The organism is Burkholderia sp. AU16741, from assembly GCF_002223345.1.
Taxonomy (GTDB): domain Bacteria; phylum Pseudomonadota; class Gammaproteobacteria; order Burkholderiales; family Burkholderiaceae; genus Burkholderia; species Burkholderia sola.
In genome coordinates this window covers 908,436-1,137,078 of record NZ_NKEZ01000003.1, presented here as the reverse complement: position 1 = coordinate 1,137,078, position 228,643 = coordinate 908,436, and the positions used below count along the sequence as shown (strand labels likewise).

201 protein-coding genes, 8 tRNA genes and 6 pseudogenes (2 of these 215 only partly in view) are annotated in these 228,643 nt (G+C 66.8%); 78 read left to right on the top strand and 137 right to left on the bottom strand.

The window, feature by feature from the left end; translation table 11 throughout:
• The 4 genes from CFB89_RS34070 to CFB89_RS07715 all read right to left on the bottom strand — a co-directional run.
• Positions 1-492, bottom strand: partial view of a hypothetical protein gene (locus CFB89_RS34070; protein ID WP_144030071.1) — the 5' portion only. It extends 357 nt beyond the left edge of the window; only the first 492 of its 849 coding nucleotides appear in the window; its start codon is at positions 490-492; its stop codon lies beyond the left edge, outside the window.
• Complete coding sequence (locus CFB89_RS07725) at positions 416-3,433, bottom strand: glycoside hydrolase family 19 protein (RefSeq protein WP_089467363.1); 3,018 nt, start codon at positions 3,431-3,433, stop codon at positions 416-418. Before CFB89_RS07725 ends, CFB89_RS34070 begins: the two co-directional genes overlap by 77 nt.
• Positions 3,434-3,466: 33 nt before the next feature.
• The gene (locus tag CFB89_RS07720) at positions 3,467-4,465 is read right to left on the bottom strand and encodes a phage late control D family protein (protein WP_256979600.1); all 999 of its coding nucleotides are present in this window, start codon (positions 4,463-4,465) and stop codon (positions 3,467-3,469) included.
• Positions 4,466-4,721: 256 nt separating this feature from the next.
• On the bottom strand, positions 4,722-4,949 hold the full coding sequence (locus CFB89_RS07715; RefSeq protein WP_089467362.1) for a hypothetical protein: 228 nt from the start codon (positions 4,947-4,949) through the stop codon (positions 4,722-4,724).
• On the opposite strand from CFB89_RS07715, the pseudogene CFB89_RS07710 reads away from it, so the two are divergent.
• Positions 4,946-5,653: pseudogene (locus CFB89_RS07710) on the top strand (MFS transporter); the annotation flags it as partial. The gene CFB89_RS07715 and the pseudogene CFB89_RS07710 sit on opposite strands and share 4 nt — an antisense overlap.
• A gap of 87 nt (positions 5,654-5,740) precedes the next feature.
• Here the strand turns inward: CFB89_RS07710 and CFB89_RS07705 are convergent.
• Both CFB89_RS07705 and CFB89_RS07700 read right to left on the bottom strand, forming a co-directional pair.
• A complete protein-coding gene (locus tag CFB89_RS07705; RefSeq protein WP_089467361.1) occupies positions 5,741-6,793 on the bottom strand; it encodes an NADP(H)-dependent aldo-keto reductase in 1,053 nt (350 codons plus the stop codon).
• A gap of 144 nt (positions 6,794-6,937) precedes the next feature.
• A complete protein-coding gene (locus CFB89_RS07700) occupies positions 6,938-7,375 on the bottom strand; it encodes a PaaI family thioesterase (protein ID WP_050012568.1) in 438 nt (145 codons plus the stop codon).
• 187 nt (positions 7,376-7,562) lie between these two features.
• Between CFB89_RS07700 and CFB89_RS07695 the strand changes: the two genes are divergently transcribed.
• From CFB89_RS07695 to CFB89_RS07685, 3 genes are all read left to right on the top strand, one after another.
• Positions 7,563-8,051, top strand: coding sequence for a helix-turn-helix domain-containing protein (locus CFB89_RS07695; RefSeq protein WP_089467360.1), 489 nt, complete (start codon positions 7,563-7,565; stop codon positions 8,049-8,051).
• Between the two features lie 325 nt (positions 8,052-8,376).
• On the top strand, positions 8,377-9,000 hold the full coding sequence (locus tag CFB89_RS07690) for a phospholipase D family protein (protein ID WP_089467359.1): 624 nt from the start codon (positions 8,377-8,379) through the stop codon (positions 8,998-9,000).
• A gap of 137 nt (positions 9,001-9,137) precedes the next feature.
• The gene (locus tag CFB89_RS07685; RefSeq protein ID WP_089467946.1) at positions 9,138-10,124 is read left to right on the top strand and encodes a diguanylate cyclase; all 987 of its coding nucleotides are present in this window, start codon (positions 9,138-9,140) and stop codon (positions 10,122-10,124) included.
• A gap of 77 nt (positions 10,125-10,201) precedes the next feature.
• Here the strand turns inward: CFB89_RS07685 and CFB89_RS07680 are convergent, their stop codons facing one another.
• The 4 genes from CFB89_RS07680 to CFB89_RS07665 form a co-directional block, all read right to left on the bottom strand.
• Positions 10,202-10,675 (bottom strand): VOC family protein, encoded by a 474-nt coding sequence (locus CFB89_RS07680; RefSeq protein ID WP_089467358.1) that lies wholly within the window; start codon positions 10,673-10,675, stop codon positions 10,202-10,204.
• Between the two features lie 161 nt (positions 10,676-10,836).
• The gene (locus CFB89_RS07675) at positions 10,837-11,379 is read right to left on the bottom strand and encodes an aspartyl-tRNA synthetase (protein WP_089467357.1); all 543 of its coding nucleotides are present in this window, start codon (positions 11,377-11,379) and stop codon (positions 10,837-10,839) included.
• Between the two features lie 103 nt (positions 11,380-11,482).
• Positions 11,483-11,725, bottom strand: coding sequence for a hypothetical protein (locus tag CFB89_RS07670; protein WP_089467356.1), 243 nt, complete (start codon positions 11,723-11,725; stop codon positions 11,483-11,485).
• Positions 11,726-11,771: 46 nt separating this feature from the next.
• Positions 11,772-12,080: a hypothetical protein gene (locus CFB89_RS07665; RefSeq protein ID WP_011545327.1), complete on the bottom strand. Its 309-nt coding sequence runs from the start codon at positions 12,078-12,080 to the stop codon at positions 11,772-11,774.
• A gap of 183 nt (positions 12,081-12,263) precedes the next feature.
• On the opposite strand from CFB89_RS07665, the gene CFB89_RS07660 reads away from it, so the two are divergent.
• Positions 12,264-13,007, top strand: coding sequence for a DUF695 domain-containing protein (locus CFB89_RS07660; RefSeq protein WP_089467355.1), 744 nt, complete (start codon positions 12,264-12,266; stop codon positions 13,005-13,007).
• A gap of 677 nt (positions 13,008-13,684) precedes the next feature.
• Here the strand turns inward: CFB89_RS07660 and CFB89_RS07655 are convergent.
• Positions 13,685-13,972, bottom strand: a complete 288-nt coding sequence (locus CFB89_RS07655; RefSeq protein WP_256979599.1) for a hypothetical protein — start codon at positions 13,970-13,972, stop codon at positions 13,685-13,687.
• Positions 13,973-14,371: 399 nt separating this feature from the next.
• On the opposite strand from CFB89_RS07655, the gene CFB89_RS07650 reads away from it, so the two are divergent.
• Positions 14,372-14,836: a hypothetical protein gene (locus tag CFB89_RS07650; protein WP_089467353.1), complete on the top strand. Its 465-nt coding sequence runs from the start codon at positions 14,372-14,374 to the stop codon at positions 14,834-14,836.
• Between the two features lie 95 nt (positions 14,837-14,931).
• Here CFB89_RS07650 and CFB89_RS07645 read toward each other — a convergent pair whose 3' ends face one another.
• From CFB89_RS07645 to ssuD, 9 genes are all read right to left on the bottom strand, one after another.
• The gene (locus CFB89_RS07645) at positions 14,932-15,447 is read right to left on the bottom strand and encodes a GNAT family N-acetyltransferase (protein WP_089467352.1); all 516 of its coding nucleotides are present in this window, start codon (positions 15,445-15,447) and stop codon (positions 14,932-14,934) included.
• Positions 15,448-16,414: 967 nt separating this feature from the next.
• A tRNA-His gene (locus tag CFB89_RS07640) sits at positions 16,415-16,490 on the bottom strand.
• 54 nt (positions 16,491-16,544) lie between these two features.
• Positions 16,545-17,531 carry a tRNA dihydrouridine(20/20a) synthase DusA gene (gene dusA, locus CFB89_RS07635; protein WP_256979598.1) on the bottom strand — a complete coding sequence of 329 codons (987 nt, stop codon included), beginning with the start codon at positions 17,529-17,531 and terminating at the stop codon, positions 16,545-16,547.
• A gap of 127 nt (positions 17,532-17,658) precedes the next feature.
• Entirely contained in the window at positions 17,659-17,904 is a 246-nt protein-coding gene (locus CFB89_RS07630; protein ID WP_089467350.1) for a hypothetical protein, read from the bottom strand.
• Positions 17,905-17,959: 55 nt separating this feature from the next.
• A complete protein-coding gene (locus CFB89_RS07625; RefSeq protein WP_089467945.1) occupies positions 17,960-18,157 on the bottom strand; it encodes a hypothetical protein in 198 nt (65 codons plus the stop codon).
• A 145-nt stretch (positions 18,158-18,302) separates the two neighbouring features.
• Positions 18,303-18,518 carry a molybdopterin-binding protein gene (locus CFB89_RS07620; RefSeq protein ID WP_006476104.1) on the bottom strand — a complete coding sequence of 72 codons (216 nt, stop codon included), beginning with the start codon at positions 18,516-18,518 and terminating at the stop codon, positions 18,303-18,305.
• Between the two features lie 55 nt (positions 18,519-18,573).
• Positions 18,574-19,533, bottom strand: coding sequence for an ATP-binding cassette domain-containing protein (locus tag CFB89_RS07615; protein WP_089467349.1), 960 nt, complete (start codon positions 19,531-19,533; stop codon positions 18,574-18,576).
• Complete coding sequence (ssuC, locus tag CFB89_RS07610) at positions 19,530-20,342, bottom strand: aliphatic sulfonate ABC transporter permease SsuC (RefSeq protein WP_089467348.1); 813 nt, start codon at positions 20,340-20,342, stop codon at positions 19,530-19,532. The genes CFB89_RS07615 and ssuC overlap by 4 nt, the downstream gene beginning before the upstream one ends.
• Positions 20,343-20,358: 16 nt before the next feature.
• Complete coding sequence (ssuD, locus tag CFB89_RS07605; protein WP_089467944.1) at positions 20,359-21,516, bottom strand: FMNH2-dependent alkanesulfonate monooxygenase; 1,158 nt, start codon at positions 21,514-21,516, stop codon at positions 20,359-20,361.
• 340 nt (positions 21,517-21,856) lie between these two features.
• On the opposite strand from ssuD, the gene CFB89_RS07600 reads away from it, so the two are divergent.
• Positions 21,857-22,285, top strand: coding sequence for a hypothetical protein (locus tag CFB89_RS07600; RefSeq protein ID WP_089467347.1), 429 nt, complete (start codon positions 21,857-21,859; stop codon positions 22,283-22,285).
• Between the two features lie 133 nt (positions 22,286-22,418).
• On the opposite strand, the gene CFB89_RS07595 is transcribed toward CFB89_RS07600, so the two are convergent.
• Genes CFB89_RS07595 through CFB89_RS07585 form a run of 3 tightly spaced genes read right to left on the bottom strand, consistent with a single transcriptional unit; the run spans position 22,419 to position 24,444 of the window.
• The gene (locus CFB89_RS07595) at positions 22,419-23,573 is read right to left on the bottom strand and encodes an enoyl-CoA hydratase/isomerase family protein (protein ID WP_089467943.1); all 1,155 of its coding nucleotides are present in this window, start codon (positions 23,571-23,573) and stop codon (positions 22,419-22,421) included.
• Positions 23,574-23,604: 31 nt separating this feature from the next.
• A complete protein-coding gene (locus CFB89_RS07590) occupies positions 23,605-23,943 on the bottom strand; it encodes a multidrug efflux SMR transporter (protein ID WP_089467346.1) in 339 nt (112 codons plus the stop codon).
• A 3-nt stretch (positions 23,944-23,946) separates the two neighbouring features.
• Positions 23,947-24,444: a heme-degrading domain-containing protein gene (locus CFB89_RS07585; RefSeq protein WP_069621415.1), complete on the bottom strand. Its 498-nt coding sequence runs from the start codon at positions 24,442-24,444 to the stop codon at positions 23,947-23,949.
• Positions 24,445-24,641: 197 nt separating this feature from the next.
• On the opposite strand from CFB89_RS07585, the gene CFB89_RS07580 reads away from it, so the two are divergent.
• The 7 genes from CFB89_RS07580 to CFB89_RS07550 all read left to right on the top strand — a co-directional run bounded on the left by CFB89_RS07580 (position 24,642) and on the right by CFB89_RS07550 (position 29,931).
• Positions 24,642-24,718 (top strand) — tRNA-Met (locus CFB89_RS07580).
• A gap of 184 nt (positions 24,719-24,902) precedes the next feature.
• Positions 24,903-25,448, top strand: coding sequence for an NUDIX hydrolase (locus tag CFB89_RS07575; RefSeq protein WP_006476111.1), 546 nt, complete (start codon positions 24,903-24,905; stop codon positions 25,446-25,448).
• A gap of 9 nt (positions 25,449-25,457) precedes the next feature.
• A complete protein-coding gene (gene aat / locus CFB89_RS07570) occupies positions 25,458-26,222 on the top strand; it encodes a leucyl/phenylalanyl-tRNA--protein transferase (protein WP_089467345.1) in 765 nt (254 codons plus the stop codon).
• A 33-nt stretch (positions 26,223-26,255) separates the two neighbouring features.
• Complete coding sequence (locus tag CFB89_RS07565) at positions 26,256-27,086, top strand: arginyltransferase (protein ID WP_069621413.1); 831 nt, start codon at positions 26,256-26,258, stop codon at positions 27,084-27,086.
• Between the two features lie 98 nt (positions 27,087-27,184).
• The gene (locus CFB89_RS07560) at positions 27,185-28,222 is read left to right on the top strand and encodes a quinone-dependent dihydroorotate dehydrogenase (protein WP_089467344.1); all 1,038 of its coding nucleotides are present in this window, start codon (positions 27,185-27,187) and stop codon (positions 28,220-28,222) included.
• 99 nt (positions 28,223-28,321) lie between these two features.
• On the top strand, positions 28,322-29,116 hold the full coding sequence (locus CFB89_RS07555) for a cystine ABC transporter substrate-binding protein (protein ID WP_089467343.1): 795 nt from the start codon (positions 28,322-28,324) through the stop codon (positions 29,114-29,116).
• Positions 29,117-29,238: 122 nt separating this feature from the next.
• Complete coding sequence (locus CFB89_RS07550; protein ID WP_006484207.1) at positions 29,239-29,931, top strand: amino acid ABC transporter permease; 693 nt, start codon at positions 29,239-29,241, stop codon at positions 29,929-29,931.
• A 61-nt stretch (positions 29,932-29,992) separates the two neighbouring features.
• Here the strand turns inward: CFB89_RS07550 and CFB89_RS07545 are convergent, their stop codons facing one another.
• The 6 genes from CFB89_RS07545 to rnr form a co-directional block, all read right to left on the bottom strand.
• Positions 29,993-30,979, bottom strand: a complete 987-nt coding sequence (locus tag CFB89_RS07545) for a Gfo/Idh/MocA family protein (protein WP_089467342.1) — start codon at positions 30,977-30,979, stop codon at positions 29,993-29,995.
• A 101-nt stretch (positions 30,980-31,080) separates the two neighbouring features.
• On the bottom strand, positions 31,081-31,797 hold the full coding sequence (locus tag CFB89_RS07540) for a FadR/GntR family transcriptional regulator (RefSeq protein WP_089467341.1): 717 nt from the start codon (positions 31,795-31,797) through the stop codon (positions 31,081-31,083).
• Between the two features lie 282 nt (positions 31,798-32,079).
• Positions 32,080-32,775 (bottom strand): ribose-5-phosphate isomerase RpiA, encoded by a 696-nt coding sequence (rpiA, locus tag CFB89_RS07535; protein WP_089467340.1) that lies wholly within the window; start codon positions 32,773-32,775, stop codon positions 32,080-32,082.
• 94 nt (positions 32,776-32,869) lie between these two features.
• Positions 32,870-33,742, bottom strand: a complete 873-nt coding sequence (locus tag CFB89_RS07530) for an N-acetylmuramoyl-L-alanine amidase (protein ID WP_089467339.1) — start codon at positions 33,740-33,742, stop codon at positions 32,870-32,872.
• A 115-nt stretch (positions 33,743-33,857) separates the two neighbouring features.
• A complete protein-coding gene (gene rlmB, locus CFB89_RS07525) occupies positions 33,858-34,601 on the bottom strand; it encodes a 23S rRNA (guanosine(2251)-2'-O)-methyltransferase RlmB (protein ID WP_089467338.1) in 744 nt (247 codons plus the stop codon).
• Positions 34,602-34,749: 148 nt separating this feature from the next.
• Positions 34,750-37,212, bottom strand: a complete 2,463-nt coding sequence (rnr, locus tag CFB89_RS07520) for a ribonuclease R (protein WP_089467337.1) — start codon at positions 37,210-37,212, stop codon at positions 34,750-34,752.
• Positions 37,213-37,462: 250 nt separating this feature from the next.
• On the opposite strand from rnr, the gene CFB89_RS07515 reads away from it, so the two are divergent.
• The 9 genes and pseudogenes from CFB89_RS07515 (at position 37,463) to CFB89_RS07475 (ending at position 45,709) form a co-directional block, all read left to right on the top strand.
• Positions 37,463-37,549: transfer RNA gene (locus CFB89_RS07515), tRNA-Leu, on the top strand.
• A gap of 184 nt (positions 37,550-37,733) precedes the next feature.
• Positions 37,734-38,719 (top strand): annotated as a pseudogene (locus tag CFB89_RS07510) (aliphatic sulfonate ABC transporter substrate-binding protein).
• A gap of 124 nt (positions 38,720-38,843) precedes the next feature.
• Positions 38,844-38,930: transfer RNA gene (locus CFB89_RS07505), tRNA-Leu, on the top strand.
• A 230-nt stretch (positions 38,931-39,160) separates the two neighbouring features.
• Positions 39,161-39,247, top strand: a tRNA-Leu gene (locus tag CFB89_RS07500).
• A 481-nt stretch (positions 39,248-39,728) separates the two neighbouring features.
• Complete coding sequence (locus CFB89_RS07495) at positions 39,729-40,976, top strand: ROK family protein (protein ID WP_089467942.1); 1,248 nt, start codon at positions 39,729-39,731, stop codon at positions 40,974-40,976.
• On the top strand, positions 40,963-42,516 hold the full coding sequence (locus tag CFB89_RS07490) for a sugar ABC transporter ATP-binding protein (protein WP_089467336.1): 1,554 nt from the start codon (positions 40,963-40,965) through the stop codon (positions 42,514-42,516). Before CFB89_RS07495 ends, CFB89_RS07490 begins: the two co-directional genes overlap by 14 nt.
• Positions 42,517-42,559: 43 nt before the next feature.
• Entirely contained in the window at positions 42,560-43,597 is a 1,038-nt protein-coding gene (locus CFB89_RS07485; protein ID WP_011545296.1) for a ribose ABC transporter permease, read from the top strand.
• 86 nt (positions 43,598-43,683) lie between these two features.
• A complete protein-coding gene (locus CFB89_RS07480; RefSeq protein ID WP_089467335.1) occupies positions 43,684-44,628 on the top strand; it encodes an ABC transporter substrate-binding protein in 945 nt (314 codons plus the stop codon).
• 142 nt (positions 44,629-44,770) lie between these two features.
• A complete protein-coding gene (locus CFB89_RS07475) occupies positions 44,771-45,709 on the top strand; it encodes a carbohydrate kinase (protein ID WP_089467941.1) in 939 nt (312 codons plus the stop codon).
• A gap of 22 nt (positions 45,710-45,731) precedes the next feature.
• Here the strand turns inward: CFB89_RS07475 and CFB89_RS07470 are convergent, their stop codons facing one another.
• The 3 genes from CFB89_RS07470 to CFB89_RS07460 all read right to left on the bottom strand — a co-directional run bounded on the left by CFB89_RS07470 (position 45,732) and on the right by CFB89_RS07460 (position 48,790).
• Positions 45,732-47,471, bottom strand: coding sequence for a SulP family inorganic anion transporter (locus CFB89_RS07470; protein ID WP_089467334.1), 1,740 nt, complete (start codon positions 47,469-47,471; stop codon positions 45,732-45,734).
• A 24-nt stretch (positions 47,472-47,495) separates the two neighbouring features.
• Complete coding sequence (locus CFB89_RS07465) at positions 47,496-48,122, bottom strand: ParB-like protein (protein WP_089467333.1); 627 nt, start codon at positions 48,120-48,122, stop codon at positions 47,496-47,498.
• 125 nt (positions 48,123-48,247) lie between these two features.
• The gene (locus CFB89_RS07460) at positions 48,248-48,790 is read right to left on the bottom strand and encodes a GNAT family N-acetyltransferase (RefSeq protein ID WP_089467940.1); all 543 of its coding nucleotides are present in this window, start codon (positions 48,788-48,790) and stop codon (positions 48,248-48,250) included.
• A gap of 279 nt (positions 48,791-49,069) precedes the next feature.
• On the opposite strand from CFB89_RS07460, the gene CFB89_RS07455 reads away from it, so the two are divergent.
• The 4 genes from CFB89_RS07455 (at position 49,070) to CFB89_RS07440 (ending at position 54,188) form a co-directional block, all read left to right on the top strand.
• Positions 49,070-50,290, top strand: a complete 1,221-nt coding sequence (locus tag CFB89_RS07455) for an MFS transporter (RefSeq protein ID WP_089467332.1) — start codon at positions 49,070-49,072, stop codon at positions 50,288-50,290.
• A 215-nt stretch (positions 50,291-50,505) separates the two neighbouring features.
• Positions 50,506-51,327 (top strand): TetR/AcrR family transcriptional regulator, encoded by an 822-nt coding sequence (locus CFB89_RS07450; protein ID WP_089467331.1) that lies wholly within the window; start codon positions 50,506-50,508, stop codon positions 51,325-51,327.
• A 159-nt stretch (positions 51,328-51,486) separates the two neighbouring features.
• Positions 51,487-53,241 (top strand): AMP-binding protein, encoded by a 1,755-nt coding sequence (locus CFB89_RS07445; RefSeq protein ID WP_089467330.1) that lies wholly within the window; start codon positions 51,487-51,489, stop codon positions 53,239-53,241.
• 29 nt (positions 53,242-53,270) lie between these two features.
• Complete coding sequence (locus CFB89_RS07440) at positions 53,271-54,188, top strand: DUF1571 domain-containing protein (RefSeq protein ID WP_089467329.1); 918 nt, start codon at positions 53,271-53,273, stop codon at positions 54,186-54,188.
• 27 nt (positions 54,189-54,215) lie between these two features.
• On the opposite strand, the pseudogene CFB89_RS07435 reads toward CFB89_RS07440, so the two are convergent.
• Positions 54,216-54,496, bottom strand: a pseudogene (locus CFB89_RS07435) (hypothetical protein).
• 295 nt (positions 54,497-54,791) lie between these two features.
• Here CFB89_RS07435 and hfq point away from each other — a divergent pair.
• Complete coding sequence (hfq, locus tag CFB89_RS07430) at positions 54,792-55,370, top strand: RNA chaperone Hfq (protein ID WP_089467328.1); 579 nt, start codon at positions 54,792-54,794, stop codon at positions 55,368-55,370.
• A gap of 84 nt (positions 55,371-55,454) precedes the next feature.
• Here hfq and CFB89_RS07425 read toward each other — a convergent pair whose 3' ends face one another.
• The 14 genes from CFB89_RS07425 to CFB89_RS07360 form a co-directional block, all read right to left on the bottom strand.
• Complete coding sequence (locus CFB89_RS07425; protein WP_089467327.1) at positions 55,455-56,162, bottom strand: DUF2968 domain-containing protein; 708 nt, start codon at positions 56,160-56,162, stop codon at positions 55,455-55,457.
• Positions 56,163-56,216: 54 nt separating this feature from the next.
• Entirely contained in the window at positions 56,217-57,608 is a 1,392-nt protein-coding gene (locus CFB89_RS07420) for a sigma 54-interacting transcriptional regulator (RefSeq protein WP_089467326.1), read from the bottom strand.
• Between the two features lie 13 nt (positions 57,609-57,621).
• The gene (locus CFB89_RS07415; RefSeq protein WP_089467325.1) at positions 57,622-59,433 is read right to left on the bottom strand and encodes a TadG family pilus assembly protein; all 1,812 of its coding nucleotides are present in this window, start codon (positions 59,431-59,433) and stop codon (positions 57,622-57,624) included.
• A gap of 12 nt (positions 59,434-59,445) precedes the next feature.
• Positions 59,446-59,769: a DUF3613 domain-containing protein gene (locus tag CFB89_RS07410; protein ID WP_089467324.1), complete on the bottom strand. Its 324-nt coding sequence runs from the start codon at positions 59,767-59,769 to the stop codon at positions 59,446-59,448.
• Between the two features lie 20 nt (positions 59,770-59,789).
• The gene (locus CFB89_RS07405) at positions 59,790-60,617 is read right to left on the bottom strand and encodes a pilus assembly protein (protein WP_089467939.1); all 828 of its coding nucleotides are present in this window, start codon (positions 60,615-60,617) and stop codon (positions 59,790-59,792) included.
• A 29-nt stretch (positions 60,618-60,646) separates the two neighbouring features.
• The gene (locus CFB89_RS07400; protein ID WP_089467323.1) at positions 60,647-61,642 is read right to left on the bottom strand and encodes a type II secretion system F family protein; all 996 of its coding nucleotides are present in this window, start codon (positions 61,640-61,642) and stop codon (positions 60,647-60,649) included.
• Positions 61,643-61,646: 4 nt separating this feature from the next.
• A complete protein-coding gene (locus tag CFB89_RS07395) occupies positions 61,647-62,627 on the bottom strand; it encodes a type II secretion system F family protein (RefSeq protein WP_089467322.1) in 981 nt (326 codons plus the stop codon).
• Positions 62,620-63,966: a CpaF family protein gene (locus CFB89_RS07390; RefSeq protein ID WP_089467321.1), complete on the bottom strand. Its 1,347-nt coding sequence runs from the start codon at positions 63,964-63,966 to the stop codon at positions 62,620-62,622. The genes CFB89_RS07395 and CFB89_RS07390 overlap by 8 nt, the downstream gene beginning before the upstream one ends.
• A gap of 3 nt (positions 63,967-63,969) precedes the next feature.
• On the bottom strand, positions 63,970-65,208 hold the full coding sequence (locus CFB89_RS07385) for a fimbrial protein (RefSeq protein WP_089467320.1): 1,239 nt from the start codon (positions 65,206-65,208) through the stop codon (positions 63,970-63,972).
• Positions 65,209-65,283: 75 nt separating this feature from the next.
• Entirely contained in the window at positions 65,284-66,618 is a 1,335-nt protein-coding gene (locus CFB89_RS07380; RefSeq protein WP_089467319.1) for a type II and III secretion system protein family protein, read from the bottom strand.
• A gap of 22 nt (positions 66,619-66,640) precedes the next feature.
• A complete protein-coding gene (gene cpaB / locus CFB89_RS07375) occupies positions 66,641-67,543 on the bottom strand; it encodes a Flp pilus assembly protein CpaB (protein ID WP_089467318.1) in 903 nt (300 codons plus the stop codon).
• A gap of 95 nt (positions 67,544-67,638) precedes the next feature.
• On the bottom strand, positions 67,639-68,133 hold the full coding sequence (locus tag CFB89_RS07370) for a TadE/TadG family type IV pilus assembly protein (RefSeq protein WP_089467317.1): 495 nt from the start codon (positions 68,131-68,133) through the stop codon (positions 67,639-67,641).
• Complete coding sequence (locus CFB89_RS07365) at positions 68,130-68,624, bottom strand: prepilin peptidase (protein WP_089467316.1); 495 nt, start codon at positions 68,622-68,624, stop codon at positions 68,130-68,132. The genes CFB89_RS07370 and CFB89_RS07365 overlap by 4 nt, the downstream gene beginning before the upstream one ends.
• Before the next feature lie 86 nt (positions 68,625-68,710).
• Positions 68,711-68,881: a Flp family type IVb pilin gene (locus CFB89_RS07360; RefSeq protein WP_089467315.1), complete on the bottom strand. Its 171-nt coding sequence runs from the start codon at positions 68,879-68,881 to the stop codon at positions 68,711-68,713.
• Positions 68,882-69,556: 675 nt separating this feature from the next.
• Here CFB89_RS07360 and CFB89_RS07350 point away from each other — a divergent pair.
• The 4 genes from CFB89_RS07350 (at position 69,557) to CFB89_RS07335 (ending at position 75,112) form a co-directional block, all read left to right on the top strand.
• A complete protein-coding gene (locus CFB89_RS07350; protein WP_089467313.1) occupies positions 69,557-71,257 on the top strand; it encodes a collagen-like triple helix repeat-containing protein in 1,701 nt (566 codons plus the stop codon).
• Positions 71,258-71,297: 40 nt separating this feature from the next.
• Entirely contained in the window at positions 71,298-72,647 is a 1,350-nt protein-coding gene (locus CFB89_RS07345) for a collagen-like triple helix repeat-containing protein (RefSeq protein WP_089467312.1), read from the top strand.
• Positions 72,648-72,791: 144 nt separating this feature from the next.
• Positions 72,792-74,477, top strand: a complete 1,686-nt coding sequence (locus tag CFB89_RS07340; RefSeq protein ID WP_089467311.1) for a ShlB/FhaC/HecB family hemolysin secretion/activation protein — start codon at positions 72,792-72,794, stop codon at positions 74,475-74,477.
• Between the two features lie 173 nt (positions 74,478-74,650).
• Positions 74,651-75,112 carry a DUF2147 domain-containing protein gene (locus tag CFB89_RS07335; RefSeq protein ID WP_089467310.1) on the top strand — a complete coding sequence of 154 codons (462 nt, stop codon included), beginning with the start codon at positions 74,651-74,653 and terminating at the stop codon, positions 75,110-75,112.
• 117 nt (positions 75,113-75,229) lie between these two features.
• On the opposite strand, the gene CFB89_RS07330 is transcribed toward CFB89_RS07335, so the two are convergent.
• The 6 genes from CFB89_RS07330 to typA form a co-directional block, all read right to left on the bottom strand.
• Positions 75,230-75,640 (bottom strand): transposase, encoded by a 411-nt coding sequence (locus tag CFB89_RS07330; RefSeq protein WP_179233385.1) that lies wholly within the window; start codon positions 75,638-75,640, stop codon positions 75,230-75,232.
• 149 nt (positions 75,641-75,789) lie between these two features.
• Complete coding sequence (gene zapE / locus CFB89_RS07325) at positions 75,790-76,887, bottom strand: cell division protein ZapE (protein ID WP_059499047.1); 1,098 nt, start codon at positions 76,885-76,887, stop codon at positions 75,790-75,792.
• Positions 76,888-76,986: 99 nt separating this feature from the next.
• The gene (lpdA, locus tag CFB89_RS07320; RefSeq protein ID WP_059499048.1) at positions 76,987-78,417 is read right to left on the bottom strand and encodes a dihydrolipoyl dehydrogenase; all 1,431 of its coding nucleotides are present in this window, start codon (positions 78,415-78,417) and stop codon (positions 76,987-76,989) included.
• Between the two features lie 81 nt (positions 78,418-78,498).
• On the bottom strand, positions 78,499-79,776 hold the full coding sequence (gene odhB / locus CFB89_RS07315) for a 2-oxoglutarate dehydrogenase complex dihydrolipoyllysine-residue succinyltransferase (RefSeq protein ID WP_089467308.1): 1,278 nt from the start codon (positions 79,774-79,776) through the stop codon (positions 78,499-78,501).
• 135 nt (positions 79,777-79,911) lie between these two features.
• The gene (locus CFB89_RS07310; RefSeq protein ID WP_089467307.1) at positions 79,912-82,776 is read right to left on the bottom strand and encodes a 2-oxoglutarate dehydrogenase E1 component; all 2,865 of its coding nucleotides are present in this window, start codon (positions 82,774-82,776) and stop codon (positions 79,912-79,914) included.
• Positions 82,777-83,093: 317 nt separating this feature from the next.
• Complete coding sequence (gene typA, locus CFB89_RS07300; protein WP_006476159.1) at positions 83,094-84,920, bottom strand: translational GTPase TypA; 1,827 nt, start codon at positions 84,918-84,920, stop codon at positions 83,094-83,096.
• 327 nt (positions 84,921-85,247) lie between these two features.
• Here typA and CFB89_RS07295 point away from each other — a divergent pair, with 327 nt between their 5' ends.
• The 4 genes from CFB89_RS07295 (at position 85,248) to CFB89_RS07280 (ending at position 90,178) form a co-directional block, all read left to right on the top strand.
• Positions 85,248-85,739, top strand: coding sequence for a MarR family winged helix-turn-helix transcriptional regulator (locus CFB89_RS07295; protein ID WP_089467305.1), 492 nt, complete (start codon positions 85,248-85,250; stop codon positions 85,737-85,739).
• A gap of 87 nt (positions 85,740-85,826) precedes the next feature.
• Entirely contained in the window at positions 85,827-87,323 is a 1,497-nt protein-coding gene (locus tag CFB89_RS07290; RefSeq protein WP_089467304.1) for an efflux transporter outer membrane subunit, read from the top strand.
• Between the two features lie 52 nt (positions 87,324-87,375).
• Positions 87,376-88,590 carry an HlyD family secretion protein gene (locus CFB89_RS07285; protein WP_089467303.1) on the top strand — a complete coding sequence of 405 codons (1,215 nt, stop codon included), beginning with the start codon at positions 87,376-87,378 and terminating at the stop codon, positions 88,588-88,590.
• Between the two features lie 28 nt (positions 88,591-88,618).
• Positions 88,619-90,178 (top strand): DHA2 family efflux MFS transporter permease subunit, encoded by a 1,560-nt coding sequence (locus tag CFB89_RS07280; protein WP_089467302.1) that lies wholly within the window; start codon positions 88,619-88,621, stop codon positions 90,176-90,178.
• A 91-nt stretch (positions 90,179-90,269) separates the two neighbouring features.
• Here CFB89_RS07280 and truB read toward each other — a convergent pair whose 3' ends face one another.
• The 9 genes from truB to CFB89_RS07235 form a co-directional block, all read right to left on the bottom strand.
• Positions 90,270-91,202: a tRNA pseudouridine(55) synthase TruB gene (gene truB, locus CFB89_RS07275; protein ID WP_089467301.1), complete on the bottom strand. Its 933-nt coding sequence runs from the start codon at positions 91,200-91,202 to the stop codon at positions 90,270-90,272.
• Positions 91,203-91,215: 13 nt separating this feature from the next.
• Positions 91,216-91,614 carry a 30S ribosome-binding factor RbfA gene (rbfA, locus tag CFB89_RS07270; RefSeq protein ID WP_034190142.1) on the bottom strand — a complete coding sequence of 133 codons (399 nt, stop codon included), beginning with the start codon at positions 91,612-91,614 and terminating at the stop codon, positions 91,216-91,218.
• Between the two features lie 114 nt (positions 91,615-91,728).
• Positions 91,729-94,647, bottom strand: a complete 2,919-nt coding sequence (infB, locus tag CFB89_RS07265) for a translation initiation factor IF-2 (RefSeq protein ID WP_089467300.1) — start codon at positions 94,645-94,647, stop codon at positions 91,729-91,731.
• 91 nt (positions 94,648-94,738) lie between these two features.
• The gene (gene nusA, locus CFB89_RS07260) at positions 94,739-96,214 is read right to left on the bottom strand and encodes a transcription termination factor NusA (RefSeq protein ID WP_059499058.1); all 1,476 of its coding nucleotides are present in this window, start codon (positions 96,212-96,214) and stop codon (positions 94,739-94,741) included.
• Positions 96,214-96,672, bottom strand: a complete 459-nt coding sequence (gene rimP, locus CFB89_RS07255; protein WP_006476167.1) for a ribosome maturation factor RimP — start codon at positions 96,670-96,672, stop codon at positions 96,214-96,216. Before rimP ends, nusA begins: the two co-directional genes overlap by 1 nt.
• 450 nt (positions 96,673-97,122) lie before the next feature.
• Entirely contained in the window at positions 97,123-98,874 is a 1,752-nt protein-coding gene (rluB, locus tag CFB89_RS07250; RefSeq protein WP_089467299.1) for a 23S rRNA pseudouridine(2605) synthase RluB, read from the bottom strand.
• A 60-nt stretch (positions 98,875-98,934) separates the two neighbouring features.
• Positions 98,935-99,945 carry an SMC-Scp complex subunit ScpB gene (gene scpB / locus CFB89_RS07245; RefSeq protein WP_089467298.1) on the bottom strand — a complete coding sequence of 337 codons (1,011 nt, stop codon included), beginning with the start codon at positions 99,943-99,945 and terminating at the stop codon, positions 98,935-98,937.
• A gap of 275 nt (positions 99,946-100,220) precedes the next feature.
• Positions 100,221-101,423, bottom strand: coding sequence for a pyridoxal phosphate-dependent aminotransferase (locus CFB89_RS07240; RefSeq protein WP_089467297.1), 1,203 nt, complete (start codon positions 101,421-101,423; stop codon positions 100,221-100,223).
• Positions 101,424-101,498: 75 nt separating this feature from the next.
• Positions 101,499-102,401, bottom strand: coding sequence for a LysR family transcriptional regulator (locus CFB89_RS07235; RefSeq protein WP_089467296.1), 903 nt, complete (start codon positions 102,399-102,401; stop codon positions 101,499-101,501).
• 430 nt (positions 102,402-102,831) lie between these two features.
• Here CFB89_RS07235 and CFB89_RS07230 point away from each other — a divergent pair.
• Both CFB89_RS07230 and CFB89_RS07225 read left to right on the top strand, forming a co-directional pair.
• A pseudogene (locus CFB89_RS07230) lies at positions 102,832-103,227 on the top strand (transposase); the annotation flags it as partial.
• A 202-nt stretch (positions 103,228-103,429) separates the two neighbouring features.
• A complete protein-coding gene (locus CFB89_RS07225) occupies positions 103,430-103,681 on the top strand; it encodes a hypothetical protein (protein ID WP_089467295.1) in 252 nt (83 codons plus the stop codon).
• A gap of 186 nt (positions 103,682-103,867) precedes the next feature.
• Here CFB89_RS07225 and CFB89_RS07220 read toward each other — a convergent pair whose 3' ends face one another.
• A complete protein-coding gene (locus tag CFB89_RS07220) occupies positions 103,868-104,185 on the bottom strand; it encodes a hypothetical protein (protein ID WP_089467294.1) in 318 nt (105 codons plus the stop codon).
• Between the two features lie 160 nt (positions 104,186-104,345).
• Between CFB89_RS07220 and CFB89_RS07215 the strand changes: the two genes are divergently transcribed.
• The 3 genes from CFB89_RS07215 (at position 104,346) to CFB89_RS07205 (ending at position 105,953) form a co-directional block, all read left to right on the top strand.
• Positions 104,346-105,062 (top strand): YdcF family protein, encoded by a 717-nt coding sequence (locus CFB89_RS07215; RefSeq protein WP_089467293.1) that lies wholly within the window; start codon positions 104,346-104,348, stop codon positions 105,060-105,062.
• Positions 105,063-105,283: 221 nt separating this feature from the next.
• A complete protein-coding gene (locus CFB89_RS07210; RefSeq protein WP_089467292.1) occupies positions 105,284-105,559 on the top strand; it encodes a hypothetical protein in 276 nt (91 codons plus the stop codon).
• Between the two features lie 136 nt (positions 105,560-105,695).
• On the top strand, positions 105,696-105,953 hold the full coding sequence (locus CFB89_RS07205; protein ID WP_034184019.1) for a hypothetical protein: 258 nt from the start codon (positions 105,696-105,698) through the stop codon (positions 105,951-105,953).
• 47 nt (positions 105,954-106,000) lie between these two features.
• Here the strand turns inward: CFB89_RS07205 and CFB89_RS07200 are convergent, their stop codons facing one another.
• The 4 genes from CFB89_RS07200 to CFB89_RS34810 all read right to left on the bottom strand — a co-directional run bounded on the left by CFB89_RS07200 (position 106,001) and on the right by CFB89_RS34810 (position 109,733).
• Entirely contained in the window at positions 106,001-106,291 is a 291-nt protein-coding gene (locus CFB89_RS07200; protein WP_089467938.1) for a putative quinol monooxygenase, read from the bottom strand.
• A 511-nt stretch (positions 106,292-106,802) separates the two neighbouring features.
• Positions 106,803-108,131 carry an IS4 family transposase gene (locus tag CFB89_RS07195; protein WP_089466718.1) on the bottom strand — a complete coding sequence of 443 codons (1,329 nt, stop codon included), beginning with the start codon at positions 108,129-108,131 and terminating at the stop codon, positions 106,803-106,805.
• Between the two features lie 125 nt (positions 108,132-108,256).
• A complete protein-coding gene (gene bamC / locus CFB89_RS07190; protein WP_089467291.1) occupies positions 108,257-109,465 on the bottom strand; it encodes an outer membrane protein assembly factor BamC in 1,209 nt (402 codons plus the stop codon).
• A gap of 140 nt (positions 109,466-109,605) precedes the next feature.
• Positions 109,606-109,733: transfer RNA gene (locus CFB89_RS34810), tRNA-OTHER, on the bottom strand.
• Positions 109,734-109,766: 33 nt separating this feature from the next.
• Here CFB89_RS34810 and CFB89_RS07185 point away from each other — a divergent pair.
• The 4 genes and pseudogenes from CFB89_RS07185 to CFB89_RS07175 form a co-directional block, all read left to right on the top strand.
• Positions 109,767-110,255: pseudogene (locus tag CFB89_RS07185) on the top strand (integrase core domain-containing protein); the annotation flags it as partial.
• A gap of 274 nt (positions 110,256-110,529) precedes the next feature.
• On the top strand, positions 110,530-111,114 hold the full coding sequence (locus tag CFB89_RS07180) for a DUF4145 domain-containing protein (RefSeq protein ID WP_256979596.1): 585 nt from the start codon (positions 110,530-110,532) through the stop codon (positions 111,112-111,114).
• Positions 111,115-111,216: 102 nt separating this feature from the next.
• Entirely contained in the window at positions 111,217-111,873 is a 657-nt protein-coding gene (locus tag CFB89_RS34060) for a hypothetical protein (protein ID WP_144030069.1), read from the top strand.
• Positions 111,874-112,206: 333 nt separating this feature from the next.
• The gene (locus CFB89_RS07175; RefSeq protein ID WP_089467289.1) at positions 112,207-112,422 is read left to right on the top strand and encodes a hypothetical protein; all 216 of its coding nucleotides are present in this window, start codon (positions 112,207-112,209) and stop codon (positions 112,420-112,422) included.
• Here CFB89_RS07175 and CFB89_RS07170 read toward each other — a convergent pair whose 3' ends face one another.
• The 3 genes from CFB89_RS07170 to CFB89_RS07160 all read right to left on the bottom strand — a co-directional run bounded on the left by CFB89_RS07170 (position 112,423) and on the right by CFB89_RS07160 (position 114,363).
• Positions 112,423-113,250: a hypothetical protein gene (locus CFB89_RS07170; protein ID WP_089467288.1), complete on the bottom strand. Its 828-nt coding sequence runs from the start codon at positions 113,248-113,250 to the stop codon at positions 112,423-112,425. It lies immediately after the preceding gene.
• A 191-nt stretch (positions 113,251-113,441) separates the two neighbouring features.
• Positions 113,442-113,518: transfer RNA gene (locus tag CFB89_RS07165), tRNA-Pro, on the bottom strand.
• A gap of 131 nt (positions 113,519-113,649) precedes the next feature.
• A complete protein-coding gene (locus CFB89_RS07160; protein ID WP_089467287.1) occupies positions 113,650-114,363 on the bottom strand; it encodes a bifunctional 2-polyprenyl-6-hydroxyphenol methylase/3-demethylubiquinol 3-O-methyltransferase UbiG in 714 nt (237 codons plus the stop codon).
• 395 nt (positions 114,364-114,758) lie between these two features.
• On the opposite strand from CFB89_RS07160, the gene CFB89_RS07150 reads away from it, so the two are divergent.
• Positions 114,759-116,969, top strand: a complete 2,211-nt coding sequence (locus tag CFB89_RS07150; protein ID WP_089467286.1) for a hypothetical protein — start codon at positions 114,759-114,761, stop codon at positions 116,967-116,969.
• 80 nt (positions 116,970-117,049) lie between these two features.
• On the opposite strand, the gene CFB89_RS07145 is transcribed toward CFB89_RS07150, so the two are convergent.
• The 13 genes from CFB89_RS07145 to CFB89_RS07080 all read right to left on the bottom strand — a co-directional run bounded on the left by CFB89_RS07145 (position 117,050) and on the right by CFB89_RS07080 (position 130,000).
• Positions 117,050-117,463 carry a MerR family transcriptional regulator gene (locus CFB89_RS07145; protein ID WP_089467285.1) on the bottom strand — a complete coding sequence of 138 codons (414 nt, stop codon included), beginning with the start codon at positions 117,461-117,463 and terminating at the stop codon, positions 117,050-117,052.
• Positions 117,464-117,520: 57 nt separating this feature from the next.
• Positions 117,521-117,907: an integration host factor subunit alpha gene (locus CFB89_RS07140; RefSeq protein ID WP_006486093.1), complete on the bottom strand. Its 387-nt coding sequence runs from the start codon at positions 117,905-117,907 to the stop codon at positions 117,521-117,523.
• Positions 117,908-117,979: 72 nt separating this feature from the next.
• A complete protein-coding gene (gene pheT / locus CFB89_RS07135; RefSeq protein ID WP_089467284.1) occupies positions 117,980-120,409 on the bottom strand; it encodes a phenylalanine--tRNA ligase subunit beta in 2,430 nt (809 codons plus the stop codon).
• Positions 120,410-120,505: 96 nt separating this feature from the next.
• A complete protein-coding gene (gene pheS / locus CFB89_RS07130) occupies positions 120,506-121,519 on the bottom strand; it encodes a phenylalanine--tRNA ligase subunit alpha (protein ID WP_179233384.1) in 1,014 nt (337 codons plus the stop codon).
• Positions 121,520-121,668: 149 nt separating this feature from the next.
• Entirely contained in the window at positions 121,669-122,028 is a 360-nt protein-coding gene (rplT, locus tag CFB89_RS07125) for a 50S ribosomal protein L20 (protein ID WP_004192938.1), read from the bottom strand.
• 30 nt (positions 122,029-122,058) lie between these two features.
• Positions 122,059-122,256: a 50S ribosomal protein L35 gene (gene rpmI / locus CFB89_RS07120; RefSeq protein WP_004191477.1), complete on the bottom strand. Its 198-nt coding sequence runs from the start codon at positions 122,254-122,256 to the stop codon at positions 122,059-122,061.
• Between the two features lie 190 nt (positions 122,257-122,446).
• Positions 122,447-122,971 (bottom strand): translation initiation factor IF-3, encoded by a 525-nt coding sequence (infC, locus tag CFB89_RS07115; protein WP_071734130.1) that lies wholly within the window; start codon positions 122,969-122,971, stop codon positions 122,447-122,449.
• A gap of 49 nt (positions 122,972-123,020) precedes the next feature.
• The gene (gene thrS, locus CFB89_RS07110) at positions 123,021-124,928 is read right to left on the bottom strand and encodes a threonine--tRNA ligase (protein WP_089467283.1); all 1,908 of its coding nucleotides are present in this window, start codon (positions 124,926-124,928) and stop codon (positions 123,021-123,023) included.
• Positions 124,929-125,199: 271 nt separating this feature from the next.
• A tRNA-Val gene (locus tag CFB89_RS07100) sits at positions 125,200-125,276 on the bottom strand.
• Positions 125,277-125,360: 84 nt separating this feature from the next.
• Positions 125,361-127,598 carry a bifunctional (p)ppGpp synthetase/guanosine-3',5'-bis(diphosphate) 3'-pyrophosphohydrolase gene (locus CFB89_RS07095; protein ID WP_089467282.1) on the bottom strand — a complete coding sequence of 746 codons (2,238 nt, stop codon included), beginning with the start codon at positions 127,596-127,598 and terminating at the stop codon, positions 125,361-125,363.
• Positions 127,599-127,637: 39 nt separating this feature from the next.
• Entirely contained in the window at positions 127,638-127,991 is a 354-nt protein-coding gene (locus CFB89_RS07090) for a RidA family protein (RefSeq protein WP_006486103.1), read from the bottom strand.
• 79 nt (positions 127,992-128,070) lie between these two features.
• Positions 128,071-128,967 carry an alpha/beta fold hydrolase gene (locus CFB89_RS07085; protein ID WP_089467281.1) on the bottom strand — a complete coding sequence of 299 codons (897 nt, stop codon included), beginning with the start codon at positions 128,965-128,967 and terminating at the stop codon, positions 128,071-128,073.
• 124 nt (positions 128,968-129,091) lie between these two features.
• Entirely contained in the window at positions 129,092-130,000 is a 909-nt protein-coding gene (locus tag CFB89_RS07080) for a LysR family transcriptional regulator (RefSeq protein ID WP_089467280.1), read from the bottom strand.
• A gap of 134 nt (positions 130,001-130,134) precedes the next feature.
• Between CFB89_RS07080 and CFB89_RS07075 the strand changes: the two genes are divergently transcribed.
• The 3 genes from CFB89_RS07075 to CFB89_RS07065 are packed head-to-tail and all read left to right on the top strand — an operon-like array spanning position 130,135 to position 132,481.
• Positions 130,135-130,692: an ester cyclase gene (locus CFB89_RS07075; RefSeq protein ID WP_089467279.1), complete on the top strand. Its 558-nt coding sequence runs from the start codon at positions 130,135-130,137 to the stop codon at positions 130,690-130,692.
• Between the two features lie 11 nt (positions 130,693-130,703).
• Positions 130,704-131,714: a polysaccharide deacetylase family protein gene (locus tag CFB89_RS07070; protein WP_089467278.1), complete on the top strand. Its 1,011-nt coding sequence runs from the start codon at positions 130,704-130,706 to the stop codon at positions 131,712-131,714.
• A gap of 53 nt (positions 131,715-131,767) precedes the next feature.
• Complete coding sequence (locus CFB89_RS07065) at positions 131,768-132,481, top strand: SDR family oxidoreductase (protein WP_089467277.1); 714 nt, start codon at positions 131,768-131,770, stop codon at positions 132,479-132,481.
• 75 nt (positions 132,482-132,556) lie between these two features.
• Here the strand turns inward: CFB89_RS07065 and CFB89_RS07060 are convergent, their stop codons facing one another.
• Positions 132,557-133,198, bottom strand: a complete 642-nt coding sequence (locus tag CFB89_RS07060) for a CoA transferase subunit B (RefSeq protein ID WP_089467276.1) — start codon at positions 133,196-133,198, stop codon at positions 132,557-132,559.
• A 1-nt stretch (position 133,199) separates the two neighbouring features.
• On the bottom strand, positions 133,200-133,904 hold the full coding sequence (locus CFB89_RS07055) for a CoA transferase subunit A (RefSeq protein WP_089467275.1): 705 nt from the start codon (positions 133,902-133,904) through the stop codon (positions 133,200-133,202).
• A 216-nt stretch (positions 133,905-134,120) separates the two neighbouring features.
• Here CFB89_RS07055 and CFB89_RS07050 point away from each other — a divergent pair, with 216 nt between their 5' ends.
• A complete protein-coding gene (locus tag CFB89_RS07050) occupies positions 134,121-134,666 on the top strand; it encodes a LuxR C-terminal-related transcriptional regulator (RefSeq protein WP_089467274.1) in 546 nt (181 codons plus the stop codon).
• A gap of 120 nt (positions 134,667-134,786) precedes the next feature.
• On the opposite strand, the gene CFB89_RS07045 is transcribed toward CFB89_RS07050, so the two are convergent.
• Both CFB89_RS07045 and CFB89_RS07040 read right to left on the bottom strand, forming a co-directional pair.
• Positions 134,787-135,227 (bottom strand): thioesterase family protein, encoded by a 441-nt coding sequence (locus CFB89_RS07045; protein WP_089434924.1) that lies wholly within the window; start codon positions 135,225-135,227, stop codon positions 134,787-134,789.
• A 32-nt stretch (positions 135,228-135,259) separates the two neighbouring features.
• Positions 135,260-136,042, bottom strand: a complete 783-nt coding sequence (locus tag CFB89_RS07040; RefSeq protein WP_089467273.1) for an SDR family oxidoreductase — start codon at positions 136,040-136,042, stop codon at positions 135,260-135,262.
• A gap of 179 nt (positions 136,043-136,221) precedes the next feature.
• Here CFB89_RS07040 and CFB89_RS07035 point away from each other — a divergent pair, with 179 nt between their 5' ends.
• A complete protein-coding gene (locus CFB89_RS07035; RefSeq protein ID WP_089467272.1) occupies positions 136,222-137,895 on the top strand; it encodes an electron transfer flavoprotein-ubiquinone oxidoreductase in 1,674 nt (557 codons plus the stop codon).
• A 147-nt stretch (positions 137,896-138,042) separates the two neighbouring features.
• Here the strand turns inward: CFB89_RS07035 and aroC are convergent, their stop codons facing one another.
• The 3 genes from aroC to CFB89_RS07020 all read right to left on the bottom strand — a co-directional run bounded on the left by aroC (position 138,043) and on the right by CFB89_RS07020 (position 141,957).
• Positions 138,043-139,143: a chorismate synthase gene (gene aroC / locus CFB89_RS07030; protein WP_089467271.1), complete on the bottom strand. Its 1,101-nt coding sequence runs from the start codon at positions 139,141-139,143 to the stop codon at positions 138,043-138,045.
• A 284-nt stretch (positions 139,144-139,427) separates the two neighbouring features.
• Positions 139,428-141,362 carry an MFS transporter gene (locus CFB89_RS07025; protein WP_089467270.1) on the bottom strand — a complete coding sequence of 645 codons (1,935 nt, stop codon included), beginning with the start codon at positions 141,360-141,362 and terminating at the stop codon, positions 139,428-139,430.
• 139 nt (positions 141,363-141,501) lie between these two features.
• On the bottom strand, positions 141,502-141,957 hold the full coding sequence (locus CFB89_RS07020; protein ID WP_006488504.1) for a CBS domain-containing protein: 456 nt from the start codon (positions 141,955-141,957) through the stop codon (positions 141,502-141,504).
• 157 nt (positions 141,958-142,114) lie between these two features.
• On the opposite strand from CFB89_RS07020, the gene CFB89_RS07015 reads away from it, so the two are divergent.
• Complete coding sequence (locus tag CFB89_RS07015; RefSeq protein WP_089467269.1) at positions 142,115-142,432, top strand: Mpo1-like protein; 318 nt, start codon at positions 142,115-142,117, stop codon at positions 142,430-142,432.
• A 17-nt stretch (positions 142,433-142,449) separates the two neighbouring features.
• On the opposite strand, the gene CFB89_RS07010 is transcribed toward CFB89_RS07015, so the two are convergent.
• The gene (locus CFB89_RS07010; protein ID WP_089467268.1) at positions 142,450-143,778 is read right to left on the bottom strand and encodes a YihY family inner membrane protein; all 1,329 of its coding nucleotides are present in this window, start codon (positions 143,776-143,778) and stop codon (positions 142,450-142,452) included.
• A 145-nt stretch (positions 143,779-143,923) separates the two neighbouring features.
• Here CFB89_RS07010 and wrbA point away from each other — a divergent pair, with 145 nt between their 5' ends.
• Genes wrbA through CFB89_RS06990 form a run of 4 tightly spaced genes read left to right on the top strand, consistent with a single transcriptional unit; the run spans position 143,924 to position 147,229 of the window.
• The gene (gene wrbA, locus CFB89_RS07005) at positions 143,924-144,544 is read left to right on the top strand and encodes an NAD(P)H:quinone oxidoreductase (protein WP_089467267.1); all 621 of its coding nucleotides are present in this window, start codon (positions 143,924-143,926) and stop codon (positions 144,542-144,544) included.
• Positions 144,541-144,933, top strand: coding sequence for a DUF2069 domain-containing protein (locus CFB89_RS07000; RefSeq protein ID WP_089467266.1), 393 nt, complete (start codon positions 144,541-144,543; stop codon positions 144,931-144,933). The genes wrbA and CFB89_RS07000 overlap by 4 nt, the downstream gene beginning before the upstream one ends.
• Before the next feature lie 18 nt (positions 144,934-144,951).
• Positions 144,952-146,373 (top strand): FAD-binding oxidoreductase, encoded by a 1,422-nt coding sequence (locus CFB89_RS06995; RefSeq protein ID WP_089467265.1) that lies wholly within the window; start codon positions 144,952-144,954, stop codon positions 146,371-146,373.
• Positions 146,374-146,398: 25 nt separating this feature from the next.
• A complete protein-coding gene (locus CFB89_RS06990; protein ID WP_089467264.1) occupies positions 146,399-147,229 on the top strand; it encodes a metallophosphoesterase in 831 nt (276 codons plus the stop codon).
• Between the two features lie 61 nt (positions 147,230-147,290).
• Here the strand turns inward: CFB89_RS06990 and CFB89_RS34805 are convergent, their stop codons facing one another.
• Together CFB89_RS34805 and CFB89_RS06985 are read right to left on the bottom strand one after the other, a co-directional pair.
• Positions 147,291-147,443 carry a hypothetical protein gene (locus CFB89_RS34805; protein WP_162838134.1) on the bottom strand — a complete coding sequence of 51 codons (153 nt, stop codon included), beginning with the start codon at positions 147,441-147,443 and terminating at the stop codon, positions 147,291-147,293.
• A 117-nt stretch (positions 147,444-147,560) separates the two neighbouring features.
• A complete protein-coding gene (locus CFB89_RS06985) occupies positions 147,561-148,502 on the bottom strand; it encodes a LysR family transcriptional regulator (protein WP_089467263.1) in 942 nt (313 codons plus the stop codon).
• Positions 148,503-148,659: 157 nt separating this feature from the next.
• Between CFB89_RS06985 and CFB89_RS06980 the strand changes: the two genes are divergently transcribed.
• The 4 genes from CFB89_RS06980 to CFB89_RS06965 are packed head-to-tail and all read left to right on the top strand — an operon-like array spanning position 148,660 to position 153,652.
• Positions 148,660-150,345 (top strand): efflux transporter outer membrane subunit, encoded by a 1,686-nt coding sequence (locus CFB89_RS06980; protein WP_089467262.1) that lies wholly within the window; start codon positions 148,660-148,662, stop codon positions 150,343-150,345.
• 14 nt (positions 150,346-150,359) lie between these two features.
• Complete coding sequence (locus CFB89_RS06975; RefSeq protein WP_089467261.1) at positions 150,360-152,564, top strand: FUSC family protein; 2,205 nt, start codon at positions 150,360-150,362, stop codon at positions 152,562-152,564.
• Positions 152,561-152,764 (top strand): DUF1656 domain-containing protein, encoded by a 204-nt coding sequence (locus CFB89_RS06970; RefSeq protein ID WP_006476212.1) that lies wholly within the window; start codon positions 152,561-152,563, stop codon positions 152,762-152,764. The genes CFB89_RS06975 and CFB89_RS06970 overlap by 4 nt, the downstream gene beginning before the upstream one ends.
• Positions 152,765-152,776: 12 nt before the next feature.
• Positions 152,777-153,652, top strand: coding sequence for an HlyD family secretion protein (locus CFB89_RS06965; RefSeq protein WP_089467260.1), 876 nt, complete (start codon positions 152,777-152,779; stop codon positions 153,650-153,652).
• Between the two features lie 21 nt (positions 153,653-153,673).
• Here the strand turns inward: CFB89_RS06965 and CFB89_RS06960 are convergent, their stop codons facing one another.
• Positions 153,674-155,347, bottom strand: coding sequence for a methyl-accepting chemotaxis protein (locus tag CFB89_RS06960; protein ID WP_089467259.1), 1,674 nt, complete (start codon positions 155,345-155,347; stop codon positions 153,674-153,676).
• Between the two features lie 404 nt (positions 155,348-155,751).
• Between CFB89_RS06960 and CFB89_RS06955 the strand changes: the two genes are divergently transcribed.
• Positions 155,752-156,993 carry an MFS transporter gene (locus tag CFB89_RS06955; protein WP_089467258.1) on the top strand — a complete coding sequence of 414 codons (1,242 nt, stop codon included), beginning with the start codon at positions 155,752-155,754 and terminating at the stop codon, positions 156,991-156,993.
• A gap of 72 nt (positions 156,994-157,065) precedes the next feature.
• On the opposite strand, the gene CFB89_RS06950 is transcribed toward CFB89_RS06955, so the two are convergent.
• Both CFB89_RS06950 and CFB89_RS06945 read right to left on the bottom strand, forming a co-directional pair.
• Positions 157,066-157,863 (bottom strand): 5'-methylthioadenosine/adenosylhomocysteine nucleosidase, encoded by a 798-nt coding sequence (locus tag CFB89_RS06950; RefSeq protein ID WP_089467257.1) that lies wholly within the window; start codon positions 157,861-157,863, stop codon positions 157,066-157,068.
• Positions 157,860-160,223, bottom strand: coding sequence for a UvrD-helicase domain-containing protein (locus CFB89_RS06945; RefSeq protein WP_089467256.1), 2,364 nt, complete (start codon positions 160,221-160,223; stop codon positions 157,860-157,862). The genes CFB89_RS06950 and CFB89_RS06945 overlap by 4 nt, the downstream gene beginning before the upstream one ends.
• Before the next feature lie 224 nt (positions 160,224-160,447).
• Here CFB89_RS06945 and CFB89_RS06935 point away from each other — a divergent pair, with 224 nt between their 5' ends.
• Positions 160,448-163,315, top strand: coding sequence for a valine--tRNA ligase (locus tag CFB89_RS06935; protein WP_089467255.1), 2,868 nt, complete (start codon positions 160,448-160,450; stop codon positions 163,313-163,315).
• Positions 163,316-163,402: 87 nt separating this feature from the next.
• Entirely contained in the window at positions 163,403-164,287 is an 885-nt protein-coding gene (galU, locus tag CFB89_RS06930) for a UTP--glucose-1-phosphate uridylyltransferase GalU (protein ID WP_089467254.1), read from the top strand.
• A 52-nt stretch (positions 164,288-164,339) separates the two neighbouring features.
• Here the strand turns inward: galU and CFB89_RS06925 are convergent, their stop codons facing one another.
• The 7 genes from CFB89_RS06925 to CFB89_RS06895 all read right to left on the bottom strand — a co-directional run bounded on the left by CFB89_RS06925 (position 164,340) and on the right by CFB89_RS06895 (position 171,636).
• The gene (locus CFB89_RS06925; RefSeq protein WP_089467253.1) at positions 164,340-164,954 is read right to left on the bottom strand and encodes a DUF4136 domain-containing protein; all 615 of its coding nucleotides are present in this window, start codon (positions 164,952-164,954) and stop codon (positions 164,340-164,342) included.
• Positions 164,955-164,991: 37 nt separating this feature from the next.
• On the bottom strand, positions 164,992-167,379 hold the full coding sequence (locus CFB89_RS06920) for a CHASE2 domain-containing protein (RefSeq protein WP_089467252.1): 2,388 nt from the start codon (positions 167,377-167,379) through the stop codon (positions 164,992-164,994).
• Between the two features lie 10 nt (positions 167,380-167,389).
• Complete coding sequence (locus CFB89_RS06915; RefSeq protein WP_089467251.1) at positions 167,390-168,751, bottom strand: FecR domain-containing protein; 1,362 nt, start codon at positions 168,749-168,751, stop codon at positions 167,390-167,392.
• Entirely contained in the window at positions 168,748-169,452 is a 705-nt protein-coding gene (locus CFB89_RS06910; protein ID WP_006490421.1) for a response regulator transcription factor, read from the bottom strand. The genes CFB89_RS06915 and CFB89_RS06910 overlap by 4 nt, the downstream gene beginning before the upstream one ends.
• 266 nt (positions 169,453-169,718) lie before the next feature.
• Positions 169,719-170,153, bottom strand: coding sequence for a peptidase (locus tag CFB89_RS06905; RefSeq protein WP_089467250.1), 435 nt, complete (start codon positions 170,151-170,153; stop codon positions 169,719-169,721).
• 202 nt (positions 170,154-170,355) lie between these two features.
• A complete protein-coding gene (locus CFB89_RS06900; protein ID WP_006402122.1) occupies positions 170,356-170,583 on the bottom strand; it encodes a sulfurtransferase TusA family protein in 228 nt (75 codons plus the stop codon).
• Between the two features lie 117 nt (positions 170,584-170,700).
• The gene (locus tag CFB89_RS06895; RefSeq protein ID WP_089467249.1) at positions 170,701-171,636 is read right to left on the bottom strand and encodes a LysR family transcriptional regulator; all 936 of its coding nucleotides are present in this window, start codon (positions 171,634-171,636) and stop codon (positions 170,701-170,703) included.
• 109 nt (positions 171,637-171,745) lie between these two features.
• Here CFB89_RS06895 and CFB89_RS06890 point away from each other — a divergent pair, with 109 nt between their 5' ends.
• Positions 171,746-173,266, top strand: a complete 1,521-nt coding sequence (locus tag CFB89_RS06890) for a CoA-acylating methylmalonate-semialdehyde dehydrogenase (RefSeq protein ID WP_089467248.1) — start codon at positions 171,746-171,748, stop codon at positions 173,264-173,266.
• A 57-nt stretch (positions 173,267-173,323) separates the two neighbouring features.
• On the opposite strand, the gene CFB89_RS06885 is transcribed toward CFB89_RS06890, so the two are convergent.
• From CFB89_RS06885 to CFB89_RS06855, 8 genes and pseudogenes are all read right to left on the bottom strand, one after another.
• Positions 173,324-174,208 (bottom strand): MurR/RpiR family transcriptional regulator, encoded by an 885-nt coding sequence (locus CFB89_RS06885; RefSeq protein WP_089467247.1) that lies wholly within the window; start codon positions 174,206-174,208, stop codon positions 173,324-173,326.
• A 274-nt stretch (positions 174,209-174,482) separates the two neighbouring features.
• Positions 174,483-175,655 carry a Gfo/Idh/MocA family protein gene (locus CFB89_RS06880; RefSeq protein WP_089467246.1) on the bottom strand — a complete coding sequence of 391 codons (1,173 nt, stop codon included), beginning with the start codon at positions 175,653-175,655 and terminating at the stop codon, positions 174,483-174,485.
• Complete coding sequence (locus tag CFB89_RS06875) at positions 175,652-176,611, bottom strand: TIM barrel protein (protein WP_089467245.1); 960 nt, start codon at positions 176,609-176,611, stop codon at positions 175,652-175,654. The genes CFB89_RS06880 and CFB89_RS06875 overlap by 4 nt, the downstream gene beginning before the upstream one ends.
• A gap of 36 nt (positions 176,612-176,647) precedes the next feature.
• Positions 176,648-177,661, bottom strand: coding sequence for a Gfo/Idh/MocA family protein (locus tag CFB89_RS06870; protein ID WP_089467244.1), 1,014 nt, complete (start codon positions 177,659-177,661; stop codon positions 176,648-176,650).
• Positions 177,662-177,727: 66 nt separating this feature from the next.
• Positions 177,728-177,832 (bottom strand): annotated as a pseudogene (locus CFB89_RS34045) (sugar phosphate isomerase/epimerase); the annotation flags it as partial.
• A 60-nt stretch (positions 177,833-177,892) separates the two neighbouring features.
• Complete coding sequence (locus CFB89_RS06865) at positions 177,893-178,918, bottom strand: ABC transporter permease (protein WP_089467243.1); 1,026 nt, start codon at positions 178,916-178,918, stop codon at positions 177,893-177,895.
• A gap of 27 nt (positions 178,919-178,945) precedes the next feature.
• Complete coding sequence (locus CFB89_RS06860) at positions 178,946-180,520, bottom strand: sugar ABC transporter ATP-binding protein (RefSeq protein ID WP_089467242.1); 1,575 nt, start codon at positions 180,518-180,520, stop codon at positions 178,946-178,948.
• 68 nt (positions 180,521-180,588) lie between these two features.
• Complete coding sequence (locus CFB89_RS06855; RefSeq protein WP_089467241.1) at positions 180,589-181,515, bottom strand: sugar ABC transporter substrate-binding protein; 927 nt, start codon at positions 181,513-181,515, stop codon at positions 180,589-180,591.
• Between the two features lie 313 nt (positions 181,516-181,828).
• Here CFB89_RS06855 and iolC point away from each other — a divergent pair, with 313 nt between their 5' ends.
• The 5 genes from iolC (at position 181,829) to CFB89_RS06830 (ending at position 188,196) form a co-directional block, all read left to right on the top strand.
• Positions 181,829-183,784, top strand: a complete 1,956-nt coding sequence (iolC, locus tag CFB89_RS06850) for a 5-dehydro-2-deoxygluconokinase (protein WP_089467240.1) — start codon at positions 181,829-181,831, stop codon at positions 183,782-183,784.
• A gap of 49 nt (positions 183,785-183,833) precedes the next feature.
• Positions 183,834-185,717 (top strand): 3D-(3,5/4)-trihydroxycyclohexane-1,2-dione acylhydrolase (decyclizing), encoded by a 1,884-nt coding sequence (iolD, locus tag CFB89_RS06845; RefSeq protein ID WP_089467239.1) that lies wholly within the window; start codon positions 183,834-183,836, stop codon positions 185,715-185,717.
• A gap of 61 nt (positions 185,718-185,778) precedes the next feature.
• Positions 185,779-186,708: a myo-inosose-2 dehydratase gene (gene iolE / locus CFB89_RS06840; RefSeq protein ID WP_089467238.1), complete on the top strand. Its 930-nt coding sequence runs from the start codon at positions 185,779-185,781 to the stop codon at positions 186,706-186,708.
• A gap of 57 nt (positions 186,709-186,765) precedes the next feature.
• Positions 186,766-187,584: a 5-deoxy-glucuronate isomerase gene (gene iolB / locus CFB89_RS06835; protein ID WP_089467237.1), complete on the top strand. Its 819-nt coding sequence runs from the start codon at positions 186,766-186,768 to the stop codon at positions 187,582-187,584.
• Between the two features lie 117 nt (positions 187,585-187,701).
• A complete protein-coding gene (locus CFB89_RS06830) occupies positions 187,702-188,196 on the top strand; it encodes a heme-degrading domain-containing protein (RefSeq protein WP_089467935.1) in 495 nt (164 codons plus the stop codon).
• Positions 188,197-188,243: 47 nt separating this feature from the next.
• Here the strand turns inward: CFB89_RS06830 and CFB89_RS06825 are convergent, their stop codons facing one another.
• The 8 genes from CFB89_RS06825 to CFB89_RS06790 form a co-directional block, all read right to left on the bottom strand.
• A complete protein-coding gene (locus CFB89_RS06825) occupies positions 188,244-188,990 on the bottom strand; it encodes a glucose 1-dehydrogenase (protein ID WP_089467236.1) in 747 nt (248 codons plus the stop codon).
• Between the two features lie 168 nt (positions 188,991-189,158).
• The gene (locus CFB89_RS06820; protein ID WP_089467235.1) at positions 189,159-189,863 is read right to left on the bottom strand and encodes an ABC transporter ATP-binding protein; all 705 of its coding nucleotides are present in this window, start codon (positions 189,861-189,863) and stop codon (positions 189,159-189,161) included.
• A complete protein-coding gene (locus tag CFB89_RS06815) occupies positions 189,860-190,612 on the bottom strand; it encodes an ABC transporter ATP-binding protein (protein ID WP_089467934.1) in 753 nt (250 codons plus the stop codon). The genes CFB89_RS06820 and CFB89_RS06815 overlap by 4 nt, the downstream gene beginning before the upstream one ends.
• Complete coding sequence (locus CFB89_RS06810) at positions 190,609-191,838, bottom strand: branched-chain amino acid ABC transporter permease (RefSeq protein WP_089467234.1); 1,230 nt, start codon at positions 191,836-191,838, stop codon at positions 190,609-190,611. Before CFB89_RS06810 ends, CFB89_RS06815 begins: the two co-directional genes overlap by 4 nt.
• Positions 191,831-192,766, bottom strand: a complete 936-nt coding sequence (locus CFB89_RS06805; protein WP_089467233.1) for a branched-chain amino acid ABC transporter permease — start codon at positions 192,764-192,766, stop codon at positions 191,831-191,833. The genes CFB89_RS06810 and CFB89_RS06805 overlap by 8 nt, the downstream gene beginning before the upstream one ends.
• Positions 192,767-192,775: 9 nt before the next feature.
• Positions 192,776-193,213, bottom strand: coding sequence for a thioesterase family protein (locus CFB89_RS06800; protein WP_089467933.1), 438 nt, complete (start codon positions 193,211-193,213; stop codon positions 192,776-192,778).
• A 148-nt stretch (positions 193,214-193,361) separates the two neighbouring features.
• Complete coding sequence (locus tag CFB89_RS06795) at positions 193,362-193,898, bottom strand: NUDIX domain-containing protein (protein ID WP_089467232.1); 537 nt, start codon at positions 193,896-193,898, stop codon at positions 193,362-193,364.
• Between the two features lie 122 nt (positions 193,899-194,020).
• The gene (locus CFB89_RS06790; RefSeq protein ID WP_089467231.1) at positions 194,021-195,301 is read right to left on the bottom strand and encodes a YbfB/YjiJ family MFS transporter; all 1,281 of its coding nucleotides are present in this window, start codon (positions 195,299-195,301) and stop codon (positions 194,021-194,023) included.
• A 125-nt stretch (positions 195,302-195,426) separates the two neighbouring features.
• Between CFB89_RS06790 and CFB89_RS06785 the strand changes: the two genes are divergently transcribed.
• Positions 195,427-196,341, top strand: coding sequence for a LysR family transcriptional regulator (locus CFB89_RS06785; protein ID WP_089467230.1), 915 nt, complete (start codon positions 195,427-195,429; stop codon positions 196,339-196,341).
• Between the two features lie 150 nt (positions 196,342-196,491).
• Here the strand turns inward: CFB89_RS06785 and alaS are convergent, their stop codons facing one another.
• Positions 196,492-199,116 (bottom strand): alanine--tRNA ligase, encoded by a 2,625-nt coding sequence (gene alaS / locus CFB89_RS06780; protein ID WP_089467229.1) that lies wholly within the window; start codon positions 199,114-199,116, stop codon positions 196,492-196,494.
• 254 nt (positions 199,117-199,370) lie between these two features.
• On the opposite strand from alaS, the gene CFB89_RS06770 reads away from it, so the two are divergent.
• On the top strand, positions 199,371-200,591 hold the full coding sequence (locus CFB89_RS06770; RefSeq protein WP_089467228.1) for a CaiB/BaiF CoA-transferase family protein: 1,221 nt from the start codon (positions 199,371-199,373) through the stop codon (positions 200,589-200,591).
• A 138-nt stretch (positions 200,592-200,729) separates the two neighbouring features.
• On the opposite strand, the gene CFB89_RS06765 is transcribed toward CFB89_RS06770, so the two are convergent.
• Together CFB89_RS06765 and CFB89_RS06760 are read right to left on the bottom strand one after the other, a co-directional pair.
• A complete protein-coding gene (locus CFB89_RS06765) occupies positions 200,730-201,278 on the bottom strand; it encodes an alpha/beta hydrolase (RefSeq protein WP_089467227.1) in 549 nt (182 codons plus the stop codon).
• Between the two features lie 193 nt (positions 201,279-201,471).
• The gene (locus CFB89_RS06760) at positions 201,472-201,681 is read right to left on the bottom strand and encodes an ornithine acetyltransferase (RefSeq protein ID WP_011656605.1); all 210 of its coding nucleotides are present in this window, start codon (positions 201,679-201,681) and stop codon (positions 201,472-201,474) included.
• A gap of 254 nt (positions 201,682-201,935) precedes the next feature.
• On the opposite strand from CFB89_RS06760, the gene CFB89_RS06755 reads away from it, so the two are divergent.
• The gene (locus CFB89_RS06755; protein ID WP_089467226.1) at positions 201,936-203,645 is read left to right on the top strand and encodes a glutamine--tRNA ligase/YqeY domain fusion protein; all 1,710 of its coding nucleotides are present in this window, start codon (positions 201,936-201,938) and stop codon (positions 203,643-203,645) included.
• Between the two features lie 85 nt (positions 203,646-203,730).
• Here the strand turns inward: CFB89_RS06755 and CFB89_RS06750 are convergent, their stop codons facing one another.
• From CFB89_RS06750 to CFB89_RS06735, 4 genes are all read right to left on the bottom strand, one after another.
• Positions 203,731-205,059, bottom strand: a complete 1,329-nt coding sequence (locus tag CFB89_RS06750; RefSeq protein WP_089466718.1) for an IS4 family transposase — start codon at positions 205,057-205,059, stop codon at positions 203,731-203,733.
• A gap of 154 nt (positions 205,060-205,213) precedes the next feature.
• Positions 205,214-205,687: an NUDIX hydrolase gene (locus CFB89_RS06745; protein WP_089467225.1), complete on the bottom strand. Its 474-nt coding sequence runs from the start codon at positions 205,685-205,687 to the stop codon at positions 205,214-205,216.
• Positions 205,688-205,695: 8 nt separating this feature from the next.
• The gene (locus CFB89_RS06740; RefSeq protein ID WP_089467224.1) at positions 205,696-206,082 is read right to left on the bottom strand and encodes a hypothetical protein; all 387 of its coding nucleotides are present in this window, start codon (positions 206,080-206,082) and stop codon (positions 205,696-205,698) included.
• Between the two features lie 125 nt (positions 206,083-206,207).
• The gene (locus CFB89_RS06735; protein ID WP_089467223.1) at positions 206,208-207,554 is read right to left on the bottom strand and encodes a cytochrome-c peroxidase; all 1,347 of its coding nucleotides are present in this window, start codon (positions 207,552-207,554) and stop codon (positions 206,208-206,210) included.
• Between the two features lie 219 nt (positions 207,555-207,773).
• Between CFB89_RS06735 and CFB89_RS06730 the strand changes: the two genes are divergently transcribed.
• Positions 207,774-209,360, top strand: coding sequence for an acid phosphatase (locus CFB89_RS06730; protein WP_089467222.1), 1,587 nt, complete (start codon positions 207,774-207,776; stop codon positions 209,358-209,360).
• 113 nt (positions 209,361-209,473) lie between these two features.
• On the opposite strand, the gene CFB89_RS34800 is transcribed toward CFB89_RS06730, so the two are convergent.
• Positions 209,474-209,614, bottom strand: coding sequence for a hypothetical protein (locus CFB89_RS34800; RefSeq protein WP_179233364.1), 141 nt, complete (start codon positions 209,612-209,614; stop codon positions 209,474-209,476).
• Positions 209,615-209,891: 277 nt separating this feature from the next.
• On the opposite strand from CFB89_RS34800, the gene CFB89_RS06725 reads away from it, so the two are divergent.
• Genes CFB89_RS06725 through CFB89_RS06710 form a run of 4 tightly spaced genes read left to right on the top strand, consistent with a single transcriptional unit; the run spans position 209,892 to position 213,137 of the window.
• Positions 209,892-210,152, top strand: coding sequence for a XapX domain-containing protein (locus CFB89_RS06725; protein ID WP_089467221.1), 261 nt, complete (start codon positions 209,892-209,894; stop codon positions 210,150-210,152).
• Between the two features lie 25 nt (positions 210,153-210,177).
• Positions 210,178-211,758: a sodium:proton antiporter gene (locus CFB89_RS06720; protein ID WP_089467220.1), complete on the top strand. Its 1,581-nt coding sequence runs from the start codon at positions 210,178-210,180 to the stop codon at positions 211,756-211,758.
• A gap of 57 nt (positions 211,759-211,815) precedes the next feature.
• Positions 211,816-212,208, top strand: a complete 393-nt coding sequence (locus tag CFB89_RS06715) for an OsmC family protein (protein WP_089467219.1) — start codon at positions 211,816-211,818, stop codon at positions 212,206-212,208.
• Positions 212,209-212,252: 44 nt separating this feature from the next.
• Entirely contained in the window at positions 212,253-213,137 is an 885-nt protein-coding gene (locus CFB89_RS06710; RefSeq protein ID WP_089467218.1) for a pirin family protein, read from the top strand.
• A gap of 55 nt (positions 213,138-213,192) precedes the next feature.
• Here the strand turns inward: CFB89_RS06710 and CFB89_RS06705 are convergent, their stop codons facing one another.
• From CFB89_RS06705 to bcsB, 9 genes are read right to left on the bottom strand one after another with little or no spacing between them, the layout of a single operon-like run.
• A complete protein-coding gene (locus CFB89_RS06705; RefSeq protein ID WP_069617189.1) occupies positions 213,193-213,390 on the bottom strand; it encodes a hypothetical protein in 198 nt (65 codons plus the stop codon).
• Entirely contained in the window at positions 213,372-214,928 is a 1,557-nt protein-coding gene (gene bcsG, locus CFB89_RS06700) for a cellulose biosynthesis protein BcsG (protein WP_089467217.1), read from the bottom strand. Before bcsG ends, CFB89_RS06705 begins: the two co-directional genes overlap by 19 nt.
• A 27-nt stretch (positions 214,929-214,955) precedes the next feature.
• On the bottom strand, positions 214,956-217,493 hold the full coding sequence (gene bcsA, locus CFB89_RS06695) for a UDP-forming cellulose synthase catalytic subunit (protein WP_089467932.1): 2,538 nt from the start codon (positions 217,491-217,493) through the stop codon (positions 214,956-214,958).
• Entirely contained in the window at positions 217,490-218,269 is a 780-nt protein-coding gene (gene bcsQ / locus CFB89_RS06690) for a cellulose biosynthesis protein BcsQ (RefSeq protein WP_089467216.1), read from the bottom strand. Before bcsQ ends, bcsA begins: the two co-directional genes overlap by 4 nt.
• Positions 218,266-218,520, bottom strand: coding sequence for a hypothetical protein (locus tag CFB89_RS06685; protein ID WP_089467215.1), 255 nt, complete (start codon positions 218,518-218,520; stop codon positions 218,266-218,268). Before CFB89_RS06685 ends, bcsQ begins: the two co-directional genes overlap by 4 nt.
• Positions 218,517-220,487, bottom strand: a complete 1,971-nt coding sequence (gene bcsE, locus CFB89_RS06680) for a cellulose biosynthesis protein BcsE (protein WP_089467214.1) — start codon at positions 220,485-220,487, stop codon at positions 218,517-218,519. The genes CFB89_RS06685 and bcsE overlap by 4 nt, the downstream gene beginning before the upstream one ends.
• An 8-nt stretch (positions 220,488-220,495) precedes the next feature.
• Positions 220,496-224,383 carry a cellulose synthase subunit BcsC-related outer membrane protein gene (locus CFB89_RS06675; protein ID WP_089467213.1) on the bottom strand — a complete coding sequence of 1,296 codons (3,888 nt, stop codon included), beginning with the start codon at positions 224,381-224,383 and terminating at the stop codon, positions 220,496-220,498.
• A complete protein-coding gene (bcsZ, locus tag CFB89_RS06670; RefSeq protein WP_089467212.1) occupies positions 224,368-225,597 on the bottom strand; it encodes a cellulose synthase complex periplasmic endoglucanase BcsZ in 1,230 nt (409 codons plus the stop codon). The genes CFB89_RS06675 and bcsZ overlap by 16 nt, the downstream gene beginning before the upstream one ends.
• Before the next feature lie 3 nt (positions 225,598-225,600).
• Positions 225,601-227,937, bottom strand: a complete 2,337-nt coding sequence (gene bcsB / locus CFB89_RS06665) for a cellulose biosynthesis cyclic di-GMP-binding regulatory protein BcsB (protein ID WP_089467211.1) — start codon at positions 227,935-227,937, stop codon at positions 225,601-225,603.
• Between the two features lie 294 nt (positions 227,938-228,231).
• Here bcsB and CFB89_RS35245 point away from each other — a divergent pair, with 294 nt between their 5' ends.
• A complete protein-coding gene (locus CFB89_RS35245; protein ID WP_256979593.1) occupies positions 228,232-228,582 on the top strand; it encodes a GGDEF domain-containing protein in 351 nt (116 codons plus the stop codon).
• A 23-nt stretch (positions 228,583-228,605) separates the two neighbouring features.
• Here CFB89_RS35245 and CFB89_RS06655 read toward each other — a convergent pair whose 3' ends face one another.
• Positions 228,606-228,643, bottom strand: partial view of a hypothetical protein gene (locus CFB89_RS06655; protein WP_089467210.1) — the end only. 415 nt of this gene lie beyond the right edge of the window; the window shows 38 of its 453 coding nt (coding positions 416-453); the start codon falls outside the window, past its right edge; the stop codon is at positions 228,606-228,608.

Genomic DNA, 228,643 nt, shown 5'->3' with positions numbered 1-228,643 from the left:
AAGTTTTTTGTCAACCAAATCAAAAACAGAAACGGAATAAAATTTTCCAGACGAATTCGGCTCAACAAGCGAGCTTCGAACATTCATGGAGTGGATTACAAAAATATTCTCTGTGTGGCCGCGATCGATGCTTGACGAAAACGCGTCTACAATTTTTCCGGGCGTATCATCGTAAAGAAGACCTCGTCCTTCCGCTTTGACCGGGACACCCCCATTTGCAATATAGTACAAAGAAATTGCGTCAGCGCCAATTGATTCTTTAGTCTTTGAGTCTAGTACAGGCTCCTGAATAAAGCAAATACTCCCGCTTCCTATATTCAGCGGCGGATAATTTTGCTGACCGCGAATATCCGCACATGTACTCTCTGCACATGCCGAGCCACAAATAATAATAGTAGCCAGCGCAATAATACTTTTAATCATCAGTGCACCCGGATGAAAAATCTTTATTAAATTCAAGGGAAATTTCCCTATGATACTGCTGTCGCTCATCGAGCGCCTTATAGCCCGAATTAATTGGCTTGGTAACACTCCTGACTCCTTCGTCACCTCTGGTAGCTGGATCGTCCGCAATCGCACCGATCCCTGTACTATGCCAATACCATAGACTACTTTCTATAATAACGCGATTATTTGCTTCCACAAGTTCAGGCTGACTGTCTACAGGATAGCCAATTGCCTTTGCGCACCGTTGGTAGGTTTCATAGAAAGTCAACTGCAACAGACCCCTACCGCGAAAATCTTTTCCCGGCTGATCATTCGTCCCAAAGCAATGCTCAGCATAGGCTGCATCATTTGCAACCAAGTGATCTTGAATCCATTTTATTTTCTCATCCTGAGAAGAAAACTTCATATTCTTTCTCGCAAACCCCTTATCAATTGCCGTCGGGGCCATTCTATATAAACTCTTCCCAGTATAGCTCTGATAATTAAGAGATTCGCGAAATGAGGTAAAGCGAGTCGTCTCCACCTTAGCTTGAGCCAATAAGTGCTTTATCTGTCTGCAACTATTGACCCCATAATTTTTAAACAAATCGGTTGATGCGAGAATCAATTCATCAACAAAATCACTCTTGGCCGCTGGCGCAATTTTTCTTAAAAAATCCTTGGTTAACGTGATGACTGCGCCACATTTCTTGCATACGAGATTTTTCCCTGCAAAATTCCCGATCAACCCAATCGGATGAAGGTGCCACGGCGAAAGGTCCGTGGGGAAGCCGTCGACGCCCTTGATTTGGTCCCACCACTGAAGCTTCGCGAGTCGATCAAGTTCCGTCTTCCACACCTCGGTCTGCTTCTGCATGAGCGAGGTAAGTTCTTCCCACTTGCTCAGACCGCCGCCCCATTCGGTTTCGTTGCGCACCACAAGATGCGACACCGCTTCGGCCATCCATTGCGTTTCCAGTGCGTGTTTCAGTTCTTGCGCCGTCACCTTCCCGTCGTGGTCCGTATCGATCGCCTGTTCAATCTTCGTGATGAGTTCGCCAGCGTTGACCTTCACCGCTTCCACTGCAAACTCAGTGCCTTCCTCGTCCGGCAAATACTGCTCGGTCGTATGGATATGGCGTTTGAACATGTCGGCCGGGCTGACGCCGCCGTTGTTCACCAATTCGAAACCCGGCCATTCCCAAGAACTACGAAGCTGTACGTGAGGGTGATCGGTATCGCACACCCAGCCAGTCAGGTCGGAGCCGTCCTTCGAGCCAACCGTGATGTTCCACCAATGATGGCCCTTGTCGTCGACCGCGACATTGCCCTCACCGAGCTTGTCGAGTTCAGTACGGCGCAACACGTTCCTGAAGTCTGCGCCCGGTCCGCTTGCCTTGGAAACGTCCAGCGGAAAATTCTGCCATCCCGCTACGTTCGCCGTGCTGATCGTGTTCGCCAGACTGCTTTCGACCCACAGCGGGTTGCCGACGGGCGCTAACTTTTGTTGGGCCTTCTGTTTGCCTTTCGCGGGCACATTCGTCACGCTATTGGGCTGCATCTTGATCCAGCGCGAACCCTTTGCATCGCCTATTGGCACGAGCTTCAACCCGGATTGGGTCAGTTTCTGGTCCGGTGCGGGAATTTCGCTGACCAGCTTCGCCCCCGGTTCGATTTCCAGAAGCGGTTTGTTTTTATCGTTCAGTTCTTTCGCACGCGCACGGCTTTGATCGATGAAGTCTTTCAGGTCCGGCCCCGCGAACACTTCGAGATGCAACATCGGGTAGTTCGGCTTCGGCGGTATCGGGCTCGCCTTCCTGGGCCATTGATACTGGCCGACATGCGCGACGACTTCGCCCGCCTTGACGTGCTGCGGCTCCTTCAGGATCACGACCGTATCAAGCGGCTGCGGGTCGACTACGGCGTCCAGTTCCCCCTTGAACACGTAACTCCACTGCGCTTGGGGGGACACCGGCTTACCGACTTCGGCAGACAGAACCGTGCCCGATTTGATCGATTTGATCTTGATCCAGTCCGGGTGAGCAGGGTCGCCTTCGCCCGCAATGATTTCGGCCCCTGTCGGCAACACGCCGATAATCTTGCTCCTGCCGTTCGGCAATTCCCGAATGTTCAATCCCGTCTCGGGCGGCGGCAGAACGACATCCTGATCGGTATCGGCAGGCGGCGGCGCGCTCTCGTTCGTATTGTTGATCGGCAGATCGTCGGCCCCATCGGTGCGCTTCGCGGGCGGCACGGGCGCTTTCGGCTTCGGGATAGCTTGCTTGTCCTTCGCCTTGCTGCCGACCCGATAGTAGCGGTCACCTTCCCAATACGACATCGGCGCGGGAAGCGCCGGATCGGGCTTCGGGTTCGATTTGGCCTGTTCGATTGCCTTCTGGTAGCTGGCCCAATCCATCGTGTGCATGTACAGGCTGAAGAACACGAGCGGCTTGTCGTTCGCCGGTTTGCTGTTGGATGGCGCGGGAGCCGCCGGAGCGGACGCGGGTGCAGGCGCGGCGGTGGTCGATGCGGGCGTGGGTGCCGACGCAGGAGCCGATGCGGGGGCCGCCGCCGGTTTCGCGGGTTCCTTCGGGGCCGGTTTCGGCGGCAGTTTCAGTTCATGCCGGACCAGTACAAAGCCGGTCGAGAAGTGCGCCAGACTGTTGTTCGGGTACTTCGTTTCCTCGTATTTCGTGTTCAGCCGGTACGCGACGATCTTGCCGTCTGCAATCGCATGCACGCCGCCGTCCAACTTGAGCATTTGCGCACTGCCGTCGTCGAAGTGCACGCCCCCATGCCAAATGCCGCTGACACCCAACGGATAAAAGCCGGTCGCGGACTTCGCCAGCGCCTTGAAATACGTCATCGGGTCGGCCGCGTCGCTCTTGTCTGCGGGCGTGAACGGGTAGGCCCAACTCAGCGGCGTATCGACCGGCTCGGCAGGTTTGGCGGCCGGGTGCGGCGCGGCCGCCGGATGGTGCTTCTTCTTATGGGTCGTTTTGGTCATGATTCCCGACTCGGATTCGGTTTTCAGGATTTCTTATGGTGAAACGATACCGGCTGCGCGATTCAACCGGGGAACAGCGCGGAACGCCCGCCGTCGACCGATACCGGCGACGAATGCAGCGGGTTTTTCAGCGTACCGCTTGCCGCGCCGGCCTTTTCCCAATTGAGCCTCGCCCATGTCGCGATCCGACCACGTATGCGACCCCGTGTATCCGTACTGCTCGCCCAGCCCCGGCACATCGTCAAGATCGAACGCGGGCATCGTGACGTGCTTCGAAAGGTCCGGACGCTTGTAGTCGAATGTGCCCGTATCGAGTTCGGCCGACTGAATTTCTTGCGAGTCGATCCACTCACTCAGGCCGTCGAATTCCTCGTCTTGTACCGAGCGGCTAAACAAAATGGTCTTTTGCTTTAACTCGGGAACCGAGAAAAGATCGTCCATGATGACGACCTTGTGAGACTTGCCGTCCTGCGCGATATCGAAACGCGGAAAAAGACCGAGTTCTTCAAAGGTGCGGTGGACGTAATTCCAGTCGGATTCCCATTGCATCCGCTGAGAATACGAGCGCAACGATTGACGCAGTTGCCAAGTAAAGTTACCGGTCGCCTGCGGATACTTTCCCAGCACATCGGACACGGTTTGTTGCGCAGGCGTCTCGATCCAGTCGCGTCGGTCACTGCCGAGGCGCAGTAGCGCGAGGAATGAATTGAAGCGGAGTTGATAGTACGTATTGGCTCCGTCCCCGCCCAAGCGGCTGAACGCCGTCACATAACCGTGAATCGGCATTTCGCTGCCATCCGTTTGCCGGATCCACAGCGTCACGGATTGCCGGATCAGCGCCTTCGCCGGAATTGTTTCGAGCCGCGTCGACGTTGCATCGATCGTGAATTCGAAGTCTCGCCCAAGGCATGCGCGCCCCCGGACATAGAGCGGGACCAACGCGTCTTCGCCAAGCGGCGTATCAAGGCGGACGATACGCCCATGTTGCACGTATTGTGTGCGTAGCGCCTTGTTCAGCAATTCCGAAACCATCAGACTACCCCGTACCGTGTAGTAACAAAAACGGCCGCCGGGCAATGCCGGGCGGCACATTGGTATCACATCAACAGGAGAAGGCCCAAAAGTTTCGGCCGCTGCGGGGCCTTCAGGTATCAATGCGGTTTAAACCGTCGAATCGCGCCGAGCCGGGATTCATCATATCAAACCGTGATCCATCCCGGCGTGCGCTGACGATGTTTCACATTCAGTATCGCGCCGAAAGATTTGCCTCGCCGCCATATCGGGCCAGTCAGTATCGGGAAGCCGTCAGGCGCAAGGCCTCGTGTCGCCGCTGCAAGTCTTCTTCTCCTTGCTCGCTCAGTTCGTGCATCGCTTGCAACACATAGCGCCGATCCTCGTCGCGCATTTCGGCGTGTAGCGCGAAGCGGGCGATAGCGGTTAATTTAGTGAAATGTGCCATGAGGCGCTCGAACGATTCCAGCGCTCCTTGCACCGCGCACTTCGGAATGGACGGCATGGCGCGTGCCGTTCCTGTTCGGGCTCGCGATCGGCCCGGTCGGGCTATACATCCGCCGCTACGTCGACGAAGGCGTCGAGTTCAAGACACAGGCGCGCTCCGAGGCGCCGGTGCGCGAGCTGTTCGCGGATCAGAAGGTGCGGCTGCTGCTTTCGATCGGCGCGCTCGTGATCTCGACCGCGATCAACTACATGATCCTGTACATGCCGACCTATGCGATCAAGCAGCTCGAGCTGCCTGCATCGACGGGCTTCGCCGCCACGCTCGCGACCGGTTTCGTGCTGACGCTCGTCACGCCGGTCGTCGGCCATCTGTCCGACCGCACCGGGCGAATCCGGATGATGGCGGTCGCGGCCGTGCTGATGCTTCTGACCGTGTGGCCGACGTTCGCGTGGCTCACGCGTCACGCGTCGTTCGCGACGATGCTCGCCGCACTGATCTGGATCGGCGCGCTGAAGGCGACGTACTGCGGCGCGCTGCCGGCGCTGATGGCCGAACTGTTCCCGTCGCAGACGCGCGCCACCGGGCTCGCGGTCAGCTACAACACCGGCGTCACGCTGTTCGGCGGCTTCGCGCCGTTCGTCATCACCTGGCTGATCAGCACGACCGGCAACCGGCTGTCGCCGGCGCTCTACCTGATGGGATGCGCGCTGCTGAGCCTCGCCGCGCTGTTCGTCGCGCGCACGCGGCTGAAGATGCGCTGACGCGAGAAACGACGGCGCGGTGCGGCGCCGCCGAAACCGCCCGACTCGGCCCGTCGCGGCATCGCTGCCGCGCGGGCCGCGTGCCGTTTACGGCGCCGGATTCGGCTGACGTTCGTGCAATGCGTCGATCTCGGCGAGGATCTCGTCGGACAGCGTCACGTCGATGCTGCCGATGTTCTCCTTCAACTGCTCGAGCGACGTCGCGCCCACCAGGTTGCTGCGCACGAACGGGCGGCTGTTGACGAACGCGAGCGCCAGTTGCGCGGGCGACAGCCCGTGATGCCGCGCGAGCGCGACATAACGCGACGTCGCGTCGACGGCCTGCGGCTTGCTGTAGCGCTGGAAGCGCTCGAACAGCGTGATGCGCGCACCGGCCGGCCGCGCGCCGTTCTCGTACTTGCCGGACAGCCAGCCGAACGCGAGCGGCGAATACGCGAGCAGGCCGACGCCGTCGCGATGCGTGAACTCCGACAGCCCATTTTCGAACGTGCGGTTCAGCAGGCTGTACGGGTTCTGGATACTCGCGATGCGCGGCAGCCCGAGCTTTTCGGCCGCGCGCAGGAACTGCGCGACACCCCACGGCGTTTCGTTCGACACGCCGATCGCGCGCACCTTGCCGGCCTTCACGAATTCCGCGAGCACGCCGAGCGTTTCCTCGATCGGCACCGTGTACGCGTCGTCGACCCACGGATACGCGGGCCGGCCGAACGTGGTCGTGCTGCGATCGGGCCAATGCAACTGGTAAAGATCGACGTAGTCGGTCTGCAGGCGCTTGAGGCTGCCGTCGAGCGCTTCGGTCAGGTTCTTGCGGTCGAACTGGTTGCCCTCGCCGCGAATATGGCGCGGATTGTGCGGCTGCCGCGCCGGCCCGGCGATCTTCGTCGCGAGCACGATACGGTCGCGCTGCGCGCGATGCTGCGCGATCCAGGTGCCGATGTATTGCTCGGTGCGGCCCTGCGTGTCGGGCTTGGGCGGCACCGGATACATCTCCGCGGCGTCGATCAGCGTCACGCCCTGCCCGAGCGCATAGTCGATCTGCTCGTGCGCGTCGCGCTCCGAATTCTGCTCGCCCCACGTCATCGTGCCAAGACCGATCAGGCTGACCTCGATACCCGAATCGCCGAGTGTGCGGTATTCCATGCTGTTCCTGTCGCGTCGGTGGAAAGCAGGAAAGCTACCACATCGAAGCAACTGCTTCAGTCAGGCGCGGCGCACGCTTACAGGCGGCTGGCGGTGCGGCACCGCGCGTTCACGCGCCCACTCGGACGAGGGTGCTGCCGCCCGTCATTGCGGCCGCTGGATGAAGCAGGTCGCCGACGCATGCGCGACGATCTTGTCGTCCGGCGTCTTCAGCGTGCCCTCCGCGACGCCCAGCGAACGCGACAGGTGAATCACGCGCCCTTCGGCGATCAGGTCGACGTCGCGCGGCACGGGCCGCAGCATCTTCACGTGGAGATCGACGGTGCCGTAACCGACGCCCGCGTCGAGCATCGAATGCACCGCGCACCCGGTGACCGAATCGAGCACCGTCGCGGCGAACCCGCCGTGCACGCCGCCCAGCGGGTTCAGGTGCCGGCCGTCCGCCCGCGCCGAAAACTTCACGTAACCGAGCTCGACGTCGAGCGGGCGCATCGGGATCGTCTCGGAAATCGACGCAAGGGGCGCGTCCCCCGACGCGGCGGCACGCAGCAGATCGAGGCCAGACAGGGAAAGCGGATTCATCGGGTTGTCTCCGGGTTGAAAGCGCGTTGCCGCGCAATTAAGTTCTAAATTGGAACTCATTATTGTCAACGGTGCCGGCCGTTGTCAACGCGGCGGCGTCCGTTGCGACCGAAGGCGGGTTCTATAATCGAACCCGCTATTTCGCTGAACCGCCGCAAGACCGCCACAACAGGCAAGAGACTCGACGATGAAATGGGATGACATCGGCACGCTGAACTGCTCGGTCGCGCGCACGCTCGCCGTGCTCGGCGACCGCTGGACCATGCTGATCCTGCGCAACGCGTTCCTCGGCTGCCGCCGCTTCGACGCGTTCCAGGCCCAGCTTGGCCTGACGCGCCACGTACTGGCCGAACGGCTCGCGCGGCTCGTCGACGAAGGCGTGCTCGCCAAGCGCGCGTATCAGGAACGGCCGCCGCGCTTCGAATATCGGCTGACGGAAAAGGGCCTCGATCTCTACCCGACCCTGGTCGCGCTGATGGCGTGGGGCGATCGCTGGAAGGACGACGGCCAGGGGCCGCCGGTGCAATTGCGCCACCGGGCCTGCGGCCAGCTGATGCACGCGGTGACCGTCTGCTCGGCGTGCGGGGAACCGCTCGACGCGCGCGACGTGCAGCCCGAGCCGGGGCCCGGATGGATCGCGTCCGACGGGACCGCGGCGCCCGCCTCCACGGATTGACGATACGTCGCGCGCGGATGTCGTTCCGGCACGCCGGCTCGACATACGCTTAGGCCCCAGCATCGCGTCGCAGCCCCCCGGGCGCACGCATTGCTCGCACCCGGGTTCGCCGCGACGGCAAACGCAATCGCCTCCCATCGCCGGCACTACCGCCGTGCGTTGATCGCCCTGCTCGCCCGCAGAGGCTGCATAACGCAACTTTGCGTCACCCTCTCCACCCCTGCCGATCACTGCGTGCGCCTTCGCTTCGCATCCGCGCGTGACCGGGCCGCCACGCGTGCGTTACACTCACGACCCGCTGTCTCGAAATTATTCGCTGTCCAAGATGTTGTCGCGCAATCGCCTCGCCGCCGCCTGTCTCGCCGCTTCCCTGCTCGCCACACCCTTCGCCGCCTTCGGCAAGACACAAAGCGAATCGCTGCTCCAGCAAGCGATCGATCTCGTGTCGCGATGGCTGCCGGCGCCCACTCACGAAGCCCCCGCGACCCAGGTCGTCGAATCGGCCTTCTCGCCCGACGGCGGCGCCGAGGCGCTCGTGCTGAAAGCGATCGGAGCGGCGCGCAGTTCGATCCGGGTCGCCGCGTACTCGTTCACGTCGCCGCCCATCGCACGCGCGTTGCTGGCCGCCAAGCGCCGCGGCGTCAATGTCGCGGTGGTCGTCGACGACAAGGGCAACCGCGCGAAGAGCAGCAAGCAGGCACTGAACCTGCTCGTCAACGCGGGCATCCCGACGCGCACGATCGACGCCTATGCGATCCATCACGACAAGTACCTCGTGATCGACGCCGAGCACGTCGAAACGGGTTCGTTCAACTACAGTGCGTCGGCGGCCAGCCGCAATTCCGAGAACGTCGTCGTGGTCTGGAACAATCCGCAACTCGCGTCGCGTTACCTCACGCACTGGCAAAGCCGCTTCGACCAGGGCACGCCGTACCGCTCCAGCTACTGACGCGCGACACGGGCTTTCTCCCGGCGCTCGGCCCCTGCCTTTTTGCCGCCGCGTTGCAGATGATCGGCGAGCATCGCGCGATGTTCAATTCGGCCGAATGGCCAGCACGCCGCGTCGCGAAACGCCCATCACGCGCGATGCGCGGCGTTCAATGGATTTCAGGCACCCGCCCGGTCGCCGCACCCGCACGGCTCGATACGCTTCATTCGCTCTCGATTCTCGATACGCCGCCCGAAGAGCGCTTCGATCGCCTGACGCGTCTCGCGCGCCGGCTGTTCGACGTACCGATCGCCCTCGTCAGCCTTGTCGACGAGAATCGCCAGTGGTTCAAGAGTCATGCGGGACTCGACGCCGCGCAGACGCCGCGCGACGTGTCGTTCTGCGCGCACGCCCTGCTCGCGGGCGATACGATGGTGATCCAGGATGCACGGAACGACGATCGCTTCCACGATAACCCGCTCGTCACCGGCACGCCGGGCATCCGCTTCTATGCCGGCCGGCCGCTCGCCGCGCCGAACGGCGCCCCGATCGGCACGCTGTGCCTGATCGACACGCGGCCCCGCTCGCTCGAACCCGACGAACTCGTGCTGCTCGGCGATCTCGCCCATCTGACCGAGCGCGAGATCGCCGCGCTGCATTTCGCGACCACCGACGAACTCACGCAGCTGACGAACCGGCGCGGCTTCGAGATTCTCGCCCGGCATGTGCTGAGCCTGTGCGATCGCGTCGGCCGTCACGCCGTGCTGCTGTTCTTCGACCTGAACGATTTCAAGGGGATCAACGATCGCTTCGGCCATGCCGAAGGCGATCGCGCGCTCGAGACGTTCGCCGAAACGTTGACGGGCGCGCTGCGCGACGGCGACGTCATCGCGCGGCTGGGCGGCGACGAGTTCGTCGTGCTGTTGAGCGCCACCGATCCGGCCGACGTCGCCGAGCCCGTCGAACGCGTGACGCAGGCGCTCGCGCAACGCAATGCGGCCGACGCACGCGGTTATGCGATCCGCTTCAGCGTCGGGCACGTCGCCTATGATCCCGCCCGCCATCGCAGCGTCGCCGACCTGCTTGCCACGGCCGATCGGCGGATGTACGAACACAAGCAGCGCGGCAAGACGGCCGGCGCATGACCGCCGACGAGTCAGGCCGGCACGGCGCGATCGAGCCGCCAAGCCGCCGCTCGGCCGCGCTCGTGCGCGGCGTCGGCTCAACTGCCGCAGGGCGGCGCGCTGGCCATTGCGTCCGCGATCTGCTCGGGTGTCAGATCGCGCTGATGCGTCGCCAGCGACCAACGATGCCCGAACGGATCCTCGACTTGCCCGTAACGATCTCCCCAGAACATGTCGGCGGCCGGAATCGTGACCGTCGCGCCGGCCGCGACCGCCTTCTCGATTGCCGCATCGGTGTCCGGCACGTACAAATGCAGGCAGACGGGCGTGCCTTTCAGCGCCTTCGGCCCCAACGCACCGTGCTCGGGCATTTCGTCGACCAGCATCAGCGTCGAATCGCCAATCGCGAGGCACGCATGCGCGAGCCGGCCGTCGGGCATCTCGAGGCGAAACTGTTCGGTTGCATTGAATGCGCGCGTGTAGAAGTCGATGGCTGCGATTGCGCCCGCACAGATCAGATGCGGGGTCAGCGTGCGCATCCCTTCCGGGATCGGCTTGACGGGCGTGGGCATGGTGTCGCTCCTTCAGTCGGTTGTCGTATCGAAAATCGGGACGGACGCGCGATGCGCACACCTCCGATGCTACGACGGACGACTCCACCGGAAATCGACACGGTGCCCGGGATTTTTTTGTTTGCTCGAATGGCGGACTGCGCAGGACGCCGTATCGAGCATCATCGGCCCGTTCGATCGGCCGGTTCGTCCGGCAGGCCGAACTGTCGGCGGCAGGCCTCCAGCAACGCGGCCACCGCGTCGAGCGGAAGATCGGCAAACCGGGCGATCGGCAGCATCACGCCGCCCGGCACCTTCGTACGGGAAGAATGTACGGAGAACTGGTAGCCGATGTAACGATGACCGGCGACGCTGACGATCCGGAATTCAGCGACGTCGCGCCACGGCGTGACGGGTTTTTCGCGGGCGGAACCGATCAGCCGGAAGCCCGTCTCGTCGACCTGCAGCGCCAGCTTGCGCCGCGACGAAACGAAAAACGCGGCACTCGCGAGCCCCAGCAACGCTGCCAGCGCCGCTATCGGCCAGAGCGTCGGGGCAGCCACATAACCGCACAGGCTCGCCGCGGCCAGCCCCGCGCACACGACCGCCCTGCTTTTCAGGCTTCGGCTGTCGACCGCGAGTGTCATCGGCAACGCGCCGATGACCGTTCCCGCAACGGGATCGACGTGCCAGCCGGAATCCGTCGTTTCGCGTTCGTCGTTCATTGCACGCCGGCTCGTGTCGACGGCCGTCGATCCATCGACGCGGCCGGCATGTCGGGATTTCCCTTCCGTTCGCGCGCATCGCGCGCCATCGCGCCGACGTCGGTCAATTGCACACCTTGACGGTACCGTTGATCGTGCATTGACCGACGGCCCAGTGGCTCTGCCCGGCCAGACGAGGCGCGACGCCCATGCCGAGAATCGGCTCGGCCGGCGGCGACGATGCGGGAACGGTCGTCGACGCGGTCTCGGGCGACGGTTGCACGGGCGTCGGCCCGGACGCGGTCTGGCAGGCGGCAAGCGCCAGACAAAGCGCGCATGCCAGCGGGAAGATGGCGAGTCTGGACATGGTCGTGGGCGCGTTCGCGCGATTCGGTTTGGGTAACGGCTCGCGGTCAGATCTGCGGCAGATCGCGCAACGTGCGCGACTCGCTCGTGGCATCGATATCGAGCTCGATGCCTTCCGATGCGTCGCGATACAGCACGCGTTTCAGCCTGGGCCCGATTGCGGTGGTGTCCGATGCCGAGAAGATCGCTCGGACATCGTTACCGGACGCGAGCGCGCGCGCCACGTCCGCCACCGGGGCCTCGCGGGGCGTCGCCGCCCACGAGCGATCGGCCGGGTTCACGGCCGCCCAGCGCACGTGCGTCACGCGCGCGCTGAGCGGATCGATTCGGACACCATTCACCGCGAACGTCGACATCGGCATCTCCCTTGAGTTTTTGCGGCCTGCCGCGTGCATGCGGCGCGCTGCGAACAGCCCGGATCTCATGTGCGCGGCGCGTGCGGCCCACGATCGGGTGCGCGGCGCCGGCCAACGCGATTTTCGATGATACATTGGGACGCTTTGCAACCGTCAACAGACAATCGTGTACGGGAGAAACACATGAGCGACGCCTGGGGAACCTTCCCTGCCAGAATGGGCGACCATCAGGCTTTCATCAGCTTCAATCACGGCTTTGCGGAAATCGCGGAAGGCGATCCGCGCACGTCGCTGCTCAGCGTGCGCGTCCCCTTTGCGCATCCGTCGCCCGACGGTCTGCCGACCGGTGACGAATTCGCCGATCTCGCGAAGATCGAGGATCTGCTCGACGCCGCGATCGTCGCGAAAGGCGGCGTACAGGTCGGCCGCATCACCGTCGACGGCAACCGGGATTTTCTTTTCTACGTCCCGTTCGACGAAGAGGCGGCAGCGGAGATCGTCGACTCGCTGGCCGACCAGACGACCTATGCGCTTCAGTACGCCCATCAGGACGACCCGGACAAGGCGACATACTGGCAAACGCTCTACCCGACCGACGACGACTGGCAGATCATGCGCGACATGCGCACGCTGGATGCGCTGCGGCAGCAAGGCGACGCGCCCGACGTGAGCCGGCGCGTGATGCACTGGGCGTACTTCCCCGACCCGAGCGACGCGCACCAGTTCGCGGACTGGGCCGAAGCGAAAGGCTATCCGGTCGAGTCGGTCGCGCCGACCGAGGACGGCAAGTCGGCGGTACGGTTTTCGCACGAAGGCACGATGACGCTCGCCGACATCACGCGCCATACGATCGCGCTCAATCGCGAGGTGCGCGCACTTGGTGGGAACTACGACGGATGGGAAACCAGCGTCGAACAGGCGGGCTGAGCGGAGCGCCATGCCCGTGACGCGCGAGGTGACGTCACGCAAAAAACATCCCGGCAGCGCTGTAACGCGCTGCCGGGATCAAGGCATCGCCAGCAGGAACCGGCGATGGGCCTGAGGGTTCGCTCAGGCACGAGGAAAACAATTCGTACGGATCGGGCGAACGGATGTCGGGGGCGAACGTGTGCCGTCGCGCAGCCCGCCGAACGCCTGCCCGGTTCCGCCGACGCGACCTTCCGGCGTCGGGGGGAGCAAAAAGCCCCCGCTCCTGCGCGAGCGAGCGGGGAAACGGTTGACCGGGCCGGGGAAGAACGGTCAACCGGTCAAATTGTGATCGCGGGCCGCGCGACGGTCTGTGCGGCAACTCACCCTCTAGTAACAATGTGACGGCAACCGGCATGCGCGCATGCCGCCGAATACCGTCATGATTGAAGCGTGACGCATCACTTGCCGGCCTCGCTGACGAGGCGCCGGCCGACAGCGGCCGGCTTTACATTCCAGTGTCTTATCTCGCTTTAATTCAAATTTCTTTCTCAGACCCGCGCGCAGTTTCCGGTAAGCCGCGGATATTGTCAAAGCAGGATTATTCTATTTTTTGCGCAATGCGATTTTCGATCTCATTTTGGCGTACGGAATTTCTCGCACGCAATGATCTACGTCACGAAAACACGAGTTCATTGCTACAACGCGCCACTGGAAAACCAGTCGGCAACCCTATCGATCCAGTCGAGATTGCCGGCGATTTCAATAGCGGCGTCGCCGACGATTTCGGCTGTCGACAGATGTTCCGCCACCGCGCCGGTTGCCGCCGCACTCGCCTTCGCAGGCTCGGTCGAAACGACGGGCCGCGGATCGGCAAGCCGCACTAACCAGGCGACGATATGGGCGCGTGCGTCCGCCTCATCGGCGAAATCGTTTCGCTCGAGAAAACGATCGAACACGACCCACGCGAGTGTCTTGCTACGCACCTCGGACTCGAGTTGCCTGTCGACAACGACGATACTGCCGGACTCCGTGATTTCGAGCGTCGCCGTGAAGCAGTAATCGAGATATTCGATCTCGAGTTTCGACGAGCTGACCTCCGTTCAATGTGCCCTCTCGATTTTCATGATGCTGGTTGCGTGACGCGTGCTGCACGAAACAGCATGAAACTTGCATGAATTTCGCGCAGGGCTTCATTCTCGCTGGCGCGTATCGCGATATTGTCGCGATCGGTCAACGCGGACCGTCAACGCATGACCGCCCCATTCCCTTTGCCGGTTGAGCCGTAACTCGCTCGGTTTTCCTGTTTTTTGTCTCGACCCACTACGCAGCCGCCCGCGCTGCTAAACTCGGATCACAGACCGCTTGCGCCACCAGAGGAAATAATGACGCTCGCTCATGCACGACAAAGCGGCGTAGATGTCTGGATCGTCCAGATTCCCGGGCACGCTCCCTATGCCTACACGCACCTCAAGCGGATATTCTCGTCCGACGACTCTCGCCATCGCGTCGTGACGATCGACCTGAGGAAACTGCTCGCCTGCGCGGACCGCGACACCACCGACTATGTGCTGCCGTCCGTCCAGTACTGGGCGCCTGGAAAAGCCGCGGGCATTCGCGAATTCCTCGATCCGAGCCGGGACCGGATTCCGGATATGCCGTTCATCACGTTTCGCGAGACGAGAACGCGAACGTTGCTCGGCATTCCCGGCCTGTCGAAAATCGGCGTCGCATCTTTCCGTAACGGCCAGCATCGCGCGCGCTATCTCGCCCATGCCGGCGCGACGATCCTGCCCGTCGAAATTCATGAGACCGAAGCCGATTTGCTTGTGCGGTATTGCGGCGAGTGATCGAAATGTCCGTTCGGCTTTGACCCCGACGCGATGCCATAGCGGCTGGCTGCGGATGCCCTCGCGTGTGGCCGCACGCCGATGTCGGCCAGCATTCAAGCGTCAATCGCGTAAATCCGGTCGGTGACTTCCGTCTGGCCGATGCGACAGGTTTCTACGCCGGCCAATTGCCAGCCGTTGTGTTCGTAGAATCCGATCGCACGCACGTTGCCCTCCAGCACCTGCAGATGGACCCTGTCCACGCCGATGGACCGAGCCCACGCACGAACGGCTTCGATCATGCGCTTACCCGTGCCGCCGCCGTGATGCGAGGGATGAACGTGCAGGCAGTCGAGCAGCACACCCAGCGCCGGATCGACGGGGCGCTCCGCGCTGACGAAGCCGACGGGTTCGCCGTTCGACTCGGCGATCAGCACGAGACCCCACTCGCTCTCGTTGCGATCGAGATAATTGCGCCACCGGACCGCGTGCTCCGTCGGCACGTCGTCGGACAGATAGCTGGCCGGAAGGATGTGGCTATAGGCGGTTTGCCAGCTCAGCGTGTGCAGGCGAGCAATGTGGTTCGCGTCGTGCGGCGTCGCGGCGCGCAGTATGACCCGGGTGTCCGGCATCGGTAGCCACTCTCCTGGTGCGGGTTCTCTTGATCGACATGTGTCGTCGCAAAATATACCGTACTTTGCGGGATGCATTTCGCCGGGCTTGTGGGCGGGTCGTGGGCGAGCGGGCAAAAAAATCCCGACACCTTCTCCGGTCGTCGGGGTCGAACGGCCCTGCAAAGCATGAGGGCACGAGGAAGATCCTACATTACACGCATGCAAGACTGACGCGCTTTGTCGGTTTGCGCCAAGCCCCTGTTCGATTCGGCCAATCAGCCGGTTACGAGCGGCCGTAAACGAAAAAAGCCTGCTCGCGTTTTGCGCGAGCAGGCAAGAAAACGGATCAGCATTCGAGGCACGAGGGCTGTCCAGAGAAGATAACGGCACGGCAAGCGGGAACCTTAGGCGGGAAAGGAAGCGCCGCGGGCAAACGGGCATGAACGTTGTCATCGCAACGACACGGAAACGCGATACGGATCGGGCCCGCAGGCCTCGTCGCCATTTCCGTCACCACGTCGGAGATGCGGGACAAGCGGTGCGATCGGTCGGTACCCCGCACGATCGCGCGCGCGATTTCGATATCGCCTCGCCTCGTCCGAGGTCTCCTATTCGGTATCGAAGTCATATCGCCGGGGCGACCCGATTCCGTCTTTGCGAACCCGAACGTTCGCCATCCACGTGCTGCCGGGTGCCAGTTGCACGGACTCGCCGATAATTTCGTCACTGTCGAATATCGCTATGGCATTCGATTCTTTCGCGCATACGGCGGCCCCTCACATGCGCTCGATGTTGCTGCCGCGCAGCGCGCTTTACGCAAATCGTTCTTTGAAGCGCGAGGCCGAAATGGCATCGTGGTTGATTCGTTGAATACGGGGATGCCACTTCGTTAAAGACGCCGTGACCAAGATACACATTGGCTGTATCCGAACGCCAGAAAGCAAAAAGCCCGGCTCAATGAACCGGGCTTTTTGCTTGAATTTGTTGGGGTGGCTGATGGGACTCGAACCCACGACGACAGGAATCACAATCCTGGACTCTACCAACTGAGCTACAGCCACCACTGATACTGCTTACTTCGTTTCGCCGTTTTGTTTCAGCAGCGAAGAACAAGATTATACGAACACTTTTGAATCTTGCAAAGCCTTTTTTTCAAAAAATTCTTCGGCTTCGTTCAGATGCGCGCGCGCCTCGTCGAACACGGCCAGATCGCCGCGTGCGAGCTTCTTGTTGTCGGACAGCACGCGACGCCAGCCACGCGCGCCCGGCATGCCGCGATACAGCCCGAGGGCGTGCCGCACGATCGCGCCGAGGTAGGTGCCGCGCTTCAGCTCGGCCGCGCAATACGCGATCAGTTGCGCTTCCGCCTCTTCGCGCGTCGGCACCGCTGCGCTCGATCCATAGAAGCGCGTATCGACCTCCGCCAGCACGTACGGGTTGTGATACGCCTCGCGGCCGAGCATCACGCCGTCGACGTGCTCCAGATGCTGCGCGACTTCATCGAGCGTCGTGATGCCGCCGTTGATCACGATCTCCAGCGTCGGAAAATCGCGCTTCAGCCGATACGCATAGTCGTACTTGAGCGGCGGAATCTCGCGATTCTCCTTCGGCGACAGCCCCTTCAGGATCGCGTTGCGGGCATGCACGACGAACGTTTCGCAACCGGCCTCGGCCACCGTGCCGACGAAGTCGCGCACGAACGCGTAGTCCTCGACCGCATCGACGCCGATCCGGTGCTTGACCGTCACCGGCACCGACACCGCATCGCGCATCGCCTTCACGCAGTCGGCGACGAGTGGCGGCTCGTTCATCAGGCATGCACCGAACGCGCCGCGTTGCACGCGCTCGGACGGGCACCCGCAATTCAGGTTGATCTCGTCGTAGCCCCACTGCTCGCCGAGCTTCGCCGCGCGCGCGAGGTCGTCCCGCTCGCTGCCGCCCAGTTGCAGCGCGACCGGCGATTCGCTCGGCGTGAACGCAAGATGCCGCTGGGCATCGCCGAACAGTAGCGCGCCCGTCGTAATCATCTCCGTATACAGCCACGTATTGCGCGTCAGCGTGCGGTGGAACGAACGGCAATGGCGATCCGTCCAGTCGAGCATGGGCGCGACCGATACACGGCGGGGAGGAAGCGAGGACGGAACGGACATGGAATTCGGGTACAGGCCAGGCGGCGCGGAAGCAACCCATTATTTTACCGCAATACCGGCCATACCCGCGCGACACGCGCTACCGGTCGTCCAGCTCCGCATCGACCGCCCGGCGCGCCTCGTCGAACACGCGCTCGATCACGTGCCGCTCGGTCAACAGCACCCCATCGATCTTGACCAGCCGCCAGTCGATCCGCACGGCATCGCCCCGCAGCACGCGGTAGTGCGCATGCTCGCCGTCCCAGACCTGCTCGGTCTTCACCTCGATCTCGAAACCGCGGTACGGCTCGCTGAAATCGCCGAGGTCGCTGCCTGTCGGTTCCATCGCACGCTCCGTGGCGACGCCGCGCCGGGCCGTGTACGCGGCCGGCGCCGCGCGCTCAATCGTATTCGTCGGACAAAAAGGACCGGCCGTCGGCCGTCAGGTCGACCCGGTCGGCCGTCGCCTGATAGATCAGCCCATCGTTCAGCAACGCATGGACGACGTCGTCGAACGCGGCGGGAACCGGCCGGCTGTCGCCGAACTGGTCGATCCATTTCAGCGCCTCGATGGCTTCCGGGGAAAGGATGGGGGTCATGCGTTCGCCTCCGGCATCGGTGTCGTTCCATCCTAGCACTTCGTCCGGCAGTCGAATACCGAGGCAAACGCGCTGCACGAATGCAATGCGGCGGCGCCGGGCACGTTGCCTGCCCGGCGCCGCTGCATCGATGCGCGACCCGCGCTCAGAGACGCGCGATCGAGACTTCCGTCGACTTCACGAGCGCGACGACTTCGGCGCCGACCTTCAGTTCAAGTTCGTCCACCGAACGGGTGGTGATCACCGACGTGACGATGCCGAACGGCGTCTCGACGTCGACTTCGGAAACCACGGACCCGCGAATGATCTCCTTGACCTTGCCCTTGAACTGGTTACGTACGTTGATTGCAGTGATGCTCATCGGGATGATCGCTCCGAAGAAAAGTCTCAGAACGGGCGGCCGGAGCCGCCCGGCGTTAAACGGCCCAGCGGATCTGCCCGACCGGTCGAACCTTGTCTGCTACATGCTCCGTGTCTTGATCGGCCGCGCCGGGGCCGCCGGCGAGCACGCGTTTCAGCACGCGATCCTCGAGCGCCGCGAAAGCGGCCGACGCGCGGGCGCGTGGCCGGCCTAGCGGCACCGGCTGGTCGAGCGCCACCCGCCCCTGCTCGATCAGCAGGATGCGGTCGCCGAGCGCCACGGCTTCCTGCACGTCGTGCGTGACGAGCAGCGCGGTGAACCGGTGCTCGCGCCACAGGCGTTCGATCAGCGCATGCATTTCGATGCGGGTCAGCGCATCGAGTGCGCCGAGCGGCTCGTCGAGCAGCAGCAGTTGCGGCCGGTGCACCAGCGCGCGGGCCAGTGCGACGCGCTGCCGCTGCCCGCCCGACAGTTGCGCGGGCCAGTCGTTCGCGCGTTCCAGCAGCCCGACTTCGTCGAGCACCGCGCGGGCCTGGTCGCGCGCGCCGCGGCCGAGGCCCAGCATCACGTTCTGCAGCACGGTCTTCCACGGCAGCAGGCGCGCATCCTGGTACATGATCCGCGTATCGAGCGCGCCGCCGTCCTCGCCGCGCGTTACGAGCCCGCCGCTGCTCGGCTGCTCGAGTCCCGCGACGAGACGCAGCAGCGTCGATTTCCCGCAGCCGCTGCGGCCGACGATCGCGACGAAGCTGCCGCGCGCGATGTCGAGCTCGACGTTGTCGAGCACCGTGCGGGCGCCGAAGCGCTTGCTGACGCCGGACAGCGTGACCGCGTCGTCGGATGCCGGGCCGCTGGCGCGCCGCCGCGCGAGCGGCACGACCGATGCGCTGCCGTCACGTTCGAGGATCGCCGCGTCGCGCGCATCGCCGTCCGCGACGCGGGCCTGTGCCAGCTCGGCCTCGAGGTCTGCGCCGGCGAGCGGGCCGTAGGCGGCCGCCGAAGTCGTCGCATTCATGCCTTTGCTCCTGATTGATAGGCGGGATGCCAGCGCAGCGTCACGCGCTCGATCCATTTCGCCAGCACATCGGCCAGCTTGCCGAGCACCGCGTACAGCAGGATGCCGACCACCACCACGTCGGTTTGCAGGAATTCACGCGCGTTCATCGTCATGTAGCCGATGCCCGACTGCGCGGAGATCGTTTCCGCGACGATCAGCATCACCCACATCAGCCCGAGCGCGAAACGCACGCCGACGAGGATCGACGGCAACGCGCCGGGCAGGATCACGTCGCGGTACAGCGCGAAGCCGCGCACGCCGTAGCTCTTCGCCATCTCGATCAGGTTCGCGTCGACCGAGCGGATCCCGTGATACGTATTGATGTAGACGGGGAAGAACACGCCGAGCGCGACGAGGAACAGCTTCGCCTTCTCGTCGATGCCGAACCACAGGATCACGAGCGGAATCATCGCGAGCGCCGGGATGTTGCGGATCATCTGGATCGTCGAGTCGAGCGCGATCTCGGCGGCCTTCGACAGCCCGGTCGCAAGCCCCAGCGCGAGGCCGACGCCGCCGCCGATCGCGAAGCCGAACAGCGCGCGCCACGTGCTCACTTTCACGTTCGCCCACATTTCGCCCGAGGTCACGAGCGACCAGGCCGCGCGCACGACCGCCACCGGCTCGGGCAGCACGCGGGTCGACAGCCAGCCGCTGCGCGCACCGACTTCCCACACCATCAGCAACGCGAGCGGCACGAGCCACGCCGCGACGCCGCGCCACGCGCGGGCGGCCACGGCGACGCCCGCCGTCGACGTTTTCGTTGTCATCGCTAGCCTCCGTCGCTCAGCTCTGGCTCGTCTTCGGCAGATAGTTGTTGCCGACGATCTCGCCGAACGGCCCCGACAGCGGGCCGGCTGCTCGCTCCACGCCCTTGCCCTTGATCAGCGGGAACACGAGTTCGGCGAAGCGATACGACTCTTCGAGGTGCGGGTAGCCGGACAGGATGAACGTCTCGATGCCGAGGTCCGCGTATTCGCGCATGCGTTCGGCGACCTGCTCGGGATTGCCGACGAGCGCCGTGCCGGCGCCGCCGCGCACGAGCCCCACGCCGGCCCACAGGTTCGGATAGACCTCGAGCGCCTCGCGGCCGCCGCGCTTGCCGCCGTGCAGCGCGGCCATCCGGCGCTGGCCTTCCGAATCCATGTTCGCGAACGCTTGCTGCGCACGCGCGATCGTGTCGTCGTCGAGCCGGCTGATCAGCCGCTCGGCGTCGCGCCACGCCTCGTCCTCGGTCTCGCGCACGATCACGTGCAGCCGGATGCCGAACTTGATCTGGCGACCGCGCGCGTCGGCACGGGCGCGGATGTCGGCGAGCTTCTTCGCGACGGCCTCGGGCGGCTCGCCCCAAGTCAGATAGGTATCGATGTGATCGGCGGCAATCGCGTGAGCAGCCGGCGACGAGCCGCCGAACCACAGCGGCGGATGCGGATGCTGCACGGGCGGATAAAGCGCCTTGCCGCCTTTCGACTGCAGGTGCTTGCCGATATAGTCGAATCCGCCGTTGTCGTGCGACGCGGCGAGCAGCCCGCGCCAGATGTTCAGGAAATCGTCGGTGATCTCGTAGCGCGTGTCGTGATCGGCGAACAGGCCGTCACCTTCGAGCTCGGCCGCATCGCCGCCCGTGACGACGTTGATCAGCAGGCGGCCGCCCGACAGGCGGTCGAACGTCGCGGCCATCCGCGCGGCGAGCCCCGGCGAAGCGATCCCGGGGCGCACCGCGACCAGGAACTTCAGGCGCTGCGTCGCCGGAATCAGGCTCGACGCGACGACCCACGCATCCTCGCAGGAACGGCCGGTCGGCAGCAGCACGCCGTCGTAGCCAAGCGTGTCGGCCGCCACGGCCACCTGCTTGAAGTAATCGTAGTCCGCGGCGCGCGCGCCTTCGGCCGTGCCGAGATAGCGGCTGTCGCCATGCGTGGGGATAAACCAGAACACATTCATCTGCTGCTCCTGCTTGACTGTCACTGCCGAAATTTGAAAAAACATCGCCCTGCTCGCGTCGCGGATGAGCGACGCATGCATGGTGTGCATTCGAATCGGGATGGCTCGCCGGTCAGGCCGTGCCGCGGACGAGGACGCGATTGCACGGCTGTTGCTGGGAAATCAGTCTAGGGATCGGTACAGGGCTTTGGAACGATTTTTTTGAGCTTAGGTTTTCCGCTTTCGTGATTAGCACGACGCTGGAGCGAATATCGCCGCGGCCGGGCCCTATAATGGCGCACCTATCCGAATAACTCCGCGCGCCCGGCCCCGGCCGTGCGCGCCTGCGGTGCACTCATCGATGCAGAAAGTCATCCTGCCCTTCCTGTCCGGCTTCCTGGCCGCCCTGTTCTTCCGCGAGGCCACGCTGGCCCTGCTTCACACGGCCGACCTGATCGCCGCAACCGGCTTCTCGACACAGCCGTTCGCGCCGCTCGGCATTCCTGAATTTGTCGCGAATGCGCTGATCAGCGCGTGCTGGGCGATTCCGATGGCGTGGTTGTTGCGCGTGTCGCCGGAACGCGAAGCATCGTGGATCGGCGCGCTCGTGTTCGGCGGCATCGTGCTGACGGCCGCCCGCGTGTTCGCGATCGATCCGCTGCGCGGCATCTGGCCGTCGGGCAACATGATGCCCGTGCTCGCGTCGGGGTTCGCGGCGAATGCGGTGTGGGGATTCGGTGCGCTCGTGTTCATGCGCGCGTTCATGTCGGACGACGCGGGCGACGACTAACGCCGGCGCGGGCGGCGCGCCCTTCGGCCTCAGGCAGACCGATTTCCATGAAAAAGGCCGCGTGCATGATGCACGCGGCCTTTTCGTTTCCGGGTCGCGCGTCGATCGACCGCGCGGGTCAGCCCGATCGACGTCAGTCCTTCAGCTCGCGCAGCGGATGGATGTCGGGCGTCCACGGGCTGTCGAACATCGCGAGCACGTCGGCGCGCCGGACGTCGGCAGCCGACTTGAAACGCCACACCGGCTGGTGATCCTTGTCGACGATCAGCGCGCGCACGCCCTCGATCACGTCGCCGCGCGCGAAGGTCGAGCGCGTGAGATCGAGATCGCGCCGCAGGCAATCGGCCATCGTCGCGCCGCGCGCGCGTTCGACGACTTCGAGCGACACGGCCATCGACAGCGGCGACAGTTGCTCGCGCATCGCGTGCGTCGCTTTCTCGACCCACCCGTCGACCGCCGCGCAATCCTGCTCGGCGTCGAGCGACGCAAGGATCGCGTCGATGTCCGGCTGCGCGAAATGCCGGTCGATCCCGGCACGCGCGTCCGCAAGCGCCGACGTGTCGGGCGTCGGCACGACCTTGTGCGCGGCAGCCGCGTCGGTCACGCAGGCGACGGCCTGCGCGCCGCTGTCGATGCGCGCGGTGCGCAGCGTGTCGAGCAGCGCAGGCAGCGCGGCATCGGGCAGATAGACGTCGGCGAGTTGCGCGTACAGCGCGCCGGCCGCGTCGAGCGTCGCGCCGGTCACCGCCAGATAGCGGCCGATCGCGCCGGGCGTGCGCGCGAGAAACCAGCTCATCCCGACGTCCGGGAACAGGCCGATGCGCGTTTCGGGCATCGCCATCTTCGTCGAGTCGGTCACGACGCGCAGGCCGCCCGTCTGCCGCGCCGCCTGCGAAATCCCCATGCCGCCGCCCATCACGACGCCGTGCATCAGCGCGATGTACGGCTTCGGATACGTGAAAATCGCATGGTTCAGCGTGTATTCCTCGATGAAGAACGTGTCGACCGCATCGCGGTCGCCGCGCTGCCACGCGTCGTGAAAGAAGCGCACGTCGCCGCCCGCGCAGAACGCGCGCGGATGCGGGCTGTGCACGACGACCGCGACGACGTCGGGATCGCCGCGCCACGCGTCCAGCGCCTGCTGCATCAGCCGGATCATGCCGACCGACAGCGCGTTCAGCGCCTTCGGCCGGTTCAGTTCGAGAAAGCCGATGCGGTTCGCGACATACGCGACCACGTCGGGCTGGGCAGATTCGGCTGAAACGGCGGCGGAAGAAGAATCGGTCATGAAGATCATCCGGCAAACGGCAGTCGCACGCTCAGTGCGCCTGCATTTTCGAGAACAGATTCAGCACCGCGACGCCGGCGACGATCAGCCCGAGGCCGATCACCGCCGGCACGTCCGGCACCTGGCGATAGAGCAGCATCGCGACGAGCGTGATCAGCACGATGCCGGCGCCCGACCACACTGCATAGATGATGCCGACGGGCATCGTGCGCAACGTGAGCGACAGGCAGTAAAACGCGACGCCGTAACCGGCGACGACGAGCACCGACGGCCACAAGCGCGTGAAGCCGTCCGCCGCGCGCAGCGCGGACGTGCCGATCACTTCCGCGACGATCGCGATCGCGAGCCATGCGTAACCGGGCACTTGCATCGCTCAGCTCCTTGCGAGGGCCAGTACCGCGTAGTCGTGACCGAGCTCGGCGCACAGCGCTTCGACGACGAACTCGTGGTCCGCGCGCTGCGGCAGCCCGGACGCGGTGATCGAGCCGATCACGCCGGCGCCGGCGACGGTCAGCGGAAACGAGCCGCCGTGCGACGCATAGTCGGCGGCCGGCAGCCCGTGCTTGTCCGCGAGCGTCGCGCCGGCCTGCTGCATGCGCAGGCCGATCGCGTACGAGCTGCGGCGAAAATGCGCGACGACGTTGCGCTTGCGGCGCACCCAGTCGGCGTTGTCCGGCGTCGCGCCGGCGAGCGCCGCATAGAACAGCGGCTGGCCGAACGTGACGATGTCGATCGCGATCGCATGACCGCGCGACGTCGCGAGCGCATGCATCCGGTTGCCGAGCGCCCACGCGCGGGCCGGGTCGAAATGGGGAAACACGAGCGCCTGTTCCTGCGCGCCGATCGATTGCAGATCGTGAGCGATGTCCATGAATCCGTCGATGCAGTAATGAGAGTCGCAGCGGCGCCGATGCGATCGCGCAAGGCCGCTGCCGGGATGGCGACACAAACCGCTCGATTCTAGCGCACGCGCCTCCCCGTACCGGCCCCACCCGCGCTCGCGACGCGATTGTCAGAAAACAGTTGCGCGCATCCTGGTTAGCCCATATAATTCATTTCTTCGACGGACGCGGGGTGGAGCAGTCTGGCAGCTCGTCGGGCTCATAACCCGAAGGTCGTAGGTTCAAATCCTACCCCCGCAACCAACCGTCCAGAATTTCGCAAAAAGCCCGGCTTCGCGCCGGGCTTTTTGTTTTTGCGCGCCCGGGCTTCCCGCCTTCTTCGCGCACTCTCCCGCCGTTTCTCCCGACACGCCGCCGCATGCGCGCGGCGTTCAAGAATGCCGCGGGCCGGTGATACACTCGCATCACCTCGTCCCTTCCACTCGACATGAAATTCTGCTCCGTCTGCGGTCACGAAGTCCTTGCGCGCATTCCGCCTGGCGACAACCGCGAGCGCTTCGTCTGCGATCACTGCGGCACGATCCACTATCAGAATCCGCGCAACGTCGTCGGCACGGTGCCGGTCTGGGGCGACCAGATCCTGCTGTGCCGCCGCGCGATCGAACCGCGCTACGGATTCTGGACGCTGCCGGCGGGTTTCATGGAAATGGGCGAGACCACCGCGGAAGCCGCCGCGCGCGAAACGCTCGAGGAAGCCGGCGCGCGCGTCGAAGTGCAGAACCTGTTCACGCTGCTCAACGTGCCGCACGTGCACCAGGTCCACCTGTTCTACCTTGCGCGGCTCACCGATCCGGGTTTCGAAGCCGGCGAGGAAAGCCTCGAAGTGAAACTGTTCGACGAAGCCGACATCCCGTGGGACGAGATCGCGTTCCCGACCGTCAGCCAGACGCTGCGCTTCTTCTTCGCGGATCGCGCCGCCGGCGACTACGGCGTGCACACCGGCGACATCTTCCGCTCGCTGCGCAACGGCTGAGCCCTACCCATGGTTCCCTGGCTCGGCCCGGACGATCCGTTTCCGTCCATCGAACGCGCGCTCGGCCCCGCGACCGGCGCGCCCGGGCTGCTCGCCGCGAGCGCCGACCTGCTGCCGTCGCGCCTCATCGACGCCTACCAGCGCGGCATCTTCCCGTGGTACTCGGACGGCCAGCCGGTGCTGTGGTGGAGCCCCGACCCGCGCATGATCCTCGTGCCGGCCGAATTCAAGGTATCGCCGTCGCTGCGCAAGACGCTCAAGCGCGTCCTGCGCGAACCGGGTTGGGAAGTACGCGTCGATCACGACTTTCCCGGCGTGATGCGCGCGTGCGCGCAGGCGCCGCGCCGCGGGCAGCGCGGCACCTGGATCACCGCCGAGATCATCGACGCCTACACGTCGCTCTACCGCTCCGGCAACGCGCACAGCATCGAGACGTGGCACGACGGACGCCGCGTCGGCGGCCTCTATGGCGTGTCGTTCGGCCGGATGTTTTTCGGCGAGTCGATGTATGCGGACGTGACCGATGCGTCGAAAATCGCGCTGGCCGCGCTCATCGCGCACCTTCGCGAGCAGGGGCTGGAAATGATAGACTGCCAACAGAATACGTCGCATCTAGCGTCGCTCGGCGGCCGCGAGATCGCACGCAAGGCCTTTGTCGCTCACGTGCGCCGCGCGGCAGCCGAACCGCCGATCCCGTGGCAGTTCGACAAGCGCGTGCTCGCCACGCTGACGAGCCCCGCCGAAACGGCGGCGCCCACCGGGGGCGAGCGCTAGCGCGGCACTCCTTCCCTGCATCGAGAGCTGCCCATGACTCATCCGACTGAGCTGCCGCTTTCACCGCTTTCGGCGCTGCAATTCTATGCAACGGCGCCCTATCCGTGCAGCTATCTGGACGGCCGCATCGCACGCTCGCAAGTCGCGACGCCGAGCCACCTGATCAACTCCGACATCTATACCGAACTCGTGAAGGCCGGCTTCCGCCGCTCGGGCGTCTTCACGTATCGTCCGTACTGCGACGGCTGCCGCGCCTGCGTGCCGGTGCGCGTGCCGGTCGGCGAGTTCGCGCCGACGCGCACGCAGCGCAGGATGTGGAAGCGGCACCGCACGCTGGTCGCGACGGTGTCACCGCTGCACTACGACGAAGAGCACTACGCGCTCTACATGCGCTACCAGTCCGCGCGCCACGCGGGCGGCGGCATGGATCGCGACAGCCGCGACCAGTACGAACAGTTCCTGCTGCAAAGCCGGATCAACTCGCGCCTCGTCGAATTCCGCGACCTCGACGCACCGGGCGGCGAACCCGGCAAACTGCGGATGGTCAGCATGATCGACATCCTCGGCGACGGGCTGTCGTCGGTCTACACGTTCTTCGAGCCCGACGACCGGCACACGAGCTACGGCACCTACAACATCCTGTGGCAGATCGAACAGGCGAAGAGCCTCGGGCTGCCCTACGTCTACCTCGGCTACTGGATCCGCGAGAGCCCGAAGATGGCCTACAAGGCGAACTTCCACCCGCTCGAAGGGCTGATCGACGGCCGCTGGAAGACGCTCGACCCGGAACGGGTCGACCTGCCGCCCGTCGACGCGGCGCTCGCACGCGCGCCGTTGCCGGGCGGGCATTCCGGCTCGGGCTGACCCGCGTCGCGGCGGCTACGAAGCGAAGCACGCCCGTGCCGCGCAACTCCCGGTAAAATAGCGGGTTGTCATTCATTTCGGCCGTCCGCCCCATTCCCGTGTTCAGTTCCCTCTATCCGCTGGCCCGCGCATCCCTGTTCAAAATGGATGCGGAAGACGCTCACCACCTTACGCTGCGCGCGCTCGGCGCGGCCGGCCGCACCGGCCTCGCCTGCGCGCTGTCGGCCCGCGTGCCCGACGCGCCGCGCACCGTGATGGGGCTCACGTTCCGCAACCCGGTCGGCCTCGCGGCCGGCCTGGACAAGGATGGCGCGGCCATCGACGGCCTCGCGGCGCTCGGCTTCGGCTTCATCGAGGTCGGCACGGTCACGCCGCGCCCGCAACCCGGCAACCCGCGCCCGCGGATGTTCCGGCTGCCGCAGGCCGAAGCGCTGATCAACCGGATGGGCTTCAACAACCACGGCGTCGACCAGTTCGTGAAGAACGTGCAGGCCGCCCGCTATCGCGGCATCCTCGGCCTGAACATCGGCAAGAACGCCGACACGCCGATCGAACGCGCGGCGGAGGATTACCTGTACTGCCTGGAGCGCGTATACCCGTTCGCGAGCTACGTGACGATCAACATCTCGTCGCCGAACACGAAGAACCTGCGCCAGTTGCAGGGCGCGGGCGAGCTCGACGCGCTGCTCGCCGCGCTGAAGGACAAGCAACAGCGCCTCGCCGACCTGCACGGCAAGCTCGTGCCGCTCGCGCTGAAGATCGCGCCCGATCTCGACGACGAACAGGTGAAGGAAATCGGCGACACGCTGCTGCGCCACAAGATCGAAGCTGTGATCGCCACCAATACGACGCTGTCGCGCGCGGCCGTCCAGGGCCTGCCGCACGCGGACGAAGCCGGCGGCCTGTCGGGCCGCCCCGTGTTCGACGCGTCGAACGAGGTGATCCGCAAGCTGCGCGCCGAAGTCGGCGACGACGTGCCGATCATCGGCGTCGGCGGCATTTTCTCGGGCGAGGACGCCCGCGCGAAGTTGGCGGCCGGCGCGGCGCTCGTCCAGCTCTATACCGGCTTCATCTATCGCGGCCCGGCGCTCGTGTCCGAATGCGTGAAGGCGATCGCCCGCGAACGCACCGCGTAATATAGCCATAAGCAAACTATATTTAGCCATCGATAGCGTTTTTGCTATCCTCGCTTCACGATCAGAATCATTGAGCCGCACAGGGCAAGGACACACACGATGAAATTTTCGCTGTTGAAGAAGCTGCTGGTGGCCGGCGTGATCGGCACGTCGTTCGCTGCGGCAACCGCCCACGCGGCGGACCTCCTCGACCAGGTCAAACAACGCGGCACGCTGCGCGTCGGCCTCGAAGGCACGTTCCCGCCGTTCAACTCGAAGAACCCGCAAGGCGAACTCGTCGGGTTCGACGTCGACATCGCGAAGGCCGTCGCCGCGAAGCTCGGCGTGAAGGCCGAATTCGTGACGACCGAATGGAGCGGCATCATCGCGGGCCTGCAGGCCGGCAAGTTCGACGTGATCGCCAACCAGGTCGGCATCACCGACAAGCGCAAGGAAACGCTCGACTTCTCGCCCGCGTACACGTACTCGTCCGCGCAGTTGATCCAGCGCAAGGACGACACGCGCGAGTTCAAGTCGCTGGAAGATCTGAAGGGCAAGAAGCTCGGCGTCGCGCTCGGCACGAACTACATGGACATGGCGAAATCGGTGCCGGGCATCGACGTGAAGACGTACCCGGGCGCGCCCGAGTACTTGCGCGATCTCTCGGCCGGCCGCCTCGACGCGGCGCTCAACGACCGCCTGATGCTCGCGTACCTGACGAAGAATTCCCAACTGCCGCTGCGCCCGGGCGCGAACGTCGGTTCGGCGAACCCGTCGGGCATCCCGTTCAAGAAGGGCAACCCGAAGTTCCAGAAGGCGATCGACGACGCGATGACGCAACTCGAGGCCGACGGCACGTTCACGAAGATCTCCGACAAATGGTTCGGCATCGACGTGACGAAACCGATCAAGTAAGCACGCCTGCATTTCCCGCCTGACGGCGGGCCGGAAAGGGCGGCATCCGCAACGATGCCGCCCTTTGTTTTATCGGTCCGGTTTATGATTGCGCTTTCGCGCACGCATTCGCTTCGTATTCCATGTCGACAACGTCCCTGCTCGTCCAATCGCTGCCGGTGCTCGCCCAAGGTGCCGTACTGACCGTCAAGTTCGCCGTGCTGTCGATGGTGTTCGGCCTGCTTGGCGCCGTCGTGCTCGCGATGATGGGCATCCGGCAGAGCGAAGCGCTCGACGGCTTCGAGCGCATCTGGGTCAATGCGCTCGCGTGGCTGGCGCGCGCGTACGTGAGCCTGATGCGCGGCACGCCGCTGCTCGTGCAGATCTTCGTCATCTATTACGGGCTGCCGAGCCTCGGCATCTCGCTCGACCCGACGCCGGCCGGCGTCATCGCGCTGTCCGCGAACGTCGCGGCCTACATGTCGGAAAGCATGCGCGGCGCGATCAACGGGATCGCGCGCGGCCAGTGGCTCGCCGCGTACAGCCTCGGGCTGTCGTGGGGGCAGACGCTGCGCTACGTGATCGGCCCGCAGGCGCTGCGCATCGCGGTGCCGAGCCTGTCGAACAGCCTGATCAGCCTGATCAAGGACACGTCGCTCGTGTCGGTGATCACCGTGACCGAACTGCTGCGCAGCGCGCAGGAAGTGATCGCGGCAACCTATCAGCCGCTGCCGCTCTATCTCGCCGCCGCGGCCGTGTACTGGATCCTGTGCCAGATCCTCGAATGGGTGCAGCGCTGGTACGAAAAGCGCCTGTCGCTGCCGTCGCGGCACTGAGCCGCGCCGTTGCGCCGGGCCGCGCTCGCGGGCCGGGCGCTGTCCTTCCCGCCTGTTCCGTCTATTCGCCCGAATAGCGCACGCCGAGCACGGCGCGCGCCGCATCGGTCATCGCGATCATCTGCCGCGAATGGTCGTGCGTCATGATCGGGCTTTCGGTCTCGCCCGCGCGCAACAGGTCGCAGAAATGCGCGGTTTCGTAGTTCAGCCCGCCGCCCGCGGCCGGTGCGTCGAGTTCGACGGTGCGCCCGTCCGCATAGCGGATCGTCGCACGCTCGGGGTTCCACCACTTCTCGTGAATCGTCACGTGGCCGCCGGCCGCGGCGATCAGCGCGTCGCCGCGCCCCATCACGTCGAGCCCGCAAAAGAGCTGCGCGATCCCGCCGTTCGCGTGCACGCTGTTCAGGCTCGCGAACAGGTCGACTCCCGTCGCGCCGACGCGGCCGAGCGTCTGCACGTCGCGCGCCGCGCCGAGCCAGTCGACGGCGAGAAATGCCTCGTAGATGCCGATATCGAGCAGCGCGCCGCCCGCGCGATCGAGCCGATAGACGGAATGGTCGTCCGGCACCGACGACGAGGCGCAGCCCGCCCGCACGAGCCGGATCTCGCCGATCGGATCGTCACGCAGGTGCGCACGCAGTTGACGGTACAGCGGGAAGAATGGCGGCTTCATCGCCTCCATGAAGAGCAGCCCGGCAGCGCGCGCCGCGTGCAGCACCGTGTCGAGTTGCGCGGCGTTCAGCGCCGCGGGTTTCTCGCACAGCACGGCCTTGCCGGCAGCCAGCGCGGCCAGCGTGTACTGCGCGTGACTGTCATGGAGCGTCGCGATGTAGACCGCGTCGATGTCGCTCGCGAGGAGCGCGTCGAGGCGCGCGGCAGGCGTGCCGCCGTATGTCTCGCAGAAGGCGGCCGCTGCGTCGGCGCGGCGGGCCCAGACGCCGGCGAGCGTGGCGCCCGGCACATGCGCGAGGCTTTGCGCGAAGCGGCGCGCAATGCTGCCTGCACCGACGATGCCGAAGCGCACCGGGCGATGGTCGTTGTCGTTCATCCTGATCTTCCGTGTCGGTCGTATGACGGTTGCCGGCACGCTGCCGGCCGGCCGTCATGATAAACGGCCCGGCGGCACACGGATGAACGACACGCGCGGCGTCAGGCGCGCACCGGCACGTCGACCGAGAAATCGCGCGAAATCTCGTCCGCGCTGAAATCGATCAGCGCGAGCGACGCCGCTTCGGCTTCGCGCGGGTCGCGCCGCTCGATCGCATCGACGACGCGCGCATGCGCCTTCACCGCGATGTCGTGCGCACCTTCCTTCTGCACGACGCGCGGATTCACGAGACGCACCGCACCGCGCACGATCGCCGCCATCTGCTGGAAGAACTGGTTGCCGCTCGCCTGGACGATCCGCGTATGCAGCAACTCGTCCGCCGTGTCGTAGCCGGTGTCGCCCGGCTGCAGCACCTTGAACGCATCGAACGCTTCGCGAATGCCCGCGATGTCGGCCGCCGTCGCACGCACCGCCGCCTGCGCGGTCGCACGCGGTTCGATCAGCATCCGGAATTCGATGACGTCGCGCATGAACTGCGGATCGGGCTTTGCCCGGAATCGCCAACTCACGACGTCTTCGTCGATCATCCGCCAGTCGCGCATCGGCCGCACGCGCGTTCCGACTTTCGGACGCACGTCGAGCATGTCGCGCGCAAGCAACATCGACAACGCTTCCCGCATGACCGTGCGGCTCACGTCGAACTCTTTCGACAGCACGTCCTGCGGCGGCAAGATGCCGCCGTACTTGTCCTCGACGATACCCGCGACAAGCCCATCCATCACTTTGGCGACCAGTGACCGGTCTTTGCCCTGCTCCATGACACCTCCCCGTGCGTCGATTTGCGAACACCTGCTCCGCAGTTCCGCCGGCCCTGGTTACTACTCTGTTCTTATGATCTATAAGTTGATGAGTTCGACGATATTTCGCTATCTGGTAAACACCTGACAGGGTTATCCCTCTTCTGAACGAGGTGATTTATACGGCTAAAAAAAAGGCCCGGGAAGCGCGCCGCGCTTGCCGGACCCCGGTTTCCACAAGATTTAACCATCCAATCCATGACGGCCGATACCGTGCCATTACGGACTGCTTCTCATTCAGTTTCAGCCAGCCGGATAAACGATGGTTTCAACGCCGTTTTCCGTGCCGAGCAAGCACAGATTCGCGCCGCGTTCGGCGAACAGGCCAACCGTCACGACGCCCGGCCATGCGTTCACCTGCGCTTCGAAACCGCGTGGATCGGCGATCTGCAGGCCCTTCACGTCGATGATCTCGTTGCCGTTGTCGGTGATGTAGGGCGCGCCGTCCTTCGTCACGCGCAGCACGGGCACGCCGCCGAGCGCGGTCACGCGCCGGCCGATCGCCGTGCGCGCCATCGGCACGACCTCGATCGGCAGCGGGAACGCGCCGAGCACCGGCACGCGCTTGCTGGCGTCGGCGATGCAGACGAACGTGTCGGCCACCGACGCGACGATCTTCTCGCGCGTCAGCGCGCCGCCGCCGCCCTTGATCATCGCGCCGCCGGCGTCGATCTCGTCGGCGCCGTCGACGTACACCTGAAGCGACTCGATCTCGTTCAGGTCGAACACCTTGATGCCGTGCGATTTCAGGCGTTCGGTCGTGGCGACCGAGCTCGACACGGCGCCGCGATAGCGCGCTTTGACGGCGGCGAGCGCGTCGATGAAGCAGTTGGCGGTCGAGCCGGTGCCGACACCGATCACGGCGCCTTCCGGCACGTTCTGGATCACGTAATCGGCGGCGGCCTGGCCGACGAGGCGTTTGAGTTCGTCTTGAGTCATGGTGTGGTAATGCTGCGGAATGGCGAAAAGCCGCCAGTTTACCGGAGTCGGCCGACGCCCCCGCGTTTTTCGGCGTGCGATACGCGCCACGTATTCAGCGCGTGTCGGCCGCCGGTGCGGGGTCCGTCGCCGGCGTGCCGGGGAAGTACTTGTCGAGCAGCGCCTGGGCGATCGCGTCGCTTTCCGCGTCCGGATTGCCCGCGTAGTCGGACGGCCGGAAATGCATCTGAAACGCCGCGAACACGCGCCGCGTGCGCGCGTCGAGCACGCCGTCGGTCGGCACGTCGTAGCCGTAGCGCGCAAGCTTGAGCTGCAGCTCGCGCACGTCGACCGGCGCGTGCGGGTCGCGGCCGCCGAGCCGCGCGACGACGGTCGCGTCGTCCGGCCATGCACCGACGCCGGCTTGCGCGAGCGCATGCCACGGAAACAGCGGGCCGGGATCGATCTTGCGTTGCGGGGCGATGTCGCTGTGCCCGACCACGCGCGTCGGCGGAATCCCGTAGCGGGCGACGATGTCCTTCGACAGGCGGATCAGCGCGTCGACCTGTTCGGGCGGATACGGCTGCCAGGTGCGCTGCTGCGCGTCGAGCGGGCCGCGGTTCACGTTCTCGATGCCGATCGACACCGCGTTCAGCTCGGTCGTGCCCTGCCACTCGCTGACGCCCGCGTGCCACGCGCGCTGCGCTTCCGGAACGAGCTGGTAGACGACGGGCATCCCGCGCTCGATGCGTGGCTGCGGCGGGATGACGTAATGCACGCTGACCGATTCGCCGGTCAGCGTGCGCAGCGATTTCGTCTCGTCGCTTTCGGTGTAATGCATCACGAGAAAGCGGATCCGCGAATCGGCGCCGCGCGCATGCAGGCTCGTGTCGGCATAGTAGGTGCCGCGTTCTACGAGCGACGACGACGTGCAGGCCGCCAGCAGGCCGAGCACGGCGCAGGAGACACCAACACGAAACAGGGTCATCGGTCGCGGGTTCCGGAGAGCCGCATGCCGCATTGCATCGCGGCACGCGTCGTTCGGGTCATTCGACGCCCGCGCATCGCGCGCGGGACGGGCGGTGCCGAGGGCAGCCGCGGGCTCAGCCCTTCACGCGCCGCTGGCGCACGGCTTCGTACAGGCACACGCCGCTGGCGACCGACACGTTCAGGCTTTCCACGCTGCCGGCCATCGGGATGCTCATCACTTCGTCGCAGGTGTCGCGCGTGAGCCGGCGCATGCCTTCGCCTTCCGCGCCCATCACGAGCGCGACGGGGCCGTCGAGCTTCGTCTCGTAGAGCGTCGCCGATGCCTCGTCCGACGTGCCGATGATCCACACGCCGGCTTCCTTCAGCTCGCGCAGCGCGCGGGCGAGGTTCGTCACCGTGATGTACGGCACCGTATCGGCCGCCCCGCTCGCCACCTTGGCCGCGGTCGCGTTCAGGCCGACCGCGCGGTCGCGCGGGGCGATCACCGCATGCGCGCCGGCCGAATCGGCGACCCGCAGGCACGCGCCGAGGTTGTGCGGATCGGTGACGCCATCGAGCACGAGCAGCAGCGCGGGCCCGTTGATGCCGTCGAGCAGCTCGGACAGGTTCTGCGCGAGCGGCATGTCCTCGACGCGCGCGACGACGCCCTGGTGGCGCTCGGTATGTGCGAGGCCCCACAGGCGCGTTTCGTCGGCCGCGATCAGCCGCACGCCCGCTTCCTTCGCGGTGTGCAGGAAGTCCTGCATGCGGCGGTCGCGGCGCGTCTGGTCGTACAGCACCTCCGCCACCGTCGATGCATCGTGCCGCAAACGTGCGGTCACCGCATGAAAACCGTAAAGAACCTTCAGACGTGACATGACTGGAACAACCTTCGATCAAACGTGCGGCCGCGCGACATGCGCAGCCGCGATCCATGGAAAAGGAAAGCGCCGCGTGCCCGGCCGATGACCGGTGACGCGGCGTCTCTCGATACTGCAGGGCGTGTGCGTAGGCCGCCCCGAACGCTCAATACTTCTTGCGGGCGCGGGCCTTCTTCGCGGGTGCGCCGCCACCGCCGCCGCCCTTCTTCTTCGCGGCGCCACGCGCGGCGCGCGCTTCCTTCACCGCGACGCTCGGCGCGCTCGCGGCCGTCTTGCGACGCGGCGCGGCTTCCTCGACCGGCGGCAGCGCACGCACGCGCGGGCCGCTGCCGTTGCGATCGCCGCCGGCAGCCGGCGCGGGCGACGGACGCGGCGCCTTCACCGGCGTATCGCGCACGAGGCGGAAATCGATCTTGCGCGCATCGAGATCGACGCGGCTCACCTGCACGCGCACGCGATCCGACAGGCGATAGCGGATGCCCGTGCGTTCGCCGCGCAGCTCGTTCTTGATCTCGTCGTACTGGAAGTAGTCCGAGCCGAGCTCCGTCACGTGCACGAGCCCTTCGATGAACAGCGTGTCGAGCTGCACGAAGATGCCGAACGACGTCACGCCGTTCACCATCCCGCCGTACTCCTCGCCGAGCTTGTCGCGCATGAAGTAGCACTTGAGCCACGCTTCGACGTCACGCGACGCCTCGTCCGCGCGACGCTCGTTCGCCGAGCAGTGCAGGCCGAGCTCTTCCCAGATCGCCGTGTTCGAACGCGAACGGCCGCGCGCTTCATCGTCGGCCTGCTGCATCGCGCGGGCGCGCGGCGACAGCGCGGTATTCAGCTCGAAGCCTTCCGGCGCCTTCGGCGTGTATTTCTTGCCCGACAGGATCGCGTAGATCGCGCGGTGCGTGAGCAGGTCCGGATAGCGGCGGATCGGGCTCGTGAAGTGCGCGTACGCCTCGTATGCGAGACCGAAGTGGCCGATGTTGTCCGGGCTGTAGACCGCCTGCTGCATCGAGCGCAGCAGCATCGGCTGCAGCATCTGCGCGTCCGGCCGGTCGCGGATCTGCGCCATCAGCGCCGCGTAGTCGCTCGCATGCGGCTTGTCGCCGCCGCCGAGCGACAGGCCCATCCCGCGCAGGAACGCGCGCAGGTTCTCGAGCTTCTCCGGCGTCGGCCCCGCGTGCACGCGGTACAGGCCCGGATGCTTGTTGCGCTTCAGGAAATCGGCCGCGCAGACGTTCGCGGCCAACATGCATTCCTCGATCAGCTTGTGCGCGTCGTTGCGCTGACGCGGCACGATCTGCTCGATCTTGCCCTGCGAGTTGCAGACGATGTAGGTCTCGGTCGTGTCGAAGTCGATCGCGCCGCGCTTTTGGCGGGCGGCGAACAGCGACTTGTAGACGCCGTACAGATCCTGCAGGTGCGGCAGCAGGTCGGCGCGGCGCGCGGCCTCCGGCCCCTTCGTGTTCGACAGCACGGCCGCGACTTCGGTGTACGTCAGGCGCGCCGCCGAATGGATCACCGCCGGATAGAACTGGTATGCCTTGATCTCGCCGCGCGCGGTGATCACCATGTCGCACGCAAGCACGCAGCGGTCGACCTGCGGGTTCAGCGAACAGAGGCCGTTCGACAGCTTCTCCGGCAGCATCGGGATCACGCGGCGCGGGAAGTAGACCGACGTACTGCGCTCGAGCGCGTCGGCGTCGAGCCCGCTGCCCGGCTGCACGTAGTGCGACACGTCGGCGATCGCGACGATCAGCCGGAAGCCGTCGCCGCGGCCGACCTTGACCGGCTCGCAGTAGACGGCATCGTCGAAGTCGCGGGCGTCCTCGCCGTCGATCGTCACGAGCGGCACGTCGCGCAGGTCGACGCGGAAACGCAGGTCGGCCGGCCGCACCTTGTCGGGCAGCGCGGCGGCCTCGTCGAGCGCCGGCTGGCTGAATTCGTGCGGCACGCCGTACTTGCGCACCGCGATTTCGATTTCCATGCCCGGATCGTCGATATCGCCGAGCACTTCGACGACACGGCCGAGCGGCTGCGAATGGCGGCTCGGGAAATCGGTCAGCTCGACGACGACGACCTGCCCGACCTTCGCCTTCTTCACGTTCTGCGTGATCAGGATGTCGTGGCCGATGCGCTTGTCTTCCGGCGCGACGATCAACGCGCCGTTCTCGTTCAGCAGGCGGCCGATCACGCGCTTGTTCGCGCGCTCGGTGACTTCGACGACATGCCCTTCGGGACGGCCGCGGCGATCGTAGCCGACGATCCGCGCGAGGACGCGGTCGTTGTGCATCACCTTCTGCATTTCGCCGTTCGGCAAGAACAGGTCGTCCTGGCCGTCGTCGCGGATCACGAACCCGTAGCCGTCGCGATGCCCCTGCACGCGTCCCGCGACGAAATTCGACGGATGGGTCAACTGATAGTGGCCGCGCTTGTCGAGGCGGATCTGGCCGTCGCGCTCCATCGCGGCGACACGCCGGAAGAACCCCTCGCGCTCCTGCCGCTTGATCGACAGGGCTTCGGCGATGTCGTTGGCGGCCAGCGGCGCGTCGCTCGTACGCAGCACGCCGAGAATCTCTTCACGGCTCGGAATGGGGTACGGATATTTGCTCAAGGGTTTGTCGATGATTGTTCTCGTTGCGTTGACCGATGGTGCACGGCATCAACATAGAGGTGTCCGTCAGACAGTTCTATATTGACGGCGGCGGGTCATTCTATCACCCGCCTTGTGTCGCCAAATGACGGGAATGCCGCCGGCACGCGCGGCGGCAGCCGGTTTGCGATGCATCGCAAAAAAGTGTTGACAGGCATAATTGGGGCGCTATAATTTCGCTTCTTTGCAGCAAGCAGCTACTGCAAAACGTGCCCAGGTGGCGGAATTGGTAGACGCACTAGGTTCAGGTCCTAGCGGTGGCAACATCGTGGAGGTTCGAGTCCTCTCCTGGGCACCATCTGTTTTGAAAAGGTCGGCTTTATGCCGGCCTTTTTTCATTTCGGCGCTGGCATCGCGAGTGTCCGTCTTCGGCCTTTATGTCGGCCGCTTAGATCGATAGCAGAATGAATCGGTTATCAATCGCCCTCCCCGTTGTTACGTTGGCCGCCTCGCTTTCGACGCATCCAACGAGGCGCCCCTCCATGACGTCGATGAACCGCCGCGCATTCGCACACGCGATGCTGGCCGCGGGCCGCGCTGCCGCCGGTGTTCGCGCGCACGCCGAGAACGCACCGGCCACGCCGCGCATCGGGTATCAGAAGTCGTCGACGCCGATCACGCTGCTCAAGACGCGCGGCACGCTCGCGCAGGCGCTGACGCCGCCCGGCCTGCGCGTGTCATGGCATGAATTCGCGAGCGGATTGCCGCTGACCGAAGCGCTCAACGTCGGCGCCATCGACTTCAGTGCGGACGTGGCCGATACGGTCCCTGTCTTCGCGCAGGCCGCGCATGCGCGTTTCGTGTACGTCGCGCAGGAGGCGCCTTCGCCGGAGGCGCGGCGATCGTCGTCAAGCAGGACAGCGCGCTACGCACGCTCGCCGATCTCAACGGCCGGCGCATCGCGGTCACGAAGGCGGCCGGCAGCCACTACCTGCTGCCTGCGGCGCTCGCCCGCGCGAAGCTCGCGCCCGCCGACGTGGCGCTTCATTACCTGACACCCGACGGCCGCGCCGCATTCGAACGCGGCAGTGCGGACGCATGGATCACGTGGGATCCCTATGTCGCGTCGGTCGACCGGAATCCCGACGTACGGATTCTGGCCGACGGCACCGGACTCGCGTCGTACCGGCACTAGCACCTCGCATCGAGCAGCTTCGCCGCCGCGCGATCCGACGTCGTCCAGATCGTATTCGATCAGTTGTCGCAGGCGGGCACATGGCTGCACGAGCATCAGCAGGAGGCCGCCGCCACCCTCGCGCCAATCTGGGGACTCGACGCGAAGACCATCGAGCGCGCGAACGCGCGAAGCAGCTATCTCGTGCGTGCGGTGGTCGCGCGGAACTTTGGCCAACAGCAGAAGATCACGGACACGTTCCTTGCGGCCGGGCTACTGCCCGCCCGCGTCGATACCAGCCAGGCACAGCGCTGGAATTTCACGACGAGGCGCGCGGAGCCGGTCGGCGCGTGACGGTCGGCTACGGCCCGCTACGCAACGCGCGCCCTATTTTTACCGCGCCGGATGAAATTGTGTTGACAGACTCTGCCGACACGCTAAAATAGCGGTCTTCGCATCGCAGCAAGAAGCGAAACGTGCCCAGGTGGCGGAATTGGTAGACGCACTAGGTTCAGGTCCTAGCGGTGGCAACACCGTGGAGGTTCGAGTCCTCTCCTGGGCACCATCTGTTTTGAAAAGGTCGGCTTTATGCCGGCCTTTTTTCATTTCCAGCCCCGGACTGCACGGTACACGCACCGACATCGATGATTCGCGTCGCCGCAAACCGATCGGCACATCGATCGCCCTGCCCGACCCACTCAACTATTTTCGCTTGCGACACTCAAATAGTGTTGACAGCCCCGAAAGACACGCTATAATTTCGCTTCTTTGCAGCAAGCAGCTACTGCAAAACGTGCCCAGGTGGCGGAATTGGTAGACGCACTAGGTTCAGGTCCTAGCGGTGGTAACATCGTGGAGGTTCGAGTCCTCTCCTGGGCACCACTCGATTTATAAAAAAGGTCGGCGAAAGCTGACCTTTTTTCATTTCGAGCCCAGGAAGCAAAGCCCCTGCGCGCTTTGCGCGAGGACTCGAAAGGCTGCGCTTGCAAGCGCAGCCGGGGTCGCGCTTGTGTGACCGAGTCCTCTCCTGGGCACCATCTGTTTTTGAAAGGTCGGCTTTATGCCGGCCTTTTTTCATTTCCAGCCCCCTCGCAGAATCGGGTGCGTTGACGGAATTTCCGCATCGCGGACGCAACGCATATCGTCCTGCCACACCCGTACCCGCCCCACTTCAGCCGCCGCACACCGCCAATCCGTTTAGCGACCGCATCGCGCCCCTTCACTTCGCTGCGGCATGAAACGTCCGTCGCAGAACAAAAAACCGGGATTTCCCTAGGCTGACAGGCCGCCGCTCACGCGGTTAAATAAATCAACGTGATTTATTTAATGCGCCGCCGAGCGGTGCGACATGGAAGGAGACGCCATGAGAAGCCCGCACTTCGGCCAGGGAAGCAATTCGGCCAACGTGCGCCGTTACAACGAGCGCCTGCTGCTGAAGACGCTGCGCCGCGCCGGCAGCGCGTCGAAGGCCGACCTCGCCCGTCTCGCGAGCATGACGGGGACGGCGGTCGGCAGCATCATCGCGTCCCTCGCCGACGCGAAGCTGATCGAATTCGCTGGCCGCACCGAAGGCCAACGCGGCCAGCCCGCGTCGCTGATCCGCCTCGATCCGCGCGGCGCGTTCGGCATCGGCGTCCATCTCGACCGGATGCGCATCGAGACGGCGCTCGTCAACTTCGCGGGCGACGTGCTCGGCCGCCGCTCGCACGACACGCTGCTCCCCGCACCGGCCGACGTGCTCGAGATCGTGCGTCACGACATCGACGCGATGCAGGCCCTGCTCCCCGACCATGAACGCGCGCGCCTGACCGGCGTCGGCGTCGCGCAGCCGTACAACCTCGGTGCGTGGATGCGCGAGCTCGGTCTCGCGCCCGACACGTTCCGCGCGTGGGAAGACGTCGATTTCGCGGCCGATCTCGGCCGCACGCTGTCGCTGCCCGTATTCGGCGAAAACGACGGCAACGCGGCCGCGATCGCCGAACTGTTCTACGGGTACGGCCGGCAGTGCGACGACTTCGTCTACCTGTTCATCGGGCCGGCGATCGGCGGCGGAATCGCGATCGACGGCGACTGCCTGCGCGGCGTGACCGGCAATGCCGGCGACATCGCGGTGATCCCGGTGCCGCCGAGCCGGCTGGCGTCCGCGCCGCCGCCGCGCGGCCAGTGCGACATCCTGCTCGCGCGCGCATCGCTGCATGCGCTTGTGCGCCACCTGCGCCATCACGGCGAGACGGTCGAGAATCGCGCCGATCTCGAAGCCTGCATCGCCCGCGGCCTGCCGGCCGTCGACGAATGGATCGACGACTGCGTCGACGCGCTCGCGCCGGCGTTGCGCGCGGTGCTGTGCGTGATCGACGCGCCGGTGGTCGTGCTCGACGCCGACACCGACGCGGGCCTGCTCGACGCGGTCACGACCCGCCTGCGCGCGGCGCTGGTGGCCACCGCGCCCGAGGCGCGCGGCACGCCGGTACTCGTGCGCGGCACGTTCGGCGCCGACGCCGGCGCGATCGGCGCCGCCACGCTGCCGATGTTTTTCAACTTCTCTCCGCGGGCCGGCATCCTCAAGGGCGCCCGCACCGATTTGCAGGAGGTCCACCATGTCGCGTTCTGAGTCGCCCCGCCCGCTGCTCGAGATGCGCGGAATCAGCAAGACGTTCCCGGCCGTGCGCGCGCTCGACAACGTCAGCCTCACCGTCTATCCCGGCGAGATCCATTCGCTGATGGGCGAGAACGGCGCGGGCAAATCGACGCTGATGAAGATCCTGTCGGGCGCCTACCGCGCCGACGCCGGCGGCGAGATCCTGATCGACGGCCAACGCATCGACATCGACGGCCCGCTCGCCGCGCGCGATGCCGGCGTCGCGGTGATCTACCAGGAGCTGTGCCTGTCGCCGAACCTGACCGTCGCGGAAAACATCTACATTGGCCGCGAACTGCGCCGCGGCAACCGGCGCTGGGGCACGATCGATCGCGCGGCGATGGCGCGCGGCTGCCAGGACGTGCTCGCGCGCCTGGGCGCCCCGTTCGGCCCCGACACGCTCGTCGACACGCTATCGATCGCCGAGCAGCAGCTCGTCGAAATCGCACGCGCCGTGCACACCCGCGCCCGCATCCTCGTGATGGACGAACCGACCACGCCGCTGTCGTCGCGCGAAACCGAGCATCTGTTCAGCCTGATCCGTCAGTTGCGCGAGGAAGGTCTCGCGATCATCTACATCAGCCATCGGATGGCGGAGATCTACGAACTGTCCGATCGCGTGTCGGTGCTGCGCGACGGCACCTACGTCGGCACGCTGGAGCGCGAAGCGCTGTCGGCCGAGCGGCTCGTCGCGATGATGGTCGGCCGCGACATCTCCGGCTTCTACAAGAAGGAGCACGCGCCGTACGACCCCGGCCACCTGCTGCTGTCGGTCCGCGACATCGCCGACGACGCGCGCGTGCGTGGCTGCAGCCTCGACCTGCACGCCGGCGAGGTGCTCGGCATCGCGGGGCTCGTCGGCGCGGGCCGCACCGAGCTCGCGCGGCTGATCTTCGGGGCCGAGCCGCGCGCGCGCGGCGACGTGAAGCTGGGCGAGCGTACGTTCGGCGCGCACTCGCCGCGCGACGCGATCGACGCGGGGCTCGTCTACCTGACCGAGGACCGCAAGCGCCAGGGCCTGTTCCTCGACATGAGCGTGCGCGACAACATCAACATCTCGGTGTGCAACCGCGATGTGCGGCTCGGTGCGCTCGACCTCGCGCGCGGCGCCGAACGCGCGCGCGACGCCATCGCATCGCTGTCGATCCGCGTCCCGCACGCGAACGTCAACGTCGGCGCGCTGTCGGGCGGCAACCAGCAGAAAGTGCTGCTGTCGCGCCTGCTCGAGACGAAGCCGCGCGTACTGATCCTCGACGAACCGACCCGCGGCGTCGACATCGGCGCGAAATCCGAGATCTACCGGATCATCAACGAACTGGCCCGTGCCGGCGTGGGCGTGATCGTGATCTCGAGCGAACTGCCGGAAATCATCGGCGTCGCCGACCGCGTGCTCGTGATGCGCGAAGGCGAGATCGCCGGCGAACTCGGCGGCCACACACATACGCCGATCACGCAGGAAGCGATCATCGCGCTCGCCACCGGCTCGCAGGCCGAACTGGCCGACGCGCACTGAGCGCCGCCCCTTTTCATTTCACTCTCACATTCAGGCTACCGAAATGATCAACCCGACCAAGCAGCGGAACCTCGCTTCCGCGACCGCCCACCCGGTCGCCAACCGCACGCCCCTGATGCGCGGCGCCGATCATCGCGCCCGCATGCAATCGCTGATCCGCACGGCCGGCATGCTGCCGGTGCTGCTGGTCCTGTGCGTCGGTTTCGGCTTCCTGACCGACGGCTTCTTCACGCTGCAGAACCTGTCGATCGTCACGCAGCAGGCGTCGATCAACATCGTGCTCGCCGCCGGCATGACCTTCGTGATCCTGACCGGCGGCATCGACCTGTCGGTCGGCTCGGTGCTCGCCGCCGCGGCGGTCGCGGCGCTGATCGCGTCGACCATTCCCGGCTGGGGCTGGCTCGGCGTGCCGTTCGCGCTCGTCGTCGGCCTCGTGTTCGGCGCGATCAACGGCGGGCTGATCTCGTTCCTGCGCCTGCCGCCGTTCATCGTCACGCTCGGCGCGATGACGGCCGTGCGCGGCGTCGCGCGCCTGATCGGCAACGACACGACCGTGTTCAACCCGCAACTGCCGTTCGCGTTCATCGGCAACGGCTCGATCCTCGGCGTGCCGTGGCTCGTCGTGATCGCGTGCGCGGTGATCGCGATCTCGTGGTTCATCCTGCGCCGCACGGTGCTCGGGATGCGGATCTATTCGGTCGGCGGCAACCCGGAGGCCGCGCGCCTGTCGGGCATCAACGTGCGGGCGATCCAGATGTTCGTGTATGCGGCGTCGGGCCTGCTCGCCGGCCTCGGCGCGGTGATGTCGGCCGCGCGCCTGTATGCGGCCAACGGCCTGCAGCTCGGCCAGTCGTACGAACTCGACGCGATCGCCGCGGTGATCCTCGGCGGCACGAGCTTCGTCGGCGGCGTCGGCTCGATCGTCGGCACGCTGATCGGCGCGCTGATCATCGCGGTGCTGACCAACGGCCTCGTGCTGCTCGGCGTGTCCGACATCTGGCAGTACATCATCAAGGGGCTGGTGATCATCGGCGCGGTCGCGCTCGATCGCTATCGCCAGCGCGACTCGGCCCGTACTTGACTCCCTTCCCTCATCGTTCAACCATCGGCGCGCAGGCAGGTCCTCCTGCGCGCGTTCACCAACAGACCTCTCGGAGACACAACGACATGTTCAAGCACACCGCCGCCCTGACCGCCGTCGCCTGCGCACTCGCCTTCGGCGCCGCCGCCGCCCACGCAGCCGACAAGCCGCTGAAATCGATCGGCGTCACGGTCGGGTCGCTCGGCAATCCGTACTTCGTCACGATCGTGAAAGGCGCCGAAGCGCGCGCGAAGCAGCTCAACCCGAATGCGAAGGTCACGGCCGTATCGGCCGACTACGACCTGAACAAGCAATTCACGCAGATCGACAACTTCATCTCCGCGCACGTCGACATGATCCTGCTCAACGCGACCGACCCCAAGGCGATCGAGCCAGCGGTGAAGAAGGCGCAGGCGGCCGGCATCACGGTCGTCGCGGTGGACGTCGCCGCGGCCGGCGCGAACGCGACCGTGCAGACCAACAACGTGAAGGCCGGCGAACTCGCGTGCGACTACCTCGCGAAGAAGCTGAACGGCAAGGGCAACGTGATCATCGAGAACGGCCCGCAGGTGTCGGCCGTGATCGATCGCGTGAACGGCTGCAAGGCCGTACTCGCGAAGAACCCGGGCATCAAGCTGCTGTCGAGCGACCAGGACGGCAAGGGCTCGCGCGAAGGCGGGATGAACGCGATGCAGGGCTACCTGACGCGCTTTCCGAAGCTCGACGGCGTGTTCACGATCAACGACCCGCAGGCGATCGGCAGCGATCTCGCGGCGAAACAGCTGAACCGCCCGAACATCGTGATCACGTCGGTCGACGGCGCGCCGGACATCGAGGTCGCGCTCAAGTCGAACACGCTCGTGCAGGCGTCGTCGAGCCAGGATCCGTGGGCGATGGCGCAGCAGGCCGTCAACGTCGGCTACGGGATCATGAACGGCCAGAAGCCGGCCAATCCGATGATCCTGATCGAGCCGACGCTCGTCACGCGCGACAACGTGAAGACCTACAAGGGCTGGAGTTCGCCGCGCTGATCGCGGCGATCGCGCCGCCCGCCCGCGAGGCCGGGCGGTGCCGGGCCGCGTCGCCGCGCGCGACGGCCCGCACTGCCCGCCTGTTCAGATTCAGATCAACCGCCGCACGGCCGCGCGCGACGCCGCGGCACAAGGTTTCAACATGACGACGACGTTTCCCCGCCTGATCGTTTTCGGCGAAGCGCTGACCGATTTCATCCGCGACGACGCCCAGCACTGGCACAGCGTCGCCGGCGGCTCGTGCTGGAACGTCGCGCGCGTCGGCGCGCGACTCGGCGTGCCGACGGCCTTCGCCGGTACGGTCAGCCGCGACACCTTCGGCGACGAGCTGATGCGCAAGAGCGCCGATGCAGGGCTCGACATGCGCTTCATCCGGCAGGTCGACCGCGCGCCACTGCTCGCGATGGTCGTGTCGAAGCAGCCGCCCGACTATTTCTTCATCGGCGAAAACAGCGCCGATCTCGCGTTCGATCCGGCCGACTTGCCGGCAGGCGCGTTCGATGCGGCCGACATCGTGCACGTCGGCTCGCTCGGCGTCGTGCGCGAGCCGCTCGCGTCGCGCCTGATCGCGCTCGCGCAGGCCGCGCGCGCCGCCGGCAAGCGAATCTCGTTCGATCCGAACTTCCGCGCGCCGATGGCCGCGCCGTCGTATCGCGACACGCTGCGCCGGCTGACCGCGCTTGCCGACTGGATCAAGGTATCCGACGAAGATCTGCGCGGGCTGTTTCCCGAACTCGACGAAGCGGCCGCGCTCGCGCAACTGCGTGCATGGGCACCCGACGCGACGATGCTCGTCACGCGCGGCGCAGCCGGCATGCAGTTGCTGCATCGCGATACCGTGCTGTTCCAGCCCGCGTTCCCGACCGAGGTGGCCGATACGGTCGGCTGCGGCGATGCGAGCATCGGCGGCTGGCTCGCGAGCCAGCTTGCGCGGCCCGATGCGACGGACGCCGAGCATCTGCGCTACGCGGCCGCGTGCGCGGCCGTCGCCTGTGAACACGCAGGCGCCTATGCCCCGACGGCCGCGGAAGTGACCGACATGATCGAGCGTACCGCCGCCAGCGCCGCGCCTTCGCAATAGACGGCGCCGACGCGCCGCGCCGTCACGCGGCGCTCGTGCCGCCGCTGCCGTCCCTGCCGTTCGGCGGCCTGCCGGTCTGCAGCAGTTGCAGGCTTTCATCGACGCTCAGTTCCGACATCGCGTCGTCGTGCAGCGTACCGTCCGCCGCACGGCGCAGCGCATGCAGCGCGTGCACCTTGAGCCGGACCAGCGCGAGCCGCAGCCCGCGCGCCGCGCATTCGGCCGCGAACGTGCGCAACGATTCGATCGTCGTGCCGTCGACATCGGGCGTTTCCTCGAGGCTCAGCATCACGGTATGCGTGTCCGGTGCGGCCTTCATCAGCGCCCGCACGCGATTGAGCATCCGGTCCGCGTTCGCGAAGAACAGCTGCGCCTCGGGCCGCACGATCAGCACGCCCGGCACCGGCTTCGCATCGGCATGGCTCGCGACGTCGACGAAATCGTGGCTGTCGCGCAGCCGGCCGAGCACGCTGACGTTCGGCTCCGACAACTTGCGCAGCGTCAGCAGCAGGCTCACGCCGATGGCCGCGAGCAGCCCGTGCAGCACGCCGAGCACGAGCACCGCGAGCAGCGCCGCGATCACGACGAGCCGGTCGCGATGCCAGGCCCAGTACGGCCGGAACACGGACGGATGCAGCGAATGGCTGACCGCGAAGATCACGATCGCCGCGAGCACCGGCTCGGGCGTGCGCGCAAGTTGCGGCAGCAGCAGCCAGACGATCAGCGCGACCACGCCGGCCGCCCACAGGCCGGCCACGCGCGACTGTGCGCCGGCCGCCTCGTTCGCGGACGTCGCCGAATAACCGGCGCCGACCGGCATCCCGTGCAACAAGCCGGACACGAGGTTCGCGCAGCCGAGCGCGACGAGGTCGCGGTTCGGCGACACGGTATCGCCGTGCTTCAGCGCGAAATTGCGGATCGATCCGTACGATTCCGCATAGAGAATCAGCATCAGCGCGAAGGCGAGTTCGACCGTCTGCATCCACGCATTCCGGTCGAGATGCGGCAGGCCGAATTCGACGTGCCGGAAGTCGATATGGCCGACGATCGCGATTCCGTACCGCTGCCAGTCGATCGCGTAACCCGCCGCGATCGACAGCACGATCACGACGAGCGTCGCCGGCACGCGCGAGCTGCGGCCGAGCACGAACAGCAGCGCGAGTGCCGTCGCGCCGAGCACGCCGCTCGCGAGATTCGCGTGCGACGCGCCGGCGAACAGGTCGAGCACGACGTGCGGCGCATCGCTGTGCTGCACGGAGATCGCGAGAATCTTCGGCAGCTGCTTGATGACGATCGTCAGCGCAAGCCCGAACGTGAAGCCGCGCAGCACCGGCCGCGCGACGAAATCCGACATGCCGCCGAGCCGCGCGACGCCAGCCAGGATGAACAGCACGCCCGTCATCGCGACGAGCGCCGCCGCCAGCGCGAGCTGCGCGGCCAGCGCCATCCCCGATTCGGCGAGCACGGTCGCCGCGAGCACCGCGGCCGACGACGACGTCGACGACACGATCGCGAAGCGGCTGCTGCCCGTCAGCGCATAGACGACCAGCCCCGACAGCAGTGCGATCAGGCCGGCCTGCGGCGGCAGGTTGGCGAGCCCCGCATACGCGACTGCCTCCGGAATCAGCAGGCCGGCGATCGACAGACCGGCCAGCGCATCGAGGCCGACGCGCCGCGTGCGCGGCACGGCCGGCGCGTCGATCGTCGCGAAATGGTCCGGATGCTGCGGGCCGGCGTCGGGGCGGATCGGAGCGATCGTCATGAGGCGGTGCGCGCCATGCGCCGGTCAGGGTTTGACGGCAATCACGCCCGACCATCCGGGCAGATAGCGCGCATCCTGGTCGTGCGCGCGATGCAGCGCGACATCGAGCGCCTTCTTGAAGTTCTTGCGGATCTGGTCGAGCGACACGTGCTGGCGCAGATAGTCGGCCCACAGGAATTCGCTGAACGGCGTCGCGTCCTTCGCGTAGCCGCCCGCCGTGCGCAACTCGCCGGCGAGGCTGCGGTACGGATCGTCCTCGAGGCCCGTCAGCACCTTCGGCAAATGCGCATAGTCGCGCCGCGAGCCGTCAGGGCCGAACGGATGCACCCACTGGTTGTGTTCCATCATCCGCCAGAAGATCGTGTCGTCGAGCCACGACAGATCCTTCAGCAGCATCGCGTTCACCTGCGACTCGCCCTCCTCGATCAGCGCGAGGCCGAGATGGTGGTGATCGGTGATGTAGTGCAGCCCGTCGGGGCCGAGGACGGCCGGGAACCAGTGCGATTCGATCGCGGCCCTGCGGGCGCGCTTGTTCAGCACCTTCCAGTGCTTGCGCTTCGCCTTGACCTCGCGATAGCCGACCGTCATCTGGGTCGGACGCAGCGCGTCGAGCCTGACGGGAATGAGATGAACGTCGTTGCCGAGTGCCATGGTCGTACCCCATGTAGCGAAATTCCGGCAACGATACTCCTGAATGCGCGCGCCGTTAATCCGTCGTGATCGCGATGCGCGCTCGGTCGACGATATCCGACATCTGCCGCGTGCACGACGCCGCGCTACGCGCGCAGATCGTCGCGTTCGAGACGATGCCGAATGTATGGCATGCCGTCGTGCACGATGCTCACGCGCCGCATCCCGAGCTTGCGCGCCACGTTCAGCGAGCCGCTGTTGGCCTCCGCGATGTCGGCGATCACGCGCGGCAGGCGCACGGTGTCGAACGCGTGCCGCACGACGGCCGCCGCGGCCTCGCTCGCGATGCCGCGCCCCCACGTCGCACGCACGAGCCGCCAGCCGATCTCGACGTCGCGCGACCCGTCCTTGTAGTCGGGAATCAGCAGGATCCAGCCGATGAACACCTCGGGCGCGGCCTTCTCGAAGATCGACCAGTAGCCGAGGCCCGGCGGATAGTCGCGCGTGATCCGGTGCGTGACGAAGCGGCGATGCTCGTCGGGGTCGTGCCACGGGCCCGCGATGTGACGCGTGACCTCGGGATCGCGATCCATCTCGATGCATGCATCGAGATCGGCCAGCACGCGTGGACGCAGCCACAGCCGTGCGGTTTCGAGCACGGGCAACGTGTCGGCGGAACGGTCGGTCATCGGGACTCCTGATTCGGTGGCGACGCACAGCGAGCGCATTACAGAACTGATACAAAAAGCCTTCCGGAATGATACAGAGACCTGTCGCGCACCTCGCGCGGCTCCGTTTCCGTTTCCGAAACAGTGCATTTCATAGGGATTATTCCCGATTCGCGGTTATCGCGCCCCACATCGCACGGCGCGCAAGCCTACACTCGATCAGTGCCCCGCGCCGCGCGCGCGCCGGGCCGGTATCCGCATGCACATCGCGAGCGCGCAAGCCAACGAGGAGACCCGCACATGAGCTGGACCCGCGAGCAACGCAACGTCACGATCGCCGCCTACCTGGGCTGGACGCTCGACGCATTCGATTTTTTCCTGATGGTTTTCGTGCTGAAGGACATCGCCGCGGAATTCGCGTCGACGATCCCCGCCGTCGCGTTCGCGCTCACGCTGACGCTCGCGATGCGCCCGCTCGGCGCGCTGATTTTCGGCCGGCTCGCCGACCGCTTCGGTCGCCGCCCCACGCTGATGATCAACATCGCGTGCTATTCGCTGCTCGAGCTTGCGTCGGGTTTCGCGCCGAGCCTGACCGCGCTGCTCGTGCTGCGCGCGCTGTTCGGCATCGCGATGGGCGGCGAATGGGGCGTCGGCTCCGCGCTGACGATGGAGACCGTGCCGACCCACGCGCGCGGCTTGGTGTCCGGGCTGCTGCAGGCCGGCTACCCGAGCGGCTATCTGCTCGCGTCGGTCGTGTTCGGCCTGTTCTACCAGACCATCGGCTGGCGCGGGATGTTCATGGTCGGCGTGCTGCCCGCGCTGCTCGTGCTGTACGTGCGTGCGCACGTGCCCGAATCGCCGGCCTGGAAACAGATGGAGAAGCGAGCGCGCCCGAGCCTCGGCGCCACGCTGAAGCAGAACTGGAAGCTCACGATCTACGCGATCGTGCTGATGACCGCGTTCAACTTCTTCTCGCACGGCACGCAGGATCTCTATCCGACCTTCCTGCGCGAACAGCATCACTTCGATCCGCATACCGTGTCGTGGATCACGATCGTGCTGAACGTCGGCGCGATCGTCGGCGGCCTGTCGTTCGGTTCGATCTCGGAGCGGATCGGCCGGCGCCGCGCGATCTTCATCGCCGCGCTGATCGCGCTGCCCGTGCTGCCGCTGTGGGCGTTCTCGAGCGGCCCGGTCGCACTCGCCGCCGGCGCGTTCCTGATGCAGATCTCGGTACAGGGCGCGTGGGGCGTGATACCGGTTCACCTGAACGAGATCTCGCCCGACGAGATCCGCGCGACCTTTCCCGGCGTCGTCTACCAGCTCGGCAACCTGCTCGCGTCGGGCAACGCGACGATACAGGCGTCGCTCGCCGTGTCGAACGGTAACAACTACAGCTTCGCGCTCGCACTCGTGGCCGGCATCGTCGCCGTCGCGATCGCCGTGCTGATCCTGTTCAGCCGCGAACGGCGCGGCATCGACATGACGCAATCGGTCAATACGCGTACCACCGCCGGGTGAACCCGCACGTTGCGGCACCGCGTCATCGCGCGCGCCCCGCCCCGTCGGGCGCGGGTGCCGCGCTTTCCGCACCTGCACATCGAACTAGAGGAATTGATCCAGATTCCGCGCTTGCCCGGTCCGCCCGCGATTTTTTATCTTAATAAAAACGACTGTTTGAATCAGATAATCAAATCACCTGTTCGCGGCCGGGAAACCGGCATGGGAGGCGGAACATGGCAGTAAGTCAGGAGGGGCGGCCATCCGCGGGACGGCCGTCGGGGGCACGGTCATCCGGCACGCGGCAGACCGGCGGGACGAAGGCGCGCATTCTCGATGCGGCCGAGGACCTGTTCATCGAACATGGCTTCGAAGCGATGTCGATGCGGCAGATCACGTCGCGCGCGACGGTCAATCTCGCCGCGGTCAACTACCACTTCGGCAGCAAGGAAGCGCTGATCCACGCGATGCTGTCGCGTCGGCTCGACCAGCTGAACCAGGAACGCCTCGGCATCCTCGACCGCTTCGATGCGCAACTCGGCACGCACATCACGTGCGAGCACGTGCTCGGCGCGATGTTCATTCCGGCGCTGAAGGCATCGCGCAATCCCGAACGCGGCGGCCCCGGGTTCCTGCGGCTGATCGGTCGTGCGTACACCGATCCTTCGCCGTTCGTGCGCAACTTCCTGACCGCGCATTACGCGAGCGTCGCGGGCCGCTTCTTCGACGCGTTCCAGCGCGCGTTGCCGCACCTGCCGCGCACCGAGCTCGGCTGGCGGCTGCACTTCGCGATCGGCGCGCTGTCGGGCGCGCTCGCGGGCGCCGAGACGGAAAGCCTGATCGACGAGTTCTCGCAAGGCCGCACGATGAACGACGTGCAGATGATCGCGCGGCTGTCGTCGCTGATCGTCGCCGCGTTGAAGGCGCCGATGCCCGACAGCGCGCAACTGTCGATCTTCGCGGCGGTGCTCGACGACGCGGGCGCGAGCGAAGCGTTCGGGCTGCCGCAGTCGGGCACGCCAGCCGCCGAGGCGGCCACGCTGCATTCCACGAACTGAGCGCGCGAGGCCACGCGCGGCTTCCTGTTCATGATTTGATTGATACGCGCGGTCGGGCGCGGCGTCTCGAGACGCCTGCGTCGACCAGCCGCGAAGCACGGGGCATGGGCCGGCGCTGACGCGCAGGCCCGCACCGAAAGCCAAGACCGGAGACACGTCATGTCATCTTCCGTAGCAACCACCTCGGCCCAGATTCCGCCGAACACCGACGCCATCTGGTACGCGTCGTACCCGCCCGGCGTTCCGCACGAGATCGACGTCACGCAATACGCGTCGCTCGTGCAGTTCTTCGACGAATGCACGACCCGCTTCGCCGACCGCGTCGCCTACGTGAGCGCCGGCGCGTCGATGACCTACCGCACGCTCGCGCAGAAGGTCGACGCATTCGCGTCGTATCTGCAAAGCGTTGGCGTGAAACCCGGCGACCGCGTCGCGATCATGCTGCCGAACACGTTCCAGTATCCGGTCGCGCTGTTCGGCACGCTGAAGGCCGGCGCGATCGTCGTCAACGTGAACCCGCTCTACACCGCGCGCGAACTCGCGCATCAGTTGAAGGACAGCGGCGCGCAGACGATTGTCGTGTTCGAGAACTTCGCGCGCACGCTGCAGGACGCGCTGCCGGAAACGCAGGTGAAGCACATCGTCGTCACGGCGCTCGGCGACCTGCTCGCCGACGGCTTCAACGCGAAAGGACGCCTGATCAATTTCGTGCTGAAGCACGTGAAGAAGCTCGTGCCGGACTACCACCTGCCGCAGGCGATCCGGCTGCGCTCCGCCCTTGCGCTCGGCGCGCGCGGCAAGCCGCAGCCGGTGCAGACCACGCGCGACGATCTCGCGTTCCTGCAGTACACGGGCGGCACGACCGGCGTCGCGAAAGGCGCGATGCTCACGCACGGCAACCTGATCGCGAACCTGCTGCAGGCGAAGGCCTGGATCGCCGACCAGGTGTCGGGCGACGTCGAAACCGTGCTCACGCCGCTGCCGCTCTATCACATCTATTCGCTGACGGTGAACGCGTTCATCTTCATGGGGCTCGGCGGGCGCAACATCCTGATCGCGAACCCGCGCGACATGAAGATGGTGATGAAGATCATCCGCCACGAGACGTTTACGGGCATCACCGGCATCAACACGCTGTACAACGCGTTCCTCGACAACGAGGAATTCCGCCAGCGCGACTTCTCGAAGCTCAAGCTCGCGATGGCGGGCGGGATGGCGATGCAGCGCGCGGTCGCCGAACGCTTCCAGCAGGTGACGGGCCGGCCGGTGGTCGAAGGCTACGGCCTCACCGAGTGTTCGCCGATCGTCACGATGAATCCCGTGGACCTGAACGACATGGCCGCGTTCAGCGGTTCGATCGGGCTGCCCGCGCCGTCGACCGTCGTGCGCTTTCGCCGCGAGGACGGCACCTGGGCCGCGATCGGCGAGCCGGGCGAGCTGTGCGTGCACGGCCCGCAGGTGATGCGCGGCTACTGGCAGCGCCCCGACGAGACGGCCAAGGTGATCGACGCCGACGGCTGGCTCGCCACCGGCGACATCGGCGTGATGGACGAGCGCGGCTTCATCCGCCTGATCGACCGCAAGAAGGACATGATCCTCGTGTCGGGCTTCAACGTCTATCCGAACGAGATCGAGGAAGTGCTCGTGATGCATCCCGGCATCAGCGAAGCCGCGGCGATCGGCATTCCGGACGAGGTCCAGGGCGAACGGATCAAGGTGTTCGTCGTGCGGCGCGACCCGTCGCTGACGGCCGAGGACGTGCTCGCGCACTGCCGCAAGAACCTGACCGGCTACAAGATGCCGAAATTCGTCGAGTTCCGCGACGCGCTGCCGCAGACGAACGTCGGCAAGATCCTGCGCCGCGCATTGCGCGACGAGGAACTCGCCAAATTCAAGGCCGCGAAGCAAGGCTGAACGATCCATCGCTCCGGGAGACGCTGTCGATGAACGAAGGAATGAAACGCCGCGCGCGGCGTGCCGCCGTGGCGGCCGTCGCGTGCGCGCTGTCGCTCGCGCAGGCCGGGCTGCACGCACAGGAAACCACCGGCGCCGCGAGCGCGGCGCAGGCGGTCGCACTGCCCGCGGACCTCGCGAAGATCACGCACGAGCCGGTTGCGCAACAGGCGCGCTGGCTGCGCACGGCGGCCCAGCGCGGCACGCTCGCGCAACTCGACGACGCGACGCTCACCGCACTCTTCAAGGCGCTCGATCCGCTCGCCGTGCCGCTCTACATCCGTAACGGCCCGAACGGCTATCCGTCCTACCAGTTCACGATGGTGCGCCAGGAGCGCATCAACGGAAAATGGCCCGACACGCCCGACCGCATGCTCGTGAAGACGACCCGCGAGCCGCTGCGCGTGTATGCGAAATGGCTGCCGGGCGGCGCGCATGCCGGACAGGAGATCCTCTACGACACGACGCAGCGCAAGGACGAGATGTACGGCCACCTCGGCGGCCTGCTCGGCAAGATCCCGCTGTGGACGGCGATCGACGGCGCGCTGGCGCGCGCCCAGTCGAATCATCAGGTGAAGGATCTCGGCACCGAGTTCATCGCCAACCTGTACCTGGCCGAAGGGAAGAAATACGTGGAAGCGGGCGTGCAACGGCCGACCGATGTGGAGGCCAAAACGATCGACGGCGTGCGCGTCGTCGCGCTCACCTATGAAACGCCGACCGGCCGGCCGCAGTTCTATGCGAAAAAGGAAGTGCTGGGGCTCGACCTGCATGCTCCCTATTTCCGGACCGTCGAATCCTATGACAACGACGGCAGGATCTTCGAGCGGATCGTCATCGAGAAAATCGCGCCGACGCCCCTCGACGACACCGCATTCGACCCGAAAAACCCCGACTACGCGTTCTGACGTGCGTCGGCGGCGGGCGCCACGGCCTCAATCGTCATCGTCGTCGTGGTGCCGATGCCAGTTGTCATGGTGCTTGCGCCACTTGCGGTAGCGATCGTCGTCGTCATCGCCGTCATAGCCATACCCCCGTAGCCCGAATAGGCGACGGCGGCGGGCGGCGGCGCCACATAGACCGGCGCCGGCTCGACATAGACCGGAGCGACCGGTACGCCGATGCCGACCGACAGGTCGACTTGCCCCGCCATTGCACTACCGGAAACGAGCCACGCCATGCTCCCGATCACCGCTGCCACTTGCCTCTTGTTCATGCTCCGCATCCCTGATAAGCCGGCCCGCCCGACTCGCGCGACCAATGTAAGCGCGGCGCGCGCACCAAGGTGATGCGGGGTTGCGAGAGCCGTAACGCAGCGTGACGAAACGGCTTCGGCCGTTCGGCCTAATCGCGAAAATGCGCCGGAACGTCTATAGTGGGTTACGGTTCGACACAATCGCGACTGCGCGCTCCCCTATCGAACAGGGTAGAATTCCGCCAAACGCCTTGTGGACGAACACGCCACACACACGCACAACATATTCTCTGACGCAGGCTCCTGCCGCACCTCAATGGCCAATCCCGCAGAATCCCATCCGCAAAACGACTTCATCAATTCGGCGCGCAAGGAACGTAAGCGTGTTGAAATCTATCTCGTCAACGGCATTCGTCTGACGGGGTGTATCGAGTCGTTCGACCAGTATCTGGTGATGCTGCGCACCCCCGTGGGTCTGCAAGGCATCTACAAGCGCGCGATTTCCACGATCCAGCTCGACACGGGCGGCTCGCGCCCGGGCGGCGGCGGCCCCCGCGGCCCGCGCACCGGTGGTCGCCCCGGCGGCCGTGAAGGCGGCGGTCACAGCCCGTACGGCTCGCACGGCGGCCCGCGCGAATCGCGCGGCGACGGCGGCTACGGCTCGCGCGAGCCGCGTGAAAGCTACGGTTCGCGCGAACCCCGCGAGGGTTACGGCTCGCGTGAGCCGCGCGAAGGCTACGGCGCACCGCGCGAGCCGCGTGAACCGCGCGAAAGCTACGGCGCGCCGCGCGACACCGGCGACGCCTCCGGCAACACCGCGCCGTCGGATTCCCGCAGCGGCAACGGGCCGGTGATCGTGACGCGCCGCCGGCGAATCGTGCCGGACGGCCAGTAAAACAAAAAGGGCAAGCCAACCGGCTTGCCCTTTTCACTGGTGCGGCCGGCGCGGCACGTCGCCGCATTGCCGCCGTTACCGGGTTCAGCGTGCCGTCGTCGGCAGGCCCGCGTCGGCCTCGCGCTGCAGCGAACGCACTTGCTGCTGCAACGCCCGCAGTTGCGACTGAAGTTCAGCCTGCTGTGCCTGCAGCGTCGCGGTTTCGCTCCGCACGCTCTTCTGGCGATCCGCCACCGCCGCCTGCTGCTGGCGGGCGATCGAGATGTCCGCCTGCAGACGCCGCGCGCGGTCCTGCGCGACTTCGATCTGCTTGTCCATCTGCGCCTTCTGCGATTCCAGCTTCGCCGCGCGCAGTTCGTCGACGGCCAGCCGCTCCGCCTGGCGCGAGAAGTCGCGATAGATCGCTTCCGCCCGCGCTTCGTTGTACGTCTTGATCACGCGCCAGAATGCCTTCTGCTGGAACAGCGCGACGAAGTACGCACCGTCCTTGACGTTGAACAGCAGGCTCGCACCGTAGCTGCCGTTGTAGCTCGTGCGCATTTCCGTCAGCGAATGCGCCTGGATCTGGCGCTGCAAATCGTCGACCGTGCTCGGCCCCGTCGACTCGCCGGCCTGCGGCTGCACCGACGTCTGTGCCTGCGAATCGATCACCGGAATCGCGGCCACCGGCGCCGACGCCGGCTGCACCGCCGATGAATCGCTGCCTGCCAGCCCCTGCGCGAACGCGCCTTGCATGCCTCCTACCAGGGCGAGCAATACGCTCACCCGCCCCAACCCCGTCATATGGCTCATGAAGTTCTATTCCCGCCCGAGTCGTTGTAATTCAACGCGATTTTATCTCATTAATTACTCGCTTTCGCGGGTCTCGGGCTCTTCGTCGAAGATCTGGTATTTGCGCATTTTTTCCCACAATACCTTGCGGCTGATGCCGAGCTGCTGGGCCGTGTCCTGACGTCGCCAACCGTTTGCATCGAGCGCCGCGATCACACGGTTGCGCTCGTTCATGTCCCATTTGCTGCGATCGACGAACACTTCGGCCGCACTCTCCGCCGGCACCGGCTGGGCCGAGTTGCGTGCATGCGCGATCAGCCGCTGCAGCCGCGCGGCATCCCAGCCGCCCGTCTGCCGTACCGTCACGCCGACACGCTCGGCGAGGTTGCGCAGTTCGCGCACGTTGCCGGGGAAATAGCTGTCCGCCACCGAATCCGTGAGCCAGTACGGCAGGTCGGACAACTCGGCGAGCCGCTCCTCGCCGACCACCTGGGCGACGAACGACTTGAACAGCGCGATCTTGTCCACCGCACCGCGCTCTTCCAGCGACGGGATGCTCAGTTCGATCACCGCGAGCCGGTAGTAGAGATCGGCGCGGAACAGCCCTTCCTTCACCAGTTGAGGCAGCTTCTTGTTGCTCGCCGCGACCAGACGGAAATCGACCTTGACCGGCGCCGTCGCGCCCACGCGCAGCACCGCGCCGTCCTCGAGCACGCGTAGCAGCTTCACCTGCTGGTACAGCGGCAGATCGCCGACTTCGTCGAGGAACAGCGTGCCGCCGGCCGCCTGCTCGAAATAGCCTTTATGCGCAACAACCGCGCCCGTGAACGACCCTTTCGCATGGCCGAAGAACAGCGATTCGAACAGGCCGTCCGGAATCGCGCCGCAGTTCACCGGTACGAACTCGCCGTGCCGATAGCGGGAATGCTTTTCGTGCAGCAGTTGCGCGATGCGCTCCTTGCCGACGCCGGTTTCGCCGTGCAGCAGCACGTTGGTGTCGCAGTCGGCGAACGTATCGACTTCGTGCAGCAGCGCCTGCATCGATTCGGAGTGCGCGACGAGTTCCGACGGCTGCAACGTTTCGGCGGCGTGCGCGCGCAGTTGCGTGACGAGCTTGCCGATCATCCCGCGCAGTTCCGCGCACGTGAAGTCGAGCGGCAGGATGTGCGAGTACTCGGGCGGATACTGCGACGCGTCGTGGTCGCGCGCCGCGCCGACCCAGACGACCGGCATGCCGATATTGGCCTGCCAGTCGCGCAGGAATGCCGCGCCGCCTTCGATCATCGTCACGCTGATGATCGCCAGCGACCGCCGCATCGCGGCGCGCTCGGGCGAGACCGTCGCGTTGTCGGCGCGGATCACTTCGACGTCGAAGCTCGCCATGCACCGGGCGACGCGGTCGACGATGTCCGCCTTGCCTTCCCAGACGTACAGGTCGAGCTCTTCGATTGCGGGCGTATTTCTCATCTGATCTGCTTCTTCAGTAAACCGTTTGGGCGACCCCGCAATTGAGCGAGATCTGATGGACCGTCGCCGCGCCGACCTGGACGCCGAGGAGATTCAGCAGCGGAACGAGGACTGCGTCAAGACTCGACAGGAGCGGGCCGAGCAGACTGGTCAAAAACGTGAGCAATGTGGAGACGAAGTTCCCCGGGACCGTCAGGATGTTGGCGCCGAACAGGCCGAGATTGACGGTGATATTCGCAGCCGCGAGTTGCGTCAACGCCGAGCTGAGCGCCGAGCCGAGCGCATTCGAGTTCACTGTCCAGTAATTCGCATCGATCCCCGGTACGCCACTGAACGTATGCGATTGAGACGCGCCCTGGACCTGAACCGATATGTTGGACATGGACACTGTCAACTGGGCCAGCCCGAGAACATTGGAGTTGATGATCTGTGCCGGCGATGTACAAGTGTAATTCGACGACAGGCTGATCTTGCCGAACGAATCGAGCGGCGGCTTGCCGATGCACAGATTGGCCACGCCCGGTTGCGCGGTAATGACTACCGTGCTTGCCGCCTGCGTGGAAGCGCATTGCGTCGAGTTCAACGTCGCGGTGCCGGTACCTACCTGAAGATAAATCGGCAGATTGACATCGACGTTCACGTTCAGCACCGCCAGCAAAGCGCCCAGCAGCGGTAACTGCGCGGTACCAAGATCGACATTCAGATACACGCCCACCGCCGCCGTCGACGCCTTCGTCCGCCATGTTCCCGTCGCCGGGTCCTTCCCGCCCTCGCCGACGCCGATCGACGGCGGGCTGATGATCTGCACCTGCAATTGCGTCCCCGTCAGGCCGCCGAGATTCAGCGACGGCACGTTGACCGTCACGGCCGGCTTGCCCGTCGCCGCGATCTCCGCGCCGACCATCAGCAGATCAAGCAAATCCACCTGCGCGTTGAGCGCCGCCTGCGTATCCGCGAGCGCGACGTTCAGCAACCCGCCCGCGCCGCCGAGCCCGATCGACGTGCCCGGAATGTTCGCGTTCAAAATCGCTTGCAGCGTAGCAATGCTCACCTGCAGGCTTGCGTTCGCGACGGTCGTCTTCGTGGCTGCGTTCACCGTCAGTTGGATCAGTTGCGGCAACGTGAGCTTCAGCGCGAGCAGTTGATCGACCGTCCCGACACCCGCCGCCACGACGAGGTCGCCGACCGTCACGTTCGTGCATGCAAGCGCTTGATACGATGCGATGTTCAGGTCCAGGGCAGCGCCGAGCAGCGCACTGACCAGCCCGTTGACGAGCCCCGGATTGCCGGACGCCGGCGCGGATCCGCCCGAGCAACCGACCCCGCCAAGCGCGGCCAGGGTTGCGCCGACCGAGAACGTATCGATGTTCGTCGAACGCGCGGTCGATACCGCGGACACCGTTTGCGGCGGTCCGACGAAGAAGAACGGCACCTGACGCGTGACGATTACCTTGGCCGCGTTCAATTGCGTGGTCCCGGATGTCGCGGCAGCGTAGTAGCTGGGTGCCGGGTTGGCCGACGTATCCCAACGGCCGCACTCGATGTTGATCGTGTCGCCGTTCGACGCGTTGAGCCCGTTCGACCGCGCGTTGCTGGTCGCGGTGGCAGTCGGCTGCGAACAGGCGTCGTCCATCCGCTGCACGGCCGCGAGCGCGGCCATGTCGGCAATCCGCTGCACGTCCCGACGCTGGTAAAAGAGATTACCGACGCCAATGGCGCCCAGCGTCGTGATGGCGATCAGCGTTGCGATGATTGCCATCACCGAGAACGCGCCCCGCTGTCGTGACGCGCGACGGATCGTGCCGCCACTGTGCCGGGTAGTCACCGTTGTGCTCCGTCAGCGCGCGAGATCGCCACCGGATAGTCCGCCGCTGCCGCCGCCGTTACCGCCGCCCGATGCCGACATCGTGCCGAACCACTGTGGAATCGGCGTCTTGAACGAGTCGATATAGCGCTGATAGGCGAACGTGCCAGCCGCGCCGTCGATCGGTTGCGGCGTGGCGGCCGCGCGATTCGAGCGCTGCAGGTCGAGCAACGCGTTCGTCGCAGGACCGATTTCGGACGCCGGCGCGTCGCTTTGCGCATGCACGACGCCCGCCCCCAGCGAGCATGCGAACGCGATGCACACGGCCCGCACGCGGATTGAGGAAAGGTGAAACATGATGGCCTCCGTGGATATCGTTATCGCGCGAAACGCTGCAGCAGCGGCACGGCAAGATCCAGATTGTCGCTACTCGCCACCGACGGCACGGACACATTGGCCGGCGCATAGGCGGTAGCGCGTTGCTTCGCGCGCATCGCAGCCGCGACCTTCGTCTCGTCGTCGCGAATCTGGCTGCGCACCGCGGGCGACAGCTTCTGCTGATCCATCAGCCGCCGCGCGTCCTTCGCATGCCCGGTCGCGAGCAGGTAAAGCACGAAGTTGCTGAGGATCTTCGGGTTCTTCTGTTCGAGTTCGGCCGCCTTCAGCAGCGGCACGCGCGCACCCGCCAGATCGCCTTCGCGCATCTTCGAATACGCGAGGTCGGACAACGTCGCCGCATCGGTCGGCGCAAGCGCCGTTGCCTGTGCGAGTTGCTGCGCGGCCAGCGCGAAATCGCCGCGGGCGCCGGCGGTCAGGCCCAGCCCGCGATAGCCACGCGCGGCGAGCGGCGTCGTCAGCAATTGGGTATAGGCGGCCACGCCGGCGTCGTACTGGCCGGTCGCGCGCAACGCGTCGGCACGCAGCAGGATCGTGTCCGGCGATACTCCATATTGCTTCTCGTACTGATCGATGTGCGCGAGCGACGCAAAATACAGCCCCTGCGCCTGCATCCGTTCGATCAGACCCAAATACATGCCCGGCGTATCGGGCGGCGCGTTCTTGTCGGCGGCGGCCTGCATCAACGCGCCGCGTTCGGCCTGCGCACCGATTCCGTATCCGGACTCCTTGAACATCGCGCACCCGCTGGCCAGCAACGCACACGCCGCCGCGCCTGCAATCGTGCGAACCCGCCCCAATCGATTCATCTTGTGTCGCTCCTTCCCCTCATGCCGCATCAGTGCTGAAACGCGGCGAGCGCGGACAGCACGGTCATGATCCCGGGCCCCGCAGTCACGATCAACAGCGCCGGCAACAGCGTGACGATCATCACGCCGGTCATCTTCACCGTCAGGCGGCCGATCTGTTCGCGCAGCGTCGCGCGACGCCCTTCACGCAGACGGTCGCCGAATTGTTTCAGCGGCTCTTGCACCGCGCCGCCATGCTTGTCGACCTGAATCAGCAAGCGCACGATCGCGCGTAGATCCTCGTTGTCGAAACTACTCGTGAGGCGTTGCAGCGATTGCTCGCGCGTGCGCCCGGCCGCGAACTGCCGTTGCGCGACGCCGAGTTCCCACGACAGCACCGGCAACATCGTCTGAAAATCGTGCGTAACGACCTGGATACTCTGGTCGAGCGACAGGCCGACGCCCTGCAGCAGTCGCAACATGTCGACGAGCAGCGGCAGTTCGGCCACAATGCTGCGCCGGCGCGCGGTCGCACGTCGCCGCACGTAGATTTTCGGCAGCATATAGCCGGTCACGAGCGCGACGGAGATCCACAACGGCCAGCGTGTCTGCTGTCCGCGACCGATCAGTACCAGCACGGCGAGCGCCGGCAGCAGGATCGCGCAGACGATGCGCGCGCCGACGAACAGCGCTCTGGCGCGCACGTCGACGAAACCGCACTGCTCGAGCAACTGGCGATCTTCGTCGGCGATCAGATACCTGCTGAAGCCGGTCTCGAGCCAGCGCATCCCGACGCCTTCGAAGCGTTCGCGCAGCCCCGCGAAACGGACGCGCTGCGCGGCAGGCGGCGCCGCGTCGCGAGGCTCCGCGGCACCGGCGCGCGCGGCGGCCGCCTCGACCGCCGCCGCCCGGCGATCGAGCGCATCCACCAGCGCGCGCTCGGCACGCTGCACGAGCACGATGCGGACGATCGCGAGCGCGGCGAGCAGCAGCACGCCGACCGATCCGAGCACCAGCGCAAGTGCGCCTAGACGGTTTGCATCCATCGCTTCACCTCAGCCGCGCGATCCGGTACAGCCAGAAACCGCCGACCGCCTGCAGCACGAACGCCAGATAAACCATCTGCCGACCGTTTTCGTCGCTCCACATCGTCGTGAAGTAGCGCGGGCTCGTGGCGATGACGAAGCTGCCTACCGCGATCGGCAACAGCGCCAACACCCATGCGGACAGCCGCGTTTCGGCCGACATCGCGGCCAGTTCGCGTTCCGCCTGCTCGAGATCGCGCATGAACGTCGACATCCGGTCGAGCATCACGTCCGCCCGCCCGCCGTAGCGGACCGACAGACGCAGCACCGCACCGACCAGTTCGAATTCGCGGATACGGTAAGTGTGCGCGATGTGCAGCATCGCGCGATCGATCTCGACACCGGAGCGCAGCATCCGCGACACGTCGTCGAGGCAGCGGCGCAGCGGCATCTCGGCCGTCTGAAGCGCCGACTGGAACGCCGCCGGCACGCTGTTCCCGAGCGTGACGAGCCGCACGATCCCGTCGAGAAACGACGGCAACTGACGGACGATCTTCAGGCGGCGCCGGCTAACGCGCGACGTGATCCACAACACGATGAGCACACTGCCCGCAACGACCGCGGCCACCGCGGCGATCACGCCGCCCGCCATGCCGGCCCACAACGCGAGCAGCCCGAGGACCACGAGCGCCAGCATGAAGCCGGTGCGCACTTCATCGAGGCCCGCACGGTCGGACAGCACGGCCCACGCACCGAACGCCGACGCGCGCCAGCGCACGAACCTCTGTTCGGGATCCTGTGCATTCGCCGTACCGGCCGCCGGGGCGCGCGCGGTGCGCGTTTCGCCGGCTGCGGCCGCAGCGCGCGCGCCCTGTCCCACCCGGCTGTCGAAGAACCGCTGCGCATGCGCACGCCCTGCCCGCACCTGGCTTGCGCGCCACAGCAGCAACCCGGCCGCCGCGCAGATCAACGCGAACATCAGCGCGAGCAAGGTGGCGCTAGACATTGAAGCCTCCGCCTCGCCCGAAGTGGCCACCGAACCCACTGCCGCCAGACGACACCAGCGTGCTGCGGAAACGTGCCAGCTTCGGCGAATGCGGATGAATACCGAGCGATTCCCAATGATCGATCTCTTCGCCCTCCGGCGTGACGCGCGCCTCGTAGCGATACAGCTCCTGCGTCGATACGATGTTGTCCGACATGCCGGTGACTTCGGTGATCGACAGGATGCGGCGGCGGCCGTTGGAGAGCCGCCCGATCTGCACGATGAAGTCGATCGCATTGGCGATCTGCCGCCGCAGGCTTGCTTCTGTGCCCTGAAAACCTGCGAAACCGGCCAGCATCTCAAGCCGGTACAGGCATTCGCGCGGCGAACTGGCGTGCACCGTGCCCATCGATCCGTCGTGGCCGGTATTCATCGCCTGCAGCATTTCGAGCACTTCGCCGCCGCGCACTTCGCCGACGATAATCCGGTCCGGCCGCATCCGCAGCGTGTTCCGCAGCAGGTCGCGAATCGTCACGATGCCGCTGCCGTCGAATCCGCCGGGACGACTCTCGAGCCGCACGACGTGCGGGTGATTCAACGACAGTTCGGCCGTATCCTCGATCGTCACGACGCGTTCCGCCATCGGGATGTGGAACGCCAGCGCGTTCAGCAGCGACGTCTTGCCCGAACTGGTGCCGCCCGACACGAGGACGTTGCAGCGCGCATCGACAGCGGCCTCGAGCAACCGGCCGATTTCCTCGTTGTAGGTGCCGTTGCCCAGCAGATCCTCGGGCTTCAGCGGGTCCTTGCGGAACTTCCGGATCGACACGACCGGGCCGTCGATCGACAGCGGTTCGATCACGACGTTGACCCGCCCTCCGTCGGGTAGCCGGGCATCGACCATCGGGTTCGATTCGTCGAGCCGCCGGCCGACCGGCGCGAGAATCCGTCGCACGATCCGCAGCAGATGCGCGTTGTCGGTGAAGCGGATCGGCAGCTTCGACAGGATCCCGTGGCGCGACACGTAGATGTCGTTGTAGCCGTTAATCAGGATGTCCTCGACATCCGGGTCCGCCAACAGGTCTTCGATCGGCCCGAAGCCGGCGAGCTCCTTCGTCAGCGCCTCGGCTACCGCGCGCACCTCGCTCTCGTTGAGCGGGATGCGCCGCAGCCGCACGAAGCTGTCGATTTCGAGATCGACGAACTGGTTGATCGCCTGTCGCGACCACCGGCCGAATTCGGCACCCAGCTCCTCGATCCGCGTGAGCAGATGCTCGTGCGCGGCATTCTTGATGTCGTGGAACTGTTGCGTTTGCGAGAACGGCGCTGCGCCGTCGGCAAATTGAATGTCGTGTGGCATCGCTTACGACCGCTTCGTTGAGGATTGAATGATTCGCCTGAGCGCCGAAAGGCCGCCGGCCGCACGCTGTGTCGCTCCGTGCGCCGGCGCGCCCGCGAGGCGCTCGACCAGCGGCCCGAGCGCACGGACGTACGGATCGCGTTCCGCGACCTCGGCGATCAGCTTGCCCTGGTTCGCCGCATGCCCGATCGACACGCGCCGCGACGGCAGCGTCGCGACCAGCGACAGGTCGAGCCGCTCGGCGATCTGCGCGGGCATCAGCCCGAGCTCGGCGTCAAACTGGTTGACGACGAGCCGTATCCGGTCGGTCGCCGCGCCTGCCTCGCGCAACCCGTCCAGCATCTCGACCGCCGATACCACCGATGCCACGCCCTGGTCGCACACCAGCCATGCTTCGTCCGCCAGGTTCACGACCTGCGCGATGAATTCGCGATTCGGGAAGCCGCCGAGATCGACGATCTGATGATCGAAGAACGCGCGCAGCCGGTTCAGCAACGCCGCGCACGACGCCGTCGCCACGTCGCGCAACTCCGCGAGATTCGGCGGCAGCGTCGTCAGCGCGACGCCGCTCGAATGACGCGCGAGCGCGGTCGTCACGAACGTGCGGTCGATCCGGCGCAGGTTGCGCACGGCCTCGACGAAATGGAATTCGCAGCGCGTGTTCAGAAACAACGCGCCATCGCCGGCCGGCAGCCCGAGATCGAGCAGCGCCGCCGTGCGTGCCGGGTCGGCCGGCCGCCGCTGCATCAGCACCGACAGGTTCGCGGCGAGCGTGCTCACGCCCATTCCGGCGCGTGCGCCGAGCAACGCGGCGACCTTCCCGTGGCGATTGGCCGGCTCGCCGACGTTGTCGAGCAATACGCGGGTGATCCGCAGCGCCTCGTCGGCCGGCGCGGAAAAATCGACGAAATCGCGCACGCCCGCGCGCAGCGCGGCGAGCGCCCCTTCCGGTTGCGCGAGCGAGCCCAGTGCGACGACCGGCACGCCCGGATGCGCCGCACGTACCGCGGCGACCACCGTACTTGCCGCCGCGCAATCACCGGAAAAGTCGATGAACACCAGTGCCGGATTCAGCACGCCGATACGCTGCGACAGCGCGGCGCCGTCGAGCGGCACGCCTTCGACCGCACCGGCGGACACGAGCGATTGCGACAACCAGTGCACATGCTCCGCGAGCGCGGATGCACAGACAAAGTAGTCGGTGACGGCGGGCTCAGCCAAAGAATAGGTTCTCGCATTCATCTTGGATACTCCCCATGCAGCAAGGCATCGCGTCGTGCGCGACGGCCTGCGCGGTCCGGTAACGATTCGGCGCGCTCATTTCGAGAACCCGGGCCCCGCGTCCGGCGATGCCATGCCGCCCAGATACGAACGCCACACCGGACCGTCGCGCTGCTCGGACAGTTCGCCCGGCGTCGCCGGCAACGGCGCTCCCTGCGCGATCGGTGCAACGAGATGCGGCGTCACGATGATCACGAGTTCCTTGTCGTTCTGCTGGTAGCTCAGATTCTTGAAAAACGCGCCGATGATGGGCAGATCGCCCAGGAACGGCACCTTGTTGACGTTGGATGTCGTCTCGCGGTCGATCAGGCCACCGATCACGAAGCTCTCGCCGTCGCCGAGCTCGACCGTCGTATCCGCGCGCCGCGTCGTCAGCGCCGGCACCTGCACGCCGTTGATCGTGATCGAATGGACGAAGTCGAGCTGGCTCGACTCGGGCGCGACCTTCAGCGCGATTCGCCGCGGGTTCAGCACGGTCGGCGTGACCGTGAGCCCGACGCCATAGGGTTTCCATTCGATCGAGATCGTGCCGAGCGATTGCGGCACCGGCACCGGAATCTCGCCGCCCGCGAGGAAGTTCGCGCTCTGACCGGACAATGCGACGAGCGTCGGCTGCGCGAGCACGCGGGCCAGGTTGTTCGCCTCGAGAATCGACAGGTCTGCGAACAATCCGTGCGACACCGAATTGACCACGAGGTTGAACGCCGACGAAATCGGCACGTTCGCGTTGTAGGTGAGCGAACCGCCGCCCGGCGTACCGGTAATCGATGTCAGCCCCGTCGGCGCGAAGGCCCCGAATGCAAAGCCGTTGCTCTGCTTGAAGAAGTTCAGGCCCGCCTGCTTCAGCACCGAACGGCTGAATTCGACGACACGCACGTCGACCTGCACGACGTTCTTGCCGGAGATCGTCGACGCATCGAGCGTCGTCCCCTCCTTGCCGGCGACCGTCTTCGCCGCATGGACTGCCCGCTGATGCCCGTCGAGCGTTCCGGCCGCACCGCCGATCACCGTCGCGCCGCCGTACGTGTTCACGCTCGGCGACGTGCCATCCAGCAGTGCCCGCGCCGCACCACTCGTGACGTTAACGTTATAGACGGTCGGTTCGTCGCGGCCGCGCTCCCAGATCATCACGTTCGTCGCACCGGCATTCTTCGCCACCAGCAGCACGCCTCCGCGCCCACCCTTCACGACGAGCACGTCGGCCACCGACGGATCGCCGACCGCGACCCGCTGCAGCGCCCGCCCCGTCGCAAGCTGGCGCTGCGCGCCGACCGCAAGGCTGATCGTGCTGCTCGTGTCGGCCGCATCCGACAGCGGCGGCATCGCCAGTGCGCTCAATGCAATAGCCAAACCAATCAGTTTCTTTTTCATTGTTTTGCCGTCTTCGTCCCGCTCAATAAGCGACCGTTTCGGTTCGCCCACCCCGAATCACTTCGATGCTGCCGCCGCCCGGATGCCGCGCGACCACCCGCGGCGCCGCACGCGGCGCCGGCGCCATCGTCGCGCTCTTCGACAACTCGCTCAGCATCATGCCGGCTGCGGCAAGCGCCGACGGGCTCTTGTCGTCGCCGACGCGAACCGCGACGGTTTGCGCCGCGACGTCGTCGTCGCGCGGACTACGCAGCGCGAGCACGAGCCGGCCGCTCTGCTCGGCGAGCGTCAGCGCATCGACTTGCGCCGTGGGCACGGCCAGCACCGCGGTCCGCGTGCCGATCACCGAGCCGTTCGAACTGTCCCGCTCCGTCGTCGCATCGCCAAACGACAGCACGCGGACCTTCGACATCAGCAGCCGCGCCTGCGTATTCACGATCTCGGCCGTCGACGTCCCGCCGATCGCCACACCGGTGCCGTCGCGCTTCAGATTCACGAACACGTCGACATAGTTGCCGGGTCGCACGCGGTTGCCGACCGCGTTGGTCTCGTCGACCTTGATCGCCACGGCGCGCTCTCCCGGTGCGATCTGCTCGGCGAGGCCGGACGACAATGCGCTCGCGACGACGGCCGCCTGCGCGGGAATGTCCGCTGCCGGGATGCGGCCGACCAGTTGAAGCGGATCGGCGAACGCCCCCTGCGGCGCGGCGGTCGACTGCTGGACCTTCAGCGCATCGGCCGGAATCGGCTGGCCGGCTTGCAACGTCCGCGTCGTCACGACCACCGGCACGCTCTGCGTCGCGACCGTCGCCGCAACCGGTGCCACGTCGGCCGGCTTGCGACCGAGCATCCACGCATAGACGCCGAGCAGGATCGCGATCGCGATCAGCAAGCCCGCAATGATCTTCGTCAGGTTGTTGGCCATGATGTTGTTATGTTTCCCCGCTACTCACGATTGAATTCTCCGCGCAACGTCGGCAAATAGGCGCCCTCGACCCGGCACGACGCCGTCGCTGCCGTCTATATGATGTTGACCGGGCTGATCTGCACCATCGCGGTTCCGGTGAGTGTCGACGGCACCGGCAACAGCGAACCGAGCAGCGGGAACGACGGAATCAGCGGGCTCTGCGAGTACGGGTAGGTCAGCGTGATCTGTACGCACAGCATCGTCGCGTCGTACGAACAGGTGCCTTGCCGCGTGGGCGAGCATGTCGACCCTTTCAGCCAGGTGGTCAGGTTCGTCGCGGCCGTGCATGCGGCCTGGGCCCGCGCCGCCAGCGCGGCCTGCTGCGCGGCCTGCACCGACATGGCCGCACCGACCTGCTGATAGTTCAACGCAGCACGCGCGCCCTCCGTTGCGGCAAGCGTCAGGTTTTGCTGGGCCGCGAAGATCATCCCGTACGTGATGATCGCGTACAGGATCAGGAAAAACACCGGCAGCATCAGTGCAAATTCGATCGCCGTCGAGCCGCGCTCGCGACGCCGCATCCCGGATACCGGACGAACCACCGTCATTGCATTCCCCCGGTCGCGATCCGGTACACGCACCACAGCACCGCGGGAATCACGAGAAACGCGGCATACGGCGAGGCCGGGAAACGGGCGATCTGCATCGTCGGGGAACGCCGCTGCCACAGTGCCGACACTGGCGTACGGGTGACGAAGACCAGCGTGCCCGCATGCGCAAATGCCAACAGGCTCGCGACGATCCAGAGCCACAGCAACGCATGCGGGCCGCACCACGCGCCCAGTACCGCGAATACCTTGACGTCCGCGGCACCCATGACGCGCAGTACAAAAAACGGGAAAAGAGCGAGAAAGCCGACGAGTACGCCAATGAACGCCTGATTCAGGGATATGCCGAATGGATTATGTCCGACGAGCACAAATGCGGATACGCATCCACCGATCACCAGTGAATTCGGTATGCGCCTATGTCGGATGTCCGCGAGCGCGACGAGCGTCGCCCACGCGAGGAAAACCCCGACGCCAGTTAGCAGGATCATTTACGCCCCGAACGGCAAAACTTACCGCGCGGATTGCCGAAGCAATCCGCGCCCCTGACAACAGGGAAATGAGCAAAGCTCGTTCGTTATGCCTTCGGCAGCTGGCTCGCGATGAAGCTGAACGCCCCGGTGATGCCGCCCGTCAACGTGGTCATGGCGGTCACGAGAGCGACTGCGATAAGTCCGGCGATGAGACCGTACTCGACTGCGGTAACCCCGTCTTCTTCCTTAAGGAAACGCTTGATGATTGCTTTCATTTTATTCCTCGTGCCTGTATTTACGTTTTCTGGCCTTTATACGTATACATCCCCGCATATCTGGCCGTTTGCCCCAACCGTTCGCCACATCTGCTGTAACGTCGACCGGGTGCGCTTTCTTTATAGGTCGCCCCGAAGGGCATTGCTCACGATTTGATGCAAGTTAACATTCGCGATAGCGCTCCTCCTCGAACGTAGTGTACCGAACCGTACATTTCCTTACATCTGCTCCCGATTCTATATCCGATCGTATTTAAGTTCCAACCTCTTTTAACCGCTCTGACGGGAAAAAAGACCAGGAGCACGATGTATTTGTACGGCGTTTCGGTACGACTTACACATAGGATTTACGATAGGTTAGATGTGCACGCCTAATCCATCAGTAAAACCATTGTCGTGTCCACCAAGCCTGCGCGGGACCCACGTTACGCCGCACGCGTAACGCCAATGTTGCGACGTTACGTTACGAAACAACCGAAACCATTCTCATTCATCCGCTCTTAAACAGATTCAACAATCTTTCAGTTTCCGTAACCCCCTTTTCCGACAAGGAATTGCCTCGTTTAAAACCTGTTGTCGACCCGTCGGGCAGCGAAATGGCACGACAGTTGCAGAGTAGTCCTCGCATCACTCAACACAACGCAGTTCACAACACATTTTTAATGCGAGGAAGAAATGGACATTAAGGTTATCCCTCATGGCGTGTTCCGGACGACTCTGATCGCGGCCACCGTTGCAGCCATGCTCTCCCTCTCCGCGTGCGGCGGCTCCGGTTCGATCAGCAAGGGCGTCAGCGGCGGCTCCAGCTCGGGCGGCGGCGATACGATCTCCACGTCGGGCGGCAACGGCACGAGCGGCACCTCGGGTACGAGCGGTACCTCCGGCACCAGCGGCAGCTCGGGCACCAGCGGCAGCTCGGGCACGAGCGGCACAAGCGGCACGTCCGGCACCAGCGGCACCTCGGGTACGAGCGGCACGTCGGGCACCAGCGGAACCTCGGGCACGAGCGGTACGTCCGGCACCTCGGGTATCTCGTCGAACGCCGTGGGAACTGTCCTCGCACAAAGCGGCAACATCATCACGAATGCCGGCGGCACCGTGTCGGGCCTCGGCACCGTCATCGCCGGCCAGTCGCTGCCGGGCGTCAATCCCGCCACGACACAAGCCGCGGGCGGCATCGTGCAAAGCGTAGGCGGCGCGGTCACCGCGCTGGGCAACGGCCTCGGCAGCGGACTCGGCCAGCTCGGTGCGACGAAGGATCCCGTCGGCACCACCGTCGCCAGCACCGGCGGCGTGGTCAATCAGCTCGGCGGCGCAGTCACGCAAACCGGCAATCTGGTCACGAGCCTCGGCAGCGGCCCGCTGTCGCCGCTCGCGCCGGTCACGGGCGCCGTCGGCGGCCTCGTATCGACGCTCGGCGGCGCCGTGTCGAACGGCGGCACCACGCTCACCAACGTGCTGTCGACCGGCCCGATCCAGCAGGTCACGCAAACGGTCAGCTCGGCCATCACGCCGATCACGACGATGGTCGGCCAGACGACCCAGACGATCGGCGCGGCAACCGGCCTCGGCGCACCGGTCAACACGCTGCTCGGCACGATCGGCAACGGCCTGAACCAGGCCGGCGCCCTGCTCGCGTCGACGGGCGGCAACCCGGTCACCACGGGCCTCGGCGGCACCGTCTCGTCGACGGGCAACACCGTGAAGGCCGTCGGCGGCCTGCTCACGGGCAGCACCGGCGGGGCGACCAACCCGCTCGCCCCGCTCACGGGTCTCGTTTCCACGGTGACCGGCGCACTCGGCGGCGCAACGGGTGGCGGCAGCGGCCCGCTCGCACCGGTCACGGGCCTCGTCTCGACGGTCACCGGCGCACTGGGCGGCGCAGCAGGCGGCGGCAGCGGCCCGCTCGCACCGGTCACGGGCCTCGTCTCGACGGTCACCGGCGCGCTCGGCGGCGCAACAGGCGGCGGCAGCGGCCCGCTCGCACCGGTTACCGGCCTCGTCTCGACGGTCACCGGCGCGCTCGGCGGCGCAACGGGCGGCGGCAGCGGCCCGCTCGCACCGGTTACCGGCCTCGTCTCGACGGTCACCGGCGCGCTCGGCGGCGCAACGGGCGGCACCAGCGGCAGCCCGCTCGCGCCGGTCACGGGTCTCCTCGGCGCGGTCACGGGTGCGCTCGGTGGCGTCACGGGTGGCGCCGCAGGCAGCAGCCCGCTCGCCCCGGTCACGAACGCCGTCTCCACGGTGACGAGCACCGTCGGCGCACCGGCGCTGAGTGGCGGCACGGGTACCGTCACGAACTCGGGTTCGTCGTCGAACCTGCTTGCGCCCGTCACGTCGCTGATCGGCGGCCTGCTCGGCGGCACGCACAAGTAATCCGACATCCATCCATCGAAAAGACAGCGAGGAGCCCATCATGTCCCAGCAACGTTCCATCACGACGGTCGCCCTGCGCCAGTGGCGCGCGCCCCTCACCGCCTTCGCCGCAGCGTGCCTGCTGGCCGCCTGCGGCGGTGGCGGCGTCAGCTCGCCGCCGACCAGCAGCAACGACAACAACAACCCGAGCACGAGCGGCACGTCCGGCACGAGCGGTACCAGCGGCTCGCCGACGGGCACCAAGGGTGTCATCAGCACGGTCGGCCAGACGGCCACGGACCTCGGCAGCACGGTCGGCAACATCAGCCTGCCAGGCCTCGGCGACGGCGTGACGAAGGGTGTCGGCAGCACGCTGTCCAGCACCGGCACGATCGTCGGCGCGGCGGCCGATGCCGTGAGCAACGGGCTGGGGCAGATCGGCTCGACGAAGGATCCGGTCGGCACCACGGTGGCCGGTCTCGGCAACGTCGTCGGCGCGACCAGCAACACGGTGTCCGGCCTGAGCTCGACCGTCAAGGCGCTGGGCACGGGCCCCCTGGCGCCGCTCGCGCCGGTCACGACGCCGGTCGGCACCGTACTCGACACGGTCGCCAACGGCCTGACGGCCGCCGGCACGACGATCGGCTCGACGCTGTCGTCGGGCGCCGTGCAGCAGGTCACGCAGCCGATCAGCTCGGCGATCACCCCGCTCGTGATCACCGCCGGCAAGGTCACGCAGCAGGTCGGCACGACGACCGGCCTCGGCCAACCCGTGTCGGGCCTGCTCGGCCAGATCGGCGGCGCCATCAGCTCGGCCGGCAAGCAGGTCGGCAGCACGTCGAGCCAGCCGCTCGTCGGCGACGTCGGCCAGCTCGTGAGCGCGGTCGGCAATACCGTGACCAACACCGGCGGCCTCGTCAATCCGAACGGCCCGAACGGCGCGGCACCGATTCCCGGCCTGATCACGAGCCTCGTCGGCGGCTCGACGGCAACCGTCCAGAACGGCTCGTCGTCGGGTTCCGGTTCGACGAACCCGCTCGGCGGCCTGCTGTCGGGTCTCGGCTCGACGCCGCTCGGCTCGCTCACGGGCGCAGTCGGCGGTGCAACGGGCGGCTCGGGCAGCGGTCCGCTCGCGCCGGTCACGAATCTCGTGTCGACGGTCACGGGTACGCTCGGCGGCGCAACGGGCGGCGCAGGCAGTGCAAACCCTCTCGCGCCCGTCACCGGTTTGCTGAATACTGTCACCGGAGCAGTAGGCGGCGCAGCGGGATCCGGGGGCTCGAGCCCGCTCGCGCCGGTCACGTCGCTGGTCGGCAGCGTGTCGGGTTCGGCATCGTCGGGCAGCGGTTCGACGGGCCTGCTGGCACCGGTCACGGGGTTGCTGGGTACGTTGGGTAGCGTCGGCAAGTAAGGAGGACGGTCGCGCCATCGCAGCCGGAGCGAATGGCGCAGCCGTACGAACACAACCGGCATGGCGGCACGCGGCGCGCGACACCCAGATGTCGCGCGCCGGCATTACAAAGAAGACGAAAAGCAAGGCCTACGAGGAAGAACAATGAAATCCAGACTCGACAGATGGATGATGCTGCTCGCCATCGCGGCGGCAGGCACGGTACAGGCGCAAACGCGCGTCGGCGGCAATCCGCTCGACTCCCTTCCCCAGATCAACGCACCGAAGACGGGCCCGAACGTCACCGTTCAGGTCGCGCCGCAGGCGCCGCAATTGCAGGCGCTGCTGTCGCGGCACCTGACGCCGAAGACGTTTCAGGTCGAAGGCGTGAAGTCGATACCGTTCGAGGAAATCACGCGCCGCTTCACGCCGCTCGTCGGCAAGGACATTACGATCGGCGAGCTGATCGAAACCGCCAACGGCGTGACGAAGCTGTACCAGGAACGCGGCTACGCGCTGTCGTTCGCGTTCGTTCCCGCGCAGACGTTCGAGAACGGCGTCGTGCGCATCACGGTGGTCGAAGGCTATGTGTCGGACGTCAAGGTCACCGGCAAACCCGGCGCGATGGAACCGAAGATTCGCGCGATTGCTGCCCACATCACGGACGATCGCCCGCTGCGCCGCGCGACGTTCGAACGCTACGTGAACACGTTTGGACTGCTGCCAGGCCTCACGGTGAAGGCGAACGTGCCGCCGCCGCAGACCACCGACGGTGCGACGACGCTCGAACTCGCGGTCGATCGCAAGCCGTTCAACGTCAGCACGGGGATCGACTTCAACCACCCGGGCGTCCAGGGCCTCATCACCGCGACCGAAAACGGCCTCACGCGGTTCGGCGAACAGTTGAGCATTTCGGCGCTCGCGCCGCCGGGACGCGACAAGCAGACCTACTTCGCGTTCAGCGGCGCGGTGCCGGTCGGCAGCAACGGCCTGATCACGCGCCTCGATGCCAGCACGTATCGCGGCAAGCCGACCGACAACCCGGGATTGCCTTCGACCGTCGAGCGCACCGTCAAGAACGAGAAACTGGGTCTTTCGGCTTCCTATCCGATCTTGCTGAACAATCAGCGCAGCCTGCTCGGCACCGTGTCGGGTTATGCGTCGCACAACGAGGACCGCTACCAGAACAAGATCAACGGGGCGACGCTCGACAACCGGTCGCAGGTTCGTGTTCTTCAACTGCAGCTTGACTACACGAGTGTTCAGCCGAAGCAGGTGCAAAAATTGAGCGTCAACGTCGCCAAGGCATTCGACATCCTCGGTGCATCGAAGTCGCAGATCGGTACGAACGGCGGCACTACAATAAACTATGACGACCCGATCTCGCTGACCTTCGTTCGCACCGGCGCGACCTTCACGCAGACGAACGAATGGCCGTTCCGGATCGGCACGTCGGTGTCGCTGACGGGGCAATACAGTCCCGACTCGCTGCCGACGTCCGAACAGATCTCGTTCGGCTCGACCCGTTACGCGCTCGGCTACCAGCCGGGCGAAACGTCGGGCGACTCGGGCTGGGGGATGTCGCTGGAAATCAACCGCGGCTTCACACCGGGCTGGACGTATTTGAAATCGATCACGCCGTACATCGCATACGACATGGCGCGCGTGTATCTGCACGCGGGCACGCCCTCGCCGAACCGCATGTCGTCGGTCGGCATCGGCGTGCGGCTCACGGACAGCCGCTACTACAGCCTCGACCTGAACGTCGCCAAACCGGTCGGCGATGCGCCGGTCGAAAGCGCGTCACGCAGCCCGCGCATCAACGCCGCATTCTCTTATCAGCTCAACTGATCGGTCACCAAAGTCACGAACGGCCAGCGTCATGCTGGTCGTTTCGATTAGAGTCCCCTCTATCAAACGCAGCGTGCGGTTTCACGTATTCTGGCGAAGCTCGCAACATGCCCGCCCCATGCAGACGGTCGTGCGAGCGAATCGAACAGACATGCAAAACAAGGAGGATGACAATGATTCGACTGACCCGCCCGTTGCGGGCGATCGCCATCGCCGGCGCCCTGCTCGCGTGCGCAGCCCCCACGTTCGCACAAGCCGACAGCCCGATCGGCATGTGGCAAACGATCGACGACAACACCCATCAACCGAAGGCGCTCGTGCAGATCGCCGAGGACGGCGACGGCGCGCTGACGGGCAAGGTCGTCAAGGGCCTCGGCGCGAACGATACGCCCGATCGCCGCTGCACCGCGTGCACGGACGAGCGCAAGGATCAGCTCATCAAGGGCATGACGATCATCAAGGCGATGAAGAAGGACGGCGACCACTGGGACGGCGGCAACATCCTCGACCCGGAGAACGGCAAGGTCTACAAGTGCAAGATGACGCTTGAAGACGGCGGCCAGAAGCTCGTGGTGCGCGGCTACATCGGCGTGTCGCTGCTGGGCCGGTCGCAAACCTGGGTTCGCCAGCAATAACGCCATACGCGTCAGAACGCGCGGCTCAGCTGAGCGCGGTTCAATGAAAAATCGGCCTGCGACGACGTCGCCAGGCCGATTTCTTTTGGTGCGCGCGCAACGAAAAAACGATGACCCTCATGCCGCGTGCTTCATTGCATCCGATGCATAGCTACCCGGCGCACGATATGCGGGCGCCGCGTTGCTACGCGCCTCCGCCGCCTTCGATTGCGTGTGCTTGCGCATCCGCGCGGACAGTTCATTGCACAGATTCATGCCGGCGTCGCCATAGAGTTCACGCATCACGTTCATCAGCGTGCCCGTTTCATGCCACACCTTGAAACGGCGATGACATGTTTGATACGACGGGTAACGGCGCGGCATGGCCGACCATGTCGCGCCACTGTAGATCACCCAGAGCACACCGTTGAGCACGGCCCGCGTATTGGCTAACGGCCGGCCGCGCAACTCGGTGCGCGGCTGCATTTCGGGCAGAAGCGGCGCGACGCAGCGCCATTCTTGGTCGGTCAAATCGCGATACGGTGTCATGGACATCTCCAGCCTTAATAACCATGACACCACAATATCGGCTCACCTCAACGATGAATATAAGACAAATCCGAAAATACCCGGAGATCGGCGAAATCTAACCGAAATTGACGTTTAAATGCCGCTAATTGCCCGAGCCGGCAAGCGGCTCAGGTCAACGACGTATCGACGATGCGGCGCGGCGTTTCGAGATACTCCTTCGACTGCATCTCGACGATGCGCGAGACCGTACGCGCGAATTCGTTGGCCATCGGCCCTTCGACGTACAACGCCTCGGCCGGCACCGCCGCGGACATCAGCAACTTGACCTTGTGGTCGTACAGTACGTCGATGAGCCAAGTGAAACGGCGCGCTTCCGACGCCATCCGCGGCGACATCTGCGGCACCTCGGACAGCACGATCGCATGGAAGCGACTCGCCAGCTCGAGGTAATCGTTCTGCGAACGCGGGCCGCCGCACAGCGTCGCGAAATCGAACCACACGACGCCGTCCGCCTTGCGCAGCGCCTTCAGCTCGCGCTTCTCGATATGCAGGATCGGGCTCTCGTCGGGCACGGCCGCGAGCTTGCCGAATGCATGTCGCAGTTCGCGATCGGCCTCCGCGCCGAGCGGCGTGTGATACATCTTCACCTGCGCAAGGGTGCGCTGACGATAGTCGACCCCCGCGTCGACGTTGAGCACGTCGAGCTTTTCCTTGATCAGCGCGATCGCCGGCAGCATGCGGTCGCGATGCAGGCCGTCCGGATACAGGTCGTCGGGATCGTAATTGGACGTCATCACGAACTGCACGCCGTTGTTGAACAGGCGGTCGAGCAGGCGATACAGGATCATCGCGTCGGCGATGTCCGATACGTGGAACTCGTCGAAGCAGATCAACCGATAGCGTTTCGCGATGCGTCGCGCGAGTTCGTCGAGCGGATCGGCCTGCCCTTTCAGCTCCTCGAGCTCGCGGTGCACTTCGCGCATGAATTCGTGGAAATGCAGGCGTGTCTTGCGCTGCACGGGCACCACCGCGTAGAAGCTGTCCATCAGGAAGCTCTTGCCGCGGCCGACACCGCCCCACATGTAGACGCCGCGCGGGAGATCCGGGTGATTGATGAGCTTCTTGAACGCGTTCGAGCGGCGCGCCTTGTAGTCGACCCATTCGTCGAAACAGCGCTGCAGGCGATCGACGGCCGCGCGCTGAGCGGGATCGGACTGATAGCCGCGCGTGGTCAACTCGCGTGTGTAGTATTCGGTGACGTTCATCAGGGCAAACCGGAAAAAACAAAGGCGAGCGGGAAAACCCGCCCGCCCTCGTCATGAGACGGTTGCGCCAGCCGGTGGCCGGCCGGCGCTATACCGCGCTCAGCTGTTCAGCGAGCGCTTGTCGACGGCGAGCGCCGCTTCGCGCATCACTTCCGACATCGACGGGTGCGGATGGCAGATGCGGGCGATGTCTTCCGACGCCGCCTTGAACTCCATCGCCACCACGGCTTCCGCGATCAGGTCCGACGCGTTCGCCGCGATCACGTGCACGCCGAGCAGCTCGTCGGTCTTCGCGTCCGCGATCATCTTCACGAAACCGTCCGGCGCGTTCATGCCGAGCGCGCGGCCGTTGATCGAGAACGGGAACTTGCCCGTCTTGATCTCGCGACCTTCCGCCTTCAGCTGCTGCTCCGTCTTGCCGACCCATGCGATTTCCGGGTACGTGTAGATCACCCACGGAATGCAGTTGTAGTCGATGTGCGGCTTCTGGCCGTCGATCACTTCCGCGACCAGCACGCCTTCGTCTTCCGCCTTGTGCGCGAGCATCGGGCCGCGCACCACGTCGCCGATCGCGTAGACGTTCGGCACCGCCGTGCGGCAGTGGTCGTCCACGTCGATGAAGCCGCGCTCGTTCGCCTTCAGGCCGATGGCCTCGAGGCCGAGATTGTCGGTGTTCGGCACACGGCCGACCGACACGATCAGGCGGTCGGCGTCGAGCGTCTGCGCGTTGCCGTCCTTGTCCGTGTAGGCGATCGACACGCCGTTCGCGGTCGTCTTCACGTCGCCGATCTTCACGCCGAGATGGATGTCGAGTCCCTGCTTCTTGAACAGCTTCGCCGCTTCCTTCGCGAGGGCTTCGTCGGCCGCGCCGAGGAACGCCGGCAGCGCTTCGAGCACCGTCACGTCGGCACCCAGGCGGCGCCACACCGAGCCGAGCTCGAGGCCGATCACGCCCGCGCCGATCACGGCGAGCTTCTTCGGCACCGAGTCGAACGTCAGCGCACCTTCGTTGTCCGACACGATCTTGTTGTCGACCGGAATGTTCGGCAGATGACGCGCCTTCGAACCCGTCGCGATGATCACGTTCTTCGCGGTGACGACTTCGGTTTCACCCTCGCCGCTCACTTCGATCTGCACGCCGGCGTCGGTCTTGCCGGTGAACTTGCCATGGCCCTTCAGCCAGGTGATCTTGTTCTTTTTGAACAGGAACTCGATCCCGCTCGTCATCTTCTCGACGATCGCGTCCTTGCGGCCGAGCATCTTCGCGACGTCGATCTTCACGCCGTCGACCGTGATGCCGTGGTCGGCCAGGTGATGCGACGTGTTCTCGAACTCTTCCGACGATGCGAGCAGCGCCTTCGACGGGATGCAGCCCACGTTCAGGCAGGTGCCGCCGAGCTTCAGCGCGCCGGCCGGGTTCTTCCACTTCTCGATACAGGCAACGGTCTTGCCGAGCTGCGCGGCGCGAATCGCGGCGATGTAGCCGCCGGGGCCGGCGCCGATCACGACGACGTCAAATTCCTTGGACATGACAATCCTTTCCACTTGTACGCCCGCAGGTTCGCGCGTAGGCGCGAACCTGCGGAACGGGTCGATGCAGTGAGACTCGGCTTACAGGTCGAGCAGCAGACGTGCCGGATCTTCCAGCGCATCCTTCATCGCGACGAGCGACAGCACGGCTTCGCGGCCGTCGATGATGCGGTGGTCGTACGACAGCGCGAGGTAGTTGATCGGGCGGATCACGATCTGGCCGTTTTCGACGACCGGACGCTCCTTCGTCGCGTGCACGCCGAGGATGGCCGACTGCGGCGGGTTGATGATCGGGGTCGACAGCATCGAGCCGAACACGCCGCCGTTCGAGATCGAGAACGTACCGCCCGTCATTTCCTCGATCGACAGCTTGCCGTCCTTCGCCTTCTGGCCGAATTCGGCGATCTTCTTCTCGATCTCGGCGAGGCTCAGCTGATCCGCGTTGCGCAGGATCGGCACGACCAGGCCGCGCGGCGAACCGACCGCGATACCGATGTCGAAGTAGCCGTGATAGACGATGTCGTTACCGTCGATCGACGCGTTCACGAGCGGGAACTTCTTCAGCGCGTGCACGGCCGCCTTCACGAAGAACGACATGAAGCCGAGCTTCACGCCGTGTTCCTTCTCGAACTTGTCCTTGTACTTGTTGCGCAGCTCCATGACCGGAGCCATGTTGACTTCGTTGAACGTCGTCAGGATCGCGTTGGTCTGCTGCGACTCGAGCAGACGCTCGGCGATCCGCGCACGCAGGCGCGACATCGGCACGCGCTGTTCCGGACGGTCGTTCAGCCAGGTCGCTGCCGACGCAGGCACCTTCACTTCCGGCAGCGTCGGCTTCGCGGCGGCGGTCTTCGCCGGTGCGGCGGCCGGAGCAGCCTTCGGTGCGCTGCCTGCGGCCAGCGCATCGCCCTTGGTGACGCGGCCGTCGCGGCCCGAACCTGCGACGTCGCCTGCCGACAGGCCCTTCTCGGCCAGCAGCTTCGACGCGGCCGGCGATGCTGCAGCCGAGCTCGACGCGGTTGCGGCAGCCGGCTGGGCTGCCGGTGCGGCTGCAGCGGGTGCTGCCGCCGGCTTCACTTCGGCCGCGCCTGCCGCTGCTTCGGCGGCACCTGCCTTCGCTTCGGTGTCGATCGTCGCGATGATCTGGTCGGCAACGACGGTGTCACCGTCGTTCTGCAGCACTTGCGCGAGCACGCCCGCGGCCGGCGCCGGCACTTCGAGCACGACCTTGTCGGTCTCGAGCTCGATCAGGATTTCGTCCTGCGCGACTGCTTCGCCCGGCTTCTTCTTCCACTGCAGCATGGTGGCTTCCGACACCGACTCCGAAAGCTGGGGGACTTTGACTTCTACGATAGCCATGTGATTTTCCTGGATGCTTAATCTGGGGTATGACGAGGTTCGTGCGATTCCTTCGGCCGGTGCGGCGCGCGACGCGCCCGGGGGCCAAAAGGGACGGGAAAGCGCCGCGCGCCTTCCCGTTTCGCTTGACGTCGGTTATTTCGCGATCGATGCGCTCTTCAGGCGGCCGAATGCACCTTCGATCAGGGCCTTCTGCTGCTCGTAGTGCTTCGCGTAGTAGCCAACCGCCGGCGAGGCCGAAGCCGGACGGCCGCTGTATGCCAGCTTCTGCCCTTCCTTCATGCCTTCCTTCAGGTGGTGCTCGACGTAGAACCAGGGGCCCTGGTTCTGCGGCTCGTCCTGCACCCAGACCACTTCCGTCGCGTTCTCGTACTTCTTCATTTCGGCTTCGAACTGCTTGTGCGCGAACGGATACAGTTGCTCGATACGGATGATCGCGACGTCGTTCGCCTTCGCTTCGCGGCGGTGCGCGACGAGGTCGTAATACACGCGGCCCGAGCATGCCAGCACGCGCTTGACCTTCTTCGCGTCGATGCCGCCGTCGGTTTCGCCCAGCACCGGCTGGAACGAGCCCTTCGCCAGTTCCGACAGGTCCGACACGGCTTCCTTGTGACGCAGCAGCGACTTCGGCGTGGCGACGATCAGCGGCTTGCGGAACAGGCGGATCATCTGGCGACGCAGCAGGTGGAAAATCTGCGCCGGCGTCGTCGGCTGGACGACCTGCATGTTGTGGTCGGCACACAGTTGCAGGAAACGCTCGATACGCGTGGACGAGTGTTCCGGACCCTGGCCTTCGTAGCCGTGCGGCAGCAGCATCGTGAGACCCGACACGCGGCCCCACTTCACTTCGCCCGACGAGATGAACTGGTCGATCACGACCTGCGCGCCGTTGACGAAGTCGCCGAACTGCGCTTCCCACAGCACGAGCGTGTTCGGCTCGGCGGTCGAGTAACCGTATTCGAAGCCCAGCACCGCTTCTTCCGACAGCACCGAATCGATCACCGTGAACTTCGCCTGACCGTCGGCGATGTTCTGCAGCGGCACGTACGTGCCGTCGTTCCAGCGCTCGCGGTTCTGGTCATGCAGCACCGCGTGACGGTGCGTGAACGTGCCGCGGCCCGAGTCCTGGCCCGTCAGGCGCACCGAGTAGCCCGATGCGACGAGCGACGCGAACGCGAGGTGTTCGCCCATGCCCCAGTCGAGCGGCTGGTCGCCGCGCGCCATGTTGCGGCGGTCGTTGATCACGCGCTCGACGAGCGGGTGAACCTTGAAGTTTTCCGGGACCGTCGTGATGCGTTCGCCGAGGCGCTTCAGTTCGGCGAGCGGCACGGCCGTGTCGGCTGCGTCCGTCCACTTGCGGTTCAGGAACGGAACCCAGTCGACCGCGTACTTGCTCTTGTAGTTCGACAGGACCGGATCGACGGTGTGGTGGCCGTCGTCCATCGCCTTGCGGTACGCCTTCACGTAGTTGTCGGCGTCTTCCGCGGTGATCACGCCCTGCTGCACGAGCTTCTCGGCGTACAGCGCACGGGTGCCCGGGTGCTGCGCGATCTTCTTGTACATCAGCGGCTGCGTGACCGCCGGCGTGTCCTGCTCGTTGTGACCCAGCTTGCGGAAGCAGACGATGTCGATCACGACATCCTTGTGGAACTGCATCCGGTAGTCGATCGCGATCTGGATCGCGAGCACGACGGCTTCCGGATCGTCGCCGTTCACGTGCAGCACCGGCGCTTCGATCATCTTGACGACGTCGGTACAGTACAGCGTCGAGCGCGCGTCGCGCGGGTCGGACGTCGTGAAGCCGATCTGGTTGTTGATGACGATGTGCAGCGTGCCGTGCGTGCCGTAACCGCGCGTCTGCGCGAGGTTCAGCGTTTCCATCACGACGCCCTGGCCGGCGAAGGCCGCGTCGCCGTGGATCTGCACCGGCAGCACTTGCAGGCCGTCTTCGTCGCCGCGACGGTCCATCCGTGCCTTCGCGGAACCTTCGACCACCGGGTTCACGATTTCGAGGTGCGACGGGTTGAACGCGAGCGACAGGTGGACCGGGCCCCCTTCCGTCGACACGTCCGACGAGAAGCCCTTGTGGTATTTCACGTCACCGGCCGGCAGGTCGTCGACGTGCTTGCCTTCGAATTCGGCGAACAGGTCGGCCGGCATCTTGCCCAGCGTGTTGACCAGCACGTTCAGACGGCCGCGGTGAGCCATGCCGATGATGATTTCCTGCACGCCGCTCTTGCCGGCGTGCTGGACGACTTCGTCCATCGCCGCGATGAAGCTTTCGCCGCCTTCGAGCGAGAAGCGCTTCTGGCCGACGTACTTGGTGTGCAGGTAGCGCTCGAGGCCTTCGGCGGCCGTCAGGCGATTCAGGATGTGCTTCTTCTTGTCGACCGAGAACGACGGCGTCGCGCGGGTCGACTCCAGACGCTCCTGCCACCAGCGCTTCTGTTCCGGATCGCTGATGTACATGTACTCGGCGCCGATCGTGCCGCAGTACGTGTCGCGCAGACCCTTGACGATGTCGCGCAGCGAAGCCTGGTCGAAGCCGAAGTACAGGTTGCTTGCGCTGTACGTCTGGTCGAGGTCGCCTTCGGAGAAGTCGTAGAAAGCCGGTTCGAGTTCGGGAATGGCGGGACGTTCGCGACGCTTCAGCGGATCGAGGTTGGCCCATTGCGAGCCGAGGAAGCGGTAGGCGCTGATCAGCGACTGGACGTGCACCTGCTTGCGTGCGGTCGCGAGATTGCTCGTGCTTTCGCGCGGGATGAAGGCATTGGCCTTCGCACGCTCGGCGAACGATTCGACGATCGGGAAGTGAGCGACGTCATTGGCGTTCGAGCCGTCCGTCGCGGGCACGTTCTGCAGCGCGTCGAAATACTCTCGCCAGTTCTCCGGCACCGACGCCGGATTGTTGAGGTATGCATCGTACAGTTCTTCAACGTACGAAGCATTGCCGCCGAACAGATAGGAGTTCAGCTGGAACTGCTTCATTACATCTGACATTTTACGCTCACCTTTCTTCGAGCTTCTCGAGAAATAGCGGGTTACTCAACCTTCCGCGACACGGCCTGACCGTTTAGCGGATTGCGAATCAAGTCTTGCTTGGAAGGACCTAAAACTTGCGTGCGCGCAGCATATCACAGAACCGATACCGGAGTTCACGGCGAAATGTGCCTGAAAGCACCGTGCGGCGGGGTTTTGCCGAATTGCCGCGACCCGCGGGAACAGTGTTTTTCAGACACTCCGGCTCCGCGACGCGCGGATACAAAAAAGGCTGCCCGAAGGCAGCCTTTTTCATCGTGCGCGGGAACAGTCGATGCTTAGTCAACCGCGCCCTCGCGGCTCGCGCGGCGACGCTCGTGCTCCTTCAGGAAGCGCTTGCGCAGGCGGATCGACTGCGGCGTCACTTCGACAAGTTCGTCGTCGTCGATGAATTCGACCGCGTATTCCAGCGACATCTGGACCGGCGGCACGAGACGGACGGCTTCGTCGGTACCCGACGCGCGCACGTTGGTCAGCTGCTTGCCCTTGATCGGGTTCACGACGAGATCGTTGTCGCGGCTGTGGATGCCGATGATCATGCCCTCATACAGCGCGTCGCCCGGCTTCACGAACATGCGGCCGCGATCCTGCAGCTTCCACAGTGCGTAGGCAACCGCCGCGCCGTCGTCCTGCGAGATCAGCACGCCGTTGCGGCGCTCGAACACCGAGCCGTCCTTGACCGGTGCGTACGAGTCGAAGATGTGGCTCATCAGGCCCGTGCCGCGCGTGAGCGTCAGGAATTCGCTCTGGAAGCCGATCAGGCCGCGCGCCGAGATTTTGTATTCCAGACGCGTACGGCCGCGGCCGTCCGACGCCATGTCGAGCATTTCGCCCTTGCGGCGGCCCAGCTCTTCCATCACGCCGCCCTGGTGTTCGTCCTCGACGTCGACCGTCAGCAGCTCGTACGGCTCGTGACGCACGCCGTCGATTTCCTGCATCACCACGCGCGGACGCGACACGGCCAGCTCGTAGCCTTCGCGGCGCATGTTCTCGACGAGAATCGTCAGGTGCAGTTCGCCGCGGCCCGACACTTCGAACACCGTTTCGTCGCCGGTATCCTTCACGCGCAGCGCGACGTTGTGGTTCAGTTCCTTCATCAGACGATCGCGGATCTGGCGGCTCGTCACGAACTTGCCTTCGCGGCCGGCGAGCGGCGACGAGTTGACGAGGAAGTTCATCGTCAGCGTCGGCTCGTCGACGGTGATCATCGGCAGCGCTTCCGGCGTGTCGACCGCGCAGATCGTCGCGCCGATGCCGACGTCTTCAATACCGTTGATCAGCACGATGTCGCCCGCTTCGGCCGATTCGACCTGCACGCGCTCCAGCCCCTTGAACGACAGCACCTGGTTGATCTTGCGGTTCAGCACGTCGCCTTCCGGGCCGAAGCGCATCACGACCGGCTGGCCCGGCTTGATGCGGCCGCGCGTGATGCGGCCGACGCCGATCCGGCCGACGTACGTCGAATAGTCGAGCGACGTGATCTGGAGCTGCAGCGGCGCTTCCGGATCGGCCGGGCGAACCGGCACGTGCTCGAGGATCGCCTCGAACAGCGGGCGCATGTCGCCTTCGCGCGCGGCCGGGTCGAGCGACGCGTAGCCGTTCAGGCCCGATGCGTAGACGATCGGGAAGTCGAGCTGCTCCTCGGTCGCGCCGAGCTTGTCGAACAGGTCGAAGGTCTGGTTGATCACCCAGTCGATCCGCGCGCCCGGACGATCGATCTTGTTGACGACGACGATCGGCTTCAGGCCGAGCGCGAGCGCCTTCTTCGTGACGAAGCGCGTTTGCGGCATCGGGCCTTCGACCGCGTCGACGAGCAGCAGCACCGAATCGACCATCGACAGCACGCGCTCGACTTCGCCGCCGAAGTCCGCGTGCCCCGGCGTGTCGACGATGTTGACGTGCGTGCCTTCGTATTCGACCGCGCAGTTCTTCGCGAGAATCGTGATCCCGCGCTCTTTTTCGATGTCGTTCGAGTCCATCACCCGCTCCGCAATCTGCTGGTTGTCGCGGAAGGTGCCGGACTGGCGGAGCAGTTGGTCGACGAGCGTGGTCTTGCCGTGGTCGACGTGGGCGATGATGGCGATATTGCGAAGGGCGCGGGTCATAGAAACCTGGAAATCGTTTGAACGCGCAAACGCGCGCGCTCGTTTTTCACGGGGCGCGCGCGTTGCAGCTTGAAGAGCCACAAATTATAGCACGTGCGCGTGGCGAGAGCTGACCCGCGCGTTGCAACGCAGCAAAACGGGCTATCCCGGCCTCCTTTCCCGAACCAACCAACCGGCTTTCCCCCACCGTGGCCGAACGAAAGACCTTATCGAAATAAGGGATTCTCGCCGGACAGAGCACGCGTTTTGCCGTTCGATTAACATTTGCCGCGGCAAGCAATTGTGCCTATACTGCTGCCTAGTCAACTATTGCAGCTTCAGGGTTTTATGTCGGATTCTCCCACCCCACCGCCCGTTTCGTCGCTGTCCACGTATCAGATGAACGACAGCGTCGGCTATTTGATGTCGCGCGTGAAGTCCGTGATGACCAACCTCGTCACGCAGCGCACGCAGGAAGAGCTAGGCATCACGGGCACCCAGGCGAGCATGCTGTTCATGATCGCGGTCGGCAGGTGCTCGACAGCTGCCGAACTCGCGCGCGAATACGGAATCGACGCAAGCGCGGTCACGCGCCTGCTCGACCGGGTCGAGAAACGCGGCCTGCTGTCTCGCGTGCGCAGCATCGAGGACCGGCGCGTCGTGCGCCTCGAACTCACCGACGAAGGCCGTGCGCTGGCCGAACGGCTGCCGCCCATTTTTCGCAGCGTGCTCGACCAGGTGCTGGACGGGTTTACGCCGGAAGAAGTCGGGTTCCTGAAGAGCATGCTGCGCCGCATTCTCAGCAACTATTGCGAGACGGCCGGCGGTAGCGTCACGTAATAGTTGCCATAACAATTACTTTTGACAGATTAATGTAAGGAAATCCTTGCAGTGTCCATCATTCATTCCGAGTCAGGGGTTAGCGCGATGAAAACCTCCCCGTTGTCCGTGCGCGCCGGGTCGTGCCGCGCCGCCGTCGCCGCCGCGGTCGCCGCGTTGGCGCTGGCGGGCTGCGCGAATTACATCGGCATCAAGAGCGACAAGCAGATCGCCGCCGCGTCGCAATTCGAATCCGCCCAGAGCCTGCCGGCCCAGGGCGGCCAGTGGCCGGCGCTCGACTGGGCCAGCCAGTTCGGCGATCCGCAACTGCCGAAGCTGATCGACGAAGCGCTGCAGGGCAACCCGTCGATCGCACAGGCGCAGGCGCGCATCGCGAAAGCCTCGTCGTACATCGAATCGTCCCGCTCGAACCTGATGCCGAAGGCCGAAGCCAGCTATTCGTGGACGCGCGAGCTGTATTCGTCGAACGCGCTGTTCCCGCCCCCGTACGGCGGCCAGTGGTACAGCGAGAACAATGCGCTCGCCAGCGCCTCGTGGGAACTCGACCTGTGGGGCAAGAACCGCGAACGCCTGCACACGGCCGTGTCGCAGGAAAAGGCCGCCGAAGCCGACATGCAGCAGGCGCGCATCACGCTCGCGTCGTCGGTCGCGCGCACCTACAACTCGCTCGCGCAGCTCTACGCGCTGCGCGACATCGCGCAGCGCGAGATCACCAACCGCGAAACGGTCGGCAAGATCACCGACGGCCGCGTCTCGGCCGGCCTCGACACCAACGTCGAACGCCAGACGGCCCGCGGCAACATCGCGACGACCCAGGCTTCGCTGTCGGACCTCGACGGCCAGATCACGACGGTGCGCTACCAGCTCGCCGCGCTGCTCGGCAAGGGCCCGGATCGCGGCCTGCAGATCGCGGCGCCCGTGATGAACCCGAGCGGCGACGTCACGCTGCCCGGCAACCTGCCGGCGGATCTCGTGTCGCGCCGCCCCGACATCGTCGCCGCGCGCTGGCAGGTCGAAGCCGCGATGCACGACGTGAAGGAAGCGAAGGCCGAGTTCTACCCCGACGTGAACCTCGCAGCCGGTTTCGGCTTCGATGCGTTCGGCTGGGGCAAATTCCTGAACTTCGCGAGCCGCCAGGCGCAGTTCGGCCCGGCGATCCACCTGCCGATCTTCGATGCCGGCGCGCTGCGCGCCCAGCTCAAAGGCCGCTACGCCGATTTCGACCTGTCGGTCGCGAACTACAACCAGACGCTGATCAGCGCACTGAACGACGTCGCGACGCAGGTCGCGTCGATCCGCGCGGTCGATCGCCAGATGGGCGACGCCCAACGTGCGCTCGACGCATCGACGCGCGCGTACGATCTCGCGGTCATCCGCTACAAGGCCGGCCTGTCGCCGCAACTGCAGGTGCTGACGGCGGACAGCAACCGCCTCGCATCGGAGCAGACGGTGACCAACCTGAAGATGCGTCGCCGCGACATGCAGCTCGCGCTGATCAAGGCGCTCGGCGGCGGATTCGACGCGACCGGCACGCCGCTCGCCGCGCCCGACGCCGCCACGCCGACCAAACAAGCCGCCAACTGAGCCGGCGCCACCACTACGCAGACACTCGAAATAACGGACGGAGAAAATCGCCATGAGCGACCAACAAAACGCCGCCAGCGCGCAGCCGCAGAACAACGGCAAGCGCAAACGAATGATGACGCTGCTCGTCGCGGTCATCGTGATCGCGGCCATCGCATACGGCCTGTACTACTTCCTCGTCGCTCGCTTCCATGAAGACACCGACGACGCGTACGTGAACGGCAACGTCGTGCAGATCACACCGCAAGTCACCGGCACCGTGATCGCCGTGAAGGCGGACGATACGCAAACGGTCAAGGCCGGCGATCCGCTCGTCGTGCTCGATCCGGCCGATTCGCAGGTCGCACTGCAGCAGGCGGAAGCGAACCTCGCGCAGACGGTGCGCCAGGTGCGCGGCCTGTTCGTCAACGACGACCAGTATCGCGCGCAAGTCGCGCTGCGCCAGTCCGATCTGTCGAAGGCGCAGGACGACCTGCGTCGCCGCCTCGCCGTCGCGCAAACGGGCGCCGTGTCGCAGGAAGAAATCTCGCACGCACGCGACGCGGTGAAGGCCGCGCAGGCATCGGTCGACGCCGCGCAGCAGCAACTCGCATCGAATCGCGCATTGACCGCGAACACCACGATCGCATCGCACCCGAACGTGATGGCCGCCGCCGCGAAGGTGCGCGACGCGTACCTCGCCAACGCGCGTAACGTGCTGCCGGCGCCGGTCACCGGCTACGTCGCGAAGCGCTCGGTGCAGGTCGGCCAGCGCGTGTCGCCCGGCAACCCGCTGATGTCGGTGGTGCCGCTCAATGCCGTGTGGGTCGACGCGAACTTCAAGGAAGTCCAGCTGAAGCACATGCGCATCGGCCAGCCGGTCGAGATGACGGCCGACATCTACGGTTCGTCGGTCACGTACCACGGCAAGGTCGTCGGCTTCTCGGCCGGCACGGGTTCGGCGTTCTCGCTGCTGCCGGCGCAGAACGCGACCGGCAACTGGATCAAGGTCGTGCAGCGCCTGCCGGTGCGGATCGAGCTCGACCCGAAGGAACTCGACAAGCATCCGCTGCGCATCGGCCTGTCGATGCAGGTCGACGTGGACATCAAGGACGAACGCGGCGACCAGCTCGTCAACGCGCCGAACACCGTCTACGAGACCAATGTGTTCGCGAAATACGGCGACGAAGCCGACGCCGAAATCGCGCGCATCATCGCCGAGAACGCCGGCGGCAATGCATCGACGCCGGTCGCGGCGAAGCAAGGCAGCGCCGCGAAAATGATGTAACCGTTCCGACTTCGGAAAGACAACCGACATGGCACAGGCTCCTGTCTCCCACCCGCCCCTGCAGGGCGGGCAACTCCTGCTCGGGACGATCGCGGTATCGCTCGCGGTGTTCATGAACGTGCTCGACACGTCCATCGCGAACGTCGCGATCCCGACCATCTCGGGCGACCTCGGCGTGTCGTCCGACCAGGGCACGTGGGTCATCACGTCGTTCGCGGTCGCGAACGCAATCTCGGTGCCGTTGACCGGCTGGCTGACCGATCGTTTCGGGCAAGTCCGTCTGTTCCTCGCATCGATCATCCTGTTCGTCATCTCGTCGTGGATGTGCGGGCTGGCGCCGAGCCTGCCGTTCCTGCTCGCGTCGCGCGTGCTCCAGGGCGCCGTCGCGGGCCCGATGATTCCGCTGTCGCAAGCGCTCCTGCTGTCGAGCTATCCGCGCGCGAAGGCGCCGATGGCGCTCGCACTATGGGCGATGACGACGCTGATCGCCCCCGTCGCGGGCCCGATTCTCGGCGGCTGGATCTCGGACAACTATTCGTGGCCGTGGATCTTCTACGTCAACATCCCGGTTGGCATCGCCGCCGCCGCCGCGACGTGGGTGATCTACCGCAGTCGGGAGTCGGCCGTGCGCCGTGCGCCGATCGACGGCGTGGGCCTCGCGCTGCTGGTCGTCTGGGTCGGCTCGCTGCAGATCATGCTCGACAAGGGCAAGGACCTGGACTGGTTCGCGTCGACGACGATCGTCGTGCTCGCGCTGACCGCTGTCATTGCTTTCGCGTTCTTCGTGATCTGGGAGCTGACCGCCGAGCACCCGGTCGTCGACCTGTCGCTGTTCCGCATGCGGAACTTCACCGGCGGGACGATCGCGCTGTCGATCGGATACGGCCTGTACTTCGGCAACCTCGTACTGTTGCCGCTGTGGCTGCAGACGCAGATCGGCTACACCGCGACCGACGCCGGCCTCGTGATGGCGCCGGTCGGGTTGTTCGCCATCCTGTTGTCGCCACTCACCGGGAAGTATCTGCCGCGCACCGATCCGCGCTTCATCTCGACGGCATCGTTCCTCACGTTCGCGCTGTGCTTCTGGATGCGGTCGCGCTACACGACCGGCGTCGACGAATGGTCGCTGACGCTGCCGACGCTCGTGCAAGGCATCGCGATGGCCGGCTTCTTCATCCCGCTGGTATCGATCACGCTGTCCGGCCTGCCCGGCCACCGTATTCCCGCGGCGTCCGGCCTGTCGAACTTCGTGCGGATCATGTGCGGCGGCATCGGCACGTCGATCTTCCAGACCGCGTGGGATCATCGGAACAACTTCCATCACGCGCAACTGGTCGAGCAGGCGAACCCGTACAACCCGACGTTCAACCAGGCCGTCACCCAGATGGGCAATCTCGGGCTCACGCGGGAGCAGGCACACGGCCTGATCAACAACATGGCCACGCAGCAGGCTGCGCAGCTCGGCGTGAACGATCTGTTCTACATTTCTGCGGCGATCTTCGTGCTGCTGATCGGGCTGATCTGGATCACGAAGCCCGAACGCGCGGGCGGCGGCGATGCGGGTGCGGCGGCATCGGCCGCACACTGAGCGCCACGTTCAAGGCAACGCACCCAACAAAAAACCCGGTCGATTTCGACCGGGTTTTTTCGTTTCGACGACGGCGCTTGCGCACCTCGCATCACTCAGCCGTCACGACGAGCCGTTCCGGTGCGAGCACGCCGTTCGCCTTGCGCGCGACGCCGAGCAACCGCGTTGTGTCGTACACGCGCACGCGCTCCCCTTCCGCCGCATCGATCGAATCAAGCGCCGACAGCGGGAGGCGTTGCCCGTGGAGAAAGCGCTTCGCGGCGGCTTCGTCGAGGCGCACCAGCGGAAACGTCGACAGCAGCGCATCGACCGGCTGCAGCCACGCATCGCGCGCCGATTCGGCAGCGTCCGACAGCGCATCGAGCGTCACCGCATGCTCGAGCGTCAGCGCGCCGACGCCCGTGCGACGCAGCATCGTCAGATGCGCGCCGCAACCCAGCGTCTCGCCGATATCCTCGGCCAGCGTACGCACATACGTGCCTTTGCTGCAGGTCACGCGAAACGTCACGTCGGGCAGCTCGCAGGCGAGCAGTTCGAGCACGTGGATCGTCACGTTGCGACCTTCCCGCTCGACGGTCTGGCCCGCGCGCGCGTATTCATACAGCGGCTTGCCGTCGCGCTTGAGCGCCGAATACATCGGCGGTATCTGCACGATGTCGCCGGTGAAGCGCACGAGCGCGGCTTCCACCGCCGCACGATCGCATTCGACCGGCCGCGAGTCGATCACGTCGCCTTCCGCGTCGCCGGTCGCCGTGCGCTGCCCGAGACGCATCGTCGCTTCATAGGTCTTGTCGGCGTCGAGCAGATCCTGCGAAAACTTGGTCGCTTCGCCGAAACACAACGGCAGCAGACCCGAAGCCAGCGGATCGAGCGTGCCGGTATGGCCGGCCTTCTTCGCGAGAAGCAGGCGCTTCGCGCGAATCAGCGCATCGTTGCTGGACAGGCCGACCGGCTTGTCCAGCAGGAGAACGCCGTCCAGCACGCGCCGGGGCACGCGCGGACGTTGGGGTGCTGCATTCGTCATAGGCCCGTCGAGCTCAGTCGTCCTTGGCAGGCGCGTCGGCCTCGTCGTCGTCCTTCGCACGCGTCGAGTTCGCTTCCTTGATCAGGCGCGACATTTCGACGGCCTTCTCGATCGTCTGGTCGTAGTGGAAATGCAGCGTCGGCACCGTATGGATGTGCAGGCGCTTGAACAGCAGGTTGTGCAGGTGACCCGACGCATGGTTCAGCGCCTCCTGCGTCTTTTCAGGATCGCCGGTGAGCGCCGTGAAGTAGACCTTCGCGTGCGCATAGTCCGGCGTGAGTTCCACGCTCTGGATGGTCACGATGCCAATGCGCGGATCCTTGACCTCGCGCATGATGAGTTCGGACAGATCGCGCTGAATCTGGTCGGCGATCTGAACGTTGCGATTGGGGGAAGTACGTTTCCTGGACATGATCGATCCGTGATCCGTTTATCAGGATGAAGCAGCGGCCGTTTTCGGCACGCCACCATGAAAATGGGCGGGACAGGCCCAAGCCTGCCCCGCCCATGAGCCGATGCGCGACGATTACAGCGTACGCGCGACTTCGGTCACTTCGAAGACTTCGAACTGGTCGCCTTCGACGATGTCGTTGAAGTTCTTCACCGACATACCGCACTCGAAGCCTTGCTTCACTTCCTTCACGTCGTCCTTGAAGCGCTTCAGCGATTCGAGTTCACCCGTGAAGATCACGACGTTGTTGCGCAGCACGCGCACCGACGACGAGCGCTTGACGATACCGTCCGTCACCATACAGCCGGCGACCGTGCCGATCTTCGGTACCTTGAACACCTGACGCACCTCGACCATGCCGGTGATGACCTCGCGCTTCTCCGGCGCCAGCATGCCCGACATCGCCGCCTTCACCTCATCCACTGCGTCGTAGATGATGTTGTAGTAGCGGATATCGATGCCGTTCGCCTCGGCCAGCTTGCGTGCCTGAGCATCCGCACGCGTGTTGAAGCCGATGATGACCGCCTTCGATGCCGTCGCGAGGTTGACGTCGTTTTCGCTGATGCCGCCCACCGCGCTGTGCACGATCTGCACGCGCACTTCGTCGGTCGACAACTTGAGCAGCGACTGCACGAGCGCTTCCTGCGAACCCTGCACGTCGGCCTTGATGATGAGCGGCAGGTTCTGCACTTCGCCTTCGCCCATCTGCTCGAGCATGCTTTCCAGCTTCGCGGCCTGCTGCTTCGCGAGCTTCACGTCGCGGAACTTGCCCTGACGGAACAGCGCGATTTCACGCGCCTTGCGCTCGTCCGGCAGCACGATCACTTCCTCGCCCGCACCCGGCACTTCCGACAGACCCTGGATTTCGACCGGGATCGACGGGCCGGCTTCCTTCGTCGGCTTGCCGTTCTCGTCGAGCATCGCACGGACGCGGCCGTAGGCCGTACCCGCCAGCACGATGTCGCCGCGGTTCAGCGTACCGGACTGCACGAGGATCGTCGCGACCGGGCCTTTACCCTTGTCGAGCTTCGCTTCGATCACGATGCCCTTGGCCGGCGCTTCGACCGGCGCCTTCAGTTCCAGCACTTCGGCCTGCAGCAGCACGTTCTCGAGCAGATCGTCGATGCCCGCACCCGTCTTGGCCGACACCGGCACGAACGGCGAATCGCCACCGTACTCTTCCGGCACGACGCCTTCCGCGACCAGCTCCTGCTTGACGCGATCGGGGTTCGCGTCCGGCTTGTCGATCTTGTTGATCGCGACGACGATCGGCACGCCACCCGCCTTCGCGTGGGCGATCGCTTCCTTCGTCTGCGGCATCACGCCGTCGTCGGCTGCCACCACCAGCACCACGATGTCCGTCGCCTTAGCGCCGCGTGCACGCATTGCCGTGAACGCTTCGTGACCCGGCGTATCGAGGAACGTGATGACGCCGCGCGGCGTTTCGACATGGTAAGCGCCGATGTGCTGCGTAATGCCGCCCGCTTCGCCCGCTGCAACCTTCGCGCGGCGGATGTGGTCGAGCAGCGAGGTCTTGCCGTGGTCGACGTGACCCATCACCGTGACGACCGGCGGACGCGGCAATTGCTCCGCATCGGTACCGGTTTCGCCTTCGACGAGCAGCGCTTCCGGATCGTCCAGCTTCGCCGCAACCGCGCGGTGGCCCAATTCCTCGACGATGATCATCGCCGTTTCCTGGTCCAGCACCTGGTTGATCGTGACCATCTGGCCCATCTTCATCATCACCTTGATGACTTCGGAGGCCTTGATCGACATCTTGTGCGCGAGATCGGCAACCGACACGGTTTCCGGCACGTGCACTTCGCGAACGATCGGTTCGGTCGGCGCCTGGAACGTCGAGCTGTCCTGGTGACGGCCGCGACCCTTCGGGCCGCCGCGCCAGCCGCGGTCGACGCCGCCGCTCGAGTCGCCGCGCGTCTTGATGCCGCGGCGCTTCGATGCGTCGTCCTGCCAGCCGCCCTTGCCTGCGCCCGGCTTCTTGTTGCGGTCACCCGCACCTGCCGGCGCCTGCGTGGTAGCCGGAGCCGCCGCACCGGCCGGCTTCTTCACGGCCGGACGCGCCTGCGCACCCTCCGGCTTCGCCGGCTTGTGCAGCGTGCCCTTCGCTTCAGCCGGCTTCGGCGGCTCGACCGGCTTCGGCGGCTCGACTGCCTTGACCACGGCCTTGCGCGGCGTGTTCATCATTTCGCGGATCGCGCGTGCTTCGGCTTCCGCCGCCGCGCGACGCTTGCTGATCTCTTCCTGCTCGGCGCGCGCCTTGTCGGCTGCCTCGCGGGCAGCGTCCTCGGCCTTCTTCGCCGCTTCGCGCTGGGCCGCGCGTTCGGCGGCCGCGCGTGCTTCGTCCTGCGCGGACTGCGTCGGCGCCGTTTCCTGCTCGGCAGCAGCAGCCTGCTGCGCTGCCGCCTGCTGCTGGGCCGCGGCGGCTTCCGCGGCGGCACGCTTCGTCGCCGCTTCTTCCTCGGCGCGACGGCGCTCGGCCTCGGCCGCTTCCTCGCGGGCACGGCGTTCGGCTTCCTCGCGCTCCAGGCGTTCCTGGCGCTCGCGCAGTTCCTGCGCCTGCTTCTCGAGCAGCTCGGCCTCGCGGCGCGCCTCTTCCTCGCGACGCTTCAGTTCTGCATCGTCGTCCGCTTCGGCGACCTGCGCCTGACCCGGTTCCGCACCTTCTGCCACGTCGTCGCGCTTGACGAACGTACGCTTCTTGCGGACCTCGACCTGAATGGTGCGAGCCTTGCCCGTCGCGTCAGATTGCTTGATCTCCGACGTATGCTTGCGGGTCAGCGTGATCTTGCGCTTGTCGCCGTCGGTTGCGCCGTGCGACTTGCGCAAATGATCGAGCAGACGCGCCTTGTCCGCTTCGGACAGCGCATCGTCTTCACTCGCTTTCTGGACGCCCGCTGCCTGCAGCTGTTCGAGCAGCACACCAGCAGGCATTTTCAGTTCCGCGGCAAATTGGGCTACGTTGTTACTCGCCATTCATTCCTCTTAGTGCAAGGACCGATTCCTTGCGGTTAGCATCGGGTCAGGCCATACGGCCGCCATCAAATCAGTGCGCCATGGTCATTTCTCACTGGAACCAATGTTCACGTGCTTTCATGATCAACGCCTTAGCGGCATCCTCTTCCATTCCGGTCATGTCGACCAGTTCATCTACAGCCAGTTCGGCGAGATCGTCGCGCGTCTGCACGCCGTGTTCGGCCAGCTTCGCGAGCAGCTCCGGCGTGATGCCGTCGAGGCTCTTGAGATCCAGCGCTGCGTTCTCGACCTTTTCTTCGTTCGCGATGGCCATCGTCAACAGCGCGTCGCGTGCGCGGTTGCGCAGTTCGTGCACGGTGTCCTCGTCGAACGCCTCGATTTCGAGCATTTCGTTGAGCGGCACGTACGCGATTTCTTCGAGGCTCGTGAAGCCTTCGTCGATCAGGATGTCGGCAACTTCTTCGTCGACGTCGAGACGCGCCATGAACAGCGCACGCAGCCGGTCGCGCTCTTCGCCCTGCTTCAGCGCGGATTCATCCGGCGTCATGATGTTGATCTGCCAGCCGGTCAGTTCGCCGGCAAGGCGCACGTTCTGACCGCTGCGGCCGATCGCGACAGCCAGCTCGTTCTCGTCGACGACGACGTCCATCGAATGCTTTTCTTCATCGACGACGATCGACTGGACGGCTGCCGGCGCGAGCGCGCCGATCACGAACTGGGCGGGATCTTCCGACCATAGCACGATGTCGATGTTTTCGCCACCGAGCTCGTTGCGCACGGCCTGCACGCGGGAACCGCGGATGCCGACGCAGGTGCCGATCGGATCGATCCGCTTGTCGTACGCGATGACGCCGATCTTCGCGCGCACGCCCGGGTCGCGGGCGGCCGCCTTGATCTCGAGCAGGCCCTGCTCGATTTCCGGCACTTCCATCTCGAACAGCTTCATCAGGAACTCGGGCGCCGTGCGCGAGAGTTCGATTTGCGGGCCGCGCGCGGTGCGGTCGACCTTCGCGATATATGCACGCACGCGGTCGCCCACGCGCAGGTTTTCCTTCGGGATCAACTGGTCGCGGCGCAGCAGCGCCTCGACACGACCCGATTCGACGATGAAGTTGCCCTTGTCTAGGCGCTTCACCGTGCCCGTCATGATCTTTTCGCCACGCTCGAGGTAGTCGTTCAGGATCTGCTCGCGCTCCGCGTCGCGCACCTTCTGCAGGATCACCTGCTTCGCGGCCTGCGCGCCGATGCGACCGAATTCGATCGACGGAACGGGTTCCTCGACATACTCGCCGACTTCGACGTCGGGATTCTGCTCACGTGCTTCGAACAGCAGGATCTCGCGATCCGGCTCCTGCAAGCCTGCCTCGTCGGGCACGACGAGCCAGCGACGGAAGGTTTCGTGCTCGCCGCTTTCGCGATCGATATGGACGCGGATTTCGGCGCCTTCGTCGAACAGCTTCTTGGAAGCGGACGCGAGCGCAGCCTCGAGGGCGCCCAGCACCACATCCTTGTCGACGTTTTTCTCGCGCGCCAGCGCATCCACCAGCATCAACACTTCGCGACTCATTATTTGCGGCTCCTAAAGTCAACTTGCGGAATCAGGCGGGCTTTGTCGATATCGGCCAGCGTGAAATCCAGCATGGCTGCCTCGCCCTTCTTCCCCTCAAATTCCAAACCGATCGTTTCGCCGTTCGGCGCGTGCAGAATGCCCCGGTACGTCTTGCGCCCGTCCAGCGGCTTTTTCAAGGTCACGGAAACTTCGCTGCCGGCGAAGCGCTCGAAGTCGGCCAGCTTCTTCAACGGGCGGTCGAGCCCCGGGGACGAGACTTCGAGCCGTTCGTAATCGATGTTTTCGACCGTCAAGACGTGCTGGAGCTGACGCGTAACCTTTTCGCAATCTTCGAGCGAGATGCCGGCAGGCTGATCGATATAGATGCAAAGCATGCCGCGCCCGGTGCGCTCGAGTTCCACCAGCTCGTAGCCGAGCCCGGTGACCGTGGTTTCTATCAGTTCCGTCAGTTGCACAGTGTCCTCTCAGGTGTTCGCGCCCGCCGCTCGCGATTCACCCGCGGGCGCGCGCCTTAGCCGGCGCAGGAAGCGCTACCCGAGATGCCAAACCGTTTCAGCAAAAAAAAATGGGCGGAACGCCCATCTTCTTACTGGTGGTCGCACCTGAGCCGCACATTGAATCCGTACGCCCAGCGACTCCGCGATTATAGCGATTTTTGGCGCAAACGCCAAGCCAGCCGGTAACAGCAGCGCGCCGGCGGCCTTTACGGACCGAAAATGCGAAATCGAGCTGCCCGATCGACCGGTAACACCCTACCGCACCGGTGATCATCGCTGTCGCGGCACGCGACATGGATGCAGCCAAACCCGCCAACGCAATGCGCCGATCGCCCCGACCGGCCGGACGCCGGCCAGCCGACGAATCGGCGGCGTAGCGCCGCCGCACGCCAATCAATTAATAGACGCTCAGCGGCTGCGCGTACGACTGCGCTGCGGACGCTGACCGCCGCGCGGGCCGCCGTTGCCGGCGCCTTCGCCACGATTGCCGTTCGGATTGCGATTGCCGCCGCCCTTGCTGCCGCCGCGCTTGCCGCCCGCGCCATCGCGCTTCGGGCCTGCGCCATATGACGCGCGATTGCCGTCGACATCGCGACCGCCGCCTGCGCGGTTGCCGTCGCGGCCGCCGCCCGCGCGGTTGCCATCACGGCCCCCGCCCGGGCGATTGCCGTAACCCGACGGCGTGACCGGCAGGCTGCCGTAGCCGCTCAGGCCCGGCAGGCCCGGCCCGCCGCGTCGGCCACCGCCGCGACGCGGCTGGTCGAGTTGCCCATGCGTCGTCAGCACCGGCTCGCGACTGATGAAGCCCATCGACGTCTCCATCGGATCGGGCTGGCGACGCTCGGTCGGACCGGCGCCGCCGCGCTTGCCCTTTTCCTCGGTCGGGGCCTTCAGGCCGACGGTCGCCATCAGCTTGCGCACCTGCGCGTCGTCGAGCTCTTCCCAACGGCCACGCTTCAGGCCGCGCGGCAGCGGAATCGGGCCGTGACGCGTACGGATCAGCCGGCTCACCATCAGGCCGACCGCCTCGAACATCCGGCGCACTTCGCGGTTGCGGCCCTCGGCCAGCGCGACGTGATACCAGTGGTTCGTGCCTTCGCCGCCGCCATCGCGGATGCGCAGGAAATTCGCCGGACCGTCGTCGAGCTCGACGCCGTGCAGCAGCTTCTGCCGCATGCCTTCGGCCAGCTCGCCGACCACACGCACCGCGTACTCGCGCTCGACGCTGTAACGCGGATGCATGAAGCGGTTCGCGAGATCACCCGAGGTCGTCAGCATCAACAGACCTTCGGTATTGAAGTCGAGACGGCCCACTGCAAGCCATTTCGCCGTCTTCATCGGCGGCAGACGGTCGAACACCGACGGACGGCCTTCCGGATCCGCGTGGCTGACGATCTCGCCCGTCGGCTTGTGATACAGCAGCACGCGCGGCGGCTTGTTCGGCAGCTTGCGCTTGACCGGCTTGCCGTTGATCCGCACCTGGTCGGTCGGCATGATCCGCTGGCCGATGTGCGCGGGCTCGCCGTTTACCGACACGCGGCCGGCGACGATCAGCTCTTCCATTTCGCGGCGCGAACCCATGCCCGCTTCCGCCAGCACCTTGTGGAGCTTCGGCGCGTCGTCGTCCGGCGACAGCACGCGCTTGTTCGCGGGCTGGGCGCGGCCGCGGCGCAGCATCGGCGCACGTACGCCGCCCCCCCCCGCGGAGTTGTCCGCGTCGAAGGCGGGCGACGTCACGTATGCGAACAGTTCGTCCTGGGACGCATCGCCGTCCGCTGCCTTCGCCGGGCCGCCTTCGGCCTTCGGCGCACCGCGACGGCCCTGGCCGCCCTGCCCGCCCTTGGCCGCGCCTTCGCGCTTGGCGGCCGGCTTGCGACCGCCCTTGGCCGCGCCTTCCTTGCGCGGCGCACGGGCCGGCTGCGCGTCGGCAGCGTCGGCCGGCTGCGCCTCCGCACCCTCGGCGCCCGGCTGCTCGCCTTCGGCGCCCTTCGACTTGGCCGCCGCGCGACGCCGCGCGATCAGGCTACGCGGGCCGCGCCGCAGACCGCGGCGGGGACGCTCGTCGCCACCCGCGGCCGAAGCATCCTGCTCCGGCGCATCGTCGGCACGCGCTGCCTGCACGGCAGGCGCGGACGATTCAATATCGTGGATATCTGTCAAAACAACCTCAAAATGTCAGGTCTCGCGCCCGGCGCGGGCGCGGCAAGAAGTTGGCCGCGATCAGGCGCGACGCTGTTCGGGTTCTGCTTCGTCGTCCGGAAGCGCGTCGGCGCCGATGGGCGCACTGGCGCTTCGTACGGCATCCGCGAGACTGTCGGACGTGTCGTCCAGCGTCTCGTCGTCCGCAGGACGGGCACGGGAGGCGTCGGCCTGATCGGCCTCGCCGGACATGTCGCCGGCCGCTTCCGCCCCGTCTCCGGCAGCCGCTTCGGCGGCCGGCTTGCGATCTTCCTCGCTCCAATCCGCACGCTGCGGCTCGGGCTGCACATCGGTCGGCACTGCTTCGGTGCCCACCCGTTCCGTCTGCTCCGCTTGCCCACGATCAGCATCGAGCGTATCGCGACTCGGAATTTCCTGCGTCGACGCGACGTCGGCCCCTTCTTCGGCCGACTCGCCGGCGGGCGCTTCATCCGCCAGCGCCTGCGGCACGTCGGCCGCCGGCATGTCGCCATCGAAATCCATCGCCTGCTGCGCGAGCAGCGCGGCCTCGATGTTCGCGGCCGGCTCTTCGAGCGCAGGCAGGTCGTCGAGCGCCTTCAGGCCGAGATCGTCGAGAAACTGCTTGGTCGTCGCATACAGCGCCGGACGCCCCGGCACGTCGCGATGACCGATCACCTCGATCCAGCCGCGGTCCTCGAGTTGCTTGACCACTTGCGTATTGACCGTGACGCCGCGAATCTCTTCGATGTCGCCGCGCGTGACGGGCTGCCGGTACGCGATGATCGCGAGCGTTTCGAGCACCGCGCGCGAATATTTCGGCGGCTTCTCGGGATGCAGGCGATCCAGATAATGACGCATCGCCGGCTTGCTCTGAAAGCGCCATCCGGTCGCCAGCGCCACCAGTTCGACACCGCGACCGGACCAATCCTGTTTCAGATCTTCGAGCAACGTGCGGACCGTGTCAGCCGACACGCCGTCGGCAAAGAGCTTGCGCAAATCGCCGAGCTTCAGCGGTTCCTGCGCGCAGATCAAAGCAGTCTCGAGGACGATCTTCGCCTCTTGGGTATTCATGCAGCTAGGCCAGACCCTGTGGTCAAACGAACCGGATCAACAAACAGACGAAAGGAACGGAAGACGCGCTCGCCCGATTCTGATCGGTCATATTGATGGGAGCACGAACCGGGGGCGGCGAACCAACAACTTCAGGCCAGGCCCAAACCGGACGGAACAGCACGGCTCAACGACGGAACCGCGTGACTGAGCGCCATATTACGCAAAATTGCCCGGTGCGTAAAGATGAGCGGAACAGGCCGCCGCCCGGCCGGCGCGCCCGCTCCGTCCCCGCTTCAGCGGACGCCCGCGCCATGCGCCAGGAACCGGCGCAGCCGCTCGACGCCCGCGTCGAGCCGCGCCGGATCGCACGCATAACACCAGCGCACGAACCCTTCTCCCTCCGGGCCGAACGCGCGCCCGGGCGCCAGGCCGAGCCCCGCGTCGCGCACCAGCGTCTTGCAGAACGCGAGGCTGTCGGCCGCGCCCGGCAGCCGCAGGAACAGGTACATCGCGCCCGGCGGAGGCGGCACCTCGACGCCCGGCAGCGTCCGCAGCGCGGCGACCAGGTGGTCGCGCGCATCGCGCAGCGCCATGACGAACGACCGCACGAACGGCTCGCCGTCGCGCAACGCGACCTCGGCCGCTGCCTGCACGAAGCCCGGCGCACACGACGTGTTGTATTCGACGAGCTTCGACAAATCGCCCATCACCGACGCCGGCGCAATCAGCCATCCGAGCCGCCAGCCCGTCATCGCCCATGCTTTCGAGAATGAATTCACGACCACGACGCGCTCGTCGCGAGACGCGATGTCGAGAAACGACGGCGCGCCGCCCTCGTCGAATGCAAGCCGCTCATACACCTCGTCGGCGACCAGCCAGATGCCGTGACGACGGCAATGGGCGAGCACGGCCTGCTGATCGTCGCGCGACATCGTCCAGCCGGTCGGGTTGTTCGGCGAGTTGATCAGCAGCATCCGCGTATCGGGTGTCAGCGCCGCGAGCAGCCGACCGACATCGAGCTGCCAGCCCGCGTCGCCGTAGTCGAGCGGCACGCAATCGACCTGCGCGCCGAGAATCTTGGGAATCTCCACGAGATTGGGCCACAGCGGCGTGACCGCGACGACACGCTCGCCCGGCCCGACCAGCATCTGGGCGGCCAGCATCAGCGCACTCACGCCCGAACTCGTCACGGCTACCGTGTCGGCCGCCGTCGCGCCGTGACGCGCGCCGACGTAGGCCGCGATCGCGTCGCGCAGCGGCGCGGTGCCGAGATTGTGCGTGTAGAACGTCGCACCATCGCGCAGCGCCGCCGCCGCGGCGTCGCGGATGAAGGCCGGCGTCACGCGATCGGATTCGCCGAACCAGAACGGCAGCATGTCCGGCACGCCGAAGCCGGCGTTCGCGACCTCGCGGATCAGCGACGGGCGCAGCGCGTGCACCGCGGCGCGCGCCGCCGGCACGTCGTTCGCCGGGAAAGAACCTTCGGAATGCGTCATCGAGAGCCACCACCGAGGAACACGATCCGCGTAGTGTACCGGCCGGCAAGCCGGACCAGGGCACGCCGAAGCGCGTCAGTCGAGATCCTCGGCCCGCGCCGGCATCTGCCGCACCAGCTCCCAGATCGCCTGCGCGGCGAGCGACAACGACCGGTCGCGGCGGCGCACCAGCTCGACGGTGCGTTCGGTGCGCGGCGTGAGCGGCCGCGCGACGAGCGTCGAGCCGGCGGGCAGCGGCAGCGACAGCCACGGCTGCACGCTCACGCCCACACCGTCCTCGACCAGCCCGAACACGGTCGCCGAATGCCCGAGCTCCTGCATGACCGTCGCGTTGACGCGATGCGTGGCCAGCGCCGCATCGATCAGCGGCCGGCTGCCCGACGCATGATCGAGCAGCACCAGGCGCTCGCCGTCCAGGGCCGTCCACGGCACCTCGGCCCGCGCCGCGAGCGGATGGTCGGCGCGCGCGACGAGGCAGAACGAATCGGTCATCAGCGGCTCGCAGACGAGATCGCCGACCGTCAGCGGCCCGATCACGACGCCGAAGTCGGCTTCGCTCGACTTCACCTTGCGCAGCACGTCGCTCTGTACGTCGTCGCGCAGGCCGAGCGTCACGAACGGGAACTGGCGCTCGCACGACGCCACCACGCGCGGCATCAACCTGCATGCGATCGTCGGGCTTGCCGCGACGATCACGCGCCCGCGACGCTGCTCGCCAATCTCGCGAATCTCGCGCAGCGTGTCGTCGAGATCGTCGAGCAGGCGCGACACGCTCGCGATCAGGTTTCCGCCGACGTCGGTCAGTTGCACGTCGCGGGTCGTCCGGTCGATCAGCTTCAACCCGAGTTCGGCCTCGAGCTCACGCACGCAACGGCTGACCGCGGACTGCGTAAGCCCGATCTCGTCCCCCGCCCGACTGAAGCTCTTGAGCCGCGCGACCTCGATGAACACGCGAAGCTGGCGCAGCGTAACGTTCATGTCCCGACCTCATCAATCGCCGATATCGATGCGTGATTCTAATGTGCGACGCCGTCCGGGTGAACGAATCCGGCCCCCGCCGTCCATGTTTCGCTGCGGTGCAATAGATTCGCAAACGCACGTGACATGGGCGAATTGCACAAGATTGGTGATTGTCCCGATTTGCTGACGGGTTATTTTGGCGTCTTATACGCCCCTAGCTGACTTAGCCGTTAGCTCGCTGCCAAGCGGCTCTCGAGGGATTCACCTCCGACATGGCACGCTTCGTGCATTACCTTGCGCACAGGGTGCAGGTTACGTCGGACGGAAGAGCAGAAACGCCGCTGCCGGCCAACCGGACGCCCCCACCCGGCACTCGACGATCGAGTGCTTGAAGAGTGCGCGGCGCAGGGCAGCGCACCGGAGTTAGCTTCGCTGAGGTGAGGACATGATGCTGTTCGACGATTTGAGAGATAACGAATGGGCGCTGGTCGAGGGTCTGTTTTGCTCGGAGCCCGCGCGCAGTGAGCGGCGCGGCCGTCCCCGCGTGGAAGCCCGGTCGGTGGTCAACGCCGTGCTCTGGGTGCTGTCGACGGGTGAAGGCTGGTCGAAACTGCCGGGCCGCTATCCGTCCCCGCCGACCTGCCGCCGCCGCTTCGACGAATGGCAGGCTGACGGCACGCTCGCCGAAATCGTGAAACGACTCGGCACGAGCGGCCGGCAAATCTCGCTGCGCGGACGCATCGGCGCAAGCGCGGCGAAGCCGCCCGCCCCGCCGAGCCGCGACCGGCTGCGCGGCGCCTTCTGGACCAATCCGGAATCCTGGCGCGCGCCCGTCAAGATGGCGTAACGAATGCTCGATCGGGCGGCTTCGGCCGCCCGCCGTCTTTCTGCGATGCGACCTGGTTGCGTCGCATGCATTGCCGTCGATTACCGTTGTCGCGCCGCGAAACATCTATTTACCAATATTTACAGCAAGCCTGCACTCCCACGCTTACCTTAGCGTCATATCAACAGGCCGCACGGACGGCTTGAGAGGGAGCCCCGCCATGAAAACAATGTCACTGCTCGCTGCATGCGGCATTGTCGTTTCCGTGGCGCTCGCCGCTCCGACCCATGCCGACGATCGCGTGAAGCCGCCCCATCGCCAGCAGGATCACCGCAACAGCCTCCGCCAGCCCCCGGCCGCCAACCCGTCCAGCCGGCAAACCGTGCCGCGCGGCGACCTGCGCGGCGACATCGCCAGCAACGCGCGGGCGCGGATCGGCTCACAGCCGCCGGGCATGTCGCGTCATCCGTAGTCCTGCCGGTTTCGAGATTTCGCCAAAGAAAGTGCCCGCATCGGGGAACTGCGCCGCATGCGGCGAGTCACATCGTTGCCATGAGCACAGCGTGGCAGCAGCAAAAGTATCCGGTACGCCCGTATCCTCGCGATACGGGCTTTTTTTTGCATCGCAGCTACGCGGTGTTGGGAGGGATGAAGCCCGCTACAGGCGGCTTTCGAGAATCGCCACGGCGCTCGCTTCGCTCAACGCGTAGTCGTCCATGCGGCGATCAGTCCAGGAAAGTAATTTCTCGGCCTGCTCGAGGCGCGAGAATTCGGCTCGACCGCTGTCGGTCAGTATGGCAATGTCGACCGGGGCATGAAAGCCCGGTGCGGGGGCGACGGTCTTCTGCCTGACCGTGTCCATCAGCCCGAGCGACCGGAGATACTCGAACACGCCCGGGCGGCGTGCCCACGGTACCTGGCGGTACTGCACTCGTCTCAATGCGTCGAGCACCGCTTCGTTGGAATACGTGGCCATCTCGATTCTTTCTTAAAGTGCAGCGACAATGCGAAGCGGCGCGCCGGACGGGGTCTCCGCCCGCCGAAACCGCCACCGGTTCTGGAGGCCGACGTTGTTCGGCATCGCGTCAGGGCCGTATCGTCAGCCGTCCATAAAAAGACACCATACCCCAATCAAATTGATTCTGTTCGATTCATTTGTACTTCTCTTCACCGCTTTCATGCTCTGCCGCAAGCAGCGTCGAGCCATTTCGATCGCCGCCGCGGCGCTGTTCTGGCTGCTCGCGACGGGCTGGCTCGCGGCGCCGCTGATCGCCTGGACCGAGGCCGGCGTCGCGCCGGTCGAGCGCCCCGACATGCATGGGCGCACCACGCTGATCCTCATCGGCGCCGGCACGCACCGCACCGAAACCGGATTGCAACCGCCGCCCGACGGCGCTGCGCGCATCCGCAAGGTCGCGACGCTCTATCGCACGTGCCGGCAGCAAGCCGCGCGCTGCACCGTCGTGATGTCGGGCGGCGACCCGCAACATCACGGCGACACGGAGGCGGCCGTCTATGGGCGCCAGCTCGTCGCGCAAGGCGTGGCGCCCGCCGACCTCGTGCTTGAACCGAATAGCCGCACGACCTACGAAAACGCGAAATTCACTGCGTCTATACTACGCTCACAGTATGACGACGCGCGCATTCTCGTCACGTCGTCGTATCAGATGCGCCGGGCCCTGCTCGATTTCCGCCGTTTCGGCATCGACCCACAGCCCGTTTATGCGAATCTCCGACGCGCGCAGACGGGCTGGCTGCCGCGCTGGCGCAATGTGGTCAACGCCAACCAGGCGCTGCACGAGCTGGTGGGAATCGCGCAATTCCACGTGTATCGCTGGCTCGGCTGGTTTTGACGACACCGAGAAAACCGGCGCGAAAATCGCGCCACCGCCCCGGATGGCAGACGCGTGACGACGTGCGCGAAGTGTTGCGCGACTTCAACGGGGCCTTGCGTCGTGCGACGATCCGGTGCACATTGATCCGTCACTTTTGTTACACTCGACACGCACTCGACTGCAGTCGCCAGACGAAACGGCAACACTCGGGTTCATCACCACTTAGCGGAGGTAAAGCAATGAAGAAGACGTCCCTGGCTATCCTGGTAGCGATGTCGGCGCTGACTGGCGCAGCGTATGCGCAAGAGAGCACGCAGATCCAAACCATCACCGATCCGGCCAAGATCGCCGAGATCGAGCAGCGCGCACAAGCGCTGCAACAGCAACAAGCGGCCGAAGCGGCTCAGCCGGCGGCGCAGGAAGAGCATCACCACGGCAAGAAGGGCGCGCATCACAAGGCAGCAGCAAAGAAGGCCGCCAAGAAGGCGAAGGCTGCAGACGCTGCCAGCCAGTAAGTTCGGCGGCACCGCACCAGCGAAAAGCCGAATCCGGGCAACCGGGTTCGGCTTTTTTGGTTGCGGCGCCTGCGCGCTGTGCTAAAGTCGCGCACCGAAATTTTCCACCCGTGCGCACCCCGGTGCGGAGGACAGCATGAGCAACATTCAACTCGACATCGAGTGGACCGAAGCCGCCACTCGCCAGATCAAGCAACTGATGCCCCGCGGCTCGGCGGACGCGTTCCTCGCGCTGCCGCCGATCGAGTGCCTGCCGATGGAGGGCGACGTGCTGTTCCTCGGCCCGCAAGGCAAGCAGCAACCGTTCATCGTTGCCGAGCGCCAGTATCACCATGACGGCGACGCCGACTGGACGATCATCCTGATCCTGGACGTACCCGGCACGTCGCACTGACGCGCCGCCGCGACCGGACACGTCCGGTCGCCCCGCCCGGCTCACGCTCAGACGAGCTTCGACAGCACGCGGATTTCGGAACGCTCGATCCAGTCCGCGGCCGCTTCGCGATAAGCGAGAATATGCGCGGAACGCGCATGAGCAGCCAACGCCTCCTCGCTCTCCCAACGCTCGACGAATACGAACCGCGCGGGCTCCTTCAGATCCCGGTGCAGGTCGTACTGCAATGCGCCGGCTTCGTTGCGGGTCGGCTCGACGATTCCCTCGAGCGCGGTGCGCAGTTTTTCCTCCGCGCCGGGTTTCGCCACGATCAGCGCCACGACTGCAATTTCCGCCATTCCCGCCTCCGTCATCCCAAAAAGTCCGAGAATACGCGAATCCCGCAGCCCGCATCGGCTCCGCCGATACGGCATGACGATGGCACCAAAAAAATAGCCCGCGCTTCAGAGAAGCGCGGGCGAAACCGTCGCCCTACGAGGATAGGCGACGGGGCCATCGAGATCCGCACGCTGGCGCGGATCATCATCTGTTGCGCGCACGCATGTCGCGTCCGCATATGAAAGCGTCGAGACCGTTGTTCGGCGCACGCGACGCACGCTCCGGACGCTGACGCCCACCTCCCTGTTCTAGCGATTCAAACCTATAAAGCAGGTTGCGTGCCAGGCGTGACATGCACGACACTCCGTTGATTTGAAAGGACAATTTTTAAGATCGGCGACAATGTGACACGTGTTCTGTCGGCGTAACGCCCGGACGTTACGTAACGTCACGAGGCTAAGCCGAACCACCCGCACAATCGCCCACGCTGCGGAGCGACCATGAAAAAAGCCCGCCGAAGGCTAATGCCGTTCAGTTAAGGTTCTTTTTAAGGACACGGACGGCATAGCGTTTTGGCACGGCCTTCACGGCCCGCTCGAATTTTCGAGCGGGCCGTTCTTCTTTGAGTAGCGCGACCAGACGTAGTCGCAGTCGTTGCAGCAGGGCTGGGAGTTTGCCCTGCGCACGGGTAACCGCGGCCCAGTGCAATTCGTACTGGATGACGTGGAAGGCGCGCACGAAGCTAATCTCGGTCGGCTCGCACTTCACCGCAAGCGCGGCCTTGGCAATCTCCAATCGCACGAGGTTGTAGGCAATCAGCGCGCCCCAGATTTCCTGATACACCCCCTCAACGCTGCGGCTGCGCAGGATCGGCGCCATGCCCATCATCGTCTGCTTGAGTTCTCGATAGCTGGTTTCAATTTGCCAGCGGCGCGCATAGCAGGCCACGATATCGGCGCTCGTGTAGCGTTTTCGGTCGAACAGTGACGTCAGCAGTACGCGCTTGCGGGCACTTGAGTCGACCAGGGTGACGGCTCGCGCCTGCCACACCTCTGGCAGGTCCGGGCATTTCTTGCGTGCCTGGGGCGACACGCGCATGCTTACCACCGCATCATCAGGCGTTCCCTCGATGACTTCCCATTTGGTGTTGGCCTTGGCCGGGATGAGGAAGTGACGGTTCGAACCCGCGCGGCTCAAGCCACACAGGATTTCTGCAGATAGAAACCCCTTGTCGAATACCGTCAGCGAATCATCGGGGATGGCGTCGAGCAGATCCTTGGCATATAGCATCTCGTTCGTGCCATACGGACCGAACGCCGCGCTGCGGATCAGGTGCGTGGGCACGGCAGTCAGCGTCACGCCACGGACCTGCGGATAACTGGCGATGGTGTTGCCGGCATAAACCTGGGCGCCGAAATGAGCCCGATGTTCGGGGGTGTCCGCCGTCCTGAGCGTCGTGCCATCCATCGCAAACAGGCTCAACCCCTTGAACAGGTATTGTTTGCGGTCCTGCTCGGCCCACGCCTTGGCCGACAATTCGAACAGCGCCTTCAGTGGTTGCGCGCCCAGGCGCTGCCGGGCCTGAGCGACAGCGCTCTTGCTGACGAACGGCGCCTGCATATCCGGTAGCGCAAGATCGAGATCGTCGACAACCTCGCTGATCGATTGATGCCGATACAATGCCAGCGCAATAACCAGCCAAACAACCTGTTCAGCGGGCAAGCGGCGTTGCCGGATGCTCGCCCGTCCCGTGTAAGCCACCACCTGCTCAATCCACTCGTAGGGCAAGTGCTCACCCAGACGAGCCCAGTCGGGCGTCTCCTGTTCTTCAGCGAGAAAATTCAGGGTGTCATCAAGCATGGCGACGCAGGTTAACAGCCTCCATCACCGTTTACAACACCCAAAACAAAAATGCCGTTCAGTTCTTAACTGAACGGCATTACCCGCCGAAGGCGGGCTTTTCGAGGGTGCGGGAAACGCCGGGATCAGCGGAGCTGATTCACGAGCAACCCCATGATCTGGCGAGCCGGCGACGACGTGTCGATCGCACCCGCATCGTCGACGACCGCGACGCGCGTCTGGTCGGCCGTGAGCGCCTTCACGTTGACGCGATACTGCTTCGCCTGCTTTTCCTTCTTGCCGTGGAACAGCTGGCTCCAGAAGCCCTGCTCGGCCGAGCTCAGATCCTTCGGATCGACATAGCGCACGAAATACAGGCCCTTCGAGCGATCGCGATCGTCGACCGTGAAGTTCGCGCGATCGAGCGCGAGACCAACGTGCAGCCACGACCGGTCGTACGGCTCGCCGAGCGTGACTTCGGACGGCACGGCCGCTTCAGCCGCGTCGTTGCCTTGCGCCGACGTGCGCGACACGTTCTGCGCGGCGATTGCCGCAGCGGCCTTCGACGACGCGTCGGCATCGGCCTTCTTGTCCTTCGGCACCGCGTTGTCCTTGATGTTCGCGATCGGCGGCTCGCCATTCTTCGCGCGCTGCTCGTTCTGCGCGAGCACGGCCATCAGCCGCTTCAGGTATTCCGTCTCGAGCGCCGGATCGTTCGGCTTCGGCTCCCACTTGCTCGAATCGTTGTTCGCGCCGGTGATCGCCTCGCGCATCCCCTTCTGGCTGATGAACACGTAGGTGCCGCCGTTCGGCGCCGAGTCGAGACGCGTACGGTACTTGTTGCGCTCGGCCGTCACGTACGAATTGCCCATCGCCTTCGAGATCACGCTGCGAATCAGGCCGTCGTTGATCTGCGGATGGGTTTCGTTCCAGTCGGTTTCCATCACGCCCTTGTCGCGCTGGTCGACGACGAGCAGGAAGCCCTGCTCCTGCCAGAAACGGCGAACCTGCGGCCAGATGGCGGCCGGTTGCTTGCCGTCGATCACGAGCCAGCTTTCGGTGCCGTCGCGCTGGATATGCATGCCGGCCACGGCCGGCGCGACGGTGTCCAGCGCCGGCGCGGCCTGCTGGACCTGCTTGAGCGCGGACAGGGAAGTCGCGCCGCCCTGGGGCGGCAGCGAACGCTGATCGGCCGTCTCGTCGAGCATGTTGGGCGGCACTGCAAGCGACGCTTCCTTCGATTTCGAATCGCTCTTGTAGTCCACTTTCGTGGGCGACGACGTACCGCAACCGGCGACGAGCGCGCCGGTGGCGAGCACTGCAGCGAACCGCATGGTAAGACGAAGATCAGTCATGTTCGGGGAATCCTCTTCCGCTAAATCACGGCGCTTTCCGTGGATCAACCGTGCATTTTACCGGGGCCGCGCTGCGATGTGCAAAAAAGCGACGGCCAAGAAAAAACCCGCGTCAGCTTGAACTGACGCGGGTTCTTGTCTGGTCGGGGCGAGAGGATTTGAACCTCTACGAACCCACGGTGGAATAAGGCTCTCGGGGCAATGTGTCGGTCAAAACCGCTGTGCTGGTTGACAGAGTCTCGCCAGACTATCACCTCCTCACGCCCCCGTCCAAAAGGGTCGTCGCCTCAATCGATGGAACTATCAGCAGACTTTCGTCGATACCTATTCGAAGATTGCGTTCACCAAGCTCTACGATCGCAAAACGCCCTTGCCGGCGGCGGACCTGCTCAACGATCGCGTTGTTCCGTTCTTCGACAGCTTCGGCATCCCACTGCTACGTGTGCTGACGGAGCGCGGGACGGAATACTACGGCGACCCCGAGCATCACGAATACGAGCTGTATCTGGCCGTGGAAGACATCGACCATACTGGAACCAAAGCCAAGTCGCCTCAAACCAACGGAATCGTCGAACGGCTGCACAAGACCATGCTCAACGAGTTCTATCGCATCGTTTTCCGCAAGAAGATTTACGACTCGATCGCCACCTTGCAGACGGACCTTGATGCGTGAGTCGGCTAGTACAACAATGAACGAGAGCATCAGGGGCGCTGGTGTTACGGCAAGACACCGATGCGCACTTTCCTCGATTCGCTCGAGCTCGCCAAGGAGAAACTCATCCCCCACTGATGACTCGTTCTTTGTCGGTCCGACTACCTGTCAGATCGAGTCCCGACTAATACACATGACTGGAAGACCGCCATGAACCAATTCGCTATCCTTTACGCAGATCGATTCGTCCGGCCTTCCGTGTAACTACTCAACCTGCCTTGAACACGGAAATCCTGACACCCCCATACATCCATGGCTGGCGAGAAAAGAGACCTTACATATGCCTACGCTCGTTCACGACTGTCCGCACTGTGGTGCAACAAAAGCGGCATTCACAATCCCATACGGGAACGTGCATCAGACCGACCCACACCAGTGGAACCTGTTGGGGCTTTGTCCTGCATGTGGCCACGGCGTTGCAATTCGCGCCTATACGCATCGGTCCAATACACCTATTGCGAACCTGCCTCAATTTGTACATGGCAACCTCGCCCTCCACAACTCTGTCAGACAGGTCATGGTCTTTCCGGAAACGGAAAAAATCGAGTCGCCAGAGCACATTCCCGAGCGCGCCGCTCGCGCCTTCGACGAAGGGAGCGACTGTCTCGCGCGTGGAAGTGCAACCGCTGCCGCCGCCATGTTCCGCCGCTGCCTCGAAATCGCGCTCAAGGAGCACAGTCCTGATATCGAGGCATGGAAGCTCGAAAAACGTATCGACAAGCTGTTCACCGAAGGACGAATTACTGTCGACCTGAAGGAATGGGCCCATCGCATACGACTCGAAGGAAATGACGCGCTTCACGAAGCCGAAGAATTCACGCCAGAAACTGCAGGCGAAATGATGGAATTCACGCGAATGGTCCTCATGTACCTCTACACACTCCCCGAACGAATTAAGTTGCGGATTGAAACCGTCGAGGCAGCGAAAACCGACTAACCTCGTAACCGGCTCCGTGCTTGTGTCCGGGAACGTCAGCACCGATGCATCGACGTTCGGAACCCGTGCTACGATCCCGCGAAAATCAAATACGGAGGTTGCATGAAGCGCGCGTGGGAAATCGTTCATCTGGCAGTCGTTGCACTGCTGATCTGCATTGCCTTCTTCGGATTGGCCCGAGTGTGGGCCGCCGTCGCGCACGCGGAACACTCCACAAAAGATTTTTGGGACGTAGCGACCGCGATCAGCACGTGTGCAGCGGTAGTAGTCGCCCTAGGCATTTCCCTGAGAGACGGCCGCCTCAGAATTCGTGATGAATTGTTGCAAGGAAAGCTGAATGCCGCAGGAACATCGGCTCGCCTCAGAGTCGCTCAGAGCTACGTAAGTGTCTGCCTCGATTTTGTCCGAAATCCGGAAAGCCAAAACGCGGGTGAGTCGAAGTTCAACCTTCATGCCAACCTGCTGACACAATGCCCCGTGATCAGTAACGATGAAATACGCGGACTGGCATTTCTACCGAATAACTGCGGTGCGAGAATCGCAGCAGCGTTCGACCGCATTCATCTGGCGCGCGAGTTTATGAATCGCCTTACGGAAATGGCAGCTCCGCCTGCTAACAATACGAACCGACAAAGCGATCTCGAGTTCGCCGCCAAACAACTCGCGGAAGCATACGGCCTGCTCGAAGATGCGGGCACGACAGTCAGCCAAGCCGCAAGGTCCTTGGGGCTTCATTCGTCGTTCAAACCGCGTACGTAGACCCGCCCGTCAGAAAACCCTGTCAATGCCCGACTGCTCGGGCTGCCCAACGCGTCTCCACAGCCCGATGCGAACAGAAACCATGTCTCGCCCCCCCCTCGCCGTCTGGTTGCATCGCCAGCACCCTTTCAGGGCTACTGTGGGATGCTTGGCCTCTACCCTCGCACGCCAGCACGCCCGGATGCAGCATGCCGTACGCGCTGCCGCCACACAGACCCAGCACTCGCCCGTGCCGCAGCCGCGATGCTGTTGCAGCAATACGAAGCCATCTAGCAGCTCACGGAGATCACCGCCGCGCAGCCCGCAATCGACGAGAGCGCGGTCAAGCGGTTGATGATGCAGCACGGGCTCGAGGAGCTGATCTACCTCGACTTGATAGCGGCCGCGCTGCAGGAAGTGCTCGGCAGGCCGAATTTCGTCTGCGCGCCGTTCGCGCACAGCATGCGAGCCGCCGACGCCACGATCAAGCCGCGCTCCGAGAATGAACGATCGGCCGTCCTGCACGGGCTCATCAAACTCTCCCGAAACACGGCGCTCCCCGCGGCCTAATCAGGCGTTGCTCCTGGGCGGCGGCTTGGCATCGGAAGGGTTCCGCTGATCAGACGACGACTCTTCCAGAGATCGCGGAACACGATATCGCCGCCGCAGCAGTTGCATGATCAAGCTAAACAGCATGAGGACTACGCCAACGCCCACAAAAACCATCTGGATGGTGCGCCACCACGCAAAATCGCTTTGGATTTTGCCCATAGTGATACCGACGATTATGACGCTCATCCCCACAGAAGTGGGAGGGCCCACCGTACCCTCTTTGAGACGCGACGTCCACTCCTTGCTTTTCCCTGGCATCCAGACACTCGGCACGCCTTTGATCGTGCCTAAAAACGCCGGCGTCCCCTTACCCGTATGCAAAATCTCAATCAGAGCCCCATCCTCTCCATCGAGAAAATCGAAGTCGATGAGGATCTGGGACGAGTTGTCCCTGGGGCTTGCAGTGAATCCAATAACGGTGCGTGTCACCTTCAGCACGCGTACTGACAGGACTTGTGTCTTACTGGCGTATTCCAACCGCAGCCGATCTTTTGCAACAATGTCGTCGCCGCGAAGCGTCGCGTTTCCGGCGTTCCAAACCCAGATCAGCGTGCGCATGATGTGCGGCACCGGTTTTCCGTCGAACAGAATTTGAATGTTCTTCGGGAGCATCTGCATAGGGCCGCCAAGCAGCCGCCGATTCAGGCGTACGACGGCCGGTCGCGGTCGCTTGCTGCTGATGAGGATGCCCCATATCGCCAGTGCGACCCCGACGATAAACGCGAGCAAGCTAACCGTCGTACCGACCCAGCCGGGCGAGAGCGCATCAAGTATCGTGTGGAGCATCTGTCACCAGTATTTTTTTAATTTATTTGCACGTGATCGTCAGCTCACCCGGAGACGCGCCTTACGCGCTCGCGACGCGACGGCAGCGCAAACGGACATGTTGATTTTGGAATCCTTCCAAAACAAGCCCTGCCCGCGCCACGATACCAACGAGAAAGCCCGCGTAACCTGTTGATTACGCGGGCTTAATTTGGTCGGGGCGAGAGGATTTGAACCTCCGACCACCTGCACCCCATGCAGGTACGCTACCAGGCTGCGCTACGCCCCGAAAGAAAAAAATTATAACAGACAGTTTCCCGATTTAGAACGGGTCGCATGCATTTTGTGCATGTTCTCGTGAAATTTTTTGGCGCGATCGCAGCGATGCAAGCAATCTGCGGCACCGCTCCCGCGTCGCCGTCACCGCTTGCGCGCAACGCAGATGACCGTCAGGCCCGCGACGCGGTTGAAGCGGAACATCGGCAGCTCGATGCGGCAGATCGTCTTGAGCAAGCCATTGACGAACGGATGATGACGGCGCAATTGCGACGCAGGCTCGCGCGGATGCGAACGCGCCCGCTCACCCAGCCGCAGTGCGGCCGCGAGCGGAAACGTGAGGCCGAAATAATAGGCGCCGTGCTCGACGTCGAGCCCCGCGCACTGGACCACGTCCTCGAGGCCGCCGAGCGTGTACCTGCGCTTGTGCTCGAGAAAATCGTCGTGGCCGCTCCACAGAAACTGGAACGCGGGCACCGTGATCAGGAACCGGCTGCCCGAAGGCGCGCCATTCACATACTGCGTCAGCAGCCCGACGTCGTCGTCGACATGCTCGAGCACGTCCATCAGCAACACGAGATCGGCGTCGAATCGATCGACGGAGCGCCGATAGTGGATCGGCTTGCCGGCCGCCTCGCCGTCGCTGTCGTCGGCGTAGCTCGTATCGACACACCATGCTTCCGTCGCCGGCGTGCGCTCGAGCAAATGCTTCGAGAAAAAGCCCGAGCCCGCACCGACGTCGAGTATCCGGTTCGCGCCCGACGCGCCCAGGAACCGGCGAATGGCGCTCGCCTTCGACGCGTAGTACCAGTGATCGCCCACCCCCGCACCCAGTACATCGACTTCCTTCAGGTCCATGGCGCTTCCCCGTGATGGCTGCCGTATTGTGATGTCGATCCCGCCACTGATGCCGATCTTACCTCGCCGCCATGGCCGATCGTATCCGTCGATGCCCGGGGCCGCGCCGCTTCGGCATCCGGTGAAACCGGCACGGCCAACGCCGGCCGTGGGTTTTCAGCAGCGCATCGAAAGACGCCGGCCGGCGTCCGGACAAACCAAACGACCGTTTGATCCGGCCGCCGATCCACCACGAATCCATTGCCAGACAGCCCGCGGACGCGTCGCGCGCGGGCGCCCGTTGTTTGGTAACGCCGCTCTAGCGCGCTATGACACACTGCACGGCATCGACGCTCGCGCCGTGCAGTGGCGCGCGCCGCCGTCGATCAAGACAAGACAAGACATGGAGACAGACGATGCGGAATGCGGTCCGGCGCGGCCATCGCTCGCCTTTGGCAATTTTCGACCGGGTTGCCGGCTTGGGACGCAGAGCCGCCCCGCGATCCCACACGACCTCCCGCGTGGTCGGCTGCGGCGCGCTGGCGCTCGCGCTGCTGTGTGCCGGCTGCGCGGAATCGGCCGCGCAGCGCGACAGCAACACGTCCATCGCATCGACGAAGATCGAGCGCACGAAGGCCGAGCGCCTCGCGCGCGAGCAACAAATCGCGCGCACCGTGCCGTCGCTCGCGTCGATCAGCCTCACGCAGCCGCGCCCGTTCACGCTGCGCGACTCGGGCCAGAACGGCGCAATGACGTTCCTGCGCGACGTCGATTTCCGCGTCGTCAACAATCTCGGCTTCTTCATTCATCAGTTGTCGGCCACGCTCGTGCCCACGCAGGCCGGCGCACCGATCGTGTTCGACGATCCGACGAGCTTCGAGATCGACGTGCACGAAGGCACGGTCACGCTCGACAACGCGAAGCTGACCGCCCTCTTCAACACCTACATCTTCGGTTATCGCAACGCGCCGCTGCGCAAGCTCGCGGTATCGGCCGGCGACGGCGTGATCCATCTGCAAGGCGAGATGCAGCGCGACGGCTGGGTACCGTTCTCGCTGACCGGCACGCTCGCGATCCGCGACGGCAGCCAGCTCGTGTTCCACCCGACCGGCGTACGCGTGTCGGGCCTCAACGCGCAGCCGGTGATGCGCGCGGCCAACGTGAAAATGGCCGATCTGCTGAAGGTGCAGACGCCGATCGCGCAACTCGCCGGCGACGATCTCGTGATGGCGGTCGACAAGCTGATGCCGCCGCCGCGCCTGAAGCTCGCGATCACCGCGTTGCGCGTGACGCCGGCGGGCCTCGACCTGACGCTCGACGACGGCACGCATGCCGGCTTCGCGATGCCCGCGAACGCGCCGCAGCAGGCCATGTATATCCGCGGCGGCGACGTGAAGTTCATGCGCTCGATGCCGATGAACGCGGACATCCTGATCGGTCCGCTCGACACGTCGAAGCGCGACCAGACGTTCGTGTTCGACCTGTATCACTATCGCGACCAGGTATCGGCCGGCTACTTCAACTTCGACGAAAGCGGCGCGATGGCGATCCGGATGCCTTCGTATGCGGGCCCGGCCAGCGGCGCGCTGCTCGGCAACGCGGCCGCGCGCCTGAACGACAGCTTCCTCGCCGCGCAGCAAAGTGCGCTGCGCGACGTGCGCCAGCACTGGGAAGCGTACGCGCTCGCGGCGGACGCCGCACGGCCCGGCATGCAGAAGGTCGCGATGCGGCGCACGTCGACGACGCCGTTCAACGAACGGCACGTGTCGAACCGCAACCCGACGATCCATCTGCGCAACGTCGACTTCAACCTGTCCGGCGATATCGGCTTTCATGTCGAGGATCTCGACGTGGAACTCGTGTCGAAGCGCGCCGGCGAACCCGTCGATCTCGACGATCCGAACCAGTACGACATCCGCATTCTCGGCGGCACGGTCGTCGAGTCGTGGAAGGCGATGTCGGCGCTCTTCAACGACTACCTGCTCGACTATTCGCCGCGTTCGCTGAACGACCTGCAACTGAGCGCGGACGGGCAGAACCTGCGCGTCCAGGGCGGCATCAAGCTGTGGAATCACGTGCCGGGCGTCTGGCTGCCGACCGACATGAAGGGCTCGCTGACGGTGCTCGACGACCGCCACCTCGCATTCAAGCCGTCGCAGGTGTCGGTGCTCGGCATCCCGCAGGCGACGCTGCTGCGCTCGCTCGGCATCGAGCTCTCGTCGCTGACGCCGCTGCGGCGGCGCGGCGCGGAATTGCGCGGCGACACGCTCGTACTCGACCAGTACACCGTGTTCCCGCCCCCCGTGCTGAACGGCAAGCTCAGCCAGGCGACGGTCGAGCGCGACGGATTGCGCCTCACGTTCCGGCGCGCCGCGGGCGCGCCCGCGCCGAAGCGGCCGCAGATCGATGCGCCGAGCTACATGTGGATGGAAGGCGGCGACATGAAGATGTTCAACGTGCTCGAACTGAACGTGCGCGCGCTGATCCGGAATTCGGCCGAGGCCGGCCCGATGCGGTTCGACCTGTACGGGTACCGCAACCAGGTCGCGCAGGGCTCGGTGCGGATGCTGCCGGACGGCACGCTGGTCGTCGACATGGGCCAGAAGAATCCGCTCGCATCGCGCTGATCCGCAGGCGCGATCCGCATGAAAAAAGCCCGGTGGCGGTCGCCAACCGGGCTTTCCCAGGCATTCTGCACGCCGTGCGCTCAGCCGTGTTTCAGGCCGTCGATCACGTCCAGCAACGCCTGCCGCAACGCGGCCACATCGACGTTGGCGCCCGACTTGGCCGCGCCGCGCGCCTCGGCGGCCTGCACATCGGATTCGACCGGCTCCGCCGCGGCCCGCTCGCTGCCCGGCGAATCGAGCCGGTTGCGCGCGCCGTTGATCGTGAATCCCTGCTCGTACAGCAACTCGCGAATCCGCCGGATCAGCAGCACTTCGTGATGCTGGTAATACCGCCGATTGCCGCGCCGCTTCACCGGCCGCAGCTGCGTGAATTCCTGTTCCCAGTAACGCAGCACATGCGGTTTGACCCCGCACAGCTCGCTGACTTCGCCGATCGTGAAGTAGCGCTTCGCGGGAATCGGAGGCAAGACGACTTTCTCAACCGTGGTGGTCATCGTCGGTTAACCGTCGGTAAGGGTGCGCGGCGGCCGCGCGGGGCGTGGGCGCGCGTCTTACTCCGCGCCGTTTTCGACCAGCGCCTTCAGCTTCTGGCTCGCGTGGAAGGTTACCACCCGGCGGGCCGCGATCGGAATCGCCTCGCCCGTCTTCGGATTGCGGCCCGGACGCTGCGGCTTGTCGCGCAGCTGGAAATTGCCGAATCCCGACAGCTTGACGCTTTCGCCGTTTTCGAGCGCATCGCGGATCACTTCGAAAAACGCCTCGACCATGTCCTTCGCTTCACGCTTGTTCAGCCCGACGCTGTCGAACAGCAGCTCCGCCAGTTCCGCCTTCGTCAGCGTCGGCGTCTCGGTGGACGCCGGCGCCGAAGCGTCGCGGTTCATGGCGCTGCGTTGCGCCGTCAGGAGGGCTTCGAATTCACTCGAGGTCATGTCGTTCATATCTGCCATACAGCGCGTTGAATCAAAACTTACGATGGAAAAAAGCCGCCCGCGAGCGGGCGGGCCTTCTCCTTAGCCGCGCAGGCGCGCACCAGCACGAGCCATGCGCTCGACCAGCGTCTGGATCGCCTGATCGACGACCTCGTCCTGCAGCGTGCCAGCCGCGTCCTGCAACGTCACGCGGAAGGCAAGGCTCTTCTCGTTCGCGGCAAGACCACCGGAAGTATTTGATTTTGCACGAAATTCGTCGAAGAGTACAACCTTCTGAACGAATCGGCAGGCGTCGTCGGCCAGCGCCTTCTTCATTTCGTCGAAAAGTGCCTGAACCTCGACCGCCTGATCGACGACAACGGCGATATCGCGACGGACCGGCGGGAATTTCGACACGTCGGTCGGCGCGGGCAGCGCACGTGCCGTGAGCGCATCCGCGTCGATTTCGAACATCACCGGCGCGTGCGGCAGCTCGTACTTCTGCATCAGGCGCGGGTGCAGCTCGCCGATCCAGCCGACCGCGCAACCATCGACCTCGATGCGTGCGCTGCGGCCCGGATGAAGGGCCGGATGCTCGGCCTTCACGAAACGCGCGGCCGCCGGCGCGAGCAACGCCTCGAGATCGCCCTTCACGTCGAAGAAATCGACCGCGCGGGTCGCGACGCCCCACTGCTCGTCGAATGCCGGACCGTACGCCAGCGCGCCGACGCGCTTCGGCTGCGCATGACCTTCGACCGCCAGTTCACCGGCCTTCACCGACGGATCGGCGACGAACACGCGCCCCGATTCGAACACGCGCACGCGATCGGCGCGCCGGTTCAGGTTGTGACGCAGCACGGCGATCAGGCTGCCGAACAGCGTCGTGCGCATGACCGACAGCTGGCTCGCGATCGGGTTCAGCAGCCGGATCGGGTGGTCGTTGCCCGCGAAATCCTGCTCCCACTCCGCATCGACGAAGCTGAAGTTGACCGTTTCCGCGTAGTCGCGCGCGGCGAGCGCGTGACGGATGTCGTGGATCGAACGCCGCGTCTCGTGGGTCGCGCGCATTTCGCTCGTCGCGACCGGCGGCCGCGCCGGGATCTTCTCGAAGCCGTAGATACGCGCCACTTCCTCGATCAGGTCTTCCTCGATCTCGATGTCGAAGCGGTGCGACGGCGGCGTGACGAGGAACGCGTCGTCTTCACGCTCGAACGGCAGGCCGAGACGCGTGAAGATGTTCGCGATCTCGTCGGCGTCGATCTTCACGCCGATGATGCGGTTCGCGCGCGACACGCGCATCTTCACCGGCGCGCGCTGCGGCAGGTTCACCGCCTGATCGTCGACCGGGCCGGCCTTGCCGCCGCAGATCTCGAGGATCAGTTGCGTGATGCGCTCGACGTGCTCGACGGTCGTCGCGTAATCGACGCCGCGCTCGAAGCGATGGGCCGCATCGGTCGAGAAGTTGTACTTGCGCGCGCGGCCGCGGATGCTGTCCGGCCACCAGAACGCGGCTTCCAGATAGATGTTGGTCGTATCGAGCGTGACGGCCGTGCTGTCGCCGCCCATGATGCCGGCCAGGCTTTCGACCTGACGATCGTCCGCAATCACGCCAACCGTTTCGTCGAGTTCGACCGTGTTGCCGTTGAGCAGCTTCAGCGATTCGCCGCGCTTGCCCCAGCGCACCTCGATGCCGCCGTGGATCTTGTCGAGATCGAACACGTGCGACGGACGGCCGAGTTCGAACATCACGTAGTTCGAGATGTCGACGAGCGCGGACACGCTGCGCTGGCCCGAGCGCTCGAGGCGCTCCACCATCCACTGCGGCGTCTTCGCATGCGCGTTCACGCCGCGGATCACGCGCCCCGAGAAGCGGCCGCACAGGTCGGGCGCGGCGATGCGCACCGGCAGCGTGTCGTCGAGTTCGACGTTTACCGGGCGGATGTCGACCGGCGTCAGCGGTGCGCCGGTGATCGCGGCCGTCTCGCGCGCGATACCGAACACCGACAGGCAGTCGGCCTTGTTCGGCGTCAGCTTGATTTCGAAGATCGTGTCGTCGAGATTGAGGGTCTCGCGGATGTCCTGGCCGACCGGCGTGTCTTCCGGCAGGATCAGCAGCCCGCTGTGATCCTCGGACAATTTCAGCTCGCGCGCCGAGCACAGCATCCCCTGGCTCTCCACGCCGCGCAGCTTCGACAGCTTGATCGCGAACGGCTTGCCGCCCTCTTCCGCCGGCGGCAATTCCGCGCCGACCAGCGCGACCGGCACCTTGATGCCGGGCGCCACGTTCGGCGCGCCGCAGACGATGTTCAGCGTCGCGCCGGTGCCGGCGTCGACCTGGCAGACATTGAGCTTGTCCGCATCCGGATGCTTGACGACTTCGAGCACGCGGCCGACGACGATCTTCGACGTCGGCGGCGCAGCCTTGCTCAGCGATTCGACTTCGAGCCCCGCCATCGTCAGCGCGTGCGACAGCTCGTCGGTCGTCAGCTGCGGGTCGACAAAGGTTCTCAACCAGGATTCAGGGAATTGCATGGATGTCTACGTTCGAAACAGGTTAGATCGACGCCCGGGCCCCGCGGAAACGTCCGTCGGGGCGTGCGCGGGCACAGGTCGGCGCGGCGAGCGGCGTTACGCGAACTGGCGGAGGAAACGCAGGTCGTTCTCGAAGAACAGCCGCAGATCCTGGACGCCGTAGCGCAGCATCGTCAGGCGCTCGAGGCCGCTGCCGAACGCGAAACCGATGTAGCGCTCGGGGTCGAGGCCCATGTTGCGGATCACGGTCGGATGCACCTGCCCCGAGCCGGAAATTTCGAGCCACTTGCCGGCGTTCTTGCCTTGCTCGAACATCATGTCGATCTCGGCCGACGGTTCCGTGAACGGGAAATACGACGGACGGAAGCGCACGAGGATGTCGTCGCGCTCGAAGAATTTTTTCAGGAAGTCGGTATAGACGCCCTTGAGGTCGGCGAAGCTGATGTTTTCGTCGATCCACAGCCCCTCGACCTGATTGAACATCGGCGAGTGGGTCGCATCGCTGTCGACGCGATACGTGCGGCCCGGCGCGATCACCTTGATCGGCGGACGGTTCATGCGCGCATAACGCACCTGCATCGGGCTCGTGTGCGTGCGCAGCAGCAGCTGGCGGCCGTCGGCATCCTTGCCTTCGACGTAGAAGGTGTCCTGCATCGAACGCGCCGGATGGTTCTCCGGGCTGTTCAGCGACGTGAAGTTGTACCAGTCGGTCTCGATTTCCGGGCCGTCGGCCACATCGAACCCGATCGAGCCGAAAATCTGTTCGACACGCTCCCACGTGCGCATCACCGGGTGCAGGCTGCCTGCACCGGCGCCGCGGCCCGGCAACGTCACGTCGATCGCTTCGGCGGTGAGGCGCTGATTCAGCAGCGCGTCGGCCAGTGCCTGACGACGGGCGGTGAGCGCGGTTTCGACCTGCTGCTTCGCGACGTTGATGCGTGCGCCTTCGGTCTTGCGTGCTTCGGGATCGAGCTTGCCGAGGCCCTTGAGCAACTCGGTCAGCGCACCCGATTTGCCGAGAAATCGGGCTTTCTCGTTTTCGAGCGTGGTGATGTCGGCAGCCTGTTCGAAGGACTGCTGCGCGTCGGCGACAATCTGGTCCAGATCCATAGATCCCATCATTTCCAACGTCATTCGGTCTTGGCGAGCGAAATGGCCTCGCCAAACAAAAAAGGGGCTCGGAAGAGCCCCGTTTTCGCTGCAGCGGCCGAGACTACCGGAACCTCGCTGCAACTAACCACGCAGTGCTAATTTCGCAATTAGGCTGCAACGGCGGCTTTCACCTGCTTGACGATCGCAGCAAAAGCAGCCTTGTCGAACACCGCCATGTCGGCCAGCACCTTACGGTCGAGTTCGATCGACGCCTTCTTCAGGCCGTTGATGAACACGCTGTAGGTCATGTCGTGCTGGCGAACTGCCGCGTTGATACGCGTGATCCACAGTGCGCGGAACACACGCTTCTTGTTGCGGCGATCGCGGTACGCGTACTGACCAGCGCGCATCACCGCCTGCTTGGCGATGCGGTAGACGTTATTGCGGCGGCCGCGATAACCCTTGGCCAGGTTGATGATCTTCTTGTGGCGGGCCCGTGCGGTTACCCCACGTTTGACTCGAGGCATGTTTCTCTCCTTGGAGTATCAGTTGAGGGGTTACGCGAACGGGAGCATCGCGCGGACGGAGTTCAGATCGGAATCGTGAACTGCCGTTGCGCCGCGCAGATGGCGCTTGTTCTTCGTGGTTTTCTTGGTCAGGATGTGACGCTTGAAGGCTTGACCGCGCTTGACGGTACCGCCCGGACGCACCACGAAGCGCTTTGCAGCGCTCTTCTTGGTCTTCATCTTAGGCATGACGAACAACTCCAGTTTATTAGATGGCGATGGGTGTGCGGTTGGCTTGCGCCCTTGACCCGCCCTTCGAAACCCAGTCCACTTGTGTACGGCGGCCCGCTTGCGCAGCCGCCGTCATCGTTGGCGCGCCGCCCTGACCGGGCAACGCGCCGAACCACTGTCGAACCTGCGCGCGATGCGCGCGGGCCCGTTACTTCTTTTTCTTCGGCGAGAGCACCATGATCATCTGGCGCCCTTCCATCTTCGGCATCTGCTCGACCTGGCCGACTTCCTCGAGATCCGTGCGCAGACGCTCCAGCATCCGCATACCGATTTCCTGGTGAGCCATTTCGCGGCCGCGGAAACGCAACGTGATCTTCGTCTTGTCGCCCTCTTCGAGGAAGCGCACGAGATTGCGGAGCTTGACGTTGTAATCCCCGTCATCGGTACCCGGGCGGAACTTGACTTCCTTCACCTGGATGACCTTCTGCTTCAGCTTCGCTTCGTGCTGCTTCTTCGATTCCTGGTACTTGAACTTGCCGTAATCCATCAGACGGCAAACCGGCGGCACCGCTTGCGGCGCGATCTCCACCAGGTCAACATCCAGTTCTTCCGATTTACGGAAAGCGTCAGCGAGTTTTACGATACCGAGCGGTTCGTTCTCGATCCCGACCAGGCGCACTTCCGGCGCAGTGATTTCACCGTTGATGCGGTGCGACGACTTATCAGTAGCGATGTTACGTTTCCTCTAAAAATTAAAAAAACGAGCCGCGCTGCCAGGGCGGTTACTTGAACGAGCGCAGGTCTTCCTGCAAACGCTCAACGAAGGCTTCGACCGGCATTACGCCAAGTTCGACGCCGCCACGGGCACGCACGGCTACCGTTTGCGCATCACGCTCCTTATCGCCCACGACGAGGAGATAAGGCACCTTTTCCAGCGTGTGCTCGCGTATTTTATAGCTAATCTTCTCGTTGCGCAAATCGGCCGCCACTCTAACCCCTTGTTTTTGCAACGTTTGGGTCAGAGCCTGCGCATATTCGGCCTGACTTGCGGCGATATTGAGCACAATTGCCTGGTACGGCGCGAGCCAGACCGGCATTGCACCAGCGTGGTGCTCGATCAAAATGCCGAGGAAACGCTCCATCGAACCGACGATCGCACGGTGCAGCATCACCGGCCGGCGGCGGCTGTTGTCCTCCGCCACGTACTCGGCGCCGAGGCGCTCCGGCAGCACCATGTCGAGCTGCAGCGTGCCGCACTGCCACGAGCGGCCGAGCGCGTCCTTGATGTGGTACTCGATCTTCGGGCCGTAGAACGCACCCTCGCCCGGCAATTCTTCCCACGTGAGGCCGCAGGCCGTCAGCGCATCGCGCAAGCCCTGCTCGGCGCGATCCCACGTTTCGTCCGTGCCCGCACGCTGGTCGGGACGCAGCGAGAGCTTGATGTCGATGTGATCGAAACCGAAGTCCTTGTACACGCTCATGGCCAGCGTGTTGAACGCGATCGATTCCGAGATGAACTGGTCTTCCGTACAGAAAATGTGCGCGTCGTCCTGCACGAAGCCGCGCACGCGCATCAGGCCGTGCAGCGCGCCCGACGCCTCGTTGCGGTGGCACGAGCCGAATTCCGCGTAACGCAGCGGCAGGTCGCGATACGAGCGCAGGCCGTGCTTGAACACCTGGACGTGGCCCGGGCAGTTCATCGGCTTGATCGCGTAGTCGCGCTTCTCCGACTCCGTCGTGAACATGTTCTCGCGATAGTTCTGCCAGTGGCCCGACGCCTCCCACAGCGAGCGGTCCATGATCATCGGCGTCTTGATCTCGAGGTAGCCGGCGTCGTTGACGCGGCGGCGCATGTACTGCTCGACCTGCTGCCACAGCGCCCAGCCCTTCGGATGCCAGAACACCATGCCCGGCGACTCTTCCTGCATGTGGAACAGGTCGAGCTGCTTGCCCAGCTTGCGGTGGTCGCGCTTTTCCGCTTCCTCGAGCATGTGCAGGTACTGATCCTGGTCTTCCTTCTTCGTCCAGGCCGTGCCGTAGATGCGCTGCAGCTGCTCGTTCTTCGAATCGCCGCGCCAGTACGCGCCTGCGACCTTCATCAGCTTGAAGACCTTCAGCTTGCCGGTGGACGGCACGTGCGGACCGCGGCACAGATCGGTGAAGCCGCCGTGCGAGTACAACTTGATTTCGTCGCTTTGCGGAATCGATTCGATGATCTCGGCCTTGTATTTCTCGCCGATGCTGCGGAAATAACCGGCCGCCTCGTCGCGCGACACGACACGGCGCGTGACCGGCTCGTCCTTCTTCGCGAGTTCCTGCATGCGCTTTTCGATCTTTTCGAGATCTTCCGGCGTAAACGGGCGGTTGTACGAGAAGTCGTAATAGAAACCGTTGTCGATTACCGGGCCGATCGTCACCTGCGCGTCCGGATACAGTTCCTTCACCGCATACGCGAGCAAGTGAGCGGTCGAGTGGCGGATGATGTCGAGGCCGTCGGCATCCTTGTCCGTGACGATCGCGAGCGATGCGTCGCGGTCGATCACCGTCGACGTATCCACGAGCTCGCCATCGAGCTTGCCACCCAGCGCAGCCTTCGCCAAGCCGGGACCGATCGAGGCTGCAACCTCGGCAACTGTCACCGGATGCTCGTATTGTCGAACTGAGCCGTCAGGCAAGCGTATCGAAACCATAGCAATCTCCGTGATGCCGACAGTGGGCGGCAGACCAGGTACGCGAGATCAAACTCACGCGTCAAAAATTCGCGACAAAAAAAATGCGGCCCCGCTTTCGAGGGGCCGCATTCGATACTTCACTCAAACTGAAAGGGCGAAAACGTTCCTCGACTAGCGTCGCTCCGAAGTGGTTTCGGTCAACGTTCGCGGTGTCATAACCGTATTCGCCTTGTTCGCGTTGAGTTGTGTACTGCATTGAACACCCGGAGGCCGGGCATTCTCAATTCGTTGGTAGGCTCGATTGGATTCGAACCAACGACCCCCACCATGTCAAGGTGGTGCTCTAACCAACTGAGCTACGAGCCTAGAGAAGCTAAGATTATATGGAGTGGTTACGGGCTTGGCAAGTGTTTTATGCGGTCGCAGCAAAACGACGCGGATCCAACCCCATCAGGTTTTCCGCCCTGCCCGCACGACGCCCTGCACCTCGCCGAGCAGCGTGCACGCGCGCTGCACCTGCGCCGAATTCGACACCTCGACCGTGAACTGCATGAATGCCGCATTGCGGCGGCTTTGCGTCTTCACGCCCACGACGTTGATCTTTTCGCGCGCGAACACTTCGGAGATATCGCGCAGCAACCCTTGCCGGTCGCTCGCCTCGATCATCAGGTCGACCGGATAGACGGATGCGCCGCGCCCGCCCAGCACGTCGGCCGACCAGGTCGTCTGCAGCACGCGTTCCGGCGCGCGCTCGACCATCCGGCGAAACGTCGGGCAGTCGGTGCGATGGATCGACATCCCCTTGCCGCGCGTGACGAAACCGCTGATCGGATCGGGCGGCGCCGGACGGCAGCAGCGCGCCAGTTGCGTCAGCAGCGCGTCGACGCCGACCACCAGCACGCCGGTCGACGCGCCGTGCGCGACGCTCGCGCCGCTGCTGCGCTTCTCGAAATCAGCCGGCGCCTCGGGCGCCGGTTCCGGCGGCGGCGCGTCGGACAGCGCGTGCTCGACGTTGCGCAGGCTGAATTCTTCCTTGCCAACGACCGAGAACAGTTCCTCGGGCGACTTGAAGCCGAGCTTCGCGGCGAGGTTGTCGAGGTTGACCGACGTCTTGCCCTCGCGCTGCAGCGTCTTTTCGACGAGCGCGCGGCCGTGCGCGACGTTTTCTTCCTGCTCGATCGAGTTGAACCACGCGCGGACCTTCTGCCGCGCGCGCGAACTCTTCAGGTAGCCGAGCTGCAGGTTCAGCCAGTCGCGCGACGGTCCGCCTTCCTTCACCGCGACGATCTCGACCGTCTGGCCGTTCGCGAGCGACGTGTTCAGCGGCACCATCGCGCCGTCGACGCGCGCGCCGCGGCAGCGATGGCCGAGCTCGCTGTGCAGGTGATACGCGAAATCGACCGGCGTCGCGCCCTGCGGCAGCGCGATCACGCGCGCCTGCGGCGTCAGCACGTAGATGTGGTCGTCGTCGAGCGACGTCTCGCGCAATTGCGCCCACGCCTGGTCGCCCGATACCTCGGTGCCGTCCTCGACGTCGTCCTTCCATGCGAGCAACTGGCGCAGCCACGCGATCTTCTCGTCGTACTTGTCACTCGCCGAGAACTGGCCGCCATAGCCGCGCGCGCCGGCCTCCTTGTAGCGCCAGTGCGCGGCGACGCCGTACTCGGCGAAACGATGCATCTCCTGCGTGCGGATCTGCACTTCGAACGCGCGGCCGTCGTCGCCGATCACGACCGTATGCAGCGACTTGTAGCCGTTCGGCTTCGGCCGCGAGATGTAGTCGTCGAACTCCTTCGGCACCGGCTGCCACAGGTGATGCACGATGCCGAGCACCGCGTAGCAATCCTTGATGTCGGGCACGATCACGCGGAATGCGCGCACGTCGTACAGCTCGGAGAAATCGAGCTCCTTGCCGCGCATCTTGCGCCAGATGCTGTAGATATGCTTCGGCCGGCCGCTGACGTCGGCCTGGATGTGCGCTTGCGCGAGCTCGTGCTGCAGCCGCGCGATCGCCTGCGTGACGTACGCCTCGCGCTCGATGCGCTTCTCGTCGAGCAGCTTCGCGATCCGCTTGTAGGTGACGGGATCCTCGAAGCGGAACGCGAGATCCTCGAGCTCCCACTTCAGTTGCCAGATACCGAGACGGTTCGCGAGCGGCGCATAGATCTCGAGCGTCTCGCGCGCGACGTCGGGCGGCGGATCCAGCTTCGCGGCCGCGTAGTAGCGCAGCGACTGCAACCGCGACGCGAGCCGGATCAGCACCACGCGGATGTCCTGCGCGAAGGCGAGCAGCATCTTGCGCAGCGCCTCGATCTGCGTGCGCCGCTCTTCGGCCGCGTCGCGCCCGGAGTCGGGCCTCGCGGCGTTCTGCGCGGCGCGCAGGCTGACGGTGCCGAGCCGCAACAGCTTGCGCACGTCGGACACGAGCCGCGCGACTTCGTCGCCGAAACGCTCGGTCAGCTCGCGCTCGGGATCGCTCAGGTGCGGCGTCAGCACGAACAGCGCGGCGGCCTGCATCGCGTGCGGATCGACGTTCAGCGTGCGCATGATCGCCGCGGTGCCGGCCGAGTGATCGGCGAGCAGCTCGCCCGACGACAGGCGCGCGTCGCCGGCCCGCTCGCGCACGAACGCGAGCACGTCGTCGAACGACGGCGCCGCGACGGGAGAAGCGGAAACGGATTCGGTCATTGCACGGCCTGCCGGAATACGGTCATCGTCGGATAACGCTCAGCTCCGCTGCGCGGCGACGACCACGATCTCGACGAGCAGCGCCGGATCCGCGAGCTTCGCCTCGACGGTCGCGCGCGGCGGCGTGTTGCCCGGCGCGACCCATGCGTCCCACTCGGCATTCATGCCTTCGAAGTTCGCGAGATCCGAAATGTAGATCTGCACCGACAGCAGATGCGCCTTGTCGCTGTTCGCTTCGGCGAGCAGGCGGTCGATGTGGCCGAGCACTTCGCGCGTCTGGCCGCGGATGTCCTGCGTGGTGTCTTCGGCGATCTGGCCGGCCAGATACACGGTACCGTTGTGGATCGCGGTTTCGGAGAGACGGGCCCCGACGTGGTGACGAATGACTGCCATGGAATGTTCCGGTCGTGATGGGTAGGAATTCGGGCGACGGCACGGCCCGCGTGCCGCCGAACCGCATATTATGACGCGTTTATGCGTCGCCTTCGACGAAAAACCGCCGCGCGAGCGCAATCTGGTCCGCGCTGACGAACGCCGGCGCGTGGCCCGCACCCGGAATCTCGATCTGCGTCACATGCCGGCCGCGACGGACCATTTCGGCCGCCGTCTCGCGCGACAGCAGGTCGGACGTCTCCCCGCGCACGACGAGCAGCGTCGCGTCCGTCGTCTCGATCGCGCGCCACAGCGCGACCTCGCCGAGCGCGGCCAGTTCGGGCGTCGTCGCCTTGAACGGCTCGGCGATGCGCGGATCGTAGCGCATCGTCCAGCCGCCTTCGGGCAGTTCGTGCAGCAACGGCCCGTTGATCTCGCGCCACTCGTCGGCGCTCAGTGCACCGAACGGCAGCGATAGCGACGTCAGATAGTCGACGCCCTCCTGCTCGGTCGCAAAGCGCGGCTGCACGCCGAGGTACTCGCCGATGCGCGTCAGCGAATCGGGCTCGATGCGCGGGCCGACGTCGTTGACGATCATCCGGCGCAGCGGCGAACCGGGCAGCCCGGCGAGCGCCATGCCGATCAGGCCGCCCATCGACGTGCCGAACCAGTCGACCGATTCGACGTCGAGCCGGGCAATCAGCGTCACCATGTCGGCCACGTACTGCGGAATCGCATAGAGCCGCGGATCGGCCAGCCGGTCCGACCGGCCACGCCCTGCGACATCGGGGCAGACGACGCGATACGTATCGGACAGTGCGGCGGCCAGCCGGTCGAAATCGCGGCCCGAGCGGGTCAGGCCGTGCACGCAGACGAGCACGCGCGAATTCGCGGGGTCGCCCCACTCGGTATAGGCGACGTGGTGGAGGCCGGCCGTGCTCGCACACTGCACGCGCCGCTGGCGGGGAACCGGGGGATTCGCTGGGGTCGTTGGCATCGTTGGCATCCTGTCGAACGGGGGGCGACGCGCGGGGCAACGCTTGCGGCGCCCGATGCGAACGATTGTAAACCGCTTCGGAATGACGGGGCGCCACGCGCCCGGCCCGCCACCCGGAACGGGTTCAGTCGTGGCGGCGCCACGCGTCACGCAACTGCTCGCGCAGGAAATCGACGAACGTCCGCACGCGCAACGGCACGTGACGGCCGCCGGGATAGACGGCATGCAGCGGCGCGGCGGACGCCGCGAAGGCCGGCAGCACGCGTACGAGCCGGCCGGCGTCGAGATCGGCGCCGACGTCCCAGATCGACTTCAGCGCAATACCCGCGCCCTCGAGCGCCAGCGTGCGCGCCGCGCCGCCGTCGTTGGTCAGCAGCGCGGCCGTCACCTCGACCGCCACGCCGCCTTGCGTGCCGTCGAACCGCCATTCGGCACGCGGCTGGTCGCCCATCACGATGCATCGATGCGCACGAAGCTCGGCCGGATGGGCCGGCGCCCCGTGCGCCGCGAGATAGCCGGGCGCCGCGCACAGCACGCGATGATTCGGCGCCAGCTCGCGCGCGATCATCGTCGAATCGGCAAGATTGCCGATCCGCACGGCGACGTCGATGTCGGATGCGAGCAGGTCGACGACCGTATCGGTCAGCATCAATTGCACGGTCAGTTGAGGATGTCGCTGCTGAAAGGCCGCTACAAGCGGCGCGATCCGCAGGCGGCCGAGCTCGCCAGGCGCCGTCACGCGCAGCACGCCGCTGACCGTGCCACGGCGATCGCGCATCAGCGTTTCCGCATGCTCGATCTCGGCGAGGATGCGCAGCACCTGCGCGTGAAACTGCGCGCCGTCGTCGGTGAGCGTTTGCTGCCGCGTCGTCCGGTGCAGCAGGCGCACGCCGAGCCGCGACTCGAGATGCGCGAGCCGCTTGCTGACGACGGACAACGACAGGTCGAGCTCGCGCGCCGCCGCCGACAGGCTGCCGGCGGACACGATCCGCGCGAAGGTATCGAGCGCCGGGAAATCGTCGATCAGCGTCATAGCGCTCGCCTCACCCCAACCTTTCCTTTTTTCGAATAATCCATTCGCATTTTGCCCGTATTTGCATTCAGAACGGAAACCTACCATACCTGTTCCGCGTCGTCGCCTGACGCTTTCACAGGACCCTCGAAACCATGTCGATCCGCCTTCGTTCGGCCACCCGCCCCGTCGCGCACGCATTCGCGGCAGCCGCTTGCGTCGTGGCGCTCTGGCCCGCCGCCGCCCATGCCGCCGATCTCGTCGCGCCGCACACCCTGACCGTCGCGGCAGGCTTGCCGGCCGCGCAGGCCCGCGCACAAGTGCTGGCCGCGCGCCGCTACGGCAGCTTCTGGAATACCGGCGACCCCGCGCTCGCCGGCGCCGCGCTCGCAGACGACTTCACCGACCGCACGCTGCCGCCCGACCGCGAACAAGGCGTACCGGGGCCGCTCGCGGCCTCGAGCACGATGCGCGGCGCGATCCCCGACTTGCGCTGCGACATCGAACAGATGATCGTCGCCGGCGACCGGGTCGTCGTGCACCTGCATTTCCGCGGGCATTTCACCGGGGCGTTCAACGGAACGGCCGGGCGCGGGCAGGCGATCGACTTCATCGCGACCGATATCTATCGGATCGACCACGGCCGGATCGCCGAAAACTGGCACATCGAGGACAACCTGACGCTGATGCGTCAGCTCGGGCTCGTCGGCTGACGGAGGGAACGATGACTCACGATAACGACACTTCCGCGACGCCTCTGCCGCGCCGCACGTTCCTGGCCCAGGCCGGCGCCGGGCTCGCGGCCGGCGTCGCGCTGGCCGCGGGCACGTCCATGGCGGCCACCGCCGCGCCGACGCCGGCGCCCGCGATACCGGGCGCCACGCCGTTCTGGCCGAACGGCGCGCGGCTCGTGATCTCGATCTCGATGCAGTTCGAGGCGGGCGGTCAACCGCCCACGGGGGCGGACAGCCCGTTTCCGGCCGTCGCGTTCCCGCCGTCGGTGCCGGTCGATCTCGCATCGGCCACCTGGTTTGCGTATGGCTACCGGGAAGGCATTCCGCGGCTGCTCGATCTGTGGGACCGGCACGGCGTGAAAGTGACGTCGCACATGATCGGGGAAGCCGCGCGCCGGCACCCCGAACTGGCGCGCGAGATCGTGTCGCGCGGCCACGAAGCCGCCGCGCACGGCCCGACGTGGCGCGCGCAATTCGCGATGAGCCGCGACGACGAGCGCCGCTTCCTGACCGAAGCGCGCGACATGGTCGAAGCGGTGACCGGCCAGCGCCCGACCGGCTACAACTGCAACTGGCTGCGGCGCGGGCCGCATACGCTGTCGCTGCTGCAGGAACTCGGCTACCTGTATCACATCGACGACGTCAGTCGCGACGAACCGTTCATCGAGCTCGTCGGCGGTCGCGATTTCGCGGTAGTCCCGTACACGCTGCGCAACAACGACATCCTGCTGATCGAAGGCCGCAACTACTCGCCGACGATGTTCCTCGAGCAGATCAAGCTCGATTTCGACCAGTTGTACGCGGAAGCCGGACAGCGGCGCAGACTGATGTCGATCAGCGCGCACGACCGGATCAGCGGCACGCCGCAGATGGTCCGCGCGTGGGACGCCTTCCTGCACTACGCTCGATCACACCCGGGAGTCGCTTTCATGCGCAAGGACGACATCGCGCGCTTCGCGCTGCACAGCCCGTCGACGCTGCGCGAGACCGAAACGATCTAACCGGATTCCGCTCAGCTCATTCCGTTTAACTCATCATCCAGGAGATGACTTCCATGAACGATCCGCTCCACGGAAAGAACGTACTCGTCGTCGGCGGAAGCTCCGGCATCGGCGCCGCCACCGCCACGGCATTCGCGCGGCGCGGCGCGCATCTGACGATCGCGTCGCGCGACCCGGCCAGGTTCGACGTCGACGCCATCCCGGGCGCGCAGGTGCGGACCGCAGCGCTCGACATCACCGATACGGCGGACGTCGACGCGTTCTGCGCGCGCGCCGGCCGGTTCGACCACGTCGTGATTTCAGCCGCGAAGACGGCCACGGGCCCGGTCCGGGCGTTGCCGCTGGCCGACGCGCAGGCAGCGATGGACAGCAAGTTCTGGGGCGCCTATCGCATCGCCCGCGCGATCGATATCGCGCCAGGCGGCTCCCTGACGTTCGTGTCGGGTTTCCTCAGCGGGCGGCCGAGCGCGTCGTCCGTCCTGCAAGGCGCGATCAACGCGGCGCTCGAGGCGCTCGCCCGCGGGCTGGCGCTCGAACTGGCGCCGGTTCGCGTGAATACCGTGTCGCCGGGCCTGATCGCGACGCCGCTGTGGGACAAGCTCGCACCCGACGCCCGCGACGCGATGTACGCGGGCGCCGCCCAGCGGCTTCCGGCGCGCAGGGTCGGCCAGCCGGAGGATGTCGCGAACGCGATCCTGTATCTGGCGGCCACGCCTTATGCAACCGGCTCGACGGTACTGATCGACGGCGGCGGCGCGATTGCGTGACACGTGCGTGCATGACAAAACGCCCCGCGTTCCGTCGGGAACGCGGGGCGTCGAGGTCATGCACCAGGGTAGTGCTCAGGCCACGGCGCTGACGTCGAGCGGCGCGCCCGTCTTCGCCTGGATCTCGTCGACGCTCACGCCGTCGGCGAGTTCGAGCACCTTCAACCCGGACGGCGTCACTTCGATCACGCCGAGATCGGTGATGATCAGGTCGACCACGCCGACACCCGTGAGCGGCAGGTTGCATGCCTCGAGGATCTTGTGCTGGTCGCCCTTCGCGACATGCTCCATCAGCACGACGACACGCCCCACCCCCGCGACGAGGTCCATCGCGCCGCCCATCCCCTTGATCATCTTGCCGGGGATCATCCAGTTCGCGAGGTCGCCCTGCTTGCTGACCTGCATCGCGCCGAGGATCGCGAGGTTGATGTGGCCGCCGCGGATCATCGCGAACGAATCGGCCGACGAGAAGATCGACGAACCGGGCAGCGTCGTGACGGTCTGCTTGCCGGCGTTGATCAGATCGGCGTCGACTTCGTCTTCGGTCGGCGACGGGCCGATGCCGAGCAGGCCGTTCTCCGACTGCAGCCACACCTCGACGCCGTCCGGCACGTGGTTCGCGACGAGCGTCGGCAGGCCGATGCCGAGGTTCACGTAGAAGCCGTCCTGCAGTTCCTTCGCCGCGCGCGCGGCCATCTGGTCACGATTCCAGGCCATGTCAGTCTCCTTTCGCGCGTACGACGCGTTGTTCGATGCGTTTTTCCGGCGTCGCATTCAGCACGATGCGCTGCACGAAGATCCCCGGCGTATGAACCTGATCCGGATCGAGCGTGCCGTTCTCGACGATCTCCTCGACCTCCACCACGGTGATCTTGCCGGCCATCGCGCACATCGGGTTGAAGTTGCGCGCGGTGCGGCGGTAAATGAGGTTGCCGGACTTGTCGGCCTTCCACGCCTTGACGAGCGCGACGTCGGCCGTCAGCGACGGCTCGAGCACGTAGTGGCGATCGCCGAACTGGCGCGTTTCCTTGCCTTCCGCGATCACGGTGCCGTAGCCGGTATTCGTGAAGAACGCGGGGATGCCCGCGCCGCCCGCGCGCAGCTTCTCGGCGAGCGTGCCCTGCGGCGTGAATTCGAGCTCGAGTTCGCCGGCCAGGTACTGGCGCTCGAACTCCTTGTTCTCGCCGACGTACGACGAGATCATCTTCTTGATCTGGCGCGTTTCCAGCAGCAGGCCGAGGCCGAAACCGTCGACGCCCGCGTTGTTGCTGATGCAGGTGATGCCCCTGACGCCCGAATCGCGCAACGCCGCGATCAGCGCCTCGGGAATGCCGCACAGGCCGAAGCCGCCCACCGCGAAGGTCTGTCCGTCGCGGACGATCCCCTCCAGCGCGGCAGCCGCGCTTGGATAGACTTTGTTCATCAGTTGTCCCTTCCTCTATGGAAACCAGCAAAACCGGTTCACGCGCCACGTGGCGCAAGCCCGCCGCACCATTCTATGCATGCGCGGCGATGCCTGCGTCGAGGCGCGCTTTTTATGTCGCGACGAACGCCGCGAGATGCCTGAAAGGGTACGATGCGGCGCAGATGCGGCACAATACGCAAAAATACATAAGCATTTCCCTCCGCCCCCCGCGCCATGCCCGATCTCGATTACCAGACCGCCTTCCACCTCGCGCCGCTCGGCCTCGTGCTGTCGCGCGACCGCGTGATCGAGGACTGCAACGACGCGCTCGCGTCGATCTTTCGCTGCGCGCGGGCCGACCTGATCGGACAATCGTATGCGGTGCTCTACCCGTCCACGGACGAATTCCAGCGAATCGGCGAGCGCATCGCACGCGTGATGGTCGCGAACGGCGTCTATTCGGATGACAGAATCATGAAGCGCGCGGACGGCGAACTGTTCTGGTGCCACGTGACGGGCCGCGCGCTCGACCGCACCGAGCCGCTCGCGGCCGGCGTCTGGACCTTCGAGGATTTGAGCGCGACGCGCCGCGTCGCGGTCGAACTGACCCCGCGCGAGCGCGAGATCGCCGCGCAGCTCGCGACCGGCAAGACCAGCAAGCAGATCGGACGCGTGCTCGACATCAGCTCGCGCACGGTCGACATCTACCGCGCGCGGCTGATGCGCAAATACGGAACGAACAATACGCCGGAGCTGCTGCAGCGCCTGCTCGGGCAGTGAACGCGCCTTGCGTCGCGGCGCGCGAATGACGATCGGCCGCACACGGCGGCCGATTGACGGACACCACCGGCCCGGCGCGCCACCGGCGACCCGGTGCGCGCCGCCTGTCGATATGCACGCTCAGCCGACTTTCGTCGCCAGCGCGTGCTCGATCGTGTCGCGCAGCAAGGGCGGCAGCGGCACCGACTTGCCGAGCGCGTAGTCGACCCACACGCAACGTGCGTTGCCGCGTGCATAGACATGCTGCGGATCGTCCGCGCGCGTGAGCTCGAACCCGGTGTCGAAACTGCTTCGGCCCGGCTTCGCGGCCGACATCCTCGCGATCACGTCGCCCGGATAGTGCAGCTGCTTGAGGAACTCCATCGACGCGGTGACGATGACGGGCCCCTGCCCTTCGCCGTTGCCGCCCGCAATGCCGAGCTGCTCGAACCACGAGATCCGCGCCTGCTCCATGTAGCGGAAATAGACCGTGTTGTTCACATGGCCGAATGCGTCCATGTCGCCCCAGCGGATCGGCATCGACATCTCAAAAACAGGGGAGTAATCGCTAGTTGCACTCATGGCAGTCTTCTTTGTTGCGAAATGTCATCCGCTCACGCAAGGCCGAAGCCGTCGTCCGCGGAGATGATCGAGCCATTGATGAACTGCGACTCGTCGGCCGCGAGCAGCAACAACAGCCCGTCGAGATCCTGCGGCTTGCCGACGCGCCGGCGCGGCAGCATCGACTGCAGCTTCTGGCCCTGCTCGGTTTCCCACAGGTAATGATTGATTTCGGTATCGATATAGCCCGGACAGATCGCGTTCACGTTGATCCCGTGGCGCCCCCACTCCAGCGCCATCGCGCGCGTCATCTGCACGACCGCGGCCTTGCTCATCGCGTACAGCCCGATCTGCGGGAACACGCGCAGCCCGGCCACCGACGCGATGTTGATGATCCGGCACGGCGGCTTGCCGTTGCCGCCGCCGTTCGCGCGCATGATCATCCGCTTCGCGACTTCCTGCGCGACGAAAAATGCGCCGCGCGTGTTCGTATCGAACACGAACTCGAAATCCGCCGGCGTGATGTCGACGAGCTTCTGCATCGTCGACACGCCCGAATTGTTCACGAGGATGTCGATCGTGCCGGCTTCCGTCTCCGCATGCGCGACGGCCGCCTTGATGCTCTGCACGTCCGTCACGTCGAGCGACACGACGTGCGCGGCGCCGCCCGCCGCCTCGATCTCCGCGCGCAACTCCTTCAGGCGCTCGACGCGGCGGCTCGCGAGCACGACCTTCGCGCCCGCCTGCGACAGCACTTGCGCAAAACGCTGCCCGAGGCCGCTCGACGCGCCGGTGACCAGCGCGACCTTGCCTTCCAGATTGATCGATCGACCCATTTGCACATCCCCTTTCGATGTCGTTGCGCCAGCCCGGGCGGCACAGCCCGGGCGGCATTACCCTAGCACAAAAAATAGAACGATCGTGCTAATCTACTTGCATGTTGTTGCGGCAAGCGTTTCGTTTCGCAGACAATACGCTCCCGAATAAAAGCATTCTAACGGTTAGAGGAACGCCAATGACCCCCGCAAGCCTCATCGAGCAATACGGCCCGCGCGAATCGATGGAATACGACGTCGTGATCGTCGGCGGCGGCCCCGCCGGGCTGTCGGCGGCGATCCGGCTCAAGCAGCTGGCCGCCGAGAAAGGCGCCGAGATCGGCGTGTGCGTGCTCGAGAAGGGTTCCGAGATCGGCGCGCACATCCTGTCGGGCGCGGTGATGGACCCGCGCGCGATCACCGAGCTGTTTCCCGACTGGAAGGAACGCGGCGCGCCGCTCGACGTCGAGGTGAGCGAAGACCGCTTCCTGTTCCTGTCCGAGAAGAGCGCGGTCACGACGCCGAACTGGGCGCTGCCGGACAACTTCAAGAACCACGGCAACTACGTGATCTCGCTGGGTAACGTCACGCGCTGGCTCGGCCAGCAGGCGGAGGCGCTGGGCGTCGAGATCTTCCCCGGCTTCCCCGCTGCCGAGATTCTCTACAACGACGACGGTTCGGTGAAAGGCGTCGCGACCGGCAACATGGGCGTGGGCAAGGACGGCGAGCCGACCGAGAACTTCCAGCTCGGCATGGAGCTGCACGCGAAGTACACGCTGTTCGCCGAAGGTTGCCGCGGCCACCTCGGCCGTCAACTGATCTCGAAGTTCAAGCTCGACGCGAACGCCGATCCGCAGGCGTACGGGATCGGCATCAAGGAACTGTGGGAAATCGATCCGGCCAAGCACAAGCCGGGCCTCGTGATCCACACGGCCGGCTGGCCGCTGAAGTCGGACACGTACGGCGGCTCGTTCCTGTATCACATGGACAACAACCAGGTCGTGGTCGGCTTCGTGGTGGGCCTGGGCTACACGAACCCGTACCTGTCGCCGTTCGAGGAATTCCAGCGCTACAAGACGCATCCGTCGATCCGCGCGTTCCTCGAAGGCGGCAAGCGCGTGTCGTACGGCGCGCGCGCGATCACGGCCGGCGGCCTGCTGTCGCTGCCGAAGACGGTGTTCCCGGGCGGCGCGCTGATCGGCGACGATGCGGGCTTCCTGAACGCATCGCGGATCAAGGGCAGTCACGCGGCGATCAAGACCGGCATGCTGGCCGCCGACGCCGCATTCGACGCGGTGCAGGCCGGCCGTCAGTCGGACGAGCTCAATGCGTACCCGGATGCGTTCAGGCAATCGTGGCTGTACACGGAGCTGTACCGTGCGCGCAACTTCAAGCAGTGGATGGCCAAGGGCCTGTACCTCGGCACGCTGATGGTCGGGCTCGAGCAGAAGGTGATGGGCGGCAACGTGCCGTGGACGCTGCATCATCAGCATGCGGACCACGAGATGCTGAAGCCGGCGTCGCAGTGCGAGCCGATCGACTATCCGAAGCCGGACGGCAAGCTGACGTTCGACCGGCTGTCGTCGGTGTTCATCTCGAACACGAACCACGAGGAAAACCAGCCGGCGCATCTGACGCTGAAGGATGCGAGCGTGCCGGTGAACGTGAACCTGCGCACGTACGCGGGGCCGGAGGCGCGTTTCTGCCCGGCGGCCGTGTACGAGTTCGTGAAGAACGACGACGGCGGCGATCGCCTCGTGATCAACGCGCAGAACTGCGTGCACTGCAAGACCTGCGACATCAAGGACCCGACGCAGAACATCGTGTGGGTCACGCCGGAAGGCGGCGGCGGGCCGAATTACCCGAACATGTAAGCTGCCGGAACGCACCGCCCCGCGAGCGGCGCGTTTTTTGGGTCACGGCAAACACCGCCGCAAACGAAACGGGGCGCTGCATCACGCAGCGCCCCGTTTGCATTCGTCGTTCGACGGCCGACGCGACGCGCGCCCCGCCCGCTCGGATCAGGTCGCGCTGCCGGCGATCTTCGGCGTGGCCGTCTCCACGTCGCCGCACTGCGCGCGGTGGCGCAACGCATGGTCGATCAATACCAGCGCGAGCATCGATTCGGCGATCGGCGTCGCACGAATGCCGACGCACGGATCATGGCGGCCGAAGGTTTCGACCGTCGCTTCCTCGCCGGACTTCGTGATCGAGCGGCGCGGCGTGCGGATGCTCGACGTCGGCTTGATCGCGATCGACACAGTGATGTCCTGCCCCGTCGAAATCCCGCCGAGCACGCCGCCCGCGTGGTTGCCGACGAAGCCGGCCGGCGTCAGTTCGTCGCCGTGCACCGAGCCGCGTTGCGCGACGCTGTCGAAGCCCGCGCCGATCTCGACGCCCTTCACCGCGTTGATGCTCATCATCGCCTTCGCGATATCGGCATCGAGCCGGTCGAACACCGGTTCGCCCCAGCCGACCGGCACGCCCGACGCGACGACGTCGATGCGCGCGCCGATCGAATCGCCATCCTTGCGCAGCGCGTCCATGTACGCCTCGAGCGCCGGCACGACCGCCGCGTTCGGCGAGAAGAACGGATTCTCGTGCACGTACGACCAGTCGACGAACGGCACGTCGATGTCGCCGAGGCCGCTCATGTAACCGCGCACCTCGACCCCGAAGCGCTCGCGCAGCCACTTCTTCGCGACCGCGCCCGCGCCGACGATCGGCGCGGTCAGGCGCGCGGACGAACGGCCGCCGCCGCGGTAGTCGCGGATGCCGTATTTCTGCCAATAGGTGTAGTCGGCGTGGCCGGGACGGAACGTCTCGACGATGTTGCCGTAGTCCTTGCTGCGCTGGTCGGTATTGCGGATCAGCAGCGCGATCGGCGTGCCGGTCGTCACGCCTTCGAACACACCGGACAGGATCTCGACCTCGTCGGCCTCCTGCCGTTGCGTCACGTGCCGCGACGTGCCGGGCTTGCGGCGATCGAGCTCGATCTGAATGTCGGCTTCGGTCAGCGCCATCCCCGGCGGGCAGCCGTCGATCACGCAGCCGATCGCGGGACCGTGCGATTCGCCGAAGGTCGTGACAGTGAAAAGCGTGCCGAGGGTATTGCCGGACATGATGGAACCGCCCAAAGAGAAATGGGCAAACCGATCCGCTGCCGGAGCCGCGGGCAGGTCGATCGTTTGCCGGTCGAGAAAGAGGTAAACCGCTATTATGCCAGCCGTCCCGCGCCCGCGGGCCGTGTGAACCGTTCAGACCACACGGGCCGACGCGGATAAGGGCAGAGCGAAGCCGGTACGGCGATCGCAGGCCCTCGGCGTTGCGCTCGAGCCCGCCGAACCGGGGACGCCATCCCGGCCCGTGCGCGGATCGATCATCCCGCGCCGGACCGGGCGCCCGCCTACTTCCGCGCGCCGCGCAGCTCGGTCACCGCCGCCTGCAGCGCCTCGGGCGTCGCCACCGACGCCGGGATCGGTTCGCCGACGGCCAGCGTCAGCCGGCTCATCACGCCGCGCTTGATGGGGCGCGGCATCCGCGCATCGGTATGCCGCGAAAAGTAGCTGCCCCACAGCCCGCGCAGCGCCATCGGGATCACCGGCGCCGGCGTGCGGCTCAGGATCTCGGTGATGCCGTGATGGAACGGGTTGATGTCGCCCGTCTTCGTCAGCTTGCCCTCGGGGAAGATGCACACGAGTTCGCCGTCCTTCAGCGCGGCCTCGCACAGGTCGTACGCCCGCGCGAGCATCGCGGGATCCTCGTGGCGCGGCGCGATCGGAATCGCCTTCGCATGCCGGAACACCCAGCTCGCGAAACGCGTCTTGAAGATCCGGTGATCCATCACGAAACGGATCGGACGCGGGCTCGCGGCGGCCAGCACGAGCGCATCGACGTAGCTGACGTGATTGCACACGAGCACCGCCGCCCCTTCCGCCGGAATCCGCTCGGCGTGCACGAGGCGGATGCGGTAGAACGTATGCACGAGCACCCACGCGACGAAGCGCAGCAGGAACTCGGGCACGAGCAGGTAGATGTACGTCGCGACCACGACGTTCAACAGCGCGGTGACGAGGAACAGCCCCGGGATGTCGACGCCGGCCTTGGTCAACCCCATCGCCATCACGGCCGACAGGATCATGAACAGCGCGTTCAGGATGTTGTTCGCGGCGATGATCCGCGCGCGGTGCGTCGGCGCGCTGCGGCTCTGGATCAGCGCATACAGCGGCACGCTGTAGAAGCCGCCGAACATCGCGAGCAGGAACAGGTCGGCCAGGATGCGCCAGTGGCGCGCACCGGCGAGGAATTCGCCGACCGACAGCAGATGGCCGGGCGACGGCAGCGCGTGGCTCGCGAAATACAGCTCGATCGCGAATACGCTGATGCCGATCGAGCCGAGCGGCACGAGGCCGATCTCGACGCGCCGCTGCGACAGCCGCTCGCACAGCAGCGAACCGAGGCCGATGCCGACCGAGAACGTCGCGAGCAGGATCGTGACGACGTCGGGGCTCGCGGACAGCACGTCCTTCGCGAAATTGAAGAACGACGTGAGGAACGTCGCGCCGACGAACCACAGCCACGAGATGCCGAGCAGGCTCAGGAACACCGTGCGGTTCTGCCGCGCGAGCCCGAGGTTGCGCCAGGTCTCGCTGACCGGGTTCCAGTTGATCACGAGATCGGGCTGCGGCGCGGGCGTGGGCGGCACGCGCTGCGCGACGAGTCGCCCGGCCAGCGCGATCACGACGACGCTCACCGCGAGCACGCGCTCACCGCTGCCTTCGATGCCGGCCGCCGCACCGCCGATGATCGTGCCGATCAGGATCGCGATGAACGTGCCCATCTCGACGAGCCCGTTGCCGCCGACCAGCTCATGTTCGCCGAGATGCTGCGGCAGGTACGAATACTTGACGGGCCCGAACAGCGTCGAGTGCATCCCCATCATGAACGTGCACAGATACAGCAGCGTCGCGCTGTGCGTGACGAAGCCGGCCGCGCCGACCAGCATCAGCACGATCTCGAACGATTTCACGAAGCGCGTGAGGGTTGCCTTGTCGTATTTGTCGGCGATCTGGCCGGAGGTGGCCGAGAACAGCACGAAGGGCAGGATGAAGATCGCGGAAATCAGGAACGCGGCCGTCTTCGCGTCGACGCCGGAGAACCGCGCTGTGTGATACGTGACGAGCGACGTGAAGCCGATCTTGAAGACGTTGTCGTTCAGCGCGCCGAGGAACTGGGTCGTGAAGAACGGCGCGAAGCGGCGCTCGCGCAGCAGGTCGAACTGGGATGCGTGCGCGTGCCGTTCGCCGCGCCGCTCGGAAGTGGCTTGCGTGTGATCGCTCATTCGGAATACGCGCGCATCGTCTGGGCGATGCTGCGCGGGCCTCGTGTTGTCGTTGAAAAAACGGCGGCGCAGGACATGCCTGCGCCGCCGCGTGCGGGATGGCAGCGCCCATGCAACAACGTGCCGGGCGCGGCGCGATTCACGGCTTGTGCGCTTCGGCTTCCGATTCCGGCCAGTCGCGAATGTACGCCTTCAGCATCCGGTTCTCGAAGCTCTGCGCCTCGACGACCGTCTTCGCGACGTCGTAGAACGAAATGACGCCCATCAGCACCTTCTTGTCGAGCACCGGCATGTAGCGCGCGTGGCGCTCGAGCATCATCCGGCGCACTTCGTTGACGTCCGTTTCCGGCGTGCACGTGAGCGGCTCGTCCATCACCTTGCGCACCTGCACGTCGCCGATCGCGCCGCCGTTCACGTGCAGGCGCAGGATGATCTCGCGAAACGTCAGCATCCCGACGAGATCGCCGTACTCCATCACGACGAGCGAACCGATGTCGTGCTCGGCCATCGTATCGACCGCTTCGCGCAGCGGCTTATCGGGCGTCACCGTAAACAGCGTGTTGCCCTTCACTTTCAGAATATCGCTGACGCGCATCGTAGTCCCCTCATGCTTGAATGCAAAATCTCTTTCGATCGTATCGGAAAGCCTGTCAAAAGGAAAGCACGGGCCGGTGCGGCGGCCCGCCGCCGCTTGCGGACGCGGGCCGCCGGCCGCACAATGGCCCCATGAACAGCGGCCCGAGGAGACGGCCATGGCGCATACGCATACGGAGCAATTCGCCAGCTTCGCTGACTTCTACCCGTATTACCTGAACGAGCATCAGAACCTGACGTCGCGGCGGCTGCACTTCATCGGCTCGCTCGGCGTGATCGGCTGCGTCGCGATGGCGGTCGCGACCGGCTACTGGCCGTGGCTACCGGCGGCAGTCGTCTGCGGCTACGGGTTCGCGTGGGTCGGCCACTTCTTCTTCGAGAAGAACCGCCCGGCCACGTTCCGGCACCCGATCTACAGCCTGATGGGCGACTGGGTGATGTTCAAGGACATCTGCACCGGCAAGATCCCGCTGTAGCCCGCCGGGCCCCGCCGTCAGGCGGGCCGCGGCGGCCGGGCGCGCGGATCGTCCACACCCGGCGCCTGCCCGGCGCTCCCGGCCGGCTGCCCGCCCGCGAGCCGGTGCGCGGCGATCAGCGACGCGAGCGTCACGTCGAACCGGTCGCTCGACAGCACCGCGAGCAGCGCCGCGCCTTCGACGTGGCTGCGGCGCCGCTCCAGCTGATAGGTCAACTCCGTGCGATCGATCACCAGCACGTCGAACAGTTGCGCGAGCGTCAGCTGCTCCGGGTTCGCGAGCAGGATATAGCGCGGCGTGGCCTCTTCGCCGCCGTCGAGCCGTGCGACCCATTCCCGCTCCTCCATCGTCGTCAGTAGCCGCTGCGCGGTTTCCATGTCGCAGCGCAGCATCGTCGCGAGCCGCAGCGCCGTGTAGCCGCGCTTGCCGGCCGCGCGCGCTTCGGCCAGCCGCGCGAGCAATTCGAGCGCGTCGAGCAGGTCGCTGCCCGGATAGTGGATCCGATGGAACTGGCCGACGCGAATCGCCGGCAGCGCGGATGCGACCATCGCACCGAGCAGCGCGATGAACCAGCTCAGGTACACCCACAGCAGGAACACCGGCAGCGCCGCGAACGCGCCATAGACGGCCGTATAGGTCGGAATGCGCCGCACGTAATAGCCGAAGCCGCGCTTCGCGAGTTCGAACGCGATGGCCGCGAACAGCCCGCCGATCACCGCGTCGCGCCAGGCGACCGCGCAGTTCGGCAGGTACACGTACAGCAGCGTGAACGCGAGCACGGTCAACGGCACCGACGCAAGCGCGAGCAGCCACTCGACCATCGACGTCGACGGCCCCGCGCCGGTGAACGCGAGCGATTGCGTGAACAGGTACGACGAGATCGACAGGCTCACGCCGAACAGCAACGGCCCGAGCGTGATCAGCGCCCAGTACGCGAGCACGCGCTGCGCGAACGGCCGCGGCTTGCGCACGCGCCAGATCAGGTTGAACGCCGATTCGATCGTCATCATGGTCATCACCGACGTGACGACGAGCACGATCAGGCCGGCCGTCGTCAGCCCCTTGGCCTTCGACGCGAACTGGTTCAGGTACTTGAAGATCTGGATATTGAACTGCGCGGGCATCAGGTGATCCGCGAGGAAACCCTGCAGCGAGATCTGGAACGACGCGAACATCGGGAACGCGGTGAACAGCGCGAACGCGACCGTCAGCAGCGGCACGAGCGCCAGCAGCGTCGTGAAGGTCAGGCTGCCCGCCACCTGCGGGATGCGATCCTCGGCGCTGCGCCGGGCCGCGAACTGCGCGAGGCGCTTGATGGTGTCGAGATCGACGCTCAACTTCGACAAACGGCTTCTCCTTCTCGAGGCTGCGCGCGTCACGGCGCGCCGCCGCCGCGCTGCGCGACGGCTTCAGCCCCTATAATAGCCGCTCGATTCCAGCAGGGGCCGACTGCACCGGGCACGCGCGCGGCCGCACGCGGCTCCGTCGCCCATGAAAGACATTCTCGTCCTCTATTACAGCCGTCACGGCGCCACGCGCGATCTCGCGCTCGCGATCGCGAACGGCATCGACAGCGTGCCGGGCATGCAGGCCCGCATCCGCACCGTGCCGCCCGTGTCGGCCGTCTGCGAAGCCACCGCCCCCGATATCCCGGCCGACGGCCCGCCGTACGCGGAGCTGCGCGACCTCGAGGAATGCGCGGGCCTCGCGCTCGGCTCGCCCACCCGCTTCGGCAACATGGCCGCGTCGCTCAAGTATTTCCTCGACGGCACGACGCCGCAATGGCTGTCCGGCGCGCTGACCGGCAAGCCCGCGAGCGTGTTCACGTCGACGGGCAGCCTGCACGGCGGCCAGGAGTCGACACTGCTGTCGATGATGCTGCCGCTGCTGCATCACGGAATGATGATCGTCGGGATCCCGTACACCGAATCCGCCCTCAGCACGACGCGTACCGGCGGCACGCCGTACGGCGCATCGCACGTCGCGCAGCACGACCGCGCGGCGCCCGGCGGGCTGTCGGCGGACGAGAAGGCGCTCGCGGCCGCGCTCGGGGTGCGGCTCGCGCGCGCCGCCGCGGCGCTTTCCAGCGCCCAGGCCGACGAGGCCGCATGAACGCCCCCGCCCGCCCCGCCGTCGCGGCCCGGCCGCGCTACGCGCTGGCCGCCGCCGCGGGTCTCGTCGCGCTGATCGCGCTGTCGCTCGCGTGGGAGCTGTGGCTCGCGCCGCTGCGCCCCGGCGGCTCCGCGCTGATGCTCAAGGCCGTGCCGCTCGCGCTCGCGCTGCCCGGCGTCTGGCGGCGTAACATCTATACGATGCAATGGGCGAGCATGCTGATTCTCGTCTATCTGGCCGAAGGCATCGTGCGCGGGATGTCCGACCGCGGGCTGTCCGCGACGCTCGGCTGGTGCGAGACCGCGCTTGCCGTCGGCTTCTTCGTGACGGCGCTGGCTTACGTCGCGCCGTTCAAGCGCGCGGCGAAAAAACCGCGCGCCACGTCCTGACCCTTACGCGACAAGGTGATGATGTCCTCCGAAGCTTTCGTTTCCGCGTGCCGCGATGCGATCGGCGCCGACCACGTGCTGACCGAGCCGCACGATACCGAACCGTTCCTGACCGACTGGCGCCGCCGCTACAAGGGCGCGGCGTGCGCGGTGCTGAGGCCCGCGAACACGGCCGAAGTCGCCGCGCTCGTGAAGCTCGCCAACGCGCACGGCGTCGCGCTCGTGCCGCAGGGCGGCAACACGGGCCTCGCGGGCGGCGCGACGCCCGACGCGAGCGGCAGCCAGGCCGTGCTGAGCGTCGCGCGCCTGAACCGCGTGCGCGCGCTCGATCCGCACAACAACACGATTACCGTCGAAGCCGGCGTGATCCTCGCCGACGTGCAGGCGCGCGCCCGCGAAGGCGGCCGGCTGTTCGCGCTGAGTCTCGCGGCGGAAGGCAGCTGCACGATCGGCGGCAACCTGTCGACCAATGCGGGCGGCACCGCGGTGCTGCGCTACGGCAACGCACGCGAGCTGTGCCTCGGGCTCGAGGTCGTGACGCCGCAGGGCGCGATCTGGGACGGGCTGCGCGGCCTGCGCAAGGACAACACGGGCTACGATCTGCGCGACCTGTTCATCGGCGCCGAAGGCACGCTCGGGATCATCACGGCGGCCGTGATGAAGCTGCATCCGCTGCCGGCCGCGCAGGTCACGGCGCTCGCCGCGCTCGAATCGCCGCACGCGGCGCTCGATTTCCTCGCGCTCGCGCAGCGCGCGGCCGGGCCGCTGCTGACCGGCTTCGAGCTGATGTCGGATTTCTGCATGCAGCTGGTCGGCAAGCACTATCCGCAACTGCGCTACCCGTTCGCGCAGACCCATGCGCAAACGGTGCTGCTGGAGCTGTCCGACAACGAAAGCGAAGCGCATGCGCGCGCGCTGTTCGAGAAACTGATGGAGGAAGCGTTCGAGGCGGGACTCGTGGTCGACGCGGTGGTCGCGGAGAATCTCGCGCAATCGCGTGCGTTCTGGGACCTGCGCGAGCACATCCCGCTCGCGCAGGCCGACGAAGGGCTCAACATCAAGCACGACATCGCGGTGCCGATCTCGTCGATCGCACGCTTCATCGACGAGACCGACGCGGCGATCCAGCAGGCCGCGCCGGGCGCGCGGATGGTCACGTTCGGCCACCTCGGCGACGGCAACCTGCACTACAACGTGCAGATGCCCGAGGGCGGCGATCCGAAGGCGTTCCTCGCCGCGTTTCAGGCGCCGATCAACCGGATCGTCTACGACAACGTGCACCGCCATCACGGCACGATCAGCGCGGAGCACGGCATCGGCCAGTTGAAGATCGACGACGCGCAGCGCTACAAGTCGCCGGTCGAGACGACGCTGATGCGCACGCTGAAGACCGCGCTCGACCCGCGCGGCCTGATGAATCCCGGCAAGGTCCTGCGCTGAAGCCGCCTACTCCGGAGCCAAGCCCGTGAAAGTCCGCGTCCTGTCCGACCTGCATCTCGAAAACAACCTGCCCGACGCGATCCCGCATGCCGCCGCCGATCTCGTCGTGCTGGCCGGCGACATTCACAATCACGCGGAAGGCCTGCGCTGGGCCGCCGAGACGTTCGACCCGGCGGTGCCGGTGATCTACGTGCCGGGCAACCACGAGTATTACGACGGGGAATTCGGCGCGCTGGAGACGGCGATGCGCGACGCGGCGCATACGCTCGACCACGTGCATTACCTGAACAACGGCGTCTACGTCGATCCGGCCCGGCGCTTCCGCGTGCTGGGCACGACGCTCTGGGCCGATTTTTCGCTGTTCGGCCAGGACGAAGCCAGCGTCGCGCGCGCGATCGACGCCGGGCAGCGCGTGATGCTCGATTTCAAGGGATTGATCCAGGTGACCTGGCCGCACGATGCGGCGGTGCATGCGAAACCGAGCGCGCCGGAACGGAACTTCGCGCCGGCCGATGCGATCGCGCTGCACCGGCGGGGCCGAGCGTGGCTGGAAGCGCAACTGGCCACGCCGTTCGCGGGCAGGACGATCGTCGTCACCCATCATGCGCCACACCGGCGCTCGCTGGCGGAACGCTATGCGCAAGATCTGGCTTCCGCGGGATTCGTCACGGACATGGCGGAACTGGTGCGGCCGCCGGTGGATCTGTGGCTGCACGGCCACACGCATACGTCATTCGACTACGTTGCGGACGGCGGCACGCGCGTGGTGTGCAATCCGCGCGGCTACCTTCACCGGCGCACCGGCGAATGGGAAAACCCCGCGTTCGCGTGGGACAAGGTGGTCGAGCTCGGCTGAGCGCCCGCCCGGGCGGCCGCGTGGCGCGGCCTTCCCGACCTCAAGCGTAACGGCGGCGGGATCAGCGACCGGGGCGGCGCGGCTCGCGCACGCGGACCGGCACGGGCTTCAGCTGCGCCTTCGCTTTCATCGCACGCAGCAGGTCGCGGGTCGCCGCCGCGGCGGCAGCCGCGCCCAGCAGGACGCCAAGGCCGATCATCAGGTGCGTATCCATCGCTACTCCGGTGTGGTGTATCTCGTTAATTCCAACAGTATCAAACTGTCTGACACACGTTCGTAAAAAAATGTTGCGTGAACGAAAAATCTCGTCAGATTGCGGTCGACCGCGCCGTCATGTCGCACGCGTGTACTGTTCGAGCGCGGCTTCGTCCGCTTCGAGCGTGAGCGGCAGTTCTTCGCGCAGGAAATCGACCCAGGTCCGGATTTTCGCGTCGAGGTACTGGCGCGACGGATACAGCGCGTAGATGTTCATCACGTGCGACCGGTAATCGGGCATCACGCGCACGATGTGCCCGCTGCGCAGCCAGCCGATCGCCGAATAGAGCGGCAGCCCGCCGACCCCCATCCCCTCCCGCACGGCCACCGCGAGCGCCTCGGCGACGTTCACGCGGAACGGCGGCGCCGTGATCGGCACGACCTCCTCGCCGTTCGGCCCCGCCAGCGCCCATTCGTCGAAGTGGAAGCCCGGCGCGACCATCCCGAGGCACACGTGCTGCGCGAGATCGGCCGGCCGCTGCGGCACGCCGTGCGACTCGATATAGCCGGGCGACGCGCACACGACGCTGTAGCTCTCGCCGAGCCGCTGCGACACGAGCCCCGAATCCGGCAGATCGCGGCCGACGACGATCGCGACGTCGTACCCCTCGTCGAGCAGGTCGGGCATCCGCTGCGCGAGCGTCAGCTCGACGTGCACGTCCGGATAGCGCTCGCGGTAGCGCGCGATGGCCGGCACCAGATAGTGCTGGCCGAGGCTCGTGAAGCAATGGACCTTCAGCTTGCCGGACGGGCGCGCATGCGCGTCGCCGGCCTCGGCTTCGGCCTGGTCGACGTAAGCGAGGATCTGTTCGCAGCGTTGCAGATAGCGCTCGCCGGCTTCGGTCAGCGCGATCCGGCGCGTCGTGCGGTTCAGGAGACGCGTGCGCAGATGGGCCTCGAGATCCGAGACCGCGCGCGACGCGTAGGCGGTGGTCGAATTCATCTGCTGGGCGGCCGCGGTAAAGCTTCCCGCGTCGACCACGCGGACGAACACCCGCATGTTTTGTAACGTATCCATCCGATTACCCGTGTGAATCCGCAAGGATTGTTGCACAGGGTCCAACAAATATTATCTCAAGATTCGTAAAAATGACTTGCACCGTTGTCCGTTTATTCAGGAATCACTGAAAAATATAATCGCCTCCGACTCATCTATATCCGAAAGGGAGAAAATCGTGCAGTCTCCGGCGACAAAAGGGACGCTCGCACTGGCGGTTCTTGCAGTCTCATTAATAATGGCCGGTTGCGCGAGCATGGGCGACAACCACACCCAGTCCACTCGCATCGACGCGAACGCGCTCGACGCCGGTGCGGCCATCCGCGCGGCCGATCGCGACGCGGGCTGGCCCACCGCCGACTGGTGGCGCGCGTATCGCGATCCGCAGCTCGACGCGTGGATCGCCGCTGCCCAGGCCGGCAACCCGACCCTCGCGGCCGCCGAGGCCCGCGTGCGCGAAGCGCAGGCAATGGCGCGCGTCGCCCGTTCGGCCGAATTGCCGCAAATCAACGGCAACCTGTCGCTGATGCGCCAGCACTGGCCGGACAACGTGTACTACGGCCCGGGGCCGCTCGCCGATACCGACACCTGGAACAATACCGGCACGCTCGGCTTGTCGTACCACCTCGATCTGTGGGGCAAGGACAAGAACGCGACCGAGCGCGCGCTCGACACCGCGCATGCGACCGCCGCCGACGCGCGCGCGGCCAAGCTCGAACTCGAGGTCAACGTGGTGCGCGCGTATGTCGGCATGTCGATGAACTACGCGCTGCTGGATCTCGCGCACGAAACGTACGAACGCCAGCGCTCGCTTGCCGATCTCGCCCGCAAGCGGCTGCAGGCCGGCCTCGGCACGCAGCTCGACGTGAGCCAGGCGGAATCGACGCTGCCCGACTACGAGCGGCAGATCGACAGCTATGAGGAAGCGATCCAGCTCGCGCGCCACCAGCTCGCCGCGCTGGCCGGCAAGGGCCCGGGCGCCGGCGACGCGATCAAGCGGCCGCAACTGGCGCTCGATGCGCCGGCCGGCCTGCCGTCGGCGCTGCCGGCCGACCTGCTCGGCCGCCGCCCCGACGTCGTCGCGGCGCGCTGGACGGTCGACGCGCAGGCGCGCGGCATCGACGTCGCGAAGGCGTCGTTCTACCCGAACATCGACCTGCTCGCGACGGTCGGCGGCTTCGGCGTGACCGCGCCGTTCACCGACTTCCTGCGCGCGATGAACGGCGGCTGGACGGCCGGCCCCGCGCTGTCGCTGCCGATCTTCGAAGGCGGGCGGCTGCGCGCGCAGCTCGGCGCCGCGAATGCCGGCTACGACCAGGCGGTCGAGCGCTACAACCAGACGATCGTCGGCGCGCTCAAGGACATCGCCGACCAGGTCGTGCGGATCCGCTCGCTCGATACGCAGAAGAAGGACGCCGCGCGCTCGGTGGCGGCCAACAATCGCAGCTATCAGTTGTCGCGCGAAGGCTTCCGCCGCGGGCTGACCGATTACGTGAACGTGCTCGTCGCGCAACAGCAACTGCTGCGCGCGCAGGAGACGGCCGCCCGCATCGACGCGGAACGCCTCGCCGCGCACGCGCAGCTGATGGCCGCGCTCGGCGGCGGGGTCGAGACGGGGACGGATGTTCCGGGCGGCGATCCGTCGGGCGGCGATCCGTCGGGCGGCGATCCGTCGGGCGGCGATCCGTCGGGCGGCGCTCCGTCGGGCGGCGATCCGTCGAAGGACAAGGCTGCCGCGCACGCCGCCGCTGCGCCAGCCGCCGCGTCGGGCACGAAACCCGCGGCGGCCGTCACCCGGCCCGCGCAGGTCGCAACCGCCGGCGGCACCGCTGCGTCGGCCGCCGCCGTGCCGGCCGCACGGTAACGCGGAGCGCCGCCATGTCAGCTTCCTCCCCCGCTTCCCCGCGCGCCGATGGCCCGTTCGCGGCCTGGACCGCCGCGTTCGGCGACTGGGCGCGCACCGACGGCGCCGCGTGGCTCTACCTGTTCAAGGCGCTGCTCGCCGCGTTCATCGCGACCGGCGTGTCGATGCGGCTCGACCTGCCCGCGCCGAAAACGGCGATGACGACCGTGTTCATCGTGATGCAGCCGCAAAGCGGCGCGGTGCTCGCGAAAAGCTTCTACCGGGTCGCCGGCACGATCTTCGGGCTGATCGCGACGCTCACCTTCGTCGGGCTGTTCCCGCAGCAGCCGGAACTGTTCCTGCTGGCGGTCGCGCTGTGGGTCGCGCTGTGCACGGCCGGCGCCGCGCGCAACCGCAACTTCCGCAGCTACGGCTTCCTGCTGGCCGGCTACACGACCGCGCTGATCGGGCTGCCCGCGTCGCAGCACCCGGACGGCGCATTCATGAGCGCGATGACGCGCGTGGCCGAAATCATGGTCGGGATCGTGTCGGCCGGCGTGGTCAGCGCGCTCGTGTTTCCGCAGACCACCGGCGAGCAGATGCGCACGACGGTGCGCAAGCGCTTCGGCAGCTTCGTCGACTACGTCGCCGCGGCGCTGTCGGGCAAGCTCGACCGCGCGCACATCGAAACCATCCATACGCGCTTCGTCGCCGACGTGGTGGGGTTCGAGGCCGCGCGCAGCATGGCCGTGTTCGAGGATCCGGACACGCGGATGCGCAGCGGCCGCCTCGCGCGGCTGAACAGCGAGTTCATGAGCGCGTCGAGCCGCTTCCACGCGCTGCACCAGTTGATGAACCGGCTGCATGCGGCCGGCGCGCAGGCCGCGATCGACGCGATCGAGCCGTACTTCCGCGAAATCGCCCCGCTACTGCTGACGCCCGCCGGCGAACCGGTGCGCACGTCGGCCGACGCCGGCCACGCGGCCGCGCAACTGCTCGCGTGGCGCGACGCGCTGCCGCGCCGCATCCGCGCGACGCGCGCGGCGCTCGAGACGCAGCCGGACTTTCCGCTGCTCGACTTCGATACGGCCGCCGAACTGCTGTACCGCTTCATCACCGACCTGCACGAGTACGCGGCCACCTACGCGTCGCTGTCGAGCGCGACGCACGAGCGCGAACGCTGGATCGAGCGCTACGAGCCGCGCACCAATGCGACGGCGATGGTGATCGCGGCGATCCGCACGGCGAGCGTGATCCTGCTGCTCGGCTGGTTCTGGATCGAGACCGCGTGGCCGAGCGGCGTGACGATGACGCTGACGGCGGCGGCCACCTGCGCGCTCGCGTCGTCGACGCCGCGCCCCACCGCGATGTCCGCGCAGATGGGCATGGGTACGGCGCTCGCCGTCTGCACGGGCTTCCTGCTGACGTTCGGCATCTATCCGCACATCGACGGCTTCCCGCTGCTGTGCGTCGCGCTCGCGCCGCTGCTCGCGATCGGCATCTTCATGACGCTGAAGCCGAAGCTCGCCGGCTACGGGATGGGTTATCTGATCTTCTTCAGCTTCCTCGCCGGCCCGGACAACATCACGCACTACGATCCGACCAGCTTCATGAACGATTCGCTCGCGCTCGTGCTGGCGATGCTGGCGTCGGCGATCGCGTTCGCGGTGCTGTTCCCGCCGACCGCGCCGTGGCTCAAGAGGCGGCTCTTCGCGGACCTGCGCCACCAGGCCGTCGCGGCCGGTCACGCGCGGCTCGCGGGCTTGCGCACGCGCTTCGAAAGCGGCGCGCGCGACCTGATGTACCAGGCGCACACGCTGTCGGCCGACCAGCCGGACGTGCAGCGCGACGCGCTGCGCTGGATGTTCGCGGTGCTCGAAACCGGCAACGCGACGATCGACCTGCGTCACGAGCTCGCGACGCTGCCGTCCGATCCGCGCTATGCGAGCGCGACGCCGTGGCGGCGCGCGATCGGGACGATGCGCACCGCGCTGTCGGCGCTGTTCTCGAAGCCGAGCGCCGCGCGTTTCGACGCGACGCTCGCCGCGACCAATGCGGCGATCGACGCGACCCGGCAAACGCTCGATGCCGTCGAGCCGTCGCGCGACGAGCGCCACCGGCTGCAGCGCATCCTGAGCCACCTGCATTTCGTGCGAACCGCGCTGCTCGACCCGGAATCGCCGCTCGAGCCGCTCAACCGCAACCGCCCCGTGCGTCCCCAACCAGGAGCCTCGTCATGATGCCGCGTGAAATCGCCATTCTCGATGCCTACATGCCGACGGTGGTGCTGATGTTCGTCCTCGGCGCGATCGCGACCTGGGCCGTCGACCGCCTGCTCGCCTATACCGGCCTCTACCGTCTCGTCTGGCACCCGTCGCTGTTCCGGGCCTGCCTTCTCGTCTGCATTTGCGGCGGACTGAGTCTTGCCGTTTACCGTTGATTCCGAACCATCATGATGCTCAGAAAACTCTTCGGCTTCGTCGCGACCGCCGCCATCCTTCTCGTCGCGATCCTGATCGGGCGCTCGCTGTGGGTGCACTACATGGACGATCCGTGGACGCGCGACGGGCGCGTGCGCGCCGAAATCGTCAACGTCGCGCCGGACGTGTCGGGCGCGATCGTCGAGCTGCCGGTGCATGACAACCAGCTCGTGAAGAAAGGCGACCTGATCATGCAGATCGACCCGTCGCACTACCGGATCGCGGTCGAGCAGGCGCAGGCGGCCGTGGCCGCCCGTCGCGCGGAACTGCAGATGCGCCGCGACGATGCGGCCCGCCGCGCGGATCTCGACGCGCTCGTCGTGTCGAAGGAAAACCGCGAGAACGCCGCGCACAGCGCGTCGAGCGCCGATGCGCAGTACCAGCAGGCGCTCGCCGCGCTCGACGCCGCGAAGCTCAACCTCGAACGCACGCGCGTCGTCGCGCCGGTCGACGGCTACATCACGAACCTGCAGACGTTCAAGGGCAACTACGCGGTGGCCGGCCAGGCGAAGCTGGCGATCGTCGACAGCCACTCGTTCTGGGTCTACGGCTACTTCGAGGAAACCAAGCTGCCGCGCGTGAAGATCGGCGCGCCGGCCGAAATGCGGCTGATGAGCGGCGGCGTGATGAAGGGCCATGTGGAAAGCATCTCGCGCGGCATCTACGATCGCGACAACCCGCAAAGCCGCGACCTCGTCGCGGACGTGAACCCGACCTTCAACTGGGTGCGCCTCGCGCAGCGCGTGCCGGTACGCATCCGGATCGACGAAGTGCCGGCCGACGTGGTGCTGTCGGCGGGCACGACCTGCACGGTCATCATCGATCCGGACAAGCAGAAGAAATCGTAAGCGCCTGGGCGTGCCGCACGCTCAGTGTGCGATGCGGAAACGCCCGACCAGCGCTTTCAGCGCCTGAGCCTGCTCGTCGAGCGCGTTCGCGGCAGCCGCCGCCTGTTCGACGAGCGCCGCGTTCTGCTGGGTGCCGGCATCCATCTGCGTGACCGCGCGGCCGATCTCGTCGATCCCCGCGCTCTGCTCGTCCGACGCCGCCGAAATCTCGCCGATGATGTCGGTCACGCGCTTGACCGCGCGCACCACGTCGCCCATCGTGCGGCCCGCGTCGTGCGCGAGCGCCGCGCCGTTGGCCACGCGCTCGACCGACGCGCCGATCAGTTCCCGAATCTCCTTGGCCGCGGTCGCCGAGCGCTGCGCGAGCAGCCGCACCTCTCCGGCGACCACCGAGAAACCGCGCCCCTGCTCGCCGGCGCGCGCGGCCTCGACCGCCGCGTTCAACGCGAGAATGTTGGTCTGGAAGGCGATCCCTTCGATCGTGCCGATGATGTCGCGGATGTTCTTCGCGCTGTCGTCGATCTCGTTCATCGTCGCGACCACGCGCCCGACGACTTCCCCGCCCGTCTCCGCCACCGCCGACGCATTGGCCGCGAGCGTGCTCGCCTGCCGCGCGTTCTCGGCGTTCTGCCGCACGGTCGACGTGAGCTGCTCCATGCTGGCCGCGGTGCGCTCCAGCGCGACGGCCTGCTGCTCGGTGCGGCGCGACAGGTCGAGGTTGCCGGTCGAGATTTCGCCGGACGCGGCCGCGATGGCCTCGGCGCTCACCGCGATCTCGCCCACCGTGGCCGCAAGCCCCGTCTGCATCTCGGCCAGCGCGCGCACCATGCTGCCGCGGTCGTGGCGGGCGAGCGCGATCGGCCGCGTCAGGTCGCCGCGCGCGATGTCCGAGGCAATCTCCTTCGCGAGCGCGGGCTCGCCGCCGAGCTGCGACGCGAGACGCCGCACGACGCGCTCGGCGATCACGACGGCCAGCACGATCAATGCGGCCGTCATCGCCGCGATCATCGCGAACGACGACGAAAAAATGGTCGCGGATGCATCGAGCGTCGCCTTCGACTTCTCGCCGCGCGTCTTCACGAGTTCGGCGACGAGTTTTTCGAGCTTGCCGGTTTCGACCAGCAGCGACACGTCCTGCGTGCCGACCTGCCAGTTCATCTGCGACAGGTCGAGCGGCTGCGCGCGCACCAGCGTGACGAAATCGCGCAGATGCGTGCTCCACGTGCCGACCGCCGTCGAGAACGCGTGCAGCCGCGCCGAATCGCCGGTATCGGACGGATCCGCATAGCGCTGCAGCGTGCCGAGCGCCTGGCCGATCGACGCGAGCCCCGCGCTCACTTCGGCGCCGAGCTCGTCGCGCTCCTTCGCGGTGGTCGCGGTCAGCAGCATCTTCTGCGCGCGGCTCGCGCGCAGCACCTCGGCCCGCACGTCCGCCGCCGCCCGGCTCGCGACGTGGCCCTGTTCGTAGACCGACGCGATCGACGCGTTCAGCCGGCTGATCTGCCACAGCGAAAATACGCCGATCGCGAGCGTGCCGGCCAGCAGGATCGCGAATGCGGCGCGCAACGTCGCCTTGACGGTCCACGGCCGGCGCTCGCGACGCGCCGCGCGCGCACGCCGCGCGACACGACCGGCGGCAACACCGGATGCGGCGGCGGCCGCACCGGGCTGTGGATGCAAAGATGCTGCTTTCATCGAACTATCCCCGTATGGATCACGCTGCCGGAAAGGTCGGTCCCGGCGGTCCCGCGATGGCAGGCCATGCCGCGCGTCCGGCGCCCGCCCGGCGGGTAGCCGGTGCCAGGCGCGGCACGCGTGTTGTCATTGGGTCGTTCTACGGCCGCCACCGCCGTTTCTTGAGTCCGGAAAAACACGCACCGGGCCCCGGGCGCGGCCCCACTGAAAGGGCCGACGCGTCGCCAGCGTTATACCCGTCCAAAAAAGCACGCGGCCGATCCGTCCCACGAATGTCTGATTCGCGACAAAACTTGGCCGGACATTCTCGATGCGCCACATTACACTTCTTTGACGCATCAACGAATCAACCACGCGCCGATCCCCAACAGAGCGCGCCAGCCACCTCAACTCGTTCAGCTCACATGGAAACCAGCCTCGACTCCGGCGCCGGTGCCGGCGCAGCCGCCGCCCAGCCGTCCGCACCGCCCGTTGCCCGCACCGTCTACCCGGTGCTCGGCGCGATCAGCTTCTCGCACATGCTCAACGACATGATCCAGTCGTTGATCCTCGCGATCTACCCGATGCTCAAGAGCCAGTTCGCGCTGTCGTTCGCGCAGATCGGCCTGATCACGCTCACCTACCAGATCACCGCGTCGCTGCTGCAGCCGCTCATCGGCCTCTATACCGACAAGCGCCCGAAGCCGTATTCGCTGCCGGTCGGCATGGGCTTCACGCTCGCGGGGCTGCTGTTGATGTCGGCGGCGTCGAATTTCCCGATGTTGCTGGTGGCCGCGGCGCTCGTCGGCTGCGGCTCGTCGGTGTTCCATCCCGAATCGTCGCGGGTCGCGCGGATGGCCTCGGGCGGCCAGCACGGGCTCGCGCAGTCGGTGTTCCAGGTGGGCGGCAACGCAGGCTCCGCGCTGGGGCCGCTGCTCGCCGCGCTCGTGATCATTCCGCACGGCCAGCACAGCATCGCGTGGTTCTCGGCGGCCGCGCTCGTCGCGATGATCGTGCTCACGCAGATCGGCCACTGGTACAAGAAGCATCCGTCGATGAAGAAGAAGGCCGCACCGGCCGGCCACCCGACGCTGTCGCGCGGCCGCGTGATGGGCGCGATCGGCGTGCTGGTGCTGCTCGTGTTCTCGAAGTACTTCTACCTCGCGAGCATCAACAGCTATTTCACGTTCTACCTGATCGACAAGTTCCACCTGTCGGTGCAGGCCGCGCAGATCCATCTGTTCGTGTTCCTCGCGGCGGTGGCGGCCGGCACGCTGATCGGCGGGCCCGTCGGCGACCGGATCGGCCGCAAGTACGTGATCTGGGTGTCGATCCTCGGCGTCGCGCCGTTCACGATGCTGCTGCCGTACGCGAACCTGTTCTGGACGAGCGTGCTGACCGTGATCATCGGCGTGGTGCTGGCGTCGGCGTTCGCAGCGATCCTCGTCTATGCGACGGAGCTGATGCCCGGCAAGGTCGGGATGGTCGCGGGCCTGTTCTTCGGCTTCGCGTTCGGGCTGGGCGGCGTCGGCGCGGCCGTGCTCGGCCAGCTCGCTGACGCGACGAGCATCCCGTTCGTCTACAAGGTGTGCTCGTTCCTGCCGTTGATCGGCGTGCTGACGGTGTTCCTGCCGAATCTCGAAAGCAGCCGGCGCAAGAACGCGTGACGAACGACCGGCCGCGGTGTGCGCGCCGCGGCCGGTCGAGCGGTTTGATGGAAAAAGTACGAGACGGCGGCTTCAGGCCGCCGTCGTCGCATGCAGCGTCAGGAAGCGCTTGAGGATGCCCGACGAATAGCTGCTCGCGATCGCCGACAGGAAGTGCGAGAACGACTGCGTCGCGTGATCGTCGGCCGTATCGGAAATCGTGCGCACGAGCGCGAACGGCACGTCGTGTTCGGCGCACACCTGCGCGATCGCCGCGCCTTCCATCTCGACCGCGAGCGCGTCCGGCAGCGCGTTGCGCAGCGCGACGACTTCCTGCTCGCTCGACACGAAGCGGTCGCCGCTGATGACGAGCCCCGCGTGCAGCGCCGCGCCGGCAAGCCCGAAGCGCTCGGCGAACCGCGCGCCCTCTTCCTCGACGAACAGCGCGCACGCGGCCCGCAAGCGGGCCGTCAGCGCCGCGTCGGTCGAAAAACGCGTGATGCCGAGCAGCGGCACCTCGTAGCGCGGAAAGAGCGGCGATGCGTCGAGATCGTGCTGCAGCAGCGTATCGGCGACGACGACGTCGCCGATACGCACCGTGCGCGACACGCCGCCCGCGACACCGGTGAACACGACACCCGACACGCCGAACACGTGGATCAGCGCACTGACCGTCGCGGCGGCCGCGACCTTGCCGACCCGCGCGAGCGTGACGACGCAGGCCGCGCCGTGCACGGTGCCGACGTGATAATCGCGACGCCCGAGCGTGACCGTCTTCATCGCGCCGTCGGCGCGCATCGCGGCGATCAGGTCGCCGAGTTCCTCGGGCAGCGCGGCCAGAATGCCGAGCGGACGCGCGGCAGGCGTCACGACCAGGTCGATATCCATCATTCCACCGCCTGCAGTTTCGCGACCGCGAGCGCGAGCCATTTCTCGCCATGGCGCTTGAACTTCACCTGCGCCTTCGCATCGGTGCCGTTGCCTTCGAGCGCGGTGACCGTGCCTTCGCCGAACTTGGTGTGGAACACCTGCTGGCCGACCCGGAAGCCGGTGTCGGCCGCGCGCTGCTTGTCCGCGAACGCGGGCAGCGGCGCGGACACAGCCGCGTCGACGATCTGCTCGCGACTGCCGCCGCCCGGCCGCGCGAACCAGTCGCGCCCGTACCCGGCGTTGTCCGACCGCCCGCCCCAGCGCGACCCGGCCTCGACTTTCGGCGTGAGCCACTTCAGCACGTGCTCCGGCAGTTCGTCGAAGAAGCGCGAGCGCACGTTGTAGCGGGTCTGGCCATGCAGCATCCGGCTTTGCGCGAACGACAGGTAGAGCCGCTCCTTCGCGCGGGTGATCGCGACATACATCAGCCGGCGCTCTTCCTCGAGGCCGTCCGATTCGAGCACACTGTTCTCGTGCGGGAAGAGGCCCTCCTCGAGCCCCGTGATGAACACGGCCGAGAATTCGAGCCCCTTCGCCGCGTGCACGGTCATCAGTTGCACCGCGTCCTGGCCGGCCTGCGCCTGGTTGTCGCCGGCCTCCAGCGACGCGTGCGACAGGAAGCCGGCGAGCGGCGTCATCGTGTCGGGGTTCTGTGCCGGGTCGGCGGGCGAGGCCGGATCGAGCACGTCGACCGCCGGATCGTCGGTCGCGGCGCCGAGTTCGGGCGCCGCGATCGCGCCCGCGCGCAGCGGGATCGAGCGGGCCGGCGTATCGAGCCCGTAGCCTTCCTCGGCGATGAACGCGGTGGCCGCGTTCACGAGTTCCTGCAGGTTCTCGAGGCGATCCTGGCCTTCGCGCTCGCCCTGGTAGAAATCGGCGAGGCCGCTCGCGCGCACGACGTGCTCGACGGTGTCGGGCAGATTCATGTGCTGCGTGTCGGCGCGCATCTTCGCGATCAAATTCGCGAACCCGCCGAGGCTCGTGCCGGCCTTGCCGGTCACGTACGGAATCGCGGCGGCCATCGAGCAGCCGTACAGGCGTGCGGCGTCGGCCAGCTGCTCGACCGAGCGCGCGCCGATCCCGCGGGTCGGGAAATTCACGACGCGCGCGAATGCCGTGTCGTCGTTCGGGTTGTCGATCAGGCGCAGGTACGCGAGCGCATGCTTCACTTCCTGCCGCTCGAAAAAGCGCAGGCCGCCGTACACGCGGTACGGAATGCCCGATGACATCAGCGTGTGCTCGATCGAGCGCGACTGCGCGTTGCTGCGGTACAGGACGGCCACTTCGCTGCGCGCCATGCCGGTATTGATCAGCGAGCGGATCTCCTCGACGATCCAGCCGGCTTCCTGCGAATCGGTGCTGGCTTCGTACACGCGCACCGGCTCGCCGTGGCCGGCGTCGGTGCGCAGGTTCTTGCCGAGGCGGTGCGCGTTGTTCGAGATCAGCTGGTTCGCCGCGTCGAGGATGTTGCCGTGCGAACGATAGTTCTGCTCGAGCTTGATCAGGTTGCGCACGCGGAATTCGTCCTCGAAGTCGCGCATGTTGCCGACGTTCGCGCCGCGAAACGCGTAGATCGACTGGTCGTCGTCGCCGACCGCGAAGATCGCGTTCTCGCCGCCCGCGAGCATCTTGAGCCACGCGTACTGCAGCTTGTTGGTGTCCTGGAACTCGTCGACGAGGATGTGCCGGAAGCGCGCCTGGTAGTGCGCGCGCAGCGGCGCGTTGTACGCGAGCAATTCGTAGCAGCGCAGCAGCAGCTCGGGGAAATCGACGACGCCCTCACGCTGGCACTGCTGGTCGTACGCCTGGTACAGCTCGACGAACTTGCGGTTGAAGTTGTCGGTCGCGTCGACCTTGTCCGGGCGCAGCCCTTGCTCCTTCGCGTTGTTGATGAAGTACTGGACGTTCTTCGGCGGGTATTTTTCGTCGTCGACGTTCGCCGCCTTCATCAGCCGCTTGATCGCGGACAGCTGGTCGGCCGTATCGAGGATCTGGAAAGTCTGCGGCAGGCCCGCGTCGCGCCAGTGCGTGCGCAGCATCCGGTTGCACAGGCCGTGGAACGTGCCGATCCACATCCCGCGGGTATCGATCGGCATCATCGCCGACAGGCGCGCCATCATCTCGCGCGCGGCCTTGTTCGTGAAGGTGACGGCGAGCACGGTGGGGGGCGACGCATAGCCCTGCTGGATCAGCCACGCGATGCGCGTGATCAGCACGCGGGTCTTGCCGCTGCCCGCCCCTGCGAGGATCAGCGCCGGTTCGTTCGGCAACGTGACGGCGGCGAGTTGTTCGGGGTTCAGATTGGCGAGCAGATCGGGCATGGAGCGGCAGCTGACGGGCGAGAAAAATGCGGACCCGACATTATAAGTCGGCCGCGCGATGCCGTTCCCGATCCGTTCGGCCACCCGTCGCACGCGCGTGGCGGGCACGTTGCGGCCGCGCGCCGACAGGCCCGCACCGGCAAGGCGATGGCTGGCCGATGGGCATCCATTTATAATTGTCGGATTCGGCATCCAATTCACGCATTTTTCGGCAGATTTCCAACATGAGCGACAACACGCTTGCGAAGAGCTTCGAGCCCCATACCATCGAGTCCCAATGGGGGCCGGAGTGGGAAAAACGCGGCTATGCCGCCCCGGCATTCGATCCGGCCCGCCCCGATTTCGCGATCCAGTTGCCGCCGCCGAACGTGACGGGCACGCTGCACATGGGCCACGCGTTCAACCAGACGATCATGGACGGCCTCGCCCGCTATCACCGGATGCTCGGCGAGAACACGCTGTGGGTGCCCGGCACCGACCACGCGGGGATCGCGACCCAGATCGTCGTCGAGCGCCAGCTCGACGCGCAGGGCGTGTCGCGCCACGACCTCGGCCGCGAGAAGTTCGTCGAGCGCGTGTGGGAATGGAAGCAGAAATCCGGTTCGACGATCACGGACCAGGTGCGCCGCCTCGGCGCATCGACCGACTGGTCGCGCGAATACTTCACGATGGACGACAAGATGTCGGCCGCCGTGCGCGACGTGTTCGTCACGCTGTATGAACAGGGCCTGATCTACCGCGGCAAGCGTCTGGTCAACTGGGATCCGGTGCTGCTCACCGCCGTGTCGGACCTGGAAGTCGTCAGCGAAGAGGAAAACGGCCATCTGTGGCACATCCGCTACCCGCTCGTCGACGGCTCGGGCTCGCTGACGGTCGCCACCACGCGTCCCGAAACGATGCTCGGCGACGTCGCGCTGATGGTCCATCCGGAAGACGAACGCTACGCGCACCTGATCGGCAAGCGGGTGACGCTGCCGCTGACGGGCCGCGAGATTCCGGTGATCGCCGACGACTACGTCGACCGCGAGTTCGGCACGGGCGTCGTGAAGGTCACGCCCGCGCACGACTTCAACGACTACCAGGTCGGCCTGCGCCACAAGCTCGCGCCGATCGAGATCCTGACGCTCGACGCGAAGATCAACGACAACGGCCCCGAGCAGTATCGCGGCCTCGACCGCTTCGACGCGCGCAAGGCGATCGTCGCCGACCTCGACGCGCAAGGCTTCCTCGACTCGGTGAAACCGCACAAGCTGATGGTGCCGCGCGGCGACCGCACGGGCGTCGTGATCGAGCCGCTGCTGACCGACCAGTGGTTCGTCGCAATGACGAAGCCGGCGCCGGAAGGCACGTTCCATCCGGGCAAGTCGATTACCGAGGTATCGCTCGACGTCGTGCGCGACGGCCAGATCAAGTTCGTCCCGGAAAACTGGACGACCACCTACTACCAGTGGCTCGAGAACATCCAGGACTGGTGCATCTCGCGCCAGCTGTGGTGGGGCCACCAGATTCCCGCGTGGTACGGCGAGAACGGCGAGGTGTTCGTCGCGCGCAACGAGGAAGACGCGCGCGCGCAGGCCGCGGCCAAGGGTTACACGGGCGCGCTCAAGCGCGACGAAGACGTGCTCGACACGTGGTTCTCGTCGGCGCTCGTGCCGTTCTCGTCGCTCGGCTGGCCGAACGAAACGCCCGAACTGAAGCACTTCCTGCCGTCGTCGGTGCTCGTCACCGGCTTCGACATCATCTTCTTCTGGGTCGCCCGGATGGTGATGATGACCACGCACTTCACCGGCAAGGTGCCGTTCCAGACCGTCTACATGCACGGCCTCGTGCGCGACGCGGAAGGCCAGAAGATGTCGAAGAGCAAGGGCAACACGCTCGACCCGATCGACATCGTCGACGGCATCGACCTCGAGGCGCTGGTCGCGAAGCGCACGACGGGCCTGATGAACCCGAAGCAGGCCGCGACGATCGAGAAGAAGACGCGCAAGGAATTCCCGGACGGCATCCCCGCGTTCGGCACCGACGCGCTGCGCTTCACGATGGCGTCGATGGCGACGCTCGGCCGCAACGTGAACTTCGACCTCGCGCGCTGCGAAGGCTACCGCAACTTCTGCAACAAGCTGTGGAACGCGACGCGCTTCGTGCTGATGAACTGCGAAGGGCATGACTGCGGCGCCGACAAGCCGGAAGTGTGCGACGCGGGCGACTGCGGCCCCGGCGGCTACCTCGATTTCTCGGCGGCCGACCGCTGGATCGTGTCGCTCTTGCAGCGCACCGAAGCCGACATCGCGAAGGGTTTCGCCGATTACCGCTTCGACAACATCGCGAGCAGCATCTACAAGTTCGTGTGGGACGAGTACTGCGACTGGTATCTCGAACTCGCGAAGGTGCAGATCCAGAACGGCACGCCGGAACAGCAGCGCGCGACGCGCCGCACGCTGCTGCGCGTGCTGGAAACGGTGCTGCGCCTCGCGCACCCGGTCATCCCGTTCATCACCGAAGCGCTCTGGCAGAAGGTCGCGCCGCTCGCCGGCCGCTATCCGCAGGGCAACGCCGAGGGCGAAGCGTCGCTGATGACGCAGGCGTATCCGGTCGCGAACCTGCAGAAGCTCGACGAGGCGTCCGAACAGTGGGTGGCCGACCTGAAGGCGATCGTCGACGCGTGCCGCAACCTGCGCGGCGAGATGAACCTGTCGCCGGCCACCAAGGTGCCGCTGCTGGCGGCCGGCGACGCCGAGCGCCTGCGCTCGTTCGCGCCGTACGTCCAGGCGCTCGCGCGCCTGTCGGAAGTGCAGATCCTCGCGGACGAGGCGGCGCTGGACAAGGAGGCACACGGCGCGCCGATCGCGATCGTCGGCCCGAACAAGCTGGTGCTGAAGGTGGAAATCGACGTGGCGGCCGAACGCGAGCGCCTGTCGAAGGAAATCGCCCGCCTGACGGGCGAGATCGCGAAGTGCAACGCGAAGCTCGGCAACGAGGCATTCGTCGCGAAAGCGCCGCCGGCCGTGGTCGAGCAGGAGCAGAAACGCGTCGCGGAATTCCAGGGCACGCTCGACAAACTGCGCGCGCAGCTCGATCGGTTGCCTGCGTAACAAACGGTAAGGTCGTTTGCGTTCACTATAATCGGAACGTGAACATAGTCCGTCTGACAAGTCGATTACAGGAATAAAGGTTCGATCATGTTGAAAGTCACCAAGGCGGTATTCCCCGTGGCCGGCCTCGGCACGCGGTTCCTGCCGGCAACGAAGGCGAGCCCGAAGGAAATGCTGCCCGTCGTCGACAAGCCGCTGATCCAGTACGCGGTCGAGGAAGCGATCGCCGCGGGCATCACCGAAATGATCTTCGTGACCGGGCGCAGCAAGCGCGCGATCGAGGACCACTTCGACAAGTCGTACGAGGTCGAGGCCGAACTCGAGGCACGCGGCAAGGAAAAGCTGCTCGAACTCGTGCGCAGCATCAAGCCGAGCCATGTCGACTGCTTCTACGTGCGCCAGCCGGAAGCGCTCGGCCTCGGCCACGCGGTGCTATGCGCGGAAAAGCTGGTCGCCGACAACCCGTTCGCGGTGATCCTCGCGGACGACCTGCTCGACGGCAACCCGCCGGTGATGAAGCAGATGGTCGACGTGTTCGACCACTATCACAGCTCGGTGATCGGCGTCGAAGAAATCCCGCCGTCGGAGACGAAGTCGTACGGGATTGTCGACGGCAAGGAATGGGAAGAGTCGATCGTCAAGATGTCGGCGATCGTCGAGAAGCCGGCGCCGGAAGTCGCACCGTCGAACCTCGGCGTGGTCGGCCGCTACATCCTGAAGCCGCGGATCTTCGAGCATCTGCGCGCGCTGAAACCGGGCGCGGGCGGCGAACTGCAGCTCACCGACGCGATCCAGGCGCTGCTCGCCGACGAACAGGTGCTGGCCTACAAGTATCAGGGCACGCGCTACGACTGCGGCAGCAAGCTCGGCTACCTGAAGGCGACGGTCGAATTCGCGCTGCGCCACCCGGAAGTCGGTGCGGAGTTCGAAACGTACCTGCGCACGCGCGACGGCGGACAAACCACCGTCTGAACGCGGCAAGGGCCCGCCCCGGCGGGCCCGCCCTCACCTCGCGGCCACCGCTTCAGCGCGCGTCGGCCGGCTTCACCGAGACGACGCCCGGCATGCCGCCCGCGTCGTCTTTTTTCGTCTTGACGAGCCAGCCGCTGCCGTCGCCGAACGGCACCTTCGCCAGCGCGCTCTTCACGAGCGCCGGCGCGGCCTGCTGCGTGCCCGGATCGCGGTCGCGCAGCGATGCGGACACGCGATAGACGTCGGCGCCCGATTTCGCATCGACGAAGCGCAGCGTCAGCACGTGGCGGTACACGCGGCCCATGAACGGCAGCGCGAGCGGCGCGGGCCCGTCGACCGTCACGCATGCGCTGCTCGCCGCGCCGCACTGCTCGGCGCTCGCCGCGACCGCCGCCGGCTGCGTCGCATACGCGATCGACAAGCGGTAGCGCGCGTCCTTGAGCGGCTGCGCATCGAAGCCGCGGCGCGCGAGTTCGTCGCGCACGAGCGTCTCGATCCGCCGGTACTCGGCGTCGCCCGCCTGCGCGGCCGTCCGCACGAAATCGTAGCCGTGCGCCCCCGATGCAAATGCATTCGGCTGCCCGACCGCACTCACGCCGCTCGTCACGCCGGCGCAACCCGTCAACAGCGACGCCGCCAGCGCGGTCGCCGCCCATTGCTTTCTCATGGCTTTCCCCAAATACCTGCCGTCGTGCCCGGCCCTGTCAGGCGGACGGCTCGTCGATCGCGGGCAGCGACACCGTCACCGCGGTGCCGACACCCACTTCGCTGTCGACCGACACGCTGCCCCCATGGCGCGTGACGACCGTCTTCACGAACGCCATGCCGAGCCCGGAACCCGGGATGTCGGGCCGCTCGCCGGCATGGAATCGCTTGAAACGCTCGAACAGATGCCGCTGATCTTCCGGCGCAATGCCGTACCCCTGATCGCGAATCGTACAGAACATCCGCTTCGATGCGTGCTCGACCGTCAGCGTACACGTGATCACCGTGTCGGACGGACTGTATTTGACCGCGTTGTTCAGCAGGTTCACGAAGGCACGCGTGATCAGCGAGCGGTCCGCGCGCACCCAGCACATGTCGCCGCCCACGTCGGTCTCGACGCGGATGTGCTTCGCCTGCGCCTGCGGCCACACCTCGTCGCTCGCATCGATCAGCACGTCGACGAGGCTCGTCGCCTCGAGCTGGTACGCCTGCGACTCGGCGCGCGCCAGTTGCACGAACTCGTCGGCGAGCGACAGCGCGCGGTGCGCATAGCGCTCGATCCGCGCGAGCAGCCCGCGCATCGCGTCGCTCTCGACGCGGTCGCGCTCGATCTCGACCAGCGCGAGAATCGACGACTGCGGCGAACGCATGTCGTGCGACAGCAGGTGCAGCGCTTCCTCGCGCTGCCGCTCGGCCGCGTGCAGTTCGGTCACGTCGACGAGGCCGGCGATCCAGCCGGTCACGCGGCCCTGCGCGTTCGTGCACGCCGCGTAGCGTAGCAGGTGGTCGAGCCCGTCGCGATCGCGCACCTCGATGCCGCGCGCCATCGCGTCGTGCTCGGCCCCGAGCGTCGGGTCGAGCGCGGCCGGCCAGTGCTCGCGGATCGTCACGTCGTGCTCGGCGTTGCCGTCGACGGTCTTCATGAACGTCAATTCGCCGAGCGCGGTGCGCAGCGGCCGCCCTTCCGGCAGCGGCAGCGCGAGCCGCGAGCCGTAGCGTTTCGCCGCGTGGTTCGCGATCAGCACGGTGCCGTCGAGGTCGGTCACGAAGATCGGCTCGGGCATGCTGTCGAGGCTGTCCCACACGAAGCGCTTCATGTCCTGCACGCGCTGCGCGGCCTGCGCCATCAGCGCCATCTGCCGCTCCAGCACGTCGCCGCCGACGCTGCGCGTGCGCGGCGCCTCGGGCAGCAGGTGCGGCTCGTCCGCGAGCTTCTGCAGCTCGCGGCGCAGGTACGACATCGTCATTTCCAGCCGCCGCCAGTTCCAGATCGGATAGACGGCGATCAGCCCGAAGATCGCGGGCGCCGGCGTCAGCCAGATGCGCGCCTCGAACAGCAGCGCCAGGCTCCCGACGACGGAGAGCGCGGCGAGGCTCAGCGTCAGCAGCAGCGCGCGCCACGGCGACAGCATCAGGAAACCGCCCAGCAACACGGCGAGCGGCAGCAGCGACGCGACGAACAGCCCCAGCGGCGACGCGGGCGAGATCGCGCTGCCGGTCGCCAGCATGTCGAGCACGTTCGCATGGATGTACACGCCGGCGAGCGGGCCGAACTCGCCGGACACCGGCGTCGCGAAGCGATCGTACAGCCCGGACGCCGTCACGCCGACGACGACGACCTTGCCGCGCAGTGCGTCGGGCTTCACGCGCCCTTCGAGCACGTCGTCGAACGACAGCGTCGGATACGCGGGCGTGTTGCGGCTGAACGGGATCAGATAGCGGCCCTCGCCCGCCGCATCGCGCGACAAGTCGTGCGCGTTCGCGCCGGGCACGCCGCCGACCGGGTGCAGTCGGCCGGCCTGGATCGCGCGATAGACGGGCACCATCAATTGCGGCCAGCGCACGCGGCCGTCGCTTTCGAACAGCGCGACGCTGCGCACGATGCCGTCGCGATCGACTTCGAGATTGATATGGCCGAGCCCCGTCGCCTGCGCCGCGAGCGCTGCGACCGGCGGATCGACGGATCGCGTGCCGTCCGCCTGCTCGGGGCTCAGCAGCACCGGCAGGAAGGTCGGCACGCGACTCATCGCGTCCGCGAACGCGCGATCCTCCGGCGACGGTTCGGTAAACAGCACGTCGTAGACGACGGCGGCCGGCTGCGCGCGCGCGAGCGTGTCGAGCAGCCGTGCGTGCACGTCGCGCGGCCACGGCCAGCGGCCGAGCGCGGATACGCTCTGGTTGTCGATGTCGACGACCACCACGTCGGGTGACAGCGGCAGGCTGCGCAGCATCAGCAGCCGGTCGTAGATCAACCCGTCGACGCTCGACGACAGACGGCCGAGCGCGCACGCGAGGATCACCGCGACCCCGAGGCAGCCGATCGCGATCCATTCGATCAGGAAGCGGCGGCCGAGGTGCCGCCGTGTGGAAACGGAATCGGGTTTCATGCGCCGCGGGTCAGCGCGACAACGTGAACGCGTTGACCGGACTGGTCTTCTCGTAGAACTTGCCGCCTTCGAATTCCTCGACGGTCACGGCCCAGAAATAGTCGCCCGGCGGCAGGTGCGCGACGGTGATCTGGCGCGCGTGCAGGCCGACCTGGTCGACGACCGGCGCGCTCAGGTCCTTCGAACGCGACAGCACGAACCGGTAACGCGCGTTCTGGCCCGCCCCGTTCGGCGCCCAGCGGAACTCGTAACCGCCCGCGCCCTGCGACGCGCTCGCGTCGAGCCCCATCACGCGGCGCTCGAACGCATAGGTGCGCGGCAGCCCCTCGAGGCCGTTCGCATCGATCGCGGCGATCCGCACGAAGTAGTTGCCGTTCGGCACGTCGCGGAATACCGCGCGCGGCGAATCGGTACGCGTTTCGCGGAACAGGTCGAGCAGCCCCGCGTCGTGCGCGAGTTGCACGCGATACGCTTGCGCGTGCGCGAGCGGCGCGACGTCGAATGCGACGTCGGGCTCGTCCTGCACCTTGTCCGGATGCGCGAGCGCGGGGGCGCCCAGCAGCTCGACCGGCGCGCCGACCGCGCCCGACGACGTCGCGACGCTGCCGAAGTTCGCATGCACGAGCGTCGCGCCGGCCGGCTGCCGGCCGCCCGCGACGCCGACGGTGCCGTCGAGCACTTCGACGCGCGTCGCCGCCGTGCCGGCCGCGTCGTAGTTCACGCGAAAGCGCGTGCCGCGCACGCCGGCCACGACCGACGGCGAGCGGATCTGAAAGCGGTCGTCGCGTTTCTTCAGGTGGGTGACTTCGCTTTCGACCGAACCGCGCGTGAGTTCGAACTCGCGATCGAGCGTGCCGGTCAGCACCGTGCGGCGCAACGACTTCAGGTCGAGCTGGCTGTCGGGCGGCAGGCTCATGTGCGTGCCGTCGGCCAGCTCGATCGTCACGAAGCCGTTCGGGCCCGTGCGCACGCGGTCGCCTTCGGCGAGCGTCGCATCGTTCGCGAGCGGCGCGAACGCGGCGCCGGACGCGCGCTCGGCCGTGCCCTGCACCGCGACCACGCGCGCGGTGAGCTTTTCCTTGCGCAGCCGCGCGACCGGCAGCTTCAGCGCGATGCCGGGCTGCAGGTGCTTCGGCGCCGGCACGCCGTTGATCTGCTGGAGCAGTTGCCAGTCGTCCGCGCCCTGCAGGTAGCGCGCGGCGACGTCGTACAGCGTGTCGCCCGCCTGCGTGCGATACACGACCGTCTTGCCCGCGGCGGCGGGCGGCTGCGCCGCGGCCTGCTGCGCGGCGAACGCGAACGCGACCGCACAGGCCGCGCGCAACACCGCCGTGCACAAGCCCGCCGTGCGCCGCGTGATGCGCGCGGTCACTCCGGTTCCCCCTGACCGACCCGTTCGAGCCGGTAGCCGTATCCGTAGATCGGCGCGAGACGGTAGCCGTTTTCGGGCCGCAGGCCGAGCTTGGTGCGCAGCATCGAGATGTGCGTATCCATCGTGCGCGACGGAATGTCGGTCGCCTGCTTCCACACGAGGTCGAGAATGTGCGCGCGCGACAGCGGGCGGTCGAGATGCTGGAACAGCAGTAGCGCGAGCTCGAATTCCTTTTGCGTGAGGCTCACGGCCTTGTCGCCGACGTACGCCTGCTTCAGGTTCACGTCGAAACGGAACTGATCGAATTCGCGGACCGTGGCCTCGGCATTGACCGGATACGCGCGGCGCAGCAGTGAACCGATACGTGCGCGCAGGATCGGGCCCGACACGGGCTTGACCACGTAATCGTCGGCGCCGGCGTTGAGGATCTGCGTGATCCCGGCCTCGTCGTCGCGGCTCGTCATGAAGATGATCGGCAGGCTGTGCTCGGTCTGGTTCGCCCGCACCCACTTGAGCACTTCCTCGCCGGACATGTCGGGCACGTTCCAGTCGAGCACCAGCAGGTCGAACGTCTCGCGCTGCAGGCGCTTCTTCAGGGCCTTGCCTTCCTTGAACGCGTAGCACGTATGGCCCACGGCCGTCAGCGTTTGACTGACGAAATCCGTCTGGGCCGGATCGTCATCCAGTACAGCAATTCTCATAGCACCCCGCAAATCGAAGTCGATTCGTCCATTCGGCTCCCCGCCTGCCTCGGCCGCGCAACCTGCGCGCGGCGGCCGGATACCGGCCGGCGAGCCATCGTTCGCCGCTCGCGCTAACCTGCGCAAGCCGGCGACCCGGCTAAATATCTCAAAAACGGGGCACGGACGAACCGGCGATTTCATCATAGTAGTATGAAATTCGCCAAGAAATTGCGCGGACTATCGCCCTTTCTTCGAATAATCCTTTCTCTTGCGCAATCGGACGCCTATTCGGCGCCCGCGATGCCGGCCACCGGCTCGGCGAAATCATCCGTCGGCATGCGTGGCGACGGCCGCTGCGGCAGCGGCGGTTGCGCCAGCATCCGCTGCAGCTGGTCGCGCACGCGCTCCCACGCGCCGCCCGCGTAGTCGGGCTGGCCCGCCGCCCATGCCTGCGCCAGATCGAACACGCGTTCGATCGTCGCACCGCAGTAGGTCAGGCCCGAGCCGTCGTCCCGCGCGGCGTCGCGCAGCCGTTCGTCCAGCCATTCGGCCAGCCACGGCATCTCGGCCGCGGCCGAATCCGCATAGGCCTCCAGCGCGGCACGCGCGTGGCGGTCCCGCTGCGGATCGAGCTCGATCCGGCTCAATTCCGAGGTGCGCACGGGCGCAATGCTTGCCGCTCCGGACGGACTTCGAAGGGTCCCTGGTCTGAAGGACATGTCCTCTCCCCGTTGTACGACGGTAGCGTCAGGCATGCCCCCCGAGCCCGCCGTGCGACGTACCGTGGCCGGCGCCTCCGCTGGGAGCGGACGACCGGCCGGGTCAGTATACGCAGCCGGTCACGCAACGAGGTTTAAGAATTGTCAGAAAAGTGTGGCCGGCCAGCGGTGCCGGGCGCGGCGGGACACGTGATGCGCGCCTTCAGCGGCGGCGCATCAGGAACACGAAGGTCTTGTCCTGGGTCGTCGATTCGACGATCTCGTTGCCCGTCTGCTTCGCGAACGCGGCGAAATCGCGCTGCGAGCCCGGATCGGTCGCGAGCACCTTGAGGATCTGCCCGCTTTCCATATCGGCAAGCGCTTTCTTGGCACGCAGGATCGGCAACGGGCAATTGAGCCCGCGCGCGTCCACTTCCTTGTGAATCTGCATCGGTTGTCGACCTTCGAATGACGCGCCACACGTGGCGCGGGAGGAAGCCGCGATTTTACCGCAGCGCCGCCGCGCCTGCCCGGGCCGCCGACGGCCGGGCGCCCGCGGGCACCCGGCTCACGCGCCGGAGAAGCCGCCCGCGAGCCGCTCGCGCAGGTGCCGCACGAGCGCGCGCACCGCACTCGGCACGACCGGGCTGTACGGGCGGATCGCGAAAATGTGGTCGCCGAACGCGCCCGACGGACGCCAGCCGTCGAGCAACGCGACGAGCCGGCCGGCGTCGAGATCGCGCCGCGCGCTGAAATCGGGCAGCAGCGCGATGCCGAGCCCGCCGAGCGCGGCCTCCCGCATCGCTTCGCTGTTGTTCGCCGCGAAACTGCCGCGCACCGGCACGCTCACGCGCTCGCGCCGGCGGCCGTCCGGCTCGAAGCTCCACGCGGCCGGCTCGTTGTCGCGCAGGTAGCACAGGCAGCTGTGATCGACGAGCTCGCTGGGGTGGCGCGGCGCGCCGCGCGCATCGAGATAGTCGCGGCTCGCGACCAGCAGCGAACGCGTGTCGCACAGCTTCCACGCGACGTGGGTCTGCGGCGCGGTGGTCGTATGGCGGATCGCGAGATCGAAGCCCTCCTGCGTCAGCGAATGCAGGCGGTCCGACAGGTCGAGCTCGATCTGGACACCCGGATGCTGGCGCAAGAACTCGGGCAGGTGCGGCACGACCTGCTGGCGCCCGAGCGCGACCGGCACCGTGACACGCAGCAGCCCGCGCGGCTCGCCGGCGAGATCCTTCACCCGCGCGAAATGCTGGCCGATCGACTCGAACGCGTCGCGCGTGCTGTCGACGAGCGTCTGGCCCGCGTCGGTGAGCCGCACGCTGCGCGTGGTGCGGCGCACGAGCGGCACGCCGGCCGCCTTTTCGAGATCGGCGATGCGCTGGCTCATCGCGGCCTTGCTGATGCCGAGCCGCTGCGCGGCAGCCGTGAAACTGCCGGCCGCGGCCAGCACCGTCAGCGAATGGATATGCGGCCAGAGCGCCTGGACATTTTGCTGATTCATCCAGTAATTATTCAGAATTCTGAACAGTGAATCAAGCTGCGCGGCCTTCTCCCGCCCCGCCGCTTTGCCTAGACTAGGCCCGGTTCACCCCCCATCCCAGGAGACACGCATGACCACGGTTCCCGCGTATACGTCCGACGCCGACGTCGGCCACTACATCGACGGCGCGCCCGTCGCCGGCCGCAGCGGCCGCTTCCAGGATGTCCTGAATCCGTCGCTCGGCCGCGCGGTGCGCCGCGTCGCGCTCGCCGGCAGCGACGAAGTCGAGCGGGCCGTCGCGTCCGCCCACGCCGCGTTCCCGGACTGGGCCGCGACACCGCCGATCCGCCGCGCGCGCGTGCTGCACCGCTTCCTGCAACTGATGAACGAGCACCGCGACACGCTCGCGGCAATCATCACGGCCGAGCACGGCAAGGTGTTCTCCGACGCGCAGGGCGAAGTCGCGCGCGGCATCGACATCGTCGAATTCGCATGCGGCGTGCCGCAACTGCTGAAGGGCGACTTCACCGACCAGGTCAGCACCGGCATCGACAACTGGACGATGCGCCAGCCGCTCGGCGTCGTCGCGGGCATCACGCCGTTCAACTTCCCGTGCATGGTGCCGTGCTGGATGTTCCCGGTCGCGCTCGCGACGGGCAACACGTTCGTGCTAAAGCCGAGCGAGCGCGACCCGTCGGCCGCGCTGTTCATCGCCGACCTGCTCGCGCAGGCAGGGCTGCCGGCCGGCGTGTTCAACGTCGTGCAGGGCGACAAGGGCGCGGTCGATGCGCTGCTCGACCACCCGGACGTGCAGGCCGTCAGCTTCGTCGGCTCGACGCCGATCGCGGCCTACGTGCAGCAGCGCGCGGTGCAGTCGGGCAAGCGCGTGCAGGCGCTCGGCGGCGCGAAGAACCACCTCGTCGTAATGCCCGACGCGAACGTCGAGCAAGCGGTCGACGCGCTGATCGGCGCCGCGTACGGCTCGGCCGGCGAGCGCTGCATGGCGATCAGCATCGCGGTGCTGGTCGGCGACGTGGCCGACCAGATCGTGCCGGCCGTGGCCGAGCGCGCGCGCAAGCTGGTGATCGGCGACGGGATGTCGCCGGAAGTCGAGATGGGACCGATCGTCACCGGCGAAGCGCTCAAGCGCATCGAAGGCTATATCGAGCAAGGCGTGAACGAGGGCGCGCAACTGGTGGTGGACGGGCGCGGGCTGCGCGTGCCGGGCCGCGAGGCCGGCTTCTTCACCGGCGGCACGCTGTTCGATCACGTGCGCCCCGACATGCGGATCTACAAGGAAGAAATCTTCGGGCCGGTGCTCGGCTGCGTGCGCGTGAAGGACTTCGGCGAAGCGGTCGACCTGATCAACGCGCACGAATTCGGCAACGGCGTGTCGTGCTTCACGAGCGACGGCGGCATCGCGCGCGAATTCGCGCGGCGCATCCAGGTCGGGATGGTCGGCATCAACGTGCCGATCCCGGTGCCGATGGCGTGGCACGGCTTCGGCGGCTGGAAGAAGAGCCTGTTCGGCGACATGCACGCGTACGGCGAAGAAGGCGTGCGCTTCTACACGCGTCAGAAGTCGGTGATGCAGCGCTGGTCGTCGAGCATCGGCAAGGGCGCCGAATTCGCGATGCCGACCGCGAAGTAAGCCGGCCGGTGCGCCATCCGCCGATCCGTTCGGCGGGCGGCGCACCGGCAGTCGGGATCAACCGGCCTTCGTGCCATGCGCACCGTCGGCGGTCGGCAGATACGACAGCTCGAGCCGGTACGCGAGCGCGACGAACAGGCTCTGCGCGAGGCCCATCGTGGCCGTCAGCGCGCGGAAGCCGAACGTCGCGCTGTCCTGCACCATCAGCGTCACTTCCGCCTCGCGCGCGAGCGGGCTCATCCGGCTGTCGGTGATCGCGATCAGCCGCGCGCCGCGCCGCGCGGCCTGCTGCGCGACCTGCACGGTCTCGTCCGCGTACGGCATGAACGAGATCACGATCATCACGTCGCCCTCGCGCACCGACCGGATCTGGCCGAGATGCATGCTGCCGAGCGCGCTGAACAGCCCGATGCGCTTGTCGGTGTGCTGCAGCGCATAGTCGAGATACACGGCGATCGGAAACGCGCGCCGCGACCCGGCGATCCAGATCGCCTGCGTCTCGGCGAGCAGGTCGACGGCCTGCGCGAGCGCCTGCGAATCGAGCGTCTGCCGCAACTGCTGCATTCCGGCAATGCTGCCCTTGATGAATTCGTCGGCGATCTGTTCCGGTTGCAGGCTCGACGAACCCGATTCGATCACGTCGCGCACACGCAGGTTGTAGGCGCGCCCCGGCGCGATCTGCTGCGCGAGCCCTTCGCGGAACAGCCGCTGCATCTCCGAGAAACCGGAGAAGCCGAAGTGCTTCGCGAAGCGCACGACGGCCGACGGCTGGACGCCGCAGGCCTCGGCGAGCGACTGGATGCCCTCCAGCCCAAGCTGGTCCCGATGCGTTTCCACGTGGCGCGCGATCACCTTCAGGCGATTGCTGAGGCCGTCGTACTCCTGCGTCAGGTGTTGCAGGAACTGCTCGACGGTGGCGGGAGGTTTCTCGGATGAACTCATCGGATAGCGCGAAGTTGACGGCCCCGATGCGCGCGCGTGGCTGGCCGGCGCGGCCCGGGGCTCGACTGGATACATGCATGAAGGGCGAATTTAATCACGTTTGCGGCACGGCCCGCGCCGCCCCGCTCGCTCCCACGCGCTCGATCATCACTTGCATACGCTCCACGGCAAGACTGGAAGCGATTGTCCAACGCGCTCGCGGCGGCGTAAAGATCAGGATGTGTACCGAGGCCGGCCGTCGCGCCGACGCGCGGCGCGGCCGGCCCGCCTCCGTTCAACGATAGTCGACCCACACGCTGCCCGCGTCGGCGGAACGCACGCAATTCTCGACCCAGCGCACGCCCTCGACGCCCGCGTGCACGTCCGGAATGCGGATGGCCTTCACCGCCGCGGCGTCGCCGCGATCAGCCGCGTCCATCGCGAGCGCGAAGCGCGCGTAGAGATTCGACCATGCTTCGAACAGCCCTTCCGGATGCCCGGCGCCGATGCGGTCTTCGCGCAAGGCGTGCGGATGCAGGTACGGCATCCCGCGATCGAGCACCTGCGCGGGATGCCCCTGGATTTCGTAGCGCAACTGGTTCGGGTGTTCATCCCACCATTCGATGCTCGCCTTCGAACCGATCACGCGCACCTTCTGCCCATGCATCGAGCCGGCGTTCACCGCGCTCGACCACACGTAGCCGATCGCGCCGGTGTCGTATTCCATGATCGTGAACGCGTTGTCCTCGAGCGGCGCGCGGCTCTTCACGAAGCTCTGCCGCGAACACATCAGCCGGCGGATCTTCAGCGCCGGCGCCATCACCTCGGAGATGTACAACGGATGCGTGCCGATATCGCCCAGCACGTAGCTCGGGCCCGCGAACTTCGGATCGACGCGCCAGCGCGCGGCCGCGCTCGCGGCCTCGACGCCCTCGCTGTGGAAGCCGTGCGCGAACTGCATCTGCACGATGCGGATCTCGCCGAGGCCGCCGCGCGCGATCATCTCGCGCGCCTGCTCGATCATCTGGTGTCCGGAATAGCCGTACGCGACGCCGACGATCCGGTTCTTCTCGACCGACAGGCGCTGCAGCGCCTCGGCCTCCTCGGTCGTGAAGCACAGCGGCTTCTCGCAGACCACGTGCAACCCCGCGTTCAGCGCGGCGCGGCAGATCTCGAAGTGCGTGTTGTTCGGCGTCGCGATCGATACCGCGCGAATGCCGTCCGGGCGCCGCGCCTCGGCGTCGAACATCGTCGCGTAGTCGGGATAGCAGCGCTCGGCCGCGACGCCCAGTTTCACGCCGAACTGGCGGCCGCGTTCGGGATCGATGTCGAATGCGCCGGCAACCAGTTGGAAGCTGCCGTCGCGCAGCGCGGCCGACCGGTGGCTATAGCCGATCTGGCTGCCGAGCCCGCCGCCGACCAAGCCCCAGCGAATCGAATGTCCAAGCAGAATCTGTCCGTCAATCATGATGGTGTTCCTGGTACGGGTTCAGGGGGGCATGCAAAACCGGCCGACGCGAGAAACGCGCGGCTCGCGGCGACGTCGCGCAGGCTCGTGCCGGCGTTGCGCGGGTCGCGCTCCTGTTCGATCGTGATGTAGCCGGCATAGCCGACGTCGACGAGCGCGCGGCGGATCGCCGGGTAATCGAGCACGCCGGCGCCGATCGGGCACATCACGCCGCGCGCGCACGCCGCGAAAAACGCGATGTGCTCGCCCATCACCGCGTCGTAGACGGCCGCGTCGATGTCCTTGAAATGCACGTAGTCGAGCCGCTCCGCATGGCGGCGCAGCCACGTTTCCGGGTCCATGCCCGAGTAATGCAGGTGGCCGGTGTCGAGACACAGGCCCGCCGTGTCGGCCGGAACATCGGCGACGATCCGGTCGATCTCGTCCGCGAATTCGATATGGCCGCCCGCATGCGGATGGATCACCGCGCGCACGCCGAATTCGTCGCGCGCGATCGTCGCGACCTGCCGGATGTGGTCGACCATTCGCGCCCAGCGTGCGTCGGACAGCCGCGGCGCGCGATCGCCGTGGCCGGCCGCGTAGTCGCGCGCCTCGTGGCCCCAGTCGATCACGACGAGGTACGGCGCCGCGTAGCGCTGGCCGTCCTGCGTCGGCAGCTTCGGCAACCGCGTGATCAGCGCGCAGATGTCGCGCGTCTGGCGCAGCAGGTTCGGCAGGTTCTCCGGCGACACGAGGTCGTCGAAGATCGTGCCGGCCGTGATGCTCAGGCGCTGGCGCTCGAGCTCGGCGCTCACCACGTCGAGGTCGAGCGGGAGGTAGCCGTACGGCCCGAGCTCGATGCCCGAGTAGCCGGCCTGCGCGGCCTCGGCGAGCACGTGCCGCCACGGCGGCAGGTGCGGGTTCTTCACGTCGTCGACGCCCCAGCAGCACGGCGCGCAGCCAATCTTCATCGTCATTCGGTCGATCCGGCAAGTAAGCGGCGAACGCGCGGGTCAACCGCGATAGAACGCGGGACGGTCGGCCATCGCGATCGGCTCGACCGCGCCGCTCCGCTGTGCGCGCACGCACGCGTCGGCCGCGACCGCCGCCGCGTAGCCGTCCCACGCGGACGGCCCGGTCAGCGCGCCCTGCCGCACGCCGTCGATGAACGCCTGCAGCTCGACGTCGTACGACGCGATGAAGCGCTCCTTCCAGTCGGTCATGATCTCGACCGACTGCCGCGCCGCATGCTTGAGCCCGACGGCCGGCGGATCGGGCAGCTTCGCGATGCCCTGCTCGCCGACCACCTCGCACTGGATGTCGTAGCCGTACTGGCAGTTCACGAAGATCTCGACGTCGATGCGCACGCCGCTCGCGGTTTCGAGCAGCACGATCTGCGGATCGGCGAGATGCGTGCTCGCATGGCGCGTCTTCTTCGGATAGACGACCTGCGCGCTCGTGTAATCCTCGCCGAGCAGCCAGCGCAGCACGTCGAGTTCGTGGATCAGCGTGTCGGTGATCGCCATGTCGGTCGTGTAGCGCTCGCCGACCGACTGGTTGCGGTGCGCGCAATGCAGCATCAGCGGCGCGCCGATCCGGCCGCTGTCGATCACGCGCTTGAGCGCGCGATAGCCTTCGTCGTACGGCCGCATGAAGCCGACCTGCACGAGCCGCTTGCCGTGCGCGACTTCGGCTTCGACGATCCGCATGCAGCCGTCGGCCGTGACGGCCAGCGGCTTCTCGCAGAACACCGGCTTGCCGTGCGCGATCGCGTCGAGCACGAACGCTTCGTGTGTCGGCCCCCACGACGTGACGAGCACGGCCTGCACGTCGGCGGCCGCGACCACTTCGTGGCCGTCGCCGTAGATCTCGGCGTCGAGCCCGTATTTCGTCACCGCGTCGCGCGCCTGCTGCGGATCGATGTCGTTGACGGCCACGACGCGCGCGCCGGACAGCGTGCGGGTCAGTCTGCGAATGTGGTCCTGGCCGATCGCGCCGCAGCCGATCACGCCGATTTGCAAGGTCATGCAGTTCTCTCCAGTCGTTCGTTCATCAGCGGCGCGGCCCGTGCCGCGCCGGTCGGTAATCGGTCAGCGTGCGGTGCGATCGATCGGGTCGTAGCCGAGCTCGGCCGCCGCGTGCGGCAGCCGGTCGAGCGGCAGGTGGCGAATCATGCAGAGGTCCGGCGCGATCTTCATCTTCTTCCCGGGTCGTTCCGTGGTTTCGGGGTTCGGTGGTTTCGGCGGCGGTGAGCTCGATCAGCGACGCGATTTCTTGTTGCGGTACTGATCGGCGATCACGGCCGCGACGATGATCGCGCCCTTCACCATCTCCTGGTAATACGCGTCGATGCGGATGAACGTGAAGCCCGACGTCATCACGCCGAGGATCAGCACGCCGATCACGGTGCCCGTCACGCGGCCGAGGCCGCCCGACAGCGACGTGCCGCCGATCACGACGGCCGCGATCGCATCGAGCTCGTACATCACGCCCATGCCCGACTGGCCGGAAATCGCGCGCGCGGCCGTCACGGTGCCGGCGATCCCGCTCAACAGGCCCGCGATCGCGTAGACGAAAATCAGGTGCCGCGTGACGTTGATGCCCGACACGACGGCCGCGTGGCGGTTCGCGCCGATCGCATAGGTGTACTTGCCGAAGCGCGTATAGCGCAGCACGACGTGGAAGATCGCGGCCACCACCAGGAAGATGATCACCGGATTCGCCCCCGCGCCGATCGCCGCGAACGGGTCGGTCAGCATCGACACCGGCATCCCGTTGGTGAACCATTTCGCGAAGCCGCGCGCGGCGACCATCGTGCCGAGCGTCGCGATGAACGGCGGGATGCCCGTCAGCGCGATCAGCGTGCCGTTCAGCAGGCCGACCAGCAGCCCGACACACACGCCGGCCAGCACCGGCCAGATGACCGGCAGGTCGGTCAGGTGCGGAAACACCGCGCGCGGGAAGTCGGACACCTGCGCGAGGCTCGCCGACACGACGGCGGCCGCCGCGACGACCGACCCCGACGACAAATCGATCCCGCTGGTGATGATCACGAGGTTCACGCCGACCGCGATGATGCCGATCACGGCCATCTGCAGCACGATGATCTCGAGCCGCTCGGCATTGAACAGGAAGCTCTGGCCGACGACGATCCAGCCGACGATCTCGAAGAACAGGCTGATGCCGACCAGCACGAGGAAGATGCTCAGTTCCGGCGGCCACTTCGCATGCCGCGACTTGAGTGTCATGGTCTGCGCATCCGCGACCGGGTTCACATTGCCCATTTCAGTTGTCTCCAATCTTGTTTCGGCTCAGCGCGACGCGAGATCCATGATGCGGACCTGGTCGGCGTCCTTGCGATCGACGATGCCGGTCATGCGCCCTTCGTGCATCACCATCACGCGATCGCTCATCCCCAGCACTTCCGGCATTTCGGACGAGATCATCAGTACCGCGACGCCCTTGCCGGCGAGCGCGCTGACGAGCCGGTGAATCTCGGCCTTCGCGCCGACGTCGATGCCGCGCGTCGGTTCGTCGAGGATCAGGATGCGCGGCTGCGTGAGCAGCCACCGGCCGATCAGCACCTTCTGCTGGTTGCCGCCCGACAGGTTCTGGATTTCCTCGTGCAGCCCGGGCGACTTCACGCGCAGCATCCGGCTCATTTCCTCGCAGTCGCGCTTCAACTGCGCCTGCTGCACGAAATTGAACTTCACGTAGCGGTGGCTGAGCACCGCCGCTTCCATGTTCGCGAGCAGGTCGAGATTCAGGAAGCAGCCTGAATCCTTGCGGTCCTCGGTGAGGAACGCCATCCCGTGCTTCATCGCCTGCGCGGGCGTCGCGATGCGCACCGGCTTGCCGTCGATGCGGATCTCGCCCGACGTGGCCGGCACGACGCCGAACAGCGCCTCCGCGACGTTCGAGCGCCCCGAGCCGACGAGGCCCGCGACGCCGAGGATCTCGCCCGCGCGCAGCTCGAAGCTCACGTCGCGGAACACGCCGTCGACGCACAGATCCTTCACCGACAGCACGACGTCGCCGATCGGCACCGCTTCCTTCGGGAACATCTGCGTGATCTCGCGCCCGACCATCATGCGAATGATGTCGTCGCGCGTGACGTCGCTCGATGCATGCGTGCCGATGTACTTGCCGTCGCGGAACACCGAGAACTCGTCGGCGATCTCGAACAGCTCGTTCATCTTGTGCGTGATGTAGACGATGCCCTTGCCCTGCTCGCGTAGCTGGCGAATGATCCGGAACAGGTGCGTGACTTCCTTGTCGGTCAGCGCGGAGGTCGGCTCGTCCATGATCAGCACGTCCGAGTCGAACGACACGGCCTTCGCGATCTCGACCATCTGGCGGCTCGCGACCGTCAGCGTGCGCACGTCGGTTTCCGGATCGATGTCGATCGACAGCCGCTCGAACAGCGCGGCCGTACGGCGGCGCAACTCGGCGTGATCGATCAGGCCGAAGCGGTTCTTCGGTTCGCGGCGGATCCAGATGTTCTCCGCGACCGTCATGTGCGGCATCAGGTTGAGCTCCTGATGGATCATCGCGATGCCGCGGTCGAGCGCATCGAGCGGGCCGTTCAGCACGACCGGTTCGCCGTTGATCAGGATTTCGCCCTGGTCGGGCGTGTAGACGCCCGCGATGATCTTCATCAGCGTGGACTTGCCGGCGCCGTTCTCGCCCATCAGCGCATGCACGGTGCCGCGGCGCACGCGGAACTGCACGCCGTCGAGCGCGACGACGCCGGGAAAGGACTTGCCGACGCCGCGCACCTCGAGCACGCAGTCGGCCATGGGCGCACCGGACGAACCCGGCGCGGCGGACGACGCGGCCGGCGCGCTTTCGCTGGCCATCGAGCGCGCGATCCTGGCTGTAAACATGGACGTTCCTCGAAAATCGCGCGCGAACCCGGCCGCGCCGGGCCCGCGCAGTTCAGCAGAAAAACCGGTCAGTGCTTCGCGTACTGGTTCATGTTCTCCGGCGTCACGAGTTCGAACGGCACGTTCACGTAGCGATCGACCGGCTGCTTCCTCGCGAGCTTGAGCGCCGCGGCCACCGCCTGCGCGCCCTGCCCGGTCGCGTTCTGGTAGACCGACACCTTCAGCTCGCCGGCCTTCATCGCCGCGAGCCCGTCCGGCGTCGCGTCGATGCCGGCGACGACCGTTTTCGGCGTGAGCTTGCGCGCGGCCTTCAGCGCATTGATCGCGCCGATCGCCATCTCGTCGTTGTTCGACACGATCGCGTCGAACCTGGTCCCGGAGCTCAACCAGTTCATCGTGATGTCCTGGCCCTGCGTGCGGCTCCACTTGCCTTCGCGCTTGTCGACGATCTTCATGCCCGAGCATTCCTTCGTCGCGATCACGTCCTCGATGTCCTTGGTGCGCGCGCGCGCCGATTCGTTGGACAGCTCGCCCATCAGCACGAGCAGATCGCCCTTGCCGCCGAGCAGCTTGAACACCTGGCGCGCCTGCAGCGTGCCCGACTGCTTCTCGTCGGAGGCGACGACCGCGACGCCGGCCGGCAGCTTGTCGAAATCGACCGGCTTGCGGTTCACGTAGACGAGCGGGATCTTCGCCGCCGTCACCATCTTCGTGATCTTCGGCGTCGCGTCGGTATCGACCGCGTTCACGATGATCGCGTCGACCTTCTGCGCGATCATGTTCTGCACCTGGCTCAACTGCTTGCCGACGTCATTGCCGCCGTCCTCGATCTGCACCGTCGCGCCGTCCTTCTTAGCCGAATCGGCGATGCTGTTGCGCAGGATGGTCAGGAACGTGTCGTCGAACGATGCCATCGTCACGCCGATCTTCTCGGCATGCGCGAGCGGCGCAGCCAGGATCGCGGCGGCCGCGACGGCCATCAGCTTGGTCTTCATGATCAATCTGTCTCCTCATCTCCGGGGGCGGAAGACGGCGCGTTGCGCGCCGCCGGGCCGAGTCCGATCGGGGCCGATCCGGACTGAAGCATCCGGATGAAACTGTAGATCACTTCCTCGAAAATTTGGAAATTTATTTCTACGTGATTTCACCTAGGGAACTGGATTTCCAAAAAGTCTAGACTCCGTTCCGTAGCCCGAATCCCGGCGACAGGCAGCCCCATGTCGTGCAGCTCATGCGGACAGCCGCCGCCGGATCGATCCCCTAATCTGCCGGCAGCGCCGAACGCCGGCCGCGAGCGTGACACGTGATATGAGCCTGCTGAACTTTCCGAGTGACCGCCCCATCGATCTCGCCTGCCTCGGCCGCGTGGCCGTGGATCTCTATGCGCAGCAGTACGGCAGCCGCCTCGAGGACGCGCGCAGCTTCCAGATGTATCTCGGCGGCTCGTCGGGCAACGTCGCGTTCGGCGTCGCGCGGCTCGGACTGAAGACCGCGATGATTTCGCGCGTCGGCGACGAGCAGATGGGCCGCTTCCTGCGCGAGACGCTCGAGCGCGAAGGCTGCGACACGAGCCAGCTGCAGACCGACCGCGAGCGCCTCACCGCGCTGGTGCTGCTCGGGCTGAAGGATCGCGATACGTTTCCGCTGCTGTTCGTACGCGAGAACTGCGCGGACATGGCCGTGCGCGCCGACGAGATCAGCGAGGACTTCATCGCCGGTTGCCGCGCGCTGGCCATCACCGGCACGCACCTGTCGACGCCGGGCACGCGCGAGGCGTCGCTGACCGCGCTCGGTTATGCGCGCCGCCACGGCGCCGTGCGGATTCTCGACATCGACTACCGGCCGGTGCTGTGGGGGCTCACCGCGCGCGGCGCCGGCGAAAACCGCTACGTGCCCGACGCGCAGGTGACGCGGCAACTGCAGCAGGTGCTCGGCGAATTCGACTTGCTGGTCGGCACCGAGGAGGAATTCCTGATCGCGGGCGGCGTGCCGCATGATTTGATCGGGTCGTTGCAGGCGGTGCGCGCGGTCACGAACGCGACGCTGGTCGTCAAGCGCGGCGCGCTCGGCTGCTGCGTGATCGAAGGCGACGTTCCCGCGCGCATCGACGAGGCGCCGACCTTTCTCGGCGAGCGCGTCGAAGTGCTCAACGTGCTCGGCGCGGGCGACGCGTTCCTGTCGGGCCTGCTGTCCGGGCTGCTGCGCGGGCGCGACTGGGCCGAATCGACGCGCATCGCGAACGCGTGCGGCGCGATCGTCGTGTCGCGCCACGCGTGCTCGGCCGCGATGCCGACGCCGGCCGAACTCGCGCACTGGTTCGACGGCAGTCGCAATCCGCAGGTCGACGCCGATCGCACGCTCGCGCACCTGCATCGCGTGACGGTGCCGCGCCGCGAATGGGACGATCTCTGCGTAATGGCGTTCGACCATCGCAGCCAGTTCTACGAGCTCGCGGTGCAGGCCGGCGCGGACGAAGCGCGGATCAAGACGCTGAAGCGCCTGCTCGTGCGCGCGGTCGAACAGGTCGAGCGCGATCGCGGGATCGCCGGCCACGTCGGCGTGTTGATCGACGGCGGCGCGTACGGCAGCGACGCGCTCGCGTCGGCCACCGGGCGCGGCTGGTGGGTCGGCCGCCCGGTCGAGCTGCCGGGCTCGCGGCCGCTGCGCTTCGACGACACGCGCTCGGTCGGCTCGTCGCTCACGCATTGGCCGACCGAACAGGTCGTGAAGTGCCTCGTTCACTATCACCCCGACGACCCCGTCGACCTGCGCGTCGAGCAGGAGCAGCGCGTGCTGGAGCTGTGGGAAGCGACGCGCGCGAGCGGCAACGAGCTGCTGCTGGAAATGATTCCGCCGCGCGCGGTGACGCCGGCCGGCACCGAGGACGACGCGGTGCTGCGCACGGTCGCGCGCTTCTACAACCTCGGCGTGAAGCCCGAATGGTGGAAGCTCACGCCGCTGAGCGCCGACGGCTGGGCGCGGCTCGCCGCGCTGATCGCCGAGCGCGATCCGTACTGCCGCGGCGCGGTGATCCTCGGCCTGAACCAGCCGCTGCAATACCTGGTCGACAGCTTCCGCTCGGCGACCGACCCGATCGTCAAGGGCTTCATGGTCGGGCGCACGCTGTGGGCCGATGCGTCGCTGAACTGGTTCGCGGCCCGGATCGACGATCAGGCGCTGATCGACGAAGTGGCCGGCAACTTCGCGCAACTGGTCGACGCGTGGCTGGGCCGCCGGGCCGCCGCGCGCGCCGCCGCGGCCTGATGCCCGTGTTCGTGACGCCCCCCCCCCGACTTCTCTCTATCGACCGACGATGACCACCACCGTAAGACTGACCGTCAGCCAGGCGCTCGTGCGCTACCTGGCCGCCCTGCGCGCCGAAGTCGTCCAGCCGGACGGCCGCACCGAGATCCTGCCGTACTGCGGCGGCGTGTTCGCGATCTTCGGCCACGGCAACGTGGCCGGGCTCGGCGAGGCGCTGCACGCGGAGAAGGACCGGCTGCCGACGTTTCGCGCGCACAACGAGCAAGGGATGGCCAACGCGGCCGTCGCGTTCGCGAAAGCGCATTTCCGCCAGCGGATGATGGCCGCGACGTCGAGCATCGGCCCCGGCGCGACCAACATGCTCACCTCCGCCGCGCTCGCGCACGTCGGCCGCTTGCCGCTGCTGTTGCTGCCCGGCGACGTGTTCGTGTCGCGGCTGCCCGACCCGGTGCTGCAGCAGGTCGAGGATTTCGAACAGGGCGACGTCAGCGCGAACGACTGCTTCCGGCCCGTGACGCGCTACTTCGACCGCATCACGTCGCCGGAACAACTGCTCGTCGCGCTGCCGCGCGCGATCCAGGTGATGACCGATCCCGCGCAATGCGGGCCCGTGTGCCTCGCGCTGCCGCAGGACGTGCAGACCTTCGCGTACGACTGGCCCGAGGATTTCTTCGCGCCGCCGGTGATCCGGATGCGCCGCTCGCCGGCCGACGCGCTCGAACTCGCCGATGCGCTCGACGTGCTGAAGGCCGCGAAGAAGCCGCTGATCGTCGCGGGCGGCGGCGTGCTGTACAGCCAGGCGTGGGACGCGCTGCGCACGTTCGCCGACACGCACGGCGTGCCGGTCGCCGAATCGCAGGCCGGCAAGGGCAGCCTCGCGTGGGACCACCCGCTGAACCTCGGCTCGATCGGCGTGACGGGCTCGCCCGCCGCGAACCGCGCGGCCGCGCAGGCCGACGTCGTGTTCGCGGTCGGCACGCGGCTGCAGGATTTCACGACCGGCTCGCATGCGCTCTACGGCGACGCGACGCTGCTGAGCCTGAACGTGCAGCCGTTCGACGCGGGCAAGAAGCGCGGCCGGCAACTGGTGGCCGATGCGCGCACGGGCCTCGGCCAGCTGTCGGTCGCGCTGGCCGGCTGGCGCGCCGACCCGGCGTGGACCGCCGCGAACCGCGACCAGGCCGCCGCCTGGAACACGCGCGTGACGGACGTGACCACCCGGATTCCGAAGGACACGCTGCCGTACGACGCGGAAGTGATCGGCGCGGTGCGCGACTCCGCGGCCGACGCGGGGCGCGACAGCGCGCGCGACGATCTGGTCGTCTGCGCGGCCGGCACGCTGCCGGCCGAGTTGCACAAGCTGTGGCGCAGCGGCGTGCCGGGCAACTACCACATGGACTATGCGTATTCGTGCATGGGCTACGAGGTCGCGGGCGGCCTCGGCGCGAAGCTCGCGCGGCCCGAGCGCGAAGTGATCGTGATCGTCGGCGACGGCTCGTACATGATGCTCAACGCGGAACTCGCGACGTCCGTGATGCTCGGCCGCAAGCTCATCGTCGTGATCCTCGACAACCGCGGCTACGGCTGCATCGAGCGGCTGCAACTCAATTGCGGCGGCGCGAGCTTCAACAACATGCTCGACGACTGCGTGCCCGAAGGCGGCGAACGCTCGACGATCGACTTCGCGATGCACGCACGCGCGATGGGCGCCGACGCCGTGCATGTGCGCGACGTCGGCGAGCTGCGCCACGAAATGAAGCGCGCGCGTGCGGCGACGACGAGCCAGGTGCTCGTGATCGACACCACGCACCGGCGCACGACCGACGACGGCGGCGCGTGGTGGGAAGTCGCGGTGCCGCAGGTGTCCGAACGCGCCGGCGTCGAAGCGGCGCACCGCGCGTATCTCGACGCGAAGACCCGCCAGCGGCGCTGATCCGTCCACCCTTTCCATCGGCCGCGCCGAGACAACCCCATTCGAACCCAGGAAACACGTCATGAGCTGGAACGTCCGCATCGGTATCAATCCCCTGTCATGGATGAACGACGACCTGCCGTCGCTCGGCGGCGAGACGCCGCTCGAAACGGCGCTGAAGGAAGGCGCCGAAATCGGCTATGCGGGCTTCGAGCTCGGCAACAAGTTTCCGAAGACGGGCCCCGAACTGAAGGCGAAGCTCGCCGAATTCGGGCTCGTGTGCGTGTCGGGCTGGTATTCGGGCTTCCTCGCGGAGCTCGCGCCGGGCATGACCGACGCCGATGCCGTCGCGGCGGAAATCGAGCGCTGCCGCGCGCACATGACGAAGCTGCAGTACAACGACGTGAAGGTCGTCGTGTACGGCGAATGCGCGGGCACGATCCAGGGCAACATCGACATGCCGGTCGCGAAGCGGCCGCGTTTCGTCGACGACGCCGCGTGGCGGCGCTATGCGGCGCGCCTCGACGCGTTCGGCGCGCACCTGCTCGACACGTACGGCATCAAGCTTGCCTACCATCACCACATGGGCGCGTACGTCGAGTCGCCGGACGACGTCGACCGGCTGATGGCGCTGACCGATCCCGCGAAGGTGTTCCTGCTGTTCGACACCGGCCATGCGTATTTCGGCGGCGCGGCCGACCCGGTGGCGCTGCTGAAGAAGCACGTGTCGCGCGTCGCGCACGTGCATTGCAAGGACGTGCGGCCGCAGGTCGTCAACCGGGCGCGCAACGACGGCTGGAGCTTCCTGAACGGCGTGATCAACGGCACCTTCACGGTGCCCGGCGACGGCGCGCTCGACTACGACGCGACGCTGCGCACGCTGAAGGACGCCGGCTACGAAGGCTGGCTCGTCGTCGAGGCCGAGCAGGACCCGGCCGTCGCACCGAGCTATGCGTATGCGAAGAAAGGCTACGAGTCGCTGCGCGCGATCGTCGACCGGTTGAGCGCGTGAGTTCGCACGCCAGCGCCGGAGCGCCCGAGCCCTACCCTATTGCGGAGACCCATTTTCATGACGATTTCCCCTCTGCTGGTCAAGGCATCCGCCGACCGCGAAATCTGCAACGTCACGCCCGAATCGGCCGGCTGGAAACACGTCGGCTTTCGTGCGCTGCGCCTGACGGCCGGTGATACCGAAACGCTCGACACCGGCACCCGCGAATTGTGCGTGGTCGTGCTGACGGGCACGGTGCGCGCCGAAGTCGACGGCGAAACCTACGATGCGCTCGGCAAGCGCGACAGCGTGTTCGACGACGTGTCGCCGGACGCACTGTACGTACCAGGCGGCAAGACCGTCACGCTGGTGGCGACGCGCGATGCGGAAGTCGCGCTGTGCACCGCGCCGTACGCGAGCGGCGACAAGCGCGTGCAGCGTCTCGACGGCGAGCGGATGCGCCGCTCGGTGCGCGGGCAAGGCACCAACACACGCTACGTGTGCGACATCCTGATGGGCGACAACCCGGCGGCCGACCGGCTGCTCGTCGTCGAAGTCGTCACGCCGGCCAGCCATTCGAGCAGCTATCCGCCGCACAAGCACGACCGCGACGCGGCGCCTGATGAAACGTCGCTCGAGGAAACCTATTACCACCGGATCGATCCGCCGCAGGGCTTCGCGTTCCAGCGCGTGTACACCGACGACCGCAGCCTCGACGAGGCCTGCGCGGTCGAGAACCACGACGTCGTGATGGTGCCGCGCGGCTATCACCCGGTCGTTGCGCCTCACGGCTACAACCTGTACTACCTGAACGTGATGGCGGGCCCAAGCCGCGCGTGGGCGTTCAAGAACGATCCCGCGCACGAATGGATGCTCGATGCGGCGCCGAAACGCTGAACTGCTGAAGAAGTGCTGAAACGCCGAAGCACTGAATGGAAGACGGGCCTGCGCGCGGCCCGTGACGATGCGACGCCCGGCACGCGCCTGCAGAGCCGGCAACGCTACGGAGCCGCCATGGTGACGCCCCCCTTTCGCCTCGAACCCCACGCCTTCGACGACGACGCGTCGAACCCGGCGCTGCCGCACTTCAATGCGGCCGTCGCGCGCCGCATCGGAGAAATCGCAGTCAACCTCGCGTCGCGCCGCGGGCTGCCGATCGCGGTCGGCATCGTCGGCGGACAGGCGCCGCTGTTCTACTGCGCACTCGACGGCAGCGGCGCGCACGACAGCGATGCGATCCGCCGCCGACAGAACACGGTGCTGCGTTTCGGCCAGAGTTCGCTCGCGGTCGGCGCGTGCTTTCGCCGTGCCGGCTGGTCGCTGCGCTCGCACGGCCTGTCGGACGACGACTACGCGCTCGACGGCGGCGGCGTGCCGTTGCGGCTCGCCGGCGCCGGCATCGTCGGCGCGATGACGATCGCGGGGCTCGGCTCCGAAGCCAATCACGCGCTCGTCGTCGAATGCCTGCGGTGGCACGTCGGCGCGCATGCGCTGGCGATGAGCGCGTAGCGGCGCGAACGGCGCACACGCACCGTTCGCGTGGACTGCGCGGATGCTCAGCGCAGCCCGCCGCTCGCGACGAGACGCTCGCCGGTCAGCCAGCGTGCGTCGTCCGACGCGAGGAACACGGCGACCGACGCGATGTCGTTCGGCTCGCCGAGCCGGCCGAGCGGCGTCTGGCTACGCACCTGTGCGTCCATATCGGAACCGATGATGCCCGCACTGTGCGTGCCTTCGGTCACGACCATCCCCGGGTTGATCGCGTTCACGCGGATCTTGCGCGGGCCGAGTTCGAGCGCGAGCACGCCGGTGATCGCGTCGACCGCGCCCTTCGTGCCGCTGTACACGGCGCTGGCCGGCGGCGTGATGCTGGTCACGACCGAGCTGATGTTGATGATGCTCGCGCCTTCGCCGAGATGCTTGACCGCCGCCTGCGTGGTCAGCAGCACGCCGAACACGTTCGTGTCGAACTGCCGGCGGTAGTGTTCCTCGGTGATCGCTTCGATCGGCGCGAATTCGTACACGCCGGAGTTGTTGACGAGCACGTCGAGACGGCCGTACGTGTCGATCGCGGTATCGACGATGCGCTGCGCATCGGCGGCCTTCGACACGTCGCCGCCGACCGCGACCGCGCGACCGCCCGCTTCGGTGATCGCGCTCACGACCGCATCGGCGCCCGCCTTGCTGCTCGCGTAGTTGACGACGACGGCCGCGCCTGCTTCGGCCAGTGCCTTCGCGATGCCCGCGCCGATGCCCTTCGATGCGCCCGTGACGATCGCGACCTTGCCTGCCAGCTTGCTCATGATTTCATTCCTCAGTCAGAAAACCTTCGATGGTTGGCGCCGGTTGCCGCGACGATGGGTTGCGGCGGCAATCGGCCTGACTGGAAATTTACGTTGCGGCGCCGCAGCGATAAAGCGGCTCGACGCGAATTGACTGGCGGAGTTTGCCGAACAATCGACCGGGCGCGGTCAGCCGGCGCTCAGCCACGCGTCGGCCACCTCGCCGTGCAGCCCGTCGAGTGCGCCGTCGTGGACGATCCGTCCCCGCCCCATCACCGCCACGCGCCGCGCGAGCCGCGGCGCGAGCTGCAGCCGCTGCTCGATCAGCACGATCGCGACGCCGTCGGCCTGCAGCGCGGCGAGACACGTGCCGACTTCGTCGACCGCGAGCGGCGCCAGCCCCTCGGCCGGTTCGTCGACGATCAGCACGCGCGGGCGGCCGGCGACTGCGCGCACCAGCGCGAGCACCTGCTGCTCGCCGCCCGACAGCCGCCCGGCCTTCACGTCCGCGCGCGCGGCCAGCAGCGGAAAACGCTCGAACAGGCGGTCGAGCGCCGTCCGTTCGGCCGCGCCGCTTGCGCCGCGCAAACCGAGTCGCAGGTTGTCGCGCACGCTCAGCAGCGGAAACACGTCGCGGCTTTCGGCTACGTAAGCAACGCCACGCCGCGCGATCTCGAACGTGCGCGCCCCCGCGCACTCGGCGCCGGCGATGCGCACCGAGCCGGCCGTGCGCACCAGCCCCATCACGGCCTTCGCGAGCGTCGAGCGCCCCGAGCCGTTGCGGCCGAGCAGCGCGAGCGTCTCGCCCGGCGCGAGCGCGAGATCGACGCCGTCGAGCACGGGCTGCCTCCCGTACCATGCGCGCAGCCCGCGAATGTCGAGCACCGCGCTCATGCCGCCCCCTCGCCCAGGTACGCGGCGCGCACGCGCGGATCGGCGCGGATCGCGTCGGGCGCACCGGTCGCGACCACCGTGCCGCGCACGAGCACCGTGATGCGCTCGGCGAAACCGAACACCGCGTCCATGTCGTGCTCGATCATCAGCACCGTGCGGCCCTGCGTCGTCGCCCGGATCAGCGCGATCATCCGCGCGGCCTGCGCGCGGCTCATGCCGGCCGTCGGCTCGTCGAGCAGCAGCGTGCGCGCGCCGCTCGCGAGCGCGATGCCGAGATCGAGCGCGCGCTGCTCCGCATAGCCGAGTTCGCCGGCCGGCGTGTCGCGCCGCGCGTCGAGGCCGATGTCGTGCAGCACTCGCGCGGCAGCGAGATCGACCGACGCGGATTCGCGCAGCCGGTTCCACCAGCGCCGCCGTTCGGCCGGCGCATGCAGCGCCGCGCAGCGCAGGTTGTCGAATACGCTCAGGCGCGCGAACGCGCTCGTCTGCTGGAAACTGCGGCCGATGCCGAGGCGGCTCGCGACGACCGGCCCGCGCCCGCGCAGCGCGACGCCATGCAGCATGACGCGCCCGCGCGTGGGCCGTGTCGCGCCCGCGATCACGCCGAACAGCGTCGACTTGCCGGCGCCGTTCGGCCCGATCAGCGCGTGGCGCTCGCCGGCCGCGATGCTCAGATCGACACCGTCTAGCACGGTCTGCGCGCCGAAGCGCTGCACGATGCCGTGAAGCGCGATCGCGTTGCCATTCATCGCGCGTCCTCCCGCGTGCCGGTCGCCGCGCCGTGCCCGAGCCGCGCACGCCAGCCCCACAGCAGCATGCCGATGCCGGCCGCCGAACACGCGACGGCCCAGCCGATCGGCGTATCGGCGTCGATGCCCCATGCGCCGAACGCGACGCCCGTGCCGTCGTCCTGCGCGAAGCGCCACGCATAGCCGAGCTCGGCCGCGCAGACGATCGCAACGCCCCAGAACGCGCACGCGCCGACGCCGCATGCCATGCGCCACCGCTCGAGCGCCGGCGCGCCGGGCCGCAGCGCCTGCGCGAGCGCCCGTGCAATGCCCGCGATGCCGCCCGGCGCGGCGACGACGATCGCGACGAACAGCACGCCGAGATACAGCGCCCACGCGCGCGACACGCCCGCGACGACGACGCTCAGCGCGGTCAGCACGGCCGCGCCGGCCGCCGGCCCGAAGAATGCGCCGGTGCCGCCGATCACCGCGGCGATCAGCACGGTCGCCGAGCGCGCCATCGATACGCTGTCGGGCGTCGCGATCTCGACGTCGATCAGCGTCAGCGTGCCGGCGACGCCCGCGAAAAACGACGCGCAGGTGACCATCGCGAGCCGCACGCGGCGCGGATCGGTGCCGAGCGCGGCGACGCGCGCCGGGTTGTCGCGCACCGCGTTCGCGAGCCGCGCGAGCGGCGTGCGGGACAGCGCATGCATCGCCCAAGCCGACACGACGCACCACGCGGCGATCAGCGCATACGCGTGCGCCGGCGCGCCGAACTGCGCGTTGCCCCACGGCGCGCCGCTCGCGCGGTCGATCGGCACGCCGCCGATCCCGCCGAACCACACCGGGACGCTCCACGCGGCCGCCGCGACGCATTCGCCGAGCCCGAGCGTGATCATCGCGAACGCGGTGCCGGAACGGCGCGTCGCCAGCAGCCCGGCGACGCATCCGAAGCCCGCGCCGGCCACGCCGCCGACGAGCGGCAACAGCGGCAGCGGGCCGCCGATGCGATTGAACCAGTGCGCGGCCGCGAACGCGCCGAGGCCCGCGAACGCCGCGTGCCCGAACGACAGCAGCCCGGTCGTGCCGAGTTGAAGGTTGTACGACAGCGCGAGCACGACGAGCGCGGCCGTCTGAGCCAGATAGCCGAGCACCGCGCCATGCGGCCACAGCCACGCGGGCAGCGCGAAACATGCGGCGAACAGCGCCCAGCGCACGCCTGCGGCGAGTGCGCGGCTATGCATCGACACGCTCGCCGAACAACCCGCGCGGCCGCGCGACCAGCACCGCGACGAGCAGCAGGTACGGCACCAGCGGCGCCAGTTGCGCGATCGACACCGCGGCCACGCTGTCGGGCAGCGCGATGCCCGTCCATTGCGCGAGATCGCGCAGCGACGTGTCGCTCGCGGCCGCGAAGGTCTGCGCGAAGCCGACCGTGAGCGACGCCACGAACGCGCCGCCGAGCGAACCCAGGCCGCCGATCACGACGACCGCGAACACGACCGAGCCGACGGTCTCGGCCAGCGCGGGCTCGATCACCGCGAGCGGCGCGCCGATCACGCCGGCCAGCGCCGCGAGCGCGGTGCCCGCGCCGAACAGCGCCGTCATCACGCGCGGCACGTCGTAGCCGAGCGCCTCGACCGCCGCACGATGCGTGAGCGCCGCGCGCACGACGAGCCCGATGCGCGACGCCCGCAGCAGCACGCCGAGCGCGACCAGCATCGTCGCGGACATCGCCATCATGAACAGCCGGTAACGCGGCAGCGCAAGACCGAACACGTTCGCGGGCGCGCCGTCGAACAGCGGCGGCACGGGCGCCGGCAGCGGCGCGAGGCCCCACGCGAGTTTCGCGCCCTCGCCGATCAAGTAGGCGAGACCGAAGGTCAACAGCAGTTCGCTCGTATGGCCGCGCGCCTGCACGCGGCGCAGCAGCGCGCGTTCGCAGCCGGCGCCGAGCAGCCCGACCGCGAGCGGCGCGAGCACGAGCGCGGGCCAGAAGCCCGCCTGAGCCGCGATGCTGTAGCCGACATACGCGCCGAGCATGTAGAAGCTCGCATGCGCGAAGTTGAGCACGCCCTGCACGCTGAAGATCAGCGTGAGGCCGGCCGACAGCATGAACAGCAGCAAGCCGTAGCTGAGGCCGTTGAAGGCCTGGAGCGCGAATGCGTGCACCGCGTGCCGTCAGGCGGCGAGCGGTTCGAGCGCGGCGCGCAGCGCGTCGGGCAGCGGCACCGGGCGGCGCGTGCCGCGATCGACGTACACGTGCACGAAATGCCCCTGCGCGGCGGGCGACGCATCGCCTTGCGCGAACAGCCCGACCTCATAACGCACGCTCGACGTGCCGAGCTTCACGACGCGCAGCCCCGCGTCGACCAATTGCGGGAACACGAGCGGCGCGAAGTAGTTGCACTGCGTCTCGACGACCAGCCCGATCGTCTGCCCGTGCTCGACGTCGAGCACGCCCGCGCGGATCAGGTACGCGTTCACGACGGTGTCGAAGTAGCTGTAGTAGACGACGTTGTTCACGTGCCCGTAGACGTCGTTGTCCATCCAGCGGGTCGTGATCGGCAGGAAGTGGCGATAGGCGTCGCGCGGACGCGGTTGCGGCTTGTCGGACATGGCGATGGCGCTCAGGACGATGAAAGCGGTTGGGACGACGGGGATGATGCGCGGCGGCCGCATGACACGGCGCGCCGGCAGGAAACGCAGCCCCGCGCCGCGATCACGCGCGGCACGGCGGACGACACCCTGCGGGCAGGCCGGCCCGTCACTGCCCCGGCCGGTCGACGAATTCGAAATCGAGGCCGCGCGCGCGCATCCAGTCGGCGAGCGCGACGCCCGTGCCGGCGCGCCACGGGCGCAGCAGCGGCGGATCGACGAGCTTGTATTCGAGCAGTTCCGGCGATAGCGACACCGTGCCCGACGCCCGCACGTGGTACGCGATGATCAGTTCGTTCTTGCGGATGAATTCGTACACGCCGACGAGCGACACGTGCTCGGCCTTCAGCGCGGTTTCCTCGAACACCTCGCGCGCGATGCCGTCCTCGGGCGTTTCGCCGTTTTCGAGGAAGCCGGTGATCAGCGCGAACATCCCTTCGGGCCACGCGGCGTTGCGCGCGAGCAGGATCTTGCCGTCGAGTTCGACGATCGCGGCGACGACGGGCAGCGGATTGTTCCAGTGCACGTAGCCGCAGGTGTCGTCGGGACAGGCCTGGCGGATGCGGCCGCCCTCATGGTCGGGATCGGCACGCTCGGTCAGCGGGTTCGCGCAGCGCGGGCAAAAGCGGTAGTCGGCGGTGGTCATCGATGGGGATCTGGCGAGCGCCCGGCATCGGCCTGCAGGCCGCGTCGCGCGTCCGCTCGGCGCGGAAAAGGCTTCATTCTAGCGAGTTTGCCCGCGCCCGAGACGATCCGGCCCCACCGGCGTCAGGCGGACCGGCGCCCGCGTGCGGCGCGCGCCGCGAAGCCGCCGGCGCCGATCAGCAGCGCAGCCGCCGCGACCCACAGCGCGGGCGTAAACGACCCGAAGCGCGCGGCCAGCGGCGCCGCGACGAGCGGCCCGAGGATCTGCCCGACGCCGTACGACGCGGTCGCATAGCCCATCAGCCCGGCCGCGCGCTCGCCGTGCAGGCGCCGGGCCTCGCGCATCGCGAACAGCGTGATCGCGGTGAACGGCAACCCGAGCAGCGCGCTGCCGACCGAGAAGCCGGCCGCGTTCGGCCACACGAGCCCGGCCGCGATGCCGAGCGCCTGCGTCGCGCAGCCGGCCGCCAGCAGCAGCCGGTTGTCCCAGTGCCCGGGCAGCCGCGCGGCGGTGATCGCGCCGACGATCAGCGCCGCACCGAACATCGGCCAGAACAGGTCGGGCCACGGCGAGCCGGCCGGCAGCGCGGCGCGCGCGATCACCGGCAGGAACGTCGCGGTGATGATGTAGCCGAAGCCCGGTGCGCCGTATAGCGCAACGAGCCACGCGGCGTCCGCGCGGTGGCCTCGCGTGTCGGCCCGCGCGGCCTGGGTGGCCGACGCTCCGGTGGCCATATGCGGCGCGGCGGCCGGCGGCGTCGCCTGCGCGTGCGCCGGGGCCGGGGCCGGCGCCGGCGCCGGGGCCGCGCCGAACGTGCGCCAGATCGCGACCGACAGCACGGCCGACAACGCCGCGAAACCGAGCCAGCCCACCGCCGCGTGTTGGCCGGCCAGCGCGCTGCCGATCAGGCCCGTCACCACGATGCCGACGCCTGGCCCCGCATAGATCACCCCGCTCCATTCGGGCGCATGCAGGTCGGCCAGCCGCCGCAGGCCCCACTGCGACACGAACACGAACGTCCACGCACTGACGACGCCCGCGACGAAACGCACGACGAGCCACACCGGCAGCAGGTGACCGACGCCCATCGCGGCAGTCAGCAGCACGGTCGCCGCGAGCCCGAAGCGCACCATCCGCGCCGGCGCGACGCGCAGCGCCGCGCAACTGAGCGCGCCGGCAAAGTACCCCGCATAGTTCGCCGACGCGAGCCAGCTGCCGGCTTTCAGGCCGATCGAGCCGTCCGCGAGCATCAGCGGCAACAGCGGCGTGAACGCGAAACGGCCGACGCCGAGCACGACGGCCAGGCCGACCATGCAGGCGAGCGCGGCCGCGCGGGCGCGGCGGTCGGCCCGGTCGGACGAAAGGACGCGGGCGGCTGCGGTCAGGGCATCGAAGCGGGACATGGCGGCAAAGGCCGGCGCGTCGCGCACGCCGGCCGGATCGGAAATCGGAATGGGTTCATCCTAGCTTGACCAACCATTCTCGAAAAATGAATAATTAAGAATCAACCCATCCATCGGAGAGAATCATGGACCTGGCGGCGCTGGCGATCTTCCGGGCGGTCGTGCGCGAGAACGGCGTGACGCGCGCGGCGGCCAAGCTCAATCGCGTGCAGTCGAACGTCACGACGCGCATCAAGCAGCTGGAGGAAGAACTCGGCGCGGCGCTGTTCGTGCGCGACGGCCGCCGGCTCGTGCTGACGCCGGCCGGGCATACGCTGCTGCCGTATGCGGAGCGCCTGCTCGCGCTCGCCGACGAGGCGCGCGACGCGGTGCGCGAGGACACGCCGCGCGGCCGGCTGCGGCTCGGCACGATGGAAAGCACGGCCGCGAGCCGGCTGCCGGCCCTTCTCGCGCGCTACCACCATGCGTGGCCGGACGTGTCGCTCGAACTGCTGACGGGCACGACGGGTTGCCTGATCGACCGCGTGCGCGACTTCGAGATCGACGCCGCGCTGTTCGCGCGCCCGCCCGAGCCGGACGCGCTGCCCGACACGTTCGAGACGGTGCCGATTTTCCGCGAGGATCTCGTGCTGCTCACGCCGCGCGGCCATCCGCCGGTGCGCACGCCGCGCGACGTGATCCTGCCGACGCTGATCGCGTTCGAGCGCGGCTGCGCGTATCGCAAGTACGTCGAACAGTGGTATGCGGCGCACGGCGTGAAGCCGGCGCGCGTGCTCGAACTCGGCTCGTATCACGCCATCGTCGCGTGCGTCGCGGCCGGCGCGGGCATCGCGGTCGCGCCACGCTCGGTGCTCGATCTGCAGCCCGGGACCGACAACATCGCCGCGCACGCGATTCCCGAACTCGCCGGCATCGACACGCTGCTCGGGTGGCGGCGCGGTTATGCGTCGGCGGCGCTCGCAGCACTCCGCGATGCGCTCACCGAAGCCACGCGGCAGCCTGACGACGCGGCGAAGCCGGCCGCGACCGTGCCGGCCTGACCCGGGTTCGCGCGCCGCCGTGGCGATCGCGACGCGCACAACTTGCCCAGCCGGCACAAACAAAACGACCCGACCGGCACTGCCGATCGGGTCGTTTTTCGATTCACGCGATGCCGTCGGCGCGACGGCATCGCATCGGTCGTGCAACGATCAGAGCCGTTCTTCGACCCAGCCCTTCACGCCGGCCAGCGCGCCCGGCAGGTTCGCCGGCTCGGTGCCGCCCGCCTGCGCCATGTCCGGACGGCCACCGCCCTTGCCGCCCACTTGCTGCGCGACGAAGTTCACGAGTTCGCCGGCCTTGACCTTCTTGCTCGCGTCCGGCGTGACGCCCGCGATCAGGCTGACCTTGCCGCCTTCGACGGCCGCCAGCACGATCGCCGCGCGCTTCAGCTTGTCCTTCAGCTTGTCGACCGTTTCGCGCAGCGTCTTAGCGTCCGCACCGTCGAGCGTCGCGGCCAGCACGTACACGCCGCCGATTTCGACGGCCTGCTGCGCGAGCTCGTCGCCCTGGCTCGACGCGAGCTTCGACTTCAGCGCGCCCAGTTCCTTCTCGAGCGACTTCACCTGCTCCTGCACCTGCGCGATCCGCTGCGTGAGTTCCGACGGCTGCGCCTTCAGCGCGGCCGCGGCTTCGTTCACACGTGCGTCGAGTTCCTGCACGTAGCGCACCGCGTTGTCGCCGGTGATCGCCTCGACGCGGCGGATGCCGGCCGCGACGCCGCCTTCGACGACGATCTTGAACAGGCCGATATCGCCGGTGCGATGCACGTGCGTGCCGCCGCACAGTTCGCGCGAGAAGCCGAGGTCGAGCACGCGCACTTCGTCGCCGTACTTCTCGCCGAACAGCGCCATCGCGCCGCCCTTCACCGCTTCGTCGTACGGCATCACGCGCACGATGCCCGGCGCGTTCGCGAGGATTTCGTCGTTGACGATCTGCTCGACGCGACGGATTTCGTCATCGGTCATCGGTGCGTTGTGCGCGAAGTCGAAACGGGTCTTGTCCGCGTCGACGAGCGAACCCTTCTGCTGCACGTGCGCGCCGAGCACTTCACGCAGCGCCTTGTGCATCAGGTGAGTGGCCGAGTGGTTGCGCTGCGTGCGGGCGCGGCGGTGCGCGTCGATTTCCGCGCGCAGGACGTCGCCGACCTTGAGCGTGCCCTGCTCGAGCGTGCCGTGATGACCGATCACGTCGGCCTGCACCTTCAGCGTGTCGGCCACAGCGAAGCGCGTCGCGGCGTTCGCGAGCACGCCCTGGTCGCCGACCTGGCCGCCCGATTCCGCATAGAACGGCGTGTGGTCGAGCACGACGACCGCGTCCTGGCCGGCCTTCACTTCGTTGACGGCCGAGCCGTCGACGTACAGCGCGACGACCTTCGCGTCGTCGAACGCGATTTCCTCGTAACCGTGGAACGTGGTTTTCGCGCCCGAGTATTCGAGGCCCTGCGTGGCCTTGAACTTGCCGGCCGCGCGCGCCTGCTCGCGCTGGCGCGCCATCGCGTCGTCGAAGGCCGGCTCGTCGACGGTCATCCCGCGCTCGCGGCACACGTCGGCCGTCAGGTCCAGCGGGAAGCCGTAGGTATCGTGCAGCTTGAACGCGAGCTCGCCGTCGAGCACCTTGCCGCCCTTCGCGTCGACGTCGGCCAGCGCGGCTTCGAGGATCGACATCCCGTGCTCGATGGTTTCGAAGAAGCGCTCTTCTTCCTGGCGCAGCACGTCGGTCACGCGCTGCTCCGCTTCCTTCAGTTCCGGATAGGCGGTGCCCATCTCGGCGACGAGGTCGGCCACCAGCTTGTGGAAGAACGCGCCCTTGCGGCCCAGCTTGTAGCCATGGCGGATCGCGCGGCGCACGATCCGGCGCAGCACGTAGCCGCGGCCTTCGTTGCCGGGGATCACGCCGTCGACGATCAGGAACGAGCATGCGCGGATGTGATCGGCGATCACCTTCAGCGAGTTGTTCGTGAGGTCGCTGATCTCGGTCACGCGCGCGGCGGCCTTGATCAGGTTCTGGAACAGGTCGATCTCGTAGTTGCTGTGCACGTGCTGCAGCACCGCGGCGAGACGCTCGAGGCCCATGCCGGTGTCGACCGACTGCTTCGGCAGGCGCGTCATGTTGCCCTGCGCATCGCGGTTGAACTGCATGAACACGAGGTTCCAGATCTCGATGTAGCGGTCGCCGTCTTCTTCGGGCGACCCCGGCGGGCCGCCCCACACGTCCGGGCCGTGATCGTAGAAGATTTCGGTGCACGGGCCGCACGGGCCGGTGTCGCCCATCGTCCAGAAGTTGTCCGACGCGTAGCGCGCGCCCTTGTTGTCGCCGATCCGGATGATCCGCTCGGTCGGCACGCCGACTTCCTTCGCCCAGATGTCGTACGCTTCGTCGTCTTCCTGGTAGACGGTCACCCACAGCTTGTCCTTCGGCAGCTGGTAGACCGTGGTCAGCAGCTCCCACGCGAACTTGATCGCGTCGTGCTTGAAGTAGTCGCCGAACGAGAAGTTGCCGAGCATCTCGAAGAACGTGTGGTGGCGCGCCGTGTAGCCGACGTTCTCGAGGTCGTTGTGCTTGCCGCCCGCGCGCACGCTGCGCTGCGCCGTCGTGGCGCGCGAGTACGGGCGCGGGTCCGTGCCGAGGAAAACGTCCTTGAACTGGACCATGCCCGAGTTCGTGAACATCAGCGTGGGGTCGTTACCGGGCACGAGGCTCGACGAGCGGACGATCGTGTGGCCCTTCGATTCGAAGAATTTGAGGAATTTCTCGCGGATTTCGGCAGCTTTCATGGCGTGCGGGGACAGTCTGGCAAAGACGGCTTCAAACGCCGGCGCCCCAGGCGGGGCGCACGGCGGCATGGATTCGGAAACGATCGATTATACGGGATCGGGGCCGGCTTCCGGGCAAAGCGCGGGCAAGGCGGCCCGGCTATCCGGACGACCGGCCTGGGCCACCCGCGCGGCCGATTCGCCTTAAGATGCTCGGGATGCCAATCGGCCTTGCCCGACAACGCAGGCCCGCCATGAAAGGAGACGATTCGACGATGGGTGCCCTGAGCCATATCCGCGTGCTGGACCTGACCCGCGTGCTCGCGGGCCCGTGGTGCGCGCAGACCCTCGCCGATTTCGGCGCGGACGTGATCAAGGTCGAACGCCCGGGCGCCGGCGACGACACGCGCCACTGGGGGCCGCCGTACCTGAAGGACGCGGACGGCGCGGATACCGCCGAAGCCGCTTACTATCTCGCGGCGAACCGCAACAAGCGCTCGGTGACGATCGACATCGCGACGCCCGACGGGCAGCGGATCGTGCGCGAGCTCGCCGCGCAAAGCGACGTCGTGCTCGAGAACTACAAGGTCGGCCAGTTGAAGAAATACGGGCTCGACTATGAATCGCTGCGCGCGGTGAAGCCCGACCTCGTCTACTGCTCGGTCACCGGCTTCGGCCAGACGGGGCCGTACGCGCATCGCGCGGGCTACGACTTCATCGTGCAGGGGATCGGCGGCTTCATGAGCATCACCGGCGAGCGCGACGGCGAACCGGGCGGCGGCCCGCAGAAAGCCGGCGTCGCGATCGCCGATCTCGCGACCGGCCTCTATTCGACGATCGCCGTGCTCGCCGCGCTCGCGCACCGCGACCGCACGGGCGAAGGCCAGTACATCGACATGGCGCTGCTCGACGTGCAGGTCGCGCTGCTCGCGAACATGAACACCAACTTCCTCGCGAGCGGCAAGCCGCCGGTGCGCTGGGGCAACGCGCATCCGAACATCGTGCCGTACCAGACGTTCCAGACGCGCGACGGCTGGATCATCGTCGCGGTCGGCAACGACGGGCAGTTCCGCAAGTTCGTCGAGGCGGGCGGCCGGGCCGAGCTGGCCGACGACGAGCGCTTCGCGACGAACCCGTCGCGCGTGCGTCACCGCGACACGCTGGTGCCGATCCTCGCGGAGATGGTGAAGGCGCGCGACAAGGCCGACTGGATCGGCGCGCTCGAAGCGGCCGGCGTGCCGTGCGGGCCGATCAACGAACTCGACGAGGTGTTCGACAACGAGCAGGTGGTTGCGCGCGGGATGCAGGTATCGCTGCCGCATCCGTGCGGCGCGGACGTGAAGCTCGTGCGCAACCCGATCCGGATGAGCGCGACGCCGCCCGACGCGCGCACGGCCCCGCCGCTGCTCGGCGCGCAGACGGAAGACGTACTGCGCGACATGCTCGGCTACGACGATGTGCGGATCGCCGCGTTGAAGGCGAAGCAGGCGATCTGAGCGCGGTTCGAGCGGCGGCCTCGCGATGGCCTCGCGGTGGCTGCGGGGCGCGCGCGGCGGCGTATCAGGCGATCGCCTGCGACCGATACGCCGATCGAACGCGCCACGCGAACCAACGAGATTGACGGAGTCGACGGGTCAGCGCGCCAGCGCATCGAGCCAGCCGCGCGCTTGCGGCCAGTCGCCGAGCCCGCTGTCCGCGTTGATGTGGCCGCGCGGGCCGAGGTCACGGAACGTGCTGCCCCACGCGTTCGCGCAGCCGCGTGCGAACGCGAGCGAACCGTACGGATCGTCGCTGCTCGCGACCACGCAGGTCGGAAACGGCAGCCGCTCGTGCGGGACCGGGCCGAACCCGTGCGCGTCGACCGGAAACGCCGGCCCGGCCGGATCGGGCAACGCGACGAGCAGCGCGCCGCGCACTTTCGCGAGCGCGGCCGGCCGCGCGTAGCGGGTCGCCCACCACGCCGTGGTCAGCGTACCGAGGCTGTGGCCGGCGATCAGCACGGGCCCGCGCGCGGCTTCGACCGCCCGGTCGAGCGCGAGACACCAGCCGTTGCGGAAAGCGTGATCCCAGTCAGGCATCGCAATCCGCACGAAACGCGGATCGGCGCGCTCCCAGCGGCTCTGCCAGTGAAGCGGGCCCGAATTGGCGTAGCCCGGCAAGACGAAAACGACGGGGTCGGTCATGGAGGGATTCGTCGACGAATGGAATCGTGTTGTAGCGTCGACGCAGTGTCGCACACCCGCCTCTCCCTGATGGTGCCTGTCAAAATCCGGGGGATGTGCATGACCTTCAAGCGGGTCGTGACGCGCTCAGGCAGGCGTCACGACCGGGCCGGCGGTCGGGTGAGCCCGCGTCGCGGGCGCCCGCCGGCGTGAATCAGCGTACGCCGGCGCCGACCAGGCCGCCTGCCGCCGCGCCGGCCACCGTGCCGACCGGGCCGCCCGTGATCAGGTAGCCGAGCGCGCCGCCCGCGGCCGCGCCGATACCGGCATTGCGCTGCGTATGCGTCATCGCGCATGCGCCGAGTTGCGACAGGACCGCGACGATCACCGCGGTACGAACGAGAAAAGTGGTCTTCTTCATCATGGTTGTTGGTTTCCTCCCGCCCCGCAAAAGTTGCGAATGGCGGCATTGACTCGGTGAAGGCATCATAGGAAACGCCGAACGACGTCGGCAATCCGATTTACGTCGTGTTACAGCCGACACACACTCGATATATTGGGATACACGTCGCGAACGGACCGCGCCCGACCCGCAGGCCGCGCGGGACGGACCCCGGTCAGGTAGAATTACAGGATTAAACCGGCGCGACGCGCCGACACAACCCTGACGCCAACCGCATGAGCACCGAACGCAACGACGCCCCCGCGGCTTCCAATTTCATCCGCAACATCATCGACGACGACAACCGCACCGGCAAATGGGGCGGGCGCGTCGAGACGCGCTTCCCGCCCGAGCCGAACGGCTATCTGCACATCGGCCACGCGAAGAGCATCTGCCTGAACTTCAGCGTCGCGCGCGACTACGGCGGCGTGTGCCACCTGCGCTTCGACGACACGAACCCGGAAAAGGAAAGCGTCGAATACGTCGACTCGATCGTCGACGCGGTGCGCTGGCTCGGTTTCGACTGGCGCAAGGATGCCGTCGATCATCAGTATTTCGCGAGCGACTACTACGACAAGCTGTACGAATTCGCCGAGCTGCTGATCCAGCGCGGCAAGGCGTACGTCGACAGCCAGAGCGCCGACGAAATGCGCGCGAACCGCGGCTCGCTGACCGAAGGCGGCAAGCCGTCGCCGTTCCGCGACCGCACGCCGGCGGAAAACCTCGACCTGTTCCGCCGCATGAAGGCGGGCGAGTTCAAGGAAGGCGAGCACGTGCTGCGCGCGAAGATCGACATGGCGTCGCCGAACATGAACATGCGCGACCCGGTGATCTACCGGATCCGCTACGCGCACCACTACCGCACCGGCGACGCATGGTGCGTGTATCCGATGTACGACTACACGCACTGCATCTCGGATGCGCTCGAAGGCATCACGCACTCGCTGTGCACGCTCGAATTCGAGGATCATCGCCCGCTGTACGACTGGGTGTTGAACGAACTCGCGGAAGCCGGCGTGTTCACGCGCCCGCTGCCGCAACAGATCGAATTCTCGCGGCTGAACCTCACGTACGCGATCACCAGCAAGCGCAAGCTGCTGCAGCTCGTCACCGAAGGCCACGTCGACGGCTGGGACGACCCGCGCATGCCGACGATCGTCGGCGTGCGCCGCCGCGGCTTCACGCCGGAGAGCATTCACCTGTTCTGCGAGCGGATCGGCGTGACGAAGATCGATTCGTGGATCGACATGAGCATCTTCGAAGGCGCGCTGCGCGACGACCTCGACGACAAGGCCGCGCGTACGGTCGCGGTGCTCGATCCGCTGAAGCTCGTGATCGACAACTATCCGGAAGACCTCGAGGAAGCCTGCACGGCGCCCGTGCATCCGCACCATCCGGACCGCGGCGTGCGCACGTTCCCGATCTCGCGCGAACTGTGGATCGAGCGCGAGGATTTCGTCGAGCATCCGCCGAAGGGCTATTTCCGGCTGTTCCCGGGCAACAAGGTGCGCCTGCGCTACGGCTACGTGATCGAATGCACGGATTTCGACAAGGACGCCGACGGCAACGTGACGGCCGTGCACTGCAACTACTTCCCGGACAGCAAGTCGGGCACCGAAGGCGCGAACACGTACAAGGTCAAGGGCAACATCCACTGGGTCAGCGCGAAGCACGCGCAGCCGGCCGAAGTGCGGATCTACGATCGCCTGTTCAAGGAGCCGCACCCGGATGCGGGCGGCGCGAACTTCCTCGAGGCGCTGAACCCCGATTCGAAGAAGATCGTGCAGGCGTACGTCGAGCCGGGCAACGGCGACGTCGCGCCGGAAACGCGCCTGCAGTTCGAGCGCCATGGCTACTTTGTTGCAGACCGTGTCGATTCGAAGCCGGGCAAGCCGGTGTTCAACCGGATCGTCGGGTTGCGCGACAGCTGGGGCAAGCCGGCCTGACGGCCTGCGCCGCGCGGCGGCGGGCGGCTTCGCAAGCCGCCCCGCTGCCTGCCATGAAAAAACCGGCTCGAGGGCCTAATGCCGTTCAGTTAAGGTTCTTTTTAAGGACACGGACGGCATAGCGTTTTGGCACGGCCTTCACGGCCCGCTCGAATTTTCGAGCGGGCCGTTCTTCTTTGAGTAGCGCGACCAGACGTAGTCGCAGTCGTTGCAGCAGGGCTGGGAGTTTGCCCTGCGCACGGGTAACCGCGGCCCAGTGCAATTCGTACTGGATGACGTGGAAGGCGCGCACGAAGCTAATCTCGGTCGGCTCGCACTTCACCGCAAGCGCGGCCTTGGCAATCTCCAATCGCACGAGGTTGTAGGCAATCAGCGCGCCCCAGATTTCCTGATACACCCCCTCAACGCTGCGGCTGCGCAGGATCGGCGCCATGCCCATCATCGTCTGCTTGAGTTCTCGATAGCTGGTTTCAATTTGCCAGCGGCGCGCATAGCAGGCCACGATATCGGCGCTCGTGTAGCGTTTTCGGTCGAACAGTGACGTCAGCAGTACGCGCTTGCGGGCACTTGAGTCGACCAGGGTGACGGCTCGCGCCTGCCACACCTCTGGCAGGTCCGGGCATTTCTTGCGTGCCTGGGGCGACACGCGCATGCTTACCACCGCATCATCAGGCGTTCCCTCGATGACTTCCCATTTGGTGTTGGCCTTGGCCGGGATGAGGAAGTGACGGTTCGAACCCGCGCGGCTCAAGCCACACAGGATTTCTGCAGATAGAAACCCCTTGTCGAATACCGTCAGCGAATCATCGGGGATGGCGTCGAGCAGATCCTTGGCATATAGCATCTCGTTCGTGCCATACGGACCGAACGCCGCGCTGCGGATCAGGTGCGTGGGCACGGCAGTCAGCGTCACGCCACGGACCTGCGGATAACTGGCGATGGTGTTGCCGGCATAAACCTGGGCGCCGAAATGAGCCCGATGTTCGGGGGTGTCCGCCGTCCTGAGCGTCGTGCCATCCATCGCAAACAGGCTCAACCCCTTGAACAGGTATTGTTTGCGGTCCTGCTCGGCCCACGCCTTGGCCGACAATTCGAACAGCGCCTTCAGTGGTTGCGCGCCCAGGCGCTGCCGGGCCTGAGCGACAGCGCTCTTGCTGACGAACGGCGCCTGCATATCCGGTAGCGCAAGATCGAGATCGTCGACAACCTCGCTGATCGATTGATGCCGATACAATGCCAGCGCAATAACCAGCCAAACAACCTGTTCAGCGGGCAAGCGGCGTTGCCGGATGCTCGCCCGTCCCGTGTAAGCCACCACCTGCTCAATCCACTCGTAGGGCAAGTGCTCACCCAGACGAGCCCAGTCGGGCGTCTCCTGTTCTTCAGCGAGAAAATTCAGGGTGTCATCAAGCATGGCGACGCAGGTTAACAGCCTCCATCACCGTTTACAACACCCAAAACAAAAATGCCGTTCAGTTCTTAACTGAACGGCATTAGGCTCGAGGGCCGGTTTTTTCATGGACGTGCGCCGAAGGACGGCCGGCGGCAACGAAAACTGCGGCGCCCGTTCACGTGCCCGACAAGCGCCGATGCAGTTCCACCAGCGACAGCTTCGTGCGAAACAACCGCGCGAGACTGCGGCTCGCATAGGTGTCGACGTCGCTCGGCGCGGTCCAGCGGTACGCATCCATCTCGGGAATCATCGAGCCGTCGCGACGGCTCGGAAAGAGCGACGTACACGTGCACTGAGCCGGATCGATCTCGCCTTCGGCCACCTGCACCGCGAACAGGTGCAGGCCCTTGTCGTGCCGGTACGCGAAGCGGCCGAGATCGAGCAAGCGCGCCGGTGCGAATTCGATCCCGGTTTCCTCGAGCAGTTCGCGCAGCGCGGCGTCGGCCGGCGTCTCGCCCGGCTCGCCCTGCCCCTTCGGGATATCCCAGTGCGTGGTGTCCGTCGCGTGCGCGAGGAACACGCGGCCACCCGCATCGAGGATCACGACGCCGCACGATACCGTGCGCGGCGCGCCGCCCCGCTTCGTCATGCGCGTGCTCAGCGCTTCTGCAACTGCCACTTGCCCGTGGCCGTCTTGCAGTAGACGGGCTTGAGCGTCATCGTCTGGCCCTTCGCGGTGATTTCGGTCGAGATTTCGCGGCAGGTCTTGCCGTCCGTCTCGGTCGTGCTCGGCGTGAGCTTCGCGTCGATCTGCGTGCCGCGGCCGCTGCTCTGCCACGTCGTGGTTTCGCCGTCCTTGCCTTCGTCGCGGGCCTGCACGACCGCCTTCGTGAGCGATGCGCGGTCGGTGTTGCTGAAATAGCTGATCGGCGTGTCGTTCAGGAAGTTCAGGTTGTTCTGCGCATGGGCGGGCAGCATCGCGGCTGCGCACGCGGCGCCGGCCAGCACGCGCGTGACGACGGAAAGGGATGCACGCATCGACATGTTTTTTCTCCTTGGATGTTCGATCGAACGGCGCGGCGCATGCCGGCGAACCGGGGGCCGGCCCTCCGGCGCGCGCCACGCCCGTCAGCGAGCGAGCATAGCATGCGTGCCGCAAGGACCGTCTTCTAGCGCGCAGCAGACGCGGCCGTCGGTTGATATCCGTCAGTCAGCGTGCCGAGGAACGCGATCACGTCCTTGATCTCGGCCGCATTCAGCGCCGGCCGATCGCCGCGCTTGCGGTCGAACGGCGGCTCGCGGTTGATGTTCGGCCAGTAGCGCTTCGGCAAATCGTCGTAGATCTGCACCTTGCCGTGCACGACCGGGTAGAACTTCTCCGGATGGATGTCGCGTTCGACGTAGAAGCGCATCACGTCCTCGAGCGAGTGATACACGCCGTTGTGGAAGAACGTCTTGCGCAGCGCGACGTTACGCAGCGACGGCGTGCGGAACAGCCCGCAGAATTCGTCGCGTCCCTTCAGGTCGGTGCGTTCGGGGCCGCATGCGCCGAGATCGTAAAAGCGCGGGTCGCGATTGACCGGCAGCGCGCGGTTGCGCGGCACCGCGATCGCGATCAGCCCGAAATCGCTGAACTGCGGCGGGCCGCCCTCGAGCGTGCGCTGGCTGATGTGGCAGCTCGCGCAGTTGCCCTTCTTCTCGTCGTTGAACAACTGCAGCCCATGCAGCTCCGCGGGCGTGAGCTGCGCGTGGCCGGCGAGATATGCGTCGTATTTGCTCGTGTACGGATCGAACAGCGCAGGCTGCTGCTGAAATGCGTCGAGCGCGCGCAGCACCGCATCGAACGTCGCCTGGTCGTCGCCGAGCACCGGGTCGCCGAACGCCTTGCGGAACGCGTCGGCATACGGCGCGGCGCGCACCGCCTTCGCGACCCGTGCGGGCGAACTGCTCATCTCGAACGGCGACGTGAGCGGAATGCGCGCCTGCGCGTCGCGCGTGTCGACGCGGCCATCCCAGGTCAGCCCGCCGGTCGGACCCGCGTCGATGCTTTCGTCACCCTCGTCCGGCGAATCGTGGAAGTGCTCGCTGAACGGCGGGATGCCGCGCAGGTACTTCAGCGACGGCACCGCGCGAAAGCCGGTACGGTGCATGTCGTCGCCGCCCAGTTGCACCGACAGCGCGTTCGGCGGCCCGAACGCATGCTCGGCGCTGTGGCACGACGCGCAAGCGAGCTTGCCGGACCCGGACAGCGACGGATCGAAGAACAACTGCTTGCCGAGCGCCGTCATCTGCTTCACGCCCTCGAACACCTGCGCGCGCGTCTGCGGCTGGCCGGCCGGCGCGACCGCCGGAACGGGAGCGGCTTGGGCCGCCGGTACGACGGACGCGGCCGATGCGGTCGTGCCGGGCCGCGCATCGCAACCGGCGAGCGCCGCGAGCGCGCCGACCACCGCGAGCGTCGCCGCGGCCGGGATCAGCGATCGCGCGGACGCGAAGGATTTCAGAAGGGTGTGCATCGTTGTTCTGGTAGCGGTGGGCAATCGGCCGGAGCTTATGTCAGTTCCGTGACCGTTGAATGACGTTCTACCGACAGTCAATTGAAAGCGGCCCTACACTCGGCTGTCAAATCGGTTCCAGATAATGCGCGCAGCCGGGCGGTACCGCGAGGTTCGTGCGCCGGCCCTTCCGCCACCCGGTTCCCACACGCGACCAACGACGAAGAGAGAGAACATCGCATGAAGAAGCACGCCTGGATTCGCTGCACGCCGATCGCCCTCGCGGCCGCGCTCGCCCTGACCGCCTGCGGCGGCGACGACGTCACGCAGCAGGGCCTGTCGGCCGTCAAGAACGTGGTCGTGATCTATGCGGAAAACCGCAGCTTCGACAATCTGTACGGCAACTTCCCGGGCGCGAACGGGCTGCAGAACGCGACGGCCGCGAACTCGGTGCAGAAGGACCGCGACGGCTCGACGATGGCGACGCTGCCGAAGATCTGGGGCGGCCTGACCGCGACCGGCATCACGCCGGCGGTGACCGAGGCGATGACGGCGAACCTGCCGAACGCACCGTTCGCGATCGACGATCCGAACGGTTTCAATCAGTCGATGAGCATCGCGACGCGCGACATCGTGCACCGCTTCTATCAGGACCAGATGCAGATCAACGGCGGCAAGAACGACATGTACGCCGCATGGACCGACGCGGGCGGCCTGACGATGGGCCACTACACGGCCGATCCGTCGAAGCTGCCGCTGTGGAAGATCGCGCAGCAGTACGTGCTGGCCGACAACTTCTTCATGGGCGCGTTCGGCGGGTCGTTCCTGAACCACCAGTACCTGATCTGCGCGTGCGCACCGTACTACCCGAACGCCGACAAGAGTCCGGCGGCCGGCAAGATCGCCGTGCTGAACGCCGACGGCAAGTCGCTGAAGGTCGCGACGAACTCGCCGGCTTCCGCGCTGAGCGGCCCGCCGAAGTTCGTCAACGACGGCGCGCTGACGCCCGACTTCTACGGCATCAACACGATGCAACCGGCGTATCAGCCGAGCGGCAACAAGGCGGCCACGGGCGGCGATCCGCTGCTCGCCGACCCGGCCAATCCGTCGACGATGCCGCCGCAGACGGCGACCAACATCGGCGACCTGATGACCAACGCGGGCGTGTCGTGGGCGTGGTATTCCGGCGCGTGGGGCCAGGCGCTGCAGGCGAGCCAGAACGGCACGTCGAACGTGATCTACGGCGCCGACCTGTCGACGCCGAACTTCCAGCCGCACCATCAGCCGTTCAACTACTTCGCGAACCAGGCGCCGGGCACCGCGAGCCGTGCGCAGCACCTGCTCGACGGCGGCGCGAACGGCGCCGAGTTCATCAAGGCGATCGATGCGGGCGCGCTGCCGCAGGTCACGTTCTACAAGCCGCAAGGCAACCTGAACGAGCACCCGGGCTACACGGACGTCACCTCCGGCGACCAGCACATCGCCGACGTGATCGCGCACCTGCAGGCCGGCCCGCAATGGAAGAACATGGTCGTGGTCGTCACGTACGACGAAAACGGCGGCTTCTGGGATCATGCGACGCCGCCGAATGCCGATCGCTGGGGCCCGGGCACCCGCATTCCGACGCTGATCGTGTCGCCGTATGCGAAGAAGGGTTTCGTCGACCATACGCAGTACGACACGGGCTCGATCCTGCGCTTCATCACGCGCCGCTTCTCGTTGCCGCGCCTCGCGGGCCTGCAGCAGCGCGACGACGCGCTGAAGGCGAACGGCGCGCAGCCGATGGGCGACCTGACGAACGCGCTCGCGCTGTCGCCGAACCTGTAACGGCATCGCCGTCACCGCGAACGGGCCGGCCACGCCGCCGGCCCGGACGAACGAAGGGCAGCCCCGCTGGGCTGCCCTTTTTCATGCCGCGTGCGGGTGGCCGCGCGCCGCCGTCACCACCCGTACTTCAGCTCGACACCGACGTAATCCGCGTTGTGCCCGCCCGCCTGCCGGATCGCGTCGCCGACCTGGAAATGCACGGCCTCGATCGCGCCGATCAGCGGCGTCAGCACTTCAAGTTTCGGGTTGCTCATGGCGAAGGGGTCCTGTGAACGGAAAAAGGCCGGGCCTGCCTCGACCGTGAAAACGGGAGGCACCCGGAATGCGTCGGCGCCGGATCGTCATCGGCCGCGTCGAAACATTTAAGCCGCAAGCGCGTGGCGCGAACATCCAAGGAATGGAATCGATCCGCTTCCGGAAACGACGCCGGTTCGAACTCGCCCGCTCTTTTTTTCTTCGCGCAAACCCGATACGCTTTCAAAACTTTGACGGTGCCGTTCCGGTGCCGCTCGGCCGTCACGAGGCGCCCCCATGAAACCGTATGTCCTCTCGCTGCTCGCCGGCATCCTCACCGGGGTCATCTACGGCGCGATCGGCGTGAACTCGCCCGCGCCGCCGGTCATCGCGCTCGTCGGCCTGCTCGGCATGCTGGCCGGCGAACAGATCCTGCCCGTCGCGCGGCGCATGCTGTCCGGCCATCGGCTGAACGCCGCGTGGTGCGACGCGAAGTGCAGCCAGCACATGTTCGGCGCGCTGGCGGGCGGCGCCGCGAACGACCGCAAGCCTTCTTGATCCACTCCATCGCCGCCCGCCACGCATGACCAACGTCGAGCTGTTCCATTACCTGTTGCTGTTGATCTGCGGCGCGGGCGCCCTCACCTGGCTCGCCGAGCGAATCTCGATTCCGCCGGCCGTCGTGCTGCTGCTCGGCGGCTGCGTGGTCGCCGTCGCCGGCAAGCGCGCGCCCGACATGGACCCGGCGCTGCTGCTCGCCGCCGTGCTGCCGCCGCTGCTGATGTCGAGCGGGTTCTACACCGCGTGGAAGGAATTCCGGCAGGAGCTTGCATCGATCGCGTCGCTCGCGCTCGGGGCCGTGGCGTTCACGACCGTCGCGGTCGCGCTTGCCGTGCATGCGGCGAATCCCGCGCTGCCGTGGGCCGCGTGCTTCACGCTCGGCGCGATCGTGTCGCCGCCCGACGCCGTCGCCGCGAAGGCGATCCTGCAGCGCCACCCGCTGCCCGCACGGCTCGTCGCGGTGCTCGAAGGCGAAAGCCTCGTCAACGATGCGTCGGGCCTGCTGCTGTACCAGATGGCCGTGTCGGCCGCGCTCGCCGTGTCGATCACGGCGGCGAGCGCGACCGGCCTGTTCTTCTCGCTCACGCTGATCGGCATCGCGGTCGGCCTCGCGTGCGGCCATGCGATGTGCTGGGTGCTGCAACGCCTGCGCGAGCCGATGCTCGGCATCGTCGTGACGTTCGCGATGGCATGGGGCAGCTACGGAATCGCGGAAGCCGTCGGCGGCTCCGGCGTGCTGTCGGTCGTCACCTGCGGCCTCGTGCTCGGCGTGCGCCAGCATCGCGTGTTCGGCGCCGACATCCGGATCAAGGCGAAGGCGACATGGGAAGCGATCGTGTTCGTGCTCGACGCGCTCGTGTTCATCCTGATCGGCCTCGCGCTGCACGCGATCCTCGCGGGCGTGAACCACGAAGGCGCGGTGCTGATGGCCGGCCTGCGGGTCGCGCTGCCGGCGACGGCCGCCGCGATCGGCGCGCGCGTCGTGTGGGTGTTCGTCGCGATGTGGCTGCCGGGCCGCCTGCGCGCGCGGCGCGCGGGCCACGCGGCGTGGTCGTGGCGCGAAGCCGTCGTGCTCGGCTGGTCGGGCATGCGCGGCGTGGTGAGCCTCGCGGCCGCGATCGCGCTGCCCGCCAGCTTCCCGGGCCGCGACCTGATCCTGTTCAGCACGTTCCTGCTGATCATCGCGACGCTCGTCGTGCAGGGCGGCACGCTCGCGCCGCTGATCCGCGTGCTGAAACTGCGCCCGGCCGCGCGCCGCACGATGTCCGAACATGCGGTGCGCGCGCACACGTTCGGCGCGGCGCTTGCCGAGCTCGACGCGCGCGAGCAGCGCGGCGCCGGCCTCGAACGCGCATCGCTCGACCGGCTGCTGACCGAATACCGCAGCCGCGTCGCGTTCAACGAACGCGCGCACCGCGACGGCGCGGAGCCCGCGGACGTGCGCGCGCGGATGCTGCGCGTCGAGCTCGAGCTGGTCGGCGTGTCGCGCGACGCGCTGCTCGGCCTGCATCGCGACGGCCGGGTCGACGACGCGGTGCTGCACCGCATAGAATCCGAACTGGATTTCGAGGAGCTGCGACTGCAGCGCCTGCTCGAACCCTGACGTCCGGCCCGCGGCCATGCCCGGCCGGGCCGCCCCCTTTTCCCACCTGGAATTGCCATGAGCGAACTCACCGTCGAAGCGAGCATCGGCCCGGTCGATTATCTCGTCCACTTTACCGACGGCGTCCACCAGTGGCGCGCCGACGAACCCGCGTCGCTCGGCGGCGGCGATACGGCGCCAACGCCCGTCGCGCTGCTGCTGTCGAGTCTCGGCGCGTGCACCGCGATCACGCTGAAGATGTATACGCAACGAAAAGGCTGGCCGCTCGACGAAGTGCACGTGAAGCTCGCGCACGAATCGGGCAGCGCGGGCAGCACGATCGTGCGCCGCATCACGCTCGACGGCGACCTGACCGATGAGCAGCGCGAACGCCTGCTGCAGATCGCGAACGCGTGCCCGGTGCACAAGATCCTCACGCACCCGATCGCGATCGACACGGCGATCGCCTGAGCGCCTCCCGTCACCGCCACTGTTCCCGTCACGAGATTCCCGACATGTCCGCCCCGATCAAGACCCTGCTCACGCCGCGCGAAAGCGACATCGGCAACCTCGTCGTGCGCCGCGTGCTGCCCGCGCGCGCCGCGCGCCTCGTCGGCCCGTTCATCTTCTTCGACGAGATGGGCCCGGCCGTGCTGCCGGCCGGCCGCGGCATCGACGTGCTGCCGCACCCGCACATCGGGCTCGCGACCGTCACCTACCTGTTCGACGGCTCGCTGATGCATCACGACAGCCTCGGCTTCCGGCAGAAGATCGTGCCGGGCGACGTGAACTGGATGACGGCCGGCCGCGGGATCGTGCATTCGGAGCGCTCGCCCGACGAGGATCGGCCGCGCGAGCAGCCGGTGCATGGCATCCAGACCTGGGTCGCGCTGCCGGTCGAGCATGAAGACACCGCGCCCGCGTTCGTTCACCACGCGGCCGACACGCTGCCGTCGTTTACGCGCGACGGCGTGACCGTGCGCGTGATCGCGGGCACCGCGTTCGGGCTCGCGTCGCCGGTCGCCGTGTTCTCGCCGACGCTCTATGCGTATGCGGAATTCGCGCCGGGCGGGCAGCTCGCGCTCGATGCGGAGCACGACGAGCGCGGCGTGTATCTCGTCGACGGCGACCTCACGATCGACGGCACGCCGCTCGCTCCCGCGACGATGGCCGTGCTCGAACCGGGCGCGACCGTGGCGCTCGCAAGTACGAACGGCGCCCGCGTGATGCTGCTCGGCGGCGCACACCTGCCGGGCGAACGGTTCATCGAATGGAATTTCGTGTCGAGCGAACGCGCGAAGATCGATGCGGCGCGCGCCGCGTGGGCCGATCAGACGTTCGGCAAGGTGCCGGGCGAAGAAGGCGAATGGACGCGCCAGCCGGAACGCAAGGCGCAGTAAGCCGGTTCGCCCGGCACAGCGGCGGCGGTCGGCCATCCCGCCGGCCGTCGTGCGTTTACCGCTTCAATCCCATCAGCTTCGCGAGCGTCGGCCAGCGATCGAGCGACGCGTCGAACGCGCGGCGCGCCTGCTCGTCGACATAGCGCTCGGGATCGAGCGCGGGCAGATGCCGCGCGAGGCCGATCACGTCGTTCGGTTGCGACAGGCGATCGTCGTCGCCTTCGCCGGAAATCGTCACTGTTCGTCGATCCATACGCCGTCCGGAGTTTTCACCGCATAGCCCGCGGCCGTCTGCATCGTCACCGTGCCCTCGTTCTCGCCGACCATTCGCGTGCGCGGCAAATCGGCCGCATATTGCGCGAGCGTCGCGCCCGGCTTGAACGGGCTGTTCGACACGAGATTCGACAGCAACTGCGCGAGCGCGAGGAAGCTGGTCGGCTGGTCGATCACGGTCGTCGCGCCGTGGTTGCCCGTGAAGCCGACGAGCCGCACGCCGACCGGCCCGTGCACGATGCGCGGCGTCGGAATCTCGCGCAGCCCCGCGACCTGGTTCTTGTCGCCGCGCAACGCGGCGCCGTGCTCGGGCACGAACACGATCACCGCGCGGCGGCCCGATTGCGCGATCAGGTCGGCGAGACGGTCGAAGTCGGTCATCATTTTCGTCGCGCGCTGCGGGTACGAATCGATGCTCGTCAGCGCGCTGCCGACGACGCGGTTGCCGTCGTGCAGGCTGATCGTGTTGTAGTACAGCGCGACCGGCCCCGGCACCGCCGCGCGCTGCGCGTACCAGTTCGCGAGCGTCGAGTAGTCGTCCTTGATCGCCGAGCCGTCGAACGCATGCATCGCGACCGGCGCGGCCGCGTTCGAGATCATCGGCGCATCGGCCACGCCGATGTTGTCGTGGACCACCTGCAGGAAGTTGTCGAAATGGCCGTCGTGGTTCAGCAGCGACTGCACCGTGTAGCCAGCGCCCGCCAGTTGCGAGAACAAATGGCACTGCTGCGGCGCGGGCTTGTACAGGTCCGCATGCGCTTCCTGCCCGCAGCTCGCGCGCAGCACGCGGATCGCCGCCGGGCCGCTGTAGCTCGCGGCCGTGCTGAAGTTCGTGAACAGGTAGTCGAAGTGGCTCAGCATCGGATGGTTGCGCACCTTCGCCGCGTCGAGGTCGTCCCACGACAGCGAGCAGATGTGCAGCACGATCACGTCGAACTGCGCGGCCGGATCGCTGCCGAGATGGCCGAACGCGACCTGCCGCTGCGACTCCTGCGCGCGGAATGTCGCGAGCGCCGCGTTGTGGTCCTCGGGCTGGTCGACGCGAGCGGCGCCCGCCGCATTCGCCTGCGTCTGCGCCGGCGCGGCGACGCGCGCCATCAGCCCGCTGCCGGCCTGCCACAGCGGCATCACGATCAGCACGGCCACCACGAACGTCGCGACGCGCAGCCAGCGATTGACGATGAAATAGACGATCAGCACGCCGACGATCGCCAGCGCCAGCACCGGCGGCAGCAGCCGCGGCAACAGCTCCATCCAGTAGTCGAGACGGAACGTGCTGACTTCGCGCGCGGCCTCGGCGAGACGGGCGAGCGGCGGCGCATGCAGCTCGCGCGCGAGCAGCGGCACCGCGATCGCGATCGCCACGACCTGCCGGACGATGCGCCACGCACGCGAGCGGATCGGCGCGCTCGCCACCAACGCCACCGCGAACGCGAGGTTCGCGAGCCAGAACGGCTGCAGGTGCCCGGTCGCGAACAGCGCGAACTTCAGGATGAAATACAGATTCCAGAACGTCATCTAACCCACTCCATGATGCGCGCCGCGTCAGTCGCGCGCGCGATCGAGTTTCGGCGCAAGCATGGCCTGCACGCCACGCACCGCACCCTTCCACATTCGGACATAACCGTCCAGCCCGATCCGCAGCACTTCCTTGAGGCCGCCGAGCGGCGTGTCGGGCCGCGCGCTTTCGTGCCAGTCGAGCCACGCGTCCGCGCGGCCGAACGTGCACTGCACGAGCTGGCGCTCCTGCTCGAGCGTCAGTTCCTCGAAGCTCACGCCGACATGCGTCGGCGTCGCGCGGGTCACGCGCACCGGGAACGGAAACGCGCGGTCGCCGCGGGTCACGCACACCGTCAGCGTGTCGCCGACGGCGAGCGACAGCCCCGGCACCGCTTCGAGCCCGAGGCCGCCCGTCGAGTAATCGCTCGTGAAGCACGCGGCGGTCGAGCCGTCGGCGAGCAGCAGCATCGCCGGCACGCGCATCGCGATCCGGTGCGTGACGCGCACCTGCTTGGTCTCGCGCGCGACGGCCAGCGCCGCGCCGAGCATCGCGAGGTTGTAGACGGTCCAGCCGAGCGTGATCAGGATCGTCGACGCCTCGTCGCCCTGGTCGACCACGAGCCGCCACAGGCCGGCGACGATCGCGAGCACGTTCAGCGCGAACAGCACGAGATACGGCTTCGAGGTCGACCAGTCGACGTAGCCTTCGTCGATCTTGCCGCCCTTGTCGGTCACGTTGAACTTGCCGTGCTTCGGGCTGAAGAACGCGACGGTGGTCGGCAGCGCGATGTACCACGCGAGCACCGATTCGTAGACCTCGGCCCAGAACGAATGACGATAGCGCCCCTGCATCCGCGAGTTCGCGACGTTCGCGAGCACGAGGTACGGGATCACGTAGCTCGCGAGCGCGAACGACGACGCGTTGATGAAGTACAGGTGGAAGAACAGGTACGCGAGCGGGATCGTCAGGAATATCAGCCGCGGAATCCCGTAGAAGAAATGCAGCATCGCGTTGCCGTAGCAGATCCGCTGGATGAAGCCGAGCCCGCGCCCGAGAAACGGGTTGTCGATCCGGAAGATCTGCGCCATCCCGCGCGCCCAGCGCGTGCGCTGCTTCACGTGGCCGGCGAGGCTTTCGGTCGCGAGGCCGGCCGCCTGTACGGTCGGCAGGTACGCCGACGTATAGCCGCGCCGATGCAGCTTGAGCGCCGTGTGCGCGTCCTCGGTCACGGTCTCGACCGCGACGCCGCCGACCTCCTCCAGCGCGCTGCGCTTGAGCACCGCGCACGATCCGCAGAAGAACGTCGCGTTCCACAGGTCGTTGCCCGACTGCACGAGGCCGTAGAACAGGTTGCCCTCGTTCGGGACCTCGCGGAACGTGCCGAGATTGCGCTCGAACGGATCGGGCGAGAAGAAATGGTGCGGCGTCTGCACGAGCGCGCATTTCGGGTCGCGCAGGAACACGCCCATCGTCGTCTGCAGGAACGAGCGCGTCGGCACGTGATCGCAGTCGAAGATCGCGATGTAGTCGCCGTGCGTCTTCGGCAGCGCGCGGTTGATGTTGCCGGCCTTCGCGTGGAGGTTGTCGTCGCGCGTCAGGTAGTCGATGCCGGCCTCGGCCGCGAATGCCGCGAACTCGGGGCGCCGGCCGTCGTCGAGCAGGTACACGCGCAGCTTCGCGCTCGGCCAGTCGATGCTCTGCGCGGCGAACACCGTCGGCTTCACGACCGACAGCGGCTCGTTGTAGGTCGGGATATAGACGTCGACCGTCGGCCAGGTGTCCGGATCGTCGGGCAGCGGCACGATCGGCCGGTCGAGCGGCCACGCGGTCTGCACGAAGCCGAGCAGCAGGATCATCCACGTATAGGCTTCGGCGCCGTACAGCAGGTAGCCGGCGACGGCTTCCACCGGGCTGCGGAAGTCGAGCGTCTGCGTCGTGCGCCACCACACGTAGCGCAGCGTGGCCAGCAGCGCGAGCGACGCGAGCGCGAGGGTCGGCAGATGGCCGGGCAGGCGGCGCAGCGCGAGCGCGAGCACCGCGACGATCGCGAAGAACGCGAACTGCGCGCCGGGCATCAGCGGCGACATCCCGGCCGCGGCCCACAGCACCGCGCCGGCGACGAGCAGCAGCGGCGCGAGCCAGCGGCGCCGGCCGACGCCGTTCGCGCGCGCATCGAGCCAGCCGCCCCAGCGCGCCCACGGCAGGCGCTCGAGCATCGCGTTGATGCGCCGGGCGACCGCACGCCCGGCCACGTAGACGGGCACGACGAACGTGTCGAACCACGCGAGCGGATCGCGCGCGGGCCGGCCGTCGGCCGCACGCGGCGCGCGCACGATCGCGCGCCACAGCCATTCGCGCACGCTGAGCGGCTGCAGCACGCCCCAGTCATGCGCGAGCCGCAGGAACGCGATGCGCACCCAGCGGCGCACGTGATCGGGCCGGCCGGGCGGCGGCGCATGGAAGAACAGCCGCACGAACCAGTCCACCCGCGTGCGTTCCGCGGGCAGTCCGATGCCGCGCGCGCACCAGTCGGCCGCGCGACGGCCGAACATGCGCAGTCGCGACGCGAGCGCGGCCTTCATCGCGCGGCTCCCGCGCGGCCGGCGACGGCGGCCTTCAGCCACGTGTCGACCCAGTTCGCGACGCCGTTCAGGTCGTGCGACGCCTGCGAATACGGCGCGTCGTCGAAAATCCAGCTGCCGCGCGCGAGCGCTTCGGGCACCGCCGCATCGACGTGGATGCGCTGCTCGAGCATCGACGCCGGCCCCGCGACCGCGCGCAGCATCGCCAGCGCGTCGCGCTGCATGTCGCGCGCCGGGTTCAGCCGGTTCACGACGATCTGCAGTTCGCCGCGGCCGGCCCGTAGCGCGCCGAGCCGCGCGGCCGTCGTCGCGCAGGCGACCGGCTCCGGCGGCACGACGACGAGCGTCAGGTCCGCGCGGCGAATCGCCTGCTCGGCCTGCGGCGACGGATAGCGCGCGGTGTCGACCAGCACGACGCCGTCGGCCGGCAGCGCGATCTCGTCGAGCGCGCGCGACAGCCAGGCCGGATCGGCGGCGAGCTGCGCATCGCACGCGGCGGCGCCGGCCGCATCGACCTGCCCGTACGGCACGAACAGCACACCGTCGGCGTTGCGCCACGTGTGCGCGTGCCACGGTTCCGCACCGCCCAGCAGGCCGTGCGCAAGACCCTGTTCGGCCAGCGTGTCGAGGCCGAGCGTCGCGCCCATCAGGTTCTGTGCATCGAATTCGACGGCGACGACCGGCCGGCCGCGGCGCGCGAGCAGCACCGCGAGCGCGGCGGCCAGCGTCGTGCGGCCCGCGCCGCCCGTCGTCGACGTGAGGGCGATCGTCTTCATCGTGCCCCCTTGCCGGCGCGGTTATCGCGGTTATCGCGGTTATCGCGGTCATCGCCTTCTTCGCCGCCGGCGCCCGGCAGCAGGCGGCCGCGCAACGCGACCGGCACGAGTTCGCTCGGCACCGCGTCGCGCCGGTCGATGCCGCGCGGCGCGTGGAAGCCGCGGCCGACGCCAAGGTGCTGCGCGACGATCCACACCGGCACCGCGATCACGATACCGACGATGAAGCCGATGACGAGTTCGGCGATCATGCGTTCTCCTGCTTGCGCAGCGGCATCGCGCTGCGAACGGCGCCGCGCGCACGCACGGCGGGAATGACGGGCTCCGGCGCCGACGTGTCGGCGGCGGCATCGGCGGCGGCAGGCTCGGACGCCTGCGGTGCGCCGATCGCGTCGAGCGTGACGACGGTATCGATCGCCTCGATCGCGTCGCTCACCTCGCTCGCGTCGGGCAACGCCGTGCCGGCGCCGGCGTGCGCGGGCGCCGCGCGTACGGCCCCCGCCGGCTGCGTCGCCGCGAACAGGTCGCTGTAGTCGGCGATCGGCGCGCGCCGGTTCTCGGCCTTCAGCGCATCGAGCTCGGTGTCGATGCTGCCCTGCCCGAGACACACGACGCGGTCGGACAACGTATCGACCGGCACCTCGAAGATCCGCGCGAGCGCGTCCTCGGCGTCGACCGGCTCGCACGCGAACAGGAACACGAACAGGTGCCCCGCATCGGCCGTCACGACGTCGCCCGCGCGGCGCGGGCGGCAGTGCCGCAGCGCGTCGACGTGCGACACGCCCGGCAACAGCGCGAGCTTCGCGAGCGTGTGCGGCAGCGCGAGCACCGCGCCGCGGTCGAGCACCGCGCGAATCCGCAGGCAGAACGCGCCGACCGGCAGATAGCCGAGCACCGAATCGCCGAGCGCGGCCGCGAGCGCCGCGCGATAGTCGGCCGCGACGGGCCGCGCGTAGAGCTGGCCGTGCAGCGCGTGCACGGCCGCCTGCATCCGCGAGACGGGCAGGTCGCGCGCGACGACCCGGTTCGCGCCGACGCTCAGCACGAGCACCTCGAACTGCTGGCGCAGCACCTCGCCGCGCTCGACGACCGCGACCTTCAACGCGCCGCCGCACTGCCGGCGCAGCGCGTGCACGTCCGCGCACAGCGCTTCGAGCTGCGCGTGCGAGCGGAACACGAGCACCGCGGTCGCGGCCTGCGCGTTCGCGCACGCGGCGACGACGGCCGCGTTGTCGTCGACGATCTCCCAGCCGTCCGGCACGCGGCTCGCGCCGTCGAGCACCGCGCGGCTGACCACCACGCGATCCTCGTCGCTCGCGAGCTTCATCCGGCGCGCCGGTTCGGTCGCGCCGCCATCGACGCTCGCCGACAGCCGGCCGCCCGGCGCAAAGCGCAACGGCCGCACCTCGCCGGCCGCGAGCGTGTCGCCCGCGCGCCAGAAATCGACCACCCACAGCAGCTCGCCGTGGGTGCGCTGCAACTGCGCGACGCCCGAGCAGATCCCGTGGAAGCCGCTGCGCGGTGTGCGATCCGCCTCGCGCACGAGCGGTGCATCGTCGGCGCGCGCGGCGCCGCCCGCACGAGTGGCTTCGGGGTCGAGCAGCAGCACGAGCGCGATCCGGCGCGTGCGGCACCAGTCGGCCAGCGCGTGCGCTTCATCCGCGAGCGCGACCGGATCGTCCCAGCTGAACCAGCGCTGCGCGCCTTCGACGAAATACAGCGACCGGGCATGCAGCCCGTAGCGCTTCATCGCGCGCAACCCGCCGGTCAGCCGCGCGAACGGGCCCGGCGCCACGCCGCGCGGCGCGGCGGCGGGCATGCCGGCGTCGGCCGGCTCGGCCGCCGGCGGCATCGCCAGCACGTTCAGGTTGCGTGGCCAGCCGGCCGGCTGCGCGCCGCCCGCGAAGCCGAGCGATTCCATCCGTGCGGCGACGCGCGCCGGATCGCGCGCGAGCACGATCGTGACGTTGCGCGTGCGCGCCTGGCGCGCGCTTTCCCACACGAGCGCGTCGCATCCCGGCGTGCCGCCGGCCGCGTAGATCGCGTAAAGGCCGCCGGCCTCCAGTTGCGTCCACGTATCGGGCAGGCCGTCGATCGCGAGCCGGCTCAATGCGCCGGCGCGGCCGCGCGCCGAGCCCACACGCAGCAGCGCGCGCAGGCGATCGACCAGGCCGGTGGCGCCGGGCGCGGGGCGGGTGGCATCGAATTCCGTCTTCACGCGTTCCCCTAGTAATCCGAATAAAGCCGCACGGGCGTCGGCGTCACGAGCCAGTTGCGCGGCGCGCGCGCATCGAACGCATAGCGCAGGTACACGAGCGCCGCGCTCGGCGCATAGTCGTGCGACCGGTCGATCTGCAACTGCGCGCCGACGCTCAGGTGCGGGTTCACGCGATACTCGACGATGCCGTTCACGCCGTACGAGAACGACACGCCGCGCGTCGAACTGCCCGCGTACACGAACCCGGCCGCCACCTGCGCGGCGCGCTGGCCGGTGAGCGTCGGGTAATACAGCGAATCCTTCTCGTAGCTGTTCGAAATCCCGCCCGTGACGGTCAGGTCCCACGACAGCGCATCGTGCCGCCCCGCCCATTCGATCGGCACGCCGAGCGACAGATAGCGCTGCGGGCTGTAGTAACCGCCCTGCCCGTACGTGTAGTAGCGCAGGTTCTGCGCGTAGTGCCACGCGTTGCCGACGAGCCCGGTGCTGACCTTCATCGTCGCGCGCTCGTACACGGGCACCGTGAAGCCGGTGCGCAGCGTGACTTCCGCATTGCGTTCGACGTTGCGGCCGGACAGCACGCCCGCGCCGAGTTCGGCGAACAGGTTCGTGCGGCCGACGTCGACCGATGCGCGCAGGTTCACGCCGTCGCGGCGCACGCCGCCCCACACCGCGCCCGTCCACGGGTCGCGCATCCCGGCGTACGACAGCACGCTGCTCGTTTCCGGCCGCCGCGACGCATTCACCGAGAAGCTCGCGGGGCCTGCGTCGAAGCGATAGCGCACGCCGCCGACCAGGTAATGCACCGGGAAACCGAGCGGCGACGTGCCGAGATCGAAGCGCCACGCATCGGACAGATAACCGGCGCCGAGCGCGACGCCCGTGGTCGACTGGTGCAGCGAGCCCGGCGGATTCGCGATCGATGCGGGTGTCAGGGCGTTCTGCGCCCTGAGCCCCGCGTACGTGCCGAACGTCTTCAGCGAAAACGCGTCCGGGTTACTCGTATCGAGCGTGCCGGGGTCGAGGTGCACGGTGTCGATCTGCGCGAACACGTGCCCGTCGTAGCGGATCGGCATCTGCACGTAGATCGGCACCTGCTGCGCGCGATACGACGAGATGCCTTCGTCGCCCGATTTGTATGCGGGGATCCAGCCGGTCTCGATCTCGGGGTTGCGCCGCTGCGCGAGGTCCGCGAACGCGGCCTGCGCGGGCGTGAGCCCGTCGCGGCCGGGGCTCACGCCCGTCGCGCGTTCCTGCGATTGCGACAGCCGGTACAGCGACGCCGCGTCGTCATAGCGGCCCTGCGCCTCGGCCACGCGCCCGGCCGCGGCCGTCACGTCGGCGCGTGCCGGATACGCGGCCTGCAGCCGGTCGGTCACCTGCGCGGCTTCGTCTGGGCGGCGCAGCGCGTTCAGGCGGCGCACGGCCGACAATTGCGTGTCGACGTCGTCGTCCGGCGTGCGCGCCAGCACGGCCTGCACGCGCTCGCGTGCGGCCGCACGGTTGCCGCTGTCCTCGTCGATCCGGGCGAGCGCGAGCTGCGTATCGGCATCGTCCGGCGTACGCGCGACGACCGGCGCGAGCGCCTCGCGCGCCGCATCGTAATGGCCCTGCGCGCGTTCGAGATCGGCGAGTTCGAGCGCATAGCGCTTGTCCGCGCGGCCGGCCGGGCTCGCGCGATCGAGCAGCGTGCGCGCCCGTGCATAGTCCTGTCGTGCGATCGCGTCGTCGGTCTGCCGCAGCACGAGCCGCAGCGACTGATCCTCCAGTCGCGCCCTCTGCGCCGGCGTCAGCGACGGATCGCGGCGCAGCGTGTCGAGCCACGCGGCGAGCACCTCGTCGCGCCCCGCGCTGCCGAGCAAGTCGCCGTAGCGCAGCCGCACGTCCGCATCGGCTTCGGCTTCGCGCGGATGCGCGGCGATCCAGTCGTGCAGCGGCGCGAGGCCGCGCTCGGGTTCGCCCGCGTCGATCCACTGCGCGCCGATCGCCGCGAGCATGTCGGGATCGTCCGGTGCGCTCGCCTGCGCGTGCGCGAGCGTGGCCGCGAAGGCCGCGCGGTCGCCGCGTGCGTGCGCGCCGCGCGCGTCGGCCAGCGCGCTTTCGGCATCGAGCTTACGCGCCAGCGCGCGCATCCCGTCCGAGCGGTGCGCGTCGTCGACCGGCGCCAGCGCGGCCTGCGCACCCGCGACGTCGTCGATCGAGTTGCGGTACAGCGCGCTCGCGTAGCGCATCTCGGGCGTATCGCTTCGCGCGAGCCCGTCGTCCATCACCGTGCGGCCGAGCTGCGGCAGCCCCATGTCGCGATAGAGGCGCGCCAGCGCGAAGCGCGTCCACGGCGCGTCGGGCGCCGCGCGCACGGCCGCCTCGTAGCGTTGCGCGGCCGGCCCGCGCGCCCCCTTGTCGGCCAGCGCCCGCGCTTCGTTCGCGAGCACGTCGCCGCGCAGGCCGTCGAGCGTACGGCGATCGTCGGCGCCCGTCACACGCCCTTGCAGCGCGTCGAGCAGCGGGCCGATCCGGTCCGCGCGGCCGGTGTTTTCATACAGCGTGGCCGTGTCGCGCACGGCCGACAGGCTCGGCGAACGCGCGGCCAGCAAGCCGCGCAGCAACGGCTCCGCCCGCGCCCAGTCGTGCTGCGCGAGCAACGCATCGGCGAGCTGCAGCTTCGCGTCGGGGTTGTCCGGCTGCATCGCGAGCGCTGCACGCGCGGCGCGCTCGGCATCCTGCGGGCGCCCGCCGCTGGCCGCTTCGCGGCCTTGCGCGAGCAGCCCCCAGAACTGCGCGGTACGCGCGAGGCCTTGCCATTTGCCGCGCTGGTCGGTCGCACGCGACGCGGCTCGCGCGAACAGCGCGCGCGCTTCGTCGTGGCGCCCTTCGCGCAAACGCAGCAGGCCGAGCCCGCCCAGCGCGTCGGCGTCGTCCGCCCGCGCCCGCGCGGCGCGCGCGAGCAGCGGATCGGCGGCGGCCAGGTCGCCGCGCGCGAGCGCCTGCAACCCGCGCTGCTGCGCGATGTAGTCGGGATCGCGTTCGAGCCGGCGCTGCGCGTCGCGCTGCTGGTCGAGGGCGGCGGCGCGATCGCGGAATTCGGTGTCGTCCGGCGCGAGCGCGAGATACGCATGCAGCGCATCGAGATACGCGGGATCGCTGCCGGCCGACTGCAGCACGCGCCGCCACAGCGCCATCGCTTCCGTATGGTCCGCGTCGGTGCGCTTCGCGAGCGACGCGGCGATCCGGTTCGCTTCCGGCCGCGTGTCGTCGCGCTGGTTCAACAGCCGCGCGAGCGCGACCGACGCGCTCGTGTCCCGCGGATCGGCGGCGATCGCGCGGCGCAGCGCGGCGATCGCCGGCTCGCGGCCGCCCGGCGCATTCGACACGATCTGGTAATACTCGGCGCCCAGCGCCCCCGACGGCGCGCCGTTCGGAAACAGCGCGACGATCCGCCGGGCCGCCTCGTCGGCGCGGCCGCTGCGCGCGAGCAGCCGAATCTGCGCCATCTCGCCGCGCCCGCTCGTCGCGACGCGGTATTCGTCGGCCACCCGCCGCGTGCCAGGCGCATTCGGCGACTGCGCCTGCAGCCGCGCCAGCGACGCCTGCGCGCCTTTCGCGTCGCCGAGCCGCAGCAGCACGCGCACCTGTTCGGCCAGCAGGTCGGGGTCGCCCGGCGCGATCAGCAAGCCCTTGCGCAGCGCATCGCGCGCGAGATCGTCGCGATGCTTGATGCCCCACATCCGCGCGGTGTCGAGCTCGCGCCGCGCATCGGCGGCGGCCGAGGTCGACGGTGTCGCGGGGTTCGCGATCGCCGTGCCCGTGGCAGCACCCGGCGCCGCCGCGCACACCGACGACGCGAGCCACGCGAATCCCGCGACGTGCGGTGCGGCGCGCTTCAGCGGGCGGCGCACGAACGGCCTCCCCAGCGGGTGTCGAGCGTGCCGTCCGCCCCGAATCGATAGCGGCCGTCGCGCCAGCCGAGGCCGAACAGCGTCAGCACGCTCGTGTAATAGCCGGGCGCCGACTGGCGCGCGAGCGCATCGACGCGAGCCGCCTGTGCATCCGCGAGCGCGTGCTGGCCGCGTGCGTCGAGAAACGGCACGGCCGCCGCGGAGAAGCCGCCGTTGCCGTCGTTCGGCCCCGCGACGCCCGTCGTCGTATCGACCCTCTCCGGCGGCGCGCCATGCGCGGCGATATGGTCGGCGAACGGCGCGAAGCGCGCGAGCAGCGGCGCGGCAAGCGGATCGGCGCGGTCGAGCGTGCCGGCCCACAGATACACGCGGATCGCGTTGTACGCGCTCTCCGCATGCGTGTCCGGATCGGGCCCGAAGCCCTTGCCCGCGCGATACAGCGCCCAGTCGGGCGAGAAGCCCTTCGGCGCGGTGTCGAGCAGCACGCGAGCGGTGCTCGATGCCAGCGCGCTCCAGCGCCGGTCGTCGGGCAGCCGCACGCCGAGCGCGCGAATCACCTGCGGCGGCGAATAGCTCGGATTCACGCGCCATTGGCCGTTGGCGAGCTTGAAGCCGGTCGGCCCCGGCAGCAGCGTGAGGCCGAGGCCCGGCACGGTCGCCGTCTCGTCGTCGAGCACGCGCTTCGCGAGCAGCGCGCCGCGCGCCGTATAGCTGCGCTCGTGCCACAGCCGCCCGGCCTCGACGAGCGCATACGCGATCCACAGGTCGGCGTCCGACGCCGCGTTCGCGTCGAGCACGCGCCACGCGCCGTCGGGCGCGCGGCCCCACAGCCACGCCGGCAGGTGCGCGCTCAGGTCGCCCTGCGCGAGGTTGTTCTCGGTCCATGCGAGGATCGTGTCGAACATGCGCCGGTCGTTCGCGACCAGCGCGAAGAAAAGTCCATACGCCTGCCCCTCCGACACCGTGCGCGAATCGGCCGAGCCGACGTCGATCACGCGGCCGTCGGCCGAGACGAAATCGCGCTTGAACGCGTCCCAGCGCGGCCACGCCGCGCCGCATCCCGCGCCCGCCGCATCGGCCGCACTGGCCGGCGCGGCGTGCGTGCGCGTGGCCACGCCGGCCGCCGCGCACGTCACCGCAACCGCCAGCGCGAGCATCGCGCCGACACGCCGCGCCGGCTGCGTTGCCCGTCGCTTCGTCATTGCCCGCGCCATCCGTTACATCCCCCGTCGACGCGCGGCGATTCGCTGCAGCACGCTGAACACGCCGAGCGCGAGCAGCAGCCCCGCGGCGACGCCGACCGCGCCGAGTACGACCGGATGCCGTGCCGCCTCCGTCCACACGCGCGCATACCACGGCACGAAGCCGACCACGTAAGGCTCGCCGACCCGCAGGCTGTCGACCCGCCCCGGCCGCACCAGCGCAAGGTCACCCTGCAGTTGCGACACGAGCCCCGAGTTCTCGAACACGTCGAGCAGATCGCCGAGGCGCGGCTGGTCGGTCGCCGTCAGCGCGACGACGCTGCGGCCGTGACTGTCCGGCAGCTCGAACCCGGCGAGCGCCGCGAGCGGGCCCGCCTGTTCGATGTGCGCGCCGCCGTCGGGGAGGCCCACGCCGTTGCGCCAGCGTTCCTTCACCGTGAACGCGACACGCGTCGCGCCCGCGCCGCCGGCCCCGCCCGGCTCGCCGATCGCGAGCGGCAGCGCCGTGCGCCACTGCGCGAGCAGCGGCGACGCCGGCGAGCCGTCGATCACGAGCAGATCCTTGTGCCCCGACAGCGCGGCGACGTCGCCGGGCCGCGCGACCTGCACGCGCAGCGCCGGGAAGCCGGTCCATTCGCCCATGTGGCCAAGCATCGTCAGATAGGCCTCGAGCTCCTGCGGCGACGGCCGGTCGGGCATCACGACGGCCGTCTGCGACAGGTCGGCGAAGCGCGTGAACGGGAAGCCGCTGTTCGCGAAGAACGCGAGGTTCGGCAATTGCGCGTAATGGACGAAGTGCGAGAAGTCGATCGTCGAATCGGGATCGATCGCCGCGCGCTGCGGCTCGGTGGCCGTGCTCGAACACAGGCCCGTCTTCTGCGAATCGAGCGTGAAGCGGAACTGCAGCTGGTTGCCGCTGCCGACGCGGAACGCCGGAATGTCGACGTCGCTCGTCACGCGCCCTTCCGGCACCGACAGCAGCGGCAGCTGCATGCGGCCGTGCGCGTCCTCCGCCTGGGCCGGCCCGAGCCGGTACGACTTCACGAGCTGATCGTTGATCTCGATCGCGAGCGTCGAATTGTCCTGCACGGTCGGCGCCGTGTAGCGGTAGCGCAGCGTGATCGGCACGCCCGCGCCGTTCCACGAATGCAGATCGGCCGGCACGCGCAGGTTCAGCCGGATCGCGTCGGGCGTCGTGCCGCGCACTTCCAGCTGGTGCGGGTCGTTCACGAGTTCGCGGAACGCGATCGGCCGGTTCACCGGCAGCCAGCGCGGCGCGTCGTACGGCTTGCGCGGCGCGCCGAGATCGACGTGCGCGACCGTCGCCGCCGGCCCCGACAGCGCCGCGCGGCCGAGCACGAGCGTCGCGACCGCGTCGTCGACCTCGGCCGCCGTGCGGCCCGTGACGACCAGCAGCTTGCGGCCCGGCGCGGCCGGGTTGTCGGCGACCGCGAGCAGCGGGCCGTCGACTTGCGGCAGCGCGAGACCGGCCGGCAACGTCGCGACCGTGCCGACCACGACGGCCTGGTCGTCGGCCGGCAGCGCGGTCGACACCGGGAAGCGCGCATGCCGGTAGTCGGCCAGCGCGCCGAACCACGACGCGAGCACGCCCGCGCTGCGCAGCGTCGCCGAATCGGGCGTGGCGGGCAGCACGAACGGCAGCCGCAAGCGGCCGTTGTCGCGCCGGTCGAAGAACGGCGCGGGCAGCAGCGCGAGATCGTTCGGCAGGCGCACCGGCGCTTCGTCGAGGATCAGCTCGCTCGTCGGGCTCACGTCGGCCCACAGCGCCGAGTTCGCCGGATCCTCGCAATGGTCGAGCGTGTAATGCGCGATCAGGCGCAGACCGATCTGGTTGAAATCGGAAAAGTAACGCGGATCGATCGGGATTTCCTGCGTCACCGTGCGGCCCGCGCGCGCGGCGTCGAACGGGACGGTCGCGATCACCTCGCCGTTCACCGACACCTTCAGGTGCGACAGCGGAAAGACCAGCGACGGCGAATACGCGTAGGTCAGGCGCAAGCGCGCGCCCGTGACCACGCGGTCGAGCCGCACGCCGGCGTTGATCGTGCGCGCGTCGTCGGCGCCGCGCAGGCGCAGCGGATCGAACGCGCCGAGCGATGCGAACGGCAAGTGGACGGTCGTCGCCGGCAGGCCGGCGGCCGGCGCGCTGGCCGCCGTCGGCGCCGCCGCGGGCACCGCGGCCGGCACGGCATCGGGCGCCGCCGCGCGAGCGGCCCCGGCCGTCGACGCGGCAGCCGGCACGGCCGGCATCGGCGCGGCCGACAGCGCGGCCGTATGGAAAGCGCCGGTCATCGCGGCCGTCAGGACGAACAGCGACACGGCGGGCTTCATGCGCGGCCTCGCGTCGTCACGATCGTCCGGTGATCCTGCGCGTCGCAGCAGACGCGCGCAAAGCAGCTATGCCCGTGAGTGCACATCCCCTCTGCTTCCCCTCATATCTGGCTTGATTGCATTTATCGGTACGACGCGGCGGATGCTTCAACGACCGGTTCGTCGCGCTGACGGACGCCTGGCACTCGCGCCCGTCATTTGTCACACTATCTTAAAAATAGAACAAAACTTACCGTGATTCGCGACTGAGAGGCGAAAAAATCTCAATTCGGTCGGAAATGCCGCGCAGGAAGAGTGAATGGCAAGCATTGCGCCGCTGCCAGCCGGACGGCTGGAACGGCATACTGCCGGCGCGATACGGCTGGCCGGGCATCGGCCCCGTTCCGTTGCGGACGGCCCGGAACGCGCTGCCGCAAGCGGCGCGTATGCTACCGCAAGTACGCGCCGCGCGACGCACTTTCTTCATGGAAAACTGACCTGGATCAAATCGGCGACTCCGCCACCCCGTCGGCCGGGACGCTGCTGCGCAGCATCGCCGCGATGCTGCCGGACGACGGCACCGACATGCACGCGCTGATCGAGCATGCGGACCAGGCGATGTACGAGGCCAAGCGCACGCGGACGCAACGGGCGGCCCGCGCGTAACGCGTGACGCGTCGCATGCATCGCTAGCCGATCGGCGACACCGCGATCGCGATTCCGACGA

Excerpts from the sequence above, each read along its gene's own strand:
- CFB89_RS07725 (WP_089467363.1), bottom strand. The coding sequence starts at position 3,433 with ATGACCAAAACGACCCATAAGAAGAAGCACCATCCGGCGGCCGCGCCG.
- CFB89_RS07720 (WP_256979600.1), bottom strand. The coding sequence starts at position 4,465 with ATGGTTTCGGAATTGCTGAACAAGGCGCTACGCACACAATACGTGCAA.
- CFB89_RS07715 (WP_089467362.1), bottom strand. The coding sequence starts at position 4,949 with ATGCCGTCCATTCCGAAGTGCGCGGTGCAAGGAGCGCTGGAATCGTTC.
- CFB89_RS07705 (WP_089467361.1), bottom strand. The coding sequence starts at position 6,793 with ATGGAATACCGCACACTCGGCGATTCGGGTATCGAGGTCAGCCTGATC.
- CFB89_RS07700 (WP_050012568.1), bottom strand. The coding sequence starts at position 7,375 with ATGAATCCGCTTTCCCTGTCTGGCCTCGATCTGCTGCGTGCCGCCGCG.
- CFB89_RS07695 (WP_089467360.1), top strand. The coding sequence starts at position 7,563 with ATGAAATGGGATGACATCGGCACGCTGAACTGCTCGGTCGCGCGCACG.
- CFB89_RS07690 (WP_089467359.1), top strand. The coding sequence starts at position 8,377 with ATGTTGTCGCGCAATCGCCTCGCCGCCGCCTGTCTCGCCGCTTCCCTG.
- CFB89_RS07685 (WP_089467946.1), top strand. The coding sequence starts at position 9,138 with ATGCGCGGCGTTCAATGGATTTCAGGCACCCGCCCGGTCGCCGCACCC.
- CFB89_RS07680 (WP_089467358.1), bottom strand. The coding sequence starts at position 10,675 with ATGCCCACGCCCGTCAAGCCGATCCCGGAAGGGATGCGCACGCTGACC.
- CFB89_RS07675 (WP_089467357.1), bottom strand. The coding sequence starts at position 11,379 with ATGAACGACGAACGCGAAACGACGGATTCCGGCTGGCACGTCGATCCC.
- CFB89_RS07670 (WP_089467356.1), bottom strand. The coding sequence starts at position 11,725 with ATGTCCAGACTCGCCATCTTCCCGCTGGCATGCGCGCTTTGTCTGGCG.
- CFB89_RS07665 (WP_011545327.1), bottom strand. The coding sequence starts at position 12,080 with ATGTCGACGTTCGCGGTGAATGGTGTCCGAATCGATCCGCTCAGCGCG.
- CFB89_RS07660 (WP_089467355.1), top strand. The coding sequence starts at position 12,264 with ATGAGCGACGCCTGGGGAACCTTCCCTGCCAGAATGGGCGACCATCAG.
- CFB89_RS07650 (WP_089467353.1), top strand. The coding sequence starts at position 14,372 with ATGACGCTCGCTCATGCACGACAAAGCGGCGTAGATGTCTGGATCGTC.
- CFB89_RS07645 (WP_089467352.1), bottom strand. The coding sequence starts at position 15,447 with ATGCCGGACACCCGGGTCATACTGCGCGCCGCGACGCCGCACGACGCG.
- dusA (WP_256979598.1), bottom strand. The coding sequence starts at position 17,531 with ATGCTCGACTGGACGGATCGCCATTGCCGTTCGTTCCACCGCACGCTG.
- CFB89_RS07630 (WP_089467350.1), bottom strand. The coding sequence starts at position 17,904 with ATGGAACCGACAGGCAGCGACCTCGGCGATTTCAGCGAGCCGTACCGC.
- CFB89_RS07625 (WP_089467945.1), bottom strand. The coding sequence starts at position 18,157 with ATGACCCCCATCCTTTCCCCGGAAGCCATCGAGGCGCTGAAATGGATC.
- CFB89_RS07620 (WP_006476104.1), bottom strand. The coding sequence starts at position 18,518 with ATGAGCATCACTGCAATCAACGTACGTAACCAGTTCAAGGGCAAGGTC.
- CFB89_RS07615 (WP_089467349.1), bottom strand. The coding sequence starts at position 19,533 with ATGAATGCGACGACTTCGGCGGCCGCCTACGGCCCGCTCGCCGGCGCA.
- ssuC (WP_089467348.1), bottom strand. The coding sequence starts at position 20,342 with ATGACAACGAAAACGTCGACGGCGGGCGTCGCCGTGGCCGCCCGCGCG.
- ssuD (WP_089467944.1), bottom strand. The coding sequence starts at position 21,516 with ATGAATGTGTTCTGGTTTATCCCCACGCATGGCGACAGCCGCTATCTC.
- CFB89_RS07600 (WP_089467347.1), top strand. The coding sequence starts at position 21,857 with ATGCAGAAAGTCATCCTGCCCTTCCTGTCCGGCTTCCTGGCCGCCCTG.
- CFB89_RS07595 (WP_089467943.1), bottom strand. The coding sequence starts at position 23,573 with ATGACCGATTCTTCTTCCGCCGCCGTTTCAGCCGAATCTGCCCAGCCC.
- CFB89_RS07590 (WP_089467346.1), bottom strand. The coding sequence starts at position 23,943 with ATGCAAGTGCCCGGTTACGCATGGCTCGCGATCGCGATCGTCGCGGAA.
- CFB89_RS07585 (WP_069621415.1), bottom strand. The coding sequence starts at position 24,444 with ATGGACATCGCTCACGATCTGCAATCGATCGGCGCGCAGGAACAGGCG.
- CFB89_RS07575 (WP_006476111.1), top strand. The coding sequence starts at position 24,903 with ATGAAATTCTGCTCCGTCTGCGGTCACGAAGTCCTTGCGCGCATTCCG.
- aat (WP_089467345.1), top strand. The coding sequence starts at position 25,458 with ATGGTTCCCTGGCTCGGCCCGGACGATCCGTTTCCGTCCATCGAACGC.
- CFB89_RS07565 (WP_069621413.1), top strand. The coding sequence starts at position 26,256 with ATGACTCATCCGACTGAGCTGCCGCTTTCACCGCTTTCGGCGCTGCAA.
- CFB89_RS07555 (WP_089467343.1), top strand. The coding sequence starts at position 28,322 with ATGAAATTTTCGCTGTTGAAGAAGCTGCTGGTGGCCGGCGTGATCGGC.
- CFB89_RS07550 (WP_006484207.1), top strand. The coding sequence starts at position 29,239 with ATGTCGACAACGTCCCTGCTCGTCCAATCGCTGCCGGTGCTCGCCCAA.
- CFB89_RS07545 (WP_089467342.1), bottom strand. The coding sequence starts at position 30,979 with ATGAACGACAACGACCATCGCCCGGTGCGCTTCGGCATCGTCGGTGCA.
- CFB89_RS07540 (WP_089467341.1), bottom strand. The coding sequence starts at position 31,797 with ATGGAGCAGGGCAAAGACCGGTCACTGGTCGCCAAAGTGATGGATGGG.
- rpiA (WP_089467340.1), bottom strand. The coding sequence starts at position 32,775 with ATGACTCAAGACGAACTCAAACGCCTCGTCGGCCAGGCCGCCGCCGAT.
- CFB89_RS07530 (WP_089467339.1), bottom strand. The coding sequence starts at position 33,742 with ATGACCCTGTTTCGTGTTGGTGTCTCCTGCGCCGTGCTCGGCCTGCTG.
- rlmB (WP_089467338.1), bottom strand. The coding sequence starts at position 34,601 with ATGTCACGTCTGAAGGTTCTTTACGGTTTTCATGCGGTGACCGCACGT.
- CFB89_RS07495 (WP_089467942.1), top strand. The coding sequence starts at position 39,729 with ATGAGAAGCCCGCACTTCGGCCAGGGAAGCAATTCGGCCAACGTGCGC.
- CFB89_RS07490 (WP_089467336.1), top strand. The coding sequence starts at position 40,963 with ATGTCGCGTTCTGAGTCGCCCCGCCCGCTGCTCGAGATGCGCGGAATC.
- CFB89_RS07485 (WP_011545296.1), top strand. The coding sequence starts at position 42,560 with ATGATCAACCCGACCAAGCAGCGGAACCTCGCTTCCGCGACCGCCCAC.
- CFB89_RS07480 (WP_089467335.1), top strand. The coding sequence starts at position 43,684 with ATGTTCAAGCACACCGCCGCCCTGACCGCCGTCGCCTGCGCACTCGCC.
- CFB89_RS07475 (WP_089467941.1), top strand. The coding sequence starts at position 44,771 with ATGACGACGACGTTTCCCCGCCTGATCGTTTTCGGCGAAGCGCTGACC.
- CFB89_RS07470 (WP_089467334.1), bottom strand. The coding sequence starts at position 47,471 with ATGACGATCGCTCCGATCCGCCCCGACGCCGGCCCGCAGCATCCGGAC.
- CFB89_RS07465 (WP_089467333.1), bottom strand. The coding sequence starts at position 48,122 with ATGGCACTCGGCAACGACGTTCATCTCATTCCCGTCAGGCTCGACGCG.
- CFB89_RS07460 (WP_089467940.1), bottom strand. The coding sequence starts at position 48,790 with ATGACCGACCGTTCCGCCGACACGTTGCCCGTGCTCGAAACCGCACGG.
- CFB89_RS07455 (WP_089467332.1), top strand. The coding sequence starts at position 49,070 with ATGAGCTGGACCCGCGAGCAACGCAACGTCACGATCGCCGCCTACCTG.
- CFB89_RS07450 (WP_089467331.1), top strand. The coding sequence starts at position 50,506 with ATGGCAGTAAGTCAGGAGGGGCGGCCATCCGCGGGACGGCCGTCGGGG.
- CFB89_RS07445 (WP_089467330.1), top strand. The coding sequence starts at position 51,487 with ATGTCATCTTCCGTAGCAACCACCTCGGCCCAGATTCCGCCGAACACC.
- CFB89_RS07440 (WP_089467329.1), top strand. The coding sequence starts at position 53,271 with ATGAACGAAGGAATGAAACGCCGCGCGCGGCGTGCCGCCGTGGCGGCC.
- hfq (WP_089467328.1), top strand. The coding sequence starts at position 54,792 with ATGGCCAATCCCGCAGAATCCCATCCGCAAAACGACTTCATCAATTCG.
- CFB89_RS07425 (WP_089467327.1), bottom strand. The coding sequence starts at position 56,162 with ATGAGCCATATGACGGGGTTGGGGCGGGTGAGCGTATTGCTCGCCCTG.
- CFB89_RS07420 (WP_089467326.1), bottom strand. The coding sequence starts at position 57,608 with ATGAGAAATACGCCCGCAATCGAAGAGCTCGACCTGTACGTCTGGGAA.
- CFB89_RS07410 (WP_089467324.1), bottom strand. The coding sequence starts at position 59,769 with ATGTTTCACCTTTCCTCAATCCGCGTGCGGGCCGTGTGCATCGCGTTC.
- CFB89_RS07405 (WP_089467939.1), bottom strand. The coding sequence starts at position 60,617 with ATGAATCGATTGGGGCGGGTTCGCACGATTGCAGGCGCGGCGGCGTGT.
- CFB89_RS07400 (WP_089467323.1), bottom strand. The coding sequence starts at position 61,642 with ATGGATGCAAACCGTCTAGGCGCACTTGCGCTGGTGCTCGGATCGGTC.
- CFB89_RS07395 (WP_089467322.1), bottom strand. The coding sequence starts at position 62,627 with ATGTCTAGCGCCACCTTGCTCGCGCTGATGTTCGCGTTGATCTGCGCG.
- CFB89_RS07390 (WP_089467321.1), bottom strand. The coding sequence starts at position 63,966 with ATGCCACACGACATTCAATTTGCCGACGGCGCAGCGCCGTTCTCGCAA.
- CFB89_RS07385 (WP_089467320.1), bottom strand. The coding sequence starts at position 65,208 with ATGAATGCGAGAACCTATTCTTTGGCTGAGCCCGCCGTCACCGACTAC.
- CFB89_RS07380 (WP_089467319.1), bottom strand. The coding sequence starts at position 66,618 with ATGAAAAAGAAACTGATTGGTTTGGCTATTGCATTGAGCGCACTGGCG.
- cpaB (WP_089467318.1), bottom strand. The coding sequence starts at position 67,543 with ATGGCCAACAACCTGACGAAGATCATTGCGGGCTTGCTGATCGCGATC.
- CFB89_RS07370 (WP_089467317.1), bottom strand. The coding sequence starts at position 68,133 with ATGACGGTGGTTCGTCCGGTATCCGGGATGCGGCGTCGCGAGCGCGGC.
- CFB89_RS07365 (WP_089467316.1), bottom strand. The coding sequence starts at position 68,624 with ATGATCCTGCTAACTGGCGTCGGGGTTTTCCTCGCGTGGGCGACGCTC.
- CFB89_RS07360 (WP_089467315.1), bottom strand. The coding sequence starts at position 68,881 with ATGAAAGCAATCATCAAGCGTTTCCTTAAGGAAGAAGACGGGGTTACC.
- CFB89_RS07350 (WP_089467313.1), top strand. The coding sequence starts at position 69,557 with ATGGACATTAAGGTTATCCCTCATGGCGTGTTCCGGACGACTCTGATC.
- CFB89_RS07345 (WP_089467312.1), top strand. The coding sequence starts at position 71,298 with ATGTCCCAGCAACGTTCCATCACGACGGTCGCCCTGCGCCAGTGGCGC.
- CFB89_RS07340 (WP_089467311.1), top strand. The coding sequence starts at position 72,792 with ATGAAATCCAGACTCGACAGATGGATGATGCTGCTCGCCATCGCGGCG.
- CFB89_RS07335 (WP_089467310.1), top strand. The coding sequence starts at position 74,651 with ATGATTCGACTGACCCGCCCGTTGCGGGCGATCGCCATCGCCGGCGCC.
- CFB89_RS07330 (WP_179233385.1), bottom strand. The coding sequence starts at position 75,640 with ATGACACCGTATCGCGATTTGACCGACCAAGAATGGCGCTGCGTCGCG.
- zapE (WP_059499047.1), bottom strand. The coding sequence starts at position 76,887 with ATGAACGTCACCGAATACTACACACGCGAGTTGACCACGCGCGGCTAT.
- lpdA (WP_059499048.1), bottom strand. The coding sequence starts at position 78,417 with ATGTCCAAGGAATTTGACGTCGTCGTGATCGGCGCCGGCCCCGGCGGC.
- odhB (WP_089467308.1), bottom strand. The coding sequence starts at position 79,776 with ATGGCTATCGTAGAAGTCAAAGTCCCCCAGCTTTCGGAGTCGGTGTCG.
- CFB89_RS07310 (WP_089467307.1), bottom strand. The coding sequence starts at position 82,776 with ATGTCAGATGTAATGAAGCAGTTCCAGCTGAACTCCTATCTGTTCGGC.
- typA (WP_006476159.1), bottom strand. The coding sequence starts at position 84,920 with ATGACCCGCGCCCTTCGCAATATCGCCATCATCGCCCACGTCGACCAC.
- CFB89_RS07295 (WP_089467305.1), top strand. The coding sequence starts at position 85,248 with ATGTCGGATTCTCCCACCCCACCGCCCGTTTCGTCGCTGTCCACGTAT.
- CFB89_RS07290 (WP_089467304.1), top strand. The coding sequence starts at position 85,827 with ATGAAAACCTCCCCGTTGTCCGTGCGCGCCGGGTCGTGCCGCGCCGCC.
- CFB89_RS07285 (WP_089467303.1), top strand. The coding sequence starts at position 87,376 with ATGAGCGACCAACAAAACGCCGCCAGCGCGCAGCCGCAGAACAACGGC.
- CFB89_RS07280 (WP_089467302.1), top strand. The coding sequence starts at position 88,619 with ATGGCACAGGCTCCTGTCTCCCACCCGCCCCTGCAGGGCGGGCAACTC.
- truB (WP_089467301.1), bottom strand. The coding sequence starts at position 91,202 with ATGACGAATGCAGCACCCCAACGTCCGCGCGTGCCCCGGCGCGTGCTG.
- rbfA (WP_034190142.1), bottom strand. The coding sequence starts at position 91,614 with ATGTCCAGGAAACGTACTTCCCCCAATCGCAACGTTCAGATCGCCGAC.
- infB (WP_089467300.1), bottom strand. The coding sequence starts at position 94,647 with ATGGCGAGTAACAACGTAGCCCAATTTGCCGCGGAACTGAAAATGCCT.
- nusA (WP_059499058.1), bottom strand. The coding sequence starts at position 96,214 with ATGAGTCGCGAAGTGTTGATGCTGGTGGATGCGCTGGCGCGCGAGAAA.
- scpB (WP_089467298.1), bottom strand. The coding sequence starts at position 99,945 with ATGAATACCCAAGAGGCGAAGATCGTCCTCGAGACTGCTTTGATCTGC.
- CFB89_RS07240 (WP_089467297.1), bottom strand. The coding sequence starts at position 101,423 with ATGACGCATTCCGAAGGTTCTTTCCCGGCGAACGACGTGCCGGCGGCG.
- CFB89_RS07235 (WP_089467296.1), bottom strand. The coding sequence starts at position 102,401 with ATGAACGTTACGCTGCGCCAGCTTCGCGTGTTCATCGAGGTCGCGCGG.
- CFB89_RS07225 (WP_089467295.1), top strand. The coding sequence starts at position 103,430 with ATGAAAACAATGTCACTGCTCGCTGCATGCGGCATTGTCGTTTCCGTG.
- CFB89_RS07220 (WP_089467294.1), bottom strand. The coding sequence starts at position 104,185 with ATGGCCACGTATTCCAACGAAGCGGTGCTCGACGCATTGAGACGAGTG.
- CFB89_RS07210 (WP_089467292.1), top strand. The coding sequence starts at position 105,284 with ATGAAGAAGACGTCCCTGGCTATCCTGGTAGCGATGTCGGCGCTGACT.
- CFB89_RS07205 (WP_034184019.1), top strand. The coding sequence starts at position 105,696 with ATGAGCAACATTCAACTCGACATCGAGTGGACCGAAGCCGCCACTCGC.
- CFB89_RS07200 (WP_089467938.1), bottom strand. The coding sequence starts at position 106,291 with ATGGCGGAAATTGCAGTCGTGGCGCTGATCGTGGCGAAACCCGGCGCG.
- CFB89_RS07195 (WP_089466718.1), bottom strand. The coding sequence starts at position 108,131 with ATGCTTGATGACACCCTGAATTTTCTCGCTGAAGAACAGGAGACGCCC.
- bamC (WP_089467291.1), bottom strand. The coding sequence starts at position 109,465 with ATGACTGATCTTCGTCTTACCATGCGGTTCGCTGCAGTGCTCGCCACC.
- CFB89_RS34060 (WP_144030069.1), top strand. The coding sequence starts at position 111,217 with ATGAAGCGCGCGTGGGAAATCGTTCATCTGGCAGTCGTTGCACTGCTG.
- CFB89_RS07175 (WP_089467289.1), top strand. The coding sequence starts at position 112,207 with ATGATGCAGCACGGGCTCGAGGAGCTGATCTACCTCGACTTGATAGCG.
- CFB89_RS07170 (WP_089467288.1), bottom strand. The coding sequence starts at position 113,250 with ATGCTCCACACGATACTTGATGCGCTCTCGCCCGGCTGGGTCGGTACG.
- CFB89_RS07160 (WP_089467287.1), bottom strand. The coding sequence starts at position 114,363 with ATGGACCTGAAGGAAGTCGATGTACTGGGTGCGGGGGTGGGCGATCAC.
- CFB89_RS07150 (WP_089467286.1), top strand. The coding sequence starts at position 114,759 with ATGCGGAATGCGGTCCGGCGCGGCCATCGCTCGCCTTTGGCAATTTTC.
- CFB89_RS07145 (WP_089467285.1), bottom strand. The coding sequence starts at position 117,463 with ATGACCACCACGGTTGAGAAAGTCGTCTTGCCTCCGATTCCCGCGAAG.
- CFB89_RS07140 (WP_006486093.1), bottom strand. The coding sequence starts at position 117,907 with ATGAACGACATGACCTCGAGTGAATTCGAAGCCCTCCTGACGGCGCAA.
- pheT (WP_089467284.1), bottom strand. The coding sequence starts at position 120,409 with ATGCAATTCCCTGAATCCTGGTTGAGAACCTTTGTCGACCCGCAGCTG.
- pheS (WP_179233384.1), bottom strand. The coding sequence starts at position 121,519 with ATGGATCTGGACCAGATTGTCGCCGACGCGCAGCAGTCCTTCGAACAG.
- rplT (WP_004192938.1), bottom strand. The coding sequence starts at position 122,028 with ATGCCTCGAGTCAAACGTGGGGTAACCGCACGGGCCCGCCACAAGAAG.
- rpmI (WP_004191477.1), bottom strand. The coding sequence starts at position 122,256 with ATGCCTAAGATGAAGACCAAGAAGAGCGCTGCAAAGCGCTTCGTGGTG.
- thrS (WP_089467283.1), bottom strand. The coding sequence starts at position 124,928 with ATGGTTTCGATACGCTTGCCTGACGGCTCAGTTCGACAATACGAGCAT.
- CFB89_RS07095 (WP_089467282.1), bottom strand. The coding sequence starts at position 127,598 with ATGACCGAATCCGTTTCCGCTTCTCCCGTCGCGGCGCCGTCGTTCGAC.
- CFB89_RS07090 (WP_006486103.1), bottom strand. The coding sequence starts at position 127,991 with ATGGCAGTCATTCGTCACCACGTCGGGGCCCGTCTCTCCGAAACCGCG.
- CFB89_RS07085 (WP_089467281.1), bottom strand. The coding sequence starts at position 128,967 with ATGCCAACGACCCCAGCGAATCCCCCGGTTCCCCGCCAGCGGCGCGTG.
- CFB89_RS07080 (WP_089467280.1), bottom strand. The coding sequence starts at position 130,000 with ATGACGCTGATCGACGATTTCCCGGCGCTCGATACCTTCGCGCGGATC.
- CFB89_RS07075 (WP_089467279.1), top strand. The coding sequence starts at position 130,135 with ATGTCGATCCGCCTTCGTTCGGCCACCCGCCCCGTCGCGCACGCATTC.
- CFB89_RS07070 (WP_089467278.1), top strand. The coding sequence starts at position 130,704 with ATGACTCACGATAACGACACTTCCGCGACGCCTCTGCCGCGCCGCACG.
- CFB89_RS07065 (WP_089467277.1), top strand. The coding sequence starts at position 131,768 with ATGAACGATCCGCTCCACGGAAAGAACGTACTCGTCGTCGGCGGAAGC.
- CFB89_RS07060 (WP_089467276.1), bottom strand. The coding sequence starts at position 133,198 with ATGGCCTGGAATCGTGACCAGATGGCCGCGCGCGCGGCGAAGGAACTG.
- CFB89_RS07055 (WP_089467275.1), bottom strand. The coding sequence starts at position 133,904 with ATGAACAAAGTCTATCCAAGCGCGGCTGCCGCGCTGGAGGGGATCGTC.
- CFB89_RS07050 (WP_089467274.1), top strand. The coding sequence starts at position 134,121 with ATGCCCGATCTCGATTACCAGACCGCCTTCCACCTCGCGCCGCTCGGC.
- CFB89_RS07045 (WP_089434924.1), bottom strand. The coding sequence starts at position 135,227 with ATGAGTGCAACTAGCGATTACTCCCCTGTTTTTGAGATGTCGATGCCG.
- CFB89_RS07040 (WP_089467273.1), bottom strand. The coding sequence starts at position 136,042 with ATGGGTCGATCGATCAATCTGGAAGGCAAGGTCGCGCTGGTCACCGGC.
- CFB89_RS07035 (WP_089467272.1), top strand. The coding sequence starts at position 136,222 with ATGACCCCCGCAAGCCTCATCGAGCAATACGGCCCGCGCGAATCGATG.
- aroC (WP_089467271.1), bottom strand. The coding sequence starts at position 139,143 with ATGTCCGGCAATACCCTCGGCACGCTTTTCACTGTCACGACCTTCGGC.
- CFB89_RS07025 (WP_089467270.1), bottom strand. The coding sequence starts at position 141,362 with ATGAGCGATCACACGCAAGCCACTTCCGAGCGGCGCGGCGAACGGCAC.
- CFB89_RS07020 (WP_006488504.1), bottom strand. The coding sequence starts at position 141,957 with ATGCGCGTCAGCGATATTCTGAAAGTGAAGGGCAACACGCTGTTTACG.
- CFB89_RS07015 (WP_089467269.1), top strand. The coding sequence starts at position 142,115 with ATGGCGCATACGCATACGGAGCAATTCGCCAGCTTCGCTGACTTCTAC.
- wrbA (WP_089467267.1), top strand. The coding sequence starts at position 143,924 with ATGAAAGACATTCTCGTCCTCTATTACAGCCGTCACGGCGCCACGCGC.
- CFB89_RS07000 (WP_089467266.1), top strand. The coding sequence starts at position 144,541 with ATGAACGCCCCCGCCCGCCCCGCCGTCGCGGCCCGGCCGCGCTACGCG.
- CFB89_RS06995 (WP_089467265.1), top strand. The coding sequence starts at position 144,952 with ATGATGTCCTCCGAAGCTTTCGTTTCCGCGTGCCGCGATGCGATCGGC.
- CFB89_RS34805 (WP_162838134.1), bottom strand. The coding sequence starts at position 147,443 with ATGGATACGCACCTGATGATCGGCCTTGGCGTCCTGCTGGGCGCGGCT.
- CFB89_RS06985 (WP_089467263.1), bottom strand. The coding sequence starts at position 148,502 with ATGGATACGTTACAAAACATGCGGGTGTTCGTCCGCGTGGTCGACGCG.
- CFB89_RS06975 (WP_089467261.1), top strand. The coding sequence starts at position 150,360 with ATGTCAGCTTCCTCCCCCGCTTCCCCGCGCGCCGATGGCCCGTTCGCG.
- CFB89_RS06970 (WP_006476212.1), top strand. The coding sequence starts at position 152,561 with ATGATGCCGCGTGAAATCGCCATTCTCGATGCCTACATGCCGACGGTG.
- CFB89_RS06965 (WP_089467260.1), top strand. The coding sequence starts at position 152,777 with ATGATGCTCAGAAAACTCTTCGGCTTCGTCGCGACCGCCGCCATCCTT.
- CFB89_RS06960 (WP_089467259.1), bottom strand. The coding sequence starts at position 155,347 with ATGAAAGCAGCATCTTTGCATCCACAGCCCGGTGCGGCCGCCGCCGCA.
- CFB89_RS06955 (WP_089467258.1), top strand. The coding sequence starts at position 155,752 with ATGGAAACCAGCCTCGACTCCGGCGCCGGTGCCGGCGCAGCCGCCGCC.
- CFB89_RS06950 (WP_089467257.1), bottom strand. The coding sequence starts at position 157,863 with ATGATGGATATCGACCTGGTCGTGACGCCTGCCGCGCGTCCGCTCGGC.
- CFB89_RS06945 (WP_089467256.1), bottom strand. The coding sequence starts at position 160,223 with ATGCCCGATCTGCTCGCCAATCTGAACCCCGAACAACTCGCCGCCGTC.
- CFB89_RS06935 (WP_089467255.1), top strand. The coding sequence starts at position 160,448 with ATGAGCGACAACACGCTTGCGAAGAGCTTCGAGCCCCATACCATCGAG.
- galU (WP_089467254.1), top strand. The coding sequence starts at position 163,403 with ATGTTGAAAGTCACCAAGGCGGTATTCCCCGTGGCCGGCCTCGGCACG.
- CFB89_RS06925 (WP_089467253.1), bottom strand. The coding sequence starts at position 164,954 with ATGAGAAAGCAATGGGCGGCGACCGCGCTGGCGGCGTCGCTGTTGACG.
- CFB89_RS06920 (WP_089467252.1), bottom strand. The coding sequence starts at position 167,379 with ATGAAACCCGATTCCGTTTCCACACGGCGGCACCTCGGCCGCCGCTTC.
- CFB89_RS06910 (WP_006490421.1), bottom strand. The coding sequence starts at position 169,452 with ATGAGAATTGCTGTACTGGATGACGATCCGGCCCAGACGGATTTCGTC.
- CFB89_RS06905 (WP_089467250.1), bottom strand. The coding sequence starts at position 170,153 with ATGTCCTTCAGACCAGGGACCCTTCGAAGTCCGTCCGGAGCGGCAAGC.
- CFB89_RS06900 (WP_006402122.1), bottom strand. The coding sequence starts at position 170,583 with ATGCAGATTCACAAGGAAGTGGACGCGCGCGGGCTCAATTGCCCGTTG.
- CFB89_RS06895 (WP_089467249.1), bottom strand. The coding sequence starts at position 171,636 with ATGAATCAGCAAAATGTCCAGGCGCTCTGGCCGCATATCCATTCGCTG.
- CFB89_RS06890 (WP_089467248.1), top strand. The coding sequence starts at position 171,746 with ATGACCACGGTTCCCGCGTATACGTCCGACGCCGACGTCGGCCACTAC.
- CFB89_RS06885 (WP_089467247.1), bottom strand. The coding sequence starts at position 174,208 with ATGAGTTCATCCGAGAAACCTCCCGCCACCGTCGAGCAGTTCCTGCAA.
- CFB89_RS06880 (WP_089467246.1), bottom strand. The coding sequence starts at position 175,655 with ATGATTGACGGACAGATTCTGCTTGGACATTCGATTCGCTGGGGCTTG.
- CFB89_RS06875 (WP_089467245.1), bottom strand. The coding sequence starts at position 176,611 with ATGACGATGAAGATTGGCTGCGCGCCGTGCTGCTGGGGCGTCGACGAC.
- CFB89_RS06870 (WP_089467244.1), bottom strand. The coding sequence starts at position 177,661 with ATGACCTTGCAAATCGGCGTGATCGGCTGCGGCGCGATCGGCCAGGAC.
- CFB89_RS06865 (WP_089467243.1), bottom strand. The coding sequence starts at position 178,918 with ATGGGCAATGTGAACCCGGTCGCGGATGCGCAGACCATGACACTCAAG.
- CFB89_RS06860 (WP_089467242.1), bottom strand. The coding sequence starts at position 180,520 with ATGTTTACAGCCAGGATCGCGCGCTCGATGGCCAGCGAAAGCGCGCCG.
- CFB89_RS06855 (WP_089467241.1), bottom strand. The coding sequence starts at position 181,515 with ATGAAGACCAAGCTGATGGCCGTCGCGGCCGCCGCGATCCTGGCTGCG.
- iolC (WP_089467240.1), top strand. The coding sequence starts at position 181,829 with ATGAGCCTGCTGAACTTTCCGAGTGACCGCCCCATCGATCTCGCCTGC.
- iolD (WP_089467239.1), top strand. The coding sequence starts at position 183,834 with ATGACCACCACCGTAAGACTGACCGTCAGCCAGGCGCTCGTGCGCTAC.
- iolE (WP_089467238.1), top strand. The coding sequence starts at position 185,779 with ATGAGCTGGAACGTCCGCATCGGTATCAATCCCCTGTCATGGATGAAC.
- iolB (WP_089467237.1), top strand. The coding sequence starts at position 186,766 with ATGACGATTTCCCCTCTGCTGGTCAAGGCATCCGCCGACCGCGAAATC.
- CFB89_RS06830 (WP_089467935.1), top strand. The coding sequence starts at position 187,702 with ATGGTGACGCCCCCCTTTCGCCTCGAACCCCACGCCTTCGACGACGAC.
- CFB89_RS06825 (WP_089467236.1), bottom strand. The coding sequence starts at position 188,990 with ATGAGCAAGCTGGCAGGCAAGGTCGCGATCGTCACGGGCGCATCGAAG.
- CFB89_RS06820 (WP_089467235.1), bottom strand. The coding sequence starts at position 189,863 with ATGAGCGCGGTGCTCGACATTCGCGGGCTGCGCGCATGGTACGGGAGG.
- CFB89_RS06815 (WP_089467934.1), bottom strand. The coding sequence starts at position 190,612 with ATGAATGGCAACGCGATCGCGCTTCACGGCATCGTGCAGCGCTTCGGC.
- CFB89_RS06810 (WP_089467234.1), bottom strand. The coding sequence starts at position 191,838 with ATGCATAGCCGCGCACTCGCCGCAGGCGTGCGCTGGGCGCTGTTCGCC.
- CFB89_RS06800 (WP_089467933.1), bottom strand. The coding sequence starts at position 193,213 with ATGTCCGACAAGCCGCAACCGCGTCCGCGCGACGCCTATCGCCACTTC.
- CFB89_RS06795 (WP_089467232.1), bottom strand. The coding sequence starts at position 193,898 with ATGACCACCGCCGACTACCGCTTTTGCCCGCGCTGCGCGAACCCGCTG.
- CFB89_RS06790 (WP_089467231.1), bottom strand. The coding sequence starts at position 195,301 with ATGTCCCGCTTCGATGCCCTGACCGCAGCCGCCCGCGTCCTTTCGTCC.
- CFB89_RS06785 (WP_089467230.1), top strand. The coding sequence starts at position 195,427 with ATGGACCTGGCGGCGCTGGCGATCTTCCGGGCGGTCGTGCGCGAGAAC.
- alaS (WP_089467229.1), bottom strand. The coding sequence starts at position 199,116 with ATGAAAGCTGCCGAAATCCGCGAGAAATTCCTCAAATTCTTCGAATCG.
- CFB89_RS06770 (WP_089467228.1), top strand. The coding sequence starts at position 199,371 with ATGGGTGCCCTGAGCCATATCCGCGTGCTGGACCTGACCCGCGTGCTC.
- CFB89_RS06765 (WP_089467227.1), bottom strand. The coding sequence starts at position 201,278 with ATGACCGACCCCGTCGTTTTCGTCTTGCCGGGCTACGCCAATTCGGGC.
- CFB89_RS06760 (WP_011656605.1), bottom strand. The coding sequence starts at position 201,681 with ATGATGAAGAAGACCACTTTTCTCGTTCGTACCGCGGTGATCGTCGCG.
- CFB89_RS06755 (WP_089467226.1), top strand. The coding sequence starts at position 201,936 with ATGAGCACCGAACGCAACGACGCCCCCGCGGCTTCCAATTTCATCCGC.
- CFB89_RS06750 (WP_089466718.1), bottom strand. The coding sequence starts at position 205,059 with ATGCTTGATGACACCCTGAATTTTCTCGCTGAAGAACAGGAGACGCCC.
- CFB89_RS06745 (WP_089467225.1), bottom strand. The coding sequence starts at position 205,687 with ATGACGAAGCGGGGCGGCGCGCCGCGCACGGTATCGTGCGGCGTCGTG.
- CFB89_RS06740 (WP_089467224.1), bottom strand. The coding sequence starts at position 206,082 with ATGTCGATGCGTGCATCCCTTTCCGTCGTCACGCGCGTGCTGGCCGGC.
- CFB89_RS06735 (WP_089467223.1), bottom strand. The coding sequence starts at position 207,554 with ATGCACACCCTTCTGAAATCCTTCGCGTCCGCGCGATCGCTGATCCCG.
- CFB89_RS06730 (WP_089467222.1), top strand. The coding sequence starts at position 207,774 with ATGAAGAAGCACGCCTGGATTCGCTGCACGCCGATCGCCCTCGCGGCC.
- CFB89_RS34800 (WP_179233364.1), bottom strand. The coding sequence starts at position 209,614 with ATGAGCAACCCGAAACTTGAAGTGCTGACGCCGCTGATCGGCGCGATC.
- CFB89_RS06725 (WP_089467221.1), top strand. The coding sequence starts at position 209,892 with ATGAAACCGTATGTCCTCTCGCTGCTCGCCGGCATCCTCACCGGGGTC.
- CFB89_RS06720 (WP_089467220.1), top strand. The coding sequence starts at position 210,178 with ATGACCAACGTCGAGCTGTTCCATTACCTGTTGCTGTTGATCTGCGGC.
- CFB89_RS06715 (WP_089467219.1), top strand. The coding sequence starts at position 211,816 with ATGAGCGAACTCACCGTCGAAGCGAGCATCGGCCCGGTCGATTATCTC.
- CFB89_RS06710 (WP_089467218.1), top strand. The coding sequence starts at position 212,253 with ATGTCCGCCCCGATCAAGACCCTGCTCACGCCGCGCGAAAGCGACATC.
- CFB89_RS06705 (WP_069617189.1), bottom strand. The coding sequence starts at position 213,390 with ATGGATCGACGAACAGTGACGATTTCCGGCGAAGGCGACGACGATCGC.
- bcsG (WP_089467217.1), bottom strand. The coding sequence starts at position 214,928 with ATGACGTTCTGGAATCTGTATTTCATCCTGAAGTTCGCGCTGTTCGCG.
- bcsA (WP_089467932.1), bottom strand. The coding sequence starts at position 217,493 with ATGAAGGCCGCGCTCGCGTCGCGACTGCGCATGTTCGGCCGTCGCGCG.
- bcsQ (WP_089467216.1), bottom strand. The coding sequence starts at position 218,269 with ATGAAGACGATCGCCCTCACGTCGACGACGGGCGGCGCGGGCCGCACG.
- CFB89_RS06685 (WP_089467215.1), bottom strand. The coding sequence starts at position 218,520 with ATGATCGCCGAACTCGTCATCGGCTTCATCGTCGGTATCGTGATCGCG.
- bcsZ (WP_089467212.1), bottom strand. The coding sequence starts at position 225,597 with ATGGCGCGGGCAATGACGAAGCGACGGGCAACGCAGCCGGCGCGGCGT.
- bcsB (WP_089467211.1), bottom strand. The coding sequence starts at position 227,937 with ATGAAGCCCGCCGTGTCGCTGTTCGTCCTGACGGCCGCGATGACCGGC.